General features: G+C 43.7%; 214 protein-coding genes, 5 tRNA genes and 1 pseudogene (2 of these 220 cut by a window edge). 164 read left to right on the top strand and 56 right to left on the bottom strand.

What is annotated here, in order from left to right; translation table 11 throughout:
• The 5 genes from leuB to PATL_RS16745 form a co-directional block, all read right to left on the bottom strand.
• Positions 1-723 carry the 5' portion of a 3-isopropylmalate dehydrogenase gene (gene leuB, locus PATL_RS16765; RefSeq protein ID WP_011576005.1) on the bottom strand. It extends 378 nt beyond the left edge of the window, so the window shows 723 of its 1,101 coding nt (coding positions 1-723); its start codon is at positions 721-723; the stop codon falls past the left edge of the window.
• Positions 724-730: 7 nt separating this feature from the next.
• Positions 731-2,290, bottom strand: coding sequence for a 2-isopropylmalate synthase (leuA, locus tag PATL_RS16760; protein ID WP_011576004.1), 1,560 nt, complete (start codon positions 2,288-2,290; stop codon positions 731-733).
• Positions 2,291-2,618: 328 nt separating this feature from the next.
• Positions 2,619-3,302, bottom strand: coding sequence for a hypothetical protein (locus tag PATL_RS16755; protein ID WP_011576003.1), 684 nt, complete (start codon positions 3,300-3,302; stop codon positions 2,619-2,621).
• A 78-nt stretch (positions 3,303-3,380) separates the two neighbouring features.
• Positions 3,381-4,673, bottom strand: a complete 1,293-nt coding sequence (gene eno, locus PATL_RS16750) for a phosphopyruvate hydratase (RefSeq protein ID WP_011576002.1) — start codon at positions 4,671-4,673, stop codon at positions 3,381-3,383.
• Positions 4,674-4,791: 118 nt separating this feature from the next.
• Entirely contained in the window at positions 4,792-6,423 is a 1,632-nt protein-coding gene (locus PATL_RS16745; RefSeq protein WP_011576001.1) for a CTP synthase, read from the bottom strand.
• Between the two features lie 220 nt (positions 6,424-6,643).
• Here PATL_RS16745 and PATL_RS16740 point away from each other — a divergent pair, with 220 nt between their 5' ends.
• Entirely contained in the window at positions 6,644-7,006 is a 363-nt protein-coding gene (locus PATL_RS16740; RefSeq protein WP_011576000.1) for a response regulator, read from the top strand.
• Between the two features lie 300 nt (positions 7,007-7,306).
• Here the strand turns inward: PATL_RS16740 and mutS are convergent, their stop codons facing one another.
• Positions 7,307-9,976, bottom strand: coding sequence for a DNA mismatch repair protein MutS (gene mutS, locus PATL_RS16735; RefSeq protein ID WP_011575999.1), 2,670 nt, complete (start codon positions 9,974-9,976; stop codon positions 7,307-7,309).
• A gap of 129 nt (positions 9,977-10,105) precedes the next feature.
• Here mutS and PATL_RS16730 point away from each other — a divergent pair, with 129 nt between their 5' ends.
• The 4 genes from PATL_RS16730 to recA all read left to right on the top strand — a co-directional run bounded on the left by PATL_RS16730 (position 10,106) and on the right by recA (position 12,916).
• Complete coding sequence (locus PATL_RS16730; RefSeq protein ID WP_011575998.1) at positions 10,106-10,618, top strand: CinA family protein; 513 nt, start codon at positions 10,106-10,108, stop codon at positions 10,616-10,618.
• 104 nt (positions 10,619-10,722) lie between these two features.
• Positions 10,723-11,094, top strand: coding sequence for a DUF3224 domain-containing protein (locus PATL_RS16725; RefSeq protein ID WP_011575997.1), 372 nt, complete (start codon positions 10,723-10,725; stop codon positions 11,092-11,094).
• Between the two features lie 48 nt (positions 11,095-11,142).
• Entirely contained in the window at positions 11,143-11,547 is a 405-nt protein-coding gene (locus PATL_RS16720; RefSeq protein ID WP_011575996.1) for a GFA family protein, read from the top strand.
• Between the two features lie 337 nt (positions 11,548-11,884).
• A complete protein-coding gene (gene recA / locus PATL_RS16715) occupies positions 11,885-12,916 on the top strand; it encodes a recombinase RecA (protein ID WP_011575995.1) in 1,032 nt (343 codons plus the stop codon).
• Positions 12,917-12,993: 77 nt separating this feature from the next.
• Here recA and PATL_RS16710 read toward each other — a convergent pair whose 3' ends face one another.
• Together PATL_RS16710 and PATL_RS16705 are read right to left on the bottom strand one after the other, a co-directional pair.
• Complete coding sequence (locus tag PATL_RS16710) at positions 12,994-13,326, bottom strand: EscU/YscU/HrcU family type III secretion system export apparatus switch protein (RefSeq protein WP_011575994.1); 333 nt, start codon at positions 13,324-13,326, stop codon at positions 12,994-12,996.
• 31 nt (positions 13,327-13,357) lie between these two features.
• A complete protein-coding gene (locus PATL_RS16705; RefSeq protein ID WP_011575993.1) occupies positions 13,358-15,964 on the bottom strand; it encodes a flagellar hook-length control protein FliK in 2,607 nt (868 codons plus the stop codon).
• Between the two features lie 633 nt (positions 15,965-16,597).
• On the opposite strand from PATL_RS16705, the gene ccmA reads away from it, so the two are divergent.
• From ccmA to PATL_RS16655, 10 genes are read left to right on the top strand one after another with little or no spacing between them, the layout of a single operon-like run.
• Positions 16,598-17,227: a cytochrome c biogenesis heme-transporting ATPase CcmA gene (gene ccmA / locus PATL_RS16700; RefSeq protein ID WP_041713997.1), complete on the top strand. Its 630-nt coding sequence runs from the start codon at positions 16,598-16,600 to the stop codon at positions 17,225-17,227.
• The gene (gene ccmB / locus PATL_RS16695) at positions 17,224-17,892 is read left to right on the top strand and encodes a heme exporter protein CcmB (RefSeq protein ID WP_011575991.1); all 669 of its coding nucleotides are present in this window, start codon (positions 17,224-17,226) and stop codon (positions 17,890-17,892) included. Before ccmA ends, ccmB begins: the two co-directional genes overlap by 4 nt.
• Positions 17,892-18,638 carry a heme ABC transporter permease gene (locus PATL_RS16690; protein ID WP_011575990.1) on the top strand — a complete coding sequence of 249 codons (747 nt, stop codon included), beginning with the start codon at positions 17,892-17,894 and terminating at the stop codon, positions 18,636-18,638. Before ccmB ends, PATL_RS16690 begins: the two co-directional genes overlap by 1 nt.
• 3 nt (positions 18,639-18,641) lie before the next feature.
• Positions 18,642-18,878 carry a heme exporter protein CcmD gene (gene ccmD / locus PATL_RS16685; protein ID WP_011575989.1) on the top strand — a complete coding sequence of 79 codons (237 nt, stop codon included), beginning with the start codon at positions 18,642-18,644 and terminating at the stop codon, positions 18,876-18,878.
• Positions 18,875-19,369 carry a cytochrome c maturation protein CcmE gene (ccmE, locus tag PATL_RS16680; protein ID WP_011575988.1) on the top strand — a complete coding sequence of 165 codons (495 nt, stop codon included), beginning with the start codon at positions 18,875-18,877 and terminating at the stop codon, positions 19,367-19,369. Before ccmD ends, ccmE begins: the two co-directional genes overlap by 4 nt.
• Position 19,370: 1 nt before the next feature.
• Positions 19,371-21,404 (top strand): heme lyase CcmF/NrfE family subunit, encoded by a 2,034-nt coding sequence (locus PATL_RS16675; protein WP_011575987.1) that lies wholly within the window; start codon positions 19,371-19,373, stop codon positions 21,402-21,404.
• A complete protein-coding gene (locus PATL_RS16670) occupies positions 21,401-21,973 on the top strand; it encodes a redoxin family protein (protein WP_011575986.1) in 573 nt (190 codons plus the stop codon). Before PATL_RS16675 ends, PATL_RS16670 begins: the two co-directional genes overlap by 4 nt.
• A complete protein-coding gene (locus tag PATL_RS16665; protein ID WP_011575985.1) occupies positions 21,970-22,419 on the top strand; it encodes a cytochrome c-type biogenesis protein in 450 nt (149 codons plus the stop codon). The genes PATL_RS16670 and PATL_RS16665 overlap by 4 nt, the downstream gene beginning before the upstream one ends.
• Positions 22,416-23,717 (top strand): c-type cytochrome biogenesis protein CcmI, encoded by a 1,302-nt coding sequence (gene ccmI / locus PATL_RS16660; RefSeq protein WP_011575984.1) that lies wholly within the window; start codon positions 22,416-22,418, stop codon positions 23,715-23,717. Before PATL_RS16665 ends, ccmI begins: the two co-directional genes overlap by 4 nt.
• Positions 23,714-24,481: an MlaA family lipoprotein gene (locus tag PATL_RS16655; protein WP_011575983.1), complete on the top strand. Its 768-nt coding sequence runs from the start codon at positions 23,714-23,716 to the stop codon at positions 24,479-24,481. Before ccmI ends, PATL_RS16655 begins: the two co-directional genes overlap by 4 nt.
• 125 nt (positions 24,482-24,606) lie before the next feature.
• On the opposite strand, the gene galE is transcribed toward PATL_RS16655, so the two are convergent.
• The 3 genes from galE to PATL_RS16640 form a co-directional block, all read right to left on the bottom strand.
• Positions 24,607-25,623 (bottom strand): UDP-glucose 4-epimerase GalE, encoded by a 1,017-nt coding sequence (gene galE / locus PATL_RS16650; RefSeq protein ID WP_011575982.1) that lies wholly within the window; start codon positions 25,621-25,623, stop codon positions 24,607-24,609.
• 4 nt (positions 25,624-25,627) lie between these two features.
• A complete protein-coding gene (locus PATL_RS16645) occupies positions 25,628-25,927 on the bottom strand; it encodes a DUF6170 family protein (RefSeq protein ID WP_011575981.1) in 300 nt (99 codons plus the stop codon).
• Positions 25,928-26,063: 136 nt separating this feature from the next.
• Entirely contained in the window at positions 26,064-27,551 is a 1,488-nt protein-coding gene (locus PATL_RS16640) for a peptide MFS transporter (RefSeq protein WP_011575980.1), read from the bottom strand.
• A gap of 555 nt (positions 27,552-28,106) precedes the next feature.
• Between PATL_RS16640 and wecA the strand changes: the two genes are divergently transcribed.
• The 7 genes from wecA to PATL_RS16605 all read left to right on the top strand — a co-directional run bounded on the left by wecA (position 28,107) and on the right by PATL_RS16605 (position 35,277).
• Entirely contained in the window at positions 28,107-29,171 is a 1,065-nt protein-coding gene (gene wecA / locus PATL_RS16635; RefSeq protein ID WP_011575979.1) for a UDP-N-acetylglucosamine--undecaprenyl-phosphate N-acetylglucosaminephosphotransferase, read from the top strand.
• 239 nt (positions 29,172-29,410) lie between these two features.
• Positions 29,411-29,638 carry a hypothetical protein gene (locus PATL_RS22720; RefSeq protein ID WP_157043421.1) on the top strand — a complete coding sequence of 76 codons (228 nt, stop codon included), beginning with the start codon at positions 29,411-29,413 and terminating at the stop codon, positions 29,636-29,638.
• Positions 29,635-31,398: a polysaccharide biosynthesis/export family protein gene (locus PATL_RS16625; RefSeq protein WP_011575977.1), complete on the top strand. Its 1,764-nt coding sequence runs from the start codon at positions 29,635-29,637 to the stop codon at positions 31,396-31,398. The genes PATL_RS22720 and PATL_RS16625 overlap by 4 nt, the downstream gene beginning before the upstream one ends.
• An 18-nt stretch (positions 31,399-31,416) precedes the next feature.
• Entirely contained in the window at positions 31,417-32,202 is a 786-nt protein-coding gene (locus tag PATL_RS16620) for an ABC transporter permease (protein ID WP_041713991.1), read from the top strand.
• Positions 32,199-32,849, top strand: coding sequence for an ABC transporter ATP-binding protein (locus PATL_RS16615; RefSeq protein WP_011575975.1), 651 nt, complete (start codon positions 32,199-32,201; stop codon positions 32,847-32,849). Before PATL_RS16620 ends, PATL_RS16615 begins: the two co-directional genes overlap by 4 nt.
• A 2-nt stretch (positions 32,850-32,851) precedes the next feature.
• Positions 32,852-34,303 (top strand): LPS biosynthesis protein, encoded by a 1,452-nt coding sequence (locus PATL_RS16610; RefSeq protein WP_011575974.1) that lies wholly within the window; start codon positions 32,852-32,854, stop codon positions 34,301-34,303.
• Positions 34,304-34,785: 482 nt separating this feature from the next.
• On the top strand, positions 34,786-35,277 hold the full coding sequence (locus PATL_RS16605; RefSeq protein ID WP_011575973.1) for a hypothetical protein: 492 nt from the start codon (positions 34,786-34,788) through the stop codon (positions 35,275-35,277).
• A gap of 138 nt (positions 35,278-35,415) precedes the next feature.
• Here the strand turns inward: PATL_RS16605 and PATL_RS16600 are convergent, their stop codons facing one another.
• Genes PATL_RS16600 through PATL_RS16585 form a run of 4 tightly spaced genes read right to left on the bottom strand, consistent with a single transcriptional unit; the run spans position 35,416 to position 39,576 of the window.
• Positions 35,416-37,551, bottom strand: a complete 2,136-nt coding sequence (locus PATL_RS16600) for a type II and III secretion system protein (protein ID WP_011575972.1) — start codon at positions 37,549-37,551, stop codon at positions 35,416-35,418.
• 42 nt (positions 37,552-37,593) lie between these two features.
• A complete protein-coding gene (locus PATL_RS16595) occupies positions 37,594-38,055 on the bottom strand; it encodes a hypothetical protein (RefSeq protein WP_011575971.1) in 462 nt (153 codons plus the stop codon).
• Positions 38,048-38,629, bottom strand: coding sequence for a hypothetical protein (locus tag PATL_RS16590; RefSeq protein ID WP_011575970.1), 582 nt, complete (start codon positions 38,627-38,629; stop codon positions 38,048-38,050). Before PATL_RS16590 ends, PATL_RS16595 begins: the two co-directional genes overlap by 8 nt.
• Entirely contained in the window at positions 38,626-39,576 is a 951-nt protein-coding gene (locus PATL_RS16585) for a hypothetical protein (RefSeq protein WP_011575969.1), read from the bottom strand. Before PATL_RS16585 ends, PATL_RS16590 begins: the two co-directional genes overlap by 4 nt.
• A 159-nt stretch (positions 39,577-39,735) precedes the next feature.
• Between PATL_RS16585 and PATL_RS16580 the strand changes: the two genes are divergently transcribed.
• The 9 genes from PATL_RS16580 to PATL_RS16540 all read left to right on the top strand — a co-directional run bounded on the left by PATL_RS16580 (position 39,736) and on the right by PATL_RS16540 (position 48,307).
• Complete coding sequence (locus PATL_RS16580) at positions 39,736-41,421, top strand: GspE/PulE family protein (protein WP_232283242.1); 1,686 nt, start codon at positions 39,736-39,738, stop codon at positions 41,419-41,421.
• Positions 41,418-42,608, top strand: coding sequence for a type II secretion system F family protein (locus tag PATL_RS16575; RefSeq protein ID WP_011575967.1), 1,191 nt, complete (start codon positions 41,418-41,420; stop codon positions 42,606-42,608). The genes PATL_RS16580 and PATL_RS16575 overlap by 4 nt, the downstream gene beginning before the upstream one ends.
• A 123-nt stretch (positions 42,609-42,731) precedes the next feature.
• The gene (gene gspG, locus PATL_RS16570) at positions 42,732-43,151 is read left to right on the top strand and encodes a type II secretion system major pseudopilin GspG (RefSeq protein ID WP_011575966.1); all 420 of its coding nucleotides are present in this window, start codon (positions 42,732-42,734) and stop codon (positions 43,149-43,151) included.
• A gap of 1 nt (position 43,152) precedes the next feature.
• The gene (locus PATL_RS22255) at positions 43,153-43,581 is read left to right on the top strand and encodes a prepilin-type N-terminal cleavage/methylation domain-containing protein (RefSeq protein WP_011575965.1); all 429 of its coding nucleotides are present in this window, start codon (positions 43,153-43,155) and stop codon (positions 43,579-43,581) included.
• The gene (locus PATL_RS16560) at positions 43,568-43,984 is read left to right on the top strand and encodes a prepilin-type N-terminal cleavage/methylation domain-containing protein (protein WP_011575964.1); all 417 of its coding nucleotides are present in this window, start codon (positions 43,568-43,570) and stop codon (positions 43,982-43,984) included. Before PATL_RS22255 ends, PATL_RS16560 begins: the two co-directional genes overlap by 14 nt.
• Positions 43,985-43,990: 6 nt before the next feature.
• Positions 43,991-44,644 (top strand): PulJ/GspJ family protein, encoded by a 654-nt coding sequence (locus PATL_RS16555; protein ID WP_011575963.1) that lies wholly within the window; start codon positions 43,991-43,993, stop codon positions 44,642-44,644.
• Complete coding sequence (locus PATL_RS16550) at positions 44,641-45,600, top strand: type II secretion system protein GspK (protein ID WP_011575962.1); 960 nt, start codon at positions 44,641-44,643, stop codon at positions 45,598-45,600. The genes PATL_RS16555 and PATL_RS16550 overlap by 4 nt, the downstream gene beginning before the upstream one ends.
• A 399-nt stretch (positions 45,601-45,999) precedes the next feature.
• Entirely contained in the window at positions 46,000-47,337 is a 1,338-nt protein-coding gene (locus tag PATL_RS16545; RefSeq protein ID WP_011575961.1) for a hypothetical protein, read from the top strand.
• A gap of 133 nt (positions 47,338-47,470) precedes the next feature.
• Complete coding sequence (locus PATL_RS16540) at positions 47,471-48,307, top strand: sulfotransferase domain-containing protein (RefSeq protein ID WP_041713986.1); 837 nt, start codon at positions 47,471-47,473, stop codon at positions 48,305-48,307.
• A 121-nt stretch (positions 48,308-48,428) separates the two neighbouring features.
• On the opposite strand, the gene PATL_RS16535 is transcribed toward PATL_RS16540, so the two are convergent.
• Entirely contained in the window at positions 48,429-49,211 is a 783-nt protein-coding gene (locus PATL_RS16535; RefSeq protein ID WP_011575959.1) for a sulfotransferase family protein, read from the bottom strand.
• Between the two features lie 152 nt (positions 49,212-49,363).
• On the opposite strand from PATL_RS16535, the gene PATL_RS16530 reads away from it, so the two are divergent.
• From PATL_RS16530 to PATL_RS16520, 3 genes are all read left to right on the top strand, one after another.
• Positions 49,364-50,284, top strand: coding sequence for a hypothetical protein (locus PATL_RS16530; protein ID WP_011575958.1), 921 nt, complete (start codon positions 49,364-49,366; stop codon positions 50,282-50,284).
• Positions 50,285-50,370: 86 nt separating this feature from the next.
• Complete coding sequence (locus tag PATL_RS16525) at positions 50,371-51,252, top strand: glycosyltransferase family 2 protein (RefSeq protein ID WP_011575957.1); 882 nt, start codon at positions 50,371-50,373, stop codon at positions 51,250-51,252.
• Positions 51,252-53,273 carry a glycosyltransferase family protein gene (locus PATL_RS16520; protein ID WP_011575956.1) on the top strand — a complete coding sequence of 674 codons (2,022 nt, stop codon included), beginning with the start codon at positions 51,252-51,254 and terminating at the stop codon, positions 53,271-53,273. The genes PATL_RS16525 and PATL_RS16520 overlap by 1 nt, the downstream gene beginning before the upstream one ends.
• Positions 53,274-53,295: 22 nt before the next feature.
• Here PATL_RS16520 and PATL_RS16515 read toward each other — a convergent pair whose 3' ends face one another.
• Together PATL_RS16515 and PATL_RS16510 are read right to left on the bottom strand one after the other, a co-directional pair.
• A complete protein-coding gene (locus PATL_RS16515; protein WP_011575955.1) occupies positions 53,296-54,285 on the bottom strand; it encodes a hypothetical protein in 990 nt (329 codons plus the stop codon).
• Positions 54,286-54,316: 31 nt separating this feature from the next.
• On the bottom strand, positions 54,317-57,025 hold the full coding sequence (locus tag PATL_RS16510; protein WP_011575954.1) for a glycosyltransferase: 2,709 nt from the start codon (positions 57,023-57,025) through the stop codon (positions 54,317-54,319).
• Between the two features lie 138 nt (positions 57,026-57,163).
• Between PATL_RS16510 and PATL_RS16505 the strand changes: the two genes are divergently transcribed.
• The 13 genes from PATL_RS16505 (at position 57,164) to PATL_RS16445 (ending at position 73,794) form a co-directional block, all read left to right on the top strand.
• Entirely contained in the window at positions 57,164-58,615 is a 1,452-nt protein-coding gene (locus PATL_RS16505) for a glycosyltransferase family 2 protein (protein ID WP_011575953.1), read from the top strand.
• Positions 58,612-59,856 (top strand): glycosyltransferase family 4 protein, encoded by a 1,245-nt coding sequence (locus PATL_RS16500; RefSeq protein ID WP_011575952.1) that lies wholly within the window; start codon positions 58,612-58,614, stop codon positions 59,854-59,856. Before PATL_RS16505 ends, PATL_RS16500 begins: the two co-directional genes overlap by 4 nt.
• A gap of 45 nt (positions 59,857-59,901) precedes the next feature.
• A complete protein-coding gene (locus PATL_RS16495) occupies positions 59,902-61,275 on the top strand; it encodes a hypothetical protein (protein WP_011575951.1) in 1,374 nt (457 codons plus the stop codon).
• A gap of 197 nt (positions 61,276-61,472) precedes the next feature.
• Positions 61,473-62,549, top strand: a complete 1,077-nt coding sequence (locus PATL_RS16490) for a sulfotransferase family protein (protein WP_198136248.1) — start codon at positions 61,473-61,475, stop codon at positions 62,547-62,549.
• A gap of 157 nt (positions 62,550-62,706) precedes the next feature.
• Positions 62,707-64,650 carry a LicD family protein gene (locus PATL_RS16485; protein WP_198136247.1) on the top strand — a complete coding sequence of 648 codons (1,944 nt, stop codon included), beginning with the start codon at positions 62,707-62,709 and terminating at the stop codon, positions 64,648-64,650.
• Between the two features lie 27 nt (positions 64,651-64,677).
• Complete coding sequence (locus tag PATL_RS16480) at positions 64,678-65,955, top strand: discoidin domain-containing protein (protein ID WP_011575948.1); 1,278 nt, start codon at positions 64,678-64,680, stop codon at positions 65,953-65,955.
• 15 nt (positions 65,956-65,970) lie between these two features.
• Positions 65,971-66,369 carry an adenylyltransferase/cytidyltransferase family protein gene (locus PATL_RS16475; protein ID WP_011575947.1) on the top strand — a complete coding sequence of 133 codons (399 nt, stop codon included), beginning with the start codon at positions 65,971-65,973 and terminating at the stop codon, positions 66,367-66,369.
• A 10-nt stretch (positions 66,370-66,379) separates the two neighbouring features.
• Positions 66,380-67,465 (top strand): sulfotransferase family protein, encoded by a 1,086-nt coding sequence (locus tag PATL_RS16470; RefSeq protein WP_011575946.1) that lies wholly within the window; start codon positions 66,380-66,382, stop codon positions 67,463-67,465.
• Between the two features lie 100 nt (positions 67,466-67,565).
• Positions 67,566-68,729 (top strand): polysaccharide pyruvyl transferase family protein, encoded by a 1,164-nt coding sequence (locus PATL_RS16465; protein ID WP_041713981.1) that lies wholly within the window; start codon positions 67,566-67,568, stop codon positions 68,727-68,729.
• A gap of 191 nt (positions 68,730-68,920) precedes the next feature.
• Positions 68,921-70,018 carry a hypothetical protein gene (locus PATL_RS16460; protein WP_011575944.1) on the top strand — a complete coding sequence of 366 codons (1,098 nt, stop codon included), beginning with the start codon at positions 68,921-68,923 and terminating at the stop codon, positions 70,016-70,018.
• Positions 70,019-70,060: 42 nt separating this feature from the next.
• Positions 70,061-71,818 carry a glycosyltransferase family 2 protein gene (locus PATL_RS16455; protein WP_232283241.1) on the top strand — a complete coding sequence of 586 codons (1,758 nt, stop codon included), beginning with the start codon at positions 70,061-70,063 and terminating at the stop codon, positions 71,816-71,818.
• A 216-nt stretch (positions 71,819-72,034) separates the two neighbouring features.
• Positions 72,035-72,931, top strand: coding sequence for a glycosyltransferase (locus tag PATL_RS16450; protein WP_049765966.1), 897 nt, complete (start codon positions 72,035-72,037; stop codon positions 72,929-72,931).
• An 83-nt stretch (positions 72,932-73,014) separates the two neighbouring features.
• A complete protein-coding gene (locus PATL_RS16445) occupies positions 73,015-73,794 on the top strand; it encodes a glycosyltransferase family 2 protein (protein WP_232283240.1) in 780 nt (259 codons plus the stop codon).
• A 188-nt stretch (positions 73,795-73,982) separates the two neighbouring features.
• Here PATL_RS16445 and PATL_RS16440 read toward each other — a convergent pair whose 3' ends face one another.
• From PATL_RS16440 to PATL_RS16425, 4 genes are all read right to left on the bottom strand, one after another.
• Positions 73,983-75,977: a YjbH domain-containing protein gene (locus PATL_RS16440; protein ID WP_232283337.1), complete on the bottom strand. Its 1,995-nt coding sequence runs from the start codon at positions 75,975-75,977 to the stop codon at positions 73,983-73,985.
• 131 nt (positions 75,978-76,108) lie between these two features.
• Positions 76,109-76,852 carry a capsule biosynthesis GfcC family protein gene (locus PATL_RS16435; RefSeq protein WP_011575939.1) on the bottom strand — a complete coding sequence of 248 codons (744 nt, stop codon included), beginning with the start codon at positions 76,850-76,852 and terminating at the stop codon, positions 76,109-76,111.
• A gap of 18 nt (positions 76,853-76,870) precedes the next feature.
• Positions 76,871-77,545, bottom strand: coding sequence for a YjbF family lipoprotein (locus tag PATL_RS16430; RefSeq protein ID WP_011575938.1), 675 nt, complete (start codon positions 77,543-77,545; stop codon positions 76,871-76,873).
• A gap of 87 nt (positions 77,546-77,632) precedes the next feature.
• Positions 77,633-77,989, bottom strand: a complete 357-nt coding sequence (locus PATL_RS16425; RefSeq protein WP_011575937.1) for a hypothetical protein — start codon at positions 77,987-77,989, stop codon at positions 77,633-77,635.
• 430 nt (positions 77,990-78,419) lie between these two features.
• On the opposite strand from PATL_RS16425, the gene PATL_RS16420 reads away from it, so the two are divergent.
• Both PATL_RS16420 and galU read left to right on the top strand, forming a co-directional pair.
• Positions 78,420-79,760, top strand: a complete 1,341-nt coding sequence (locus PATL_RS16420) for a UDP-glucose dehydrogenase family protein (RefSeq protein ID WP_011575936.1) — start codon at positions 78,420-78,422, stop codon at positions 79,758-79,760.
• A gap of 1 nt (position 79,761) precedes the next feature.
• Positions 79,762-80,655, top strand: coding sequence for a UTP--glucose-1-phosphate uridylyltransferase GalU (gene galU / locus PATL_RS16415; protein ID WP_011575935.1), 894 nt, complete (start codon positions 79,762-79,764; stop codon positions 80,653-80,655).
• Between the two features lie 80 nt (positions 80,656-80,735).
• Here galU and PATL_RS16410 read toward each other — a convergent pair whose 3' ends face one another.
• The 6 genes from PATL_RS16410 to queF all read right to left on the bottom strand — a co-directional run bounded on the left by PATL_RS16410 (position 80,736) and on the right by queF (position 86,887).
• Entirely contained in the window at positions 80,736-81,044 is a 309-nt protein-coding gene (locus tag PATL_RS16410) for a ComEA family DNA-binding protein (RefSeq protein WP_011575934.1), read from the bottom strand.
• A 158-nt stretch (positions 81,045-81,202) separates the two neighbouring features.
• A complete protein-coding gene (locus tag PATL_RS16405) occupies positions 81,203-82,210 on the bottom strand; it encodes an isocitrate dehydrogenase (RefSeq protein WP_011575933.1) in 1,008 nt (335 codons plus the stop codon).
• 175 nt (positions 82,211-82,385) lie between these two features.
• Entirely contained in the window at positions 82,386-84,143 is a 1,758-nt protein-coding gene (locus tag PATL_RS16400; protein ID WP_011575932.1) for an HDOD domain-containing protein, read from the bottom strand.
• 14 nt (positions 84,144-84,157) lie between these two features.
• A complete protein-coding gene (locus PATL_RS16395; protein ID WP_011575931.1) occupies positions 84,158-84,532 on the bottom strand; it encodes a DUF3192 domain-containing protein in 375 nt (124 codons plus the stop codon).
• Positions 84,533-84,619: 87 nt separating this feature from the next.
• A complete protein-coding gene (ppnN, locus tag PATL_RS16390; protein WP_011575930.1) occupies positions 84,620-85,975 on the bottom strand; it encodes a nucleotide 5'-monophosphate nucleosidase PpnN in 1,356 nt (451 codons plus the stop codon).
• Between the two features lie 72 nt (positions 85,976-86,047).
• Entirely contained in the window at positions 86,048-86,887 is an 840-nt protein-coding gene (queF, locus tag PATL_RS16385; protein WP_011575929.1) for an NADPH-dependent 7-cyano-7-deazaguanine reductase QueF, read from the bottom strand.
• Between the two features lie 126 nt (positions 86,888-87,013).
• Here queF and syd point away from each other — a divergent pair, with 126 nt between their 5' ends.
• On the top strand, positions 87,014-87,574 hold the full coding sequence (syd, locus tag PATL_RS16380) for a SecY-interacting protein (RefSeq protein ID WP_011575928.1): 561 nt from the start codon (positions 87,014-87,016) through the stop codon (positions 87,572-87,574).
• Positions 87,575-87,578: 4 nt separating this feature from the next.
• Here syd and PATL_RS16375 read toward each other — a convergent pair whose 3' ends face one another.
• Positions 87,579-87,869, bottom strand: a complete 291-nt coding sequence (locus PATL_RS16375; protein WP_011575927.1) for a hypothetical protein — start codon at positions 87,867-87,869, stop codon at positions 87,579-87,581.
• A 190-nt stretch (positions 87,870-88,059) separates the two neighbouring features.
• Here PATL_RS16375 and PATL_RS16370 point away from each other — a divergent pair, with 190 nt between their 5' ends.
• Complete coding sequence (locus PATL_RS16370) at positions 88,060-88,428, top strand: DUF3192 domain-containing protein (protein WP_011575926.1); 369 nt, start codon at positions 88,060-88,062, stop codon at positions 88,426-88,428.
• A 75-nt stretch (positions 88,429-88,503) separates the two neighbouring features.
• Here the strand turns inward: PATL_RS16370 and PATL_RS16365 are convergent, their stop codons facing one another.
• Complete coding sequence (locus PATL_RS16365) at positions 88,504-88,734, bottom strand: DUF2789 family protein (RefSeq protein ID WP_011575925.1); 231 nt, start codon at positions 88,732-88,734, stop codon at positions 88,504-88,506.
• A 113-nt stretch (positions 88,735-88,847) separates the two neighbouring features.
• Here PATL_RS16365 and PATL_RS16360 point away from each other — a divergent pair, with 113 nt between their 5' ends.
• Complete coding sequence (locus PATL_RS16360; protein WP_011575924.1) at positions 88,848-89,492, top strand: GNAT family N-acetyltransferase; 645 nt, start codon at positions 88,848-88,850, stop codon at positions 89,490-89,492.
• Between the two features lie 958 nt (positions 89,493-90,450).
• Here PATL_RS16360 and PATL_RS16355 read toward each other — a convergent pair.
• Positions 90,451-90,756: a DUF3301 domain-containing protein gene (locus PATL_RS16355; protein WP_011575923.1), complete on the bottom strand. Its 306-nt coding sequence runs from the start codon at positions 90,754-90,756 to the stop codon at positions 90,451-90,453.
• Positions 90,753-91,778, bottom strand: coding sequence for a DUF3549 family protein (locus PATL_RS16350; protein WP_011575922.1), 1,026 nt, complete (start codon positions 91,776-91,778; stop codon positions 90,753-90,755). The genes PATL_RS16355 and PATL_RS16350 overlap by 4 nt, the downstream gene beginning before the upstream one ends.
• A gap of 71 nt (positions 91,779-91,849) precedes the next feature.
• Here PATL_RS16350 and PATL_RS16345 point away from each other — a divergent pair, with 71 nt between their 5' ends.
• The 3 genes from PATL_RS16345 to PATL_RS16335 are packed head-to-tail and all read left to right on the top strand — an operon-like array spanning position 91,850 to position 93,432.
• Complete coding sequence (locus PATL_RS16345; protein WP_041713979.1) at positions 91,850-92,194, top strand: YqcC family protein; 345 nt, start codon at positions 91,850-91,852, stop codon at positions 92,192-92,194.
• Complete coding sequence (truC, locus tag PATL_RS16340) at positions 92,194-92,952, top strand: tRNA pseudouridine(65) synthase TruC (protein ID WP_011575920.1); 759 nt, start codon at positions 92,194-92,196, stop codon at positions 92,950-92,952. Before PATL_RS16345 ends, truC begins: the two co-directional genes overlap by 1 nt.
• Before the next feature lie 33 nt (positions 92,953-92,985).
• On the top strand, positions 92,986-93,432 hold the full coding sequence (locus PATL_RS16335; protein ID WP_011575919.1) for a flavodoxin domain-containing protein: 447 nt from the start codon (positions 92,986-92,988) through the stop codon (positions 93,430-93,432).
• Between the two features lie 101 nt (positions 93,433-93,533).
• Here the strand turns inward: PATL_RS16335 and PATL_RS16330 are convergent, their stop codons facing one another.
• Entirely contained in the window at positions 93,534-94,952 is a 1,419-nt protein-coding gene (locus PATL_RS16330) for a M28 family peptidase (protein WP_011575918.1), read from the bottom strand.
• Positions 94,953-95,466: 514 nt separating this feature from the next.
• Positions 95,467-95,730 (bottom strand): 30S ribosomal protein S20, encoded by a 264-nt coding sequence (gene rpsT, locus PATL_RS16325; RefSeq protein ID WP_006993166.1) that lies wholly within the window; start codon positions 95,728-95,730, stop codon positions 95,467-95,469.
• Between the two features lie 477 nt (positions 95,731-96,207).
• Here rpsT and murJ point away from each other — a divergent pair, with 477 nt between their 5' ends.
• From murJ to PATL_RS16270, 11 genes are all read left to right on the top strand, one after another.
• Positions 96,208-97,779, top strand: coding sequence for a murein biosynthesis integral membrane protein MurJ (gene murJ, locus PATL_RS16320; protein ID WP_011575917.1), 1,572 nt, complete (start codon positions 96,208-96,210; stop codon positions 97,777-97,779).
• Between the two features lie 195 nt (positions 97,780-97,974).
• Positions 97,975-98,901, top strand: coding sequence for a bifunctional riboflavin kinase/FAD synthetase (gene ribF, locus PATL_RS16315; protein WP_011575916.1), 927 nt, complete (start codon positions 97,975-97,977; stop codon positions 98,899-98,901).
• 41 nt (positions 98,902-98,942) lie between these two features.
• Positions 98,943-101,771, top strand: a complete 2,829-nt coding sequence (gene ileS, locus PATL_RS16310; protein WP_011575915.1) for an isoleucine--tRNA ligase — start codon at positions 98,943-98,945, stop codon at positions 101,769-101,771.
• On the top strand, positions 101,764-102,258 hold the full coding sequence (gene lspA / locus PATL_RS16305; protein WP_006993162.1) for a signal peptidase II: 495 nt from the start codon (positions 101,764-101,766) through the stop codon (positions 102,256-102,258). Before ileS ends, lspA begins: the two co-directional genes overlap by 8 nt.
• Positions 102,251-102,694 carry an FKBP-type peptidyl-prolyl cis-trans isomerase gene (gene fkpB, locus PATL_RS16300; RefSeq protein WP_006993161.1) on the top strand — a complete coding sequence of 148 codons (444 nt, stop codon included), beginning with the start codon at positions 102,251-102,253 and terminating at the stop codon, positions 102,692-102,694. Before lspA ends, fkpB begins: the two co-directional genes overlap by 8 nt.
• Positions 102,695-102,739: 45 nt before the next feature.
• Entirely contained in the window at positions 102,740-103,684 is a 945-nt protein-coding gene (gene ispH, locus PATL_RS16295; protein WP_011575914.1) for a 4-hydroxy-3-methylbut-2-enyl diphosphate reductase, read from the top strand.
• 298 nt (positions 103,685-103,982) lie between these two features.
• Positions 103,983-104,558, top strand: coding sequence for a hypothetical protein (locus PATL_RS16290; protein ID WP_011575913.1), 576 nt, complete (start codon positions 103,983-103,985; stop codon positions 104,556-104,558).
• 26 nt (positions 104,559-104,584) lie between these two features.
• Positions 104,585-105,436: a PilW family protein gene (locus tag PATL_RS16285; RefSeq protein WP_041714521.1), complete on the top strand. Its 852-nt coding sequence runs from the start codon at positions 104,585-104,587 to the stop codon at positions 105,434-105,436.
• Positions 105,433-106,035 carry a PilX N-terminal domain-containing pilus assembly protein gene (locus PATL_RS16280; RefSeq protein WP_011575911.1) on the top strand — a complete coding sequence of 201 codons (603 nt, stop codon included), beginning with the start codon at positions 105,433-105,435 and terminating at the stop codon, positions 106,033-106,035. The genes PATL_RS16285 and PATL_RS16280 overlap by 4 nt, the downstream gene beginning before the upstream one ends.
• An 11-nt stretch (positions 106,036-106,046) precedes the next feature.
• On the top strand, positions 106,047-110,126 hold the full coding sequence (locus tag PATL_RS16275; protein ID WP_041714518.1) for a PilC/PilY family type IV pilus protein: 4,080 nt from the start codon (positions 106,047-106,049) through the stop codon (positions 110,124-110,126).
• Between the two features lie 25 nt (positions 110,127-110,151).
• Positions 110,152-110,601 (top strand): type IV pilin protein, encoded by a 450-nt coding sequence (locus PATL_RS16270; RefSeq protein WP_157043465.1) that lies wholly within the window; start codon positions 110,152-110,154, stop codon positions 110,599-110,601.
• Between the two features lie 24 nt (positions 110,602-110,625).
• On the opposite strand, the gene PATL_RS16265 is transcribed toward PATL_RS16270, so the two are convergent.
• Together PATL_RS16265 and PATL_RS16260 are read right to left on the bottom strand one after the other, a co-directional pair.
• Positions 110,626-111,198 (bottom strand): GspH/FimT family pseudopilin, encoded by a 573-nt coding sequence (locus PATL_RS16265; protein WP_011575908.1) that lies wholly within the window; start codon positions 111,196-111,198, stop codon positions 110,626-110,628.
• A 95-nt stretch (positions 111,199-111,293) separates the two neighbouring features.
• A complete protein-coding gene (locus tag PATL_RS16260) occupies positions 111,294-111,686 on the bottom strand; it encodes a type IV pilin protein (protein ID WP_011575907.1) in 393 nt (130 codons plus the stop codon).
• Positions 111,687-111,912: 226 nt separating this feature from the next.
• On the opposite strand from PATL_RS16260, the gene PATL_RS16255 reads away from it, so the two are divergent.
• The 6 genes from PATL_RS16255 to PATL_RS16230 all read left to right on the top strand — a co-directional run bounded on the left by PATL_RS16255 (position 111,913) and on the right by PATL_RS16230 (position 117,140).
• Positions 111,913-112,431, top strand: coding sequence for a GspH/FimT family pseudopilin (locus tag PATL_RS16255; protein ID WP_157043420.1), 519 nt, complete (start codon positions 111,913-111,915; stop codon positions 112,429-112,431).
• Positions 112,425-113,057 (top strand): prepilin cleavage protein, encoded by a 633-nt coding sequence (locus tag PATL_RS16250; protein WP_011575905.1) that lies wholly within the window; start codon positions 112,425-112,427, stop codon positions 113,055-113,057. The genes PATL_RS16255 and PATL_RS16250 overlap by 7 nt, the downstream gene beginning before the upstream one ends.
• Positions 113,044-114,183, top strand: a complete 1,140-nt coding sequence (locus PATL_RS16245) for a hypothetical protein (protein ID WP_232283238.1) — start codon at positions 113,044-113,046, stop codon at positions 114,181-114,183. The genes PATL_RS16250 and PATL_RS16245 overlap by 14 nt, the downstream gene beginning before the upstream one ends.
• Entirely contained in the window at positions 114,184-115,848 is a 1,665-nt protein-coding gene (locus PATL_RS16240) for a type IV pilus modification PilV family protein (RefSeq protein WP_011575903.1), read from the top strand.
• Between the two features lie 98 nt (positions 115,849-115,946).
• Entirely contained in the window at positions 115,947-116,777 is an 831-nt protein-coding gene (gene nadE, locus PATL_RS16235; protein ID WP_011575902.1) for an ammonia-dependent NAD(+) synthetase, read from the top strand.
• Positions 116,778-116,801: 24 nt separating this feature from the next.
• Positions 116,802-117,140, top strand: a complete 339-nt coding sequence (locus PATL_RS16230; RefSeq protein ID WP_006993147.1) for a P-II family nitrogen regulator — start codon at positions 116,802-116,804, stop codon at positions 117,138-117,140.
• Positions 117,141-117,244: 104 nt separating this feature from the next.
• Here PATL_RS16230 and PATL_RS16225 read toward each other — a convergent pair whose 3' ends face one another.
• Together PATL_RS16225 and ygfZ are read right to left on the bottom strand one after the other, a co-directional pair.
• Positions 117,245-117,730, bottom strand: a complete 486-nt coding sequence (locus PATL_RS16225) for an FKBP-type peptidyl-prolyl cis-trans isomerase (RefSeq protein WP_011575901.1) — start codon at positions 117,728-117,730, stop codon at positions 117,245-117,247.
• A gap of 68 nt (positions 117,731-117,798) precedes the next feature.
• Positions 117,799-118,758, bottom strand: coding sequence for a tRNA-modifying protein YgfZ (ygfZ, locus tag PATL_RS16220; protein WP_011575900.1), 960 nt, complete (start codon positions 118,756-118,758; stop codon positions 117,799-117,801).
• A gap of 157 nt (positions 118,759-118,915) precedes the next feature.
• Between ygfZ and PATL_RS16215 the strand changes: the two genes are divergently transcribed.
• The 3 genes from PATL_RS16215 to PATL_RS16205 are packed head-to-tail and all read left to right on the top strand — an operon-like array spanning position 118,916 to position 120,594.
• A complete protein-coding gene (locus tag PATL_RS16215) occupies positions 118,916-119,167 on the top strand; it encodes a succinate dehydrogenase assembly factor 2 (protein WP_011575899.1) in 252 nt (83 codons plus the stop codon).
• Between the two features lie 22 nt (positions 119,168-119,189).
• Positions 119,190-119,609, top strand: a complete 420-nt coding sequence (locus PATL_RS16210) for a protein YgfX (RefSeq protein WP_011575898.1) — start codon at positions 119,190-119,192, stop codon at positions 119,607-119,609.
• Positions 119,610-119,631: 22 nt separating this feature from the next.
• Positions 119,632-120,594 carry a MaoC family dehydratase gene (locus PATL_RS16205; protein ID WP_011575897.1) on the top strand — a complete coding sequence of 321 codons (963 nt, stop codon included), beginning with the start codon at positions 119,632-119,634 and terminating at the stop codon, positions 120,592-120,594.
• A 2-nt stretch (positions 120,595-120,596) separates the two neighbouring features.
• Here the strand turns inward: PATL_RS16205 and nadB are convergent, their stop codons facing one another.
• On the bottom strand, positions 120,597-122,201 hold the full coding sequence (gene nadB, locus PATL_RS16200) for an L-aspartate oxidase (protein ID WP_011575896.1): 1,605 nt from the start codon (positions 122,199-122,201) through the stop codon (positions 120,597-120,599).
• Between the two features lie 240 nt (positions 122,202-122,441).
• Between nadB and rpoE the strand changes: the two genes are divergently transcribed.
• The 10 genes from rpoE to PATL_RS16150 all read left to right on the top strand — a co-directional run bounded on the left by rpoE (position 122,442) and on the right by PATL_RS16150 (position 131,273).
• Complete coding sequence (rpoE, locus tag PATL_RS16195) at positions 122,442-123,020, top strand: RNA polymerase sigma factor RpoE (protein ID WP_006993139.1); 579 nt, start codon at positions 122,442-122,444, stop codon at positions 123,018-123,020.
• Between the two features lie 136 nt (positions 123,021-123,156).
• Positions 123,157-123,759 (top strand): sigma-E factor negative regulatory protein, encoded by a 603-nt coding sequence (locus PATL_RS16190; protein WP_011575895.1) that lies wholly within the window; start codon positions 123,157-123,159, stop codon positions 123,757-123,759.
• Positions 123,713-124,801, top strand: a complete 1,089-nt coding sequence (locus PATL_RS16185) for a MucB/RseB C-terminal domain-containing protein (RefSeq protein ID WP_232283237.1) — start codon at positions 123,713-123,715, stop codon at positions 124,799-124,801. Before PATL_RS16190 ends, PATL_RS16185 begins: the two co-directional genes overlap by 47 nt.
• A gap of 1 nt (position 124,802) precedes the next feature.
• The gene (locus PATL_RS16180) at positions 124,803-125,306 is read left to right on the top strand and encodes a SoxR reducing system RseC family protein (RefSeq protein WP_011575893.1); all 504 of its coding nucleotides are present in this window, start codon (positions 124,803-124,805) and stop codon (positions 125,304-125,306) included.
• A 183-nt stretch (positions 125,307-125,489) separates the two neighbouring features.
• Positions 125,490-127,286 (top strand): translation elongation factor 4, encoded by a 1,797-nt coding sequence (lepA, locus tag PATL_RS16175; RefSeq protein ID WP_011575892.1) that lies wholly within the window; start codon positions 125,490-125,492, stop codon positions 127,284-127,286.
• Positions 127,287-128,192 (top strand): signal peptidase I, encoded by a 906-nt coding sequence (gene lepB / locus PATL_RS16170; RefSeq protein ID WP_011575891.1) that lies wholly within the window; start codon positions 127,287-127,289, stop codon positions 128,190-128,192. It begins immediately after the preceding gene.
• Entirely contained in the window at positions 128,193-128,876 is a 684-nt protein-coding gene (gene rnc / locus PATL_RS16165; RefSeq protein ID WP_011575890.1) for a ribonuclease III, read from the top strand.
• Positions 128,869-129,771, top strand: coding sequence for a GTPase Era (gene era, locus PATL_RS16160; protein WP_011575889.1), 903 nt, complete (start codon positions 128,869-128,871; stop codon positions 129,769-129,771). The genes rnc and era overlap by 8 nt, the downstream gene beginning before the upstream one ends.
• Before the next feature lie 77 nt (positions 129,772-129,848).
• On the top strand, positions 129,849-130,490 hold the full coding sequence (pdxH, locus tag PATL_RS16155) for a pyridoxamine 5'-phosphate oxidase (protein WP_011575888.1): 642 nt from the start codon (positions 129,849-129,851) through the stop codon (positions 130,488-130,490).
• A 12-nt stretch (positions 130,491-130,502) separates the two neighbouring features.
• Positions 130,503-131,273: a TatD family hydrolase gene (locus tag PATL_RS16150; protein WP_011575887.1), complete on the top strand. Its 771-nt coding sequence runs from the start codon at positions 130,503-130,505 to the stop codon at positions 131,271-131,273.
• Here the strand turns inward: PATL_RS16150 and PATL_RS16145 are convergent.
• Positions 131,270-131,893: an AhpA/YtjB family protein gene (locus tag PATL_RS16145; RefSeq protein WP_232283236.1), complete on the bottom strand. Its 624-nt coding sequence runs from the start codon at positions 131,891-131,893 to the stop codon at positions 131,270-131,272. The genes PATL_RS16150 and PATL_RS16145 overlap by 4 nt on opposite strands.
• Before the next feature lie 230 nt (positions 131,894-132,123).
• Here PATL_RS16145 and PATL_RS16140 point away from each other — a divergent pair, with 230 nt between their 5' ends.
• The 4 genes from PATL_RS16140 to PATL_RS16125 are packed head-to-tail and all read left to right on the top strand — an operon-like array spanning position 132,124 to position 136,701.
• Positions 132,124-133,044, top strand: a complete 921-nt coding sequence (locus PATL_RS16140) for an ABC transporter ATP-binding protein (protein ID WP_011575885.1) — start codon at positions 132,124-132,126, stop codon at positions 133,042-133,044.
• Positions 133,045-133,046: 2 nt separating this feature from the next.
• Complete coding sequence (locus tag PATL_RS16135) at positions 133,047-133,781, top strand: ABC transporter permease subunit (RefSeq protein WP_011575884.1); 735 nt, start codon at positions 133,047-133,049, stop codon at positions 133,779-133,781.
• A gap of 2 nt (positions 133,782-133,783) precedes the next feature.
• On the top strand, positions 133,784-135,664 hold the full coding sequence (locus PATL_RS16130; protein WP_011575883.1) for a GldG family protein: 1,881 nt from the start codon (positions 133,784-133,786) through the stop codon (positions 135,662-135,664).
• Positions 135,661-136,701, top strand: coding sequence for a DUF4340 domain-containing protein (locus tag PATL_RS16125; protein ID WP_011575882.1), 1,041 nt, complete (start codon positions 135,661-135,663; stop codon positions 136,699-136,701). Before PATL_RS16130 ends, PATL_RS16125 begins: the two co-directional genes overlap by 4 nt.
• Positions 136,702-136,749: 48 nt before the next feature.
• On the opposite strand, the gene PATL_RS16120 is transcribed toward PATL_RS16125, so the two are convergent.
• Positions 136,750-137,310 carry a DUF1415 domain-containing protein gene (locus PATL_RS16120; RefSeq protein WP_011575881.1) on the bottom strand — a complete coding sequence of 187 codons (561 nt, stop codon included), beginning with the start codon at positions 137,308-137,310 and terminating at the stop codon, positions 136,750-136,752.
• Positions 137,311-137,326: 16 nt separating this feature from the next.
• Positions 137,327-138,184 (bottom strand): bifunctional methylenetetrahydrofolate dehydrogenase/methenyltetrahydrofolate cyclohydrolase FolD, encoded by an 858-nt coding sequence (folD, locus tag PATL_RS16115; protein ID WP_011575880.1) that lies wholly within the window; start codon positions 138,182-138,184, stop codon positions 137,327-137,329.
• 169 nt (positions 138,185-138,353) lie between these two features.
• On the opposite strand from folD, the gene PATL_RS16110 reads away from it, so the two are divergent.
• From PATL_RS16110 to der, 20 genes are all read left to right on the top strand, one after another.
• Complete coding sequence (locus PATL_RS16110; RefSeq protein WP_011575879.1) at positions 138,354-138,986, top strand: GNAT family N-acetyltransferase; 633 nt, start codon at positions 138,354-138,356, stop codon at positions 138,984-138,986.
• Positions 138,987-139,230: 244 nt separating this feature from the next.
• Positions 139,231-139,307: transfer RNA gene (locus tag PATL_RS16105), tRNA-Pro, on the top strand.
• Positions 139,308-139,337: 30 nt separating this feature from the next.
• A tRNA-Arg gene (locus PATL_RS16100) sits at positions 139,338-139,414 on the top strand.
• Between the two features lie 28 nt (positions 139,415-139,442).
• Positions 139,443-139,518 (top strand) — tRNA-His (locus PATL_RS16095).
• Positions 139,519-139,521: 3 nt separating this feature from the next.
• Positions 139,522-139,606, top strand: a tRNA-Leu gene (locus PATL_RS16090).
• Positions 139,607-139,898: 292 nt separating this feature from the next.
• Entirely contained in the window at positions 139,899-141,209 is a 1,311-nt protein-coding gene (tig, locus tag PATL_RS16085; RefSeq protein ID WP_011575878.1) for a trigger factor, read from the top strand.
• A gap of 87 nt (positions 141,210-141,296) precedes the next feature.
• Positions 141,297-141,935: an ATP-dependent Clp endopeptidase proteolytic subunit ClpP gene (gene clpP, locus PATL_RS16080; RefSeq protein ID WP_006993119.1), complete on the top strand. Its 639-nt coding sequence runs from the start codon at positions 141,297-141,299 to the stop codon at positions 141,933-141,935.
• A 90-nt stretch (positions 141,936-142,025) separates the two neighbouring features.
• The gene (gene clpX / locus PATL_RS16075) at positions 142,026-143,303 is read left to right on the top strand and encodes an ATP-dependent protease ATP-binding subunit ClpX (RefSeq protein WP_011575877.1); all 1,278 of its coding nucleotides are present in this window, start codon (positions 142,026-142,028) and stop codon (positions 143,301-143,303) included.
• A gap of 245 nt (positions 143,304-143,548) precedes the next feature.
• The gene (gene lon, locus PATL_RS16070) at positions 143,549-145,915 is read left to right on the top strand and encodes an endopeptidase La (protein ID WP_011575876.1); all 2,367 of its coding nucleotides are present in this window, start codon (positions 143,549-143,551) and stop codon (positions 145,913-145,915) included.
• Positions 145,916-146,153: 238 nt separating this feature from the next.
• Complete coding sequence (gene hupB, locus PATL_RS16065; protein WP_006993116.1) at positions 146,154-146,426, top strand: nucleoid-associated protein HU-beta; 273 nt, start codon at positions 146,154-146,156, stop codon at positions 146,424-146,426.
• A gap of 169 nt (positions 146,427-146,595) precedes the next feature.
• Positions 146,596-148,479, top strand: a complete 1,884-nt coding sequence (locus PATL_RS16060) for a SurA N-terminal domain-containing protein (RefSeq protein WP_011575875.1) — start codon at positions 146,596-146,598, stop codon at positions 148,477-148,479.
• Between the two features lie 462 nt (positions 148,480-148,941).
• Positions 148,942-149,373, top strand: a complete 432-nt coding sequence (gene ndk / locus PATL_RS16050; protein WP_006993112.1) for a nucleoside-diphosphate kinase — start codon at positions 148,942-148,944, stop codon at positions 149,371-149,373.
• Positions 149,374-149,505: 132 nt separating this feature from the next.
• The gene (locus PATL_RS16045; RefSeq protein ID WP_011575873.1) at positions 149,506-150,648 is read left to right on the top strand and encodes a bifunctional tRNA (adenosine(37)-C2)-methyltransferase TrmG/ribosomal RNA large subunit methyltransferase RlmN; all 1,143 of its coding nucleotides are present in this window, start codon (positions 149,506-149,508) and stop codon (positions 150,646-150,648) included.
• A gap of 20 nt (positions 150,649-150,668) precedes the next feature.
• Positions 150,669-151,658: a type IV pilus biogenesis/stability protein PilW gene (pilW, locus tag PATL_RS16040; RefSeq protein ID WP_041713969.1), complete on the top strand. Its 990-nt coding sequence runs from the start codon at positions 150,669-150,671 to the stop codon at positions 151,656-151,658.
• 36 nt (positions 151,659-151,694) lie between these two features.
• On the top strand, positions 151,695-152,732 hold the full coding sequence (locus tag PATL_RS16035) for a RodZ domain-containing protein (protein ID WP_011575871.1): 1,038 nt from the start codon (positions 151,695-151,697) through the stop codon (positions 152,730-152,732).
• A gap of 78 nt (positions 152,733-152,810) precedes the next feature.
• Positions 152,811-153,929: a flavodoxin-dependent (E)-4-hydroxy-3-methylbut-2-enyl-diphosphate synthase gene (gene ispG, locus PATL_RS16030; protein WP_011575870.1), complete on the top strand. Its 1,119-nt coding sequence runs from the start codon at positions 152,811-152,813 to the stop codon at positions 153,927-153,929.
• Positions 153,930-154,042: 113 nt separating this feature from the next.
• Positions 154,043-155,323: a histidine--tRNA ligase gene (hisS, locus tag PATL_RS16025; protein WP_011575869.1), complete on the top strand. Its 1,281-nt coding sequence runs from the start codon at positions 154,043-154,045 to the stop codon at positions 155,321-155,323.
• A 67-nt stretch (positions 155,324-155,390) separates the two neighbouring features.
• On the top strand, positions 155,391-156,014 hold the full coding sequence (locus PATL_RS16020) for a YfgM family protein (RefSeq protein WP_011575868.1): 624 nt from the start codon (positions 155,391-155,393) through the stop codon (positions 156,012-156,014).
• 10 nt (positions 156,015-156,024) lie between these two features.
• Positions 156,025-157,254, top strand: coding sequence for an outer membrane protein assembly factor BamB (gene bamB, locus PATL_RS16015; protein WP_041714512.1), 1,230 nt, complete (start codon positions 156,025-156,027; stop codon positions 157,252-157,254).
• An 87-nt stretch (positions 157,255-157,341) separates the two neighbouring features.
• Entirely contained in the window at positions 157,342-158,790 is a 1,449-nt protein-coding gene (gene der, locus PATL_RS16010) for a ribosome biogenesis GTPase Der (RefSeq protein WP_011575866.1), read from the top strand.
• A 122-nt stretch (positions 158,791-158,912) separates the two neighbouring features.
• On the opposite strand, the gene xseA is transcribed toward der, so the two are convergent.
• A complete protein-coding gene (xseA, locus tag PATL_RS16005) occupies positions 158,913-160,247 on the bottom strand; it encodes an exodeoxyribonuclease VII large subunit (RefSeq protein WP_011575865.1) in 1,335 nt (444 codons plus the stop codon).
• Between the two features lie 103 nt (positions 160,248-160,350).
• On the opposite strand from xseA, the gene guaB reads away from it, so the two are divergent.
• The 4 genes from guaB (at position 160,351) to PATL_RS15985 (ending at position 165,348) form a co-directional block, all read left to right on the top strand.
• Positions 160,351-161,820: an IMP dehydrogenase gene (gene guaB / locus PATL_RS16000; RefSeq protein WP_011575864.1), complete on the top strand. Its 1,470-nt coding sequence runs from the start codon at positions 160,351-160,353 to the stop codon at positions 161,818-161,820.
• Positions 161,821-161,897: 77 nt separating this feature from the next.
• The gene (guaA, locus tag PATL_RS15995; RefSeq protein WP_011575863.1) at positions 161,898-163,475 is read left to right on the top strand and encodes a glutamine-hydrolyzing GMP synthase; all 1,578 of its coding nucleotides are present in this window, start codon (positions 161,898-161,900) and stop codon (positions 163,473-163,475) included.
• Positions 163,476-163,549: 74 nt separating this feature from the next.
• Positions 163,550-164,083, top strand: coding sequence for a YaeQ family protein (locus tag PATL_RS15990; protein WP_011575862.1), 534 nt, complete (start codon positions 163,550-163,552; stop codon positions 164,081-164,083).
• A 137-nt stretch (positions 164,084-164,220) separates the two neighbouring features.
• Positions 164,221-165,348: a 1-acyl-sn-glycerol-3-phosphate acyltransferase gene (locus tag PATL_RS15985; RefSeq protein WP_011575861.1), complete on the top strand. Its 1,128-nt coding sequence runs from the start codon at positions 164,221-164,223 to the stop codon at positions 165,346-165,348.
• Between the two features lie 79 nt (positions 165,349-165,427).
• On the opposite strand, the gene PATL_RS15980 is transcribed toward PATL_RS15985, so the two are convergent.
• A complete protein-coding gene (locus tag PATL_RS15980; RefSeq protein WP_011575860.1) occupies positions 165,428-165,661 on the bottom strand; it encodes a hypothetical protein in 234 nt (77 codons plus the stop codon).
• A 206-nt stretch (positions 165,662-165,867) separates the two neighbouring features.
• On the opposite strand from PATL_RS15980, the gene tadA reads away from it, so the two are divergent.
• Positions 165,868-166,356, top strand: a complete 489-nt coding sequence (gene tadA / locus PATL_RS15975; protein WP_011575859.1) for a tRNA adenosine(34) deaminase TadA — start codon at positions 165,868-165,870, stop codon at positions 166,354-166,356.
• Here the strand turns inward: tadA and PATL_RS22825 are convergent.
• Positions 166,353-166,511 carry a hypothetical protein gene (locus PATL_RS22825; RefSeq protein WP_006993095.1) on the bottom strand — a complete coding sequence of 53 codons (159 nt, stop codon included), beginning with the start codon at positions 166,509-166,511 and terminating at the stop codon, positions 166,353-166,355. The two genes, tadA and PATL_RS22825, sit on opposite strands and share 4 nt — an antisense overlap.
• A 403-nt stretch (positions 166,512-166,914) precedes the next feature.
• On the bottom strand, positions 166,915-168,534 hold the full coding sequence (mltF, locus tag PATL_RS15970; protein WP_232283335.1) for a membrane-bound lytic murein transglycosylase MltF: 1,620 nt from the start codon (positions 168,532-168,534) through the stop codon (positions 166,915-166,917).
• A gap of 286 nt (positions 168,535-168,820) precedes the next feature.
• Here mltF and purL point away from each other — a divergent pair, with 286 nt between their 5' ends.
• Positions 168,821-172,708: a phosphoribosylformylglycinamidine synthase gene (gene purL, locus PATL_RS15965; protein WP_011575857.1), complete on the top strand. Its 3,888-nt coding sequence runs from the start codon at positions 168,821-168,823 to the stop codon at positions 172,706-172,708.
• Between the two features lie 344 nt (positions 172,709-173,052).
• Positions 173,053-173,235: a hypothetical protein gene (locus PATL_RS15960; protein ID WP_041713964.1), complete on the top strand. Its 183-nt coding sequence runs from the start codon at positions 173,053-173,055 to the stop codon at positions 173,233-173,235.
• A 113-nt stretch (positions 173,236-173,348) separates the two neighbouring features.
• Here PATL_RS15960 and smrA read toward each other — a convergent pair whose 3' ends face one another.
• Positions 173,349-173,933: a DNA endonuclease SmrA gene (gene smrA / locus PATL_RS15955; protein WP_011575856.1), complete on the bottom strand. Its 585-nt coding sequence runs from the start codon at positions 173,931-173,933 to the stop codon at positions 173,349-173,351.
• A gap of 174 nt (positions 173,934-174,107) precedes the next feature.
• On the opposite strand from smrA, the gene PATL_RS15950 reads away from it, so the two are divergent.
• Positions 174,108-176,009, top strand: a complete 1,902-nt coding sequence (locus PATL_RS15950) for a M1 family metallopeptidase (protein ID WP_011575855.1) — start codon at positions 174,108-174,110, stop codon at positions 176,007-176,009.
• A 118-nt stretch (positions 176,010-176,127) separates the two neighbouring features.
• Here the strand turns inward: PATL_RS15950 and PATL_RS15945 are convergent, their stop codons facing one another.
• Both PATL_RS15945 and PATL_RS15940 read right to left on the bottom strand, forming a co-directional pair.
• On the bottom strand, positions 176,128-176,904 hold the full coding sequence (locus PATL_RS15945; protein WP_041713961.1) for a hypothetical protein: 777 nt from the start codon (positions 176,902-176,904) through the stop codon (positions 176,128-176,130).
• A gap of 339 nt (positions 176,905-177,243) precedes the next feature.
• Entirely contained in the window at positions 177,244-179,460 is a 2,217-nt protein-coding gene (locus PATL_RS15940) for a TonB-dependent receptor family protein (protein ID WP_011575853.1), read from the bottom strand.
• Between the two features lie 616 nt (positions 179,461-180,076).
• Here PATL_RS15940 and PATL_RS15935 point away from each other — a divergent pair.
• Positions 180,077-181,033, top strand: a complete 957-nt coding sequence (locus tag PATL_RS15935) for a trypsin-like serine peptidase (protein WP_011575852.1) — start codon at positions 180,077-180,079, stop codon at positions 181,031-181,033.
• Positions 181,034-181,279: 246 nt separating this feature from the next.
• On the opposite strand, the gene PATL_RS15930 is transcribed toward PATL_RS15935, so the two are convergent.
• Together PATL_RS15930 and PATL_RS15925 are read right to left on the bottom strand one after the other, a co-directional pair.
• Positions 181,280-181,354, bottom strand: a tRNA-Arg gene (locus tag PATL_RS15930).
• 49 nt (positions 181,355-181,403) lie between these two features.
• Positions 181,404-182,573 (bottom strand): flagella assembly protein FlgT, encoded by a 1,170-nt coding sequence (locus PATL_RS15925; RefSeq protein ID WP_041713959.1) that lies wholly within the window; start codon positions 182,571-182,573, stop codon positions 181,404-181,406.
• A gap of 285 nt (positions 182,574-182,858) precedes the next feature.
• Here PATL_RS15925 and PATL_RS15920 point away from each other — a divergent pair, with 285 nt between their 5' ends.
• On the top strand, positions 182,859-183,320 hold the full coding sequence (locus tag PATL_RS15920; RefSeq protein ID WP_041713958.1) for an LPP20 family lipoprotein: 462 nt from the start codon (positions 182,859-182,861) through the stop codon (positions 183,318-183,320).
• Between the two features lie 296 nt (positions 183,321-183,616).
• Here PATL_RS15920 and flgN read toward each other — a convergent pair whose 3' ends face one another.
• From flgN to flgA, 3 genes are all read right to left on the bottom strand, one after another.
• Complete coding sequence (flgN, locus tag PATL_RS15915) at positions 183,617-184,045, bottom strand: flagellar export chaperone FlgN (protein WP_011575849.1); 429 nt, start codon at positions 184,043-184,045, stop codon at positions 183,617-183,619.
• A gap of 43 nt (positions 184,046-184,088) precedes the next feature.
• Positions 184,089-184,415, bottom strand: coding sequence for a flagellar biosynthesis anti-sigma factor FlgM (gene flgM / locus PATL_RS15910; RefSeq protein ID WP_011575848.1), 327 nt, complete (start codon positions 184,413-184,415; stop codon positions 184,089-184,091).
• A 128-nt stretch (positions 184,416-184,543) separates the two neighbouring features.
• A complete protein-coding gene (gene flgA, locus PATL_RS15905) occupies positions 184,544-185,254 on the bottom strand; it encodes a flagellar basal body P-ring formation chaperone FlgA (RefSeq protein ID WP_011575847.1) in 711 nt (236 codons plus the stop codon).
• Positions 185,255-185,407: 153 nt separating this feature from the next.
• On the opposite strand from flgA, the gene PATL_RS15900 reads away from it, so the two are divergent.
• The 13 genes and pseudogenes from PATL_RS15900 (at position 185,408) to flgL (ending at position 198,204) form a co-directional block, all read left to right on the top strand.
• Positions 185,408-186,328, top strand: a complete 921-nt coding sequence (locus tag PATL_RS15900) for a chemotaxis protein CheV (RefSeq protein WP_011575846.1) — start codon at positions 185,408-185,410, stop codon at positions 186,326-186,328.
• A gap of 16 nt (positions 186,329-186,344) precedes the next feature.
• Positions 186,345-187,181: a CheR family methyltransferase gene (locus PATL_RS15895; protein ID WP_011575845.1), complete on the top strand. Its 837-nt coding sequence runs from the start codon at positions 186,345-186,347 to the stop codon at positions 187,179-187,181.
• 92 nt (positions 187,182-187,273) lie between these two features.
• On the top strand, positions 187,274-187,675 hold the full coding sequence (flgB, locus tag PATL_RS15890) for a flagellar basal body rod protein FlgB (RefSeq protein WP_011575844.1): 402 nt from the start codon (positions 187,274-187,276) through the stop codon (positions 187,673-187,675).
• On the top strand, positions 187,675-188,097 hold the full coding sequence (gene flgC, locus PATL_RS15885; protein WP_011575843.1) for a flagellar basal body rod protein FlgC: 423 nt from the start codon (positions 187,675-187,677) through the stop codon (positions 188,095-188,097). Before flgB ends, flgC begins: the two co-directional genes overlap by 1 nt.
• 34 nt (positions 188,098-188,131) lie before the next feature.
• Positions 188,132-188,818 (top strand): flagellar hook assembly protein FlgD, encoded by a 687-nt coding sequence (locus tag PATL_RS15880; RefSeq protein WP_011575842.1) that lies wholly within the window; start codon positions 188,132-188,134, stop codon positions 188,816-188,818.
• Positions 188,819-188,832: 14 nt separating this feature from the next.
• Positions 188,833-190,209, top strand: a complete 1,377-nt coding sequence (gene flgE / locus PATL_RS15875; RefSeq protein ID WP_011575841.1) for a flagellar hook protein FlgE — start codon at positions 188,833-188,835, stop codon at positions 190,207-190,209.
• 177 nt (positions 190,210-190,386) lie between these two features.
• On the top strand, positions 190,387-191,130 hold the full coding sequence (locus tag PATL_RS15870; protein WP_011575840.1) for a flagellar basal body rod protein FlgF: 744 nt from the start codon (positions 190,387-190,389) through the stop codon (positions 191,128-191,130).
• Positions 191,131-191,191: 61 nt separating this feature from the next.
• Positions 191,192-191,980: a flagellar basal-body rod protein FlgG gene (flgG, locus tag PATL_RS15865; RefSeq protein ID WP_006993073.1), complete on the top strand. Its 789-nt coding sequence runs from the start codon at positions 191,192-191,194 to the stop codon at positions 191,978-191,980.
• An 11-nt stretch (positions 191,981-191,991) separates the two neighbouring features.
• Positions 191,992-192,672, top strand: a complete 681-nt coding sequence (gene flgH / locus PATL_RS15860; RefSeq protein ID WP_041714510.1) for a flagellar basal body L-ring protein FlgH — start codon at positions 191,992-191,994, stop codon at positions 192,670-192,672.
• A 13-nt stretch (positions 192,673-192,685) separates the two neighbouring features.
• The gene (locus PATL_RS15855; protein ID WP_011575838.1) at positions 192,686-193,798 is read left to right on the top strand and encodes a flagellar basal body P-ring protein FlgI; all 1,113 of its coding nucleotides are present in this window, start codon (positions 192,686-192,688) and stop codon (positions 193,796-193,798) included.
• A 28-nt stretch (positions 193,799-193,826) separates the two neighbouring features.
• A pseudogene (gene flgJ, locus PATL_RS15850) lies at positions 193,827-194,798 on the top strand (flagellar assembly peptidoglycan hydrolase FlgJ).
• 27 nt (positions 194,799-194,825) lie between these two features.
• Entirely contained in the window at positions 194,826-196,955 is a 2,130-nt protein-coding gene (locus PATL_RS15845; protein WP_011575836.1) for a FlgK family flagellar hook-associated protein, read from the top strand.
• A gap of 22 nt (positions 196,956-196,977) precedes the next feature.
• A complete protein-coding gene (flgL, locus tag PATL_RS15840; RefSeq protein WP_011575835.1) occupies positions 196,978-198,204 on the top strand; it encodes a flagellar hook-associated protein FlgL in 1,227 nt (408 codons plus the stop codon).
• 59 nt (positions 198,205-198,263) lie between these two features.
• On the opposite strand, the gene PATL_RS15835 is transcribed toward flgL, so the two are convergent.
• The gene (locus PATL_RS15835; protein ID WP_041714508.1) at positions 198,264-199,202 is read right to left on the bottom strand and encodes a hypothetical protein; all 939 of its coding nucleotides are present in this window, start codon (positions 199,200-199,202) and stop codon (positions 198,264-198,266) included.
• Between the two features lie 257 nt (positions 199,203-199,459).
• Between PATL_RS15835 and PATL_RS15830 the strand changes: the two genes are divergently transcribed.
• Positions 199,460-200,284 (top strand): flagellin, encoded by an 825-nt coding sequence (locus PATL_RS15830; protein ID WP_011575833.1) that lies wholly within the window; start codon positions 199,460-199,462, stop codon positions 200,282-200,284.
• A gap of 395 nt (positions 200,285-200,679) precedes the next feature.
• Positions 200,680-201,510: a flagellin gene (locus PATL_RS15825; RefSeq protein ID WP_006993064.1), complete on the top strand. Its 831-nt coding sequence runs from the start codon at positions 200,680-200,682 to the stop codon at positions 201,508-201,510.
• 986 nt (positions 201,511-202,496) lie between these two features.
• Here the strand turns inward: PATL_RS15825 and PATL_RS22715 are convergent.
• Complete coding sequence (locus PATL_RS22715) at positions 202,497-202,679, bottom strand: hypothetical protein (protein ID WP_157043418.1); 183 nt, start codon at positions 202,677-202,679, stop codon at positions 202,497-202,499.
• A gap of 234 nt (positions 202,680-202,913) precedes the next feature.
• Between PATL_RS22715 and PATL_RS15815 the strand changes: the two genes are divergently transcribed.
• From PATL_RS15815 to PATL_RS15670, 30 genes are all read left to right on the top strand, one after another.
• The gene (locus PATL_RS15815) at positions 202,914-203,738 is read left to right on the top strand and encodes a flagellin (protein WP_011575831.1); all 825 of its coding nucleotides are present in this window, start codon (positions 202,914-202,916) and stop codon (positions 203,736-203,738) included.
• Between the two features lie 123 nt (positions 203,739-203,861).
• Positions 203,862-204,302, top strand: a complete 441-nt coding sequence (locus PATL_RS15810; RefSeq protein WP_011575830.1) for a flagellar protein FlaG — start codon at positions 203,862-203,864, stop codon at positions 204,300-204,302.
• Between the two features lie 24 nt (positions 204,303-204,326).
• Positions 204,327-205,787 (top strand): flagellar filament capping protein FliD, encoded by a 1,461-nt coding sequence (gene fliD / locus PATL_RS15805; protein WP_011575829.1) that lies wholly within the window; start codon positions 204,327-204,329, stop codon positions 205,785-205,787.
• A gap of 19 nt (positions 205,788-205,806) precedes the next feature.
• Positions 205,807-206,238, top strand: coding sequence for a flagellar export chaperone FliS (gene fliS / locus PATL_RS15800; protein ID WP_011575828.1), 432 nt, complete (start codon positions 205,807-205,809; stop codon positions 206,236-206,238).
• Positions 206,235-206,543, top strand: coding sequence for a hypothetical protein (locus tag PATL_RS15795; RefSeq protein ID WP_011575827.1), 309 nt, complete (start codon positions 206,235-206,237; stop codon positions 206,541-206,543). Before fliS ends, PATL_RS15795 begins: the two co-directional genes overlap by 4 nt.
• A gap of 131 nt (positions 206,544-206,674) precedes the next feature.
• Positions 206,675-207,673, top strand: a complete 999-nt coding sequence (pseB, locus tag PATL_RS15790; protein WP_011575826.1) for a UDP-N-acetylglucosamine 4,6-dehydratase (inverting) — start codon at positions 206,675-206,677, stop codon at positions 207,671-207,673.
• A gap of 8 nt (positions 207,674-207,681) precedes the next feature.
• Complete coding sequence (gene pseC / locus PATL_RS15785) at positions 207,682-208,818, top strand: UDP-4-amino-4,6-dideoxy-N-acetyl-beta-L-altrosamine transaminase (RefSeq protein ID WP_011575825.1); 1,137 nt, start codon at positions 207,682-207,684, stop codon at positions 208,816-208,818.
• A 10-nt stretch (positions 208,819-208,828) separates the two neighbouring features.
• Positions 208,829-209,530: a pseudaminic acid cytidylyltransferase gene (pseF, locus tag PATL_RS15780; RefSeq protein WP_011575824.1), complete on the top strand. Its 702-nt coding sequence runs from the start codon at positions 208,829-208,831 to the stop codon at positions 209,528-209,530.
• Position 209,531: 1 nt separating this feature from the next.
• Entirely contained in the window at positions 209,532-210,608 is a 1,077-nt protein-coding gene (locus PATL_RS15775) for a glycosyltransferase family 9 protein (protein WP_011575823.1), read from the top strand.
• Between the two features lie 38 nt (positions 210,609-210,646).
• On the top strand, positions 210,647-211,714 hold the full coding sequence (gene pseI / locus PATL_RS15770) for a pseudaminic acid synthase (protein ID WP_011575822.1): 1,068 nt from the start codon (positions 210,647-210,649) through the stop codon (positions 211,712-211,714).
• On the top strand, positions 211,704-212,825 hold the full coding sequence (gene pseG, locus PATL_RS15765) for a UDP-2,4-diacetamido-2,4,6-trideoxy-beta-L-altropyranose hydrolase (protein WP_011575821.1): 1,122 nt from the start codon (positions 211,704-211,706) through the stop codon (positions 212,823-212,825). The genes pseI and pseG overlap by 11 nt, the downstream gene beginning before the upstream one ends.
• Positions 212,822-213,427 (top strand): UDP-4-amino-4,6-dideoxy-N-acetyl-beta-L-altrosamine N-acetyltransferase, encoded by a 606-nt coding sequence (gene pseH, locus PATL_RS15760; protein WP_011575820.1) that lies wholly within the window; start codon positions 212,822-212,824, stop codon positions 213,425-213,427. The genes pseG and pseH overlap by 4 nt, the downstream gene beginning before the upstream one ends.
• A 2-nt stretch (positions 213,428-213,429) precedes the next feature.
• Positions 213,430-213,690 (top strand): acyl carrier protein, encoded by a 261-nt coding sequence (locus PATL_RS15755; protein WP_011575819.1) that lies wholly within the window; start codon positions 213,430-213,432, stop codon positions 213,688-213,690.
• The gene (locus PATL_RS15750; protein ID WP_011575818.1) at positions 213,690-215,036 is read left to right on the top strand and encodes an AMP-binding protein; all 1,347 of its coding nucleotides are present in this window, start codon (positions 213,690-213,692) and stop codon (positions 215,034-215,036) included. The genes PATL_RS15755 and PATL_RS15750 overlap by 1 nt, the downstream gene beginning before the upstream one ends.
• Positions 215,029-215,754, top strand: a complete 726-nt coding sequence (locus PATL_RS15745; protein WP_011575817.1) for an SDR family NAD(P)-dependent oxidoreductase — start codon at positions 215,029-215,031, stop codon at positions 215,752-215,754. Before PATL_RS15750 ends, PATL_RS15745 begins: the two co-directional genes overlap by 8 nt.
• A gap of 85 nt (positions 215,755-215,839) precedes the next feature.
• The gene (locus PATL_RS15740) at positions 215,840-216,793 is read left to right on the top strand and encodes a glycosyltransferase family 2 protein (protein WP_011575816.1); all 954 of its coding nucleotides are present in this window, start codon (positions 215,840-215,842) and stop codon (positions 216,791-216,793) included.
• Positions 216,794-217,969: a UDP-galactopyranose mutase gene (gene glf, locus PATL_RS15735; RefSeq protein ID WP_011575815.1), complete on the top strand. Its 1,176-nt coding sequence runs from the start codon at positions 216,794-216,796 to the stop codon at positions 217,967-217,969.
• A 1-nt stretch (position 217,970) separates the two neighbouring features.
• Positions 217,971-219,272, top strand: a complete 1,302-nt coding sequence (locus PATL_RS15730; RefSeq protein ID WP_011575814.1) for a capsule polysaccharide biosynthesis — start codon at positions 217,971-217,973, stop codon at positions 219,270-219,272.
• The gene (locus PATL_RS15725; protein ID WP_011575813.1) at positions 219,269-220,378 is read left to right on the top strand and encodes a class I SAM-dependent methyltransferase; all 1,110 of its coding nucleotides are present in this window, start codon (positions 219,269-219,271) and stop codon (positions 220,376-220,378) included. The genes PATL_RS15730 and PATL_RS15725 overlap by 4 nt, the downstream gene beginning before the upstream one ends.
• Positions 220,332-221,588 (top strand): glycosyltransferase family 2 protein, encoded by a 1,257-nt coding sequence (locus PATL_RS15720; RefSeq protein ID WP_232283234.1) that lies wholly within the window; start codon positions 220,332-220,334, stop codon positions 221,586-221,588. Before PATL_RS15725 ends, PATL_RS15720 begins: the two co-directional genes overlap by 47 nt.
• Before the next feature lie 139 nt (positions 221,589-221,727).
• A complete protein-coding gene (locus tag PATL_RS15715) occupies positions 221,728-222,597 on the top strand; it encodes a glycosyltransferase (RefSeq protein WP_011575811.1) in 870 nt (289 codons plus the stop codon).
• A gap of 54 nt (positions 222,598-222,651) precedes the next feature.
• Complete coding sequence (locus PATL_RS15710) at positions 222,652-223,968, top strand: glycosyltransferase family 2 protein (RefSeq protein ID WP_011575810.1); 1,317 nt, start codon at positions 222,652-222,654, stop codon at positions 223,966-223,968.
• Positions 223,965-224,732 carry a glucose-1-phosphate cytidylyltransferase gene (rfbF, locus tag PATL_RS15705; RefSeq protein WP_011575809.1) on the top strand — a complete coding sequence of 256 codons (768 nt, stop codon included), beginning with the start codon at positions 223,965-223,967 and terminating at the stop codon, positions 224,730-224,732. Before PATL_RS15710 ends, rfbF begins: the two co-directional genes overlap by 4 nt.
• Positions 224,732-225,790: a CDP-glucose 4,6-dehydratase gene (gene rfbG / locus PATL_RS15700; RefSeq protein WP_011575808.1), complete on the top strand. Its 1,059-nt coding sequence runs from the start codon at positions 224,732-224,734 to the stop codon at positions 225,788-225,790. The genes rfbF and rfbG overlap by 1 nt, the downstream gene beginning before the upstream one ends.
• The gene (locus PATL_RS15695) at positions 225,787-226,350 is read left to right on the top strand and encodes a dTDP-4-dehydrorhamnose 3,5-epimerase family protein (protein WP_011575807.1); all 564 of its coding nucleotides are present in this window, start codon (positions 225,787-225,789) and stop codon (positions 226,348-226,350) included. Before rfbG ends, PATL_RS15695 begins: the two co-directional genes overlap by 4 nt.
• On the top strand, positions 226,347-227,567 hold the full coding sequence (locus tag PATL_RS15690; RefSeq protein ID WP_011575806.1) for a class I SAM-dependent methyltransferase: 1,221 nt from the start codon (positions 226,347-226,349) through the stop codon (positions 227,565-227,567). Before PATL_RS15695 ends, PATL_RS15690 begins: the two co-directional genes overlap by 4 nt.
• Positions 227,564-228,676, top strand: a complete 1,113-nt coding sequence (locus PATL_RS15685; RefSeq protein WP_011575805.1) for a DegT/DnrJ/EryC1/StrS family aminotransferase — start codon at positions 227,564-227,566, stop codon at positions 228,674-228,676. The genes PATL_RS15690 and PATL_RS15685 overlap by 4 nt, the downstream gene beginning before the upstream one ends.
• 188 nt (positions 228,677-228,864) lie before the next feature.
• Positions 228,865-229,491, top strand: a complete 627-nt coding sequence (locus PATL_RS15680) for a class I SAM-dependent methyltransferase (RefSeq protein WP_011575804.1) — start codon at positions 228,865-228,867, stop codon at positions 229,489-229,491.
• A 2-nt stretch (positions 229,492-229,493) separates the two neighbouring features.
• Positions 229,494-230,189 (top strand): formyltransferase family protein, encoded by a 696-nt coding sequence (locus PATL_RS22250; RefSeq protein WP_011575803.1) that lies wholly within the window; start codon positions 229,494-229,496, stop codon positions 230,187-230,189.
• On the top strand, positions 230,190-230,686 hold the 5' portion of the coding sequence (locus PATL_RS15670) for a WbqC family protein (protein ID WP_011575802.1). It continues 214 nt past the right edge of the window; 497 of the gene's 711 nt are visible here — the first part of the coding sequence; it begins with the start codon at positions 230,190-230,192; the stop codon falls past the right edge of the window.

Genomic DNA, 230,686 nt, shown 5'->3' with positions numbered 1-230,686 from the left:
CACATCAAAATCGCCGGGGTAACGTAATAATTGCATGGTCGCGTTGTCAATGTAGATGTGTTCTAGCGTCACGTCTGGGTAGTCTTTAGCGACTTCTTCGGTGACTTCACGCCATAAACGACTGCACACTAATACGTTAGCTTTATCAACCGATGTGACTTTTTTGCCACGTTTTTGTGCGGCTTCAAAGGCACTGATGGCGATACGGCGAATTTCTTTTTTGCTGTAACGCATGGTGTCATAAGCGAATTGCTCTTCGCCTTCACCTTCGATGCCCTTTGGCTGGCCAAAATAAATACCACTTGTTAGTTCGCGTACAACAAGGACATCAAAACCGCTGGCGGCAATATCTGCACGCAGAGGAGATAAAGACTCAAGACCCGGATAGATTTTCGCTGGGCGCAAGTTACTGAACAAATCAAAGTGACCGCGTAAAGCCAATAGGGCTGCTCGTTCAGGGCGCTCCTCCAACGGTAGGCTGTCCCATTTTGGGCCGCCAATGGAGCCAAACAAAATGGCTTGAGCATCTTCACAGCCTTTCAGCGTTGCCTCAGGTAGGGCTTTACCGTGATTGTCGATGGCGATTCCGCCAACATCAAATTCATTCAGCGTAAACGTCAGATTAAATTTTTGCTCTACAACTGATAATACTTTCTTCGCTTCTTGCATGACCTCTGGGCCAATGCCATCTCCCGCTAATACGGCAATGTTATAATTTGACATGTGCTACTTAAACTCCGGCAGTTTGTGTTTGTTGCTTTTTCTGGTGATCAATTTGATCGGCTAAATGAGTGTTATTCAATACGTGGATCAGGGCTTTGACGCCTGATTCAACGATATCTGTGGCTAGACCAATACCGTTAAAACGACGACCATTATATTCAACAATAACGCTAACTTGGGCGAGGGCATCAGCGCCTTCTCCTTTTGAATCAAGCTTGAAGTCGACTATTTCAAGTTGTTCATGGCCTAGTACTTTAATGATTGCTTTGTAGGCGGCATCTACTGGGCCGTTGCCGGTACAAGACTCGATGATTTCCTCTTCGCCCACTTGTAACTTCACCGTCGCGCTCGGGATGATCTCTTTGCCCGAACTGGCTTGTAAATAAAGTAGCTTGTAGTGTTCGTCAGCAGGTTTTTGTTTGTCGAAAAACAGCAAGGCTTCAAGGTCGTAATCGAACACTTGGCCTTTTTTATCCGCTAATTTTACAAATGAGGCATACAAAGTATCTAGGTCGTAATCTTCGGCTTTATAGCCAAGTTCCTCAAGACGGTGCTTGATAACGTGACGACCCGAACGAGAGGTTAGGTTTAAGTTGTTTTTATTGATCCCGACACTTTCAGGGGTCATTATCTCATAAGTGTTTTGCGCTTTTAAGACGCCATCTTGGTGAATCCCCGAAGAATGACTAAAGGCATTGGCACCGACAATCGCTTTATTTGATTGTACCGGCATATTACATAGTTGGCTGACTAGTTTTGAGGTGCGAGATATCTCGTGACTACGAATGTTGGTGTTCAGGCCTAACATGGCTTGACGGGTTTGCAAAATCATGGCGATTTCTTCTAGCGAGCAATTACCCGCACGCTCACCAATACCGTTAATAGTGCATTCGATTTGACGAGCGCCGTACTCAACTGCGACTAACGAGTTGGCAACCGCCAGTCCTAAATCGTTGTGGCAATGCACAGAAATAGTCGCTTTATCGATATTGGGCACGCGATTAAATAAGTTTTGAATAATACCGCCAAACTCCGTGGGGGTGGTGTAGCCAACGGTGTCAGGAATGTTAACCGTCGTCGCGCCAGCGTTAATCGCTGACTCAACCATGCGGCATAAGTAATCAATCGGGGTTCGGCCCGCATCCTCACAAGAAAACTCAATGTCGTCAGTGTAACGCCCTGCGTGCTTAATGGCGTTAACGGCCATCTCGACGACTTCGTCTTGAGACTTACGCAATTTGTTAGCGACATGAATATCTGAGGTGGCGATGAAGGTGTGTATTCTGAAATTGTCGGCAACACTTAATGCTTCGCCGCAGGCATCTATGTCTTTTTCTAAGGCGCGAGATAAGCCGCAGACTGTGGCATTTTTTACTTCTTGTGCGATGCTGCGAACTGAGCGAAAGTCGCCAGGGGAGGAAACCGGAAAGCCCGCCTCAATGATGTCCACACCAAGTCGTTCCAGCGCTAAGGCAATTTGTAGTTTTTCTTTCATACTCAAACTGGCTGCTAGCGCTTGTTCGCCATCACGTAATGTGGTGTCGAATATTTTGACTTGGTTGGACATGTGTTTTCCTCTTTGAATGATCAGCGCTTGTTTAGGCACTTAAACGAAAAAACCCGTGCTGCTAAGCACGGGTTTTTAGTTATTGTTTGCGTTTCGCTTACAACCTACCCGTGCAGTCTTGCTGCCAGCAGAAGTAGAGTTGATAGTAGTAATGATGTCATTATTATAAGCTCGAAACGTCAGTGCGGTATTTGTAACTCTTTGCGGCTTATGCGTCAACCTTAGTTAACAAATTGGCATAGAACAAAATTGCATATAAGTTTGATTTCTATAGGAATACAAGCTAATCCGACCAGATTATCAAAGGGACTTTGCCCCATGGCTTTTCTCAGCGGAAGTTTTTCCAGTTGATACTGCCAGATAAAAGTAACTCGCGCAGTGTTAGGGTGCGAGGTTGGCTGCGACCTTTGTGATTCCATGTGTGGCCACAGCAAGCGGCGCTAAAAACGGCTTTGCTGGGGCGCAATAGAAGCTGTTGACTGTTTGCAGTGTTCGGTGAATTTGCAGGGTTTTGAAACGCCGCAACGCTAGCTTGGTCTGTGTTTACGCTCGTTCCATCCATATTGAACCAACCACATTTATTACTATGTAAACGCTGGTTGTCGGTATCAATTCGATCAATGGAATCAAGCTCTAGGTGATCGCCATTCAAATCGCTTATATAAATAGCGACAGGCAGGCCAGAGCGGGCATATTGAGTAAACCACGATTCAGTTTTGCTAGCGTCATGTTTTTTAGCAATGCAATTTGCACTTTGTTTGGCTTGCCAACTGGCATTGTGTACATCCACTAATAGCGGGCCGTTATGATGAATAAAGTGATAGGCGGCGCGTTTAATATGATGGCGTAAACCACCAAGCTTGCGCTGTAGTAAACTGATGTTAGTAAAAGGGTGTTGCGCTAAGGTCATTAGCTCACGCTCATAAAGCGCATTGCAAATTTCAGCAAAATGAGTCTGCTGATGTGAGTCAGTGAATATATTTACTTGGGGCTGCGCGGGAGGCGTGACCATAATAAATGAGGGGCAGCATGTGCTGCCCACTTACATCTAAAAGCCCTAATAAGCACTAGGGCGCTTCAGATATAGGTCTTATTGACCCTTTATTTCTTTACGTCCACCGTATGTTGCAGCGTCACCTAGTGCTTCTTCAATACGCAATAGTTGATTATACTTAGCAACACGGTCAGAACGACACAATGAACCTGTTTTGATTTGACCCGCCGCAGTACCCACCGCTAGGTCAGCGATAGTGGCGTCTTCAGTTTCGCCACTACGGTGAGAAATAACCGCTGTGAAGCCTGCATCTTGCGCCATACGAATCGCTTCAAGTGTTTCCGTTAATGAACCGATTTGGTTGAACTTGATTAGAATCGAGTTAGCTACACCGTTATCGATACCGCGCTTAAGGATTTTGGTGTTAGTTACAAACAAGTCATCGCCAACAAGTTGTACTTTGTCGCCGATTTTCTTGGTTAAACTTGCCCATCCGTCCCAATCGCTTTCGTCAAGACCATCTTCGATTGAAATGATAGGGTATTTAGCTGCAAGGTCAGCTAAGTAGTCACCGAAGGTTTCTGAGTCAAATACTTTACCTTCGCCTTTAAGATCATATTTGCCATCTACATAAAACTCAGATGATGCACAATCTAAGGCAAGGGTTACGTCTTTATTCATTTCGTAGCCGGCATTTTCAACCGCTTGAATAATGACTTTTAGGGCTTCTTCGTTAGACGCTAGGTTAGGGGCAAAACCACCTTCGTCGCCTACTGCGGTGCTTAAGCCTTTAGCAGATAATACTTTTTTCAAGCTATGAAATATTTCAGCACCCATGCGCAATGCTTCACGGAAGTTAGGCGCGCCTACTGGCTGAACCATAAATTCTTGAATATCGACGTTGTTATCAGCATGCTCACCACCGTTGATGATGTTCATCATAGGGACTGGCATTGAATATTTGCCAGCTGTGCCGTTAAGCTCAGATATGTGCTGATACAAAGGAATTTGTTTATCAAGCGCAGCTGCTTTAGCCACAGCAAGTGATACTGCTAGGATAGCGTTGGCACCAAATTTTTCTTTGTTTTCAGTACCGTCTAAGTCGATCATGATTTGGTCGACTTTCTTCTGATCAAATGCACTGTTGCCTAACAAGGCTGGGGCGATATCTTCGTTGATCGCGGCGACTGCTTTTAGTACGCCTTTGCCTAAATAACGGCTTTTATCACCATCGCGTAATTCTAACGCTTCACGAGAGCCGGTAGATGCGCCAGATGGTGCAGTAGCTCTGCCCATTGCGCCTGACTCTAAATATACATCTGCCTCTACAGTGGGATTACCACGAGAGTCCATGATTTCACGACCAATGATTTTACTGATATTTGACATAGTTGTTGCCTTGTTTATAAAAATTTATCGTTTATCTGCGAGCAGATATTCTGAGTTTTCAATCGTTACTCTGCCTAGTTTTTACGCGGGGCACACGAGGCCCCAATGTTAACTGGCTCTAATTATTATTTTTATAATATTCGCCCGCAGCTTTAACAAACCCTTCAAACAAAGGGTGACCGTCACGGGGTGTAGAGTTAAATTCAGGGTGGAACTGACCTGCGACGAACCAAGGATGATCGCCTAATTCAATTACTTCTACTAGACGTTTATCAGTAGACAGACCAGTTACTTTTAATCCTGATGCTTCTAATTTATCACGTAAATTGTTATTTACTTCATAGCGGTGACGGTGACGTTCGTATATTTCTGCTGAACCATACAAATCGTGCACTTTACTACCAGGAATGAGGTGGCAAAGTTGGCTACCTAAACGCATTGTGCCGCCTAAATCTGACGCCTCAGAGCGTTGTGCCGTGCTGCCATCTGCGTCTAACCATTCTGTTATTAAACCGACAACAGGATACGGTGTTTGTGGATCGAATTCAGAACTATTGGCGCTTTCCATGCCTGCAACATTTCGGGCGAATTCAATAATCGCCACTTGCATACCCAAACAGATCCCCAAATAAGGCACTTTTTGTTCACGAGCGTACTTGGCCGCAGCAATTTTACCTTCAATGCCGCGCTCTCCGAAACCACCTGGCACTAGGATAGCGTCAAGCCCATGAAGGATTTGCTCGCCTTTGCTTTCGATGTCTTGTGAATCGACATAGCGAATATTGACCGTTAAGCGATTTTTTAAGCCCGCGTGTTTTAAGGCTTCGTTGACTGATTTATACGCATCGGGTAACTCAACGTATTTGCCTACCATACCGATAGTGACTTCGCCGACAGGGTTCGATTCAGCGTATAGCACTTGTTCCCACTCGGTTAAATCCGCTTCAGGGCACTCTAAGCCGAAGCGCTGCACGACGAGTTCATCCATACCTTGTGCTTTTAATGCGGCAGGAATTTTATAAATACTGTTGGCATCTTTTAACGAGATAACGGCTTTATCTGCTACGTTAGTAAATAGGGCAATCTTAGAGCGCTCGTTAGACGGTAGCGCGTTTTCTGAACGGCAAACCAAAATATCAGGCTGAATACCAATAGAGCGCAACTCTTTAACGGAGTGTTGAGTTGGTTTGGTTTTTACTTCGCCAGATACCGCTATATACGGAACCAATGTTAAATGCATGTACATGGCGTGGTCACGGCCAACTTCAGTGCCCAACTGGCGTATCGCTTCTAGGAACGGTTGCGACTCGATGTCACCCACTGTACCGCCAATTTCAACGATGGCTACATCTACGCCTTCAGCGCCAGCAATAATGCGACGTTTTATTTCGTTAGTAATGTGTGGGATCACCTGAATGGTGGCGCCTAAGTAATCACCGCGACGTTCGCGTTTGATGACTTCTTCGTAAACGCGGCCAGTGGTGAAGTTATTCCGCTTAGTCATACGGGTACGAATAAAGCGCTCGTAGTGACCTAAGTCTAAGTCTGTTTCAGCGCCGTCGTCGGTGACAAACACTTCACCGTGCTGAATAGGACTCATGGTGCCAGGGTCGACGTTAATGTATGGGTCGAGCTTGAGCATGGTCACATTAAGACCACGTGCTTCAAGAATGGCAGCGAGCGATGCAGCAGCAATGCCTTTACCAAGTGATGATACGACACCACCTGTGACGAAAATATAGTTTGTCATGAGTACCCTAAGGCGTTGGAGTTGAATGAGATTTTTTAATACTGGAGTAGTCTAGCTGCCTTTAAATAGGCGTGACATTATTCAGTACCGGACGGCGCAATAGTATACTCAAACGCAGCCCTACAGACAATTGAAAACCGCTCCAGCTTTGCAAAAAATATACGGAAAATGAGATTTTATTGGTTTACACTACTGAGCAAATAGTAAAAGGATCCGCTTTATGGATAAATTGCGTCCCATTTTGGTTGTTGATGACGTTGAAGCCATCTGCACCTTTATATGCACTGTGTTACAAGGGAATGGATATGTGCATGTTGATACCGCTCACGATTCAGCAGAAGTCATGTCTAGAGTTTGTCGCAAAGATTACCAATTGATTCTGATGGATATCAAATTACCTAAAGTGGATGGCTTGGAATTACTAAGCATTCTTCACGATGAAATTCCTGACGCAAAAATAGTCATGTGTTCCGCTGATACGTCAGAAGAAACCGTTAATCTGGCATACGAAATTGGTGCAGTGGGTTTTTTGGAAAAACCTGTTACTCCCATGAGCTTATTGAGTTTAATGGAGCGGCTCTAGGGCGTGTTAAACATTGCTGTACGAATTTTGGTCTAAATAGAAGCGTTTTATTCGCAAAACAGTCCTGTGAGCCTAGCGGGTTAAGTTAAAGAACTGTAATAACGAGTAAAAGACTTCCAAGAACCCTGCGGGTAGCGCATATGTACTGTTTATACCGCGTTGAATGGTTTTGATTTAGCGCACTAGATCTTCAACCATTCGCCTTGCCTAAACAGCACACAGACCGCTACAAAAATGAACTGCAAAGTTCAGCACGTCCGAGGGGGGGGAATAGTCATTTCCCCTCTAAAAGATATTTATTTATCGAACCAATTTTTTTAGTTGGTACAAGTAATCAAGGGCCTGCTTAGGCGTTAAATCATCGGGCTGAATACTGTGCAGTAAGTCTTCGGCTTCGCTTGTCTGACTGAGCAAGTCCAGCTGCGTCTCTACTTTTTCTGTTGCATAAACTGTATTGACTGGCGATGTCTCTTGTCGACCTTGTTTGGAAATATCACCCGTTTCAAGTTCATGTAATTTGCGTTTAGCCGCTTGTACCACTAATTTCGGCACGCCTGCGAGTTGAGCTACTTGCAAACCATAGCTTTTATTGGCTGCACCATCTTGCACTGCGTGCATAAAACGAATGCTTTCACCGTGCTCAACGGCATCTAGATGCACATTGGCTAACTCTGGCAATGCATCCGCTAGCCCTGTTAACTCGAAGTAATGGGTAGCAAATAAGGTGAAAGACTGCAGCTTGGTCGCTAAATACTCAGCGCAGGCCCACGCTAAAGAAAGGCCATCATAGGTACTGGTACCTCGGCCAATTTCATCCATTAATACCAAGCTATTCGCCGTGGCGTTGTTCAAAATGTTAGCGGTTTCGGTCATTTCTACCATGAAGGTGGATCGGCCAGAGGCTAAATCGTCGGAAGCACCAATGCGGGTAAATATGCGGTCTATCGGGCCAATCTGAGCATCTTGCGCAGGTATATAGCTGCCGATATAGGCCATCAACACGATGAGGGCGGTTTGACGCATGTACGTTGATTTACCGCCCATGTTCGGGCCGGTGATCACCAACATTCTGCGATCTGGGTTAACGTTAATTGGGTTGGCGATAAAGGGGGCATCTGATACCTGCTCTACAACAGGGTGGCGACCTTGACTAAAGTGAATGCCGCTTTGGGGGCATAATTCTGGGCGGTGATAATCAAGGCTTTCAGCGCGCTCGGCTAAATTAGTGAGTACATCTAATTCTGCTAGTGCATCAGCACTTTGCATTAGTTGTGTTAATTGCGGTAAGAGTAAATCGAAAAGCTCATCGTATAAGCGCTTTTCAAGGGCTAATGAGCGACTTTGGCTGCTAAGCACATTGTCTTCGTGCTCTTTGAGTTCTGGGATAATGTAACGTTCGTTATTTTTCAGCGTTTGGCGACGAACATACTCTACAGGCACGAGGTCAGATTGACTGCGGCTGACTTCAATAAAGTAACCATGCACTCGGTTGTAGCCCACTTTGAGGCTCGCGATGCCAGTACGCTCTTTTTCGCGTAGCTCTAATTCTTCTAAATAGTCGGTCGCCCCTTTTGACAGTTCACGTAGGCGATCAAGCTCTTCGTTGTAACCTTCTTTTATGACCCCACCATCGCGGATTAATACTGGGGGGGCTTCAATGACTGCACGTTCTAACAAGTCTGCGAAGTCAGGGTATTGACTGATTTTTTCTGCCAAGTGAAGTAAATCGCTTGGCTGAGCGCTTTCGCTAGTATGACTAATTTCGTGCTCAAGATAATGTTGTATATCTGGCAATAGTGCAAAGGCTTGGCGCAGGCGGGCAAAATCCCGCGGACGAGCACTGCGCAGCGCAAGCCTTGCTAACACGCGCTGCATGTCACCTATTTTTTTCAGGGCACTTTGTAACTGGGTATAGGGTGACTCCATCAACCCTTGAATATTTCGTTGACGTTTTTTAAGCACGGTGACATCTGTTAACGGACGGTGGATCCATCGTTGCAACAAACGACTGCCCATAGGCGTTGAGGTTTTATCAAGAATACTCGCGAGCGTGTTTTCAATACCACCAGATAAATTAAACGTTAGCTCTAAGTTACGCCGTGTGGCGGCGTCCATCACGACTGTGTCGTTGTGGGATTCAAGCACTATTCGGTCAATGTGGGGCAGGGCTGAGCGCTGGGTGTCTTTGATATATTGCATTACGCAACCTGCAGCACAAATACCGACTTGGTGGTTTTGCACGCCAAAACCAGATAGCTCATTGGTACCAAACTGGCTAGTAAGCTGGTTAGTGGCGGTTTGTAAATCGAACTCCCACTGCGGGCGACGGCGTAAACCCTTTCGCTGATTGATAAGATGACTGTAGGCAAAATCGTCAGGGTATAAAAGCTCGACAGGATTCGTGCGTTGTAACTCGGCAGCGAGAGCTTCCTCACCACTGAGCTCACATAGCGTAAAGCGACCGCTGGTTACATCTAAGGTGGCATACCCGAATATCAATTCTTGATTTGCTTTTTGCGTGGGGCAAAAAACTGCGGCTAATATACTGTCTTGTTTATCATTAAGGAGTGCCTCGTCTGATACTGTACCTGGGGTAACAATACGTTGCACTTTTCGCTCAACAGGCCCTTTGCTGGTTGCGGGGTCACCCACCTGTTCGACGATAGCGACTGACTGGCCCATTTTCACTAGTCGAGCCAAATAATTTTCTACCGCATGATAAGGAACGCCTGCCATAGGGATGGCATTGCCGCCTGATTTCCCCCTGGCAGTTAGGGAGATATCGAGTAGTTCGGCGGCTTTTTTAGCATCGTCAAAGAACAATTCATAAAAATCTCCCATGCGATAAAACAATAGAATATCAGGATGTTCAGCTTTAATTTTCAAATACTGCTGCATCATAGGCGTATGCTGCTGCAAAGATGAGGGATTAGCGTTTGTTGACGCTGCTGATGAATTTGTTTTTGGCATTCGCTACGGCACTCTTATCGGGATCGCGATGTAATTTTAACGCTTTGTTTAGTGATCATTGTTTGGCATGCTTATAGTATTCGCTGAATATTTTTCAGCGCGTCAAATAACCCTGTATGGATGTAAATTATGACAAACAATTCAATTCAATTGGCACAACAACTTGGTGAACATCTGCAGCGACTAGGCTGGAGTGTTACCTGTGCTGAGTCATGCACTGGAGGGGGCATAGGATACGCCATCACAAGTACATCTGGAAGCTCAAGCTGGTTTAAAAGTGGTTATATCACTTATTCAAACGAAGCAAAGCAAGTTATGTTGGGCGTGAGCGAGCAAACCTTAAACGAGCATGGCGCTGTGTCTCAAGCGGTGGTGCAACAGATGGCGGCGGGAGCGTCTAAAGCCGCTGGATCAAATGTTGCTGTGTCGGTCAGCGGAATTGCCGGGCCTGATGGCGGAAGTGTAGAAAAACCTGTCGGTACCGTTTGGTTCGGTTTTTCGGTAAATGGGGAGGTCACAACGTCTTGCCAGTGTTTTACGGGGGATCGGCATCAGGTGAGGGCCCGAGCTATTGAGTATGCACTGAATCAGTTAGTCATACATTGTAAAGCAGAGTCATTATCTTCGGGCGGGAAACGGTAAATTACTCCCACTGTAGCAAAGGAAGTAGGATTTAACCTTTCGCTATTATATTAGATAAAAAGGCGCTCTTTAAGCGTTAGCAATATTCAGATAAGGAGTTAATTTTGATCGCAACAGGCACTTTTGAGGTGGACTTAACACCACAAGAAGACGAGGCAGCGCCCGCTGGACGTATGGTAATTAATAAAACCTACCAAGGGGGTTTGGCAGGCAAAGGGCTAGGGCAAATGATCAGTAAGCGCACAGACAATGGTGTTGCAGTATATTTTGCAATTGAAGAGTTTGAAGGAACGCTCAAGGGCAGGGCTGGGACGTTTTCTTTATTGCATAATGGTAACATGTCAGCTGAAACACAATCTCTGAATATTTCAGTGTTGGAAGGTTCGGCCAGCGGCGATTTGGCTGGGTTAAAGGGCGCGATGCGGATCATCCAGCAAGACGGAAAACATAGTTACGAATTAGATTTTGAACTGTAGCTCGTTTCCTTTATTTAAATTTATTCAAAAATAATTGATGAGAAGCTAATGAAGCAAGTATTAGGTAGCTGTTTGTGCAATCGAGTGACGTACGCATGCGAAAATAATTTTAGTCAATTCCACTTATGCCATTGTACGCAATGTCAAAAGGCAACTGGCTCGGCATATGCGGCAAACCTGTTTACAGATGTTGACAATATTAAATGGCTCACTGGAGAGGCCCTCATCATGCGCTTTAACGTTGCTGGACGTAGCATTTCCAATGCGTTCTGTGGTGAATGTGGTAGCGCTGTACCTTATAAGTCTTTGTCTGGTAAAGCGTTGGTTGTGCCTGCTGGCAGCTTAGATTGTGAACCTAATATTCAACCTCAGAGTCAGATTTTTTATACTGAACGAGCTCCATGGTTTGACTCAGTTACAGTATGCAAGAAGTTCGATTCGATGCCTAAGTAACTAAATGCGTGAGCGGAAATTAGCACGTAAAAGATATACATAGACAAAACCTTAGACAGCATTGCAATAAAGGAACTTGAACACTAAAATTCAACGACTCTGCGATTACGACCCTGATGCTGTCTCACAGTGCTCGCAGCTTCTGTGCCTTGATAAGCTGTTACTCTATAAGCCGTACCTTTACATAAAGGTAAACTCATCCTTTGTTAATATTTTCATAAAGTGACTTGTAACTGTATGGTTGTACAGTATACTACGCCCATATAATTTCAATTATCTGTGTCGATTTAGACTTTAACCAAGTGTAAGTGCACGGGCTGAACCATAGGACATACTGATGGACGATAACAAAACTCGCGCGCTAACCGCCGCTCTTGGTCAAATCGAAAAGCAATTCGGTAAAGGCGCAATCATGCGCTTGGGTGACAACCAAGCAATGGATATTGAAGCGATTTCTACTGGGTCTCTTACTATAGATATCGCCTTAGGCATAGGCGGCTTACCGTGTGGACGTGTGGTTGAAATATACGGACCTGAATCATCAGGTAAAACCACGCTTACCTTACAAGCTATTGCTGAAGCGCAAAAAATGGGCAAAACTTGCGCGTTTGTTGATGCTGAGCATGCGCTTGATCCAATTTATGCTGGTAAGTTGGGTGTTAACATTGATGATTTGTTAGTGTCACAGCCGGACACTGGTGAACAAGCGTTAGAGATTTGTGACATGTTAGTTCGCTCAGGCGCAGTTGATGTGGTTGTAGTCGATTCTGTAGCGGCATTGACACCAAAAGCGGAAATCGAAGGCGACATGGGAGATTCACACGTTGGCTTGCAAGCCCGTTTGATGTCACAAGCCTTGCGTAAGCTAACGGGTAACATTAAGCGTTCGAACACCTTAGTCATATTCATTAACCAGATTCGTATGAAAATTGGTGTGATGTTTGGTTCACCTGAAACAACTACTGGTGGTAACGCACTTAAGTTTTACGCTTCAGTACGTTTAGATATTCGCCGTATCGGTGCGATTAAAGACGGTGATGAAGTAGTCGGTAATGAAACTCGGGTGAAAGTGGTTAAAAACAAAGTGGCTCCGCCATTTAAACAAGCTGAGTTCCAGATCATGTACGGTCAAGGGATCTGTAAAGAAGCCGAATTGATTGATTTAGGCGTTAAGCAGAAGCTTGTTGAGAAAGCGGGCGCTTGGTACAGCTACAATGGCGAACGCATCGGTCAGGGTAAAGCTAACGTGGTTAAATACCTTAAAGAGCATACCGAGATGTCTAACGACATTGAGCAAAAGCTGCGCGCTGAACTGCTATTAAAGAAAACCGTTAAAGCAGAAGAGCCTGCAAAAGCTGACGAAGAATAAGTAGAGCTTGTATTCAATAAAAACCGCCACTTGGCGGTTTTTATTATATTATTGATGTTGACAGAAAAATAATTCGATCAAACCTGCTTGGACACCTTGTTATAGTCTTTCGCCCAGCTCTCTGGGAATTTTCCCTGCAGAACGTAGGAGAAGCTGATGAGTTCGGCAATCACGTGGTATAGCTCTTCTGGTATTTCTTGACCTAAATCTAAACTCGCTAAAAATTCACTTAAGTACGGATCTTCATGGATCAACACGCCGCTTTCTTTCGCCAGCGTTATGATTTCATCTGCTAAGTCGCCGAACCCTTTTGCAACTACCTGAGGCGCATTTTTTTTATCACCTTCATGGTGTTTCAGTGCGACAGCACTTCTGGCTTTCGAGTTGTCTTTATTTGTATTATCGGTCACGGGATACCTATTTAAATTCGAATTAGCGTGACTAAACTTTAGTCTGCAGTAGGTGATAAGGTCGTTGACGTAACGTGTCAGGAATTTTTCCTAATTGGCACTGAGTTTTGGTGACTTCTATTCCTAACGCAGTCAGGCGTTTATTAAATAGAGGTAAGTAATTCATTACTTGGTGTTTGGTTTGCTCATTAGAAGTATAAAAGTCTAACTCTAGTGTACCTTGACGCAATTTGGCCTTGGTCAACAATTCCCCTAAATCACCAGCACTTAATTTCATGGTCAAATGCCAAATTCGATTGTTGTCGTTTGCATCCTCTTTCCCGTCTTCTCTTGAATCACTCTCACGCCTGACTAATAACTCGATATCTTGCAACTTATTGCCAAACGCAGAGGGCAAGGTGTAGTAAAAACTGTCTTGACCTTGCAGGAGTTGCTCGGCGTTGCCAATTTTACTACTTTGATGACCAGCAAATAAACGGCTTATTTCTCGCAAGATTTGATGCTTCTGTTCTAGCTGAGCAAACTCATTCAACCCCTTTGAACTGACTGGTGCGCTGCTATTCGTTTTGCCAGAACCCGCGCTCGATTCAGAACTAAAAAGAGAATTAATCCCTTTGGAAAGTTTCTCGCTTTGGTGAGGTTGGTTGCGCGCAAAGCGTGATGCCAGAGATATTTGAATTAACGTTACTAAGCCGCTGAGCATGCCTTGCCCTGAAACAGGGCTAACAATTTGCGTTGCACTTAAACTCAGTGCTTGGTTTGTTAATAGCTGACGTATTTGATTAGCGTCCTGCTCTTTACCTTGAGGTATATTTTGTTTTATTTGTTCCAGTACATGTTCTTTAAGACCTTTTACCCCTGGCTCCTCAATAAACTGCGTATCGTTTAGCGCACTGGCTATTCTGGTTAATGATTCACTGGGCTGCTCAGCTCTTGCTTGCACAACGCGCAATAACGAATGCAGCACTTCTATCGCTTGCGCTTTAACCTTCGGTGTCATTTGCGGGGCGACAATATTCGCTTTATCAACCTGTTCATTGTTTACTGAAGTCCCAGCTTGTCTGCCAATTGGTGGAGTTTTAGCCGTTGTGCTATCAGTAGAGTGTATTGCTGTGGATTTTGAAACGCTATCAGGCTTACTGCCATTGGATAGAATGGTACTGGCTGTCTCAGAGTTTATCGCCTTTGCAGTAGCTTGCTGATCGCCCGTTATGTTGTTCAGAAATTGATTTATTCCCTGGCGAAAGGATGAAGCAGCAGATCCTGCTAACTTTGAGATATGGCTTTGTGACCTATTTATTGGCTGGTGATTTGAAGGCAGCTCTAAATTTTTCCTATCTAGAGACTGATTTAACAAAGGATCTATGATAGGAGCGGCTGACCTTTGCGCGCTGTTGCTCGCAATAAGTAGTAGTGCTCTGTGTGTTTGCGCGTCGACGGGGACATTTAGTGTTTTTAACAGTGTTGCAATGCTGTCGATATTTTTTCCAGTTATCTGTATCTGGGCTGACGGTTTCGTGGTTACTGAATTCAGCTCATCGATATTTTGAATAACCGCCCCACCATCTTTATTTATCGCCAAATGTAATTTTGTTGCGATAGAGCTTTGTAACGCCGTCATTAATAGAGGATTGTTTTTAATATTCTGGGAAGTACTCACATTCGACTGTGAAGTATTTGCGCCGATATTCGCGTCGCGTATCAGGGGTGCTGTCGATGTCAGAGCGCGACCCAATGCCTTGCTATCAATTACTATTTGAGGCGAGTTTTGATTAAAGGGGAGAGTATTCTGTCGAGGTTGTAACGTATTGCCTTGCACTGGCGTCTTTGAGGCTGCATCAACAAGCATTTGTTTAAGCAGCGGCGAGATCTGATCATTAGTGACGTTGGTGATAATGCTTTGAGAACCAGTGTTAAGACTATTAAGTAAAATCTGCCACTGGTTGCCAACCGGTTTAAGCTGCACATTAAGTATTTCCCCATTTCTGAAAGGATTAGGGGCTGGGGAAGAGGTAGATAAACTTACACTGGAACTTTGCTGAGTAGCTGAGCTTGTAAACGTCAATGTTGTTAACTTAGCATCGATTGCGACGACTTGAGCTTGAGTGCTCAATAATGTCGGAGGAATGCGAGCAGCCTGTATTTGGCCAGGTGGTAAGCTTAAAACTCGTTCTAGTTGTTGACTGCTTATCGTTGCATTGGTTTGCTTGGCGCTTGTTGTTTGAGTGCTGGTAAATAGCAGAATTGGAGTGCTAGTCGCTTGTTGAGTGCCTACAGTGGGTCGAGTGCCTATAGCGGGTTGAGGCGCCGCTTTAGGCTGAGATTCGGTTGAGGGCTGAACTGATGACAATGAAGCTGCGGTGGATACTTGCGGCGTCGCCTTAGTAGAGGTTGCCGTGTTTGCAACATCAATGGTAACACTAACGTTATAGCGCAACTTCGGATCGAGTTGACCTTTAATCTCATTTGTTGCGAGCGCAACAGGCTGACCTTGCGCCGTCGAGCTGACCGTCACAAGGGCAGGTGATACTTGCTTAATGATAGCCTCAGAACTATGCCCACTGGTACTTGGCGCGACCTTAGCTGGGTGAGTAGCTTGCGTCGTCTGCGTTGAGGAAATAGGGGGGCTATCTGACATATATCGTTTATCGGCTGTTAGCGAATAATATTAATCTAAATGTAGCATGCTCTTATACCACTCCGCATCAATAAGTGCCGCATCAGAATGCGTCCAGCGGTTTAGATTAAGGTGTCACTATGCAGTAATGGTTGTTCCCTTTCAAATAGTGAAAACACAGAGCAAAAGCTGCTGTAGCATTCCTTTTAGGCGAGTTTTAAAAGGACTCACACATGTGTTGCATGACGTCGAAAGAGAACCAGTTGTCTTTTAATAAAGAGCGGCCAGTCATGCGCCTTGTTTAAGCCTTTTACACTATCGCTGAGTGATCGCTTATTAACGTGTAATGGTATTAATCCAAAACTGTAGGCTTAGCGCGTCTTTTAGTTTTGCAATAGCACGGGAATTATCAGCGTTTTTTCATTATGAACACACTATGGCTGATGCGTATCACCTAGGGGGCGCATTACTGCCGTTCATATTGTTATCAAAGCTCTGGCATTTTTATAAGAATCATTCTTTAGTACCCTAAAATGACAACTTTAGTACATGAATTGATACGACTTATTTGATTTTCTGAGTATTCCAGATTGTTGGGCTGTGGTATTATCGCGGCGTTTTTTTGTCTAACTATTTGTTTATCTAGGGACTGCTTTGCCGCTACTTTCTGCTCATCAATTATCTGTTTCAAAGCGCGATAGGTTGCTGTTTGATGAGATAAATATATCTGTTTCTGCGGGTGATTTGATGTATGTCAAGGGGCCAAATGGTGCGGGCAAAACAAGTCTATTGAGAGTATTAACCGGATTAGTAAACGCTGACAGCGGCTCGGTTGCGTACCGCGGGCAAAACATTATGCAAAATCGTGAGGCTTACCAAAGTGACTTACTCTATTTTGGTCATGCTTTGGGCATAAATCGCAGTTTAAATCCACTTGAGAATTTAATGTATTGGTGTTGCCAACACAATGTAATGACCAGTGAAAACGCAATATACAATGTATTGGGTGTACTAGGGTTAGTGGGTTTAGAAGATGTGCGGGTAAGTAATTTATCGGCAGGGCAGCAAAGGCGTGTTGCATTAGCGAGATTTTGGTTAAAAACCACTGCCACCGTATGGATATTAGATGAACCATTCACTGCACTAGACGTACAAGGGATTGCGCTGTTAAACGCTCGAATTATTCAGCATTTGCAGCAAGATGGGTGTGTGGTCATGACATCTCATCAAGCGTTAGAGGTGGATTACCCAACAAAAGAGTTACAGTTGGAATATCGCATATGAGCATTGCATTAAAAGCGATATTCTCACGCGATTTGGCTTTAGCCTATCGCCAGCGTTCAGAGCTGATGCAGCCAATGATGTTTTTCATTTTGGTAATAAGTTTGTTTCCGTTAGGCATAGGGCCAAACCCAGCTACATTGCAAAAGGTTGGGCCTGGTGTGATATGGGTTGCAGCGATCTTGTCATCATTGCTGGGTATGGAGCGTTTGTTTAAAGATGATTATAATGATGGTTCACTTGAGCAAATAATGTTGTCGGCGACGCCGCTGCCGTTTGTGGTGCTGGTTAAAGTGTTTACCCATTGGCTCACCAGTATCGTACCGCTTTTGTTGTTATCACCTCTTTTGGCGCTTTTTTTAAATTTAACTGAATCTATGTATTGGGCGTTGTTAAGTACACTTTTATTGGGTACGCCTTTATTGAGTTTAGTGGGCGCCATTGCCGTCGGATTAACCCTAGGGCTTAATCGAGGGGGCGTGTTATTAGCACTGCTGCTGTTGCCGGTGTTTATTCCATTATTGATTTTTGCTACTGCAGCGGTAGAAGCTGCGTCATTACAATTACCGTATACGGCCCAATTAGCCATTATTGGTGCAATGTTATTAATCTCCTTGGCTTTGGCGCCCTTCGCTATTGCCTACGCATTACGAGTGAGTCAAAACTGATGTGGAAATGGTTACATCCTTATGCGAAAACCCAAAATGCATACCAGCTATGTGAGCGCTTACTCCCTTGGTTTGTCACTTCATCGCTTATCTCTTTTAGCGTTGGGATGATATGGGGCCTTGCTTTTGCTCCCTCTGATTACCAGCAAGGGGATTCCTTTCGCATAATCTATATTCACGTGCCTAGCGCGATCTTATCGATGGGTGCATACAGTGCGATGGCGATTTCAGCTTTTATCGGTTTAGTCTGGCAGGTGCGTACCGCATTTATGGCCATGATAGCGCTCGCGCCAATTGGTGCAGTGGTAACCTTTATCGCATTGTTCACCGGCGCTGCTTGGGGGAAACCCATGTGGGGCACTTGGTGGGTGTGGGATGCGCGCTTAACCTCTGAGTTGATTTTGTTATTTTTGTACTTAGGCGTTATTTCCTTGTATGCCTCATTTGAGGATAAGCAGCAAGCAGGCAAAGCCGCAGGTGTGATGGCACTGGTAGGCGTAATCAATTTGCCGATTATTCATTTTTCCGTGGAATGGTGGAATACCTTACACCAGGGCGCGAGTATCACTAAATTCGATAAGCCATCCGTAGCGCCTGAAATGCTCTGGCCTTTGTTGATCAGCATCGTGGGACTGGCTTTGGTGATGGGCGCAATATTTATTCGACGTTTACAGAACGAAATATTACGTCGTGAGCTGCATCGCCCTTGGGTTCAATCGTTAGTTACTGAAACGAAGAGGAAGTAAGGCATGCAATTTGAAAGTGTCAGTGCATTTTTAGATATGGGCGGCTACGGATTCTACGTGTGGCTGTCTTTCGGCGTTAGTTTATTGGCTCTCGCTATTCTCGCTTTTGATGCAGTTCGCCAAAAAAAGCAATTGTTTAATGCCGTAGAAAAAGAGCAGGCCCGAAAAACACGTATTAAAGCGGCGAAGGCTACTGCAGCAGCGCAAGCGTCGCTACAAAACGAGGAAGAAAAAAAATGAATCCTAGACGTCAAAAACGCCTGATAGTGATATCCGCTATCGTATTGGTAATCGGCGCAGCAATTGGCTTAATGCTTTATGCCCTGAGTCAAAACATTGATCTGTTTTACACACCTTCGGAAGTTATCGACGGCAAGCAAATAGGCCAAGTAACAGAAGTTCCTCAAGTGGGGCAGCGTTTGCGTATCGGAGGCATGGTCGTTCCCGGTTCGGTTAAGCGTGACAACGAAAGTTTAGCGGTGAGTTTTGATTTAATCGACACAGGTCCAATCGTGACAGTGAGCTACCAAGGTTTACTACCAGATTTGTTCCGTGAAGGTCAGGGCATCGTCGCCACGGGCGTTTTAACCGCCGAAAATCACATTGAAGCACATGAAGTGCTGGCTAAGCACGACGAAGAATACATGCCACCTGAGTTAGCAGAAAAAATGAAAGGCATCAAACATGTGAAGCCAGAGCAGGCTTACTCAACGCCAAAGGTGAGTGGCTGATATGGTGGCTGAATTAGGTAATATTTCACTGGTCTTAGCGTTACTCATGGCTATATCACTCGCTATTTATCCTTTGTGGGGCGCACAAAAAGACCACTTAAAACTGATGCAAATGGCCAAACCGCTGGCCATCGGTATGTTTGCGTTTACCCTAGTTGCGTATATTTGTTTAACGTGGGCATTTGTACACGACGATTTCAGCTTGGCGTACGTGGCGAGCACCTCTAACAGTACCTTGCCGCTTGTGTATAAATACACTGCCGTATGGGGCGGGCATGAAGGCTCATTCTTGCTGTGGGTAATGATCTTTTCGATTTGGACCGTCGCTGTCGCGTTGTTTAGTAAAGCGATAGAGCTGAAAATGGTGGCTCGCGTTTTGTCTATTCTTGGCATGGTAGCGATTGGTTTCTACTTGTTTATGTTGCTTACATCGAATCCATTTGATGTATTACTCCCGTTTTATCCTGTTGATGGGCGTGATCTAAACCCGCTTCTTCAAGACTTCGGCATGATAATTCATCCGCCTATGCTGTACATGGGGTATGTTGGGTTTTCTGTGGCTTTCGCTTTCGCCTTAGCCGCATTGATTTCTGGTCAGTTAGATTCAACGTGGGCCCGTTGGTCTCGCCCTTGGACTATTGCTGCATGGTCATTTCTCACCGTAGGGATCGCCCTAGGTAGTTGGTGGGCTTATTATGAACTTGGCTGGGGCGGTTGGTGGTTTTGGGATCCTGTTGAAAACGCCTCATTTATGCCGTGGCTCGTAGGTACCGCGTTAATGCACAGCTTAGCGGTAACCGAGAAGCGCAAAGTGTTTAAATCATGGACTGTTTTACTGGCTATTGCTGCGTTCTCGTTAAGCCTACTTGGTACATTTTTAGTGCGCTCGGGTATTTTGGTGTCTGTGCACTCTTTTGCCAGTGACCCAAGTCGAGGTCTCTTTATTTTAGGTTTACTTGTTGTGGTGATTGGCGGATCTCTTTTACTGTTCGCAATCCGTGCACCACAACTTAAAGGCGCAGGACGTTACAAATTATTCTCCCGTGAGGTGATGCTCGCTGGAAACAACGTCTTTCTGACCGCGGCCTGCTTGGTGGTGTTATTAGGAACACTTTTACCATTAGTGCACAAAGAGTTAGGTCTGGGGTCTATTTCTATTGGCGCGCCTTTCTTTAACCAAATGTTTAGCTATTTGATTGTGCCCTTTGTATTACTGATGGGCATCGGGCCATTGTCACGCTGGAAGAATCAGGCTCCCTCGGCGCTGTATAAACAGTTATTGCTCGCGTTTGGACTGAGCTTGTCCGCTGCTATCTTGGTGACTGCGAATTTTGAGCAGACATCCTATATGGCGGCGTTAGGCATGGTTATGGGATTCTGGATCGTGGTCACTACGATCATGGAAATACACCAGCGAATTAATGCTGATAAAAAACTGTCACAACAACCGATTTTCTCGGCCTTGGCTAAACTGACGCCTAGCCATTGGGGCATGGTGGTCGGCCACTTGGGCTTCGCTGTCAGTATTATTGGTATCACTTTAGTAAGTAACTATAACCAAGAAAAACACGTGCGTATGGCGTATGGCGAAACCGTCCAACTCATGGGTTATGACTTTACCTTTAAGGGTGTAAGTAATGTTAAAGGGCCTAATTACACTGGCTATCAAGCGCATGTAGTGGCGAAACAAGACGGTGAAGTAGTCGCTAGCCTGGAAGCTGAAAAACGGATTTATACCGTGCAGCGCAATGTGATGACAGAGGCAGGAATTGATTCAAATATTCACCGCGACTTGTTTGTCGCACTTGGCGAGCAACTTGACGATGGCGATTGGGCTTTGCGCATCTACGTAAAACCGTTTGTAAATTGGATTTGGGCCGGCGCTTTCATCATGGGATTTGGTGGCATTTTGTCTATCTCAGATAAGCGTTATCGCATGCAGAAACTAGCTAGCAAGAAAGTTGCTAAAGACCAAACAAAACTGAACGCGCCACAGGTGCCAGCTTCTCAAGATGCAGTGGAGTCTCAATCATGAGAAAGATTTCGTTATTCGTATTGCCTTTAATTCTGTTTGTGGGCTTAGCGATATTTTTATTTCAAGGGTTGTTTAGTAACCCAAGAGAGCACGAATCAACCTTGTTGAACAAACCCGTTCCGAGTTTTGTATTGCCTGATCTAATGGATACCGATTTAACCTACACCACAGAAGTGTTTGTGGGCAAGGTAACCCTGCTTAACGTGTGGGGCGTGTGGTGCGTTACCTGCGCTGTGGAAATTCCGTTTTTAGAACAGTTAAAAAACGAGGGTAAACACATAGTCGGTTTGTATTACGATCAGGATATTGACCCAGATTTTGGCATTAAAACCGTCGAAAGAGTGCAGCAAGAAGTTGAGCAGAAACTTGGTCAATTAGGTGATCCTTACGCCTACAATATTTTTGATGTAAAGCGTGACCTATCATTAGATTTAGGTGTTACGGGTGCTCCTGAGACTTTCTTAATCGACAAACAAGGTAAAGTGCGTTTACACCACATTGGCGATATTAACCCTAGAGTGTGGCAGAACAAGTTTGAGTCTGTATATCAGGAGTTGATTGCTGAATGATACGTTTTAAATTTCTTATCTTGGCACTGTTCACTGTGCTAAGTACCTCAATCTTTGCCAGTGAAGAAACCTACCAGTTTGAAACCGATGCGCAAAGTGCGTTGTTCTTTGAATTAACCAAAGAGCTGCGCTGTCCTATGTGTCAAAACCAAAATATCGCGGATTCAGACGCCATGATTGCTGCTGACCTGCGCCGTAAGGTGTATCAGCTAGTCAATGAAGGGCAATCTCGCGAGCAAATTATTGATTATATGAAGCAGCGTTATGGCGACTTTGTTTATTATCAGCCGCCTGTGAACGCCACTACGGTTTGGTTATGGTTATTGCCGGCGTTTTTTGTCTGTTTCGGCATTGTTTTTGTTGTGCGCAGTCGCCAGCAAAAGCCAGTAAGCCAAGATGAGAATAAGCTGCAAGCCGCGGAAAAGTTGCTGGAGGAAGATAAGTGAGCGTATTTTGGATAACGGGGATCGTTTTGTTACTCGTAGCGGCGGGTTTCGTTGTATTTCCCTGGTTAGTAGAAGGGCGAAAACGCCAAGATACATTGACTAATACCCGTTTAATTCGGCAACGCTTGATTGAGCTGGAACGGGAAGAGCACGAAGGCTTGCTAAGTCATGAAGACCGATTAGAAACAGAGAAAGATCTGAAAATTGCTTTACTCGACGAGCAAGACTCACAGGCTCAGAATGCTACCTCCGCTCGCGGTGTATTGCTTATTGGTGGTTTGCTAAGTGTGGTCACAGTCGCTGTATTGTACTTTCAGGTGAACAATGTATCAGCATTGAATAACTGGCAAGATGCCAAAGCACAGCTACCGGAATTGGCTGAGCGCATTGTGACGCAAGGTGACGCCTCAGTCACCGAAGAAGATCTGCAGCAGTTCGCGCTGGGGTTAAGAACTAAGCTTACTAGCAGTGAAAATGATGCCATAGGTTGGACGCTACTTGGCCGTGTATATGTGGCTACTAATCGTGTTGAAAGCGCGATGGATGCCTTTGAGCGAGCACTTGCAATTGAACCTGACAATGTCGAAACGCTAGCCAGTTACAGCCAAATGCTATTAATGGTGAATCAAGAAAGTTATCTCGCACAGGCAAAAGTGTATTTGAATCGCATATTACAGTTGGATCCACAAAACACCGGGGCATTGGGTATGTTGGCGATGGCGGCTACCCAACAAGGTGACAAAGAACTAGCAATTGAAACCTGGCAGCGATTAAAAGCATTTGTGCCTAAAGAGGCGCCGATATATCAATCAATCGAAGCGCAAATAGCCCAGTTACAAGGGAATGCCGCAGTCACACCGGAATCGCTGATTAAACAAGAGCCTTTAGCGGGTGTGGTGCCATCAGCAGATAAAAACTCTTCAGCAGCAGAGCCTGATAGCGTGCCTGTAATGGTGAGTGTTAACGTTACCCTAGATAAGCCACTGACTGGTAAAATACCGCAAGACGGCTTTTTGTTTGTTTATGCCCAAGATGCAAATGGTGGCAGCAAAATGCCAGCAGCAGTGGTGAAAATGCCTATGGGCGAATTACCCATTACGGTGGAATTGTCAGATGCGAACGCTGTAATGCCTACGCTAACCTTGTCGCAATTATCAAAGGTGCGGTTAGTGGCTAAAATATCTCAGTCTGGCAATGTCATGAAAACAAGCGGTGATTTACAAGGAACGTTAGAGATAACACTTAATAAATCGAAAAACGAACAATACACGATATTAATCAATGAGGAATTACCGTGAATAAACTAAAAATAGGCTCGCTATTTTTTGTGTTATTGACCTTGGGCGGCTGTGCGTCAAGTAACAGCGCAGACGAACAAGCGCAGGAATATAACGACCCGAAAGATCCGTTTGAATCCGTTAACCGTACCTTTTGGGATTTTAACTACGACATTCTTGATAACTACGTGCTACGGCCAGTAACCGTGGTTTATGTTGATTACACGCCGCAATTTGCTCGTACTGGGTTATTCAACGCGGCGCTGAATCTTGAAGAGCCTTCCAACTCTTTGAACAACTTATTGCAAGGCAAGCCTGATGGCATGTTAATCAGTATTGGCCGTTTCTTGTTAAATTCGACTGTAGGGCTTTTGGGTACGATAGATGTAGCAACCGAATTAGGTCTTGTTCGCAATGAAGAAGAGTTTGGTGAAACATTAGGTAAGTGGGGCGTTGGGACAGGCCCTTACTTGATGATACCTGCCTTAGGACCTAACGACATCCGAAGTGGAGTAGGGGACATTGTAGATACTTCCTATACCCCGCTAGATGCGCTTAACTTTTACTTTTCTGCTTTTAGAACGGGTATTAAAGTACTTGAGAGTCGTGCGACGTTGATGTCTCAAGAGCAGCAGCTTGAGCAATCTGCCGATCCTTACAGCTTCGTTAAAAATGCATATTTCCAAAACTTAGAGTTTAAAGTAAAAGACGGCCAAGTGGAAAAAACACAAGAAGAAGAAGCCCTTGAAGATGATATTGATGCGTACTTGAATAGCCTTGAATAGTGGGTAATCCTAAGTAAATAGAATCGCCATGGTAAGCATCAAAAAAAAGCCCGATTAACTTAGGTTAATTGGGCTTTTTTTGTTTTCCAGGAATTGGTTTAGCTTCTACAACTGAATGCTGAAATTTACTTATAACCGTTCGGATTATTCGATTGCCAATTCCAAGAATCGCGGCACATATCGGCCAACCCTTTTTCTGCCTTCCAGCCTAAAGCTTCGCTGGCAAGTTTTGGGTCCGCATAGCAAGCTGCTACGTCACCTTCACGGCGAGGTACGAATTTATAAGCAATGGTTTGCCCGCTTTGCTTTTCAAACTCTTTCACCATGTCGACTACGCTATAGCCTTGGCCCGTACCTAAGTTGTAAGTCACTAAGCCAACATCACTTTGTAGCTTGTCTAGCGCCTTAAGATGGCCAGCGGCTAAATCTTCTACGTGAATGTAATCACGTACCCCAGTGCCATCAGGTGTGTCGTAGTCATTACCGAAAACTGACAGGAATTCACGTTTACCTGTCGCCACTTGGGTGATAAACGGCATCAAATTGTTAGGAATACCGTTTGGATCTTCCCCTATACGCCCTGAAGGATGCGCCCCTGCTGGATTGAAGTAACGCAGCACAGCAATGTTCCAACTGTTGTCAGACTTATACAAATCCCGCAATACCAATTCCACCATTAACTTGGATTGACCGTATGGGTTCGTAGGTTGCCCAGTGGGTAATCCTTCATGCAGAGGTAATTCAACGGGATCGCCATAAACCGTAGCAGAAGAGCTAAAGACCAAGCTTTTCACATTGTGCTTAGCCATAGATTCACATAACACCAGGGTACCGTAAACGTTGTTATCGTAATACATCAATGGCTTTTCAACCGATTCACCGACCGCTTTTAGCCCAGCAAAGTGTATAACCGAATCAATGCTGTGAGAGGTAAATAGCGTATCGAGCACATTGGCATCACGAATATCCCCCTCTACAAACGTTACTTGCTTGCCGGTTAGCTCTTCTACGCGAGCTAACGCCTCTTTTGAAGAGTTACATAGGTTATCGAGAACAACGACCTTATCGTTGTTTTCCAGCAATTGTAAAACCGTGTGGCTGCCAATGTAGCCAGCGCCGCCTGTTACTAAAATTGTTTGCATCGGGTTACTCTCCTTGGTGGTCAATTTGGGGAATGTATTTCGCGCACAGACTATATTGTATTGGTCTAAGCACTAAGGGGTAAAGGGCAGCTACCAGTGCCGCCCAAAGCAGTGAATACCAGCTTTCAGTGCTTCTAAATATTAGGATGAATATAGGCAAGAGCACCGCTAACTTTAAAACGTTGAGCAGGAGCTTTTCAGGTCCTGTTAGTTTATTTTGAGCAATTTGAATGGCGGCTAACCGCTCAGTCAACGGCAAATGGGTAATACTCGGAATGTCTCTAGACGAAAAATAGATTTTCATTTCACTCTTGCTTATCTAAAAGAAACGCCTAGCTGAAGTTAAACAGGTAGGCGCTATTTATAGTATTATATTATTAATCAATTCGCCACTGGCGAACCACGTTTGTTAGCTGGCTCGTTGACCAGCTCTGCATCCATTATGCTCGCTTGTTCTCAGCAAGCTTTTCCCATGCTTTGGTTTTAAAGCTCAGCAAGAAAATGACAATACCGATGGCAATGGTGAATAAACTAATTTGCAAATACAGGTTAGGCATATCTTCTACTTTATTCGGATCGAAGTTACCTGCCAACAGACCGGCTATGACGTTCCCGATTGAATAAGTTAATACGAAAACACCCATCATTTGACCAGCAAAACGCTTAGGAGAAAGCTTACTTACGGCAGCTAATGCAACAGGGCTTAAGCATAATTCACCTACGGTATGTAAGAAGTAAGTAGCGACTAACCAATAGGGTGCAACGCGCAAGCCCGTCGCAGCAGCTTGGGCTGCAAAGAACATGACCAAGAAACCCGTTGCCATAATAATTAAGCCGACAGCACATTTAAGGCCGTATGATGGCGTCAGCATGCGCTTGGCTAGGTTTATCCATAAAGCCGCGAAAAACGGTGATAAAATAATGATGAAGAACGAGTTAGCGGATTGGAACCAAGCTGTTGGGATCTCGAAATCGCCTAACATACGCTCAGTATAATCACGGCCAAACAAGTTTAGCGACGAGCCTGCTTGCTCAAAGCCGGTCCAAAAAAAGATAGAGGCTAAGCATACCAAGAAAAGCGCACCTAAGCTGCGTTTCTCATTTGCATCCAAATTACCAAAAAAGAACACACCGGCATAATAAGCCAAGAACACCACAGTAATTGCAATAGCCACGTACTGCGCCATGGTAACAGGGTCAAAACTAAGCTGACCGCTGATCATCAAATACGTTACAACGGCTAATCCGATCATGGCAACAGCAATGACTTGCCAAGAACGCTTAGTGGCGGTCGCAGACATCGCCACCATAGGTTGTGCACCAGCGCCGTCTAATTTGTGAATGGTCATGCGATATTGAATTAAGCCAATACCCATACCAATGGCTGCTGCACCAAAAGCCCAATGCCAGCCCATTTCAACCTGCAGGTAACCACATACGATGTAACCAATGATTGAACCTAGGTTGATACCTAGATAATAAAGTGTGTACCCACTATCACGACGATCGTCGTCATCTGCATACAGTTGACCGACCATAGCGCCGATATTTGGCTTAAGTAAGCCTGTGCCTAAGACGACTAACACTAAGCCAACGAAGAAGGTTGAGTTGTTAGGAATCGCCAACACTATGTGACCACACATGATGATCACACCGCCGTACCAAACAGCTCGCTGTCCGCCAATTAGGCGATCGGCTATCCAGCCGCCGGGCAAACCCATAAAATAAACTGCGCCGGTGTATAAGCCGTAAATCGCAGTAGCGGATGCTACCGTAATCACTAAACCGCCTTCTTGAATACTGGCGGTCATGAAGAGTACTAATAATGCGCGCATGCCGTAGTAGCTCATGCGCTCCCACATCTCGGTGAAGAATAGGGTAGAAAGGCCCCCTGGTTGGCCTAAAAAATCTTTTGTTTTTGTTGTCATAATACCTGCCGTAAACCCAGTTAGCGTCTTTATTTTAAAAAAGAAACACGAATGAAGATGCTAAAAGTCTGGTTATGATTATTGTTTTTGCCGACTACTCTAACGGTAGTTAACGATTTTCAGCCACGTTTATACTAGAGCCAAGGGATGAAGACAAGAAAGGCGCTAAAAACGAGATGAAATTCTTAAGAATTGATTTCGGTACTGTATTATCCATATATTATTTTTCACCAGAAGAGGCATATACCTATTTATCTTTAAGAAGGTTGTGATGTATGGGCTTGGCGACACCTCGTGGCGCTTTTTCGAGTATTTGAGCAATAAAAAACCGAGTACAAATTTTAACGTTTAAATGCTGGTAAACACGGTTGTTCATTTGCTAACATACTGCAGCATTTCAACCGTGGGTTACGATTAATAGTGTTCTTAGTCAATCCCACTTTAGATTAAGCAATATTTCTGCCTTATCATTATTGTATTTCGTAGAAAGGTGTTGTTGAGGTTTAGTTTGAATAAGTGTTTTCGGCAATACTTTGAAAAGGAATATCAAGCGGTATGTTAGCTCATCTGGAATTTTTTCCAATTTTTACGGCATTCTTTGTCGCTTTCATTTTACTTATCGTTATGACCCCTATGGCGCATCACTTGGGTTTGGTTGACGAACCAAATCAGCGCAAACATCATGGTGATACTGTGCCACTTACCGGTGGTGTGGCTATTTTTATGGCGGTGCTTATCGCGAGTTTCGTAACTGACGTCTGGCTGAAAAATGGGGCACAGTTTTTTACTGCGGCAGCATTCATTGTTTTACTTGGCATGCTAGACGACAGGTTTGATTTAAGTCCCAAAGGCCGATTACTTTGCCAGTTTGCTGTCGCGGCTATAATGGCGTGGAGTGCGCAGAATCATATAAGCTCAGTGGGCGATATATTAGGAACAGGAAGTTCAGATTTAGGGATGTTTGGCTATTTCTTCACGCTTATTTGTGTTGTGGGGGTTATTAATGCTTTTAATATGATCGATGGGATTGATGGGCTGGCAGGTGGAATGAGCCTAGTTGTATTAAGTGGCGTCGTCTTCTTACTGATATTCTCAAATAACAGCAGTGCCATTATGGGACCAATGCTTATTATCGCCGCGATTGTTCCTTTCCTTGCATTCAACCTCAGCTGGAAAGGCTTTAAAGGCAATAAGATATTTATGGGGGACAGTGGAAGTATGTTCGTTGGGTTAACCATAGTATGGTTAATGGTTGATTATACGCAGGGAAGTAGCCCGGCTATGCGCCCCATTACAGCGGTTTGGATTATTGGTCTACCGTTGATGGATATGGCGGCAATCATGTACCGTCGAGCACGTAAAGGGCAATCGATGTTACGCCCCGATCGTCAACACCTACACAATATTTTTATGCGAGCAGGACTTTCATCTCGCCGAGCACTAGCGGCTATTTTATTGCTTGGTTGTGGTTATGCAGCTATCGGTATCCTAGGTGAAATGTTTAATGTGGCCGAGTCGGTGATGTTCGGTAGTTTTATCCTATTATTGTTCGTCTACAGTTTTGTAATTCAAAATATTTGGACAATTCTACGCTTTGTCCGTGATCGGAACACTAATTAACCCAGTGGACTAAATACATCACTGTGTTTACCACTTTAGCCAAGTCGTTTTACTAATGCGTTGCTTCGCGTTAGTCTTCATTCACTAAATTTCAGACCAATGTGTATATGAATAAATATTGTTATTTACTGGCAAGCGTAGTTTTTTTTCAAGGGTGCTCAAGCATTAATCAGCCAACTGCCAGTAGGCCGCTCGTGGAGCACTCTTATATTGGCGAATCACGCCCTGAAAGTGATGATATGCAAATAGTGCTATCACGCAAAGCAGAAGGTGACAGCTTTAGAGCAAAAAATGAAACCGGTGTGGTCGGGGCTGAGTTTTTTTCTGCTAGCGGATTTCGTTGCAAAAAAGTAACTTTCTCCGACAGCGGTCCACTAGTGTTTTGCCTAAATGAATTAAAACAATGGTACAAAGTTAGGCCGGTTATATCGCAATATAATGAAAATCCGAGTAGAGCAGCAAAATGAAGAAATTCTCTAACTTTTTATCAATTAGCCTTGCGACTATATCACTAGTATTCATTGTTACAGCAAGCGCTCAGCAAAATATTTCCGAAGAACAGTTACGCCAAGCCCAAGTGGCTGCTGGGGCCAATCAACAAGTCGATATATCTCAATATATACAGTCAAGTGGTAATAGTACTGGTAGAGGTTCACAAGTTAATCTACCTAATCGTAGCGTCTCGTCGGTTTCCTCTCTCCAGGAAAAAAGTCTACCCCCTCCTTATGGCGCAAATTTATTTGACGGCGGTTTCGAATCCGAGCGAAGTGATGGACTGAACAGTGCTTATTTAGTGGCACCAGGTGACAAGTTATCTATTCAAATGTGGGGGGCGGTAACCCGCTCTGACGTTATTACAGTGGATAATCAAGGGAATCTTTTTATTCCAGATGTAGGGCCAATCAAAGTCAAGGATGTTTCTGCCAGTCAAATCAATAATGTCGTCACTCGAAAGATTAAGTCTATTTATACAAATAATGTGAATGTCTATGTCAACCTATTAACCGCCACGCCTATCAGTGTATTTGTCGCAGGGCCTGTCAGCAGACCTGGCCAATATGCGGGGTTAGCATCTGACTCTCTGTTATTTTTCCTTAAGAGAGCCGGTGGTATTGATTCGTATCGGGGCAGCTACCGCAGTATTAAAGTGTTGCGTAATGATCGCGTCATTATTGAATACGATCTTTACGATTTTTTGAAACAGGGGAAACTAGAGGCTTTTTCTTTTAAAGATGAGGATGTCATTTTTGTAGAAGAACAAGGGCCTATGGTGACTGTTGAAGGTGCGGCAAGGTACCCGTTTAGATTTGAACTGAAAGATGAAAAAGCACAGGGGCGAGACCTTATGTATTACGCCCGCCCTTTAAGTAAGTCGAGCCATGTCGCTGTGACGGGTAATCGAGAAAATGGATTCGTGTCGGTTTACTTACCCATTGATAACTTTTCTCAGTTTGCTATGTCTGATGGTGATACTGTCTTGTTTAATGATGATATTCGACCTCAGGTCATCAGTGTACAAATTTCGGGAAGTTATGAAGGACCGTCGTTTTATACCGTAGAGAAAGATACTCGTCTGTTAGACTTACTTAGTCATATTGAAGTTGATCCTAAACAAGCGAATTATGGTGCGATTTACATAAAGCGGCAAAGTGTAGTGCAGCAACAAAAAGCACTTCTCGAAGAGTCACTACAACGTTTAGAACGTAGTATTTTCACTGCGCCCGCTTCTAGCAGCGGCGAAGCTGGGATCAGAGCACAAGAAGCGCAGTTAGTAACTCAGTTTGTGGCTAGAGCGCGCAGCGTTGTCCCTCTCGGCAAAGTCATCGTTTCGGAAAATGGTAAAGTTGCCAACATACGTCTTGAGCAAGGTGACGAGATTGTCATCCCAGCACAAACCGACCTTATCCAAGTGTCGGGCGAGGTCTTAATGCCTCAAGCCATCGTATACAATCCCAATGCAACGTTAACTGATTATGTAGCTTGGTCGGGAGGTTTTAGTGACAGAGCCGATGATGAACGTATAGCAATTGTGCACGCGAATGGTTTAACTGATTTTATGGCAAGTGACAATGAGATATGGTTCAGCGAAGAGCGCAAAAATAAGCTAGCGCCTGGGGATCAAATTTTAGTACTGCCAAAAGTAGACACTAAATTAATGCAAACTATAAAAGACGTGACTCAGATTGTATATCAAATTGCTATTGCCGCTAATGTAGCCAGAGATTAATGAGCAAAGCTCACTAGTATGACAGCTGTAATAAAAAGAAATAAGTGGGAAATATGGCGTGATGTAATCTTTGCGCTCTTCACCCGTGAAATACGTACTGGGTTTAATGATAAATTTGGCTTGAGTTGGGCTGTTATTAATCCTGTCGTGTTCATATTTGTTTTGTCATTCATTCGAGGGCGTCTCGGTGGAGGTGAAACTCATACGATGCCAACGTTCACGTTTATGGCTATCGGGATCCTATTTATTCAATGTTTTTTGCAGACCATGGGTGGTTCAGCAAGGGCAATTAGCAAAAATAAAGCCTTATTTGCATTCAGGCAAGTTCAACCTATAAGTGCTGTTATCGCCGGTGCCTTATTCCAGATGCTGGTAAAAATATTCGTTATCGCTGGTATCCTAGTCATCATGTACTTCATGGGTATGGATATTCAGGTTTCTGATCCTTTATTATTTTTAGCGTGTTTCATTTTGCTATGGATTTTCGCTGTGGCGGTCGGTTTGATATTTGGTATTGCAGAGATGTTCATTTCTGAGTTGGGAAAAGTCAGGGAGTTACTTACCCGACCGATGTTTTTCATTTCGGGCGTCTTCTTTTCATTGCAGGATTTTCCGCAAGAATACTGGCATTACCTCGATTGGAATCCCATTCTGCATGCTATCGAATTAGCCCGCTATTCTGCTTATTCCACCTATGGAATTGAAGGGGTGAGTATGTCGTTTCTAGCAGGGTGTGTGTTAAGTTTTAGCTTCCTTGCTCTGGCGCTTTATCAAGTATCTTGGAAGCAGGCAATCAGTCGATGATAAGGCTGGAAAACCTAACTAAATACTACCCCTCACATTTGGGTAAGCAGTATATTTTTAAGGATCTCAGTTTTGATATTCCCTCAGGCCATAACATTGGCATACTGGGTTCAAATGGGGCGGGCAAATCAACCTTATTCAGATTATTGGCAGGAAGCGAATACCCCAACAAAGGAAAAGTTTTAACCGATCTTAGTTTATCTTGGCCTGTGGCGTTAACCACAGGAATACATCAACAAATGACCGGGCGCGAAAATACCCGTTTTATTGGCAAGGTAAATGGTATCGCAGACTTAGATACTTACGAACGCAGAGTCAGAGAATTTGCGGAGCTAGGGGATAAGTTCGATCTTCCGGTAAGAAGTTACTCCAGTGGCATGAAACCACGTCTTGCATTCGCCTGTTCAATTGCAATTGATTTTGACGTCTACCTCATTGATGAAGTGACCTCGGTAGGGGATGCCAAATTCCGTAAAAAAGCCAGAAAAGCACTGTTAGAGCGCAGCGAAACTGCAAACGTTGTTATGGTCAGCCATGAAATGAACGAAATCAGACAATTTTGCGACAGCGCTATTGTGTTACACAAGGGTGAACTAACTTTTTACAATGATCTCGAGGAAGGGATCAAACAATATCAGGCGTTATAAACATGACTCAGCAAGCTCAATTGGCATTAGAAGAGCGATTTCGCACATTACGATCATCATTGTCGACCGAACAATGGTCTGACTGGCAATATTTGTCCGCTAAGGTAGATGAGCTTGCTCTGGTTGATATAGCACTTGCCTTTAGATTAATGCAAAGGGTTAAAAATATTCACCCAACAGAGCAGCACCAACAAAAGTTGACCGCACTTAGGAAGCAGGCACTTCGTGAGGAGCCTGCACTAGCGATTTCCTCTTCCCGGGAATCTAAGGGCGGCAGATTACTCAATAATGCTCAAAGTTTGGGTGATCAAATAGCGGGAGTATTCTCACATCCACAAATGGCGAAGTTCAAACGTCCCTTCGCGCTATTTGTGTTGTTACCTTTCTTGTTATTTTCCTTTTATCAGCTTGTCGTAGCCAGCCCGAGATTTGAAAGCCAAGCTAGGTTAATCGTGCGCGAACCTGATGGCATGACGACGCTAGACCCTGCAATGGCTCTGATGACCGGGTTCGGTGTAGGTAGTGGTAATTTAGACACAGAGCTGGTGAAGGCTTTTATTTACTCAAACGATATGCTGAGGTATTTAGAAGATACATTGGCCATCAAAGCGCATTACAGCGACAGTAATAATGATCTTTTTAGTCGATTAGACGATGAAGCCAGTCGTGAAGCTCTTTTTGAATATTACGAAGATAAAGTCGTTGTCGAGCTCGATGCTGAATCACAAGTTGTCAGTGTCTTTGTACAAGCATTTAACCCTGAATTTGCCCACTTGATGAGCAAGACTATCGTTGAACATGCTGAGTGGTATATTAACGAAATTGGGCATAACCTAGCCAAAAAGCAACTTGAATTTGTTAAACTAGAACACCTCAAGGTCGAGCAAAGATTACAAAAAGCAAAAACTGAGTTGCTGTCGTTCCAGCGCCGTCATGATCTACTCGATCCTCAAGCTGAAGGGATGGCATTACAGCAAATTACTTATCGCCTAGAGGGGGAAATAGCTGCAAAACGTACTGAACTGAGAGCATTAAAGAGCAGTATGAGTGACAATGCTTCACAGGTTATTCAAGCTAGATCTCAATTAGATAGTATGCAACAGCAACTTGAGAAAGAGCGTTCGCGCTTGACCGACCAATCGAAAACTGATGACTCGCTTCCAGAAAGTGAAAAGAACCTAAGTGTGAGTCAGGTGCTAGCTAAGTTCGCGGACCATAAAATCGACATGGAGTTAGCGTTGCAGGCTTATACATCCTCTCAAGTGTCTTTGGAAAAGTCTCGAATCGAAGCGTATCGGCAATTAAAATACTTAGTAACAGTGGAAACCCCAACCTTACCAGAAGAAGCAAAATACCCTGAAGTGTTTTATAACATGAGCCTCTTTTTAGCGGTACTGCTGATGTTATTTGGTATCGGTCGGATAATTCTAGCGACAGTAGATGAATTACGCTAAGCAGCGTTGTAGTTAGGTTGTACCAAGCAAAATGCTAGCGTTAAAAGTACCACTCATTTGCGGCATTTTGTATCGACAACGTTAACTATTTGCGCGGCTTGTTTTTGCTTATTGAAGTTTAATTTATATGCCAGAACTTTAATCGTACTGTAGTCTTGCAGGCTCTTTGTCTAAAAAAGGGCCGCAACAGAGCCTCAAGGACGTATGGAAACATTTTGGCTTGGCCCTTGTCAGCTCTTGAAACTGCGATAGGAGGGTTTTTGCCTAGCTCAAGGTTTTGATAATTCGTCGTGTTTATGGTGTGTGCGCTTGTCACTAGCTAACCCATCTAGTGATGTAAAATTACGTGTGTATTGTCCTGGTGATAATTGACAAATATGTTAGCCAACACCATTGAAACAGATAAATACAGACTTATTTATATCGTCTACTTAATGCCTTCACATTAATTTAATACTTATGTTACGGAGTCTTATAGCCCTATGATAAAAAGCCCAATCAGAAATAAAATGTGTATTGGGGCATTGTCCCTTTTGGCCAGTGTAGCCGATGCAGATGTTTACACTTCCATACATGAAAGCAAAACAGTCGAAGCCAGCGGATTTGAATGTGCAGAAGAGGCTCTGCATGTAATGGATGTATTAGGCCGAGGTCCAAAATTTCCTGAGTTTTTAATTAAAGATGTTGAGATTGAGCTTAACAGGCAGAACAAAGGCGCACACCTCGTCAGTATTTCTTGTGTTGGAAAGCCAGAATTAATGGCGAGAAATGTCGCTGACTCACAGAATAACAGTGGGCAATCGGTTTTATCAGCCTTGTCTGTGTCATTTCCATTGCACCTTGAAGTTCAAAACCGCGAAGGTGTAAAAAATACGACATCATTAGATATAGAACAAAATTACTTAGTGGAAAATTTGGATACAGGAAACCTACCTACCGTGACGCAAAATTTCATCGTAAAAAGCAGCAACTAATGTAAAAGTGTTAACTCATAGAAGCTTTATACGTCCTAAAAGCCTTAGCACATAGATCATCATGCACTAGGGCTTTTTTAATTATTTATATTGTCAGGGTTAATTAGTAATAAGCGCTAATTTACAAGCCACCTTAATTTAAGGCCGCTTTTTACCTACCATGCCATCAGACAACTTATCAATTCTGGCTTTTTGTAGCTCATCTGTTAACTGTTCTGCTTCATCAGGTGAATTTAGAATATACGGAATAATCATAATCATCAGCTCAGTTCTATCCTGGGCATTTGAATCTGTACTGAACAACTTACCAATCATTGGTAATCTACCTAATATTGGTACCCCTTGAGTACCTGTACTTGTCGTGGAGGAAATAAGACCACCAAGTAGCACTGAACCTCCATCCCTTAAAGTAACCGTGGTACTGATTTTTCTGTTCAAGATAGTAGGGGAATCGATATCACTCGATGAGGTTTCAGTGGCTTCACTCAACTCTTGAGTAATTTCAATGTCTACAAAGCCTGAAGCGTGTACAGTTGGCTTTACCTCTAACAATACGCCCGTTTTACGATAAGAAATGGTCTGTAATACTACGGCATCTGAATCTGTGGTGCTTTGGCTGTTGGAGGTAATGACCGGAATTTCATTCCCCACATCGATCGACGCTTCACCACCACTTTTTACCATTAACCTTGGCCTGGAACGTATATTGGCCTTCTCGTTTTTATAAAACAGATTCAACATGGCTCGAGTCTGTCCCGCACTGTCTAACGTCATATTAAAGCCGCTGGCGCCAAGCCCTAGACCACCTATGGTGCTGCTTGTAATCCCAAAACGTCCTAATGATGAGTTTGCTAGCCACTCCACACCAGTGTCTTCACTATCGTTTAATTGAACTTCAGCAAGTATTACTTCAACCATAACAGAGGCAGCGGGCTTATCGAGTTTCTTTATTACGGGCAATATCTGCAGCCAATCTTTGCCACTACCACTGTACAATATTGTATTTAATTGCTCATCTACGGCGTAACGTCCTTTTACATCTTCTTCGAGTGCATCGGGATAGTTGGAGGTGCGAGGAGCTGAGTTATTTGAGTTTGTTGTGTTGCTTTTATCTGAATTATTACTTTTATAGTCTGCAACACCCAAGCTATTTAATATATCTACAATATGTGTAGCTTGGGTACTCTGCACAGGGTAACTGAATAAACCTTTATCAACTTTTTTATGCTGCTCGGTTTCTAACGTTTTAGCCCAATCTATAACGTGGTTTAAAACGTTTTCAGATTTTGCGAATACCACTAATTGATTAACTGAACTCAAGGCTAATAGACGAATTGCTGACGCCCCATCGGATTGCCTAACTGCATAGCCTTCCGCTTTCAATACATTTTCTAGGTTATTTGCTAAATCATTTACGTCGCTTAGCGTAGGTCGAATAATACGGCTAAACATGTCTTGCATAGCGGGTTTGTCGAGCAATTTTGCTGCGGCTACGGCTTGTTCTATCGCCCGATTCGGGCCAATAAATATCAAAGCGTTTTGATAAATATCTTCTTTTATCTCAAGCTCTTTTTTTGGAAACATCTGAGAAAGCCAGCTTCGGATCATGGGCGTGGTAACAGACTGAAGAGGATATACATAAAAAAGTGGGCGACTATTAGACGGAACTTCTGGTAGAGTGCGACCACTTATTAATAATGGGGTTTCATTACCAGCATTTTCAGAAAATGAGAATAAAATTGCGTTGTTTTTAATTGATGTTGTGACGCCGTAAGACTTTAATGTTTGAGTAGCGAGCTCGTATAAGTTCTTTTGGTCTACCGCTTGATTGAGGCGCATGGTGACAAGGTCTTCAGCATTCTTCAAACTGGGCTCTATAACAAAATTGAGTCCTAATTGATTACCAAAAATTTCATTAATGTATACAGGGATTGGCATGTTATTGAAGGTGAGACGATTTACCAGCTCACTGCTCAATTCTGGCATAACAGCTTCACGTGCTTTTACTGCAGCTACGTTCGAATTGATATTTGGGGCCGTTAAAACGTCTATTGTTTCTTGAGCTTCGATCGTCTTGTCTAATGGCACATATACATCTGAATCTGGTAGCGTCTTCGGAGGGCGCATGGGTTGGCTGAATATAACGTCATCTTGTTGGGCTGCCTCATATCCTGCTCCTTTCAAGTTAGCGCAACTTGCTAGGCAAGCCGTGATGAGTGCGAGACTCAACTGCCTATTACAGCCGTGAAAAGTAATGGGGTATTTGAAAAACATGAATTATTTGATCCTACGCTTTGCTATTATTCGGTATTGTTATCAAGAATCTGAATAATTGAATAACATCTGGGTATAAGTCTGTTGAGTGTCAGTATTCACCCACTCTACGGTATCCGCATTAATCGCTTCTATGATCCAGCCCTTCAACCAGCCTTCTCCGACCCGGAGCTGAAGTGGCTCCAATGACTCCATACTATTTGCATAAAGTAAAATGGAAGCAGGCTCACCGACGACGATACCAACCACGATGCCATCTGATATTTTTACCTCTGGGGAAGAAGTCGTTGTAACTGAGTCAGCATCAAAAGAGACTTTTTTTTGGTACTGCGGTATCTGGGATAAGACATCAACCCAATCTATTTGATTAAAGGTTTCACTATCAGACAGAGTAAACTCTCGAGGGCCTTTCGTTGAGCCAGCAGATTGGAAATTCATCAGCGGCGAGATAATCGCGCAAAAGCACAGTACCAGCACTGATAGTAATAAAAGCTGCTTAGGCATTGTTTGCCCTTTTATAAATCACGTCGATCACCAAATTTATGCTGTTAGAGGTTTTAGGACTGTATTGAAAAGAGGCGATTCTGGCATGTTTATCTGTGTTGTCAAAGTGTGTTAACAGTTCTATCAGGTTTAGTTCATCGAGCTGCCCTGCTATTTCAACTCTTACTTGCCAAATAACCTGTTTGCTGCCAGCCAATTGTTCAGAACCCAACAGATTAAGGCGTTTACGTTTCAGTAATTTTCCGATGTTTTGTTCTATTTCCGTTAGCGCTTGTGCTTCAGCAACACTTGCAGATGCTGCACTAGGCAGAGACTCCAACCATTCTGAGTAACGACGATTGATAGACGTAATGATGTTTCCATCAATAGTATGCTGCGCTGTTTTCTCTAATCTAGCCAGTAAGTCGAGTTGACTTTGGGTTTGATTGCTTTGTAGGCCTATCTTGTCGGAAAATTGCTTCAACAGCGATATGGCAAGAATACAAATAATGAGTAGCACCATCCACTGCAAACGTTTATTTTGTTGGTATTCAGTAATCAACTGACTTTTCGCTAATTTTTGTATTTGTGTCATTTTACGCTGGCCTCTAACACCCAAGTATTTTCTTTGGCATGGGGGCGAATATTAATTTGGGTCAGAGATTCAGACTGTTCTAGCTCATTGACCAAAGAGGCTATATCTAAATTACTGGCGGAAATTTCAAGTGTCATGGTGCGGTTTTGCCATGTTATAACGTTTGCTTCCCATTCGCCTTGTTGGTTTATTTTACTGGCAAGTGCAGCCAATGTTTCCGGTAAAAAACCGAATTTGCTGTGCCACCTTTGCAATAATAACAGCCCTTCTTGTTGACTCTGTAACTGGCTTTTTTGTGCGAGTTGCTCGCCTAACCTGTCTTGCAGCTCACTGATGTCTTTCTCTGCATTCATTTGCTGTACATTCAAGGTCACATAAGCCGCTCCTTGCCACACCGCCACGCATAAACTCATAAAACAGGCAATGGCAAGCCAAACAGTCGGCTTTTTTAACTGTTGTTCTATTTGCCTGTTTACTGCCCAAGGTTTTCGTTTATCTATCCTAAGAGGCTCTTTTGCATTCAACGTATTCTCTATCGCGCCATTAGGAACGGTATCACAAGCGATTAATAAACCACTATGCCAAGTTTGTTGGTAATGCATATTTTTACCAACAATGACGTGCTCTCCATCGGCGAGCACCGTTTGCATCGCAGTCTCAGGTATACCGTGGAAACGATTTTGACAAACCCAAAGGTGTAAACCGGCTTTGCTTAAATATTGATAGCTGTCCCCATTGACGAAAGGGGAAAGTGCGGCAGATTGCAGCAATGCCCATTGCTCTATTTGATTGCGTTTTAGTTGCTTAGGGTAGGGTTTAAACACAAAGAACGCTTTAGTTTCAGCATCTGACGTTTTTGTGGCTGGCCAAATGAATTGATCAACCCTAGCTAGCATGTTTTCGAATTGTTTTTGTATTTGCTTACTTGAGTGGTTGAATACCAACATAAAAGAACTTCATTAATACTATTTTTGTGGTGTAATATAACCTATTGGTGTCAATAGGTTAATGACTACTTCGGTTTTTTAGCTCGAATATCACTTTACAGCGTTCAGAAATGTATAAACCCTCGAAAGCGCGTTATACAACAAGTACAAGGCATTCATTTGATCAGTAAACTTCATATCGACCCTACCTCTTTGGGTGATAACTTAATGCAGTATCTTGCCCAATCGGTGCCATTAAGCGAAGCCGATGTGCGTTTAGCACATTCTACGGCAAAAGAGTTAAATTGCTCTTTAGCATCAGCCACATCTAGACTTGGCTTGTGTGGTGAAGACACCGTTTTCAGTGCAATAAGCGAGATTATTCAGTGGCCATTAGTCAGTCAAGTTTCTGAATGCCCACACGCAGAACAAGTGCTTGCTGCAAGTGTTAGCTTAGGGTTGAGTATTGACTGGTGTTTAGACCATTCAATATTTCCAGTAGTGAACGAGTCGATAATAGATGTCTATACTGATGATCCCGTGGCCCAATTCCCATTATCAGTGATTAAAGACGTTGCAGGCCAGAGCACTGTGACGTGTAAGTTACTGACGCCTGCTATGGCTGCCGCTATTACCGATGATGCCTCTCGAGAAAGAGCTGTTTCGGAATTATTTGGCAACGCCTCCACTGACATTGCCGCCTTAGCCGAAGAAGCCCCAGTGATTAACCTTGTCAATAGTATCGTTGAGCGGGCAGTGCAGGCAGAATCGTCAGACATTCATATTGAGGCAAGTTCAAAAAATATGCTTGTGCGCTTTCGGGTTGATGGACGTATGGTGGAATTTATGCAACAACCCATGGCGCGATTTCCAGCCATTGCATCACGGATTAAGCTTTTAGCACAATTAGACATTGCCGAGCGACGTTTACCGCAGGATGGCCGCTTTACAGTGCGTGCCAGCAACAAAGAGTTTGATGTGAGGGTGTCCACCGCACCAGATGTACATGGCGAGTCTATTGTAATGCGTTTATTGCCTAAGAAACGCGATGAACTGTCTCTCGACATCTTAGGATTTGAATCTGACCACTTGGCGTTGATACGTGAGTGGGGTGAGCTTAACAACGGTATTGTTTTAGTGACCGGACCAACAGGCTCGGGTAAATCTACCACCTTGTATGGGTTGCTATCAGACATTAAAACAGGCGCCGAGAAAATTGTCACCGTTGAGGACCCGGTAGAATATCAACTTGATGGCATCACGCAGGTACAAGCAAGGCCAGACATTGGCTATACATTTGCTCGAGCGTTGCGGACGTTTTTACGTCAAGATCCTGATGTGATCATGGTAGGGGAAATTCGTGATAAAGAAACCGCCGATATCGCGGTGCAATCTTCACTGACTGGCCATTTGGTGTTGTCTACTTTGCATACCAATGATGCTTGTTCAGTATTTCCACGCTTGACGGACATTGGCGTTGAGCCTTTCATGGTGGCGGCCACTATACAAGGAGTACAAGCCCAGCGCCTAGTGCGTAAACTGTGCTCCCATTGCAGCGAGCCCACCGAAGCGCCTACCTTTCTCGATGAAAAATTAAACCAGGGCGACTGGCGCAAACCCGTTGGTTGTAAGCTGTGTCAAGGGCGCGGCTATCGTGGTCGAATGGGGGTATACGAGTTGGTGCCTGTGAGCTCAGCCATGCGCGATTTAATTACTCACAGTGCACCATTATCTGAAATACGGGCATTAGCGCGACGTTCAGGTAGTCGCTCCTTGTTGGATGATGGTTTATTAAAAGCGTCTCGCGGGGTGACCAGCGTTGAAGAAGTGTTGCGCGTGTGCAGTGTGGAAGAGAGCGAGTTGTGAAATTTAACTATTCTGGGTTAGAAATCGCGTCTAAGCAGCCAATCTCAGGCGAGATTGACGCGGTAAGTCAGCAAGACGCTGTGCGTAAACTCGCAGAACAACGCATCGAGGTGTTTTCCGTTGAAGCGGCGCAACCGCTGGTCAAAAGCAGTCGCCGGGTAAAAGTTACTGATCTAGTCATACCGCTACAAGAGTTGGCCACGCTGACTTCTTCTGGGGTGGCGTTAATCGATGCTATCAAAGCCCTTGGACAAAATAAAGAACACCCCAATTTGGCCAAAGGCTTTATGCTCATGGCCAGTCGAATAGAAGGCGGCGAAAGCTTATCGGCGGCGCTCATGGCTTCTGGTTTACCTTTTCCTCAATATGTTGCTCATCTTGTTAGCGCAGGTGAATTAGGCGGGCAGCTACCCATTGCTCTCACAAATGCATCTGAGCAATTGAATTATGAGCAAGCGATTAAAAACGACGTTCGCGGTGCATTGACGTACCCGTTAGTGCTTATTGGCTCAGGCCTTGCCGCCATGCTGATTATCTTTTTTGCTGTGGTACCTAAGTTTAGCCATTTATTGGACGGTGAAAAAGAGCTCCCTGCGCTGGCTTATTTAGTCTTAACTGCCGGTCAAGCAGTAAATGACTCACCCTATACAGTGTTAGCTTTTATCGTTGGCATCGTAATACTGATAGCGTCGATATTCATGAACCCATCGGTACAGCGCTGGCTAATGGACACCGCGCTAGAGCTGCCTGTGATTGGTCCATGGCTGGCAGAGCAAGACGCGGCGCGCTGGGCGTCGTTGTGTGCTGCTATGCTACAAGCGCGGGTGAATCTTGTGGTGGCCCTAAGACTTGCGGCAGAAAGCTGTGACTTTACTCGGCGTAAAAGCCGTGCCTTGGCCATGGTTAGTGATGTTGAATCAGGGGTGGCATTTACGGATGCTCTTGAGCGCTCTCGCTTGGTGCCTTCAACTTCACTTAATCTAGTCTCAGTAGGGGATAGAACGGGTCAATTAGGTAAAATGCTAACGGCGGTGGCGACACTACATGATACCGCCTGTAAAAGACGTATGAAGCAAGTGCTCACACTGATGGAACCTATCGCTATTTTAATTGTCGGGGTCATTATCGGTGTGATGATTTTAGGGATTGTCTTAGCGATCACAGCGTCGACAGATATTGATATATAAAGGCATATGACTTTAGTCACGTATGTTTTACGCTGCTACGTTTAAAAGTTTATGTACTAGTCCCCTTATTTTTTGAGTTTTATTTTTGAGTTTTGAGGTGCAGTGAGAATGAAAAGGTGTGTAATGAAAAAATGTAGTCAGCAAGGCTTTACCATGATCGAATTGCTTGTGGTGCTGGTTATCTTAGGCTTGCTTGCGGGACTAGTCGGGCCACAGTTTTTTGGCAAAGTGGACAGCGCCAAAGTACGTACAGCCGAAACCCAAGTGAAAATGTTAAAGATGGCAATACAAACCTATCGTCTAGATGTAGGCACATATCCCTCATCTTTAGGTGATTTGCACAGCGCGCCTAATGACGTTAAAAATTATTGGGATGGCCCTTATTTAGACGAAACCTTACCCTTAGACCCTTGGAATAAAAACTACGAATACCGGGTTGACAGCAAAGCAGCCCAGGGTTTTTACCTATACAGTTTAGGAGCTGACGGAGTTGAAGGTGGTGAAGAACTCAATGCCGATATAGGTTACGTACCCAGCGTTTAATATGAACCAGTGCAAGCACAAAAAAGAGAAAAAGCACGGTTTTGCAAATAATTTCGGCTTCACCATGGTTGAACTCCTGGTGACCCTAGTATTACTGGGGTTAATTGCATCAGTGGCCGCCCCCAGCCTAGATTCTTGGCTGCGCAGCCGACAGGCCAATGCGCTGCGTTCAGCCCTAAGCAGCGAGCTTGCTCTACTGCCCATGCAGGCTAATCGTCAGGGCAGCGCAATAACCATCAGCGATGCGAGTCAATTACAAGCACAAGACTTGCAACTTGAATTTTTGGAACCCGTAGTGGTTCTGGCTAACGGCTATTGCAAAGGAGGCCAAATTGCCATAATTCAGAGCGAAAAAGAGCAGAATGATAAACGCGTAAAGTTCGATGTTTTAGCTCCTTATTGCGAGATACGCCGTCATGCTCAAGACTGATAAAGGCTTTTCGCTGGTCGAGGCAATCGTGGCTTTAGTGGTATTGTCTCTGGTTTTTAGTGCGGTATGGGGCTGGTTTGGCACTGCAGCTACCTCAACGTCAAGCATAGAGCGAGCCTTGGGGCTCCCTGAAGTTTTTTCACAATTTAGGGTGAGGTTGGAACTAGAAACGTTACGTGATACTAGCAATGGTGAATACCAGATAGGTCAATATCAAGTAAGGTGGCAGGCAAAAGAAAACCGAAATTCCAAACAAGAAACCTATCGGCGTCAACCCGCTTGGGTTGTGTCTTTGTATGAGGTTGAAGGGCAAATTTCACGGGGCGGTAAAACCATTGACACCTTTACCACTCAATTGGTGCAACAGTGGCGTGACCCTGATTATATTGAATTTAATGGGTAACGCATAATGTCATCTCGTGAGCCTTTTGGCAAAGCTCAGCCGAGGCTGACTCATACAGGCTTTACATTGGTTGAGATGCTGGTGGTAATGGTGATTTTAGCCCTCACTACCAGTTTGTTGACTCAAGGCTTGTCAACTACTTGGCGGAATTTTGAGCGATTATCCGCGAGAGATCTAATGAATTCGTCGGCACAATTACCTATTAATTGGTTTGCCCAAAGTGTTTCAGGGGCCTTACTATATCACCCCGCGAACGTATTGGTGCGTGGTGAGCCTGATGCATATTCATTTGTGTCTTATGCGAGCCCTGATGACGACCTACATATACCTCAAAAGTTAAAATGGCGATTAGCGCCTAAATCTATGCTATCTGAGACTAGAAGTGATATTGACACTTACAAAACTGCTGGCTGGGCGCTGTCTTTCAAATCTGAAACCTCTCAAGAATTCATTGAAATAGCAACTTTTTCAGAGGCCCCCCGTTTTGAGTATTGGAACGGCAAAGCATGGCTCAACGATTTTCAGCCGGATGACGGTCAGTTGCCGGTCGCAATCCGTGTTATGAGTGGCAGTCGTGTTTGGAGCGTTGCTAAGCCAGAGCGACCGGTGAGGGCTGATATTCCGCCGGAACTTCCCTTGTTTGGGAGGTATGAATTTTGATTAAACATAGCAAATACAGGAAAAATAGTGGCGCTGCATTGTTAGCAGTGTTGATAGTTTCTGTGGTTATGGTGATATTATTGGGCGTAGCGACCACTACCTTGAACAGTCGCCTAGCGTTAGCTGATCAATCTAAGCAAATGCTACATGATTTGGCTCAAGTCTACGCAAAAGAAAATCAGCTAACATACCTTATTGCCACGCAAAGGGTAACAGAGGCTGGGCTGAGTCAAGGGACAGAGCCACAAGGTTTATTAAGTGATGATGAAGGTCATTGGTTATATCGAGTGATAGGCGACGAAATCAGAGCCGATGGTGAAACTATCAAACAAGAAGATGGGTTGAGTTTTTCGTTGCAAAACGAGGCTGGGCTTATCCCAATTAACTCGTCGACTCAATACTGGTTAAAGCGATATTTAAGAGATACTGGGTATGACGCAGTACAGCAATCATATTTAGGAGATATACTAGCGGATTACGCTGATGCTGATAATTGGCGTCGCCCGGCAGGCGCAGAGCGCAGCAGTTATAAAGGTAGGCTATTTCAGGAGCCTGCTAATTTTTTGCTTCAAAGCTGCACGGAGTTAAGAAAACTAATGCGTTGGGATGAATTATTGCAGCGCGCTCCTCAATTTTTGACCTTTTGTAGCCTCAGTCGCAGTGAAACAATCAATCTAAATGCGATGCCTATCGCACTGTGGGAGCTTTTTTGGCCAAACAGCGCCAAGAAAGTTGAATCGTTACGTGACCAAGGACGGTGGCTAACCAGTGTATCCGACATGTTTGCAGTAGAGCCTTCTTTATCAGTAGAGATTGACGATTATTTTTCCAGGTTAGGGGGCAGCCAATTCATAGTATTGGTTAAAAAGGGAGCTGTAAGCTCCAACCTCAAAGTAGAACGTGGCCGGGGCTCAGTTGCGCCTTACACAATCAGACGTTATGCAGAGAAACCTTGATCGCTTTGTATCAGCCTTCTCTGGAGTCACTAAATGTGTTCTTGTGACTTGTAAGGTATGTTTAGATATACGTAGGTATGTTAATTCAAAGTCATTTTTTTAAGTCAATTCTTTGACTTTTAGAAGTAAATGTTTGAGTATTGCTGCGTTGTGTCATTCGAGAGTAAAAAAAGAACCTTTCGTTACAACAATATTTTTAGTATGTTAGGCCGCAATTAGTCGAATTTTTGGCTAAGTATTGGTAAGTACAGACAAAATTAGAATAATAAGTTGATTACCACTACCTAGTGTTGTAATTTACGAACTTAGTCGGGTGAATGTTCACCAAGGACTTGGTGGCGATTAGCCACGACGATTTTTAATAAACTATAGTTATTCACTCTTGCAGGAGTTTTTTACATGATAAACAAAAAAATATTAGCCGTAGCCGTTGCTACAGCCTTTTCAGCAAACACATACGCAGCTGTAGATTTAGACGCGGCAGGTACAACTGCTGACCCATACGGAACAGCAGTTTTCGCCTCTGAAGCAATTGAATCAACTGATTTGACAGATGGCCTTTTGGAAGCGGTTAATAATACAAACATTTTAGACGTATCAGCTAGTGTTGGTTTCACTATCGGTAACGGTACGTCAAAATACGTTCGCGTAGCTCTAGGTAACGGTGCTAAATTCGATGCAGTACCTACTCTTACTACTGCTAATGGTACTGCTTCAGTTGCTCAAGGCGGTGACGAAGCAACTTACGTTATTTTCGAAGTTGCTGCTTCAGCTGATATCCCAGCTGCTCAAGCTTACGTAGTTGCCTCTGCTAACTACTTGCTAAATGCTTCTGGTACAACGTCTGTAACTGTTTCAACTTATGAGACTGCTGCTGATGCAGTGAACGAAGTAAACGGTCTATACACTGACACCGCTCCTCTTTCATCAGTTGCTTCAATCGTAACTGGCGAAATCGCTGACGCTAGCTTCTCTACAGCTACTGTAGCGAGTGACTTTAAAGCGTTTGAATTTGGCGCTGGCGCTGATGGTGATGCAGTTTCTGCTGTACTAGGTAACCTTGGTGCGCTTGACGTTACTGGTTACGTTGATGGCACAGCTTACAACCCTGCAGGTGTTGCAGTAACTGCTGCTACTCTACTTACCGCTTCACAAGACGTAACAGTTACTGGTGATTTCAGCTTCGGTGCTTGGACTTTAGATATAACACCTGCTTGTGATGGCGTATCTGATATCGATTTGACTGTTAATGCTGATGAAGACGCTGCAACTGCATCTGCTGTTACTGTTGCTACTAAACAGTACCTATGTGTAACTGTTGATACTACTGAAGTAATCAACAAAGGTTCTTACAGCCTTGAACTTGTAGACGATGAAGTTTCTGACGTAGTAGGTAAAATTGTATATGATACAACTACTATTGAAGTACCTTACTTGACTACATTTAGTGACTACAACCAACGTTTATACATCACTAACTACGGTTCAATTGATGCTGCATACACTATTTCTTTCACATCTGAAGACGGTGTAGAAGCAGTAGCTGGCGACAAAGCAACTGGTATTGTTCCTAAAGGTGAGATGATCGCTATTAAAGCAACTGACATCGTTACTTTAACTGGTAGAACTCGTACTGCTGCAACTCTAGAAGTAGAAGCAGAAGACGAGAACGTTTCAGCTACGACTCAGACTGTAAACGTTGCAGACAAGTCTACTGATACTGTTGTATTAAACTAAGTTTTAATTAACTTAATTTAAAAGCCCTCACATGAGGGCTTTTTTGTGCCCAAAATTTGATATATGAAACCTTTATCTACAAATGATGGTCGCAGAATGTTGTTTGTTCTTATGGATTCAACAAGGATTTGATGTGTCATCTTCTGTAAAACTCATTAGCGGTATTCCTCGCTCCGGCACCACATTGTGCTGTAACTTACTCAATCAGCGTAATGACATGGTGGCGCTACATGAACCAATTAATCCGAGTCTCTTCCCAGATAAATGCACGCCCTTTGAGGCCAGCCATTTAATTGCCAAGCAGATATATCAGTTTGATTTGGCGATTGAAAAAGGACAGCCTTTTAGCCACGGTGATAAGGGCGGCTTGGATATTGATAACCCTGTTGGTAAGCATGCTATTGCTGGCGTGCGCCAAGTGGTCGCTAAGCGCGGGGAAGTGCAATTACCTCCTAGGGATAAAATCAGCTATCACTTGATTGTAAAGCAAAATGCCTTGTTTACTGCGCTTATACCTCAGCTGATTCAGCAGTTTTCAATACTGTGTATTGTGCGTAACCCAGTGGATGTCTTACTGTCTTGGTTTACTGTTGATTTACCGGTGAATCGCGGGCACATACCCGCCGGTGAGCGTTTCGATGAAGCCCTTAGACTTAGCTTGCAGGACAAAGATTGCTTAGGGCGTCAGCTGAGTATTTATCAGTGGTTTATATCGCGCTTTATGCAAAGCGGTTTAACCTGTATTCGCTACGAAGATGTTGTGGCAACTAACGGCGCTGTGTTAGATGAAGCGCTTGCTTTACCTATACAAGCCCGCGAGACGTTATCTGAACAGTCACGAACATTCAGCGCAGCGACCTTGGACACACTAAAAGAGGCAGTACCTCACCTACTGACGTTAGACTGTGGAAAGTATTATAATAAAGACGCTATAGCCACTGCTTTAGAGCGCAAAGGGATAAAGATATAAAGGGTGACTGGCGTAAGTGGGGAAGGATGTCGTCAGAATGTATGCGAAAAAGTGTTCGCGAGCATAAGCCTTTAAGGTGACAAAACCTCAAGGTACAAAGGACGCAACCAATACAATTGAGTTAACGCTTATCTAAGATACGTTGCCAGCGTGTGATGTTTTCTTTTCGTAGTGAGAAATAGCACTTTGCGTAAAATTTCGCGAGAGCATCTGACATACGCGGCTTGAGCTTGTTGCCCACATAGACTTGCTGGGCGGGCACGTTTACAGGTGTCACCCCGATAAACTCGAATATTTGATGCAGCACGTGTTCATGATTTTGTTGTAAGTCTTCTTGATGTAGCACTAATAATTGCTGCCTAGGAATAATGGCCAGTACTCTTTTTAGTTGCGCTGCATAACAGCCTCGCCTCAGATAAGAATGGTGGCGGTAGGGATCATCGAACCCCCAAGGGCCTGATTTTTTGATACCCATAAGCCGAAATGGCTCAAGTAAAAATGCGCCCAACATCGTGCGGTGCTCTTGCCCACGACTGAGTGACATTCGATAGTGAGACGCGGCTCTTTCGATTGGGTCACGCAACAGAATAATAAACTTGGCCTCTGGGTTGTATTGATAGCAGGCCTGCAAGTATTCAGTCCGAAATGCGGTGATGGGCGTAGCGTCACAGCGGATAGCTTGGTCTTGGTAATTTGTTAGCTTTGCGTTATAGCGGTGATGTGCGAAAGCTGTTTTATCTTTGCTGTCGCTAAAATCTGGGTGATCGAATACGTGAGCCTCTTTATGGTCTGCCACATAGACATCAGGGTGTTGATTCAAAAAATGTGCTAATGCGGTGGTTCCTGCCTTTTGCACACCAATAATATGTAGATTAAACAAATTTAGGTGGCTACTTGTATCCATTTATCATCCAGCTGCTTAAAATAGTGAAATTCATCGTCTTATAATCTGTATTATCTGCGATCAAACAGTGGTGCTGATACTGAGAGTCGCACTGGAATAAGCGTTACAAAGACACAGTACAAAACAATATTACCAATAAGGAGCGTTATAGTTTGCCGCGCAAGACCATCGCCTTTCACCGTCACTACCAAGGATACACTGGTGGGCATCAAAAAGTATGTGACTACTTGAAGCATACGCTTGCATGCGGATTATACACACCGACCTTGTATCTGAAAAATGATACAGATGACCAAAGCTCTATTTTCAACAATTTAGCTGATATTGATTATGTAGAACAATACCGGCCTGACCACGCAGATGTGGTTTTTTTGGCCGGTATGGATTGGCAGGCATATCAGCCTTTTTTTGCGTCAGAGCAAATAAAGATCAATTTGGTGCAACATGTTCGCCACGGTGATAAGGCCCATTCTTTATTCCAGTTTTTACGCCACAGAGCGATTCGATTGTGTGTGTCAGATGCGGTAAAACGGGCAATAGAGCCGTTCGCTAATGGCCCATGCTTTACGGTTAACATGGGTCACGATATCCCCAATATACGACTGCCCAAGCGCTACGATTTGTATGTATTAGCCAGTAAACAACCCGCCTTGGGTAGACAACTGCATGACTGGGCTCGGGGCATGGGCTTGCGGGTACTCATTCACGATTCCTTTACCCAGCGGCTAGATATTTATCATGCAATGGCTGAGAGTCAGGTGGTGATTACCTTACCAAATAAAACAGAAGGCTTTTATTTGCCGGGCATTGAAGCCATGGCGTTAGCGGATTGGGTTGTGGTACCTGATTGTATAGCGAGCCGTGAATATAGTTTACCTACAGCGAATATTAGTGCCTGTGAGTTGAGTCTTGTGTCGTGTCAAATCGCTATTTTAAAGGCATTAAAAAGCACTATGTCTTGGACGGCTAGGGTAAATAAGTGGCGAGGCAGAAAACGCGCGGCAAGTTACTGTTTACCAAGCGAAGAGCGTGACTATGGGCGAATTTTGCAGCAACTAAATCATATTTGGTAGAAAGGCGGTTTTTAACCTGTGCATCGCTTGGATTAAAGGCTACTTATTTGACATAATCGGTGCATATTCATCAAACAAGCTCCATTATGCAACCGACTCTATCTATCGTTTCCATTTTTCACAATATGCAACGTGAAGCCAAGCGCACGCTTTTCTCCTTTAGCGCTGAATATCAACAAGGTATCACTGATGTAAACTATGAGGTGATTGCAATCGATAATGCCTCTAGTGAGCCACTCGATAAAGTCGAAGTCGAAGCGCTGGGTGAACACTACTCTTATCACTACTTTAAAACCGATTCAGTGTCACCAGTTGATGCAATTAATTACGGTGCCAGTTTAGCCAAAGGCAAGTACTTAATGGTGTTAATAGACGGTGCGCGTATTTTGAGCCCTGGTGTCATAGCCTCAGCGATGCGTATCGCGCAAGTTTACGATGACCCCTTTATTTACACATTAGGCTTGCATCTTGGGCCTGACATTCAGAATCGCTCGATTGTTGAAGGTTATTGTCAGTCGGTTGAAGATGACTTGCTTACCAACATTGACTGGCAGAACAATGGTTACCGTTTATTTGATATTGCCGCTTTGGCAGGGTCGAGTGCGAAAGGGTTCAGTGGCCCGATAGCAGAAAGTAACTGTTTTATTATGCCTTTGGCTAGTTTTCGGGGGCTCGGCGGGATGAACACCGCTTTTCAAACCCCCGGCGGCGGTTTGGTCAATCTTGATTTCTTCCAACAGGCGTGTCACGCACCCTCAAGCACCCCCATTTTGCTATTAGGGGAGGGCTCATTTCATCAAATCCATGGTGGGGTCGCAACGAATGTGAAACAAGAAGAGCATCCAATGCCTATCTTTGAGGAAGAATATCAGCGCATTTATGGCAAACCTTGGGTAATGGATACCTCTATTTCGCCTACCTACTTTGGTAAGTTGCCGGCTAATTGCCAGCCGTTCTTGGTGGTGTAATGGCTATTAATACACCGCGTTCGTGTGTCGTCGTTTTGGGCATGCACCGCTCTGGCACGTCAGCCTTGGCCAAGACGATTTGTGATATGGGATTCGAGCTGCCATCTGACTCGATGCCTGCTCATCATGTGGATAACCCAAACGGTTATTTTGAAGCGAAAGAACTGGTTCAAATCCATAACCGTTTCTTGGACAGCGTGGGCTTAAAGTGGAATGCCATTGAGCCCATGCCATTGCATGTATTCGATGGGGAAAGCGCCAAGCAGGCCAAAGCAGAATTATCAGCTTTATTGGGCTTTGCCTTTGAACAAAAGCCACAATTGGTGCTAAAAGATCCTCGATTATGTCGCCTTTTCCCCCTGCTTTTGCCCGTGTTAAAAGCGTTAGGCTCGCAGGTTTCTGTCGTGTTCATTGTGCGCGATGTAGATGCGGTTTATCAATCTTTGGCAAAGCGTCAGCATACCCCTGAAATTGCTCCAGCTGCGATTACCGACACGCAGCATGTAGAGCTTTTATGGCTGCGGCATAACCTAGAGGCTGAGCAACATACCAGAGGCGTTAACCGCTTTTGCTTTAGTTATGAAGATTGGTTAAATGATACACAGACGATAAACACAAAAATACGGCACTTTTTGCAAGATACTTTACCCAATGCGAACGTGTTAAGCCCGCCAGTATCAGTCAAAAAACCGCGGCATTATGCACTGTCCGGTAAGCTGTTAACTGATTTAACTCGAGTCAATAGTTCCATTTATGCTGCGCTTGCTGGCCGCGCTTCTATTGACGATATCAATAACTGGTTTGATACGCTTTATGCGGTTTCTAGAACCGCGATACCACAGCAATGCGAAGTGGTTAATCACGCTCCGCCATTTTCGGTGAAACTCGCTGCTTATATTAAACTGTTAACCGCTCAAAGCGCGGTCGATGTGACTCTACTTGGTAACAGTGAGAAGGCAAAGAATGCTTATGTATTTATTAGTGCAACGCCCGCTACCCGCAGTCACATTTACCGTGTTAAAAATCCAGTAGATGCGTTAATTAAAGATGGACAACAGGCTTTTTGGAGCACACCAGAAGGTATGTTGCCTCATGTGAATTTACTCAGTACAGCAAAAAGGGTGATTATTCATCGCTGTGAGTGGAGCCAAGCGTTAGCAAATATTACGCAAGTGTGCAGAGAAAATGATGTATTGGTTAGCTATGACATTGATGATCTAATTATTGATCGAAGCGTTATCGAAGCAGGTTACATTGATTTTATTACCAGACAAAGCCTGCAAGAGAAACAAGCGTGGTTAACCAAAGCTGATAGCTATTATCGCGCTTTAGCCTCGTGTGACGAGGTTCTTTGCAGCACCCCAGCCCTAGCACGACACATTCAAGGTATGGGCCACTCCTGTAAAGTTGTGCCGAATGGTTTTTCCCCCGAGACCCAGCTAATTAGTGAGCATTGGCGACAATATGAAGAGCAATGTTTGCAGCCTGAAAAACGTATTGGATATGCCAGTGGTACACCGACGCATAATGCGGATTTTGCTACTATAGTGCGCCCTTTAGGGATGTGGTTGCGGGAAAATCCGGACTGGACCTTCACTGCCATTGGTTATTTGCAGCTGGATGCGTTGCGTGAAATGGTACCTGAAAAACAAATTGAGTCGCGGCCATTAGTGCAACATTGTAACTTACCGTACGAGTTATCGCGTTTAAACATAAACTTGGTTCCGCTGCAACGTAACCCATTCTGTGATGCTAAAAGTCCACTGAAGTGGTTTGAAGCCGCACTATGCGGCACCCCCTCAATTGTCGCGGACAACCCAACCTATCGACGGATATTTAGTGCAGCTGATACATGTGTTGGTTTGTTGGCAGATAATGAAGGCGACTGGGCAGCGCATATTAATACGTTAGCGACCTCAGCTGAGGCTCGAAAACAGATTGCTAACGCTGCGCGAAAGCGTTGCCACCAGATTTTAAATAGTGCAGTACTTAGTCAGCAATATACATTAGATGGGGAATAATCTACGTATAATATGGAGTGTGTCAACTTTCGATTGTCTGTGATGTTAATGCAAAGGGCTTAATTGTTTGTGCGATGACCTGCTTATCTGTGGGGGTTAAGTTGGCCTTTTCTAAATGTTGGTAAATACTTTGTTGCTCTTCGATAGTTAATGAAAAGCGTTGCTTATGTGGATTTTTAAGTGGTGTTCGCTCGAAGGAAAAAGTTTTCACCACCCATTCAATATCGGGCTGTATGGCGTTGAAAAATTTCTCGCAGGCTATATGGCTAAAAGGAAATGACTCACCCCGCCAGATATGGAATTGCGCATCATCAACCAATTGATCAAAAAAACTGCGCCTCTGGTTTTCGTCATTGGATAATTTATTCGCAAGTAACATGGCCAGTAATGCTGCGCCACCCATTGAGGGGTTTAGGAGCTCTTCCGTTGAAGGTTTGTGATATGGCTCGTTGATAGCTGCACAAAAACGTTGCACTAAAGGCAATTTGCTTTTGAAGGGGACGACTATCAACGGCCTGTTTAACGATTTCCACTTTTCATATACACGCTTGAACTCAAATTCCTGAATGTGGTTTTCCAAATAGGTATCAGGATCCTCGTCAACCCCTGTAGCAGGATCTTTCACCCATTGATTATATAGTGATGCAGCCCTTTCAATTGGATTGCGTAACACTAGAATAAAAATAACCATTAAATCATGCTTGGCGATGGTGGGGGCCAAAGCGTCGATAAGTGCAGGCGTTGCTTCTTCTGAACTTAATAATATGTCTGTTGTGCTAGCGGCAATTTCTTTATCAAGCGCTTCAAGCAACTCACTCCAAGCAGGCACAGCAATAGTACCGTAGTCGTCGATGCCACGTGCGGCGAATGAGAGTTTGTGATGGGCGCCGTCAGTCCACCTGCCTGTTTTAGGGTACAAAAGGCTAGAAGTACCTTGCGCTACGAAATAACCCTGTATTGCACTGGTTGCGGTTTTATGGGGCCCAACATGTATATATAACTTACGTTTCATCTTTTCCCTTTATTAACGTGTCTTGGGCCTATTAGTTACTGCTGTGCATGTTTTTCACGTCGACGAAGACACCTACGCTGGCAAAAATATCGGCAAATCTTTCGCGCGCGTTGCTGGCAGAATAATGGGTTGTGACAATTTTTCGCTCGGCTGCGGCATATTGATTCCAGAGCTTTTCGTTATCGTATAGCTCGATGATTTTTTCTACAGTTGTTTCGGGCGTGTTAGCAATTGAGCAAGATATTTGATCGCTCAGCCCAGTCGCTTCAGCGGCGATATCAGTCAATACGCAAGGTAAATTGTATGCCATGGCCTCGAGAACCTTACCTTTTATCCCTGCGCCAGAAAGCAATGGGGCAACGAACACCTTATGCTGATGGAAAACATCGTCTAGGTTCGCTGCAAAGCCCACGATATTAATGTTTTCACAATCAAGCTTTTTAAGCTCGGGGGGCATCTTACTGCCATACACATTGAGTTTTATATCGGGTCTTTCACTTAGCAATAATGGCATCACTTTTTCAGCTAGATATATTACTGAGTCGATATTAGGTTTATGACCAAAGCCACCTAAAAATGAGATACCGTGTCGTAGGCTGAATTCTGGTCCTTTTGTTTTCTCGTTAAGTACCCACGGAGTGATGTGATAATTCAGTTTTTCCGTAATATGTGAACTGATAACTGCATGTTCCACCGCGTTGTAACACAGAACCGCATCAACTTTTTGACAGATCTCTAATTCTTGGTCACGTGCTTTCGTCTTTTGTTGCTCGGTTTGGGCGGCTCTGAGCTCTCTTAAAAAATGCAGATCCGCATTGTTGAACAAGATAGGTAAGGCTGGATTAATCGACTTGATCCTATCAACAAACTTTTGCGCAACATAATAGCGAGTAATGTAAACCGCATCCATTTCAGGTAGGCGTTGAGTCAGCATTTGTTCCACTGAGGTATAGAATGGTGCATGCAGTACCTCTACCCCCATTTTTTGTAGATCGGTGGTTAGCTCACCCATATGCAAAAAACGGTAATCAGCAAAGGTTACTTTGCACCCAAGTGACTGCATAAGCTTAATTTCTTGCACTGCGGCGTAAGCGCCAGCTTCTTCATTTGGCGAGGGTACAGTGAAGTCCAGAACCAAAACACGTTTTTGAATATTTCGGTCTTTCTCTTGTTGCAAGTTTTCAATTGATTCATGTCCATTGTGTTGAACTGCATCAACCCAACGCCTAGCAAATTTAGTTTGGTTTATGACCTGATTCTGCTTTACGCCCACGTTTATGTCTCTGCCGTGGGTAAGTCCTTCAAAATGAAACACCTCTGAGCTTGGTGTGTAAAGGGTTGAATAGCCCGCTTCTCTTACTCTAAATGCGATGTCTGTGTCTTCAAAATAGGCAGGGGCGTAGTCTTCATTAAATCCTGATACTTGTGTCCATACATCACGTCTAATGCATAATGATGCGCCACTTACATAATCGACGTGACGAACATAGTTGTACTCTGGTTTGTTTGGGTTATCGCCATGCCCGACATTCCATGGTTTACCCGACGACCATACTATTCCACCAGCTTCTTGCAAACTACCGTTTTGATTAAGTAACTTGCTTCCTGTGAGTCCACATTGGCTATGTAAGGTCATTGTTGATACTAACTCGTCTAACCAATGAGAGGTCACTTCCGTGTCATTATTTAGCAAGACGATATATTCGCCTTTACACATCTGAGAGGCTTTATTACAGTTTTTTAAGAACATAAGATTTGAATCGTTACGACAAATTTGTAGATGTTCTATGTATTGTTCAGCCTCATTGGTGCGATCATTTGAGCAATCGTCTGCCAATATGACCTCAAATGAAACGTGATTGTAAGCCAGAATTAATGAAGCAATGCAATGATAGGTTATTGCAAATTGGTTATACGCAGGGATTACAACACTGACTAGAGGGGAATCTGCTTTTGGTAGAGCCAATTGGGGAAATTCGCAGCGATTTTCCCAACCTTCGTTGACAACTTTGTGTGCTAATTGAATATTCTTTATCGCTTCTAAACTTGATGATTGTGCTAGTTGTAATTGAAGGGATTCGTAACGATAAGAAGATTGCGCATTAATACCGATTTGTCGGTGGGCGGGGTGAGCGCTTGTTAGTTTTTCACGTGAGGATACGACTGGATAGAAAGTGATATGCCCTTGCCACAGTGCACGAGAGCTGCCCTCTAATCCTATTGTGATCAGCCGTTCGACGCCATCCATTAATTCAATTGGTGCAGGAATATTGATTTTGCCTGTTTTTACACTCGATTGAGTACTTTGTAAGTGCAAAACTTTATTGCCGGCATTTATTTGGATCCTTGAACTAAGTTTTTCTTTATCGCCTAAAACATCAAAATGTAAATTAAGCGGGTCTCGGTTTCGTAGAGCCAAGGTGATATTTGGTTCTTCTCGAGTAAACTCAAAGGTGTTCCCCGCTGCATAGCTTCCACTTTGATTTCGAAGCCTTAGGGCTAACTTTCCGTACTCAACTAGTTTGTCATCAATAAATATTCTGAATGCCTGAACACCGTCGCCGTAACCTGCATTTTTTAAATCTTGACGAAAAATGCTCGTTTCACCCACTCCCACCACGAGACCATTGACTTCAATTTGAAAGCATTTTGCTGTTGGAAGCGAAGAGTTTTCGTAGTACCAGCCGGACAAAAAACCTGCAGTGTATTGCTCGATTACAAATTGCGCTGTTTCAGACATCCTTTACCTACTTAACTAATGAATTAAAAACCGCTGTAATGTATCATCTCGCCGAAACGTTCAGAAGAACTAACCGGAAATTTTCCCGCGAATTACCTACTTAGGAAAACCAGTGCATACCGATAGGGAGTGTAGAATTTGCTAGCTCGCATTAAAAACGCTATCAAAAATCAAATGGCTAAAGAGGCATTGCTAAATATTGATTTTATCGCCACTCAAGATGACACCGTCATCTGTTTAGGCTGGGCAGCGCACAAAACAAATGATTTGAACGAGCGGCAACTAACAGCGAGCCAGTTGGGTCAGGAGACTGAAATAGATCTTTTTACCTTTGCTCGAAATGATGTCGTCCAGCGGTTTCAACTACCCCATGATGGTTGCTGCTTTGGTTTCGTGGCCGTGATGTCAGGAGTCAAAGGAGATCTAGATAATGTATTATTTAAGCATTCGAAAATAGATTTTCCAATGTCTAAGCAACGCTTTAAACGCGCACAAAACATTGCTGAGATACTTAGCCACGTTTCCGAACGTCAGGACGATGCGATTACCTTTATCGAAAAGCATGGTTTGTCAATCGGCACAACAACTGGCTCTAGCCAGATGATCATTCGTCACAGAGACAAAGACGTAGAAAAAATTAAGAGTATTCTACAGCGCGTTGATCTCACCAAATCTGGTGCGCTTGAATATTTATCCAGTGAATCACTGCCTGACATCCATCGTATATGGAAAGCTAAGCAATCAAAAAATAATGGTAGTGAGTTAAAAACTTATGGCGGTCTGATAGGTGAGCCTAAGGTTAGTGTGGTTATTCCATTATACGGTCGCTATGACTTTATGCAGTTCCAATTATCCAATTTCTCTTCAGACCCATTTATGCAAAGTGTTGAAGTGATCTACGTATTGGACGACCCTGCGCTAATTCGAGAGGTGGTTATCACCGCTCACGGCTTATTTGAAACCTTTAGGTACCCTTTTAAATTAGTTTTGTCTGAGCGTAATAGGGGGTTTGCTGGCGCAAATAATCTAGGAGTAGAGTTTGTCACAGCTGAACGTTTACTATTACTTAACTCTGATATTTTACCTGACAAAAATGAATGGTTGGGAGAGTACCTAGCTCAATTTGAAGCCCTTAGTGATGTGGGGATTTTGGGCGCCACACTAGTATATGAGGATAATACGATACAGCATGCGGGCATGGAATTTAGAGAAGACTCTCATTATCCAGGCATATGGATGAACCATCACCCCTATAAAGGTATTCCTGTTGATCTTGTTCCACTTGAAGCTGTTTTCGAGAGTAGTAATACAACTGGGGCTTGTATGTTGATGAACACCGCGCTTTATAGAGAACTTAATGGCTTTGATTCTATGTATGTACTGGGAGATTTTGAAGATTCAGACTTGTGTTTGAAAGTGATAAATCATGGCTTGAAGATTTACGTTTCGGGGTCTACTCGGTTATACCACTTGGAGCGACTATCGCAAGATTTAGTAGATAGTGGTGACTGGAAATTCAAACTAACGTTGGCGAATGGTGTTTATCAAGCCAATAAATGGCGCAGCCTTATCCAAGGAGTCGCAGTGTGACGCAGTCTACTTCGAAACGAATATTAATTATATCTCATGGGCACCCAGAGCTTAATAAAGGCGGTGCAGAAATGGCCGCTTACAACATGTTTAACCAGTTACTAAAAAATGGCGAAGACGCCTATTTTCTTGCTCGCACTGATCAGATTCCTCATGGTGGTGCAGCATTTTCACAACGCAATACTTCTCGAGAAATTCTATTTCACACCACTATGGATGATGGTTTTCTTTTTTCGAATATTAAAACGAGGCATATGTGGCAAGAATTTAGAGATCTAATCACGCTATTAAAACCTGACGTTATTCATCTACACCATTATTTCTTATTGGGAATTGAAATTTTAGAAGAGCTAAGACGTTCTTTGCCTAACGCAAAAATCGTTTTGACCTTGCATGAGTATCTTGCTATCTGCCACAACAAAGGCTTGATGGTAAAGACATCGGGTAAACTTTGTTACAAGGCAAGTACAAGAGATTGCTATAGTTGTTTTCCTGAGAAACAACCTGGGGATTTTTTCTTGCGGGAGAATTACATCAAGAGAATGTTCGATAATGTCGATCATTTTATTTCTCCCTCATCTTTTCTTAAAGATAGGTATGTGGATTGGGGATTATCCCCCGAATTAATTTCCGTCATCGAAAATGGACAAGTAGCGCCCGCTAATACAGTTGGAGAGCTTCATCAAGTAGCTCGTACCGATACGGTGAAATTTGCATTCTTTGGCCAGATTAATCCCTACAAGGGAGTTGATGTGTTGATCGGCGCATTGGCTGGCTTGGCAAGAGATGTAAAGAAACATGTGCTAATTGAAATTCACGGCGCGAATATGGAGCACCAAACAGGCTCTTATCAGCAATCAATACGAGAGCTTCTTAATAAGCATGGGGCAAGAGTTCATTTTCACGGTGCTTATGAACCTCAAGAAATGCCAAATATTCTTAGTGCTGTTGATTGGGCTGTGGTTCCTTCTATCTGGTGGGAAAATTCGCCAATGGTGATTCAAGAGGCGTTCAACAACAAGGTTCCACTCCTTGTGAGTGATATCGGTGGAATGGCGGAGAAAGTTGAAGATGGAGTTAATGGATTGCATTTTCGTCATGGTAGTGCGTTTGATCTGGCCGATAAAATGACGCTTTGCGTGAAGCAACGAGACCTAAAAGATTCCATGATTAAAAATATGATTGCGCCACTGAGCATCGCACAGTGTGTAGAAATGCATATGTCTATATATGAAGAGTAACTGTATCGGCGCCCAACACGGCAAGCGCTAGGAAGCTTAAGATCAATGTTGAGTAGTCTCAAAAAAAAGCTAATCGGCTGGGGTAAAGTACAAAAATATAAAGGTTTTTTACTTGAGAGATTCGATGAAGAGCAAGCATCGGGTTGGATTATCCCACAGGATGGAAACAATCCCGTAGGCATCCATTTTCATGTTATTGAAAGTGGCTCTAACGTTGATTTTAAAGCCTTTTTTTTTCATAGAGAAACTCTGCAGGTCAACAAATCTAATAACCTATATGGTTTTAGATTACGTTTTAAACAAAAAATCAGTGATTTAAGCCATGTGTCTATATTTTACCTAGACAAAAATGGACGCGTTGAGCCCTCTGTGTTGCCTAACGTTCAAGCAAATTTGTTAGAGTCATCAACATCCATGTATTTTCTTAATCTAATGGCTTCTCAGGCGAAATATAACAAAGAACCTTTGCCCTCTCTAAAAGCTATAACGACAGAACAAGAATCGAAAGTGGTCCCAGAGGGTAATGTTGACTTTGTGATGGCTGAGTTGATAACCAAAGATATTTCTGAATTTTATCTTCACGCAGGTGTGCGTTCAAAACGTGGGGTTGCAATAACTGGAAAATCTGGTCATCTCTTTTTACATGGTGGCTCAAATCATGTTGATGATTTATTTAGAGGCACGGATATTCATTGTGAAAAAGCCGAAGGTTGGTGTTCTCTCATACAGGAGCGTCAAAGGATAGCAAGTAACTCTGGCTATCGATATTTGCAGATAATCATACCGGAAAAGCAAACGTTACTGCCGGGGCGCTACTATAGAAATATCCAAGGCCCATCTCGATTGCTGCAGATGGTTGAAAATGCGAAGGTGGAGAGTTACGTGTCAGTATACGACGCATTTTCTAGCCACGTTAATGGCGACATATTTTATAAAACAGATAGTCACTTCAACGCGCTTGGCAATTTTCTTTTATTTGATAGCTTAATGAAACATCTCAATGTAGATCATGGTTTCTCACCTAATTTCGACCTACTATGCAAGTATGCGGGGGACTTAGGGAGTAAATTCTATCCTCTAAAAATATTGGAGAGGACTAAAGCATTATCTAATTTACCGACGCATAAAAGAACTGTTGAGTATCAGTGTGTGCCAAATATCAAGGCTCATATGGGGCAAAAAATTCATTGGGTAAACTTTGATGCGCCCATAAAACAGAAAGTGCTGATTTTTGGCAATTCATTTGCAGATATAGGCAAAAAACAGCATCATCTTACTTTTTGGCTATCTTATTGTTTCGAAGAGTGTTATTTCGTTTGGGCTGCAGAGTTTGACTTCACAATAATTGAAACTTTCAAACCAGATTTAGTTATCGGTCAGTCGGTGGAACGTTTTATGAGGATAATCCCCAGACGTTAGAGCGCCGTTTGGCTCTCAAGACACCGACTATTTCATCCGTGTAAGCTACTATTTTTAAGTTTATATTTAGTTGCGAACATCTGACATCACATCGAATTTTAATAGAGTTCGCTGTGGTGCCTTAATATTTTTCCACAGCTTTCAAAGGAGGAGCTTTTATCATTCATTATTTGGTTGGAATTTTCCCGAATAGCGCTTTGTCAGTAAAACAAGGTTTGGCAACAGTGGGATATGTGCATAATTTAAATGATTTCACTTTTTCGTTCGATGTTTCCTCTGACGGTATACTCTTTTCTTTATTTACGTTGGAGAATGTAGCAGATAAAACGAACCACTTATCTACGAACTTACAGCTTGAAGATAGAGAGATTAGCATCTCATTTACGGAGCAGGAATTGCTCAAGGATACTTTGTCTTATGTGATCTTTGGTGTGCAATTGGATGGAAAAAAGACGAAAGTAGCGTCAATTACTTTCTCACACACGCAAAATGTTCCCGACGTTACACTCATTGTAGGAGCTCCCCGAAGCGGTACGACTGCGCTTGGGGGGAGTCTCAGAACATCGACAGAGTATAGCGGGCACGAAGAATCTCATGTCGCGCCTCTTTTTCAACATTTGATAAGCTCTTGTGATCAGTATTTTACCGATTCACCTGCATCGAAAAATGCAGGAACACTCGCATACGATGTTACACCTACGCACATAGAAGCAGAATTACTTAACGTCTTAAGAAGAATTCATCGCGTGTTCTACGGTGATAAATTTGTTATAGATAAGACGCCGGGTATTCCGATGATTGAAGCTTTACCCGTGTTGTTGAGAGCATATCCTCACGCTAAGGTGATTTTTTGCAAACGTCGAGGGATTGAGAACGTCAGGTCTCGCCTGAAAAAATTCGGCGATACCAAGTTTGAAAATCACTGTCAGCAATGGACAAGGACACTCATACAATGGCGTAATGCTCAAAAAGTTATCAGTGTTATGCTTGGGCATTCACAGTGGAAGTTGGAGGTTGAGCAATTTGAATTAGCTAACGAGCCTGCCCCCGTCGTTGAAAAAATTGCTGCACATCTAGGCCTAACTCAGAAGCAGAAGGATGATATGTCAGATTTTCTTCGGCGAGAGAGTCCACAACAAAGTTATGAAAAAAGTGCCATCTCGCTTGAGAAAACAGGTTGGTCGGAAGAAGATATCTCAATTTTCAAGCGACATTGTGATAAAGAAATGACGAGACAAGGCTATTCCTATACTGAGGATTACTACCTAAGATGAAAATCGATTGATCTTCCCCTAACTCTGCAGTCACTCTAGAATATATTGCTCGCGTATCTGGCAATACGCGAACTAATTTATGACACTAATGTGACATTCGGGTATAATCTCCGGTTTACTGGAATGCTAAAAAAATTACACCTATATGTTATCTTATTTGAAAAAGGAAATTTCACGTTTTCCCTTCTTTAGACAATCAAAATGTAAATCTGTAAGCCCTGAAGAGCAGTATTTTAATGCTTATGCAGGGCCTGAATTTAATGGTGATTCAGCTAAAGCACTATTGCTAAAAAAACGTCTCCCAGGGTTTATTTTTGGGGCGTTTCGCAACGTGGCTGCTACTCAAATTCATATAGCTAAACCTATCAAGTTTCTCAAACTGGAGTTAATCGCTGAATTCCCAGAAGTATTAAACTTCAATTACATTGCTATTTGGGCTAGAGATGGCAACGGCTCTTTGTACAAAATAGAAAAGGGCTACGAATGCTCCATGAGCACCCTAATTGATGCCTTACCTGATGCTAATGCTGTGATGTCGGGGGGAGTTGAAAATTCAGTTTCAGCCCATTCTCGGCGTGAAGTAAAGCCATGGTGGAGTATCGTTTTTAGTGAACCCCATTTTGTTGAGTTTGTGGAGTTCTATAATCGCAAAGACAAATGGGGGATTCGGGCAAGAAGCATTATTTTTACTGGGTATGATGAGGACAGTAAGAGAGTTTTTAGAGGAGGGCGCATATTAAAGAAGGGAGCTGAAGATCTATTTAGTCGTCAAGCGCTTCCGTTGATAAAACGCTGTGATAGTTATCTTAAATCTCAAGGACATACTAAGCTCGCGACCCAGCTCGAGTCCTCTTTCAGCAAATATGTGACAAAAAGCGTTTGCGACACAACAGACAAATCGGCGTTGCTTGATTTAATCAGAAAAATAAATTCGACTATTGGTTATTCCACACCAGATCTGCCTAATGTGCAAAAAGACGCAGTCAAAATCGTTATTCCACGTACGACAAAATTCATACGGATCGTAGGGTTTAGAAGAAAGTTGGAACGCCCAGTGAAATTGAATATTTCAGTCAAGAATAAATTGATAACCTTGGATGAAGAGTCGAGCACAGATTTTTCACTTAATTATCTCCCTTTGAAAGAACATCTATGGACGTTACAACACCCACATGTATTTAATTTTTCGAGTGCAGACTTAGCTAGTTGTAAAAGTGTTTCTTTGTGGTGTGAAGATTTTTACAGTGGGGATGCGTTTGTTCAAAGAATAGTCCAAGCATCAGATGACGGAGTTGAGTGGAAAACTCTAGATTCAACAATTGACAAGCTGGCGGCTCATTTAGCATTGATATCCATGCAAGAGTGGGTATTAGGCGATGATTGGGACGAGAGGTTTGCGGATCACCTTGGACAATTTCTGGCTACTTATAGGATGAGCCAGGCACGAACAGTCAAACCATTGTTTCGTGGTAATAAAAATTTACTAACTGCGTTCTATGATGGTGTGGAAAGTGGAGGAAACACAGCCACGTATTTGCCTCCTGTAATATACACTCGTCATGGCTTAACGGTGCCGTTCGAGCATATCGATTCACAATTTCTTGCTACGAGGATGAAGCGCTTTACCGATTTCCTCGAACTCAAACTTAACCTGAAGGCGTTTCCCTGTTACGGAACGTTACTTGGCATACATCGAGACGGTGATTTCTTACCTCATGATGATGATATTGACTTAGCGGTGGTGGTCGATTTACCTGAAAATGTCACATATCTAGACGCGACTTTAGCTTGGGCGGACGTGCTTCGTGGCCTAGGGGTGTCTTGTAAGCCACCAACACCAACCAGTTTAAATTTGCATTGCTACTTTGAAGACTTTGACATGGATTTGTTTTTCATTTATCGAATGCCAGAGCAACCTAAAAAAGTCTGGACTCACATGCAAGGTTATCGAGTAAGGGAAGTGTCTAAGAGCCTATTAGAGCCTTTGGGTAAGATGGAGTTTCGTGGATATGAATTTTATGCCCCAGCACAAATTGAGGCATTTTTGGAAGACCGTTACGGTAAAGGCTGGACAACACCAGATCCAACATTCGAATTATAAAGCAAGTACTTCAAACCTAGGGAATTTATGTTTTCTTTTAGAAAAAAATCTTCTTCAATAGAAGACGAATCGGATACTTTAAAATCCATTGAAAGGTATCTAAAGTCTCACCCTTTGAGAGAATTCAAAGGGGTGAAAAGTGATGATCCTCTTATCATCGAAACCGCAAATAAGGCGCGCTTTATTCGTCTTAGTCTGCAAGCCGAATCGTCCTTCCATCTTGACGCAATAGAAATATACAACCAAGCAGGTCGTAATGTTGCTCCTAATAAGCAAACCATTATTAGTTCTACGTACAATGATGAACAAAAATATAACGGGCAGGGTGCGATAAACGGTAAAAAAAATGGTGGGGCTGGATTCCATACTAAAAGAGAGCACAATCCTTGGCTGGTTATAGATTTAGGTACTATTCGCAATCTTGCGAAGATTATCGTATTTAATCGTGAGGGACAGCATTACACGCGTGCACTTAGTTTGAAAGTTGAAACGTCCCGTGATTTAAGGCATTGGCAACTAGTTCATGACAACTGGGGGTTCATTAAAAGCTACAAAGAAGGAAATTTGAGTGAATTTGAGCATGCTCTGTTGCACGCAGGTATTTTAAATGCGGGGCCCCCTTCTGCATATCTCAAGAAACTAAAAAATCAAGGCGATGGAGATAAAGCACTTGTTTATCATCAAATGATTAATGAATTGGTTGCTAGCAAGGGCGTCGCATTTGGGCCTCACGGTTTTATGCAAACATTTGACCTTAAAAGCGCTGCAGAGAAAAGTAAAGTTTTCAAAGAATTATCAAAATTGTTATTTTGGATTAATGAAGAGTTCAAAGTCCCAGCGTTTGTGTCTTCAGGCACATTACTAGGCTTGGTAAGAGATGGAGCATTAATTGGTCACGACGATGATGTGGATATATGTTACATCAGTAATGAAGAGACTGAATCGGCAATTTTAGCCGAACGACAACGCCTTATCGAATTCTTAGCTACCAAAGGCTGTAGACTTGCGCCATCTGGGATTGCTCATTATTGGTGTACAACACCAGGTGGTTTAAGCCTAGATATATTTACTGGTTTCGTGGAAGGCGGTAACTGTAGTATGAATCCAATTGGGCGCAATGAAATTCCAGTAAATGATGTGCTGCCACTTACTCAGCGTGACGTTGGTGGACAAGTGCTATATTTCCCGCGAAACCCAGAGCCCCTGTTAGTATTGAACTATGGTGAGCAATGGCGTAGCCCTGATCCACTATGGACTTTTAACTGGGGCAAAGCGAAGAAAGATTTTGCATTCCTATATTTCTAATTTGTAAGAGAAACAATGAAAACAGTAATAACATTTGGCACTTTTGATGTATTTCATGTTGGGCATATCAACCTACTTCAACGTGCCTCTATGCATGGAGACCAGTTGATAGTCGGCGTTTCAACTGACAAGTTGAATTTTTCGAAAAAAGGGCGGAACCCTGTGTACCATCAGGATGATAGGATGAAGATCATCAATAGCTTGCGCTATGTAAATCTTTGCTTTCCTGAAGAGTCATTAGAATTGAAGGCTGAATATATTCGATACTATAAGGCTGATGTCTTAGTAATGGGAAATGATTGGGAAGGTAAATTCGATTTTTTGAAAGACTTATGTGAGGTTGTTTACCTTCCTAGAACACCCTCTATTTCAACTACTGAATTGATTGAGGTGATCAGCTCTTCCGCTGAGTAAGTTGAAAGACATGGGTAAACGAATTTTTATTCACATAGGGCCACCTAAAAGTGGCACCTCTGCTATTCAATATGCCTTGCAGAGAAGCAGAGCATTTTTGAGTGATAGTGGTGTGTATTATCCAGAGCATGAAATTGGACCAAATGGTATTAGCTCAGGTAATTTGACATCAATTCTGTCAATGGATAACGATGGTAAGTGGGGCGTGAGTCTTGACAAAATAACTCAATTACTCGCCTCATTTGAGCGCAGTTCTGCACATACTTTATTATTGAGTTCTGAGTATTTCTTCTATTTGGTTGAAGATATAGCCGAAAAAATACCTTCGGCAAAGTTTATTGCTTATATAAGGTGCCCTCTGGAGACATTTGAGTCATCTTACAATCAATCCGTTAAACGGCACAACCGAACTTCTGAAGCTAAATTCAATAAAAATTTACACACTACGACAATCAATATTTTGACAGAACTAATTAATACTGTCGGAAGAGCTCGTTTTTTACTTCGAGCGTATTTACCTAAGAATGATGGTGGGTTTGATCTTGTGTCGGACTTTTCTTCTTGCTTGGACCTTTCGTTACCTGCACCTTTGTCAGTTAAGGAAATTACGAACCGATCCTATACTCTGGAAGCTTTAGAGTTTAAGCGTTGGTTAAATCAATTCAAATTGACAGAGCTGGATCCTTCTATAGACCAAGCACTTCAAGCTTATAACGATGGTACGAAGTCATTCACTTTATTACCGGACGAGCTGTCGCAACGTTACCAAAAACAAGCGTTAAATAAGGTCCGCGATTTTGTGCAGACCTATAAAGTTCACAATGGTCGACGTTTAATTAATTATCTCAAAGTTCGTGCCATGCCTAAGTGTGCTGAACAATTGCTCGGTCATCAGCAACTGGGGCAAATTTGTAATTACTTAATGGACTCGTATCCAAAACTTTACACCGATATTTGCGTTAAAATATCGCAATCAAGTACTGCCTCAATTAATCATAGTGAAAGGATTTCGTATGTTTTAAAAAGACATGTGAAATCTCAGTCTTTGTGGTTAAAAATCAAGAAGATTTTTTTAAAGAGTAATGGTCACGCTTAGACTCAGATTCATTTAAACGTCATCTAACTGCAATCTTAAGGTCATCAAATACGATTAAATTTGATTAATTAATCAATATCGGAGATTTCAGGAGATGATCATGAAAAGAGTCGCTTTCATTGGACGCCCTGGGTTTATAGAAAATAGCTTTAATAAACCCATCGAAAAGCTTTTTAAAGAAGTTGGTCTGAACACCGGTAACCTTGCTTTTTGGTATGCGATGAGCCAACAAGTGGCTAATCCAAAAGATTATTTTGGGTGGAGCTTCGATCCTCAGAATGTGAAAAATAACTATGATTTTCTTGTATTTCCGGCTGCCAACCAACTGAATCCTGATTGGGATATGGGCGGATTGGCAGACTTAATCGATAAAGCCGACACGCCATTACTTATATGTGGACTTGGTGCTCAAGCAGCAAATATGTCGAAAAAGTTGCAATTCAATGCTGGGACTAAGCGGTTTTTAAAGGTTATATCAGAACGAGCTGTGAAGGTCGGAGTAAGGGGTAACTATACTGCTCAGGTGTTAGCTGAAAATGGAGTGAATAATATAGAGGTGCTTGGTTGCCCGTCAAATTTTACTAACCCTTCACCGGATTTAGGACTGCAAATAGCTAACAAGTTCTCGCAGCTGAAAAACATCGAAAAACTGGCTCTCAATATAGATATTACTCCGAAACTAGCTGAGAAAGTTCGAATTATGTTTAACTGGGCTATTGGTCGTAATACTGATGTAATCAATCAAGCACCGCTAGACTTGTTGAAACTATCCCATAGAGACACAAGGCAAATAGACAACGAGCTTCTACGCAGAGTGCACAATATATTTGCCCCTTCAGTGTCCTTATCTTACTTTGAAAAAATGGTCAATAATCAGTTCGTGTCGTATTTTGATGTTAACGAGTGGATGTATCAGCTACACCAATTTGATTTGTCTGTCGGTACTAGGCTGCACGGAAATATGTTGGCGTTACAAGCGGGAACACCAAGTATATTTTTGCCCCATGACTCTCGAACGCAAGAATTAGCCGACGTCATGGCGTTGCCGACCTACCCGCTTGAAGATATTACCAGGGCCAGTACGATTGAAAAAGTTCTAAGTGGTGTTCGGTTTGATGGGAGATTCTATGATTCATCTCGTAAGAAGTTAGCTCAACGATATCAAGCGCTGATAGAAAAAACTGGTTTGATGCCGGGTGACGGGTTACTGAAACTTACGGAACGTCCGGCCACAGCTCATGGAGATCTGCTGAAAGCCATTTAAAGTATTCTTGCTTTATTCCCCTCCTATTACACGCTAAAATGCGTCCGGCTCTTCAGCGCCGTTGAAGAGCTAGTTTAACGTTATCATTTAAAACTGTCTCACGATGCTCTCTATTATAGCTATAGCTCGTTGTTCTTACCGAATTTTAATGTAACAACTGTTTGTAAAAATCGCAAAATCGGGAAGGCGAATTGAAAAAAGAGATATATATTCATGTTGGCCCGCCTAAAACGGGCACTTCAGCGCTGCAACAATGGTTGAGTAATAACCGCACTTTTCTTGAAACCAATAGTATTTATTATCCTCCTCATAATGTTGATGTGAATGGTGTGAGTTCCGGAAATGTTCGGAATTTGTATGACTTGAATGAAGATAAGCAATTATGTTTGAACACAGAGGGGCTTGAACAAATATTAACGGAATTTGAAGCAAGCGCGTGTTCAATATTACTGCTTTCGTCTGAATTTTTCTTCAGACGTATGGATGAGTTAAAACTGAGATTACCTAATGTTAAGTTCATAGCATACCTACGTAACCCGTTAGAAGTTAAAGAGTCTAGTTATAATCAATCCGTTAAACGTCACTTTCAGTTAGCTCCTATTAATGCGACACGGGGCAAGCGCTTACCTTATATGTCTCGACTGGTGGAGTTCGTTCAGCAGCACGGGAGAGATAGCCTCAAGGTTCGACTATATGGTAGTCGGTATTTTAAAGGAGGTAATATTGTATCGGATTTATTATTTGTATTAGGCGTAGAACAGCAGGTTGTCTTACCCATTGTAAATAGTTCTTATCAGTTTGAAGCGTTAGAGTTTAAAAGGTGGTTTAATCAGTTCGAATTAGAAGATTATCAAGTTTTAGTAGATAGAGCGCTGCAAGGGTATAAAGAAGGGACAGGTGATTACTCCCTCATTACTCGTAAACAATATTTTGAAGACAGTATTTACTATTCTAAGGTACTCGCGAACTATGCTAAAGAACTCGGTGGAGATGTCTTAGCGCCATTAATTAAAGAGATGCAAAATCCATCATCTAAGCCATATCTAAAACAAGTGTTGTCAGAAAGCGACTTTCTTTCAGTTTGTAGCTATTTGCAGAGAGAGTTGGGAGCGAGCTTTTATCTATTGACTCATGAAGTGAATAGTATAAGGCACAAAGATAACGAACGTTTTCATGAACTATTTTGTAATTCCTATGATAAGCGCTACAAACTCCGGTTCTGGCTATTGAAGATACGAAATGGGATAAAAAAATATGTCTCTTCGTCAATAAGTATTTTGAGGCGCTAATGACTTTAGCGGAATTTGTAATTTTACATTTAGAGTTGTGCAGTGATTAAAGCATCAAAAAAGTATCTAATGTGGTTGGTAAAATATGTCGTAGGCCTATTTCCAGAAAAAACTCGGAAGCACATGCGGCAGCAGCTTTGGTTGTTCAACCTATACAGTCGAAGTCTACAAAAGTCTGGCTTGTTTTACGGTTTTCCTTCCCCTCTGAAATTGCAAAAACTCTATTGCAAAGCAATTGTAAAACAAGCTATTGAAATGGCTGACATATGTGAAAATAAGTTTGCAGATGAAAAGCTGAGTACTCTCGTGACCCTTAGTGGTCAGGTTGACGCCGATCGCAATACCTTATCTTCACTTATAACGAACTCAGCGGTTAGTGCTATTTACCTCCAGGGGCAGAGTGCTGATGTTAGTCGTCTTTTAGAAGAGTTTTCTCATTCCTCCACGAAAGAACTTGGTGCATTGGACGATTTAATAAAGTCAGAAAACAGAGATGGATTGTTCGTTCTAAGAGGAGGAGACATTCTTCACTGTGCTGCTACTAAAGTTTTTGCATTTTATGCAAAGCGAAACGATGACAAACGAATATTCTACTGTGATATTGATTCGATAGATTGTAAAGGCGAGCGACATCTCGCAGAGTTTTTCCCTGCTTGGAACCCAGATCTACAACTTACTACTGGTTACATTAGAACTGGAGTGCTGATTCAAAAATCGACCGATATCCATAATTTTTTGCACTTCGTCATTGATAATCAAGATGCAAGTGCTTTAGCACTTTGGCTTGCAGATTATTATCTTAGAGAAGTTAAACTCAGTATTGAGCACATACCACTGTGTCTGGTGCATCAAACTTTTAAATATTCTTTGCAATGGGATAGGGAGCTACGCAAGCTGAATAATGAACAGTTTATTGTGACCAAAGCTGAGGTGATTGGTCTTGCCAAGGTCGAGTGGTACAAAGAAACACAACCTTTAGTCAGTTTGGTCATTCCGACCAAAAATGCAAAGAACTTAGTGCAGATGTGTATTTCATCAATATTGTCAAAAACCAGCTATCAGAACTTCGAAATTTTATTGATAGATAATAATTCAGATGATCCAGAGGCTTTAGCTTATTTTGATAAACTGGTTGATTCAGAAGATAAGGTTAGATTACTCCGTTATCCACATGAGTTTAATTATTCAGCCATTAACAATTTTGCCGTGGCTCACGCCAAAGGTGAAATAGTGGGGTTGATTAATAATGATATTGAAGTCATTAGTGCAAATTGGCTTACAGATATGGTTGGCCACACTCTTAGAGCTGATATTGGCTGTGTGGGGGCAAAACTGTTATATCCTGATATGCGTATTCAGCACGCGGGTGTAGTAATGGGTTATGGGGGGGGGGCAGGCCATGCACATAAATACTTCCCCCGCTATCACCCTGGTTATTTAAATCGCCTTGCCGTGACTAATAATTTTAGTGCAGTGACAGCTGCCTGTCTTTTAGTCAAAAAGTCAGACTTCGATGCTGTTGGGGGGCTAAACCAAGACGACCTTACAGTTGCCTTCAACGATGTTGATTTCTGCCTAAGGATCAGGGAGCTTGGACGTCAAAATCTCTATTGTGCTGAGGCTGAACTTTTTCATCACGAGTCTATATCAAGAGGGGCTGATGACACACTAGAGAAGAGACAACGTTTTGAGAATGAGTTGGATTATTTACAGCGTAAATGGCCTGAGTTAATTAAGAATGATCCTGCTTATAATCCGAATCTAACGCTTAGGTTTGAAAATTTTTCTATTAGAGAATGAGTACTACGTAAAGAGGATAATTTATTTGAGGACTTATCCGGATAAATTATGCAGGCACAAATACCTATTAACATACGGGCTTTAATTGAACGTTGTACTTAGCACTTTAACTCAAAACTTTGTTATACTTCGCCGTCGTAATTCTGGCCCCTGCACAAATCTTATTATTAGCGGCTTGTGGTTGAAAAAATAATACTAGATGGGTCATTTTACAAGTTGAGTAATACATTCAAAATCATCTCCAAATTACCTATTAAATCCTCATTTGAGTCGATAATTGGTATGGGAGTCTATGCTGGCGACAGAACTGAGTGGGTAGAGCATTCTATTCAAAGTATGGTTAACCAGACATATACAAACTCTCTCTTCGTCATTATTATTGATGGGGATATCCCGTTGTGTCTACGAGCACTCCTAGTTAGGAAAGGTGAAGAACATGACAATGTATTCCTAATTCAATCCCAAAATAATGTTGGGTTAAGCAATTGTATGAATTTCGTAGTCGATTGGGCATTAGAACATACTCCTCAAGCTAAGTTTTTTTTTAGAATGGATGCTGATGATATCTCTATTGTGGATCGGTTGGCAAAACAAGTCATGTTCTTGAAAGCGAACCCAAATATTTCTATTTTGGGCAGTGGCCTGACAGAAATAAACGAGAACGGTGAAAAAGTTGGCCAACGCAAGCTCCCTCTAAAACACCATGAAATTATGCGTTTTTTACCTAAGCGTTGTTCTATTAATCACCCGACAGTAGCAATTCGTTTTAGTGTCTTTGAGCAGGGGTTCCGGTATCGAGATGGGCTGCAGAACACGCAGGATTATTTCTTTTGGGCAGACCTTGCTGCTGCTGGTTACAAGTTCGCAAACTTGCCAGATAGGCTTTTACAGTTTAGGCGGGTTAACGATTTCTACAAGCGCAGAGGCTATAGCAAATCGTTAAACGAGTTTAAAGCGCGCTTTTACACAATGAAGGTATTGAAGCGCTATGGTGTTGGCAATATCGTTTATGCATGTAGCGTATTAGTATTACGGTTAATGCCAGCGAAACTTGTTAAGCTAGCGTATAAAATAGACCGTTACCTTTTAAACAAGCGAGTTAAACACGAGTGATTGGCGCGACAATAATTCTTTACAAGCCTAAGTTGTCTCAGACACTACCACTTTTATTAAGTGTGGTGGAGCAGGTAGATGTATTGAGTATTGTCGATAATTCCCCTACGCCCACTGAATTATCGCTCGATCATGACAACTTACACTATCATCATTTCCCGAACAACATAGGTATTGCGGCAGCGCATAATATTGGTTTACGCGATTTGAAAGCAGCCAATTGCGAATATGGTATTTTGCTCGATCAAGACAGCTCTATCGATAGTGACTTTGCTTTTCGTTTGTCTTCTTTGATGGTTGCGTCACGCGTTGAAAACAGACCTCTAGTGGCTATAGGTCCCCGCATTATTTGTTCTTTTACCGAGAAAACGGTTAAGCCTAGAGTGCAAAGAGAGATATCGGTTTATGATGATTTAGTCTGTGTCACGCAGATTATCTCTTCTGGCATGATGATAGATTTATCTAAGCTTGAAACAATTGGTTTTAAAGACGAAGCTTTGTTTATCGATGGTGTCGATCACGAATGGTGCTGGCGTGCTAAGCAGCAGAACCAGATGGTTGCGATCGCCGAAAAGGTAGAAATGGTTCATCAACTCGGAGATGCCCGTCACAAATTTGCTGGTGTTACTTATAAAGTGGGTTCGCCGGTTCGTTTGTACTACCAATTCCGAAATATTCTTATTTTAAGCCGCAGAGGTTATGTGCCCTGGTATTGGAAGATGCGCAATCTGTTATGCATGCCAATCCGCTTTTTCGCGAATGCATTTTTGCAAACAGATCGCTGGCAACGGGTAAAATTTATGTGTTGTGGGATAATTGACGGATTATTAAAACGAGATGGTTCTTTTAGTCAGCACTGGTAAACACTCCTAATTTGCAATAGTTAGCGCTTTTTTGTAAACCTATGTTTTTATCATCCAAGAGCTGATGTCTACCTAACAAAACTGTAATCCTTTCCCTACTTCACTTGAAGCACAAATAGATCCGTCAGAAAAAATGGCACATCTGGCGGCGGGAGTTCGCCAGATGTATTTTGTTTTGCTCTGAATTTCTATCGAGCGAAAGGAGAGCGTTCGTTTGTAACACCAAATAGCTCGATTGGGCGATTAAGGGCTTGACCACCATCTCGTGAAATCGGGATCCACGGTATTTTACCACTTCCTTTGGCTGGCTTAAGTGAGAACAAATCGAAGGGGATGGAAAGGTAGAATCCTTTAGTAAAGCTACCTTCGCCGTATTCTTCAGAGCTTACATCGGTTATCGCTGCGTATGCCCCTACAACAATCCCACTGTCGAAGCGTTTGGCAAAGTCAATAGTAACCCCTTTATCTTTAGCCAGGTATTGGCCCACTTTAATCGTTAAAAGGGTGTCAGGTAAAAATTCGGGTTGCCAAAAGACATTAGCGTGGCCAGTAAGTACCTTATAGTCATAGAAGTCTATGTCGTTCTCCCAAGACCGTTGTTGAACGTAGTTTATGTCGAATCCAAAAGCTAGGTTGCTATCAACTGGACGGTAAAGTAGTTCACCGCCCACGCCACCATACATTGTTTCTAAATACCCACCATAGAATTGAGCATATAAGTTATCTGCAATTCTGTTATTCCAATGTAAGTATAAATTTTCTAGGCTTATATCCCGACCTGAAACATATTCGCGAACATTTGTTCTTACTCTAGGCAGCGAGCTAGGGGCACGATCGCGAGTGAAGTTAAACTTATCAAAATTCTGCAACAAGTTAGCTTTTATTGTGCCCACGACACTGGTTTTGCCATCGAAACTGTATCCGCCGTTTACCATAATGCCGCCTTGATAAAGGTAAAATTCCTCTGGGTTCCCGAATGTTTGGATCCAAAACGTTTCTATCCCAGTAAAGAAACCACTAGTATTTTTAGGATTAAAATTACTGACACTTTCATCGCTGACGTCCATGCGCTGGTAACTACGTTGTAAGTCTGGCTCCAATGTTTCATATCGCGCTTGGCGTTTGAACTCTGCTGCGTCAACGACCGTTTCAACCATAGGAACTGAACCTGAGGTATTAACGATCTTGTACGTATCTACCGTTTCTGGCAGTTCTGAAGCGAGGACCCGCCCTACACGTTCGGTTGCTTCATCTTCGTGCCTGTAACTGATTTGCTGACCATAGATAGTGACTTCGTCATCTGTTATGTGGGAAGTGCTCAGTGCGAAGCCAGCTTGATAGTACAAATCCTGCGTCATTCGTTGACCATTGATCTTACTGATTGAAAAGTCATTTTTTTCATCAGTGAGCGGGCGAGGAGGCCTATCGATTTTGATTTGGGAGATAGAGTGTAAATTAAAGTTATAACTTACACCAAAACCGAGAGTATTACCGCGCTGATAGTTCACACTAAAATCAAAATTATTCCAGCGATAATTAGCACCAAAGTTCCAGTTGCTGTCCTGCTCAAGTGAGCCTGCACGATCATTGACGTAGTTGTTGCCTTCATACTCTACCTTGAAGCGCAGCGGCTCCCATGGCGTCTGGTATTCAATACCGCCAAAGATTGAAGCTGGTCCTTTAAAGAAACGTTGATAGTCGATTTTCCCGCCGTTACCAGTGAAACCGCCTGGGCGTTCACAAAAGTTGTCGGACACATCGCAAAATGGATTTGATACATTACCCGAGGTGCCAAGATATCCCCATCCAATATTAAGGTGAAAATCGAAGTTCCCTGCTCGTTTACTTAAGCCGATGAACTCACTTTCAAAAAAACCAGTTCCACCAAAATCTCTGAAGCCAACTGATAGTTCAGGTAGATAGTAGCTCTCGTTTAATACGCGAAACTTAACGTCTATCCCCTTGTCTTTTAAAGTCTGATTCCCGCTAAACTCTGGCACAGGACTGTAGAGGCGGGTTCGCACGTCAGTGTATCTTACCGTTGTTTGCATCCAGGGGAACAACTGCAGTGTTCCCGACCAAAAACGATACTCATTGTTGTCGGTATAGCTCACTCGTAAGTCGCCATCGGTTAACATTCGAGATGTTGGAGTTTGAATTAAGCCTGTTCCACCATGAACCATTAATGAGCTGCCGACAGGAGCGACATTCCAATTCTCGTTGTTAGACTGTGCGTTTACATTTGAGGTAAAGCACAAAGCGGCGCTGACATAGGCAATACAAAAGCGTTTGCTATTTATTCTTTTCATACGACTCATTTGTGTAGCCTGTTTTTGGCTAACGTCACAATTAATTGATTCAATTCTTTGTATTGAGGTGTAAACAATGATTCTTTAAATGGAACATAAATGATGCTGCCGGGCATGACTTCTTGGTGTTGTCGGTTCCAGTAAGCTGTCGGGGCTTCTATTATTCGTCCATCTGCTTGTATGATTATAACGGTGTCTCTATTGGCAAAAGATGCAATATTCGCACTGTTCAGATATTCACTCACATCAGTATGAGGTAAGTGCTTTGTCTCTACGGTATTAGTTACAGCGCCAATTATTTCTACTGATTCTTGGCGCTCATGTAGACTTACAACATAATAGCCGTTATCAAACTGCGGGTTGTGAGCCTCAGAGATACGGGCTAAGTCATAATCAATCTTAACGGATAGGCGATTGGCCAAATGCCAATGTTCAAGTTCATTGATTAAATTTGTGAAGACGCTTTTTTGTTCGTGAGTATCACTTGGCAAATGACTAGCAAGAATATTAAGATTACTTAACGAGGACCGCCGCGCTCGCTCAAGAGTGACATCATTAGGGATAAATAAAGCAGCTGATGGCCAATAAATATTAGTGTTCAAATCTAATTTAGAAAGGACATCAGTTAAACGGACGGTGGAGTCGAAAGTGTAGTCAACTTCATTCCATTTTATGGTGACGTTCGCACTCGTTACACAGCTAAAACTGGTAATCGCTGCGAACAATATCGATTTATATTTCTTGATCATTGTTTAAAGCTCAAATAATTAATCTAAACGCGCAATGCGGCTTAAGTACGTCATTTCAATTGGTTCTGACAAAGGTGAGAGAGTCTGCTTAGATTTGATAAGCGTGCCGGTGGTTTTCTCATACCAGTAGTAATTATGCCATTCGTGCTTTGTTTGGATATATTCTGATGGGGCTTCAAAGCGCAACGTTTCGGTAAAACGTATCGAATCGATTGATTTGGTCAATATGGTTAGCGCTTCTGATTTCGGCTGACCGAATGTAGATGTAACTGGGTAACCATATTCGTCATTTTCCCAATCTAGCGCCATTTTCCACTGCTGATTTGCCAAGTGATGATGAGAACGTTTAAGGGGATCTGCAAAGGAGTTTGAAACGTGTAACAGGTCTCGTTCAAATCCAATTGTCCTGACTATCCGTCCTTTTTCTAAAACTAACAGTGCATTATCACTAGATAGCCACTTATGTTTACCGTTTTCGAGGTATGCTAGCGCCATAACTGCGGTAGGTCGATCACCACGTATCACTGACATGATATCAGTTTTGGATACTTTGACATCATCTAAACTCAGACTTGCATTTTTAGGTTCTTTCAAAGCAATTTTTAAGGTTTCGTAATAGGCATGATATGTCCCACCACAACTACAAAGAGCGATGACGGAAATAAAAATAATAATCAAAGGTTTAAAATGCATGATGAACGGCGTTTCCGCTTGAGGTAATTGTTTATAACCAATAAAAAAGCCGCCTTTATTGGCGGCTTTTAAAACTTTTAATAAAACTTAAATAGTTGGAGAGTAGGTAAACGTTACCGGCACAGTAGTTGTGCTAGTCATAGAACCAGTACCTGTTACGGTAACAGTTGTTGTTGTGCCAACACATACACCGTCAACCAAAGCATCATCACCATTACAAGTTGGATCTGGGTCACCACCATCATCGACAGAAGAAGAACCACGGTTATTTGATACTATTGCCGCTGCGATAGCTAGGCCTGCTACACCAGCCGCGATAGTGCCAGTAGAAACATTACCAAATGCTGAATCAGACGAATCTTGACCTCCAGCAACTTCTTGAGCGATTACTGGGTTACCAGCAAGTGCTAATGCTGCGCTTGCAGCCATAAGAATCTTTTTCATAATACATTCCCTTCATGTTAAGTAAAAATCAAGACTGTCCCGATTCTAATGGAATAATTTACTGACCTCAATAGGCGTAGATAAAACAATCATTAAATTCTTTAGTTAGTAACATAGCGCAATGATATCTAGCGATTTCGAAAGATATCAACAACCCATATTTTACTGGGTGTGTGCCAACTAATTTAACGTTTTAATAGATGTTCTTTGGTTAAATGGTTTCATTTATTTTTTAGGCATTCCCAAATGCGTACATTAAAGGGTAAAATACAAAGTTAGTCGCGAAAAAAAGACAGTTGAGAGTAATGAATGCTATGAAAGCCTTATGTGGCGTCTAGGCATTGTTTTTGCTTTAGCTGATAGGATCAAAAGTTTGTCATAATTGGGCGGTATGATTCGCCTGAATTTACATTTAAGGAATATTACTTCGATGAAAGTTACAGTATTTGGAATTGGGTATGTCGGTTTGGTGCAAGCAGCAGTAATGGCAGAAGTAGGTCATGATGTTGTTTGTGTTGATGTAGACCAGAAGAAAGTCGACAAATTAAAGCAAGGCCATATACCAATTTATGAACCTGGTTTGACCCCATTGGTGAAAAGTAACTACGAAGCAGGGCGAGTTGATTTCACAACCGATGCTGCTCGCGGCATTGCTCACGGCGAAGTTGTTTTTATTGCGGTAGGCACACCGCCGGATGAAGATGGCTCTGCTGATTTGAAATACGTGTTGTCTGTGGCAAAAACAATTGCTGAGCACATGGACTCACACAAAATCATTATTAATAAATCAACTGTGCCAGTTGGGACTGCCGACAAAGTGATCGCAAAAGTTTCAGAGACGCTGGAATCACTTGGTAAGAGCGTTACATTTGATGTGGTGTCTAACCCTGAGTTTTTGAAAGAAGGTGCTGCGGTAAATGATTGTATGCGCCCTGATCGTATTATCATCGGTACTAAGAGTGAATCTTCTGAGAAGAAACTGCGCGAGCTTTACTCACCGTTCAACCGTAATCACGACAAAATCATCGTGATGGATATTCGCAGTGCTGAGCTAACCAAGTATGCTGCCAACTGTATGTTAGCAACAAAAATCAGCTTTATGAATGAAATGTCTAATATCGCCGAGTTAATGGGCGCTGACATTGAGAATGTACGTCGTGGTATCGGCTCTGATCCACGTATCGGTTATCAATTCATTTACCCTGGCTGTGGTTATGGCGGTTCATGCTTCCCTAAAGATGTTCAAGCGCTTGTACGCAGTGCCACTGGTGTTGGCTACAGTGCGAAAGTGCTAGAAGCAGTTGAAGAAGTTAACTACGCACAAAAAGAGAAATTGTTCGAATACATCATGCGTCACTTCGGTGGTGATGTGAAAGGTAAAACAGTCGCGATTTGGGGCTTGTCTTTCAAACCAAATACCGACGATATGCGTGAAGCGTCAAGCCGCGTATTAATGGAAAATTTATGGAAAGCTGGCGCTAAAGTTAAAGCGTACGACCCTGAAGCGATGGAAGAAACCCAGCGTATTTACGGTAGCCGTGATGATTTAGACCTAGTAGGCACCAAAGAATCAGCTCTCAACGGTGCTGACTTCTTGGTTATTTGTACTGAGTGGCAAGCATTCCGCGCACCAGATTTTGAACTAATTAAAGAAAAACTTTCTTCTCCGCTAATTTTTGACGGACGGAATTTATTTGAACCCAACATGATGTTGGAATACGGCTTGCATTACTATGCAATAGGTCGTGGATTATCAGTAAAAGGACAGTAAAATGAGTCAAGTAAAGAAAGCCGTTATTCCAGTAGCAGGTCTTGGAACGCGTATGTTGCCAGCAACCAAGGCGATCCCAAAGGAAATGCTACCAGTTGTTGATAAGCCACTTATCCAATACGTTGTATCCGAATGTGTGAATGCAGGCATAAAAGAGATTATCTTAGTGACTCATGCGAGTAAAAACAGCATCGAGAACCATTTTGATACCAGTTTTGAGCTTGAAGCCACGCTAGAAAAGCGTGTTAAACGTCAACTATTGGAAGCGGTTCAAGCAATCTGCCCCAAAGACGTTACCATCATGCACGTACGCCAAGGTGTCGCTAAAGGCTTGGGTCACGCAGTATTGTGTGCTCGCCCTATGGTTGGTGATGCGCCTTTCGCAGTGGTTCTACCTGACGTTATTGTTGATGAAGGTACATGTAATCCTAAGAAGGATAACTTGGCAGACATGACGGCTAAATTTAATACCAGTCAAGTCAGCCAAATCATGGTGGAAAGTGTTCCTCAAGAAGATGTTAGCAAGTACGGTATCGTTGATTTAGACGGTGCAGAACTGTCACCTGGTGAATCAGCGAAGATGCACGGTATGGTAGAAAAACCTAACCTATCAGATGCGCCATCAGATTTAGCTGTTGTTGGACGTTATGTATTGTCTGAAAAAATCTGGGATCTTCTCGCTAAAACCACGCCTGGTGCAGGTGATGAAATTCAGCTAACAGATGCTATCGATTCTTTGATGCAAACCGAGCAAGTTGATGCTTATTACATGAAAGGCAAAAGCCATGATTGTGGCAGCAAGTTAGGCTACATGAAGGCGAACGTTGAATATGCGATGCGCCACCCCGAATTAGGTGCTGAGTTTAATGAGTTTTTACAGACGCTTGTGAAATAACTACATACTTAATTAAATGAAAAGCCCCGTGATGTTTTCTATCACGGGGCTTTTTTTATGCCTTAATCTTACGTTAATCGTTAGTTGACCTGTACGTGAGCAGCGAGTTTAGCCACCATTTTTTTACCAATACCTTTGACGTTAGTAAGATCGCTGATTTTAGCGAACTTACCACTTTTGTCTCGATAGGCGATGATCGCCGCTGCTTTTTTCTTACCAATACCTGGCAATGTGACTAACTGCTCGGCTGTTGCCGTATTCAAATTGATCTTCTGCGACTTCTTCTGTGTGACACTGCTTTTGTCTACTTTGGCCTCAGCAACAACGTTGCCAACATAACCAGACAATAAAACACCTGCAAAAAATAGGGTAGCGATAAACTTCTTCATAGTGAAACTCCTTGTTTAATTGATCCATTTCGGTGCAATTGCACAGCAGTAAGACTAGTCGCGCTTTTAAATAAGGTAAAGAAAAGGGGCTTATATATAGTGCTAAGCGAAAAAAAGGGACTCAGTAGAGTCCCCTTTGTAATAAATAGACTTGGGATTTATAAGCGTTCTAACATTGCTTGAGTGAAGTCACTTGTTCCGTGCTCTCCACCTAAATCTCTTGTGGTGCGGTCGCCCGTTTCAATGACTTGTTTTAGTGCATAGCGGATTTTTTCAGCTTGCTCGCCCATATTTAAGTATTCAAGCATTTGTATGGAAGCAAGGATAACCGACGTTGGGTTCGCAAGGTTTTTGCCTGCAATATCAGGCGCTGAGCCATGCACGGCTTCAAAAATCGCACAGTCTTGCCCGATGTTTGCGCCTGGCGCCATACCCAAGCCGCCAACTAAACCAGCACAAAGGTCAGATAAAATATCACCGAATAAGTTTGTGGTAACAATGACATCAAACTGATGTGGGTTCATTACTAATTGCATGCAGCAGTTATCGACAATCATTTCAGTCGATTCGATTTGCGGATAACGTTGTGCCACCTCACGAGCCACTTTTAAGAATAAACCAGATGTTGACTTCAAAATATTCGCTTTGTGTACCGCTGTTACTTTTTTGCGACCATCACGAATTGCCATTTCATAGGCGTAGGTCAAAATACGTTCAGCACCTGTGCGCGTAATTTTGCTCATGGCTTCGGCTTCGTTTCCGTCCTCAGACACGACTTGACCAAGACCTGAGTACATTCCCTCTGTGTTTTCACGTACGGTTACTATGTCGATATCTTCATATCGCGCTTTCGTACCTTTAAACGATAATACAGGGCGCAGGTTGGCGTATAACTGGAATTTTTTACGTAAACTAACGTTGATTGACGTGAAGCCTTCACCAACGGGTGTGGTTAGTGGCCCTTTTAGGGTGACTTTATTTTTAGCGATTAAATCAAGCGTTTCTTGTGGTAACAGTTCCCCGTGGTTTTCTAGGGCAACTAAGCCTGCATCGGCAAAGTCATAATCAAAATCACAGCCTACTTTGTCTAAAATTTGTAGTGCAGAGTCAATAATATCTGGGCCGATACCATCTCCACGAATGACAGTAATGCGTTGCTTAGTCATAAACTAATCCTTAAAGTTAATTCTGACGGGGGGCCGTCAATTGTCGTCTGTCGAGCGCTGCTATGAATACAGCGATATGTGCTATGTTTATCAACACACAAGTCGTTATTTTTAGGGCGCGATTTATACCACAAAACCGCTATTAAAACCAGTTGTGATAAGCTGTAACGCGGAATTACAACGGTGAAAAACTATGACAGATGGCATAGGCTTCAGATTTGATAAGCGCTAATTCTTGCACATTTATACGTAAGGCTTTACAGGCGCTATTACAATATTGTTGGCTTTGCACACATCGTTTGGCATCACTAAAATAAAGTTCTCTCGCCAGCATCAAGCTGATCCCCAAAATAGCAGCCAATTCGACCTGAGGGCTTCGCTTATTCTCGGTTAGGTAATTCGCATCGTGGTAATTATTCAATGCGACAATCTCGTGACGCCGCTGCTGCCAAGCTTCAGCCATGGACACTGCATGACTGCGTAGCTGTTCCGGCTTTATGCAGCGCACTAATGTCGTCATATCATAGCTAGTACGGTTACTTTTTTGCCATTGGGTTTGAATTTTTAGTTGAACATGGGTAAATAAGCCGACGCAGGCAAAATATGCCAAGGTGCACGCTTGTTCGGGAATGCCAATATTTCCTATTTTCGCTAAGCTCGCTGCAATGTGGCCGCGTAACTGTACGAAGCTAATAAACGCTCGTTGCAAAGGGAAATGGTGTTGGTTTAATCTACTTAGCAGCGCCTGTTGCATAATAATGCTGCCAGAGCGCTCGAATCCATGCATCATCAAGCCGTGCTGAATGTCTTTAATAGGAAGTTTTTGTCGACTACTTTGGGATGCGGTCTTACGTAAGTGCTGGGCAAATGAAGGCTCCCGTGCAATGGCTAAGCTCAATTTGTTGATATCTTGAATCGGTTTATTTAGCTGGCTTTGTATTGCTGTTAAGGTTGCAGGGGGGCGGCTCATTTTAAAACTTTGCATAAATGGCGACTCTGCTTTCGTGCTCGACTCTTGCTCAAATAACTGCCAATTATTTCCCCACCAAGTTGTGAGATTACTGAGTTTCTTTATTGCTTGCGCTGGGTAAGCGTGTTTGACGCGAACCCTGTCAACAGTAAAGTGAGAGGAGTGCATCGATGTATGTCGGGATGTGCTTTGTGGATAACAAAGCAATTTATCACCTGCGATGCCGATAACTAAAGCCAGTGAGTCATCATCTAACATGACATAAGTGCCAGGCGGTGTAGCACTTGGGTATGCCATCAGCGGCTCTAATAACTGTGCTTGCGCACTTGGCGAATTTTGAACAACTAATGCAAGGGCGCTTTGAAAGCTCTGTTTCGTCTTATTTTGTGGATTGTGCATCATCAAAGTTAGTCGGATTGCCAAGGCCAAGGCAGATGTGTCGATGCTCTCGTGCTGTAACCAGTTAAGGTGTTCTCTGAAGGTTTTATTGAGCCACAAACCGTGGCGATATCCTTGTAACCACACGCCTTGTTGGTACTGGGTTAATATGCGACAGAATGCTGTATCAGGGGATATTTTGGCCAGTGGTTCATGATGTGTCACTTTTGCTAAGCCGGACTGCTCACTTTGGTCAACATTAGATGCTTCTTCAGCTAACCCAAAAATACTTAAGGCTGCGCTCATGAGTTGAATCGTGGTTGTTTCGTTAAATCGATTGCGCACGCACAACAGCGCTGTCATCAAACTAGCGCTGAAGGCTAAATTGTAATGACGCGGTAGCGACGCTTTATAAAGATGTATTTGTGCGAAGGTAAGATCTGGGTACTGTTTGGCTAATCCTAATAACGCGTTATTGAAATCAAGCGTTTTTTGAACCAAGTCTGGTTCCGGGGCAGGGCGGCGATAGAACGCCAGCAACTTATGTAAGCTCTGATACTGCTGTTTAATTAAACTATCAGGCACAGAGCGGGTAACCCTTATAAAGTTAAATAATCTTGGTAGGCACTGTCACCCCAAGCAATTAACTCGTCATTCTGCAAAAGAAGTGCTGTGCACTCATCCTGAGTTGTGATGCCGTCGGATTTTACATGTTGCGTCCGAAAGAACATGACTTGATACATCCCACCGTCGGTTTTTTTGGCTTCACTGATATCAGGGCCGCCGAGCAAGGCTAATATTTGTTGTTTGGTTTGCCCTAATTCAAGTTTAGCAACTTGAACCTTGTTGTACTCTTCACGATCTTTCCAGTCCATATCTTGAGCATTGTCAGGGTAAAACAGCAATACAGCTGCTACGAAAACAGCATACAAAGCTACGCCAATGCCAATACGAGTGACTATTTTCTTATTCATTTTTGTCGTTCTATCATGATTAAAATTTAATAACTGAGCGGGTAATCTCTCATAATGTTTAAAAATACCACGCCCAGTTTTATTTTATTACATAATTTCGTAACAAGGCACGTATTCACTGCCTGGTAATTTCATTCGCTGCTGAACAACAAACGATTGCAGTAATTCATCCATTAAGGTCATGAGTGCTCGGTCGCCATTGAGTTTAAATGGACCTTGCTCGCGGATCAGTTTGACGCCTTCTGCTTTTACGTTGCCGGCGACTATACCGGAAAATGCCTTACGTAAATTTGCTGCCAGCTCAGCTTTGGGTTGATCAAAATGCAGATTTAATGCTGTCATACTGGCATGGCTGGGAATGAAAGGTACTTGAAACTCCTCTTCGATTTTCAATGACCAGTTAAAGTCAAACGAGTCACCGCGGGCTTTACGATAGGCGCGTACATCTGCTCTTTTTTGATTTATGGTCTGAGCGACCAATGTGGGATCATCAACGATGATCTGGTAAAGAGACTGCGCTTCTTTACCTAGGGTTGCCCCAATGAATTTGTCTATGGCGTGAAAGTATCCTTCACAGATTTTGGGGCCGGTAAGAATGATGGGTAACACTTGCTCTTTATTTTCTTCATTCAGCATGAGCCCAAGTAAATAAAGAAGCTCTTCTGCGGTTCCCGCTCCGCCAGGAAAAACGATAATCGCATGGGACATGCGCACAAATGCTTCTAAACGTTTCTCTATATCGGGCATGATGACGAGCTCGTTCACGATCGCATTCGGTGGCTCAGCCGCAATAATACTGGGTTCGGTAATGCCTAAATAGCGGCGATTTTCGTAACGTTGTTTCGCGTGGCCAATCGTCGCACCTTTCATTGGGCCTTTCATTGCGCCTGGGCCACAACCGGTACAACTGTTCAGCTCGCGTAAGCCCAATTGATACCCTACCTCTTTGGTGTATTGGTATTCCGTTTCGCCAATTGAGTGCCCGCCCCAACAAACCACTAAGTTCAATTCAGCGGTATTTTTAATGGTTTGCGCATTACGCATCATATCGAATACTTTATGCGTGATATACGCCGATTCCGCCACCCCAGGGAACTCTGACGCATCAAAGCTATCCCTCATATGGAGCAAATCACGCAGCACAGAGAACAAGTGCTCGTGCACACCTTTAATTAATTTGTCATCTACAAAGGCGATAGCAGGTGGGTTAATTAACTCAATTTTTACCCCGCGCTCACGACTGATTAAACGGATATCGAACTTGGCGTTCTCTTCAAATAGGTCTTCACAGTTATCTGTTTCAGCACCGCTATTTAATACGGCTAAGCAACAACTTCGAAACAAGTGGTAAAGCTGACTGTCAGCAGATTGGTTTAGCTTGTCGACTTCTAATTTAGACAATTGGCTCATAGCGCCAACGGGGTTTAACTGAATACTTCTCATTGATTTCCTTAAATGAAAACAGCATGGACATGTGAAAGAAAAATAAGTGGCTCACATGTGACTAATGCTGTTTTATTGGCGAGCTAATCTCAGCTCTGGGTAAATACTCTCGAAATTACTTCTAAATGGATTAATGTCTAATCCGCCGCGACGGGTATAACGTGCATACACAGTCAGTTTCTGTGGTTCACAATATCGCATGATGTCGCTGAAAATACGTTCTACGCACTGTTCATGAAACTCATTATGCTGTCTAAAAGATATTAAATAACGCAATACGCTTTCTTGGTCAATTTTACGGCCGTGATACCGGATCAACACACTGCCCCAATCGGGTTGATTGGTGATCAAACAATTAGATTTGAGTAAGTGACTACACAGAGTTTCTTGCACCTGCTCTTCTTCAACCTGCAAAATTGATGGCGCTAAGTCGTAGTTGTCGACACTAATATCTAAATCGTCGATGCACTGAGCCTCAAGTGTTCCAAGTTGTAAGCCAGGAAACGTTTCTCGCGCAAAAAGCTGTACGTTTACAGGCAAGCCTGCACAGGCAGATAGATCTTTGCTGATCATCTTTTGTACATGAAGAATAGATTCGATTTTGCTTTGGTTGAAGCTATTTAAATAAAGTTTAAACGATTTAGACTCGATTAAATTAACTGACTCGCAAGGTATTTCACAGCGCAAAATAGCCACTTCTGGCTTACCTTTTAAGTTTAGCCACGACAATTCGTAACCGTTCCAGCGATCAACCCCTTTAAATGGCAATGTGTCACCTAAATTGAGTTCATCACGGTTTAGGCTGCGAGGAACGCCTTGCAGTAACTCTGGGCTGTAGTGTTCTTTATATTGTGTCGCTTTGCCTAATGTTAAGGAGCTTAAGATATCCGAAGGAAGTGATTTATCTTGCATGTAAGAGCCTCTAGCTGATGACAGGTTAACGATATATTACATTAGGTTATGCCTTATTTTACCAGAAGATGAAGCCAATTTAATGCTACATTATCCCGTATTTGAAACGAAGTACGGACTCACAATATGACTTCAACAGTAAATCAATCATTAGATGATTTTATGGGACGTTTCGCAGCCTTTGTTAAGGAGCATGCTGAAGCAGGGGCCATTGAGTATGACGAGGATTGGCCATCCCCTTGTTACGCTACAGACGTGACCCCTGAATCAGGCACATCAATTCCTTGGAAACCGGTATTGCGTGAGCAAACATCTGAATTTAAAGACCTATCAGAGGCGTTAGAATTAACACTGCATCCCGATGTAGCGCAATTTTATTCTCGCTACTGGAGCGACAACATAGTGGCGCAGCACCCTAGTGGTAAGTTGCAGATATTACAGGCGTGGAATGAAGAAGATTTTGAACGACTTCAGCAAAATATCGTGGGGCACATACTCATGAAACGCCGCTTACGCCAACCCGAGACTATCTTTATTGCACTCACAGATGAAGATGATTTTGTATTAAGTGTGGACAACCAAACGGGGGCGGTGATGCTAGAGCAAGTTGGTTTGCAGCCTAAAGAGCAAATATCCCCCGACTTAGCGACTTTTTTAGATGAAATAGAGCCCACGACGACTGACTAATTATTTACACCTTCGCTAGCAAATTTTCCAGTTGCTGAGTTAAATGGAGCAGCTGCTTTTCAAGCTTAGCCACTCTATCTTCTAGCGTGGCAGGCTCAGCACTTGTTGTGTTTTCTTCTTTATTAGACTCCACTAACTGATCGGGTTGCGCTTGCCAGCTTTGAATGCCTTTTATGGCATCAGGTACTGATAATTTTCCCACTGCGCGGCTGCGCACTAATCCTACACTTGGTTTTTTCCCCTCTGTAGCTAGCGTTTGGCACAGTGCCACAATTTGGGATAAAGGTTTTGTCATGAGTTTGGTCAATTCAGCGAAATTTTAGCGGTAACGACTATTTAACCTGAGCTAAGGTATTTTGTAAATTTAAAATAGTCTTTTAAATCAAATAGATAAATATTGGCGTTGTTTTTGTATATTCATCATCAAGTGAATATCACGACGCACATAAATTGTTATTGAATAAAACTAAAAACAGGAGTTGTTTATGAAGCCATTCATTCTGGCGGGTACATTGGGGTTATCATTATTATTGTCGGGCTGCGTGATATCTGTGGACGGTGATGGCCATGACGGTTATCAATCTGATTGGCAGAAAAAAGAAAGAAGCAATCGCAAAGAAGTGGCGCGACTTCAGCCGAACTTAAGTACGGGGGAGGTGATGGATCGTATGGGCGTCGCTGATTTTAGCGAGTTCGTAAAGAAAGGTGATGATCAATATCACGTTTTATATTATCGCACACAGCGCAAAGATGACGATGGTGTAACGACAAAAGACGAATGCACGCCTTTGGTGATAAAAAATGATCAGCTTGTGGGGTGGGGGGATTCTGCTTTAAATATGTTGAATCAGTAGATATCAAACACATCATGCTCGCTATGAGCATGATGTAAATTATTGTACGAGCATGATATAAATTATAAGAATGATTTAACGCAATCGCGTGTTCAATTGGTCAATTAACTCTGCCCACTCCGCATCTTCTAGCAATGCATTTCGAATAAACTCCGCTTGCGTTTTTGACCAAAACTCTGCGTCTTCTATGTGCACACCTTGGCGCAACCCTTTATGTTCCTCAATGAAAGCCTCAACATCACCTTCCTGATCCCCTAAACCCAACTGCTGAAAGAGGTCACCCATCGTCGTGTGATAATTTTCCATTGAATACTCCTGATATTTTAATGGTTTATGTTTGACTTAATTGTCGTTTTACAAAATATTAACATGTATTATGGAAATGTAATGAGAATTAAAACCTCCTAGGAGAGAGCAGCATGCCATTATCTCAAACCGTTGTCGCCCCAGATATGGATAACATCAAAGCGATATATTTAGCCGCGGAAGATTTAAAGATTGCCGCGTCAATTTTATATCAGGCATATCATGATGATCCTTTGTTCATGGACATATTCCAACACAACAAAGAAGGATATGAGTCTCGGTTGCGTTCAGCCATCCGAGAAGAGCTCAATGCTTTTTGGCAAGCTAGGCAACCTATGATAGGGCTATTTGACGGTACGCGTTTACTCGCCGTGGCCTGTTTGATTGGGCCGGATGCTGAATTTGGGCCAAGCCGATTTTGGCACTGGCGTCTTAAAATGCTATTGACTGCTGGTTACTTTGGCACCAAGCAGATGGTAGATAAAGAGCAGAAGGTGCGAGAGCATATTCCGGCTCAGCGCTACCATATGTTGTCGTTTATAGGTGTGCACCCTGACTACCAACACTACGGCTTAGGGCATATTTTGATGAGTGCCATTGATAGTGTGATGAAAGAAGATGCTGCCAGTGAAGGGATTGGTGTATACGTCACCTTACCTAAATGTTTATCTTTTTTTGAAGATGGGCAATATAAAATGCTCGAAGCATTAGAAACAGGACATATCACAGGCCATTTAATGTTTTGTGAGCGCCAGTAATTGTCAATTTTTGTACTTTTTTTTACAAATTTGCCGAATAAAAGTGGAACTTCTGTAAACCAAGCCTAATTTAATTACCCGCCCCACCGTTTAGCGTTAGGATATAAACTCCACCCCTTGTAAGAGATTTCGTACAAGGGTGTAGGATAAAGTCATTTTAAACGCCAGTATTTCTCTGTGTTATATTTTTAACTTATTGAAATTTATGTAATTTAATCCAAAATTTAGACTTTAGGCTAAGAGGTGTCACACAAGTGTCACGGATCTATGTCGAAAATGTTTTTGTTTGTTATATAGTTTGTTTCGTCACAGGGAAACACGACGAGTCAGGAAGACACAAGGATGACCTAGGACAAGCTCAGGACGAGCAATACAGTTTAAAGGATAAACTGTTATAAGGATTATCAGGAAAGGCTCAGTATGAGCACCCCATTTGGAAATGGTAATAAGGAAAAGGACACACTCAGGACGAGTGCCCATTCTGGATGAATGGAAAGGATGTCAAGGATACTTCAGGACGAAGTCGCGCGACAGCGCTATGGACAAGGACCCGCTCAGGACGAGCGTTCATTCGGGATGAATGGAACAGGGATGAAATGAATGCTTCAGGACGAAGTTGCTCGACAGAGCTAAAAGGATATGGACTAACTCAGGATGAGTTGCTTATAGGGATGTAAGCGCATTGGACGCAAACAGGATCGCTGTTGGGAAGACAGCACTCACCTAGGAAGGTGATAAAAGGAAAAGGACACACTTGGGATAAGTGCCGCATTCAGGATGAATGACAGAAGGACAAGACAAGGATGGTGTGACGTAGTTGTTGCGAAGGAGCGCACAGAGGGACCTTCAATTTTTATGTAAAGGCGTGGCTTGAAATGATTCAGGCCGCGCCTTTGCAGTTTCTGGGCTCAATAAAGAGGCCGTGTCTAACTCAGCTTACATTTACTTTTCTAAACGATTAATCTACTCGATAAGCAGGAGTATCAACGTTTAGAATGTGCTTTCCGGCCATAGTAAGCGTGCCTTGATAACTGTTTTCACCATTACCTGAAAATTCAAATACGAAGCAACTTTGCCAATCGAGCTTTCCTCTGTAACTACCCAAGCGGGTTTTATGCCGTGCATTGCTGATTAGTTGCAAGCCATGCTTATCACAATACTGAGCGAGATATTGGTTAGCCTTTTCAGTAATGGCTCGCATGCGCCAAAACTGAAATACCACCAATAAGATCACCAGAAATAAGGTCAAATCAAACAAATTCATTTTTGTTGTCCACTGAACAAATGGCCGATCATTTGCGTTACTGCTGGAGTTTTATCTTGCCATCTGATGACACCGAGCATAGTAGGGCGAATACCTGGGATCTGCACTAAGTCACTGTATAAATCGGCGCACAGTTCGATATCAATGTCGGCGAGTTGACTAATATACTGGCGCAAGATTTTTTCGTTTTGTAAACAGCGCCAATGTCTTGCTGCAATCAACAACATGATCTCTGGCGTTTTACTGTGCTGCGAATCCAGTACGCGCTGGATAAATGTGTTAACGACAGTATTAGCAACACTTTGGCTTAACGCGCGTAAGGTCCACTGGATCTGCAGAGGCTCATCAAAACGCTGGTGCGCATGGTCAATTAAACACTGGCTAGTGTCTTTATCTAAAGTGTAATTCTCAAGTGATGACATTAACGCTTGCTGCACTTGAGGGGCTACCTTAGTAATATTTTCAGTAATCAACAGCGCGCCTTCTTTACGGCGCACGCTCGCGGCAATATCGGCAATACCTTGCAATGCGACATTCTGCCAGTCATGGGCTTGAGGCTGAGCTAAGTAACGCACAGCAGGTGAATAATACTCACTGGGCGGTAGCTGTAATACATTGCGGCTCATGCTATTAAAATCGGCCAGTTGCTGTTGGTTTGGAACGAACGTATACGGATTTTCTGGTAACCGCCCTTGGGCCGCTTTGTTGTGTTCTAACTGGGCGCCTAAAGCATCAGTGATTATTTGTAAAAAATGATTGCGCGTAGCACTGATAACTAAACCTTTTTCATCTAAAGGAAGTTTTACAAACCAAATGTAATGCTCTCGACTCAATTGCCGACTAAAGAAAATAATACCAAACCATGCGTGTTGCTGGCGAGGATAGGGGGCAGCTTCACTGGCGTTTTCTATGTTTAAAAAAGTCTGGCTATCAATGCTGCGAATAGACCGACCCATATCAAATACATGGTATTCAGTTTGAGCGTGAAGAAGAAATTCACTGATGGAGCTGATTTGATTCATGTTTACCTATAAACTGCCGCGCATTACGCGGAAACAACCTAATTTTGAGATGATTAAATATGAGCGGAAGCATGCCATGTAGCGCCTCAGAAGTCCAAGTAGAGAAGCTGTTATCGCAATTGGCCGAGGCACTAAAAACAGCTGAACAGTGGACTTATTCCCCGCCATCACAGTGGGCAATGCAAAGTGAATTGCCTTTTGCTTGTGATCGTATGGGATTTGCTCAGTGGCTGCAATTTATCTTTATTCCCAAGATGAATGAATTGTTACAAGAAGAAAAGCCACTGCCCACACGAATGGCACTTATGCCGATGGCACAAGAGTGGGCTAAAGAATACACGACAGGACAGCCAACGCGGGAACCTGTACTTGACGTGTTAGCGCAAATTGACCTCGCGTTTTGTGGAGCAGAATAATGACATTAACTATTTTGTATCAAGACGAATGCTTAGTCGCTATTCACAAACCCGCTGGTTTATTAGTACACAGAAGTATGATTGACCGTCACGAAACCCAGTTTGCGATGCAGATGCTCAGAGACCAAATCGGTCAGCATGTGTTTCCGGTTCATCGTTTAGATCGCCCAACCTCCGGAGTACTAGTGTTCGCTTTATCTGCAGATATTGCGCGCCTGCTGGGGGAGCAATTTGCTGGTAATACAATTGCAAAAACGTACTTCGCCATCGTGCGCGGCCATGTAAAAGAAGCGGGTTTGATTGATTATGCCCTTAAAGAAAAGCTCGATAAAATAGCAGATAAGCGTGCTAAACAAGATAAAGACGCCCAAGAAGCACAAACAGAATACGTGCCGCTACAGCAATTCGAGTTGCCTTTTGCTGTCAGTCGTTATCCCTCGGCTCGATACACGCTCGTGCGGCTGCACCCAAAGACGGGTCGCAAACATCAATTGCGTAGGCACATGTGCCATATTAATCATCCCATCGTGGGTGATACCACTCATGGTGATGGAAAACACAATAAATTTATGCGTGATCAGTTTTCATTTAATGGTTTGGCATTGACCTGCCAACAAATGTGCATGACACATCCAGTAAGTAACGAAAAATTGGCGATAGTGAATGATTTCGATCAAAGGATGTCTACATTGATGGTGCAATGGGGCTGGGAATTACCATCGTTAGATAGGTTAGATCTGCTTTCAAATAGTCGGTAAACTAATTTTGTTTTATCAAAGGAAGAGTAAAAAATGAGTAAAGTAGGTATTTTCGTTGGTTCAGTTTACGGTAACGCCCAACATGTTGCAGAGCAAGTACAAGAGCTGCTCACCAGTAAACAAGTGGTTAGCGAAATATATGACGACCCAAGCATTGATGATTTTAAACGCTGTGATGGGTACATTTTTGTTTCTTCCACTACGGGGCAGGGGGATATTCCGCCGAATCTCGAGTTTTTTGTTGCAGATTTAAAGGACATGTTCCCTTTGATGGATCAGAAGCCGTTTGCTGTCATTGGCTTAGGTGATAGTAGTTACTGTGATTCGTACTGCGGGGCGGGCGAGCAAATACAAGCGCTATTACTTGAGTTACAAGGCAAGCCAGTTGCAGGTATGCTTAAGATTGATGCTTGTGAAACTCTTGAGCCTGAAAAAGAAGCGTTGGCTTTTATAGAGCCATTGGCCGCTGAATTTGCGTAAAGTTGTGACGTAAGTTGCCCTAACTTAAGCCATTAAAAAGGCGAGATGTCATGTCGACACCTCGCCTTTTTTGTGTGAAATACGATACTGCGTTGACTTCACTAATGTGATTGTGCCAGTTCTTTAGGTGCTGGGCGCGTCTCAATATCGCTATTTGCCATAAAATAAGCAAGCAACGCATAAGCGGCCTGGTTTTGTGCTAATGCTTTTGGATCAACCTTGTCTAATGTGTCATTCGCCGTGTGATGGTAGTCAAAATAATAGGTGCCATCTTGTAACAGAGAAACCACGGGCACCCCGTGCTTGGGGAGCATTGACACATCAGGGCCGCCGCCAGCTTGGTTATGGCCTTGTTTAATGCCTATTTTGGCAAGGGCGGCAAATAAGGGGGTAGCTGCCTCAACAGCGTCCGGCGCAAAAAGGGTATCCATTTGATAAATTTCCCCCGCACCAAAGTCAGACTCTGCTGCAACAATAATATTGCCTAATTCCTCTTTGTGCTTACGGGTATATTCCTGCGCGCCAGTTAAGCCGAATTCTTCAGACGCATAAAGTACTACCCTGATCGTCCGTTTGGGTTGGCCAGTTAGGGTTTTTATCAAGGTAGCTGCGCCGGTAACAATCCCGACACCTGCGCCATCATCCAACGCACCTGTGCCTTCGTCCCATGAATCTAAGTGAGCACCTATCAGCACAACCTCTTCAGGAGACTCTGTACCGGTAAATTCCCCAATAACATTATAAGACGTCTGCCAGCCGTGTTCTTTAGCACGCATGTCCACTGCTAATGTCACATCATTACCTGCGTCGATCATAGCTTGTAAGTTGTCAGCGTCAGCGTTTGATAACGCGCCTGCGGGTATTTTCTGTACATCGTCGGAATATTGCATAACACCGGTATGCGCAAAACGCGAATTATCGGTACCGACGGAGCGAATAAGGACCGCTTTGGCGCCTAATTTTGCCGCCTCAATAGCACCTTGTGAGCGCCCAATAACGACAGGGCCGTAGCCTTTACCAGCGCGATCACGTTGCATGCGTTGATTAATGAAAACGATTTTTCCATCTACTTGCGCTGCGTCAGCTTGTTTTAATGAAGCCAAAGAGTCGAACATAGTCACTTGAGTGGTAAGGCCGCCTTCAGGAGTGGCCACTGATCCACCTAATGCGGTGATAAATAATTTCTGCTGATAAGGGGCGATGATTTTTGCATCTGCAATACCGCGAGACCAATTTCTTACGCGAACAGGCTCTTTGTAGACGTTATCAAATCCCAGTTCTTTAAATTTATTTTCCGCCCATTCAACCGCGCGCTTATCACCTTCACTGCCCGCTATTCGTGGTCCAACTTCTACTGTGAGTGATTTCACTATTTCGTAAGCGGTATCGCTATTCATCGCTTTCGAACTTAGTTCAGCAAGTTGAGTAGTCGCTGTGTGCGTTGGTTCAGTTGATGCACAAGCACTGACCAGCAAGGTGCCGGTTAGTGCAAGCGAACGATACAAATGTATGCTTCTCATGTGATTTCCTTAAATGAATATTATTGTTTATTTATATCAATCCCAGTAAAAATAATTAACCACTGAGCAATTATTTACTGGAATGGTATTAGGGGCTGTAGATCTTTGTGGTATAAATTTTGTTCAATCTAAACGCTTTTTAATCGCGGCGCTCATTTGCTGGCCTAGTGGGCTAATTCAAAAAATAGCAATAAAGAGTAAAAAGTGTTTAGGCAGAATCCTTCCGACTGCGTTTGTGCAGTATTTCTAGTGCTTCAGCACTCACTCAAGTAGAACAACTACATCACTCTCGCGCTTTATAGTATAAATACCGCACAACTCGCTGCAAAAACACACACCAAAGATCAGCAGCCCCTAGCTCAATTTAATGCAAGTTTGGATGAATAACTTAATTTAACTTAATTCAAGTTACTTTAATCTGGCTCAAAAAGGAGAGGGGCAGTGAGAAACGTAAATTATAGGCACAAAAAAAGCGCCTAAGCGCTTTTTTGACAATAAAAATTCTGAACCGATATTAAGCTAATGCTTTAATCTGTGCAGACAAACGGCTCTTATGACGAGCAGCTTTGTTTTTATGGATAAGACCTTTAGTTGCCATGCGGTCAATCAAAGGTGTAGCAGCTGCAAATGCAGCTTGAGCAGATGCTTTGTCGCCAGAAGCGATTGCAGCAAGTACTTTCTTCAAAGATGTACGTGTCATCGAACGACGGCTAGCGTTGTGCTGGCGGCGTCTTTCTGATTGTAGTGCACGTTTCTTAGCAGACTTAATGTTAGCCAAGTGGAACTCCCAAAAAATTCTAGTCAAAATTCAAGGGTGCGGATTGTGCCTATCAGACCTGTGTTTGTCAAATGCTTTTGCGTATTTATTGTGCAAAACTGCAGTTAATTCTCAGGGTATCGTAATGCTGGATTTGAATCGTGTTCACAAGCAGCTAAATGAGCGATGTTAATAGGCATTCGCACCTGCCAGATAGTAGTTTACCTGAGTTCCGTGATTGAGCGAAGAGGCAATGCACTAAGAAGTTAAATTAACGCCACATTCTTCACCTCATTCCCGCTCACCTCATACTCGCTCACCCCATACCTGTTCGCCTAATCAGGGGTGCAACTCGGTTACACCGAGTGAGAGTGTGCTTATACCTGTAGGTGATTGTTTTTCAGATGAATGCTTCTAACTAAATTACCCTTGGCGCATAATAGGCACTGTGTTTAAGCGCAGTGTTATTCGGGTTATCTAATTTTTAAAGGAAGTCGTGTGTCGAATCGTTTGTTGAAATCCGGATTGATTGTCAGTTGTATGACGTTTTTATCACGAGTCTTGGGTTTGGTCAGAGATGTTGTGGTGGCGAATTTAATGGGTGCTGGGGCGGCAGCTGATGTGTTTTTCTTTGCTAATAAAATTCCCAATTTTCTTCGTCGTTTATTTGCTGAGGGCGCATTTGCTCAAGCGTTTATCCCTGTGCTGACAGAAGTTAGCAATGAAAATGACAAAGATGCCATGAAGCAATTTATTGCCAAAGTGTCCGGTACGCTTGGAGTAATAGTGACCGTAGTAACGTTTCTCGGCGTCATCGGTTCTCCGGTGGTCACTGCGCTGTTTGGCGCCGGCTGGTTTATGGAGTATCTCAATGATGAGCCCCAAGGAGCGAAATTCGAGCTGGCAGCCTTGATGTTGAAGATCACGTTTCCTTATTTAATGTTTATTTCGTTAGCAGGCTTAACCGGCGCCATTTTAAATACCTTAAACCAATTTGCTGTGTCCGCATTCACCCCAGTGCTGTTAAATGTAGCCATTATTAGCTGTGCTATTTTTATGGCGGATACCTTTGAAGAGCCAGGTTTTGCATTAGCGTGGGGAGTATTTATTGGTGGCATAGTGCAATTCTCATTTCAGCTACCTTTCTTGTACCGAGCTGGATTACTGGTAAAACCGCAATGGGGATGGTCAGACCCACAAGTAACTAAAGTGCGTAAATTGATGATACCGGCATTGTTCGGGGTATCGGTTGGCCAGCTTAATTTGTTGTTTGATACCTTTATCGCAAGCTTCTTAGTCACAGGCTCCATTAGTTGGCTTTACTACTCTGACCGCTTACTGGAATTTCCTTTAGGATTATTTGGTATTGCTATTGCTACTGTCATACTGCCGACCTTATCGCGTAATCATGTGACAAACGATGCCAAGGCGTTTAGTGCCAACATCGACTGGGCGCTGCGGATGGTAAGTTTATTAGGAATTCCCGCTGCGGCTGGTTTAATGATCTTAGCGGAGCCTATGTTGATCGTATTGTTTAAACGCGGTGAATTTACCGCATTAGACGCCACTCTCGCCTCGTACAGCTTAATCGCCTATGCCACTGGATTACTTAGCTTTATGTTAATTAAGGTACTTGCTCCGGGATTTTTCTCTCGTCAAGATACTAAAACACCGGTGAAGTACGGTATTTGGTGCATGGCGTCGAATATGGTGTTTAACTTAATTTTCGCTATTCCATTCGGGTACCTCGGATTGGCGATAGCCACTAGTTTGTCAGCCACCATGAACGCGGGCTTGTTATACAGCAAGTTGCATCGTTTAGGGGTCTACAAACTCTCTGCGAGTACCCTGTTGTTCTTAACAAAAGTCTTAATTTCGACCTTAATCATGGCTGCTGGGCTTATCTATTACCGACCGACGATTGCTAATTGGCTGATGTGGGAGCCGATGATGCAAATGACACAATTGGCCATCATGATAGCGGGAGCTGGGGCGGTGTTTTTATTGAGTGGATTTGCCCTCGGGATACGCCCAAAACAGTTACTATCAAAAGCAATTCACGTTAATTGAACGAACTGCGCTATAACGGGCTGTATCTCTGCGCGTAGTTCGCTATAATCCGTCGCTTTGATTTTAGCCAAACAGTATTAAACATGAGATACATGCTCGGGCAACTTACGTGCTTGGAGTAGCTTAAAAGCTGATGTAGTGGCTTGGCTTGATGACGTACTTAATAGATGACGTACTTAATATAAGAGGAACGAAGTGGAATTAGTCCGCGGTTTACATAATCTTCGAGATAAACATCGAGGATGCGTACTGACAATTGGAAAGTTTGACGGCGTTCATCTGGGGCATCAAGCCGTGTTAAGTCAAGTCGTTGTGAAGGCAAGGGAACTGGGCTTGCCTGCTACCGTTATGGTGTTTGAACCTCAGCCTGAGGAATTATTTACACCGGATAACGCACCCGCGCGACTCAGTTTATTACGTGATAAATATGTACAACTTAAAGCACTAGGTGTAGACCGTTTATTGTGTTTGAAGTTTGATAAACGTTTTGCCTCTTTTACCGCAGAGCAGTTTGTTGAGCAGCTATTAGTTAAAGACTTAGGTGTGCAATTTTTAGTCGTGGGCGATGACTTTCGCTTTGGCAAAGGGCGAGTAGGTAATTTCGCTATGCTGCAAGTTGAAGGGCGAAAATGCGGTTTTAGTGTGGTGAGTACGCAAAGCTTTCGCTTAGAAGATTGCCGTATTAGCTCGACCGAAGTCCGCAATGCACTGAGTGAAAACAACTTTTCGCTTGCTGAAAAGATGCTTGGCAGACCGTTTACGATTTCGGGCAAGGTACTGCATGGTGATAAAAAAGGCCGCACGATTGGCTTTCCTACTGCCAACCTATTGCTGAAACGCTGTAATGCCCCCATTAATGGTGTGTTTGCGGTTCAAGTTGACATAGCAGGTAAGGCATATAGTGGCGTGGCGAACATTGGCACGCGCCCAACGGTAAATGGCCAACGTTCTCAGTTAGAAGTGCATATTTTTCATTTTACCGGCAACCTATATGGTCACTTTATTTCTGTGGCCATAAAAGCAAAATTACGCAACGAAATTAAGTTCGATTCGTTCGAACAGTTGCACCAACAAATACAACGTGACGCCGAGCAAGCAAAACAATTGCTTGGGGTTAACTGAAATTTAATGACGAACAACGACGATTTTGGATTTAGCAATCAATGAGTGACTACAAACATACTTTGAATTTGCCTGAGACTGAGTTCCCAATGCGTGGGAATCTTGCTCAGCGCGAGCCTAAAATGCTGCAAGACTGGACGAATAAAGCGCTGTATCACAAAATTCGCGCTGCTAAAAAAGGCAAAACGCCTTTTATCTTGCATGATGGCCCTCCGTACGCCAATGGTGATATTCACATTGGCCACGCAGTGAATAAAATTCTTAAAGATGTGATTGTTAAATCAAAAACCTTATCAGATTTTGATTCGCCTTACGTACCCGGTTGGGATTGTCACGGCTTGCCAATCGAACTCATGGTTGAGAAAAAAGTCGGAAAACCTGGTAAGAAAGTCACTGCAGCAGAGTTTAGACAAAAGTGCCGAGACTATGCCGAAAAGCAAATTAATGGGCAAAAAGCTGACTTTATTCGTTTAGGCGTGCTTGGCGAATGGGACAAGCCCTACAGAACAATGGACTTCAGCTCTGAAGCGAACATTATCCGCGAGTTGGGTAACGTTGTACGCTCTGGTCACCTTGAAAAGGGCTTTAAGCCTGTTCATTGGTGTACAGACTGTGGCTCTGCCTTGGCTGAAGCCGAAGTGGAATACCAAGACAAAGTGTCGCCGTCTATCGATGTGCGTTTCAATATTGCCGATGAAGCCAGCTTCACCAAACAATTTACCGCAATAGGTGAAGGTTTAGGTGAAGGCACAATCTCAGTGGTTATCTGGACCACCACGCCTTGGACGTTGCCTGCAAACCGCGCAGTTTCATTGCACCCAGAATTAGAATATAGCCTGGTTCAAGTACAATCAGAAAATGGTAACGAGCGCTTAGTTGTGGCAACAGACCTACTTGATGAGTGCGTTAAACGTTTCGGCTTTGAGAATACTCACGTGTTGGGTACTGCCTTAGGCCAAGCCCTAGAAAACATGCAGGTACAGCATCCGTTTTACGACTTCACTGTGCCACTTATTTTAGGTGAGCATGTAACGACAGATTCAGGTACTGGCTGCGTACATACTGCGCCAGGTCATGGTGTGGAAGATTTCAACGTCGGTCGCCAATATAACCTTGAAGTTGCTAACCCCGTCGGTGCTAACGGTGTTTATCTTGAAAACACACCGATATTTGCCGGAGAGCATGTCTTTAAGGCGAATGAACATGTGGTTGAAGTATTAGCAGAGCGCGGCGCGCTAGTGCATCACGTTAAATACACCCATAGTTACCCACATTGTTGGCGTCATAAAACGCCGTTAATTTTCCGTGCGACACCTCAGTGGTTTATTAGCATGGACAAGAATGGCCTACGCGCAGCGTCCATTAAAGAAATTCATAAAACTCAGTGGATCCCTGAGTGGGGCGAAAGCCGCATCGAAAGCATGGTAGCGGGTCGCCCAGATTGGTGTATATCACGTCAGCGTACGTGGGGCGTTCCTATCGCGTTATTCGTGCACAAAGACACAGGTGATTTGCACCCAAATACCGACGCCTTAATTGAACAGGTGGCTCAACGTGTTGAAAGCGAAGGCATACAAGCGTGGTGGGATATTGACCCCCAAGAAATGCTAGGGGATGATGCAGATACGTTCGTTAAGGTATTAGACACATTAGACGTTTGGTTTGATTCAGGTGTGAGTCACTACTTTGTGGTCGATAAGCGTGATGATATTCCTGCGTCAGCTGACTTGTACTTAGAGGGCTCTGACCAGCACCGAGGTTGGTTTATGTCATCACTGATGACCTCTGTTGCTACTAAAGGCCATGCACCTTATAAGCAAGTGCTTACTCACGGTTTTACCGTTGATGGTAAAGGCAAAAAGATGTCAAAGTCTTTGGGTAACACGGTTGCTCCTCAACAAGTTACCAATAAACTGGGTGCAGATATACTGCGCTTGTGGGTGGCATCGACTGATTATCGCAGTGAAATCGCGGTGTCAGATGAAATCCTTAAACGTTCGGCTGATGCCTATCGCCGTATTCGTAATACCTCACGCTTCTTGCTTGCCAATTTAACCGGTTTTAACCCAAAAACTGATTTGGTTCCGTTTGAAGAAATGGTTGAATTGGACAAGTGGGCCGTAAGCCGTGCCCACACCATGCAACGCGAGATCGTAAAAGCCTATGAAGCTTATGATTTGCTGGTGGTGACACAGAAATTGATGCAGTTCTGTTCGATTGAAATGGGCAGTTTCTATCTGGATATCATCAAAGATCGTCAGTACACCGCGAAGAGTGACAGCCACGCACGTCGCTCATGCCAGTCAGCTTTGTATCATATAGTTGAGGCGCTTGTGCGCTGGATGGCACCGATCACTAGCTTTACTGCTCAGGAAATCTGGCAAGAAATGCCATGGCAAGAAGACGAATTCGTTTTCACCGGTACATGGTATACAGGGTTGACTGCTCAAGCGGACAATACCGAATTTAACGATGCATTCTGGCAGCAGGTGTTAGCGGTTAAAGATGAAGTTAATCGTACAATTGAGCTGGCTCGTAAAGAAGGCACTATTGGTGGCTCTTTAGAAGCAGAGGTGAAAATTTACGCTACCGCAGAGCTTGCTGAGTTGCTTAGCAAATTACAAGATGAAGCGCGCTTTGTGTTTATTACCTCGTCTGCAACAGTGGAAGCGGTTGAGAGCAAGCCTGCTGATGCCACAGAAACCGAAGTGCCTGGATTGTGGTTACATATCAGCGCATCAGAAGGCAAAAAATGTGCTCGTTGCTGGCATCACCGTGAAGATGTGGGTACAAATGAGTCGCATCCTGAGTTGTGTCAGCGCTGTGTCACTAACGTTGATGGCGAAGGTGAAACGCGCGCCTATGCTTAATTTATTTAGACAAAGCGGTCTGCGCTTTTTGTGGTTAGCCGTGGTGGTGTTTGTCATCGATCAGGTTACTAAGCACTGGATCGTGGCGAATTTAGAGCCGTACCAAGCGATTCAGTACACCTCTTTTTTTAACTTAACTCACGTGTACAACTACGGGGCAGCATTTAGCTTTTTAAGTGATGCTGGTGGTTGGCAACGTTGGTTATTCACAGGTATTGCTATCGCCGTATGTGGTTTAGTCACCTGGTGGTTAAAAGAAACCACCCGCCAACAGGTTATGTTGCCTGTGGCGTTTTGTTTGATTATTGGTGGCGCGCTCGGCAATGTGTTTGACCGTTTATTACACGGTTTTGTTATCGATTTCTTAGTGCTTTATTACCAAGATTGGTATTGGCCTGCGTTTAACGTAGCTGATAGCGCAATCTGCTTAGGCGCGTTTTTACTAGTCATAGATATGTTTAAAAATAAGGACAATGTAAATGAGTGATTCATCTGTAGTCATAACAGACAACAGTGAAGTGGTATTGCACTTTGACTTGAAATTATCTGATGGCTCAGCGGCGGACAGCACCCGAGTCAATAATAAGCCTGCTAAGCTTGTTATTGGCGATGGTAATTTGACCCCAGGCTTCGAAGCCTGTCTTTTGGGATTAAGCGCAGGCGATAAAAAGTCATTTACCCTTGAGCCTCAAGACGCGTTCGGTTTTCCAAACCCAGACAATATCTACCATCTTGATCGCAACAAATTCAGTGGCGAAACGCCAGCAGAAGAAGGCATGATCATGACCTTTTCTCAACCTGATGGAAGTGAGCTGCCTGGTATTGTGCGCTCAGTCGCGGGGGCGTCAGTCACGGTTGATTTTAATCATCCTTTGGCTGGGCAAACGATTACCTTTGATGTCGAAATTATCTCAGTAGCGTAACTTACGCCACTGAGCTCAAAGCAAGAGTTAACACTAGGAAACATTATGCAAATTCATTTGGCTAACCCACGAGGCTTCTGCGCCGGTGTTGACCGAGCCATCACCATCGTTGAACGCGCGTTAGAAATTTTCTCACCGCCTATTTACGTGCGCCACGAAGTGGTACATAACAAATTCGTGGTGGATGGTCTTAAAGAGCGCGGGGCGGTCTTTGTTGATGAGCTGGTGGAAGTACCTGATGACAGCATAGTGATTTTCTCGGCCCACGGTGTGTCTCAAGCTGTACGCAACGAAGCGAGCTCTCGTGGCTTGAAGGTGTTTGATGCAACTTGTCCACTTGTCACTAAAGTGCATATGGAAGTGATGCGCGCTAGCTCAAAAGGCACAGAATGTGTACTTATTGGCCATCAGGGCCACCCCGAAGTGGAAGGCACCATGGGTCAGTACGACAATCAAGACGGCGGTATTTACTTAGTTGAGTCGGTCGATGACGTTGCCCGCCTCGAGGTAAAAAATCCATCCGCGTTGTACTACTGTAGTCAAACCACTTTATCTGTGGATGATACCGCTGACGTGATTGACGCGTTGCGCGCCAAGTTCCCAGCAATTGAAGGGCCACGTAAAGACGATATTTGTTACGCCACGCAAAATCGCCAAGATTCGGTACGTGAATTGTCAGCGGATTGCGATATATTGCTAGTGGTCGGCGCGCAAAATAGCTCTAATTCAAATCGCTTACGAGAGTTGGCTGAAAAGATTGGGGCAAAAGCGCATTTGATAGCAGATGCTAATTGTATTCAAAAAGAATGGTTGGCGAACGCTAAACATATTGGTGTGACCGCAGGTGCATCGGCCCCAGAGGTATTAGTACAAGGTGTGGTCGACAGGTTAAAAGAGTGGGGTGCAAGCAGTGCTACTGAGCGCCCTGGTCGCCTAGAAAACATCGAGTTTGCAGTGCCTAAAGAGTTAAGAGTAAAACAAGTAAGCTAAAAGCACTGGGTTTGGTCGTATCCAAGATGCCGGCACGTCACGAAAAACAAGTCGCTAAAAGAGCTTTATTTCTCTTTAGCGACTTTTTTATATCTGCTGTCCCATCCTGAAATAGGTTAGTCATAAGCCTACACATCAATTATACCTATGGTCTAAAGTCGATAACTAACGTAGCGCGTTAGTGCGCTAAGCTTCAATATCACTATTACGCCTGTGGTTATCCGTTATTAAAGGTTCAAGTTTCATCGCCAAGCACACTCTGCACCCAGCTTCATTCCTTACTATGAAGGGGGTCGGTATGGTTGAAATCCTGGTGACGTTATTTATTCTAACGGTGGGGTTGTTAGGTGTGGCATCGTTACAGTTTGTTAGTGCTTTTTCTAACGCAGATGCACTTCGTCGCAGCCAAGCTGTATTAGTTGCTCAGCAATTCAGTGAGCGTTTGCGCGCTGCTGCTGCCCCTTCTGGTGAAGGGCTGACGGTAGATAATCAATATTTCGTGAATAATGCCTATAATTTTGCCAGCCTGTCTTGTGACTCATCTGCTTTACCTTATGAGTGCTATTGCTTGGCATTGCCAGCGAGTATTCCAAATTGCCTACAAAACCAATGTACAAGCCCACAATTCGCCCAGTTTGATGCATACGAAATGTCCTGCGCGGTTACATCTGCTGCGCCAAGCTTATCGATTTCATTAACCTGTGATGACAACAATACATTAGATGCACATAGCTGCAGCGCGGGCTCCCGTCATCAGATTATGATCGCTTGGCCGGTAGAGAGCTGGCAAAAACAAGAGCGTATTTTAAACACTGAGTGCAACCTCAATCGAAGTGATGCCCATGATTGTGTCACGCTGGATTTAACGCTGTGAGGACTAAAAGTGTGCCTCATGGTCAAATGCAAACGGGCTTTAGCCTAATAGAGTTAATGATTGCTTTAGCATTAGGCTTGATTATCTCTGGTGCCATTATTCAAGTCATGGTGAGTTCGCGGGTGACGCAAGGCGTGAATCAAGCCGTGACGTCAGTTCAAGAGAATGGCCGATTTGTGATTAGTCGTCTGCGCACAGAAATGCTCATGGCTGGGCGTTCAGATCTGCTCGCCTCAAGCCTTAACACAGCGGTAGATGTGATAGAAGAAGCTAGCTTTGTACAAAATCATCCCGTTATTTTGCCAGGCGATTTTGTTGCTATGCCTGCGCTTGGCGCAACCGATGGAAATGCAGGGGCAAATGATCAGGTGGTTATTGGTTTGCAAGGGAGTATTGACTGTCGTGGTAATCGTTTGGGCTATGCGAACGGGGAAGAATTCTTCGTAGTGAATCATTATTTTGTACAGAACAATACGTTACGTTGCCGAGGCTTTGATGGGCGGGTGTTAAGGGCAATGCTGGCGAACAATGATGAGGTTGATAACAGCGCTGAAATCATTCTTGATGATGTGTTCAGCTTTCAAGCGCTTTATGGGATCACGAATACTATTTTGTCAGGGGATAACTCGGGGCGTCCTATACGTTATGTTACAGCGGGGGAGCTCCCATTAGTATTAGCGAGCGGCAGTCAGGTGGTAGCACTGCGCTTAGGCGTGCTTTTACGGGGGGAGGGTGAAGTGAAGGTCAGCGCTCAAAAAGCGTTTAAATTACTCAATGAAGCGCCCACCACACAAAGTGGTACTGGTTTATTTAAACCCTTTGAAACCACGGTCACGCTGCGTAATGTCAAAAATTACATGCGCAGTAGAAAGCTATGAAACAGACACTTTGTAGTGGCAATTTGGCGCGAGGACATAAGCAGAAAGGCTTAGTGATGGTTTTCGCATTGCTGGTACTGGTGAGCTTAACCGTACTGGGAATTGCGTCTGTCTCGAGCGGGTTATTGCAAAATAAAATGGCGGTATCGCTACAAACGCAAACACTTGCGTTTGACGCCGCAGAGGCGGCGATTGCGGGTGTGGTGTTTGAATCCGAAGACAGCGCGGTTATCAGTGATGTGAACATGATAGACCCATTAACCCAAGCACGACAAAACACGGAGCTGGACATACAGAATGAGGCACTTCGCTGCCAAGATCCTGACACGTGGACTAACAGGCAGGTCACCAGTGCTGGGCTTTCTAAGGGAGCTTTGCATCAAGCACAGGGGCACTATGACACTAGCCCTGCTATTGACAGTTGGTCGCGTACGGCCTACGTGCGAGAGCAGGCTTGTTTGGGCTCGAGTAACGTTATCAGTGGCAGTCATATTACTTGTCATGTGTTTATTATTAAGGGGTGCGGCCAAATGCAAGGGAGTCGTTCGATTGTTGCCAATAGCTTAACGGCTGCTGTACTGGCGCCAGCGTCACAATGACCGGAGGTATGATGTCCCGTTTCAACATGCTAATACTATTATTAGGCTTGTGCCCATCGCTGGAAGCAGTAGCTGACGATCTGGAAATCTACTTTGGCGCGAGCACTGAGCAGGTCAAATACGACCCTAATGTGCTCTTTATCATGGATACTTCGGGGAGTATGACAGCCGATGACGACACCAATGAGTCGCGTATGCTTAGAGTACAGAATGCCCTTAAAGAGACCTTGCGTTCGGTGACCAACGTAAATGCCGGTTTAATGCGCTTTTCGGATTATGGCGGTCCCATACTTTACCCTGTGCGCCCCATAGATGACACGGTTTCACCGGAACTGATTGTGCCTATCGTTGTTGGGACTGACGATGCTACTGAGCGCAGCGGTGTGGTTAATCTTAACAGTAGTAGTTTAACCCTATCTGCAGGAACCGACACTGTGTTTACGGGGCTTCGCTACCAGAGCTTAAACATTCCTCAAGGAGCAACCATCACAAGTGCGTACTTGCGCTTTACCTCCCGGGGTTTTGATGCTTCAGCAGCCCAAATCCAGATTAATGCGGAACTTACCCCCAATGCATTGACTTACACCAGTAACCAGCAAGACATCAGCCAACGCACCAAAACATCGAATTACGTGCTTTGGGAGCAAAATAACGATTGGCCCTCAGTTGGCGACACAGTTGCGAGCATTGATTTTAGTACAGTGGTACAAGAAGTTGTTGATCAAAGCGAGTGGTGTGGGGGCAATGATCTTAATATTATTCTGACGACCCAAGGCCTAAGTGCTGCCAGCAACCGGCTGGCTGAAAGCGTCGAACAAGGAGGAGGCCTCTCACCGCAACTAGTGGTGGTGTACGATGAAACTACCGCTACAGGGTGTGTTACTGGAGACTTGACGTATCAAATTGACAGTCAATCTAACAATGCTGAAGAGCGCGGCAATGGATATCAGTCAACGGGTAGCGAATTGACCTTCAATGCCAGCAGTAACGATTACATTGGTTTGCGCTTTCGTAATATCGCTTTACCTCAAGGCGCCGTGGTAAGCAATGCCTACCTTGAATTCACTGCTTATCAAAACAGCAGCAATAACAGCGCATCAATGACAATTCGAGCGGCGAATGAAGCGGATCCAAACAGCTTTAATAACTACCCCCGATATTTGTTGAGAAATAAAGCCAAAACCGCATCGGTCAACTGGAGTGGCATTGAGCGATGGTATCGAAATCGAGATTATCAGAGCCCGTCAGTTGCGAGTATTATTAATCAGTTGGTAGAGCGCAATGATTGGCAGTTGGGCAATGACATGGTATTTATCTTGTCTGACTTTAGCAATACGCGGGGGGCCTATACGTATGCCGAGCGCCCTTCGGGAGCCGCTAAATTAGTCATCGAATTTCAAGGTCAAGCGACACCGGGCCAAACCTCAACCGTGCGCGAGCACTTAGTCAGCAAGGTGGATGAGCTCAGTGCCAGTGGTTATACCCCAATCGTGGATACTCTATATGAAGGGGTGATGTATTACGGCGGGCTTGATGTGAACTATGGCCTGGCGCGGGGCAATAATAGTGTATCGAATACTGTTAGGCGTAACACACGTGTCAGCCACCGACTTTCATATTCAGGACAAGATGCCACGCTTCCCTCTGGCTGCGAAGAAGACAATTTAAGTTCATCTAACTGCATCACTCAACAAATTCCTCAAGGGGCTCGCTATATTTCGCCCATTTCAGATCGCCAATGCCAAGTGAATAATCATATCGTTTTACTCTCGGACGGCGAAGCGAACAATAACCACAGTGTTGATGAGATTGAGAGCTTACTTAGCGCGTCGTGCACAGGCAGTGGCGGTGAAAAATGCGGCTTAAGTTTAGTTCGAAACGTAGCAGATTCTGAGGGATCCGTGATAGACAGCCGCATTATTACGCACACCATAGGTTTTGCAGCGAATACCGAAGCCAATAGTTTCTTGAATCAAATAGCCTTACAAGGGGGCGGTGGTTTTTATCAAGCGGATAACAGCCAAGAATTATTAGGTGCATTTCAATCGATTTTGAAAACCGTTAAAGATGTGAACGCGACGTTTGTCTCCCCAGGGGTTGCGGTGAATCAATTAAATCGCTTAACCCATAAAGACGAGTTGTACTTTGCGTTATTTAAACCGTCTGAGGGTAGCAACTGGCCTGGAAACCTGAAGAAATACAAAATCGATGGAGATACTATTTTAGATAAAAATGGTTTGCCTGCTGTGGATGACGGCAATGGCTTTTTCTCTGAGCAAGCCCATAGCTATTGGTCAGTGTTAACTGATGGTAATGATGTTCGCCAAGGCGGGGCGGCGAGTAAAATGAGTTTGGCGCGTAATTTATTTACGTTTTCAGCACCAGGGGCGTTCGCTACCACTGATAACCGTATGCATGAAAGTAACAGTAATATCACTGAGCAAGCCTTATCCATTGATATGCTTGATGATGCGAGCACCATACGTAGCAACTTACTGAAGTGGGTAAGAGGCGTTGACTTAAAAGATGACGATGGTGATGGTGATACATCTGACGTGCGCCTACAAATGGGAGATCCTATTCATTCTCAGCCTGTCATTGTCAATTATTCAGCTACCGACAGCGCTATTTTTGTCGCGACTAATCAGGGATTCTTGCATTCATTTGACGCCCAAACGGGTAGTGAAAATTTTGCTGTCATTCCTCAAGAGCTACTCGGCAATTTATATGAATTTTACCGTGAAAACACTACGTCGAATCATATCTATGGTTTAGACGGCGATCTGGTTCTACGTCATTTTGATGACAAGGTTTATCTTTATGTGGGCATGCGCCGCGGCGGTCGAAATTACTACACTTTTGATATTTCCAGTAAATCAAATCCTACCTTAGTGCATCAGGTTATCGGGGGAAGCACGGGGTTTGAAAAGCTTGGGCAATCATGGTCAAGGCCAACCGTCACCAAAATCAAAGTGGGCGAAACTATACGCAATGTACTTATTTTTGGTGGCGGTTATGACGCAGAGCAAGACAACAAAATAGCTCGCAGCGCTGACAATGTCGGTAACGCGGTGTTTATTGTAGATGCTGACAGCGGGGAGTTAATTTGGTCAGCCAGCAACAGCGCTGCGGACTTATTATTAAGCGACATGCAATACAGTATTCCTGCTCGTATATCGGTGATTGACCGGGACAATGATGGCTTAGCAGATCATATGTATGTGGCCGATTCAGGAGGACAACTGTTTCGCCTAGACATACATAATGGTTCGGGACGTAGCAACTTAGTCAGCGGCGGTTTACTCGCTGATTTAGGGGGGGATTTGGCAGAAGACAATCGACGCTTTTACTATGCGCCTGATGTTGCTCAAATAAGTGCCGTTGATGAAAACTTTTATGCTGTGGCAATCGGTTCTGGTTATCGAGCACATCCATTGAATGCGCAGATTCAAGACAGTTTTTATATGTTAAAAGACTTTGGCATCTTCTCAACCGATGAACAAGGTCATTATGGCTTACCTGAAAATGCATTTACCCGTGATGACTTATATGATGCGACGGCCCATCTACTGACCTCATCAGATGAAACCGTGGTAGAGGAGCAAACTGCACTATTCGCCAGTAGGGCGGGTTGGCTGGTGGACCTTAGCACTGGAGGCGAGAAAGTATTAGCCTCGCCGTTAATATTAAATTATCAAGTGTTCTTCACTACCTATTTGCCTGCCACAGCAAACGACAGCCTATGCGCCCCTCCTAGTGGTAACAGCCGCGCATATTTAGTGGAATTAATTAACGGTAATGCGGTGGTGGATCTGAACAATGATAATCAAACGACCCATCAAGATCGATTTGCTGATCTCAAGCAAACGGGTATCGCGCCAGACACCAAAATCCTTATTGAGGATATTTTACAGCCTGTCGTGTGTTTAGGAACTGAGTGTGCGTCAGCGGTGATTGAAGTAGATGAGCAAGGTGATGAAGTCGTCTGTACTTCGGCCTTTGGCTGTTTAGCACAAAACATTTATGGTCGCTTCGAGCGGATCCAAAAGAGCAGTTGGAAAACGGAAATTGAAAGACAAGAAGATGAATAAAAGGCGTATGAACACCCCCTCGAGAATGGCGGCTAATGGCGGCTTCTCTTTGATGGAGTTGATGATCGCTGTTGCTATTGTGGGGATCGTTAGTACGGTTGCCTATCCAAGTTATCAAAGCTACATGGTAGACAGCAAACGCAATGTCGCCCAAGCTGACCTAATGACGTTTGCGGCGCAAATGGAGCGTCATAAGTTAGCTAACTTTAGTTATGCAGGCGCGGCAAATGAGGGAGCAGATACAGGAGAACCAGCTATTTTCGCCCATCATTCACCCGCCAGTGAATCAGCGGATAATAAAGCGTACAACTTGACGATTGATAGCCTGTCGGGTGGTGGTTCTGCCTATCGAATTAAGGCGCAGCCTTTGGTCGCTAGCCAAGGCGCACTTTACTATTATAGTGACGGGCGTAAAGCGTGGGATCAAAATGCAGACGGAGCCATTTCTGCTTCTGAGTTCTGTTGGCGATGCTAATTGAGTTTGGCACTCAATGGCAGTTTAAGAACAGCTTAAAGTCTCTCCGTTTCTGCCCTCATAAACCCCGTTGTTGTCACTGTCTCGACTAGTTTTTACTCTACCTTGTAAACTGATGAACAATGCCCGGTGAGATGACGTTTCTTCGCCGCAAAATAGGATGTCTGCATTATTATTAGCTCCGCCGTTCATAGTAAAAACAACGGGGTTTTGAGGACCTTGAACAGCAATGTTGTTCCTCTCAACACTTAAGGATGCAAGCAATGATTCGTTTGCGTTGCGTTCACCATCCCCGTTGGTATCAACAAAGACCATTTTGGCTAGCGCCCAATTATTAGAACAAGTTGCGTAATCTGATGTAGCACAAAAGGTTGTTTCAATTTGATTATCTATCGAGTGGCCTCTGGCATACTGGGCTAAAGCACTGATCTTATTCATCTGCGCTGCAATTGTGTTGTGGGAAATGGTCGCCTGTAAACTAGGTGCTACGCTCGCGGCGAGAATAACGGCAATACTGACGCTTATCATCAATTCGATAAGCGTCACACCGCGTTGCGCTGCGGGGTTTTCATTTTGGTAACGATAGACTTTTCTCATGCTCAAAGTGTAACGTTAATACTGGCAAGGTAACGTATGAGCCAAGTGGCTATGGTATTAAAAGCGTAGTGATGATTAAGCTTTTAATATCAGAATTATCGGGGCCAGCAATTTGCCGGAGACTGTGTCATAGATTGATTGATAGCTAGAGTTGTACAGCCAGTATCTGCCAGTTGCGTTGACAACGCTTCGGCCTGCAATATAAAACGAGTTGCAGATATGTTCGAAACACTAAATTCATATAAGTCATTTGTCGGTACCGGCAAGGCGACCTCGTCAGCATACGTGGTGTGGGAAATCCGGTAACGCTCTTGTTGTAAATGCCATTTCAATAAGGCGTTTTGCGCATCAACACGACGAGTCTGTACAATGTGATTTTGATAACTGGGCAGGGCGACCATGGCGAGTATCCCGATGATGGTCACCACAATCATCAGTTCAATCAAACTAAATCCAATATAGCGATTATACGCGAGGTGTTGGTGCACAGTTTGTCCTTGTTATTTTTCTTTTCGACATAGGCCTTACCTTCAGCCTAAAATTTTTCTCGATTTAGTCTATATTTATATGCTCAATTATTATTTTTCGCCACGCAAAATGCAGTCAAAGCTTTGTGTACTCGGGTTTGTTGCCCTCTGATTGATTACACTGCTCCTCGCTTAAGTTCGCGCGTTACTTTCATGTTGTAGCCCCATTTTCGGATCACGCATACTGATGAACATGTGCAAAGGAATGTCTCTATTAGAACTTATGTTGGTGATATCTATTACCATGATATTAATGACGCTTGGCGTCCCCTCATTATTAGATTCAAAACAGCAGCTACATATTAAGCAAGCGGCACAAGAGAGCTATTTCTTTATGCAACACGCTCGCGCAAGTGCTATCGCGTCTGGGCAGAATATATTCGTTACTATTCAAGACGGCCAAGCATGGTGCCTAGGTATGAACCTATCCGAAGTATGTAATTGTCGAATCGAAGACAGTTGCTCAGTGTTGGGAGTGCAGTCGCGCATTCAACATAGTGATTTTTCCTCTGTACAACTGACGCAATTGCGCTTTGGGCAGAATGATAGTGCGGTATTTGACGGCGCAAGAGGCATGGCCATGGGGGATTCAGGCTCGTTGATTTTTGGTGATACGACGGATGAACTCAAACTTATTGTGAGTAATATGGGGCGGGTTCGTCTGTGCGTGAACGAAGGTGATATTGTGGCATACAGACAATGTTGAATTCGCGATTTCTTAGCAAAGGCAGTTCATTGATAGAGCTGATGATTGCCATGTCTTTGGGCGTATCAGCGTTGTCTGCATTTACCGCTTTTATCGGGTTTGGGGTCGGGGTAAATGCTAATTTGTTGACCTCCTCTCGTCTGAATGAAGAGTTTACCTTAGTCTCTCAGATGTTAGCCCGAGATATCGCCAGAGCGGGCTTTCACGCAGGTGCATCAGCACAAATTATCGACCCTATTAATGCGTTAAATCCTTTCGCAGATTCGTTAACCCTTAGCCAGTTTACTAATGAAATCGAAGATAGCTGTATTTTATTTGCTTACGATCGCAATGCTAATGGGGTTCTGGATACCCAAGATGGCAATGAAAATTATGGCTATCGCCTGCGGGGTAAAGCAATAGAGATGCGCACAACTGGAGCGCAATGTAACAGCAATGGCTGGCATGATGTAACAGACCCCAATGTTGTGCAGGTCACGCGTCTACATTTTACGTTAACGGAGTTTATCGTTGGACAGAGGGTATTGACGCAAGTAGAGATGAATCTGGTGGCTAACTTGAAGGCTCAGCCAGATGTGTCACGCCAAGGCACAATACGCTTTTTAGTGAACAATGATGCTCAATAAGTATGACTATGGGCATCACCCAAGGCGCGAAAGCAAAGGCGCTATGATGCTTGTGTCGGTATCACTGTTGTTAGTGATTGCTAGTTTAGTCACCGTCCATACTGGGCGCGTGAAGTCCCTTGAACATAAAATACTGCTCAACAGCCAAAACCAAGCATTGTCATCGGCTGCAGCGCAAGGCGGGTTAGCGCATGGTATGAGCCTTATGCAATCTGATGTTATCTGGCAAGGCGAAGAGCACAATATAACGTTCAGCAATAATGCGCGTGCGATTGTGAGTGCTCAATTTAATCCATTCCAACGTAACGGCTTGAATACACAGTGGGCTACCATCGAATCAGCTGGCTTATCTGCTGATGGGCAGAGTAGACATCAGGTGAGCGAGCAGGTACTTCGTTATCCTTTTCTTCACATTATCCCGCCAGTACCTTTGATCAGCGCCGTTGACATACCTAGTGACTTACGTTTTGTCCTAGGGGCGAACCCGAATGCTGGTGGTAATGGGGTGCCGGTCTCTATATGGACGGATAAGACCCTTTCCGCTATTGATGTAGACAGTCGAACCTGTGCATTGCAGATATTTGATGAAAACAGATGTGCTTTAGATATGTATTCGAACAATACCAACTTAGGCATTGATACGCTGCAAGAGCACGAGGGGTTCCCGGCGGATGTATTGGAATACCTGTTCAATATACCTGTGCCTGACTGGCACATTTTAAAGAGTGAAGTGTCGCTTATCGCCGCGGATTGCGAGCCATTAACGATTGCGGATACACGTGTCATATGGATACAAGGTGAATGCCGTTTAGAAATAGGCCAACAGATTGGCAGTATTGATACCCCAATTATGTTAATTCTAGCGGACTCAGCTTTGCTGATGCCTGAAGATAGTCAAATTTTTGGTCTAGTTATTTATCTGAGCACGCAAAACCCACCTAACGCGAAAAGAATAGCCATGGCAGCGAGTGCACAGCTGAATGGCGCATTAGTGCTGCTCTCCCCAATTGATGCAGCTTTGAGTCAATTGGCAATTCGATACCAGTTAAATGTATTAACGCAACTGCATCAAGATGCTGACATGCAACGTATCGGAAAAATCAGCGGAAGTTGGCGTGATTTTTAGATGAAGACACATTCTGGATTTAGCTTATTAGAAGTGTTGATTGCTACCGCCATTATGCTGTTCGGTGTCGCTGGTTATGTGCAGTTACAATCCCATTATATAAAACTCGACTATACGTTAAATTTGCGCCAGCAGGCACTCACACTGGCAAAGAAAAAGTTAAGTGACCTGCACAGTTTCAGTGTTGTGCATAGCAGTGCTGGGCAAAAAAGTTATCAAGATATACATTCTGACACAGGAGGGGATATCGCCGCAGGGGAGGTTGCAGTAAAGCTTTGGCAATCGCAAACCCAGACAATCCCCTTTGAATTACACTGGCAAGTGAAAAACATGTACTTCGTCGATACCGATAACGATTTACTGCCTGATACTTGGCTACCTGAAGGCAATGTTAATTTGCCGCAAACTTTGCCTGTTGTTGCACCTAAAAAGATGTTGCAGATCACCGTTGGTTGGCAAGACCAATTTGGGGAGGCACTAACTGTCTCTTTGCACAGTCAATTAACGCCAGTACCTTTTACCCGGAGTCAGCATGTGGTGAGTGCCAATATAGGGAACAACCAGCCTTTACCGGTGACGTACATGCCTACGAGGGATAATATTGACGTTTTGCATCATATCGATAGTGATTTAGCGATACAGGGCGGGGCGCCGATTATTGATGTTGTGGGGGATAATGTCGCGATAAAAATTGAGCAAAATCGAGTTGAATTATTTGCCAATGAGTATGAGAAAACACGGTTAGAAAGCCAGCTTGTAGTTGGATGTGATTGCCGAGTAGCGCAAAATGGCTTAGGAAAAACGCCTGCAATGACGGTCATTCAAGGGGATAGATTGAGCACAACCCAAGGGCAAGAGGTGTTCAAAGCTAGAGGCGTTGCAGAGCCAGGACAACACGCCCGTTGTGAGCAGTGCTGTAACGACCATCACGATACAAGTGCGATGGTCAATACTCAAAACTATTATCGACTCGAATCAGGTGATGCGCATAAGCACTACAATCGTATAGGTGACAATGTATTTGAAGAAGCTCTCGCTGAAGGGGATGAATATCAGGACGTTTGTCGATTCAAGCGAGTAGATGGCTTTTATCATGTGGCGAGTGATCTTGTGCAGTTAGCGATCACCGAATTCGCTGCTCAGCATTTAGCGCAGCAAAATAACCGTGACGCCTATACCGCTTATATAAAACAAGTGTTGGCTGCGTATATTCAAAATACGGCGCTACCGCCACCGATGATAGGACGGGATATCACATTGCCCCTAGGGCAATTTCAACTAGCAGCCTATGGTGTCTATATAGAGCGCTTGTATGCCGAAGATTTAGCGTACTTGAACACACTTATTGCCAGCAATGATGACCGCTGGATTGCCCTAGCGCCTTTTTATGATGTTAATGTGACATTACTCGCAGATTGGCGCTCATCCGATACGCTAAGCGTAAATATACTGCAACAAGCGATACAAACTGTTGAGAATGTTGGACAAGATTATTATGCTAGCTACCAAAGAGGTGTCATAGAAAACCTATTGTTGGGCCAAAGCAGAATATATGCATCGATGAATGGCTCTAACAGTGGATTAGTTGGGCATGCACCTTTATCACCCTATGAAGCATTGAATGTAAAAGAAGGAGATGGGCTAGAGGTTGTTATTCAGCCCTGATTTTTCAGCCTAATGGCTTCTGACTGAATTTATAGCGCAGATGTCAGCTATCAGTGGGCCATTCTAATAATCAGTTTTACCAGCAGAGTGAGAGAAAAATGCACAAGCAAGCGGTGATTGACGAAATGCGTGTGAAACCGCAAATTGATGTTGAAAGCGAAGTACAGACCCGTGTTAATTTTATTAAATCCCATTTGGTTGCTTCGGGGTTAAAAACCCTCGTATTGGGGATCAGTGGTGGGATCGACTCTTGCACTTTAGGTCGATTAGCACAAATTGCGGTGAATCAATTGAATTCACCATCAAGCTCTGATTACCAATTTGTCGCTGTGCGGTTGCCTTACAAAGTTCAAGCCGATGAAGACGACGCCCAATTGTCGATTGATTTCATCCAACCGAGCCAGTCAATATCGGTGAATGTGCAGCCAGGCGCAGATGCGATTGATGAGCAAACGAGCAAAGCATTAAGTGATGCAGGGATATTGCCTGCTAGTGATACCAAACGTGATTTTGTTAAAGGCAATGTCAAAGCGAGAACACGCATGGTCGTGCAATACGAAATTGCAGGCATGCTTGACGGTTTAGTGTTAGGCACGGATCATTCTGCTGAGAATATCACTGGGTTCTATACTAAGTACGGTGATGGCGCTTGTGATTTGGCGCCAATGTTTGGCCTGAATAAACGTCAGGTTAGGCAGGTGGCAAGTTATTTGGGCGCACCCGATAATCTTGTGCATAAAGCGCCGACAGCTGATCTAGAGAGCTTAAGCCCGCAAAAAGCTGACGAGCAAGCATTGGGAATGAGTTATGATGACATTGACGATTTTCTTGAAGGGAAGCCTGTGCCACAACAAGTGACAGAGCGCCTATTGGAAATTTATAAAAAGACGCAACATAAACGTGTACCTATTCCCACAATTTATGATTAAGCACACCATCTGGAGAGAAGAAAAGTGAAGAAAGTCGAAGCGATTATTAAGCCGTTTAAAATGGATGATGTGCGAGAAGCACTTGCTGAAGTTGGCGTAAGTGGCATGACGGTAACCGAAGTTAAAGGCTTTGGACGTCAAAAAGGACACACGGAGTTATATCGTGGTGCCGAATACAATGTAGACTTTTTACCTAAAATGAAGCTAGAGGTCGTTATCCCAGACGGGCAAGTAGAACTGGCTATCGAAGCGATTATGAAAACAGCGCAAACCGGCAAAATCGGTGACGGGAAAATTTTCGTTTACGAAGTTGAGCGCGTTATTCGTATCCGTACAGGGGAGGAAAATGAAGACGCCGTTTAATTTAAGTGCTTGAGCACATGCTATAAAAAACGAGGCCATTTGGCCTCGTTTGTGTTTATTACCGGTTAGTCTTACCCGATTAATATTAGAATTAGAAACATCTACTAATGAGTGTGACCACATCCTTCAGCAGTATGAGGATGGCCGTGAGCTATTTCTTCTTCAGTTGCTGCGCGGACTTCTAATACCTCTACATCAAATGTAAGCGTCAAGCCAGACAACGGATGATTGCCATCAACTACAACCGTTTCGTCATCAACATCAAGGATCATCACAGACTGCTCACCTTCATCTGTGGTTGCTCTGAATGTCATGCCAGGCTCAATTTCCATACCTTCGAACATTGAACGTGGCACTTCTTGAACTAGGGTGTCGTGGCGCTCGCCATAGGCTTGTTCAGGCTCGATATCGATAACGAATTTCTCACCAACCTCTTTACCTTCCAAATGATCTTCTAAACCTTGGATCAGGTAATGACTACCTTGCAAGAAAACCATTGGTTCTGATTCTTTTGACGAGTCGATTTGTGTGCCATCTGGCGCACTTACAGTGAAGTGCATGGTAACGACTGTGTTGGTGGTTATATTCATTGGGTACCCATAAAAATTGGTGGTGAATACATGAAATATTCACCGATTAAAAATTAAGTATTCGCCTTTTATTCTAATGAATATGGCAGAGATTGCACGGTAAATACCGCATTAGGTCGATCTTTCAACCGCATTATCGAATTAATTTCAGTGTCGTTTGCCACAACGGCTAATAACCAAGTTTCTTTGTTTAGGGTTGCACTGCGTAATACTGTCCCCCCCTTTCGCCAGTTTTCGCCGACCGGAATTTCAAGGTTATCGCCGGGCAGCAGATTTACTGATTCGTCAGCTTTAAGGATGAAAGCCGCTCGTTTGTTTTTGCCCAAAAACTTAGTTCGAGCCACCACTTCTTGGCCCATGTAACAACCTTTGCTAAAACTGATGCCATCTAGTGCTTGTAAGTTCATCATTTGCGGCACAAATTCATTACTGGTGGCAGTGCGCAATTCAGCAACCCCCGCTTTTATATCAAGCACTTCCCATAGGGTCTTATCAGCATACGTTAGCGTTTCATGTGCAGCTAAATGAGCTTGGCCTTCAGGCGTAAGTACAAGCATGAAGCGTTTGTTTTCTGAGCCTAGCGCTAACACCACACCGTTAGCATTGCTAAGCGATTGCAAGTGTTCAGCCGGTGTACTACCGAATAATTGACTGATAACAGCCTCGAGCTGCTGCCCTTGTCCACCAAAACATGCCCACTGGGTTGGCTCATCGACGAAATCGACTTTAGCAAACACACCGTATTTTTTAAGTTCGGGCAATGACGCCGCGGCACTTTCTTTATGGCTTACGAAAAGCACAGAGTCATTGTGCTCTAGGGCGTAAAAAATGTTCCAAGTCTTGCCTTTAAAGTCACAGTGGCTGCCAAACAGAGCTTCATGGGCGCTAAGTTTTGTCATGTCAGCGGTGACTTGGCCTTGCAAGTATTTGATACGCTCTTCACCACTGATGTTCAATACATGCAAGTCGTCTAAGCGACAAATAAAATCTGCAGGGATGGTGTCCGCGGTATCAATGGTGTTTATCACAAGTGTTATCTCAGCTTAATTCGTAATGGGTAATTGATATGAGGTTAAAATGCTATTTAGCAAGGGGAAATATTGAGAAAGCAATAGCGTTTCAGATGAGGAATATACACGGTAAATTATGCTAAACTGCGCTCGAATAATCACAATAGGATGATCCATGTTTACCAAACAAAGATATGCGCGCCTGAAATGGGCATGCCGGCGCGGAATGTTAGAATTAGATGTTATCTTTATGCCGTTTGTTGAAGAGGGATTCAACGATTTATCTGAAGCGGATAAAGTTATTTTTGAGAGCCTGCTTACATGTGATGATCCCGATTTATACGCTTGGCTAATGGGCCATCAAGCGTGTAATAATCCCGATTACAAGCGCCTGATAGATCACATATTAAGTCGTGTCAAAGTATAGAGTTGAAGTAAAACCGTCGCGAATGCAAGCGTATATCGCCTGTTTGGCTTACGTTGTTTTATTGACAAGTGTTTTTGCTTGGCAGCCTCATAGCCTGCGTTATCAGCTCTTGCTGCAGTTCATATTAGGCAGTTTGATTACGGTATATTGCATAAGCATGTGGCGAAAAAGAGAGCATTCTAAGTTTGTGGTGCAGGTGAGCTACGAAGGTGAGTGGAATTATCTCGATGCCAGGCAAGATGCTAATTGGTGGATCGGTGAGCAATCTAAAATGCTCGGCAGTCTACTATGGGTGCAACGCATACCCCTGTTACAGCGACATCAACCCCAGAAAGCTTCTATTCGTTGGAGTTGGATATTCAAGGACAGCGTTAGTGAGAAAGACTATCGTCGATTGTGTCGCTGTATTATAGCAAGTCAGCAACGCGCAAGAGCCTGCTAAAAAAGCCAAAAATCAAAAAATTATGAAGACTCCATTAACGACGTTACCTCGTTTTGCTAACCTGATGTTTAGGGCTGCTCTTAAACGAGACAATATTACCCAATTGCCGCCTACGTTCGACGATTTTCCCAAGCAGCCCTTGTCTTTTGCTCCGGCACGTTTATTAGATTCAAGTATCGAGCAGTTTCATGCAGTGACAGGATGGCGAGCGAAGCATCTTCATCCGTGTTATTTGCACGTGGTAAGTTTTCCAATGCATTTGATGTTGATGCTGCAAAAAGATTTTCCCTTCGCTTTGTTGGGCTTGGTGCACATTAATAATGAAATTATTCAATATCGCCCAGTGCAAGCGAGTGAAGCCTGTGTGTTTCGTTGCCACTTCAAAGATATGAAGTCCCATGCTAAAGGGATTGTATTTTCAATCGTTACAGATGTGCACGTCGATGGGGAGCTGTGCTGGTCATCCGTCAGCAGTAATTTGTATCGAAGTACTCGATTTAGTGCAATGAATAAAGAAAGTACCCCAGCGAATGAGGCCACAACTGGGCTTGAAGGGAGCGCACAGAGTAAGCAGATGTGGCAATTGCATCCTGGCCTAGGGCGTGATTATGCAAGAGCGTCAGGGGATTTTAACCCCATTCATTTATCTAAGCTAAGCGCCAGATTGTTCGGTTTTAAACACGCCATCGCTCATGGTATGTGGTCTAAGTCTCGTTGTCTTTCTGCACTAGAGCAGATAGATCAGGATTTATTCATTCAGCCGTTTAACACTCAGGTTCAATTCATTAAGCCAGCAATGTTGCCAGGTCGTGTCGTATTTTCACAGTACGAGGCTACGCACAGTAAAGCTGGTGATATTGGGGCTATTGATGAAGTGAATAGTAAAGAGGTTTCAGAGAATACCCAGGAGAGGGCGATGAAGTTTTCACTTAAAAACCAAGATACAGGCGCACCCCACCTGAGCGGAAAGGTGCAGTCACTGTGACACTATTTGGTGATTTTCCCTGGGATAACCGACGGGCTCGGGTTTTCGAGCAAGCCAGGGTAGTCTAAGTTGTAGTGTAAGCCACGGCTTTCCTTGCGTTGCTGCGCACACTTAACGATAAGCTCAGCAACGGTCAGTAGATTACGCAGTTCCAATAAATTATTGCTCACTCTGAAGTAAGAGTAGTACTCATCCACTTCTTGTTTTAACAGTTCGATTCTATGCTGCGCTCTTGCTAAGCGCTTGTCAGTGCGCACGATCCCCACGTAATCCCACATGAAAAGACGTAACTCATGCCAATTATGCTGAATAATAACTTCCTCGTCTGAGTCGCCCACTTGTGACTCATCCCAAGGCTGAATACCCTCATTTGAGTCCCCGTCAGTCAAGCGCTTGATAATGTGATCAGCGGCTGAGTGAGCAAACACTATGCATTCAAGCAACGAGTTACTGGCCATGCGATTTGCACCATGCAAACCGGTATATGCTACCTCACCTAGCGCGTACAGGTTATCTAAGTCGGTTTTTGCATTAAAGTCAGTCACCACACCGCCACAGCTATAATGTGCTGCTGGTACGACAGGGATGGGCTGTCTGGTGATATCGATGCCCAACGCGCGACACTTACGATAGATGTTAGGGAAATGCTTTTTAATAAAATCAGCGGGTTTATGACTGATATCTAAATACATGCAATCGGCACCAAGGCGTTTCATTTCGAAATCAATGGCCCGTGCGACTATATCTCTTGGAGCCAAGTCACCACGCTCATCGAATTTTTGCATGAAAGGCGTGCCATCTGCGTGGCATAAAAAGGCGCCTTCACCGCGCAGAGCTTCACTGATCAAAAAGTTGCGTGCTTCAGGATGAAATAAACAGGTTGGGTGGAATTGATTAAACTCCATATTAGCAACGCTGCAACCAGCACGCCACGCCATGGCTATTCCATCACCACTGGAAACATCTGGGTTGGAAGTATATTGATAAACTTTGCTGGCGCCACCAGTGGCAAGTGCGGTGAATTTGCTGCGGATCACTTCAACATGTTCATGTTTTCGGTTCCACACATAGGCGCCTAACAACTGATTTTGCTCATCCTTGCTTTTGATTAGATCAACCGCATTATAACGTTCAAATATATGAATATTCGGATGCTGTTTGACCGCTTCGATTAAAGTGACTTGAACGGCTTCCCCGGTCGCATCGGCTGCGTGCAAGATACGCCTGTGGCTGTGCCCACCTTCACGTGTAAGATGATAACGCTGTTCACCATCGTTGGTGTCGGTCATTTGATCGAACGGCATACCGAAGTCAATCAACCACTGCATGCAGGTTTTTGCTCGAGAAGCAGTAAAGTGAACCGCTTGTTCATCGCATAAGCCTGCACCTGCATTAAGCGTATCTTTTACGTGGGATTCGATTGAATCGTCTTCGTCGAATACAGCGGCGATACCGCCTTGGGCATATCGTGTCGACCCTTCCGCTAAACTACTTTTACTTAAAACGATAATTTGGCAATGCTCAGCCAATTTCAATGCTAGGCTAAGTCCGGCAGCGCCGCTGCCTATAATTAGTACGTCACAACGATGTTCAACAGTGGAGTGCATAGGGTAAACTACACCAATAATGCCAATAGAGGGTGGCAATACTAATTAATGTTGTAAAAAATACAATGATATTCAGTTGGATCAGCCCTTATTAGCCCATGATAACAAAACTATATTTCGAATTTATTTCGACCTTATTTCGAAAAAAATTCTTACAAAACGAACTTATTGCAAAAGGCATGGTCAATTATAGTGCTTGCATGAGCCAAAATAATATTTGTAGCAGGAGTATCGGCTCGAATGAGCGAGCAGTTAACAGATCAACAAATAGTTGAAAAAGTGCAACGAGGAGACAAAGACGCATTCGGATTGTTGGTGGTTAAGTACCAACACAAGGTGTCTTATTTGGTATCACGATATGTGAAGAACTCCGGTGACGTTGCTGACGTAGCACAAGAAGCCTTTATTAAAGCTTACCGTGCATTACCTAATTTTAGGGGCGATAGCGCATTTTACACTTGGTTATACCGTATAGCCGTAAACAGCGCTAAAAATTATTTAGTTTCGCAAGGTAGAAAGCCCCCTGCGAGCGATGTGGACGCAGAAGACGCGGATTTCTATGACGGCAGTGATGCCTTGAAAGAGAATAATTCGCCAGAAAAAAGTTTAATGTCGGATCAAATGGAAAAATTGCTGTTTGATACGATGGATAAATTACCCGAAGATTTACGCATGGCCATTAGCCTGCGGGAATTAGAAGGGCTAAGTTATGAAGAGATTGCTAATGTGATGGATTGTCCTGTTGGGACTGTTCGATCACGGATATTCAGAGCTCGTGAAGCACTGGATAAGGTTATTCAACCTTTGCTGCAACGTTAGCGAGGGGATTAAGAACGGTAACTGTTGTAACAATGTCATGTTGACATGTTGACATGTTGCAGTTGCAAGTTAATTTGAGATAGATTTTTATTTCAAGTGACAGTTTATTTAAGCGTATATTCAGGAAGCTTGTTATATGACGCAAAAGATTGAAAATTTGTCTGCTCTGGTTGATGGTGAGTTACACGACGAACAATTACTAGATGCAATTAAAAATGATGCTGAGCTTGCCGACAAATGGCAAAACTATCACTTAATACGCGACAGTTTGCGTAAAGAGATGACAGCACAAATCAATGTTGATATTGCTGCAAATGTAGCCGCCGCATTGGCATCAGAACCTGCCATTCTTGCACCGAAGAAAACATGGCGTGATCTACCTTTGGTTGGTTCTGTGGTACCCTTTGCTAAACAAGGTGGGCAAATGGCCATTGCAGCATCAGTTGCAGTAGCGATGATAATCGGTGTACAGCAGTACAACCAGACTGATGTAGAGCAACCATTTAATTCTGCGCCTGCATTGTTGGGTATCCAAGGTGGTTTATCACCGGTCAGCTTAGAGCAGACGCGTACTCTACCTAGAGCTGATGCATCAGAGCAGCGCAGAGTCATTAACGCCTACTTGAATGACCATAAGCAGCAATTACGTTTTAAAGCCGCACCGGCCGAAGGCGAATCTGAAGTAGAGTTATATGATACTGAACAGTCAAACAACGTTGAAAGCATCTCACAAAAATAAATCTTTCCAATGCATTAGGCAGGTTACGCTTGCCTGCCTAGTGTCTTTATCTTTTTCTAGCATTGGTCAGTCAGTCGAAGACGACCAAAATACAGTGTCTGTAGACCTTCCAGCGTCATCCCACAGTGAACCTGCTAAAGCTTTTCCGTCTGATAGCGCCCATGGCTGGCTCGAAAAGATGTCTCATGCCCACAGTAACCTGAACTACAGTATTTCATTTGTACTGCTCAAGCCCGGCGTTGACTCTCAACCCTACTTATGGCGTCACGGTGTAAGTGCTAGCGGTGTCAAAATGGAGCAACTGAATTTACTCAATGGCCCGGGTAGGGAAGTCGTGCGAATCGACGATAAAGTAAGTTACTTTGAGCCAAATGTTCCACCATATAGTTTGCAATCAAGGGTTATCAATGGGCCATTTCCCAGTGAGTTTTTCCAACAGCCTGATGAAATCAAAGACAGCTACGATTTTGTTATGGTGGGTCGTAGCAGAGTATCTGGACGAGCCGCCCAGCAAATTCGCATTGTTAGTAAAGATAAATCTAGATTTGGCATGAATGTCTGGCTTGACCAAGAAACCGGCCTGATGCTTAAAATGAACTTAGTGGATTTAAACGGCCAGTTACTAGAACAAATACAAGTGACAGCATGTCACGTCACAGAGCAGCCTGATGATTTTTTTGAAAAAATTGAACCTGCTATGTTACCAGAGGTATTAAAGTTAAGGCCGCAAACGCATACTAAAGCGATTTGGGATATTGCCTATGTGCCTGTTGGCATGGTTGAGGTTAAACGTGATATTCATCGTTTGCCAATTACAGGGCAATCTGTTGAATATGTTATGTTGAGCGATGGCCTTGTAGATGTATCTATATACATGCGTGAAAGCCAAAACGATGGAATAAACCAAGATATTTTGCTGCGCCACGAATCAGATACCTTACTCACCCTAAACCAGGGGAGGCTGAATGTGACTGTAGTGGGTAAGCTTCCCCCTGAAACAGCTAATCATATTGCCAGTTCCATCCACTTAGCCACTAATTGAGATGATTGAAGAAGTTGGCACTGTCATTGACGTCCAAATGCGTCATGAACATCAATTTATTAAAATCGCTACTCAGGTAAAATCTACCTGTGGCAGTTGTCATGCAAAAGACAATTGCGGCACGGGTGTGATTGCCCGAGCGCTAGCCAATAAACGTGACGCGCTATGGTTACCGTGTGAGGAATCAGTCGCTGTAGGGCAAGATGTTAAACTAGGCATTCCTGAATCTATGCTGCTAAGTGCTTCGTTGCTCGTTTATATGCTGCCGCTTTTGACCATGATTGTCGTGGCAACCACTAGTACTTTATTGCTATCAAGCTACTCAATTGAGGGCGAAGGTTGGGTGATTTTATCTTCCATGGTCGCTGCCGTTGTCAGTTTTTTAGGCGTGAAACGCTATATTTCAGGCAGCACTAAAACGCAGTTTGAACCCCATCTTTTAGCCGTCTTACCTAGCCTGAAAACCCGAGTTGACTGTATTGATGTAAACATCATTGAGCCTTAAACGCTATTTCGAGCATTAATTATGCATATCCGTTGAGTTCTTTATCGCAAATTGGCTGATAAAATTGTAAAATCCGCGTCTATTTAATTTAATTTGTTCCCCTAATTTCCTTGAGCACATATCTGCTGCTTGCAAAATTACGCTTAGGGCAGGCAAAACGTACTAGGTACATTTCAAAAGTCTATGCAACACAAGCACATACGTAACTTCTCGATCATCGCCCATATTGACCATGGTAAATCCACACTTTCGGATCGTTTAATCCAGCATTGTGGTGGTCTATCCGAACGCGAAATGTCAGCGCAAGTTCTCGATTCAATGGATATTGAGCGCGAACGCGGTATTACCATTAAGGCTCAGAGTGTCACGCTCAACTACAAAGCGAGAGATGGTGAAACTTACCAACTAAACTTCATTGATACGCCGGGGCACGTGGATTTCTCCTACGAGGTGTCGCGTTCTTTAGCTGCCTGTGAAGGTGCGCTTTTGGTCGTAGATGCAGGCCAAGGTGTTGAGGCGCAAACACTCGCTAACTGTTACACAGCCATCGATTTGAATATGGAAGTGGTGCCGATTTTAAATAAAATCGATTTACCTCAAGCGGAGCCTGACCGCGTAGCTGAAGAGATCGAAGACATTGTGGGTATTGACGCAATCGATGCCGTACGTTGCTCTGCTAAAACCGGTATTGGTATTGAAGATGTACTTGAAGTGATTGTACGCCAAATTCCGCCACCAGAAGGTGATATTGACGCCCCACTAAAAGCCCTTATTGTAGATTCTTGGTTCGATAACTACCAAGGTGTCGTGTCGTTGGTGCGTATCGTCCAGGGCGAGTTACGCAAGAATGATAAGATTAAAATTATGTCGACGGGTGTGGTGCATCAAGCCGATAAAGTCGGTATTTTCACGCCTAAAGCCACAGACACCGGTATATTACGTGCAGGCGAAGTAGGTTTTATCGTTGCGGGCATCAAAGAAATTCACGGTGCACCCGTGGGCGATACGATTACTCTTGCTCGCGCACCTGCGGATGCGGCGCTACCGGGTTTCAAAAAAGTGAAGCCTCAGGTTTACGCAGGGCTTTTCCCTATTAGCTCAGATGACTATGAAGATTTTCGGGATGCACTGGCTAAACTTAGTTTGAATGATGCGTCTTTGTTCTTTGAACCTGAAAGCTCATCAGCTCTGGGTTTTGGTTTCCGCATTGGTTTCCTTGGCATGTTGCACATGGAAATTATTCAAGAGCGCTTAGAGCGCGAGTACGATTTAGATTTGATCACCACTGCGCCAACGGTAGTTTACGAAGTTGTGACCACTGATGGTGAAACGCTTTACGTAGATAATCCTTCAAAGTTACCACCCGTTAACTCCATCGATGAAATCCACGAACCTATCGTAGAAGCCCACATACTTGTGCCGCAAGAGTATTTAGGCAGCGTTATTACCTTGTGTGTAGATAAGCGTGGTGTACAAACCAGCATGACTTATCATGGCAAGCAAGTGGCGGTGACTTATGAACTGCCTATGGCCGAAGTCGTTATGGACTTTTTCGATAAGCTCAAATCCACAAGCCGTGGTTTTGCATCACTTGATTACAATTTCAAACACTTCCAAACAGCTGAAATGTCTAGACTGGATATTCTTATCAATGGCGAACGAGTGGATGCGCTTGCGATGATCACCCATAAGGACAATGCTCAATCTCGTGGGCGTGATTTGGTTGAAAAGTTGCGTGAGCTGATCCCGCGTCAAATGTTCGATATTGCTATTCAAGCTGCTATCGGCAACCAGATAGTAGCGCGTAGCACGATCAAGCAATTGCGTAAAAACGTAATCGCCAAATGTTACGGTGGTGATGTGAGTCGTAAGAAGAAACTTCTTCAGAAACAAAAAGACGGTAAGAAACGTATGAAGTCAGTGGGTAACGTTGAACTTCCTCAAGAAGCGTTCCTTGCTCTACTTAAGGTAGGTAAGTAAATGGCAAATTATTTTTCATTGTTTTTAGTGGTACTTACCCTAGCATCAGGCCTCATTTGGCTTGCTGACTCTTTAATGTTCGCACCAAAACGTAAAGAACGAGCGGTGACAGGGGAAGACGGCTCCAGTGTGACCGGCGACCCAGAAGAGCAAACATTACCTTGGCTGGTGGATACGTCTCAACAAATTTTTCCCGTCATAGCGTTTGTATTGGTGTTACGTTCGTTTCTATATGAACCGTTTCAAATTCCATCAGGTTCGATGATGCCTACCTTGTTAGTGGGTGACTTTATTCTGGTTGAAAAATACGCCTACGGAGTAAAAGACCCTGTCTTCAGAAGTAAATTTTGGGACACAGGTGTGCCAGAGCGCGGAGATGTTGCGGTATTTAAGTACCCCAAAAATCCTAGCCAAGATTACATTAAGCGAGTGATTGGCTTACCAGGTGACACGGTTATTTACCGAAACAAGCAGCTATTTGTTAAGCCAGCGTGTAACTCAGGTAAAGACTGCTCCGCAATTGAACCGGTAGAATTAAACTTTGTTGATCGCGGTGAGGCTTATCAAAACTTTGTGCCTCTGGAAAAGTACCAAGAAAAACTAGGTGAAGTAACACATGATATCTTCCGTTTACCCAGTAATTTGAATCGTACGCAGGATTATTATCAGCAACCCGGCACACAAGCCGATGAGTGGATAGTCCCTGAAGGCCAGTATTTCATGATGGGTGATAATCGTGATAACAGCTTAGACGGTCGTTTCTGGGGATTCGTTCCGGATGCAAACCTAGTTGGCAAAGCCGTGGCGATTTGGATCAGTTTCGAGTTCGACCGTGCCCCTAGTAGCTGGGTACCAAGCTGGATCCCAACCGACGTACGTTTTAATCGAGTAGGTAGCATTATTTAGATGCAGTTGATTGACCCTTACAAACCTTTATACACCAAACTCGGTTATGAGTTTCAGGACCCAAAAAACCTAACGGTTGCTCTCACCCATAGAAGCGTGGGTGCGAATCATAACGAGCGCTTAGAATTTTTAGGTGATGCCGTACTGGGCCTTGTTATCGCAAAAGCACTTTTTGAGCGTTTTCCTAAACAGCCTGAGGGCAATTTAACGCGAATGCGTTCCAGTTTAGTCAAAGGTGATACTTTGGCAGAAGTGGCCAGAGAGTTTTCCTTAGGTGACTTGCTGTTACTTGGCCCAGGTGAGCTTAAGAGCGGCGGCCATCGTCGAGATTCAATATTGGCTGATGCTGTCGAAGCTATTATAGGTGCTATTTATCAAGAAGTGGGCATGCAGGGCTGCGAGCCATTAATTTTAGCTTGGTTTGCAAAGCGCATCGATGCACTCAACCCAGATGCAACACCCAAGGATGATAAGACGCGGTTACAGGAATATTTACAAGGTCGGCAGCTGCCTTTACCCGAATACGAAGTCATTGATATTAGCGGCAAGTCCCATGACCAGACTTTTACGGTGCAATGCACCGTATCAGGGTTGAGCAAACCTATTATTGGTCGTGGAAAAAGTAGACGTCGCGCCGAACAGCGCACAGCAAAGCAAGCACTCGAGAATTTAAAAAATGTCTGATATCACTTATTGTGGAATGATTGCCATCGTCGGCCGTCCTAATGTAGGTAAATCAACCCTACTCAATGCGCTTCTAGGCCAAAAAGTGAGCATTACCTCACGAAAACCGCAAACTACCCGCCATCGTATTATGGGCATCGACACGCATGAAAATCGCCAAGCCATATATGTAGATACCCCAGGTTTACATATTGAGGAGAAACGTGCGATTAACCGTTTTATGAACCGTGCCGCATCAAGTTCTATTTCTGATGTTGGTTTGGTGCTATTCGTTGTCGAGGGCACAAAATGGAATGAAGACGATCAAATGGTATTAACCAAAATCATGCAAAGTAATGTGCCTTGCTGGTTGATCGTCAACAAGTCAGACAACGTAAAAGACAAAGAAATATTGCTGCCACATTTAAAGTGGTTAGGTGAACAACACGCCTTTGATAAAATCATGCCTATTTCAGCCAGAAACGGCAAAAACGTGAATGAATTACGCGATATGGTGAATGAAACACTTCCTGAAAGTGAGTTTTATTTCCCTGATGATTACATCACCGACCGCTCTAGCCGTTTTATGGCGGCTGAGATCATCCGTGAGAAATTGATGCGCTTCACAGGTGATGAATTACCTTATTCAATTACTGTCGAAATCGAGCAATTCATGATGGCTGAAAACGGTGTTTATCGTATCAATGGCTTGATATTGGTTGAGCGCGATAGTCAAAAAAGCATGGTCATTGGCAAAGGCGGACAACGCTTAAAAACAATTGGTGCAGAAGCCCGAAAAGACATGGAAAGCCTGTTTGATACCAAGGTATTTTTAGAACTTTGGGTAAAAGTAAAATCAGGTTGGGCCGATGACGAACGTGCGCTGCGCAGTCTGGGGTACGGGCAGGATAATTAATCTAAAGTTCGTGTAAGCACCTAGATTTGCGTGTTATAACCAACATTTATTGAATGGCGTTTTTGAGGGAGTAAAGCATGCAACCTTTAAGTCAAATAAGACGGGAATATAGCCAAGGGCATCTCACTGAAGCGTCATTGCTGGCAGATCCCTACGCACAGTTTGATAAGTGGATGGCGGACGCAGTCGAGGCCGGCTTACCTGATCCAACTGCCATGACGGTAGCAACGGTTAATAGTCAGGGCCAGCCGTCACAACGTATCGTTTTATTGAAAGATGTTATGGACGGTTGCTTTGTCTTTTACACTAATTTGGGGAGTCGCAAAGCACAAGACCTACTCACTAATAGCAAAATCTCCCTGCACTTTCCTTGGCATATTTTAGAGCGCCAAGTGTTAGTTAGAGGAAGCGCTTCGCTATTACCTCGCCAAGATGTACAACACTATTTCTCGTCTCGCCCACTATCGAGTCAGCTTGCTGCTTGGACATCCAAACAAAGCCAACCAATTGAAAGCCGCGATGCATTACTTTCTCGCTTTGAAGACACCAAAATAAAGTTCTCTGACAAGGACATTCCTGCTCCAGAATTCTGGGGAGGCTTTAAAATCATACCTCAAGAGATTGAGTTCTGGCAGGGTGGGGAGCATAGATTGCACGATCGCTTCTTGTTTAGCAGAGAAAACAGCTCGAATTGGTCAATCCAACGTTTGATGCCCTAACGAGTTAAGACTGTGATCGATAGTCACTGTCACTTAGATTTCCCCGCTTTTGATCTCGATCGCGACCAAGTGTTGCAAAAATGTGCTCAGCTCGGGGTTAATTCAATTGTCATTCCAGGCACTCAAGCAAGGCTGTGGCCACGGCAAGTTTCACTGTGCGAGTCGTACTCGCAGCTTAAGTTCGCGTTAGGTTTGCACCCCTACTTTTTGCACAATTACCGCAGTGAGCAATTACAAATGTTGGACCAACAGCTATCCTTGCACCAAGATAAGGTCGTTGCCGTTGGAGAAATTGGTTTGGATTTCAGTCTGCCCACTGACGAAGTGCTGCAGGAGCGAGTGTTTAGTGAACAGCTCAATTTGGCTCACCAGCATCAGCTACCTGTCATTGTGCACCATAGGCAATCTCATAATGCGTTGATTAGGCTGCTAAAAAAAAGTAAGTTTTGTAATGGCGGCATTATTCATGCTTTTTCGGGTAGCCTTCAAGAAGCACGGACGTATATTGACCTAGGCTTTAAGTTAGGCATTGGCGGCACCATTACCTACCCTAGAGCGAAGAAAACACGCGCAGTGATCGCTCAAGTTCCCCTTTCGAGCTTGGTGTTAGAAACCGACGCTCCTGATATGCCTATTAATAGTAAACAAGGTGAACGTAACAGCCCGAGCTATTTACCGATTATCTTGAATGCACTTCAAGCTTTGAGGACGGAACCTGAAAACGACGTTAAGCAGGCATGTTGGCAAAACACCCTTGATATCTTGCCCAATATATTAAACTAATGAGTAACTTTTTCAGCGTCGCTGGGATGAATATAACGCCGGTAACGTACTTTATAGAAAATTCGCGTCATTAGCAGGGCTGCTAAGGCAGCTAATATACCGAGTACTTGAGTCTGCTGACGCAGTTGGCTTTGATATTCACTGTGCAGTGCCATGACAGTCTGTTCGTTTAACAATAAGCGAACATATCCATAAATCTGCTTTTCTACTCGAATATCTCTAACAAATACTAAGGGCGTATTCTGTTCATTAGATTGGTATTGAGCGACGATAGAACTTTCAACACCTTGTTGCGCCACCTGTTGGCCGTATTGATCATAAACAGCAACCGCGTCTACGTGGGGATCGTTGAGTAATATTTTTAGCACTTGATCAATCCGCGCTTCATCTCTATCGATTAGAGGTTGGGCAATAATTTGGCTACTGATTAACCCTAAGCTATTACCTAATTGAGTACTTTGTTTACTCTGCCAATTCTGCGCATTATCGTTATCCACGAACCACAGGTTCACGAACAGTAATACCATCACGATAACAATGATCAGATTAATGATACGCTTGAATATTGAGTAGCGACTATGAATGTGTAAGTCGGCTGTATGTAGAAGTGATTTTGCCATGCTCATATTGCGAGACAATAAGGGAAGCGCGTCTCTTTGCCAAGAAATTTCGCGCGTAAAGCACAAAATTCGACTCCCTTTGGGGATCATTAACCGTTAAACTTGGTGAAATTTACAGAATGATTAATTAAGCGTAATTGATCCTTCTTTCTCTTAGGTGCAAGCGTTGAAAGAGACCTAGGAAGGCTATATCTTAATCACGCTGTCTTTAGATCATAATTAGGAACACAATGATATCTGTTAAGAATTTGTCGAAATCGTTCGGTCATTTTTCTGCGGTCGAGGATCTCAACTTTGACGTCAAACCTGGAGACATAGTCGGTTTTTTGGGGCCAAACGGCGCCGGTAAGTCTACCACTATGAAAATGCTCACGGGTTTCTTGCAGCCGACTCACGGTAGTATTGATATTTTTGATATGTCTATCTCGCAGCATACGAAGGACATTCAGGAACGAATTGGTTATTTACCGGAAGGTGCACCAGCCTACAGCGATATGACGACTTATCAGTTTCTAAAATTTATTGCCGAGGTCCGAGGATTTAGGGGTAAAGAAAAGGAACAACGCATTCGAAACGTCATCGAAAAAATTGAGTTACAAGACGTCGTCAATCGACCTATTGAGAACTTATCAAAGGGCTTTAAACGACGCGTTGGTCTTGCTCAGGCATTGATTCATGACCCGGATATATTAATCCTAGACGAGCCTACTGACGGTCTCGACCCGAATCAGAAACATCAAGTACGCGAGTTAATCACACAACTTGCCCAAGACAAAATAGTCATCATTTCCACTCACATTTTAGAAGAAGTCACGGCTGTGTGTAACCGCGTGATGATCATCGCTAAAGGAAAGCTGTTGTTTGATGATACGCCTTTAAGATTGCAGCAGCGGTCGCGTTATTATCAAGCGGTTACGATCCATTTAAGTTATCTAGCTGACATCTCTGGTTTAGCGGAGTTAGAAGGGGTAGCTGAAATGGAGGTCGAGCAAAAAACAGGTCACGTCACGCTTTTTCCTGAACCGGGACAACACATATTGCATGAGGTCACTGCTCATGTGCAGCGTGCGAAATTACCCGTGGATACTTTGTTTATTGAGCAAGGTCGTTTAGACCAAGTCTTTAGAGATCTGACAACGGAGGTTGCTTAGCTGTGGCACATATTTTTATTTTGTTTAAACGGGAGTTTGCAGGTTACTTTGCCTCACCTGTCGCCTACGTCTTTATCGGCATTTTCTTAGTGCTATCTTCGGTCTTTGCTTTCTTTATCGGCGGTTTTTATGAGCGAGGCCAAGCTGATTTATTGGCCTTCTTCAATTTTCATCCTTGGTTATATTTGTTCTTAGTACCCGCCATCGCCATGCGTAGTTGGGCCGAAGAGCGCAAAAGTGGCAGTATAGAATTATTAATGACCTTGCCCGTGAGCACTTGGCAGGTAACATTAGGTAAATTTTTAGCAGCCTGGAGCGTTTTAGGATTAGCCTTAATTTTGACTTTTCCATTGTGGCTAACGGTTAATTATCTCGGACAGCCTGATAATGGCATCATTGTCGCGGCATACTTAGGGAGTTGGTTGATGGCGGGCGCTTTTTTGGCTATCGGCATGTGTATGTCTGCCTTGTCCAAGAATCAAATTATCGCCTTTATTCTGGCTATTGTGGTGTGTTTTTTGTTCGTCGTCAGTGGCAGTTCGATCGTATTGGATTCATTTAAAGGCTGGGCACCTTCGCTATTACTCGATACTGTGGCGTCATTTAGCTTCTTGACCCATTTTGAAGCGATGGCAAAAGGCGTGATAGCACTAAATGATTTGGGGTACTTCTTGCTCGTGACAATGGCTTGGCTGTACGCAGGTTTACTTATTATTGAACAAAAGAAGGCGGATTAACCATGTCTACTCGATTTATTACTTGGTTAAGCATGCTCTTTATCGCAATACTGTTTTGCGCCTTAGTTTTACTGAATAATCAGTTGCTTAGCGTATATCGTGTCGATTTAACTGAGAACAATGTTTATTCTTTGTCGCAAGGTAGTCAGCAAATTTTAACGGAAATTGATGAGCCGTTGAATCTGTACTTTTTCTTCTCCGACAAAGCATCAAAGAATATGACGACTTTGCGTAATTACGCGGTGCGGGTACAAAGTTTACTTGAAGAATATGCTGGGCGTTCCAACGGTAAAATTAAACTGCATATTCTTGACCCCGAACCTTTTTCTGAAAAAGAGGATAGGGCAGATCAGTTTGGACTCACAGGCGCAAACATCGGTACCGCCGGTGAAGCGATTTATTTAGGGTTGGGCGCAACAAATGCGCTAGATGACCAGCAAGTGATTGCGTTCTTTGATCCTCAGCAGGAGCGATTTTTAGAGTACGAAATCAGTAAATTGATTTATCAACTGGTTAATCCTAAGCAAGTTAAAGTGACGTTATTAACTGATTTGCCAGTGGCAGGCGGACAAAATCCGATGACGGGTGAGTTCGAACAACCGTGGACCTTTTATACACAGTTACAGCAACTATATGTCGTCGATAAAATCGGCAGCGATGCGACAGAGTTACCTAAAGGTACCGATGTGTTAATTGTCGCTCACCCAAAAAATTTAAGTGACGAGTTATTATACGCCATCGACCAATACACGATGAAAGGTGGAAGAGCCCTGATTTTTGTTGATCCGCATAATGAATCAGATCAAATGAGTATGCTTGTGGGGTCAGGCATGGGAGCGAACAGTTCGAACCTTTCTCGTTTGTTTAAAGCTTGGGGCGTTAACTACGACGAGCAGCACGTCTTGCTCGATGCTTATGCAGGCTTAGATGTGCGCACCCAAAGCGGTGATGTTGCTAGGCACTTCGGTTTTGTGGGCTTTAGCGCCAATGAATTGAACGATAAAGATGTAACCACTTCAAATTTAGATTTGATTAATGGGGCGTCTTTTGGGGTTTTCAAAAAAGGCGCTAGTACAGGCCAGCGCTGGGCTACGCTTATTCATTCAACTCAAAACTCAGATCTGATCGATAGTGCATTATACGCACAGACAAGAGAGCCTTTAGCGTTAAGTCAGGAATATACAAGCAGTAATCAAGAGTATGTGTTGGCCACGAGGATCACAGGAAATGCAAAGTCGGCTTTCGAGTTGCCGCCAGAGGGCATTGAAAGCGAAGGAGCTTTATCCAGCACAAGAGACTTAAACGTAATGTTAGTGGGTGATACCGATTTACTATCAGACAGATTTTGGGTGCAGCAATCATCATTTTTTGGTCAAACCATTACCACGCCATTTGCCAACAACGGTGATTTCGTCACCAACGCGGTTGAGAATCTTGCAGGCAGTGATGCACTCATTAGCATTCGAAGTCGAGGCACTTTTGCACGGCCTTTTGATAAGGTTGAGCAGCTCAAATTGGTCGCGGAGCAAAAATTCCGAGAGCAGGAAAAAATACTTCAACAACAGTTGGAAGAGGCCGAGTTGCAGTTGGCGCAATTGCAAGAGCAGCAAGGTGAGGGGGGGGCGTTAGTCATTTCTTCGCAGCAGCAAAAAGCCATTGACGATTTTATGACTCAGAAAATTGAAATACGCAAATCTCTGAGAGAAGTGCGTCACCAGTTAGATAAGGATATTGAAACCTTGGGCAACCTTATTAAGTTCACCAACATTGTTATTGCTCCATTAGTGTTAGTGCTATTACTGATGGGGGTTAGGCGTTTGTCACGTAGTCGCTACAAGGCTAAAAATACGTCGCCCGTCGCAGGTGCTGGGGAGCCATCATGAATCGTTCTCTAATAGTATTAGGCGTACTTACTGTATTGGCGTGTGGGACAGGTTATTGGCTTTTGCATCACGACCTTAGCTCTCAAGATGCAGCAGATATGGCACTTCCATCACTGAATGAAAATGCAGCTTTTGTAGATCGTATCACTTTGACAAATGCCACAGGTGTTTTACTTAATGCTCGGCGCGAGGGTGATCGTTGGCAGACAGAAGTCTATGCTGACAATGGTGTACAAGTGGGGATGTTTCCAGTAGACCGAGAGAAGCTGGCTACATTAGTGAATGCGCTTTCCCAAGCTGAGTTAATCGAACCAAAAACAGCCAAAGCGAGTAATTATCATCATTTAGGCTTACAAGATATTTCAGCCGAAGACAGCTTAGCCACCTTAGTTTCGCTTGGCGGTAACGGTAAATCTTGGCAAGTATTAGTAGGCAATCAATCTTCAGTAGGCAATAAAAGTTACATGCGTATACCCAAGCAGTCGCAAGCGTGGCTAAGCGACCGCGGGATAAACTTGCCCATGACGAATAGTGAATGGTTACAGCAGCCTATCTTACCGTTTGATGAAACGGATTTATCCAGTATTTCTCGCGTCGATGGCGATACGTGGCAGATTGTGAGAGCCGGCCCAGATGAGTCATTTTTGTTAACTGGTCGAGGGCAGAATCAAGCGCTTAAGTACGCTGGGGTATTAGATGCCGTCGCTCTTAATCTTGCCGGCTTGCACTTCGAGCAGCTTTTGCCTTTATCAACACTTCAATGGGAAACGTTAACGCCAATGTTAACGTTAGATGTAAACACGGCCTATGGACACGCGTTTCGAGTTGAACTTGCGCAAACGCAAGACAACGCGTATTTACGTGTTGCCAATGCGACTCCGACTGATTATTGGGCTGATTGGATTTATCAAATACCGAAATTCAATGCTGAACAATTGAATAAAAACCTAGATGACTTTTTACTTGAACAAGCGCAAGAAGAAGCACAAGAACCTATACGCTCTTATCCTATTGATGAAGGTGAATCACCTAAGTAAGTCGATAGAACTTAACAGCGTTAGCCAAATAAGGCAGTGTACTCTGCCTTATTTAACAGGGCTCAGGCGCTGCATGACTTGTTGCCAATATTCGCTGCCTAACTGGCGTGCTTTGGCGATATTTCGTGTTGGAATATTTTCAGGATCAGGAAAGGTTTTTAACACCCGCTCAAGGCTACTCTCTCGCAGCACATGTAAAATAGGATAGGGAGCTCGATTCGTATAGTGAGACAAATCCTCTAGAGGCTCGCCCTCAAAACAATAATCCGGATGAAAGCTGGCAAGCTGAAACTCACCTGCGTATCCCCCTTTGTCGATGAGCGCTTGACTCATTTCAACCAAATTTAGGTAATCATCGAAGGATTTGAAACCTGAGCTGAAAATAATCAAGCTGGTCTCAAAGGTATTATTTTCTTCCAGTGTTTGAAGCTCAGCCAGAAATTGTTCCGTAGCATCTGCTAATGAATACGCGTCGCTTACCGTATACTTAATGCTATTGCGCTCAAATTCACGTTTCGCGAAAGGGCAAAAGTTATGGCCAATGATGATGTCACTTAACCAAGTGCGAATGGATTGAATGACATCAGGGTGGTGTGCACAGATATTCACGTGACGCAGGTATACCTTAGTTTGAGTGGTACTTAACGTAAGCTTCTAACGTATTTTCGATAAGGCTCGCGACCGTCATAGGGCCTACGCCACCAGGAACCGGTGTTATCCAGCCTGCTCGTTTCTCCGCAGTCGCGTAATCCACATCGCCAATGAGTGTGCCGTCTGTTTGACGATTAATACCTACATCGATCACAATTGCGCCCGGTTTAATCCATTCACCTGGTATAAACGCAGAAATACCCACGGCCACCACTATTAAGTCAGCCCGCTCAACATGAGACTGTAAATCTTTAGTGAATTTGTGGCAGCTAGTGACTGTGCAGCCCGCAAGTAATAATTCCATAAACATAGGTCGGCCAACAATATTTGAGGCACCTACGATAACCGCATCTAAACCTTTTATTGGACGTTTAGTCGACTCGATGAGAGTCATAATGCCTTTAGGGGTACAAGGGCGCAGTGCTGGGATACGCTGAGCCAAGCGGCCAATATTGTAAGGGTGGAAACCGTCTACATCTTTATGCGGTAATATCCGTTCAAGAACTTGTTCCTTGTCTAAGCCTGCGGGTAAAGGTAGTTGCACTAATATGCCGTCAATTTCCTCATCTGCATTTAAAGTATCGATAAGTTCGAGCAGCTTCTGTTGTGACGTCGTTGAAGGTAAGTCGTAGGATTTAGAAACAAAGCCTACTTCTTCGCAGGCTCTGCGCTTGTTGGTCACATAGACATGGGATGCCGCATCGCTACCTACTAAAACGACAGCTAAGCCAGGGGGGCGTTTACCCGAAGAAACAATAGATTCAACATGAGATTTTACGTGCTGACGCACCTGTTGAGCGATTAATTTACCATCAATTTTTTGAGCAGGCATAGTATAAAGTAACTGAAAGACTAGGGGGCTGTATTGTCACATACTGTACCAGATTCAACAATCGGACTTGTGCTAATTAGTAAATAGTATCGAATCTGCTTGCCCCTTTGCGGCTTCTAAACAAAGATATGCGTCTACGTAATTTAATCTCTTTATAAAGGTGTGTGGTTTGGAACTCTCTCCAGTAGAAATTTTTGGTTATTGTGCGTCAGCGGTAATTGCTTATTCTTTAACGCGCAGTTCGATTGTACGTCTGCGTTGGTTCAATTTAGCGGGAGCATCGTCATTTTGCTTATACGGTATTATTATCCAGGCTTACCCAGTGGCGATATTAAATGGCTTTATCACCCTGACGAATTTGTTTTTTCTGCGCAGGCTACTGTTTGATGTTGAGCGTCAATTTTCAGTCCTTGCTGTGAGTCGCCCATCAAATTACGTGGATTTCTTTCTGGATTACCACAAACAAGAAATCAAACACCTGTTTCCGCGCTTTATGAAAGTCTCAGCCGACCCGCGTCGCGCTTATTTTTTTCTTACTGAGCGAACCGAGGTCGTAGGTATGTTGTCAGGCTTTAGCGAAGAAGGTGGTCAGTTTGTGGTTGATTTTGATTTCGTGATCCCCGCTTATCGTGATTGTCACCTCGGTGAATACGTAATTGGTAAGGGGCAGCAACTCGCAAAACAGTTTGGATATACAGAAATAGTGGCACTGGCTGACAGTTATGAACATGAAAATTACTTAAATCGCATTGGGTTTAGTCCAAAAAAGAACGGCAGGTGGACATTTGATGGCGAAAAATAAGCTTGTTCTAGGATTGTTAGCATGGAATTTGAAGAAATGAGTGATGATTAGCTATCATTCGATACGAAAGAATTGACGGCGTATCAGTGTGATTAATGCTCATTTTGTTTGATTCGCAGTCATATTGCTAAAAAAAGCAGCAGTCAGTAAATTTCTTTTAAAAAAGTGTTTGACGCCAGAAATACATCTGTTTACTATGCGCTCCCCGTTGAGAGACAGAGAATAACTCTTCGGGTTGTTAAGTCGGTGAGTAGCGCAGCTTGGTAGCGCACTTGGTTTGGGTCCAAGGGGTCGCAGGTTCGAATCCTGTCTCACCGACCACTTTCTCTAAAATTGTAACAGATTCGTAGAGCGCCCGTAGCTCAGCTGGATAGAGCACCCGCCTTCTAAGCGGGTGGTCGCAGGTTCGAATCCTGCCGGGCGCACCACGCGAACCTGGCAACAATGTTAGCTTTGGTGGGCGTAGCTCAGTTGGTAGAGCCCCGGATTGTGATTCCGGTTGTCGTGGGTTCGAGCCCCATCGTCCACCCCACTTGCGGAAGTGGTGAAATTGGTATACACGCTGGATTTAGGTTCCAGTGCCTTAGGGCGTGAGAGTTCAAGTCTCTCCTTCCGCACCATCTTTCTTATTTATATCTCAGTTACATTTCGTTTTACTCTCTTTATATCCTCTATTTCTGACTATACTTCTTCGTTAATTTTTTGAATTAAACTATTTCGCATTTCGGCTCGACTTAAAGTAGCTGTATCGCTATACTGCTGCGTCTTTTTTATCCGGATAGGCGAGAAGATAAATAGGTCAACTCGCGATTGCATGGGTGGATTAAGTTTACCTTGGTCGAATCCCACCGATAAAAAAACCCATCAAAAATTTTATAAATGCGCAGACGAGCGCAAAGTTGAGGTAGAAGAATGCAAGTTTCCGTTGAGACGACTCAAGGTTTAGAACGCCGTCTTACCATCACTGTTCCTGCAGAATCAATTGATTCACAGGTTAAGTCTCGCTTACAACAGTTAGCTAAGACCCAACGTATTAATGGTTTTCGCCCAGGTAAAGTTCCAGTAAGCGTTATTAAAAAACGTTATGGTCAAGCCGTACGTCAAGAGATTGCTGGCGAAGCTATGCAGCGCAACTTCTATGAAGCAATCGTTCAAGAAAAAATTACGCCAGCAGGCATGCCTAACTTCGAAATGAAGACAGACGTTGACGGACAAGACTTAGAGTTTGTTGCTGCGTTTGAAGTTTATCCTGAAGTGGAAGTGAAAGACGTTGAGAAAATCGAAGTAGAGAAGCCAGTGGTAGAAATTACTGATGCTGATCTTGAAACGATGATGGAAACGTTGCGTAAACAGCACGCTACTTGGAAAGAAGTAAAGCGTAAGTCTAAGAAAGATGACCGCGTGACGGTGGATTTCGTTGGTACTATTGACGGTGAAGAGTTTGAAGGCGGTAAAGCTGAAAACTTTGAGCTCGAAATGGGCAAAGATCGTATGATCCCTGGTTTTGAAAAGCCAATCGTTGGCGCTAAAGCTGGCGAAGAAGTTGTTGCTGACGTGACCTTCCCTGAAGATTACCATGCAGAAGCACTTAAGGGTAAAGAAGCCCAATTCAAAATTACTGTTAACAAAGTAGAAGGTCTGAGCCTTCCTAAAGTTGACGAAGAGTTTGCTAAATTGTTTGGTGTAGAAGACGGCGACGTTGAAGCACTTAATGCTGAAGTACGTAAAAACATGCAACGTGAGCTTGAGCAAACGTTGAAAGCTAACGTAAAAGAGCAAGTTATCGAAGGTTTGTTGGCAAACAACGAAATTGACTTGCCTAAAGCATTGGTTGATCAAGAAATTAACGCCCTACGTGAGCAAGCTAAGCAGCGCTTCAGCCAGCAACAAGGTGGTAATGTTGATAATCTTCCTGAGCTTCCAGCTGACTTGTTCCAAGAAAACGCACGTAAGCGTGTTTCAATTGGCTTGTTGCTTGGCGAAATCATCAAAACTGAAGAGTTGAAAGTAGACTCTGCTAAGGTTGATGCATTGATCGAAACAGCTGCTTCAGCGTACGAAGATCCTCAAGAAGTGATCGAGTACTACAAAACTAATGACGAATTGATGCAGCAAATGCAAAATGTCGCGTTAGAAGAGCAAGCTGTTGAAGTGCTTCTTAGCAAAGCAAATGTGAAAGAAGTAAACAAAGCTTTTGATGAGATCATGAACAAACAGGCGTAATTTGCCCTTTGTTAATTGACTTATCTAGTCTGCAACTGCTTAAATGCTCGGTAAATACCGAGCATTTTTATTTGTGAAGAAATATATATGATGAATACACCGTTTGATCCTACAAATGCATTAGTACCTATGGTGGTTGAACAAACCGCTAAAGGCGAGCGCTCTTATGATATTTATTCACGCTTGCTAAAAGAGAACGTCATTTTCATGGTTGGCCAAGTCGAAGACCATATGGCTAACCTTATCGTCGCACAGATGTTATTTTTAGAAGCTGAAAATCCAGAAAAGGATATTTTCCTTTACATTAATTCTCCTGGCGGTTCAGTGACAGCCGGTATGGCGATTTACGACACCATGAACTTTATTAAACCTGACGTCAGCACAGTGTGTATCGGTCAGGCGGCTAGTATGGGCGCATTTTTGTTGTCTGGTGGTGCGAAAGGTAAGCGCTACTGTCTACCGAATGCCCGCGTTATGATCCATCAGCCGTTGGGCGGATTCCAAGGTCAGGCGTCTGATTTTGAAATTCATGCCAAAGAAATCCTGTCAATTAAAGAGAAAATGAATCGCTTGATGGCAGCTCATACGGGTCAAGACTACGATAAAGTAGCTCGTGATACCGACAGAGATAATTTCTTAAGCGCGCAGGAATCTGTGGATTACGGTTTAGTGGATCAAGTACTCGCTAACAGACCGGATGCTAGCAATAGCGACGCTAAGAAGTAATTAGTTATTGTTGATTTTGTTTAGTGCGCCCATTTGCAAGGAAAGGGCAATAAAGCGCACTAGGTCAACCAAATAAAGAAGAGATAATAGATGAGTGATAAGCAAAGCGGAGATGGCGATAACAAGCTACTTTATTGTTCTTTTTGTGGGAAAAGCCAGCATGAAGTGAGAAAGCTCATCGCTGGCCCGTCAGTTTTTGTATGCGATGAATGCGTTGAATTATGTAATGACATTATTCGCGAAGAGATCAAAGAAATCGCTCCGAAGCAAAAGCAAGACGAGCTTCCTACACCGAAAGAGATCCACAGTCATCTGGATGATTATGTCATCGGTCAAGAACACGCCAAGAAGGTGCTTTCCGTCGCAGTGTATAACCACTATAAACGATTACGTAATGGTGACGTGCATGACGGTGTTGAACTAGGTAAAAGTAATATTTTGCTAATGGGCCCAACTGGTAGTGGTAAAACCTTGCTCGCTGAAACACTAGCTCGTTTATTAGATGTTCCATTTACGATGGCCGATGCGACTACTCTGACCGAAGCGGGTTATGTTGGTGAAGATGTAGAGAATATCATTCAGAAGTTATTGCAAAAATGCGACTACGATGTTGAAAAGGCGCAGCGCGGAATCGTTTATATCGATGAAATCGACAAGATCTCTCGTAAGTCAGATAACCCATCGATTACACGGGATGTATCCGGTGAGGGCGTGCAGCAGGCTTTGCTTAAGCTGATTGAAGGCACCATTGCGTCTGTTCCGCCGCAAGGTGGACGTAAACATCCTCAACAAGAGTTTTTGCAAGTCGATACCTCTAAAATTCTGTTTATCTGTGGTGGGGCATTTGCGGGGCTTGATAAAGTCATCGAACAACGCGCGCATACAGGCACCGGTATTGGTTTTGGTACAGCAATTAAAGACAGCAGCAACAAGTCGAAAGAAGGCGAGTTGTTGAAAAAAGTTGAGCCGGAGGATTTGGTCAAATACGGTCTAATTCCTGAGTTTATCGGGCGTTTGCCTGTTCTGACCAGTCTTGAAGAGTTGAGTGAAGAAGCACTTATTCAAATTTTGCGTGAGCCGAAAAACTCTCTTACGAAACAATATGCGGCTTTATTCTCTTTAGAAGATACTGAGTTAGAGTTTAGAGAAGATGCTTTGCAAGCGATAGCTAAGAAAGCGATGTCACGTAAAACAGGTGCTCGTGGTCTGCGTTCAATTGTTGAGGCAGTGTTACTCGACACGATGTACGAGTTACCTTCTATGTCGAACGTAAGCAAAGTGGTAGTCGATGAAACTGTCATTCGTGGGGAATCAAAACCGATTCTAATTTACGATAGTGCAGCGGATAAAAAATCCATTTCGGAATAACCAATGCGTTTTAAATAGTAAAGGCTCCTAAGGGAGCCTTTACTATTTCTGTTATCAGATTTATCTCCGATCCTCCCCCTCATCTTCACGGATACACTTTTTTCGCTTCACTTTTTATGCTCTATTAGTGGTATAGAATGAACAGCTAATGAGGTTAGTTTCAGTTTTTCGTTTGAACTTTTCGTGCTAAGCCCCATATACAATTTCATTGCGAAGATTTTCCTTTTTATTACACGAGACAATATATGACCAAAGAGAATGTTGATTACACAGAAATGCCGGTCTTGGCATTGCGTGATGTGGTGGTTTATCCGCATATGGTTATTCCCTTATTTGTCGGTCGCGAGAAGTCGATACGTTGCTTAGAAGCTGCGATGGATAAAGACAAACAAATATTTTTAGTCGCGCAAAAAGACGCCAGTACCGATGAGCCACAGCCTGATGATATTTTTACTGTCGGCACCATAGCGACCATTTTGCAGCTGTTAAAGTTACCAGACGGCACAGTGAAAGTGTTGGTTGAAGGTAATCAGCGTGCTCAAATTGCTGAATTTGTTAGCACCGATGATTTTTTCATCGCAAATATTTCGAATAAAGACGACCTTGAAGTCGAAGAGAATGAGCAAGAAGTCATTATTCGCTCAGCGATTTCTCAGTTTGAAGGGTATGTAAAACTTAATAAAAAGATCCCACCTGAAGTACTGACTTCGTTAAGCGGGATTGAGCAAGCTGCTCGCCTAGCCGATACCATGGCAGCGCATATGCCCCTTAAATTAGCTGAAAAGCAAAAAGTATTAGAAATGGATCAAGTTAACGATCGTCTTGAATACTTGATGGCATTGATGGAAAGTGAAATAGATTTGCTGCAGGTCGAGAAAAAAATTCGTACCCGCGTTAAAAAACAGATGGAGAAGAGTCAGCGCGAGTATTATTTGAATGAGCAAATGAAAGCCATCCAAAAAGAACTCGGTGAACTAGACGAAGCGCCTGACGAATTTGAAGCGCTAAGCAAAAAAATCGACGACGCTAAGATGCCAGAAGAAGCTAAGAAAAAAGCAACGACCGAACTTAGCAAATTAAAAATGATGTCACCTATGTCTGCCGAAGCCACCGTGGTGCGTAGCTACATCGATTGGCTAACCAATGTGCCTTGGACTAAACGCAGTGCAGTGAAGAAAGATTTAGCTGCCGCTGATAAGTTGCTTGATACGGAGCACTACGGGCTTGAAAAGGTCAAAGAACGTATTATTGAGTATCTAGCAGTTCAACAACGCGTTAGAAAGCTCAAAGGACCAATATTATGCTTAGTGGGCCCTCCAGGGGTGGGTAAAACCTCACTGGGCCAGTCTATTGCCAAAGCAACAGGTCGCAAATACGTGCGCATGGCGTTAGGCGGTGTTCGTGATGAAGCAGAAATACGCGGCCACAGACGTACTTACATCGGCTCTATGCCGGGTAAGTTGATCCAGAAAATGGCAAAAGTGGGGGTGAAAAATCCACTGTTTTTACTTGATGAAATCGACAAAATGTCTTCTGACATGCGTGGAGATCCATCTTCAGCGTTATTAGAAGTGCTTGACCCTGAGCAAAACAGCACGTTTAGTGATCACTACTTAGAAGTTGATTATGATCTGTCTGACGTCATGTTTGTTGCTACGTCGAACAGTATGGACATTCCCGGACCGTTGTTGGACAGAATGGAAGTGATTCGTTTATCTGGCTACACAGAAGATGAAAAACTAAACATCGCCACACGCCACTTACTTGAGAAACAAATCAGTCGTAATGGTTTGAAGAGCAAAGAGTTAGTGATCGAAGAGTCCGCGATCATTGGTATGATCCGTCACTACACGCGTGAAGCGGGTGTGCGTAGCTTAGAGCGGGAAATATCCAAAGTGTGCCGCAAAGCGGTGAAAAATATTTTGCTCAACAAAGACATAAAGTCCGTCACTGTCTCTCAAGATAATCTGTCTGAATATCTAGGTGTGCAACGCTTTGATTACGGAAAGGCAGAAAACAATAACCAGATTGGCCAAGTAACAGGGTTGGCTTGGACTCAGGTCGGTGGGGAGCTGTTGACCATTGAGGCGACATCGGTCGTGGGCAAAGGCAAGATGACCTCAACGGGCTCGTTGGGTGATGTCATGCAAGAGTCGATACAAACGGCGATGACGGTGGTGCGTAGTCGAGCTGAAAAGCTGCGTATCAACAGTGATTTTCATGAGAAGCGTGACATTCACGTGCACGTACCTGAAGGGGCAACCCCTAAAGATGGGCCGAGTGCTGGTATTGGCATGTGCACGGCATTGATTTCTGCACTTACGGGCAATCCTGTGCGCTGTGATGTGGCCATGACAGGTGAAATTACTTTACGGGGCGAAGTGCTTGCAATTGGCGGTTTGAAAGAGAAACTGCTGGCAGCACACAGAGGCGGAATAAAAACGGTTATCATTCCGAAAGAGAACGAACGCGATTTACAAGAGATCCCAGATAATGTAAAACAAGACCTGTCAATTCATCCTGTGCGCTGGATTGATGATGTTTTAGAGCTGGCATTACAAGAAAATCCCGAGCGTTTTAGCCTTGAAAAGCCAAGCAAGGGTAAAAAATAGCCACTTACGGCGAATTTTTTTGTTTTTTTTGGAAAATAGGGCTTCACAGAGCAATAAGTTGTGGTAGCCTTTATCCCAGTTTCGCTTTAGGCCTTGTCACAAAAGGGATTGCGGCGATATCTATAAAGTTAAAATTTTGTGAATATATGCTTGAAGTTCGAATTTAAGCTTGGTATAACGTTTGCCGCATTTTTGTTTTGCGGAAACTCAAATAATAACAATTGAAGGGGATCATATTGTGAATAAGTCTCAACTTATCGACCAAATCGCTGCAAGTGCAGACATTTCTAAAGCAGCTTCAGGACGTGCACTAGATGCATTGACTGATGCTATTACTGCAGCACTTAAGGAAGGTGATCAAGTTGCTCTTGTAGGTTTCGGTACATTCTCAGTACGTGAGCGTGCAGCTCGTAGTGGTCGTAATCCACAAACTGGCGAAACTATTCAAATCTCAGCAGCTAAAGTTCCGTCTTTCAAAGCGGGTAAAGCCCTTAAAGACGCTTGTAACTAAGCAAAGCTTTTCCAAAAAAAAGGCGATGATTTATCATCGCCTTTTGTTTATCTGCTGTTAATTATGATTACGTTTAATATATAATCCTGCCTCTTTAGGTCAACACGCCCTAATAACTAGTAAAAAATTCAGCTTATCTAAAGCAACTCATTTGGAGTTAGAAACGAACATGTTGGAAAGAATCAGAGAGGGAACCCAGGGCACTTGGGCCATGGCTATCCTAGGATTGGTGATTTTAAGTTTTGTATTTGCCGGTGTCGGTAGCTATATCAATTCTTCTGCCGAAACTGCGGCAGCTAAAGTTAACGATGACACTATTTCTCAAGCCGACTTAGAACGCGCCTATCAAAACGAACGCGGACGCATGGAGTCACAATACGGTGAAGCATTTGCTGCATTGACCGCCGATAGTGCTTATTTGCAACAATTTAGGCAGGGTGTTTTAGACCGTTTAATCGGCGACAAACTTCTTGAGCAAGCAGCCATTGATATGGGCTTACGCGTCAGCGATGCACAAATCAAGCAAGCTATTGTCGCAATGCCAGAGTTTCAATTTGACGGCAAATTCGATAATGAGCGTTACACCGCCGTTTTACGTCAAGCTGGCTTTCAGCCAAACGAATTTCGCGATTATATGCGGGTTGACATGACTCGTCGTCAACTTTCAAATGCATTATTAGGCTCAGAGTTCACGCTAGCCGCTGAAACCACACAGGCTTATAAGCTTCAACAGCAAACGCGAGATGCGCGCTACTTAACCATACCTGCCGAATCCTTCAAAGATGGTATTAACGTATCTGACGATGACGTTGAGAACTATTATCAAGCCAACATCACTCAATTTGATACCGAGCAAAAAGTGAGCTTGGCCTATGTGGAATTGTCAGTAGACGACTTATTAACCGACATTGTTGTTTCAGATGATGAAGCACTGCAATACTACGAACAAAATATACAAGATTTTAGAACCCAAGAAGAACGCCGCGCTTCACACATTCTTATAGAATTCGGCGATGATGAGCAAGGCGCTCGTCAGCAAGCCGAAGATGTCTTGTCTAAAATTAACGACGGTGGTGACTTTGCCGAACTCGCCAAAGAGTATTCTAGTGATACATTTAGTGCTGAGAATGGCGGCGATTTGGATTGGTTTAGTGCAGGTATGATGGATCCAGCATTTGAAGAAGCGACTTACGCACTGGCCAATGTTGGTGATGTATCTAGTGTGGTAGAAAGTGAATTTGGTTACCACATCATCAAACTAACAGACATAAAGCCTGAAGAGACAAGCCCATTCACCGACGTGAAAGAAGACGTGATCGCCAAGCTTAAATCTGAACGCGCTGAAGAAGAGTTCTATGCCAAGCAATTACGCATGGCTGAAGTCGCTTTTGAAACGCCTGATACACTTGATGAAGTGGCAGCTATCGCTGAGGTTGATGTCAACACAACCGTGATGTTTAGCCAAGACAGTGTTCCAGCAGCGGTTAATTATCCTAACGTTGTTGCTCAAGCATTCTCTGATGAGCTGATTAACGATCAAGTAAACAGCGATGTAATAGAGCTAGGCGACAATCACGTTATGTTCGTGCGCGTTGCTAATTACGAAGCTCAGCGTACTAAAGCCCTTGAAGAAGTATCACCTGAAATTAATGATATTTTATTGGCTGAGCAAGCACAGCAAGCAGCTAAAGAGTGGGCCGAAACTTTATTAGTTGATATTAAAGCTGAGCAGGACGTCAGCGAAAGCTTGCAAGCTAAAGCCGTTGAGTGGCAGGAGCAGGAAGCGGTTGCAAGAAGTGGCTCTCAGATTTCTCCAGCCTTAGTGACTGCTTTGTTCAAATTGACTGAGGACAAAGAATCAAACGCGCAAGTGGTTGAGCTGTTCAATGGCGATGTCGGTTTAGTTCAGCTAATGAAAGTTAATGACGGCGCTGAGTTACCAAGCACTGACGTAGCAGCGTTGCAAAATAGATTATCTACAATGCGAGCACAGTTCACCTATGGTGAGTTTGTTAATGCACTGCGCGAACAAGCAGATGTAGAAATTTACTAAGCGTTATCTGAAAGATAAAAAAGGAGCTTCGGCTCCTTTTTTGTTGTCTTCTTTTTCGTTTTTTTAATATTTTTTATGCGGCTGTTAACCACAGCATTACCGTATAGAAGGCCGCGATAATAGCGGAGAAAACCAAGATATAGATGAAGCCTTGTTTTCCCTGGCGCAATGAAAATCCTCGTAGTCTGAGGTAAGCAAACCATAACAAACATAAAATAAGTGGCAGTAAAAAAAGTAGGCGAAGCACCGTTTCTCCTTATTATTGGTTTTCCTGTAGTGCTATCATAAACAGTTTGTCGCTTCGAATATACGTCAATCTAAAGTCCCTCGGGCATTGAACGACGAAGTTTTAATTCCTCGGCAGATTAATTTCGTGATTTGTTGGGCTTTTGCCAAGGAAACGCATATAATCCGCGCGAATTTTTAATCGCCCTTTTTTTATTTTGTAATCGGAGACCAATCATGGCCTTAGAACGTACTTTTTCAATTATCAAACCAGACGCAGTTGCTAAAAATGTAATCGGCGCAATCTACAACCGTTTCGAAAGCGCAGGTCTACGCATTGTTGCCTCTAAAATGCTTCACCTTAGTAAAGAACAAGCTGAAGGTTTCTATGCCGAGCATAGCGAACGTCCTTTCTTCGGCGCTTTGGTTGAATTCATGACTTCAGGTCCAGTAATGGTTCAGGTTTTAGAAGGCGAAAACGCTGTTCTTAAGAACCGTGAAATCATGGGTGCAACTAACCCTGCAGAAGCACTTGCTGGTACATTGCGTGCAGACTACGCTGCATCAATCGACGAAAATGCGTGTCACGGTTCAGATGCGCCTGAGTCAGCAGCACGTGAGATTGCATACTTCTTCTCTGACGAAGAAATCTGCCCACGCACTCGTTAATTTTTTTAATGTTTGTAAGTAAGGGAGCTTAGGCTCCCTTTTGCGATCTAAACGCGCTAGAACGACCAACAAAATGGTAGTTTTCGCATAAAAAATGTACACTAGTTTCTTTTATTTGAGGTACCCCGTTCCATGTCAGAAGTGATGTCAGCAAAACCGACTAAAATCAATTTACTCAACTTTAACCGAGCGGGTTTAAGAGAGTATTTTAGTTCGATTGGCGAAAAGCCATTTCGTGCCGACCAAATGATGAAATGGATTTATCAAGCTGGGGTGTCAGACTTTGATCAAATGACTAATTTGAACAAAGCGTTACGTGAAAAGCTAAAAGCGCAATGTGAAGTCAAAGCGCCAGAAATCGCTTATCAGCAAGGCGCAAGTGATGGCACGATTAAATTTGCGTTACGCCTAGAAGGCGGACAAGAAGTTGAAACTGTGTGGATCCCTGATGAAGACCGCGCGACCTTATGCGTGTCGTCACAAGTTGGCTGCGCCCTAGAATGCACTTTTTGCTCGACCGCTCAGCAAGGTTTTAACCGCAATTTAAGTGTGTCTGAAATTATCGGTCAGGTGTGGCGCGTAGCAACGACCATCGGTTTATCTAATGATAGTGCCAAACGTCCCATTACTAATGTGGTCATGATGGGGATGGGCGAGCCGCTGTTAAACTTGAAGAATGTGGTGCCGGCGATGGATTTAATGCTTGACGATCTCGCATTTGGTTTATCAAAACGCCGTGTGACCTTGAGTACTTCAGGAGTGGTGCCTGCACTTGATATGTTAGGCGATCAGATAGATGTAGCGCTGGCTATTTCGCTTCATGCCCCGGACGACAAGTTGCGTGATGAAATTGTGCCAATTAACAAAAAATATCCTATTCAAGAATTTTTAGCTGGGGTGCGCCGTTATCTAGCTAAATCGAATGCTAACCAAGGTAAAGTGACAGTAGAGTATGTCATGCTCAACGGTATCAATGACAGTACCGACCAAGCCCATGAACTGGCGAAAGTATTGGCCGATACGCCATGTAAAATTAACTTGATTCCGTTTAATCCTTATCCGGGCTCTCCTTATAGTCGCTCGAGTAACTCACGCATTGATCGCTTCGCGAAAGTGCTTTCGAGTTACGGCTTGATGGTAGTCGTGCGTAAGACTCGAGGGGATGATATTGATGCAGCCTGTGGTCAACTTGTGGGCGACGTGGTTGATAGAACTAAACGAATGTTGAAAAAACAGATGAAGGGTGATGAAATTTCGGTAAAAATGGAACATTGAGTACTAACCGAATGATCCCGATGAATTTTTTCCGTGCAATGAGTGTCATTTTTATTCTCGCCTTGAGCGCTTGTGCTAGCCAAAATGCTGGGACAGGCTCAGATGATTTCGATAAGCAAAAGGCCGCAAAGACGCGCTTATCTCTAGGGCTAACCTATCTAGAAAACGGTAATTTCAGCCAAGCTAAATTTAATCTGGATAAAGCACTGTCCTTTGCTCCAGAAATGGCAGATGTGCATTACGGTATGGCATATTATTTTCAGAACGTCGAAGAGTATGGATCTGCTTCAACGTCATATAAAAAAGCCATGGCGTTGGCGCCTAAAAATGCCGATATCGCCAATAGCTACGGCGCGTTTTTGTGCGCCCAAGGCGATTACGAACAAGCCAAAGTCTATTTCTTCAAAGCATTGAATAGTGATATTTATAATTCATCTGCAGAAACCTACGAGAACCTAGCGCTGTGTAGCCAAAGTCAAAATGCGTTAGATGATGCGATTGGATTTCTCGAAGACGCGCTAAATCATCAACCAGGCCGAGCCAAAAGTTTATTCTTGTTAGCGCAAATGCAATTACAGGCCAATCGTTTTGCTGCAGCGAGAGATAGCCTGCGTCGCTATGAAAAAGTGGCATCCGTTTCTGCTGATAGTTTGTGGTTGGCGGTAAAAATAGAGCAGGGCGCTGGTTCACCAAATCGAGCGAGTGATTATGCAAATATGCTGTTGAGTCTTTATCCAGACTTTCAGCCAGCCCGGGATTACATCAATGGTATTGAAGCTATAGATTCGCCTGTACAGTCTGTTAGTGTGCCAGCGGTAAAGCCTACAAAGGGATATGCGCAGCCAGATTTAAAAGCAACTCAATATCACGTTGTTACGGCGAAGGAGAATCTTTATCGCCTTTCTTTGCAATATAACGTTAAGATGAGCAAACTTATGGAATGGAACAACATTTCTGATCCTGCATCCATCTATATCGGGCAAAAATTGATCGTTGTTGAACCCAAATAGCCGTCCCCAATCATTATTAAGAGTAGCGTTAGTTAAATGAGTGAAGAAGTACAACATATGGAAGAGTCTCAAGTATTCGGTCCAGGACCTGTATTGAAGGCTGCGCGATTAGAAAAAGGCTTAACGGTAGAGCAAATTGCTGGCCTTATCCATTTAAAGCCGAGCTTAATTATCGCGTTAGAAAACGATGAATACGACCCTAGTATCTCGATGACTTTCATCAAGGGCTATCTTAAATTGTATGCTCGCCAGGTTGACGTGTCGGAAGCTCAAGTCCTCGACGGGTTAGATAATCTGGATACCCATAAAAAAGAACCCGCAAAATTACAGAGTTTCTCCCGTCGCGTAGCTCATCAAGCTAACGACGACAAGCTCATGTTAGTTACTTACCTGATTTTGGCGATAGTTGTTGCGCTTGTGGTTGTCTGGTGGTTTCAACAGGGTGACAACGAGACTGCAAGTACGTTAGATACCCCCACTGTACAAAGTGAAGCACAAAATAACGTAAAAAGTGAAAAGCCTGTCGATATCCAAAGTGATGTTGAAAACGACACTGCCGTTATCGCCACTGGGGATGTTAACGAGTCAGGTTTACGTTCTACCGATATGGCCCAAGAAACGACCGAATTCCCACGCGATGAAGTAAACCAAAGCAACGAGATTCAGCCTGAGGTAAGTGGCAGCCTTGAGGATAGTAACAGTATTTTGACCCCTGATAATGCGTCCCCTCAAGACGGTGTTGCCCCAGCGGTAACCGTAAACAGTGAAAGTGCTTCTGCCCAACTCAACCCCCAAGTGTCCGCTAGCGCACAAACAGAGCAAACGGGTGAATTAGTTGATGTAGTTTTCACCTTCAACGACGATTGTTGGGTGAGCGTTATTGATGCGACCGGAGAAACCATTGCTGTTGGAGTTAAAGTTGCGGGCCGGGTTATGAGTATTTCTGGAGTCGCCCCCTTTGAAGTCATTTTAGGGGCACCAAGTGTGGTGCAAATACGGTACGCGGATGAAGATCTAGATATGTCATTTTTAGCACCAAACAGTACCGCAAAATTTACTTTACCTCGGTCGTAATAAAGCCATTAAGTAATATGTGCCGGGCGTAAGCCCTGAGCACACGTTTGACCTTATCAAATTGAGTTAGGAAACAGCATGTTTGCAGAGTCACCAATAAAGCGCAGAGAATCAACTAGGATCAATGTAGGTAGCGTTCCTATTGGCGGGGGAGCACCTATTGCGGTGCAATCTATGACCAATACGCTGACCACAGATGTTGAGGCGACCGTAGCGCAGATTAAACGCATTGTGGCCGTGGGCGGGGAGATCGTGCGTGTATCCGTACCCACCATGGATGCAGCTGAGGCGTTCAAATTAATTAAGCAGCAAGTTAATGTTCCACTTATTGCAGATATCCATTTCGATTATCGAATTGCTTTAAAAGTCGCTGAATACGGTGTTGATTGTCTACGTATCAACCCAGGAAATATCGGCAGTATGGAGCGCGTGCGTTCAGTTGTAGATTGTGCCCGCGATAAAGGCATTCCTATTCGTATAGGTGTCAACGGCGGTTCATTAGAGAAGGACCTTCAAGAGAAGTACGGTGAGCCCACACCAGATGCATTGGTTGAGTCAGCCATGCGTCATGTTGATATTCTCGATAAACTCAATTTCGATCAGTTTAAAGTCAGCGTTAAAGCCTCAGACGTATTTTTAGCTGTAGGTGCCTATCGTGAATTAGCCAAAAAAATTGATCAACCGTTACATCTTGGTATCACCGAAGCGGGCGGCTTTCGTGCTGGTGCAGTGAAAAGTGCCGTTGGCCTTGGAATGTTACTTGCCGAAGGGATAGGCGATACCATCCGTATCTCGCTGGCGGCTGATCCAGTTGAAGAAATCAAAGTGGGTTTTGATATTCTAAAATCGCTTCGTATTCGCTCACGTGGTATCAATTTTATAGCCTGCCCAAGCTGCTCTCGCCAAGAGTTCGATGTAATAAGCACAGTAAATGCATTGGAAACACGCTTAGAAGATTTATTGACCCCTATGGATGTGTCGATTATTGGGTGCGTGGTCAATGGACCTGGTGAGGCTGAAGTCTCAGATTTGGGCTTAACAGGCGCGCGCAATATGAGCGGCTATTACGTGGATGGCAAACGTCAAAAAGAGCGTTTGTCGAACGATGATCTGGTTGACCAATTGGAAAAGCGCATTAGAGCGAAGGCTGCATTGCTTGATAGCAGTAAGAAAATCGACATAAAGCATCTAGGATAATTGCCGACTTAGGCAAAAAAGCGTGATAAAGCGGAGTCTTCATTTACGTTTACCTACAACGCCCCTATAATACGGGGCTTTTTAATACTATCTAGTCAAAGAGAATCTCCTTAGTGTCTAAACAAATACAGGCAATACGAGGCATGAATGATTGCCTTCCTGAACAGTCAGGCTTATGGCAATGGGCTGAAAAAGCGATCCGTGAAGTCGTTGCCAGTTATGGTTACCAAGAAGTACGCACGCCCATCGTCGAAAGCACCGATTTATTTAAGCGCTCAATTGGCGAAGTGACGGATATTGTCGAAAAAGAAATGTATACCTTTGCAGACCGCAACGACGACAGCTTAACGTTGCGTCCAGAAGGCACGGCCAGTGTTGTCCGCGCTGGAAACGAACATGGTTTGTTGTACAACCAACAGCAGCGATTGTGGTATTTAGGGCCTATGTTTCGTCACGAGCGCCCACAAAAGGGTCGTTATCGACAGTTTCATCAGTTCGGTGTAGAAGTATTCGGCCTAGCCGGTCCAGATATTGACGCTGAAGTGATTGCGCTTAGCGCTCGATTATGGAAAAAATTTGGAATCTCTGAGCAGGTAACCCTGGAGCTTAACTCGCTCGGTTCAAATGAAGCGCGTGAAACCTACCGCAAAGCCCTAGTTGAGTTCTTGCTCGCGAGAAAAGAACACTTAGATGAAGACAGCCTACGCCGCTTAGAAAGTAACCCCTTGCGAGTGTTAGACAGTAAAAACCCACAAGTACAAGCGGCTATTACAGATGCGCCAAGCCTGATCGACTACTTAGATGCTGAATCTAAAGAACATTTTCACGCTTTATGTGAACGTTTAGACGCCTTAGGTATCCAATACCGAGTTAATCCGCGTTTGGTGCGAGGGCTTGACTACTACAACCGTACGGTTTTTGAATGGGTGACTGATAGTTTAGGGGCCCAAGGTACTGTGTGTGCAGGTGGCCGCTACGATGGTCTTGTTGAACAGCTCGGCGGTAAGTCCACTCAAGGCGTTGGGTTTGCTATCGGCATGGAGCGTTTAGTGTTAATGCTGCAAGCAAGCGGCGCAGAAGAGTTTGTCGCGTCCCCAGTGGATGTATACGTGACGGCTATGGGAGATGAGGTCGAGTTATATGCGCTTCAAATTGCAGAAAGTTTGCGTGATGTTATGCCAACCCTTAGAGTACAGACCCATTTTGGTGGTGGAAACTTTAAGAAGCAAATGAAACGTGCAGATAAAAGTGCCGCCCGAGTCGCCTTGGTGTTAGGTGAAACCGAGCAACAAGAAGAACAAGTCAGCATTAAGTTTTTACGAGAAGACAAACCTCAAAGTCGCATTGCTCGCTCAGAACTTGAGTCGACATTGGTTGAGTTGTTTTCGCTTTAATACGATTAAAATAGATAATTAGTCGCTGCTCATAGTTGAAGCGGTGGTGCAGTAAGAGGAAGTTGCGATGGAACATTACGAAACAGAAGAACAACAAGTTGAAGCGATTAAACGGTTTTGGAAAGAGAACGGTACCGCCATTATCGTTGGTGCAGTTCTTGGTTTAGGCGGCCTGTGGGGATGGCGTTATTACAACGATGAACAAATCGCTGCAAAAGAACAAGCATCAGCGGCATTTGAAACGCAAACCGCTGCTTTACAGGCACAGGATACCAATTTTGGCCAAGCTAAAGCCTATATTGATGAAAACAGCGACACAGGTTACGCAGTGCTAATGGCGTTTCAACTTGCGCAACAAGCAATTGATCGCAAAGATCTGAACGAAGCAGAAAAACAACTTTCATTTGCCGCCGCTAATAGTGAAAGCGACGCGGTGAACGCGTTAGCAAATTTACGTTTAGCGCGTGTGCAATTGGCTTTAGAGCAACCTGAAAAAGCGCTTGCTAGTGTGGATAAAGTAACCACAACGGCGTTTAACGCTCAGCAACAGGAAATTAAAGGCGACATTTACGTTAAGCAAGGAATGTTTGATAAAGCACGCAGTGCGTACAGTGCAGCAGTGGCGGCTAATAGTGCGAACAGCGTGGTTAAAATGAAGCTTGATAATTTGGCTCTTGCGGCGAATGGGTAAGGATTTAAACGTGAAAAAAGCATTACTGCCCTTAATTTTGATTAGTACCTTTGGTTTATCAGCTTGTAGCACAATTTCAGGATGGTTTACCGATGATGAAGAGTTAGAAATCCGTATCCTTAAGCCGATTGATTCTGAGTTCACCCCTACAACATTATGGGATACCGAGTTGGGTGATGGCATAGACCATTACTTTTCTCGTCTAAAGCCTGCTGTTGCCTATGACATGGTATTCGCTGCAAATCGCCAAGGCAAAGTGGCTGCGTATAACAAGGAAACCGGTAACGAGATCTGGACGAAAAACTACGCCGTCTACAATCATGAAGGTTTTACGTCTAGTATTACCAATTTGTGGTCAAGTGGCGCTTCTGCAAAAATCGCAGGTGGCTTAGCGGTTGCCTATGAAACCCTGTTTTTTGGTACAGAGAACGGCGATGTGAAAGCCCTTGATGTGCATACAGGCGAAGAAAAATGGTCTGTTACGGTCAAAGGCGAAGTATTAGCGGCTCCCGCGATTGATGAAGGTGTTGTTGTTATTAATACTGGCTCCGGCACCATGTTTGGTTTAGACGCCGAGTCAGGCGAACAGATATGGTCTTATGAGTCTGACGTTCCTCCTCTATCTTTACGTGGTATTGCAGCGCCAGTGGCGGCAAATGGTGGCGCCATTGTAGGGACAGCGTCTGGTAAATTAGCGGTGAACATTTTAGGTACAGGGCAAACCGCATGGGAGCAACCCATAGGCTCTGCAACAGGTGCGACTGAGCTTGACCGCATTGTAGATATCGACAGCAAACCATTAGTGGCTGGCGGCGTTATTTATGTTATTTCTTTCGATGGTAGCTTAGCGTCAGTAGAGCTTAGAAGTGGCCGTACGATATGGAAGCGTGAATACAAATCTTACCGCCGTTTAACCCAAGCCGGCAATACCTTGTTTGTAGTTGATTCAGACAGCAACGTGTATGCACTCGATGCTAGAAATGGTATTGAGAAGTGGAGTCAAAGCGCTCTTAAAAAGCGCTTGCTTACCGCTGCTGAACCCATTGGTGAATATTTGGTTTCGGGCGACAAGTGGGGCTTCTTACATTTCTTTAATCAAACTGACGGCAAAATTGTCTCTCGGGTTGATGTAGGGGGAGATGACGAAGATGAGAGTATTTATAGCGCCCCAGTGGTTGATGGCAATATGCTGTATACTCAAACTCGTGATGGCAAGTTAGTGGCTATTCAAGTGCCCTAATTTGACCCAAAGTGGCTTGTGTCACGTTGATAATATTAATCGGCTTGGGATGTTCCTGAGCCGTTTGCGTTTTAAGGATTGTGAAATATGTTACCCGTTGTCGCCTTAGTTGGCCGCCCTAATGTGGGTAAATCCACGTTGTTTAACCGCTTAACGCGTACTCGCGATGCGTTAGTTGCGGATTTTCCTGGATTAACCCGAGATCGTAAGTACGGTCAGGCGAACTATGAAGGCTTACAGTTCATCGTAGTAGATACCGGTGGTATCAGCGGTGATGAGCAAGGCATTGATATGGCAATGGCCAACCAATCATTAATGGCCATTGATGAAGCTGACGTTGTCTTATTTTTAGTCGATGCCCGTGCTGGCTTAACGGCGGCAGATCAAGGCATTGCTGAGCATCTACGTAAACAGAATAAATCTGTTTACGTCGTGGCCAATAAAGTTGATGGAATCGATGGTGACAGTGAAAGTGCTGACTTCTTTGCGTTAGGCTTAGGAGATGTTAATCAGATAGCTGCAGCCCACGGTCGCGGTGTCACGCAGTTATTAACCCATACTTTAATGCCGTTATCAGAACAATTCCCTGATATGCAAGTGCCAGAAGATGAAGAAGCCGATGAAGAAATCGACGCTGAAAAGCAACTGGAAAAGTTACTGGCATCCCCAATTAAGTTGGCCATTGTGGGGAAACCAAACGTAGGTAAGTCCACACTGACCAATCGTATCTTAGGTGAAGAGCGCGTTGTGGTGTATGACCAACCAGGCACAACCCGTGACAGTATTTTCATCCCTATGGAGCGCGACGATCGCGAATATGTACTGATCGACACGGCAGGTGTGCGCCGTCGCCGCAGTATCTCAGAGGCCGTTGAGAAGTTCTCAATTGTTAAAACATTACAAGCGATTGAAGAAGCAAACGTTGTGCTTTTAGTGATAGATGCCCAAGAGGGAGTGACAGATCAAGATTTGAGTTTGTTAGGCTTTGTGCTTAATTCTGGGCGGTCACTGGTGGTTGCAGTGAACAAGTGGGATGGCCTAGCAAAAGACGTGAAAGATGAAATTAAACGTGAACTCGATAGACGTTTAGGCTTTATCGACTTTGCCCGTTTGCATTATATTTCAGCTCTGCACGGTACCAATGTTGGGCATTTATTTGAATCGGTTCAAGAAGCGTATAATAGCGCCACGAAGCGTATTAATACCTCAATGCTGACACGTATCATGGACATGGCTCAGGCTGATCACCAGCCGCCTGTTGTGCGCGGTCGTCGCGTGAAAATGAAGTATGCCCATGCAGGGGGATATAACCCACCGATTATTGTTATTCACGGAAATCAGGTGAAAGACTTACCTGATTCATACAAGCGTTATATGATGAACTACTTCCGTAAATCATTAAAAGTCATGGGTACGCCAATTAAAGTGGAATTCCGCGAAGGCGCTAACCCATTCGAAAGTAACACCAATACCATGACGGATTCCCAGCGCCGTAAACGTAAAATGCTGATGCGGATGCATAAAAACAATAAGTGATGGCAACCCATAGCGAATAAAGTAACAAGGTAACTAAGTTGCTTTGCAAAAAAAGCCCCCTTAATCGATTAACAAAGATTAAGGGGGCTTTTTCGTTTCTAGGGGCTCACTGTCAACACGCGCTAATTCACAGTACTTTTGGTTTCACCGTCAGCAAAGCGATTGGTGATCACATCGCCCTTTGCTAAATCTTTTTGGCTTTTCACTACTTTGTCATTTTTAAACGTGATGCTATACCCTCTAGCCAATGTTGATAGTGGGCTGACGGTATCAAGAAGGTGGCTGGCATTAGCGAGCTTTAAATGACGTTGCTCTACGCCGCGGCGCCACGCTTGAGTTAAACGCTGTGACAACAAGTTGTGGGTGTTCTGTTGTTCTTTCAATAATGCCTTGGGCGATAACTGTGACAATTTGCTGATACGGCTATCGCAGGTTTGCTTGGCGCGCATTAATCGAGTTGTCATATTATGGGTGATAGCGGTTAGTTGGTTATCCACCCGCTGCATGTGTTGGCGAAGTTGATTTTTAGGGTGATAAGTATTGAGTTCTTGTGTCAACGACTGCTGCTGATAGTGCAGCTCCTTGAGCAATGTACGGGTGTTCTTGTATAACCTGTCACGTTTAGCCGTCAATGCGCTTAGCATCTCAATTTGTGACTGACTGACTAATTCCGCTGCTGCCGATGGGGTAGGGGCGCGTAAATCAGCCACAAAGTCAGCAATAGTAATATCCACTTCGTGGCCCACAGCGCTCACAATGGGCAGTACACTGTAATGGATAGCCCAAGCTACATTCTCTTCATTAAAACACCATAGATCTTCTAACGAGCCGCCGCCGCGCCCGACAATAAGTATGTCTACTTCATTACGCTGATTAGCGATTTCAATCGATCGGCAAATTTGCCTACTGGCGTTAGCACCTTGTACTTGGGTAGGATAAATAATAACTTCGACAGCAGGGTTGCGACGTTTTAATACCGTGAGAATATCGTGTAGCGCCGCACCTGTCGCAGATGTGACTACACCAATTCGGCTAATGCTGTCAGGTAATGGTTGCTTGTTCTCATTAGCAAATAAGCCTTGTGCAGAAAGAGCGAGTTTTAGCGCTTCGAACTGTCGCTTAAGTTGACCTTCACCTTCAGGTTCAAGATGCTCAACTATCAGCTGATAATCTCCTCTTGGCTCATAAATGCTCAAATTGGCCTGTACCAATACTTTGTCGCCTTCTTTCGGGCGAGTCATGACTTTGCGATTAGCACCTTTGAACATCGCACTTTTGATTTGAGCGCGGTTGTCTTTGAGGGTGAAATACCAATGTCCTGAGCTGGCAGCAACGAAATTTGATATTTCAGCACTGAGCCAAACTTGGCCGATTTCAGATTCTAAAACCGAGCGAGCGAGATGATTTAGCTTACTCACGGTGAAGATATTTCGGTTTGCGGGTGACGCACTAAACATAAGGCATAAAATCTTAAATAAATAACAGGATTGGAGTTTACCTGATAAGGTAAAGCCGCTACAATTGCGCCGCAATAAAAACCCATTTAACAGGTGTTGTTGCATGTTACGGATCGCTAAAGAAGCTCTTACGTTTGATGATGTGTTGTTAGTGCCCGGGCACTCAACCGTTCTCCCCCATACCGCTGATTTGAAAACCAAATTAACCCGCGGTGTGACGCTAAATATCCCACTTATTTCAGCTGCTATGGATACTGTATCCGAAGCACGGCTTGCTATTGCCTTAGCGCAAGAAGGCGGCATCGGCTTTATTCATAAAAATATGCCAGCTGAAACCCAAGCCGATCATGTTCGTATGGTGAAAAAATACGAAAGTGGTGTGGTATCAGACCCTGTTACCGTCTCGCCAAATGCCACCATAGGTGAAATTAACGCGTTAAGTAAGCACCATGGCTTCTCTGGTTTCCCTGTTGTGGATAAAGACAATGCCTTGGTAGGTATCGTTACCGGCCGCGATCTACGTTTTGAAAATCGTTTAGATCAACCCATTTCATCAGTGATGACTCGCAAAGACGATTTGGTGACGGTAAAAGAGGGGGCTGATTCAGACCAAGTGCTTGAGCTAATGCATGAACACCGTATCGAGAAAATCTTAGTGGTTGATGACGCATTTCGTTTAACCGGGTTGATTACGGTTAAAGATTTCCAAAAAGCGGAAAGCAAGCCTAACGCCTGTAAAGATGAATTAGGCCGTTTACGCGTTGGTGCTGCCGTGAGCGTTGGTGCAGGTACTGATGAGCGTATTAAGTTATTGGTTGAAGCTGGCGTTGACGTATTGCTGATTGATACTTCACATGGTCATTCTCAAGGCGTTATTGATCGCGTGAAAAAAGTCCGTTCTGACTTCCCTGATGTACAATTAATCGCAGGTAATGTAGCCACAGGTGCAGGTGCGAAAGCCCTAGCAGATGCAGGTGTTGATGCGGTGAAAGTCGGTATCGGCCCAGGCTCTATTTGTACTACGCGTATTGTTACTGGTTGCGGTGTACCGCAAATTACTGCGGTTTCTGACGCCGTTGAAGCGCTCAAAGACACTGATGTTCCGGTTATCGCTGATGGTGGTATTCGTTTCTCTGGTGACATTGCTAAGGCAATTGCCGCAGGTGCCAGCTCGGTAATGGTAGGGAGTATGCTAGCTGGGACTGAAGAAGCGCCTGGGGAAGTAGAATTATATCAAGGCCGTTATTACAAGTCGTACCGCGGCATGGGCTCACTTGGAGCGATGGATCAAAATAATGGTTCGTCAGATCGTTACTTCCAAGACAGCAACAGCGCTGAAAAATTGGTACCAGAAGGGATTGAAGGTCGCGTCGCATATAAAGGCCCTATCTCAACTATAATTCACCAACAAATGGGCGGATTGCGCTCAGCAATGGGGTTAACAGGGTCAGCCACCATTGACGACATGCGTACCAAAGCTATGTTCGTTAAAGTGACGGCTGCCGGCATGGGTGAGTCTCATGTACACGATGTAAGCATTACCAAAGAAGCGCCAAACTACCGCTTAGGTTAATGATTTAAACTGACTACTGGGCTGGTTTTTAACCAGCCTTTTTTTATCGCCACTGCGCTAATAACACGAGTACCAAGATGACAACAAACATTCACGACCAACGCATACTCATTCTCGACTTCGGCTCTCAGTACACTCAACTTATCGCTCGTAGAGTGCGCGAAATAGGCGTGTACTGTGAATTATGGGCATGGGATGTAACCGAAGAGCAAATTCGTGAATTTAATCCAAACGGTATTATTTTATCAGGTGGACCCGAATCTGTTCATGCAAAAGACTCGCCGCGTGCGCCGCAATATGTCTTTGATGCGGGGGTCCCCGTATTTGGTATTTGCTACGGCATGCAAACCATGGCCGAACAGTTAGGCGGTGCCGTGTTAGGCTCAGATATGCGAGAGTTTGGTTATGCTCAAGTGGAAGTGGTTGAGCAAATGGCATTACTCAATAACATCGAAGATCATGTTAGCCCTAATGGTAACGCATTGCTTGATGTATGGATGAGTCACGGTGATAAAGTGGCGGCGGTACCGGACGGGTTTATCACAGCAGCGAAAACCGATAGTTGCCCATTTGCCGCGATCGTACACCCCGAAAAGCAATTCTACGGTGTGCAGTTTCACCCAGAAGTGACGCACACTCGTCAGGGGCAGCGCATGTTGTCGCATTTCGTGTTAGATATTTGTCAGTGCGAAAAACTCTGGACGCCTGACGCAATCATCGAGGATGCGGTTGCGCGCATGAAGAAGCAAATCGGTGATGACGAAGTTATCTTAGGGTTGTCGGGTGGTGTTGACTCATCAGTTGTGGCGATGTTGCTACACCGCGCGATTGGCAAAAACCTCACCTGTGTATTTGTGGATAACGGCTTGTTACGTTTAAACGAAGGCCAACAAGTCATGGACATGTTCGGCGATCATTTTGGACTTAATATTATCAAAATTGATGCAGAAGAGCGCTTCTTATCTGCATTGGCCGGTACGGATGAGCCTGAAGCAAAACGTAAGATAATAGGCCGTGTGTTTGTTGAAGTGTTCGATGAAGAATCGAAAAAGCTGAAAAATGCTAAGTGGTTGGCACAAGGTACGATTTATCCTGATGTAATCGAGTCAGCTGGCTCTGCTACCGGTAAAGCTCACGTGATTAAATCACACCATAACGTTGGTGGTTTACCAGACGATATGGCGATGGGCTTGGTTGAGCCATTGCGTGAATTGTTTAAAGACGAAGTACGCAAAATCGGCTTAGAGCTGGGTTTGCCTTATGACATGTTGTATCGCCACCCATTCCCGGGGCCGGGGTTAGGTGTTCGGGTGTTAGGTGAAGTGAAAAAAGAATACTGTGACTTGTTGCGCCGCGCTGATGCCATCTTTATCGATGAGCTACATAAGCATGATTTGTATAATAAGGTAAGCCAAGCCTTTACGGTTTTCCTACCTGTGAAGTCAGTAGGCGTCATGGGCGATGCACGTAAATACGATTGGGTCGTATCATTGCGTGCAGTAGAGACGATTGATTTTATGACCGCGCATTGGGCCCATTTACCTTACGAATTTTTGGGTAAAGTTTCCAACCGCATTATCAACGAAATAGATGGTATCTCGCGAGTGGTATACGACATTTCAGGTAAGCCACCCGCCACTATTGAGTGGGAATAGCTTTTGTTGTGAATAAGGCCAGTATCGCTGGCCTTATTTATTTTGTATTCAATATCTTCCTTTGAGTAACCATTATGGCGTTAAAGCCAACGATCTATAAATTCAAAATTTCTTTGTCTGATCTTAATCGCGATTATTACACCGCACTTAATTTGACTGTGGCTCAACATCCATCAGAAACGGTGGAACGCATGATGGCCAGAGTACTTGCGTATTGTCTAAACGCCGATGAGTTGTTGAGCTTTACCAAGGGACTTAGCTCCGTCGAAGAGCCGGACATTTGGTTGCGGGGTCTAGACGATCAATTACATTTATGGATTGACGTGGGCGAGCCTGCCAAAGAGCGGATCAAAAAAGCCAGTCGCATGGCCAAAAATACCAAAGTGTATAGTTTCAATAGTAAATCTGATACTTGGTGGCAACAGAGTCAATCGAGCTTTTCGGCGTTACCTGTGCAAGTATATCAATTTCCTTGGGAGGATATTCAAGCGCTGGCTAAACTGGTTTCACGTACCAGTGATATGTCGTTCACGATTACAGGTGACTCGACATACATCACTACCCAAAATGGTGAAGTGGACATTATTTGTCGCGAACTTCAGGCGTAATACACTGTCATTTTTAGGGCATAACAACAGGTAGGAGCAGCGGCGTTGCTGCCGATATTAACCAAATTAGGTTTGCTGATTTGCTTGTTCGCAGGCAAAATGCTGGCCCGTTTATTATCCGTAAGTAGTTTTCCTTCATGAATGAAAAGTTTGACTCAATTCGTCCATTTAACGATTGCGATTTGCCCCAGGTACTGGAGCGGCTAATCCGTAATCGACAACTCATGGACAGTTTAGTTGCCTTTCGGTTTTCTACCTGGCCGCGCTTTTGTTATCCGCTATTAAGAGCGGTGACTCGGTGGTATTTGTCTAAGCGGCGTAACAACATTAAAAGTCTTCGCGACTTTCAAGTCTTGGTCGAACCCTATATGGAGCGCATGATCGAGCAAACGACGGACAGTTTCAGCATATCTGGTCTTGAAGCGTTGGATTTAAGCCAACCGTGTATTTTTGTTAGTAACCACCGTGATATCGCTTTAGATCCTGCCTTTGTCAATTGGTCACTACATTTAAGCGGTCAAGACACGGTTCGAATTGCCGTGGGGGATAATCTCCTTAAGCAAGATTGGGTAGCAGATCTAATCCGCTTGAATAAGTGCTTTATCGTACATCGCAGCGCTAAAGACAGACGACAAAAGCTGGCTGATGCTAAGTTGCTCAGCGAATATATTTTTCATACCTTAAAAAGTGATGCCCAACATATTTGGATTGCCCAAAGGGAAGGACGAGCAAAGGATGGTGTGGATGCAACGAATCCCGCTATAGTTTCTATGCTTAGTTTGAATAAACCTAAAGGGCAATCTTTAGCAGATTATGTTCGAAGCATTCGGATTGTACCTGTCTCCATCTCTTATGAATTCGATCCTTGTGATCTAAGTAAAGCCAAAGAATTACTCACCACAGAAGTAGAAGGAAGTTACGACAAAGCCGATAGCGAAGATATTCGCAGCATAGTCGATGGAATAGTGGGTTTTAAAGGTAATGTGCATGTGGCATTTGGTAAGATTTTAGATGCTGAATTTGAAAGTGCTAAAGCCGTAGCAGAGCAAATTGATAGTCAGATAAAACAAAATTACCAACGTTTTGCGAGCGCTGATGCGGCTGTTGAATTGTTGGGACAAGGTGACAGTGAGAATGACGGTTCGTTTACTCAGGCCGAAGTCGATGAAGCCAAATTACATTTAACCTCTCGTTTAAGTGAAGAGTCCGCAGAAATTAAACGCAAAGTCTTGTCTATGTATGCCGTGCCTATTACGCACAAATAGGTTCAGGATAACGACTCAACAAAAAAAGGGCCAACTCAATATGAGGTGGCCCTTTTTCGTTGAGCGGATTTTTTAGGTCTCAGGCAACTCTATCTTTCTTTAGAGCATCGAACTGACGATGTAAGTCGTATTTTTCATCGGTTACAATTTTTTCTAATGTTTCGATGCGCTCTTTTAAACTGGACACTTGCTTCGCTAATTCAGCATCTTGTTCGAGTGCGGCTTTATTTTTTTTCTTGGTTTTTGTTCCATTGGTTAGTTCAACAATGGCCCAACAAACTATAGCAACGATCGCAACGGCAGTGATGTTCATGTCTATTCCTCAAATCTATGTGTTAAAATAGTATCCATATTTATATGGTACCAAGCAATTCGCTGACCAAAATTAAAAAACTAGTTTTATCAATTGGTTAGCGATTTATAGCGAGCATCATTAGTGTCTTGATTGGTTAATTTGACGAAATATTTAATCTATTTAACCAACTTCATGTCCCTGCATACAATAAATTTAAGAGTAAGATGAGTTTAGAACAAGATCAACTTTGGATGCGACACGCGCTAAGTCTTGCAAGTAAAGCAGCACAGGCAGGAGAGATCCCCGTAGGGGCCGTGTTGGTTAAAGATCAGAAAATCGTTGGGGAAGGTTGGAATCAGTCCATCACGCTCAACGACCCATCAGCTCATGCAGAGATGCTGGCGATACGGCAAGCTGGCATCAATGTTAAAAACTATCGATTAATAGATACCACCCTATATGTGACGCTAGAACCATGCACTATGTGTGCGGGTTTATTAGTGCACAGTCGCATTAAGCGTTTAGTGTTTGGTGCTTATGATGCTAAGACGGGTGCCGCGGGTAGTATCATGGATGTGCTTAACGATACGCGTTTAAACCATCAAGTAGAGGTAGTAGGTGGTGTTTTAGGTGAGGAGTGCGGTGAAACAATATCGGCTTTTTTTCGTCAGCGCCGTGCGCAAATCAAAGCCAACAAACAAAAAAAGGCTTAGTTGGCTATCGCAGTTGCCCATTCTTCAGTCAACTCTGTCATTTGGTACTGCTGTCGGCGGCTGATGACTTTGCTGTGTACACGCTTTAATAATTGACGACGTCGGCTGGTATTTGCAACGCGACTGCGATTGTTGATAGTGGCTCTTTTTTTCATTCTTTTTTCCTTTCGTCTTTTCTTTTATCTTCTCTTCATTTAAACCAAGATTGACAGTGTTCTTGCGTTTCATCATGCAATATTTCTGTCACTAATGCTGTTTAACACTCTTTGTTTATAAGGTAGTAAGGTTAAACGTTTATGTTTCAGTGAATTTGCGTTTTACACTGTGATTCTACTGTCAAAGTACCCGATTGGATCTTCCCTAACTAATGATAGACACGGGAAAGAGTATTAATGTTCACTAAAACATAATCTAACAGTTGATTGTGAATGAAAAATGACAGGTAAAAATAGGGGATGTAAGGTTGTAAAATAAAGTGAACTTAGAAAGAGCTGAGCCTCGAGTTTTAGTCGATAAAAGCGTCTCGAGTGCTAAACGTGGCAAGCGAGAAAGTAAACATTATAGGTCATTTTCTGTGTTGCCGGAGCCTTCAGCATTAATAGCGCCCTCAGCGCTGTTAATATCTTCAGTATCATCAACGTCCTCTGCGCCTTCTGTATCAGCGTTTACATTTTTTGCTTCGTCAGTTGTTTCTATGATTTTTGCTTCAGTCTGTCCTACCTCGCCTCGCTCACTCGACCCTCTTTCTGACGTTGAGTCATCGTCTAGCAGGGCTTCTATTGCCGTTTCATCGACTGTATCGCCGTCTAGTTCTGTGTCATCAAGCTCTTTCTCATCAAGAACTGTCTCATCAAGCTCCGTAGGTAGAAGCTCCGGTTGTTGCTCATTGAGCCAAACGAGGGTGTCATAGTAGCGACGAATATTATCTACATAAATAACGGCTTCATTACCTCTAGCGTATCCGTAGCGCGTGGTCTTGTAATAGCGCTTTTGTCTTAATTGGGGAAGGCGCTTTTTCACATCAACCCACATATCCGGGTTGCCCCCTTGGCGTTCGGTTAACACGCGAGCATCTTCTAAGTGCCCCAAGCCGACATTGTAGGCGGCCAGCGCAAACCATAATCTATCAGGGTGTGGAATGCGGTCCGGAATGCGGGTAAGTAAGGTTGATAAATATTCTGAGCCACCGCGAATACTTTGTTCTGGATCGAGGCGTGACGTTACTCCCAAATCTTTCGCTGTATTCAAGGTGAGCATCATCAAGCCCCTAACACCTGTGACTGATTTTGCTTTGGGGTTCCAGTGGCTCTCCTGGTAGCTCAAAGCGGCTAACAAACGCCAGTCTAAATCATCGGCATATCGCTCAAATAAGGGCTGATATTTCGGTAGTTTCTTCGAGGCTGAGCGAATGAAATCACGGGTGTCTACGTAGTTGAACTGGCGAACATGGCCGAAATGTTTGTCTTCCAATGCGGCGAGGGTACCGTTTTGATGAATTTTCCCAAAATATTCAATCAAAGCTGCACGCAACGCATCGTCACTTTTTTGGCTGGTGGCCCAAGCAATCCCTTGTGATTGGCTCAAAGAAAACCCAATACTTAGCTCAGGGTACCGACGACGCATCAAAGCCAAAATGTTAGAATCGACCACTGTGTAGTCCAGCTCGTCCGCCAATACTGCTTCAAGTAGTTCCTCTGAATCTTTATCGTTGGTTTCTTGCCAGCTTAAATCTGGGTATTGCCCTTTAAAATTGCGCAAGGTTTCACTGTGGCCACTACCAGCAACGACCATGAAATCACCGGTTAGATCGTCTAATTCGCGAGGGCGCACGTCCCCTTGCTTGAAAACTAATTTCTGGCTGACATTCTGATAAGCAGGGCCAAAACGATATTGAGCGTAACGTTCTGGGCTAACGTTAATGCCTGCTGCAATCACATCTAAATGGGCGTTATCGAGTTGAGGGAAAAGCTCATTGACTGTGTAATAAGGAAATATTTCTAGTTTTACCCCGAGGTACTCAGCGAAACCGGCTGCTAACTCATATTCAAACCCTTCAGGGCCATTAGGGCCATTGTAATAGGTCGTTAAGCCGTAAATCGTACCCACGCGTAACACGCCCGTGTCGAGCACGTGTTGTAAGCTATCTTGCTTTTTGGGTTCATCGCACGCGCTGAGTATCAGTGAAACAGCAAGCAGGAAACCATAACGAAAAGGTTGATAAAAAAAATGATGAAAAGAACAACGAAAAGAAATACGACACCCCTTAAAAAAACATCGATTGATATTGTGACCAAAAGTGATGAATTCATCCAGATATTTATCATTTAATAAAAGTCTTTATTCAAGGGGTTAATCGCTTATCAATTACACGAAAATCAGTATATAATCCTGCGCTTAAAATTTTCCCGAAAATCGGTTTGCCATCACGAAAGTGGGTGAGCCCTGCAACTTGGTGATTACCTTTATGCTTGTCCTTCGCGGCGCTCCAGCCCTTTCTGAATTTCGTACTAAAAAACTCATGCAGTCAATTGAGGCCCTCAACTTACCTGTTCACGCTTTGTTTGCTGAATTTGTGCATTTTGCTCAAGTCAGTGCGCAGCTAGAAGCGAACGACCAGCAGGTATTGGATAAACTTCTGACCTACGGCCCCAAAATTCAAGAGAAACAGCATAAAGGGCTGCTGTTATTGGTCATACCGCGAGCAGGAACGATTTCCCCTTGGTCATCAAAAGCCACCGATATCGCGCACAATTGTGGCCTTAATAACGTTGAGCGTTTAGAACGAGGCTGCGCATTTTACATAGATGCTGACCCACTAAATGACACTCAACTTATTCAGCTAAAGAATGTACTGCATGATCGCATGACCCAAAGCGTGGTCAGCGATTTACAAGACGCGAGTATCTTGTTTAAGCACGAAGCACCGAAGCCGTTAACGTCTATCGATGTGTTAGGCGGAGGGCGTGAAGAGTTAGTCAGTGCCAATGTGCGATTGGGCTTGGCTTTAGCCGAAGATGAAGTGGATTATTTGGTTAGCAGTTTCGAAAAGTTGGGGCGTAACCCTAACGACATCGAACTCTACATGTTTGCTCAGGCAAACTCAGAACATTGCCGCCATAAAATTTTTAACGCTGATTGGACGATCGATGGGCAGACGCAGCCTAAATCATTGTTCAAAATGATTAAGAATACCTACGAAAAGTGTCCAGACTATGTGCATTCTGCTTACGCGGATAATGCCGCAGTAATGGAAGGCAGTTTCGCAGGGCGTTTCTTCCCGCAAGCAGACAACAACCAGTATCGCTATCACCATGAAGACATCGATATTCTGATGAAAGTCGAGACCCATAACCACCCAACTGCTATTGCCCCTTTCAGTGGTGCGGCAACAGGCTCTGGTGGTGAAATTCGAGATGAAGGTGCTACAGGTCGCGGCTCTAAACCGAAAGCAGGTTTAGTCGGGTTTTCTGTATCTAACTTGCGTATTCCAGGGTTTGAGCAACCTTGGGAGAACGATTATGGCAAGCCAGAGCGCATCGTGACGGCCTTCGATATTATGCTAAATGGCCCACTGGGCGGCGCAGCTTTCAACAACGAGTTTGGTCGCCCGAATATTCTTGGCTATTTCCGTACCTACGAGCAAAAAGTGACCAGCTTTAATGGGGAAGAAGTGCGCGGTTATCACAAACCCATCATGTTGGCGGGTGGGTTAGGCAATATTCGTAAGCAACATACTCAAAAAGGTGAAATCACCGTTGGGGCCAAGCTTATCGCTCTGGGTGGCCCGGCCATGAACATTGGTCTAGGCGGCGGGGCAGCATCGTCAATGGCATCGGGTGAGTCTAATGAAGATTTAGACTTTGCCTCGGTACAACGTGACAACCCTGAAATGGAGCGACGTTGTCAGGAAGTAATCGACAAATGTTGGCAACTAGGCGAAAACAATCCAATTCAGTTTATTCACGATGTGGGCGCCGGTGGTTTATCCAATGCTTTCCCTGAATTGGTTAACGACGGTGGGCGTGGTGCAGTCTTTTCATTGCGAAACGTACCTAACGATGAACCCGGTATGACCCCGCTAGAGGTATGGTGTAACGAGTCGCAAGAACGTTATGTGATGTCAGTGGCCCCTGAAAATTTAGCCACCTTTACCGATATTTGTGCCCGCGAACGTGCGCCGTTTGCAGTGGTCGGTGAGGCGACACAAGCCCGCCACTTGACCTTGGATGACAGCCATTTCAATAACAAACCGATTGATATGCCCCTTGATGTCTTGCTTGGTAAAGCGCCTAAAATGCATCGTGATGTACAATCAAAAGCGCTGACGGGCAACGCATTTGATGTTAGCAATATCGATTTAGATGAAGCCGCACTGCGCCTGTTACATTTGCCCGCGGTGGCAGAGAAAACCTTTTTGATCACCATAGGCGATCGTTCGGTAACGGGCTTGGTCAATCGTGACCAAATGGTCGGCCCTTGGCAAATCCCTGTGGCCGATGTCGCCGTCACTGCTGCTGCTTTTGATACATATCAAGGTGAGGCGATGTCTTTAGGCGAGCGCACACCGGCTGCATTATTAAACTATGGTGCATCTGCGCGATTAGCGGTGGGCGAAGCCTTGACCAACATTGCCGCTGCCGATATTGGCGACCTAAAACGGATTAAATTATCAGCTAACTGGATGGCTGCAGCCGGTCATCCAGGGGAAGATGCGGGCCTTTACGAAGCGGTCAAAGCGGTTGGTGAAGAGTTATGCCCAGCCCTAGGATTAACTATTCCAGTGGGTAAAGACTCTATGTCTATGAAAACCCAGTGGCAAGATGCGCAAGGTGATAAGGCAGTTACTTCGCCCATGTCATTGGTGATCACCGCTTTTGGTGCGGTGAAGGATGTGCGTAAAACCTTGACCCCAGAATTGACAACAAAAGGCGATACGTGCCTGATGTTAATCGATTTAGGGGCAGGTCAAAATCGTATGGGGGCATCCTGTTTAGCGCAGGTTTATCAACAGTTGGGCGATAAAACACCAGATGTCGATTCCCCTGAGTTGCTCAAAGGTTTCTTTTTAGCGATTCAACAGTTGGTGAATGAAAAAGCATTACATGCTTATCATGACCGCTCTGACGGTGGTTTGTTTACGACCTTAGTGGAAATGGCGTTTGCCGGTAATACAGGCTTAGATATTAAGCTAGACGCATTAACCGGTGACAATGCTAGCGCCTTGTTTAACGAAGAATTAGGTGCGGTTATTCAGTTTGATGCAGATAAACTGAATCAAGTCGACGCAATATTAGCTGCCAATGGCCTATCGGGCGTGAGTCATGTGATTGGAACGTTATCCGATGATGATCAAATCCGTTTTTCTCGCGAAGGTGAGCCTGTGCTACAAAATAGTCGCGGGGTGTATCGCAACGCATGGGCGCAAACTACGCATCATATGCAGCGTTTGCGTGACAACCCAGAATGCGCAGAGCAAGAACTGGCGAGCAAAAACGATCTGAATAACCCTGGTTTGCATGCTGCACTTTCTTTCGATGTCACTGAAGATGTTGCGGCGCCGTATATCGCAAAAGGTATCGCCCCTAAAATGGCGATATTGCGTGAACAGGGCGTGAACTCACATGTTGAGATGGCTGCTGCATTTGACCGCGCAGGCTTTGCTTCAGTGGATGTGCACATGAGTGACATACTCGCCGGTAGGGTGTCGCTTAGTGAATTCCAAGGTTTAGTGGCCTGTGGTGGATTTTCTTATGGTGATGTACTAGGTGCTGGTGAAGGTTGGGCTAAGTCAATTTTGTTCAACGCCATGGCGCGTGATGAATTCTCAGCGTTCTTCGAGCGTAACGAAACCTTTAGCCTTGGTGTGTGTAATGGCTGTCAGATGTTATCAAATCTTAAGTCGCTAATCCCTGGGGCTGAACATTGGCCGCATTTCGTGACTAACCAATCCGAGCGTTTTGAAGCCCGTGTTGCCATGCTCGAGGTGAAAGACTCCCCGTCGATATTCTTTAAAGGCATGCAAGGTTCAAAAATGCCAATTGCGGTATCCCATGGCGAAGGGCGTGCTGAATTTGCTCAAACTACTGGCTTAGAAGCTGCGCTAGATAGCAATACTATTGCCCTGCAATATGTTGATAACTACGGCAAGGTTACTGAGCAATATCCAGCAAACCCGAATGGCTCTCCTGCGGGAATTTCAGGTTTAACTTCAAAGGATGGGCGCGCAACCATCATGATGCCGCATCCTGAACGTGTGTTTAGAACGGTGGCAAACTCTTGGCATCCGGACGATTGGCAAGAAGATAGCCCGTGGATGCGAATGTTTAGAAACGCCCGTGTTTATTTGGGATAAGCCAAGGGAAGGCGTCCTTAGGTAAATATTACACCCGATAAAGAGAGCCCCAGATTTGGGGCTTTTTTGATTTTCTTTTATGGTATTAGAGGTTTACGACTTTCGTTTAGTTTCTATGTCGCAAAAAACAATCAATGTTTAAAAAACAAACAAAACGTTTTCGAAAGAGAAATTTTTTTTATTCTTTCAATTTACTGATTTTACTTAATAAAAACTTGTAACCTAAGTCAAAGCTGATTATTATTCGTTCGTTTCTTGACAGAACTTTGCAATTCTGCTTGTAAAAAGGATGTTAAGATATTAGGGCAGGATGCAAGTACCCCATAAAATAATAAGAGACTGATATGAATCGTTCATCTAAAGGTTTTGGTTTGGCAGGTGTGTTAGCAACTGTCGTATTTCTCATTGTAGCCGCTATATTTAGCGCTTCAGCAAAATCACAACCTGTGTCGACGAATGCAATACCGCATGATGTAAGCGCCCCAATATTTGCGGTAAAAAAAGCGGAAAAACAAGCAGAAAAATAAACGGACTGCCGTTTTGATGTGCTTGATCAACTGTGTTGAACGTTACGAAGCAACCAGATAACGTACCTCTTTCATGCATGCATCTTACGCTTGAATATATTCTTTCACAGCGGCTATTTTTTACGATGTAATTCCCTGTTGAGGTCTTTTTGCTGTTCGCTTTTCTTCAGCAATGCATAGACAGAGGCGCTTCCCCCATGGTGAATTTGTGCGCTGTGAAAGGCAATCACTTGGGGCAATTGTAACAACCAATGGTTAACGGCACTCTTTAAGTAACCTGCTATGGGTTTGCTTTTTTCACCACGGCCATGCTTGATGAGCATGCACCGCACGCCTTTAGCGTGGTTTGCCGTGATGGCATCGAACAACAACTGGCGAGACTTTTCGAAACTGCCAGTGTGCAGGTTCAACACATCATCAATCGGGTATTTACCCAAGCGTAAATTTTTATACACTCCCTCTTGCACACCATCCTGCTTAAAGCTGAGCATGTCATCTGGCGCTACTACCTGGGTAATTTCAGAGGATAAAAAATTGTTCGCGCGATTCAGTTGCTGCTCTAATGCTTTGCGCCTCAATTGTTGGGCGAGGGTTTTCTCATTTTGGGTTGTGCTGACTCTATCATCTGGGCCTAATGGTATGACGCCACTCATCGCCGATAAAAAATCATCTTCTAAGCATTCTTCGTCAAATGACATACTGCTCTCCATTCGATTATGCGTTGGGCACTTCGCGCACTTGCACGTACTAATATAAGGGTTAACAAAGAAATTTCAATTTACAAAATATTGACTGTTCAGCTGTGGGTTAACGGTTCTGTTTGGTGTCGGTATATGCCACAATTTATGGTGGACTCACCATCAGGAACAACAATGAAGTCAGCCATTTTAGCGACAACCATATCTGCCATTTTTGCATTAGGCGGATGTGCCGGACAAGGCAACACTAACCAAACCAGTCATCCTGCATCGTCGGATACTTTGACCAACGCCGCAGTGAATATTGAATCAGGTAAAGACTACCATTCATTTTCAAACCCAGAGCAAATCAGTGTGACCCACTTAGCATTAGACTTGGATGTTAACTTTGATAAAAAAGTTATCACAGGCGATGTGGAGTTAACGGTAAAACGTATGCAAGAAGGCAACAACACGCTGGTCTTAGATACGCGAGATTTAACCATTAAAGGGGTAACAGCAAACGGCATGCCGGTGCCTTACTTTTTAGGGAAAGAAGATTCTTTTTTAGGCGCTCCTCTGTCTATCACCGTGCCTGAAGGCGTCGATAAAGTCACAGTTTCATATCAAACCTCACCACAAGCATCAGGTGTACAATGGCTAACACCTGCGCAAACAGCAGGTAAGCAGCATCCGTTCTTGTTTACTCAGTCTCAAGCGATTCATGCGCGTAGCTTTATGCCATTACAAGACTCACCTCAGGTGCGTGTTACTTACAGCGCAACTGTGCATACACCAAAAGAGCTGCTAGCGGTGATGAGCGCTTCGAATGACCCAGATACTGTTCGTGACGGTGTATACGAGTTTGATATGCCCCAGCCAATCCCAGCCTATTTGATTGCGTTGGCAGTGGGGGATTTAAAATTTAAACCTATGGGTAAGCGCACCGGTGTATATGCGGAGCCGGCGTTACTTGATGCAGCAGCTGACGAATTTGCTGACACGGAATCCATGCTTGAGGTGACCGAAAAGACGTACGGGCCTTACCGCTGGGATCGTTACGACTTATTAATATTGCCGCCTTCTTTCCCGTTTGGTGGCATGGAAAATCCCCGCTTGTCGTTCATAACGCCAACGGTGATTGCAGGTGATAAAAGCCTAGTGTCATTGATTGCGCATGAATTAGCACATTCATGGTCTGGCAACACAGTCACAAATGCGACGTGGCGTGACCTATGGTTGAACGAAGGATTCACTACGTATTTAACTTACCGCATCATGCAAATGGTGTATGGCGATGATAGATACAACATGGAAGCAGTATTAGGCCGCCAAGATTTACAAGCCGATATTGATAGCTTACCTGCAGATGATCAAATACTTGCTATCGATCTTCGAGGACGAGATCCCGATGCGGTGTTTAGCAATATTCCTTATGAAAAAGGCGCGTTGTTTTTAAGGGAGTTAGAGCAAAAAGTCGGACGCGATAATTTTGATCAATTTTTACTAAATTATTTCGAACATTTCGCGTTTCAAAGTATCACCACAGATCAGTTCATGGCCTATTTGAACGATACGTTGTTAAAAGACTACGCTGATAAATTGTCACCGGAACGTATTCATCAATGGATATTCGAACCGGGGATCCCGCAAGGCGCACCTGTGCCACATTCAAATGCGTTTAAAATTGTCGATGATGCCCGCAATCAGTGGCTCAGTGGCGAGTTAAAAGCCAAAGATATTGACGCAAAGAATTGGGTTGTTCATCAGTGGCTGTATTTTTTGAACAACATGCCTGACACGCTTAGCCAAAATAAATTAGCTGAATTAGATGCGGCATTTGATTTAACCCAAAGTAAGAACAATGAGATTGCCCATAGCTGGTTGTTAATGGCCGTGGAAAATTGGTATGAACCAGCACTGCCTCGGGTGCATAGTTATTTAGTGAGTATTGGCCGTAACAAGCTGGTGAAACCGATTTATAAGGCACTGTCGCAAACGCCTAAAGGTAAAGTGTTGGCGAAAAAAGCCTTCGCAGAAGCTAAACCTGGTTATCATCCGTTAACGGTAAAAGCCAATGAGGGTTTTGTTGAATAGTTATTTCGTTGAGTAGATAAGATAACGATCCAATTAAAAAAGGAGACCTAGGTCTCCTTTTTTAATATAAGTAAACATGAATCCATGTCAGGCGTTATTTCAGAGCAATTGTTAAGTGTTAGGGAGTTGCAGCAGCAGGTTGATTACTGGCCTTCAATTGCTGCTCAGCGTTTTTGCGCCATTTTTCTAGCTCAGCGATACGACCAGTTAAACCATTACTGGCTAATGCAGTGGACATTAATTTTTCACGCAAACTGGTTACTTGCTGTTCAGTATCTATGCCGGTTTGCTCTACTTGGTTTAACAGCTGTGCTAAGCGATTAGCCGTATTGTTAGTGCTGTCTAACTGTTCTTGCAATAGGCCTACCGTTGTGGCGTTCACGTCAGTTTCACCTTTTACGGCACTGATGCTCTGTTCAATGGCTGATTTTTGAGATTTCATACTCGCTTCGAGATCTTTAATTTCAGACTGGTTTCTGCGCCAAGCGGAAGCCCAAAGCTTATCCATTTGTTCCCACAAATCTTGCGTTTTTTTGCTCAGCTCACCCACTTTAACTTGCAGAGCGACCGCTGATTGGTCCATCTCTTCACCAGTGGCGGAAAGCCGGTTTTCCAAATCGCCGATGCGCTTTTGCGCTTCGATGATCACTAGCTTTTGTTGCTCAATGGTGTAGGCCGTATAACCGATTCCCGCACCTAAAATAATAATAATAAAAGTTAACGCTAACCAAGAAGGGCCAGAGCCTTTCGCTTTTGGCGCTTTACTGGGTGTACTCGTGGGAGATGATTTTTCCTTTTTCGATGGAGCAGGGCCACGATTACGACGATAAGATTCCACATCGTCTTTATCCAAAACCATGGAGGGCATTTCATCTTTACTATTATCGTTCGACATAAACTCGTATACATCCTCTAGCGAATTACAACTGGCTCGATTATAACGTTGATTCAAGATAAATTACCAAGTCAGTATTGATTATGAGCTTGATTTAACGAAAATTTAGGCTCGATGACATGGTTAGCAACAAATTCTTGAGGCAAAGAACGATGCAGTTGATGCATTTGCACGCTCAAAAGGAAAGGGTGTGGCTATTTGGAGTGTTGGTAAGAACGTTGACGACAGAAAAATACTGGTCGTAAAGAATAAAACACCGCCTTAGATTTGGTTGACTTCAAATGTAAGGCGATGTGCGATATAGCTTATGTTGATTAAATACGTTACTGCAAATTCCGATTAAAAGCTGTAAGTAACGCCTACAGAAGCCGTACGCGATTTGTTAGGGCGAGCACCGTAAGGTTGACGGCTGACAATGTCTTCTTGGTCGGTTAGGTTTTCGATACGAGCGAAAACACGTAAGTCGTTACTTACGTTGTACGAGCCAGATAGGTCAAGAATGAATGAACTGTCTGTCACCTCGAAACCGCCACACGAAGCACGAGTACAAACACCGTCTACATACACGGCATTTAGGTAAGTCGTCCATTTATCGCCTTCTAACCCTATGGTTATTTGCCCTTGGTTTTCTGGAATATAAGGAATACTGTCGCCCGCACTAACGTCACCAAAAAAGTCAGTGCCTGAAATGTCCGTATCAAATTCACTGTCGATGTAGCTGTAGGTTATATTGAATGGAATGCGCACGCCGTTGAATTGGCCTAATTCAGTTTTCAGTAAGAATTCAATGCCTTGTACGGTAGCTGCATCCCCATTGAACGCGTCACCTATTTCACAATTACTGCCAGAAGATGCAGTACACACACCTACGATGTTGTCGTAGTCACTTAAAAAGTAGACTAGCTCTGCGTTCAAAGCGTTATTGTTGTAACGAAAGCCTAATTCGTAGTTAACCGCTTCTTCTTCTTTCGCACCTGGGGAGTTACTTGGTGCAGTGAATCCTTTATGAGCACCGGCAATCAAGTTTAAGTTGCCATCTACTTTGTACAGCACGCCTAAGCCAGGTAATAAGACTGTGGTGTCATTTTCTCTGTCGTCACGAAATACTCGTTCAGCGCCATTCGTGTAACGAGTGCGGCTTTGGCTGATATCTTCGAAGCGTAGACCTGGCGTGAAAATCCAATCACCGAGCTCAATCCGATCGTAAACGTGCAGCGCTAATGCATCTGCATCCTGTACTCGATTGCCCGCGTTGCCAAGCTCACCTAAATCACTTAATAACAATTGGCCGTCTACTTGCTGATACGTACTGTTACGCTGTAGGCGGTCCTCTTCATCTTCGTGCAGGCGCAGACCCATCTCAATATGGTGCTTGGCTTCACCAAATTGCTTATTCCAGTTCAAACCAAACTGGATACCACGTGAAAAATACTCTCGGCTGTTAGAGCGCAATTGAATACTCCCGACTTCGGTGTCTATGCTGCCATCTAAAATACCTTGAAGCATAGCGACACTGGTATCACCAATTGATTCATTGTTATTGATAGCGTTGACGACATCTGACCAACTGGTACGCGAGAAGTCTTGAGCGTTTTCGCTACCGTCTAAGTCAATGCCTTCGGTTTTAAACCAATCACGTTCGTGGGTATTATTGTAGGCAACTGCCGTGAAGTGTAAGTGTTTATTGATTTCAAACGCATAATTCAACATCACTTGTGTATGTTCTGTGCTGATGTTGTCTAGGGCCGATAAGCCGTAGCGACGCTGTGCATTGTTGGCAAAATCAGCATCCGTCAAACCTAAGTAGCTTTGCTCTGAATCTTGATCTGTGTATTGCAGTTTAAGCTCTACACTATGGCGTGAATCTCTTGGTGAATAGGCAAGTTTCATGGTGACATCGGTCACATCTAAACCTGTGTCGTTGCTGCTGCGGTCAATATCTTGAAAACCATCAGATTGCCATTGGTGCGCTTCAAGTAAATAACCGAAGCCACTGTCATTCTGACCGCCTATTGTGGCATGGGCACGATAGGTCGCATCTTGACCTGCCTCCAATGTGACTTGTCCGCTTTGAGTGCTAGGGATAGGTGTTGAAATCATATTGATTGCCCCGCCTATAGTATAGGGCCCTTGGGTAATCGCCGCAGGGCCTTTAACAACTTCAAAAGCGCTCATTCTCCCAGCAGTAGGGAAGTAATACGCTGAAGGGGCTGAGTAGGGTGCAGGAGCAATCAAAACGTTGTCTTCTAATAACGTAATACGACCACTTCGCTCAGTCGCTACACCGCGGATACTGATGTTTGGGCGTAAGCCGTAACCGTCTTCTACTTGCAAAGACACACCCGGCGCTTGCCTAATAATGCGTTGAATATCTGTGTAGGCGAACTTCTCTAAGTCTTGCTCACCAATGTACTGAGCCGCACCTGTGGCTTCCTGGACCTTAAGTTGATTGCCGTAAATAGTAACGGTGTCAATTGCATTATTGTTCTGTGTTTCTTGTGCAACTGAGGTAAACATTGTGGTTGCGACAGCGGTAGCGAGTAGCGTTCTTTTCATTTTAGTTTAGGTATCCGTTACTTTTGTGTTGATTGTGTGTCAAGCATGTTAAAAGGCGCGAAGATAATATGTAAAGAGAAAGGGTAATGCAAACTATTATCAATAACTTGCAAGCGGGATGAGCAGCATTCGGTATGAGCGAATAGTGATATATATCGCAGAAACTTTACTGCTAAAGAGACGTGTTGTTTAAATGTTCAAATGAAGTGAATTAACTATATTTCGTGATAATTTTGTGACGATTAAGATTATCATCCAGCACACTCAGTTTTCTTGCTTCAAGTTCAGTCGTTGAAATAATTGCTCTGCCGGACACGCATCTACGCTTTACATCAATCGCAGTTATTTCTTTCCAAATAAGAAGGCCAGAGCCGCTTCCACTTATGTTGTTTTTAGCTATATTGCGAGATTTTGTCCGGGCGTGCCTAGGTTTGAATTGTCTATTTTGATATTAAATTAGCTGATTAGGAGCTTAATCTCTTGTTTGTTTCCCTCCCATTTGGGTAAGAAAATTCTATGCGGTTCGCGTCAATACTGAGCAGCGACTATGCTTATCGTAGTAATCATTTAGTGAAGGTTACTGATAAACATTAATTATTTTTAAAAGGAAATTCTAATGACTAATGGAAATGAAAAAGATGTTGAATCCCCCTTAGCCTACGATCAAGTGGCTAAATTTTTTGCTAGAAGTTCGAAAGGTAAAATTCCCAAGGAGCTGCAGTCGATGCTCCTGCCTGAGTTAAAGAGTTACAAACTGAAGAGCGTCGAGCATAAAAGTATCCAAGATGCTGACAATAAACCAACCATCCCAATGATACCTAAGTGGTTCGGCACCAGCCCAAAGCCTTGCAAAGCAAAGCTAGCTAAGCCCACGCGGGTATCTCTCAATGGCAAAGACTTATCGCCATTAACGGTTTTTAACGCAGAAGACCGCAGAATATACAATGACACGAGCTATCCATGGGGAACCATTTGTAAAGTCGTCACTTCATCTGGGAGTGGGTCTGGCGTTATTGTAGGTCCTCGCCATGTGTTAACGGCAAGTCACGTAGTTGATTGGAGTTCAAATGGGGCTGGCACGGTTGAAGTACATAGGTCTGCCGGCTCTCTTAGAGCAAGCACATCTATATCAAGAGTTTGGTTTTACACCAAAATTACTGGACGTACTGTCAGTTGGTTTGAGGTTGATGAAGATTATGCCGTGTTAGTGACGAGTGATAGGATCGGTGATTTATTTGGTTGGATGGGAACTCGGACATACAACAGTTCATGGGATGGCGAACCCTATTGGTTCAACATCGGTTATCCTGGAAGTATAGGCGGTGCATTGCGCCCAACTTATCAAAGGGATAAGAAACTTGATGAGCCTTGGTATGATCTCGGCCCAGGTAGATCGATGAGCACCCACGCGGATTTAACACCTGGTAACTCGGGTGGGCCTATGTTTGCATTTTGGAACGATGGGCCATATGTCGTTGCCGTTGCATCAGCGGAAGCATCTGATGAAAACTGGTGCTCGGGAGGTTCTTGGATGACAAATCTCGTGCGTCACGCTAGAGAACAAGACGCATAAACGTCATGCTTAGGGGCACAAGCCCCTGGGCATATTTGAACAAAGTGGTCTGTTCGCTATTCACCCATCTAATTCAATTAACACATCGCCAGTTATGCTTCCCAAAACATGCTTATGGGCATACATCCAGTAAAAAGAAGGTTTCTAGGTAGATAAAGCCAGTTGTAAGATAAATGGGTTGCTATTTAGGAAGCGAATTGTCGTGAGAAATTTTGGCGGCAAAAGTGATTCAATCTCAAATTAATTTGGTATCCCCACCTGGAATCGAACCAAGATCTAGCCCTTAGGAGGGGCTCGTTTTATCCATTAAACTACGGGGACGCCGTTCAAGTGCAGCTATTATTGCCCAGCACCACTCATAATGAAAGGGCTACTGACGTGCAACGAAATCGTTTGGCTGAATGTTAGCCAGTGGGGCACTTGAGGTCGACGTTAACACTGCGGTTTCATTGTATACTTGCATCACTTTTACTTGATTTGGATGAAGCTGTAATTGTTGATGAAGGTTACCGATGGCATCCACAAATTGGGCATGTTTGAAAAGGGTTAACTCGTCACCAATCTGTACACCATCTTGTTTGCCAATGTTAATGGTGAGTTGCTCGTTACTGACCTGTAAAACACGAGCGTAAGTAGGTAGGCAGTCTAAGGCTTCATCTATCAATGACGCTTGTTCGGTGATGGTTGCTGTCACGGCTTGGCCAAATTGCGACTGCCATAACTGCCGACTAGATGGGCTGACCTGTTGGTGTAGTTCGAATTCCCACGGCGTGTTAATAGCCATGCGTTCTTGCTTGAGTAAAGAAGCGTTGTTGCCGTCGTATAGAGATAGCTCTAAACGAAAATTCCGAGACAATGGCGCGTCCTGCCAAAATAGCAGCGCGTTACGGGACGAGCGCTCTACGGATAACTCGGTGATTTCCCCAATCAATACATATTGATTATCAGTTTGACGAGCAAGCGTGATGATATCGCTTTGTATGTCAGGGCTTTGTGGTGATAAATAGTAAGGTTGGCGCTGAGTCATACGGGCGAAACGACTGGTCTGGTTAAACTGTTGTTCAAAGAGCTCACTGACCGTTTGGCCAAATTCTGTTAACCCGCCAGTGATTCCTTGCTGGCGGTCTCGAATAGGGAACCAAGTGCTGACCAAGCGCTTTTTATACTGCGCTGCATCACATTGTGTTCTTTGGGCAAAGATGTCTGCGCGAATGACGATGGTCACATAATCATCGTGGTAAGTTTCACTGATCAAAGCTAAGTCATTGACCTCACCGCCACTGCGGATTTCGAACCGGTCATTTTCTAGTAAGCCATTTGACATCGCCTGTACACTGGTAATGGATGCGCCCGCAAACATTAATGCCTGTTTAACGGCCTCTTGAGTGGCCTGTTTTTTGGCTAAGGCCTTATTGCCGTTATTGATAACTGCTTGACCCGTCGCCTCGAACCACGCTGCATTGGTTGGTATTGGCACAAAGATGAGTACCCATAAAACCCAGATTAATAAGACGGTTAGCATGTCGCCTAGCTTTGGCATAGTGTGGCTCGCTTGTGATGATGGCTAAGGGTGTGCTTCTACTCTTTGAAAAATGACGAAATAGAATATAGAACTGTCAATTTTCCCAATATATTTGAATAAAGCATTTTTCGTACCTAAATTAAGCAGTTTTGAAAAGTGTCATTGGTTATCTCTCTTTAGTCATACATTAGTAAATAAAGGTGTGGTTCTTGCTTGCTTTTGCTACTACTTATCAGGTTACAACTATGAATGACTATAAAAGCACTTACCTAGAGGTGCAGGTCCGTCATCACTGGAATGATTATGAAGATATTAAGTATGACTTTATTGGGCTTGAGCCTAATGCTTGGTGGCTGCTCATCAGTCTTTGATAAACAAGTTGAATGGGAAGTGGTGGAGCCGCAAGATTACCCAGTGCTATCAGCCATTGGTTATGCGCCAATTAAAGGACAACGTGGCAATTCAGACTCCACAAAAATGTTAATGGCGATCAAGGCCTCGAAACTTGATGCGTACCGCGAGCTCACAGAGCAAGTGTATGGCCAAAAAGTTGACGGCAGCCAAACGTTATCCAATTTTTTGTTGTCAGATGAGCGCTTGTCGAGCTCAGTTCAAGGAGTTATTCGCGGTGCTCGCGTTATTAAAAGCTACCCGGTGGGTGACGATCTGTATGCAACAGAACTAGAGTTAGACTTTAAACGTGTTTATGACATTTACCTTTCAACGGCGCGGCCAAAACGAGTAAAGGATGTACATTACTATTAGAAGTAAGGTTAGCACTAAGGTACGGGGGCGACGAGCTACTTAAATCGGCTAGGCGGCAATAGGTTGCCGTGAATGAATGTTTGATGCGCACTTTTTTAAGGTAAATTGTTTGATGACAAATTAGTTGTATCAGAGTCTGACTCTTTTCGTTTTTACACTGTTATAAAACGGTGTAGAAGAAAAGAGCGTGTTAATATCGTTATTGAAGGAGCTATTAATAAACCTTGTCTAGAGTAATTCTATAAAAAGCAGCGCTAACGAAGTTAATAACAGCACTTAACTAAATGACGCGCAATTTAAGCGCTTATCCCTCTACCACTTTTGCCGCCTCGTGCTTTGCCGCTTTTATCGTAGGTCATAGATTCTTTGGCGCGAGACTCAAGTAGCAATGTGCGTAAATGTTCTAGTCGGAGTTGACCTTGTTCAACCGCTGTCTGATTTATTTTTGTGCGATATTCACATTCCGACACTAGCTGTTTTGCGCGCTCAAACATGGCTGTAATTTCTTCGCCTGTTCGTTCTTCGTCAGAGGTAACGTCAAAAGATCGACTGATAGCGTCGTCCTGCTCTTGAATATAAGTGAGCAAGTCTTCTTTTTTCTTGAGTAGATTGATGAGGGCTTCAGCGTCTCTGGTGCTAATGAGGTGTAGCTCAGAGTCAAGCACTTGAATGAGGTTTTCTAGATGGTCGAACTGTTTCGTTATTGCTTTTATTAACTCTGACATTCTTTTTGCCCTTTTTTAGTAGGCAATCATTATGCTGCCGATACTAGTTTCTGCCAAATATTTCTGATTCTTGCAATGCAATATTTTTCGCTAAACTATCAGGATTTACACTGTACTCGCCACTTTGAATCGCTTTCTTTAAACGATCAACTTTTTCCTGATTCACTGGCGCTTCGGCGCTTTTCTTCTGCACTTGGGCTAATTGCTGTGCAGATTGAGTTAACGAAACAGAATCTTGACGCACAGGTTGCGAAGACGTGCTCTTTACAGCAGCTTCATTCGCTTGTTGGTTTTGCGTTTGTTGTTGATTAACTTTTTGGTTATCAATAACTTGCTTTTGACCATTGTTGTTAATGTTGTTAATAGACATAATGACTACCTGACCTTTTTAAACTTTCCTCAAATATTGTATCGGCAGCCTAGGGCATATCTTTAGGATGACTTACACAATTTTTGCATTATTTACGCTCTTAAAACTTGCTGCATCGCTGCTTTGGTTTATATGCCGACAACGACTTCACTGGTACTCGCAACGCGTGCATTGATTTGCTTTTTCGAACGGCTATTCGTCACGCTTATGGTGTCACCAATATTGCCATCTTGCATCGCTACGCCCGTTGCTTTAACTTGCATCATTGAATTTGAAGCATTGATGATAATTGTATCACCCTTACACACGAAACATAAATTATTAGGTGTAATGGGTTGCCCGGGTCTAACGCGACGTTTGATGCGTGCACCCATCACATCATCCACATTTGAAAAAGTAGTGCGTCTAAGAAGCGCACGGTTCATGTTGATTAGCTCGATGTTACTTTGATTCAATATAGTGCCAGGGCTGACAGCGTTAGAAATAACCACAACCGGCTGCATTTGTTTCACATTGACCATCAAATACATGTACCAATTGGTTGAACTGCACAGCGCTTTCACCGCTACATTGCTCTGTTGGAGTGATTCCAAACTGGCACTGTATACAATTGGAGTGGGGCACGATGGCAAGTTTACTCTTTGATCAATGTCGGCAGTGCTAATGTTAAGCTGGGTATTAGCCGATGAACTGATTTGGGACGATACATACTGTTCAGCGCCTTCAATCAGTTGTGCTGAACGTGCTTTATGGGTATTTGTACTCGCAAAGCCTGCAGTATGAATGAACGGCAGTATGGTAATGGCGGCAAACACCTTATAAATAACGTTATTATTCATTTTCACTTGAGACCAATTTGTCTATGCTTAGGCAAATACAGACTGTGCGCAGCGTCAAAAAATAGACGATTTAGCACAATAAGCGAAGTACTTGCCGCGATATAGGGTTTAAAGCAACTATTACGCCGATTTTTATTTTTTATGGAGTTTTACATGTCTGAAATAATGAATTCAGTTAACCAGCGAACCCAATTGGTTGGGCAAAATCGCTTAGAGTTATTGCTATTCAGATTAAATGGGCGGCAGAAATTTGGTATTAATGTGTTTAAAGTACGAGAAGTACTGCAATGCCCCAAATTAACCTCTATTCCAAAATTAAATTCCTATGTGCGCGGTATAGCGCACATCCGCGGGCAAACAATATCAGTCATTGATATGAGCATGGCCACTGGTGGCAAGCCAATCATTGACCTAAATTCTGCTTTTGTCGTTATCGCTGAATACAATAGCTCGGTGCAGGGCTTTTTGGTCGGCGCAGTAGAGCGCATCATTAATACCAATTGGGAGGCGATCATGCCGCCGCCAAAAGGTAGCGGCCGCGCGAGTTACTTGACTGCGGTGACAGAGTTCGAAGAAGAGTTAATTGAGATCTTGGACGTTGAGAAAATTCTAAATGAAATTTCACCTATCAGTACTGACGTGAGCGATGACGTATCGAGTATTTCGGTTGAAAACAAACGTGAGAAGATTATTTTTATTGCTGATGATTCTTCTGTAGCGAGAAACCAGGTCAAAAAAGCTCTATCCACATTAGGACTAGAAATAGAAATGGCTAAAAATGGTTTAGAAGCTTTGAATCGTTTAAAAGAGCTGGCAGAGGAAACAGGCAACATCACAGACAAGGTGGGTATTTTAGTCTCTGATATTGAAATGCCTGAAATGGACGGCTATACCCTAACTGCTGAGATCAAAAACAATCCAGCTTTACAAGATTTGCACGTTGTATTGCATACATCTTTAAGCGGAGTGTTTAACCAGGCGATGGTGCAAAAGGTTGGAGCCGATGATTTTATCGCTAAGTTTCATCCCGACGAACTAGTGACCTCTGTGCAAAAATGGTTTGATAACAAATAACTGTCTAGGAAAGCGATTGACCAGTAATACACTTGATGCACAAGAATACAGTTTATTTTGCCGTTATTTGGAGAATCGATGTGGCATCGTGCTGGGGGATAACAAGCAATATCTGGTAAACAGTCGGTTGTCACCACTAGTTGCAAAATTTAAGCAAAAATCCCTGTCGGAACTGATCAAGCGGACCATCGCCAATCACGATGTGGCATTAATAAATGCAGTGATCAATGCCATGACCACAAATGAAACACTGTGGTTCCGCGATGGTTACCCCTTTGAAACGCTGCAAAATACCCTATTTCCCTCACTATCAAAGACCGGTAAACCGATTAAAATTTGGAGTGCAGCTTGCTCCTCTGGACAAGAGGCTTATTCAATCGCTATGGCTGTACGTGAATATCAAGCTAGGTATTCAAACGCGTTTTCGGCGGGTATAGATATCGTCGCAACCGATATTTCAAGTGATATGTTAACGTTAGCAAAAGCAGCACAATACGATAATTTATCACTATCTCGAGGTTTGTCAGATGAACGTCGAGGGCGGTTTTTTGACGCATGCGTCGGTGGTAACAGCAGTGTTTTAAAGCAAAGTGTGCGCAGTTTAGTCACGTTTAAACCCATCAATTTACTGACTCCCTTCTCAAGTGTCACACGTTACGACGTTGTATTTTGCCGCAATGTACTGATTTACTTCTCGGCAAATGCCAAGGCGTCGATACTGCAAAAAATTGCCGCTTGCCTGCAACCACAAGGTGTTCTTTTTGTTGGCGCATCGGAGTCAATGTCGGGTATTTCCAATGATTTCGTTATGAATCGTAGCGGTAGCGGTTTGTATTACGTTAAAAAAAGCTAACAATTTCAATTTGTTAGCTATCCTCCCTCTAACTGTCAATTCTTTTATGGCATAGCTATTGCTTTACTCCTGACGAATGAGGAGTAAAGCGAATGGCAATCAGTTTAGATAAGTTAATGGGATTCACCCATAAGGCGGTTCAAGTACGTACTGAACGTATGGAAGTGCTGGCTGGCAATTTGGCCAATGCCAATACACCCGGTTATAAAGCGCGAGACATTAACTTTCAAGACGCTATGCGCAGCGCCCAAAATAGTCGTAATCAAAACCTTACCCGCACTCACGAAAATCATATAAAAGGTCATATGCAAGGCTCAGGTGAGGTGCAGTTTCGTATCAACAACCAACCTGATACCGGCGATGGCAATAACGTTGATGTACAAGTAGAACGGAATGCGTTTCTAGATAATGGTTTACGTTATCAGGCGAGTGTCGAGTTTCTCAACGGTAAAATTAAAGGCATGAAGAAAGCCATCGGCGGAGGTCAAAATTAATGAGTTTATTTAACGTAATGGATATTGCCAGCACAGGCATGAGTGCTCAAAGCGTTCGTTTAAACACGACGGCAAGTAATGTGGCAAATGCGAATTCCGTTAGTAGCAGCTATGACCAAACCTATAAGGCGCGTCACCCTGTATTTGCTGCTGAATTACAACGTGCATCTCAAGATCAGAATGCGGGTACAGGTGTGCAAGTTATGGGAATTGTAGAGAGCGATGCTCCCCTTCAAATCGAATACAGCCCAGGTCACCCGATGGCTGATGAAAATGGCTACATATATAAGCCAAATGTGAACATAGTGGAAGAAATGGCAGACATGATGTCAGCGTCTAAAGCTTATGAAACAAATGTTCAAGTAGCAGACACCACTAAGCGTTTGTTTAGGAATGTGCTGCGCTTAGGGCAAGGCAGCTAATCGTTCGCGGACCGAATAATTTCGAGGAATTGACGTGGATACATTAATTAAGAACGGCTTAAACAGTGACCTTTATTGGCAACCTGAAACGGTTCCCGTCGCTGATGAAAGCAATCAAAATTTGTCACAAGAAGATTTTTTCTCCTTGCTGACTGAACAATTGGCTAACCAAGACCCTAGTAAGCCGGTTGACAACGATCAGATGGTGGCGCAGATGACAAGCTTCACTATGGCCGATGGTATCAGCCAGCTCAACGAGAAATTCGAAACCTTCGCCACGTCCATGACTTCAAACCAAGCATTGCAAGCGTCTAGCCTGATTGGTCAACAAGTACTATTGCAGGGTGACGTGGCACACATGGCCAGCGAAGGTCAGGGGGTATCCGGGGTTGTGATTAACGATTCCACTACACTTAATACCAAAATTACGATTGAGAACGAATCGGGTAGTATCGTCAAGACTCTTGATATCGGCACGCAGCCTGTTGGCAATATTCAATTCAACTGGGACGGAAAAGATGCTGCTGGCAATTTTATGCCTCCTGGCAATTATGTGGTCAAAGCGCAAGGTAATGTGTCGGGCGAGCCCCAGCAACTCGTTACAGCAGTCAATCGACACGTTGATAGCGTCAGCTTAGCTGGCAGTAGTCAAGGTGTCATATTAAATCTAGATGGTGATGTCAGCGTCAAGCTCGACGACGTCATTCAACTTGGTGGTTAACAGGAGAACTTAACATGTCTTTTAATATTGCATTGAGTGGCGTTTCCGCTGCGCAAAGAGACTTAGATACAACGGCAAACAACATTGCTAACGTGAATACGGTTGGTTTTAAAGAATCCCGAGCAGAGTTTGGCGATGTATATGCATCATCACTGTTAGCGGGTGGTAAAACTAAGGTAGGTGACGGCGTAATTACCCAGGAAGTCGCTCAGCAATTTTCCCAAGGTAGTCTGCAGTTTACTAATAACTCACTTGATTTAGCGGTGACAGGCAATGGCTTCTTTGCCACCATCCCAGAAATTGACTCTCGAGAGTTTTCATTTACGCGAGCTGGTATGTTCAAGCTGGATGCTGAAAACTTTGTAGTCAACTCCAATGGTGATAACTTGCTTGGTTTCCCTGTGAACCCTGATGGGACATCATCTTCAGTAGCATTAAGTACAACCCAAGCTGTTCGTATCCCTGACTCATCAGGCTCTCCGCAGCCCACCTCCGAAGTATCATTAAAGATGAATTTACCCGCAGGGGATGATGCTGTCGATTTAGATTTATTTAATCCTGACGATCCACTGACTTATAACGCGGCAACTTCAGTGACTGTGTTCGACTCATTGGGTGATAGTCATGTTATGACTTACTACTTCATGAAGGATCAAGCTGCCACCAATGAGTGGGTGGTTACTACTTATATGGATGATATTGCATTAAATACCGAAGGCGATACGCCAGGCGTTCCACCTATTACTGGGCCAAATGTAGTCGGAGAAACCACTGGCTCCCCGGTCGCTGGATATAGAATGACCTTTAGCGCTGGTGGTGATTTTACCAGTATTGCCAATGCCGATGGCACGAGTAGTGCTACGGGCGATATCACCTCTGTCGCATTAGGCGGAACAATTTTAGCTAATGGTTCTGACCCTTCGCAAACCATCACCACTAATTTTGCTTTCGACCCAGGTAATGCTACCCCTGATGAACCAACCCAGTTTGCTTCCGCGTTTGAAGTGACTTCACTCGAGCAGGATGGATTGGCAGTAGGCCGGTTGACTGGTATCGATATCGGTGCGGACGGTCTTGTTCGTGCAACCTATTCAAACGGTACATCTGAGCCAATCATTCGTGTTGCGCTAGTGCGTTTTGCTAATGACCAAGGTTTGACGCAGCAAAGTAATACCCAGTGGCAAGAAAGTATCCTATCCGGTGAAGCACTTGCCGGTGAGGCAACAACTGGTACTTTTGGTGACATCAACTCATCCGCATTAGAGCAGGCAAACGTGAACCTAACCACTGAGCTAATTGACTTGATTATCGCTCAACGGAACTTCCAAGCGAACTCTCGAGCGCTCGAAGTTAACAATCAGCTTAACCAGACTATCTTGAATATTCGTTAATAAATTCAATATATTAATACTAAAAGGCCGCAATTTGCGGCCTTTTTCATATCAAAGTAAAGCCTGCTATACACTTCTTCACAGCTTAAACTTTTGTCTATTTAAAACTTGTGCGTCGATGAATGGCATCTTATTTGCAGCGTTCTTATTAAGTTCACTTTTCGTCAAGAAGTTGTCATGGATAAATTGCTTTATATTGCAGCCAGTGGTGCTAAACAAGATCTTCTTGGTACCGCTGTTCGTGCAAATAACCTTGCTAATACGCAGACCACTGGTTTCCGCGCCCAGTTAGAGCAGGCGCGCAGCATGCCGGCATTTGGTGAAGGGCTACCAACTCGAGTATTTTCCATGACAGAGAACCCTGCCAATAATTTTGAAGGCGGGGCGATGATCCAAACAGAGCGTGAGTTGGATGTAGCGATCCAAGGAGAGGGCTGGCTATCGGTCCTCGATGCTAATGGAGCCGAAGCATACAGTCGCAACGGTAGCTTACAGATCAGTGCTGATGGTCAACTTCAAGATTCTTCTGGTAATTCTATTTTGGGAGAGTTTGGCCCCGTTTTTTTACCTATCCCTTTGTCGAATATTAACATTGCTGGTGACGGAACCATCTCTGTACGACCTCAAGGGGCGCCAGAAACCGTGCTTGAAGAAGTAGGGCGATTGAAATTGGTAAACCCAGCTTTAGACAATATTGATAGGGGAAATGATGGCTTGTTTCGCCAGAAAGACGGTGAATTGGCGCAGTTTGATCCAACGGTCAGTATACGCAACGGCATGTTAGAAGGCAGTAATGTGAACCCTGTAGAAGAAATGGTCGACATGATCAGCCTGCAGCGCCATTACGAGATGCAAATTAAATTCATGAAAGAAGCCAGTGATCTTGATTCAAGAGCGAATCAATTGCTGCGTATTATCTAATCATTATTGAAAACGACTTAGCGCTAGCGAGCTTAAGCTAATTTTAAAGAGGAGGTGACCTATGCACCCAGCATTATGGATCAGCAAAACCGGACTCGACGCAGCACAAACTGATGTGGCTGTTATTTCGAACAACTTGGCCAACGCCAGTACCGTTGGTTTTAAGAAAGACAGGGCGATTTTCGAAGATTTGCTTTATCAAAATATTAACCAGCCTGGCGGTCGCTCATCAGCTGATACTGAACTGCCTTCGGGTTTGATGCTTGGCGCAGGTAGCAAAGTGGTTGCCACGCAAAAAGCCCATACTCAGGGAAACATGCTGACCACAGAAAATGCACTGGATATGTCGATTCAAGGGCGCGGCTTTTTCGAGATACAGCAGCCAGATGGCAGTATTGCTTATACCCGAAACGGTCAGTTTACACTTAATGATGAGGGGCAAATCGTCACCCCAGGGGCCGGTTTTTTACTCCAGCCTAATATCACTGTGCCCGAAGATGCTCAGCAAATTACGATTTCTCAAGACGGGGAGGTATCCGCTTCTATTCGTGGTCAGGCTGACCCACAAGTGCTAGGGCAAATCAGTCTTTCTGATTTCGTTAATATGACGGGCTTACAGCCTATCGGTCAGAACTTGTATGTAGAAACGGCAACCAGCGGCGCGCCAATTCAAGGCGTGCCTGGCCTTGAAGGGTTAGGCACGGTTGTTCAGGGAGCACTGGAAACATCTAACGTTAACGTGACAGAAGAGCTGGTGAATTTGATTGAAAGCCAGCGCCTTTACGAGATGAACTCTAAAGTGATTTCGGCCGTGGATTCGATGTTAGGTCAGGTCATTCAACAACTTTAATGGTTAATATTATGAAAGCCTTATATGTCATTGGATTAAGTGGATTACTCGGCGCATGCCAGAGCACGCCCGAGCCGGATATCATGCCGAACGACCCTTACTATGCACCTATTACGGCTGATTTGCCGCGGCAGAAAATTGCCGAAGACGGCTCAATTTTTCAGGCTGACATGGCCAATAGTTTGTACTCTGACGTAAAAGCTCGTCGCGTAGGCGACATTATAACGGTAAGCCTAGAAGAGAATACCAGCGCAACTAAATCAGCAGGAACAACCACCTCTAAAGAGTCGGCTCTGGATGTAAACCCTATTGTTGGTTTAGGCGGGAACGCCGTTAATATTGGCTCTCAGTCAATTCAACTTGGTGTAGACAGCTCAAATGAATTTACTGGCGATGCGTCAGCGAACCAAAGTAATAACCTAAGCGGCGATATTTCGGTCACCGTGATGAAAGTTTTCCCCAATCAAAACTTATTAGTGCGCGGTGAAAAATGGTTAACGTTAAATAACGGTAACGAATATATCCGTCTAACAGGCGTCGTACGCCCAGCTGATATTAGTCCGACGAATGAAATAGTATCGACTAAAATTGCCAACGCTCGTATTCAGTACAGCGGCACAGGCACGTTTGCGTCAGCACAAAAAGAAGGTTGGCTGACCAAGTTCTTTTCTTCTGAGTACTGGCCTTTTTAGGCAGGAGCGGTATATGAAATTACTTCTATTCATTCTCATGATATCGAGCATTATTATTGTTCCGGTCGGCCAGGCTCAACGCATAAAAGACCTAGCAAGTGTGCAGGGCGTAAGAAGTAACCAACTGGTTGGATACGGTTTGGTGGTGGGTCTACCTGGTACCGGTGAGCAAAGTCCGTTTACTGAACAAAGTTTTCGTACCATGTTGTCGAACTTCGGCATCAGCCTAGATAGCTCTTTAAAGCCTAAAATAAAGAACGTGGCTGCTGTGGCAGTTCACGCCGAATTGCCGCCTTTTTTAAAGCCAGGGCAAACGATTGACGTAACGGTGAGCTCTGTTGGTGAAGCGGCAAGTTTGCGCGGGGGTACATTACTGCAAACTTTTCTAAAAGGTCTTGATGGCAAAGTGTATGCCGTTGCCCAGGGAAGCATGGTAGTCAGCGGTTTTGGCGCTGAGGGAGCAGACGGTTCTAAAATTGTCGCCAACACGCCCACGGTTGGTCGTATCGCAAACGGTGCTCTGATAGAGCGCGCTGTGCCTAGCGGCTTCATGCAAAATGACTTTTTAACGCTCAATTTAAATTATCCGGATTTTTCAACAGCCAAGATCCTAGCCGATACCATTAATCAGCGTTTAGGGGCGGATCCCGATAAAGGATATGTGATTGCAACCCCTATTGATGCAGCATCGGTTCGCGTGTCAGCCCCCCGAGATGTAGGTCAGCGAGTGGGCTTTTTAGCGACGCTAGAAAACTTTGAATTTATGCCAGCTAAAGCACCCGCACGCATCGTTATTAACAGTCGCACAGGGACCATAGTGATTGGTCAAGATGTACGTCTGCTACCCGCGGCCATTACACACGGTGGGTTAACCGTGACAATCAGTGAAAATCAGCAGGTAACACAACCCAACCCATTAGGGCAGGGAGATACAGTCGTTACAGACCAGTCCATTATTGATGTGAATCTAGACGACACTCGCATGTTTAAGTTTGATCCAGGCGTGACGTTGGACCAACTAGTGCGCGCAGTAAATGAAGTAGGTGCTGCGCCTGGTGATTTGATGGCAATACTTGAAGCACTCAGTGAGGCAGGTGCCTTACAAGGCGAGCTGGTCGTAATTTAGCGTGATTAACCGGGCCGAGGCATAGTCGATGGATAACATAGACAACAGCATAAAGTTTCAAGGTCAATTTGATATGTCGCGCAATGCGAATGACATTCAAGGCTTAGACAAACTGCGCAGAGCAGCACAAAGCGGCGATGATGCGGCACTGCAAGAGGCCGCGAAGTAGTTCGAGGCTATTTTTGTGCAAATGATGCTCAAGTCTATGCGAAAAGCTCAAGATGTTATGGCAGACAAAGACAGCCCATTTAACTCTGAACAAGTTAAGTTTTATCGCGATATGCACGATCAGCAGTTAGCGACAGATATGTCGAATAACGGCAGTATCGGCTTGGCTGACATTATCGTAAAACAGTTAAGCAAAGGTGGGAACGGGTTCACCCCCTCAAGCGTTATTCGAAATGATGGCAACCTGTCCGATATTAATCGCCATAGTGCACAAAGCATCCATCAGGCCCAACAAATAATACTACCCGAACAACGCCTGCCTGAGACCGCAGCATCGAATGCAGGTTACAAAGATGCCGCTTTTAGTGATCAAAAAGAATTTTTGGATGCGCTCTATCCTGTTGCTCAGCAAGTGGCGCAGGAACTAGGCATCGAACCCAAAGCATTATTGGCCCAAGCAGCCGTGGAAACAGGTTGGGGACAGTACATGATGCACACTGAAAAAGGCAATACACATAATTTGTTTGGTATTAAAGCCGGCAATGGCTGGCAAGGTGACACTGCAAAGGTGAACACTATTGAGTTTGAACAAGGGCTTGCAGCGCCAAAAAAAGCACAATTTAGAGCTTACAATTCCTTCGATGATGCGATGCAAGACTATGCATCATTTGTAAAAGACAATCCGAGATACAAGCAAGCGCTGCAAAATACTGGCGATCCTAAACGCTACTTCGCCGAGTTGCAGCAAGCGGGTTATGCCACAGACCCAACGTATGCGCAGAAAGTTATTTCCGTTCTAAACAGCGGCTCACTGAGTAATTATCAACCATGAATAACATCAGTTCACGGAGTATAAATTATGATTAGAACGGCAGATTTGCTCTCTATCGCTCGCTCCGGTGTGGAGGCAAGTAATCAATTACTCAGTACCACAGGTAATAATATTGCCAATGTGAACACCGAAGGATATGTTCGTGAGCGAACCAACTTCGTAGCTGAGTTAACCGGAGGTGTTGGCCAATTCACCACTGAGCGAGTGATGAACACGTTTGCGCAAAACCAGTTGCGCCGAGACACCACTAATCTTGCTGAGCATGAAGCTTATTGGAGCAAAACGGCTGTTTTAGATAATGTTTTCGCCAGCGAAGCAAATAGCATTTCAAGTAGTATGAGCCGTTTTTTTGCATCTTTGCAAACGGCTAATGATGATCCGACAAATATGTCTGCACGACAATTAGTGCTGGGCGATGCCGAGTCAATGCTTGGCCAGATGGGCACGTTATCGACCTTTTTAGCTGAGAAAGAGCGTGAAGTTAATTTTGAGTTTGAAGCATCGTTGAACAAAGTGAACTCATTGGTTGAGTCTATTGCTTCATTTAATGAGTCTATTCGAATCGCTCAAGCTAATAATCGTCACGATGAGCCAGGCGCGCTCATGAATCAAAGAGATAATGCGGTGCTGGAATTAAGCAGTCTAGTGTCGATTGAAACCCGAAATAGTTCAAACAATGATGGCTCCATCATGATAAACCTCACGTCCGGTGAGTCACTTGTGATGCAAGACGGTACGTTTAGCGTCTTTGAAGTGAATAACAGCGCAGACTTAAATTATAAATCGTTACAGCTGACGAGTAATGGCAAGCCGACCTCTTTAAATCTAGCCGAAACTGAGCTGGGGGGGACAATTGGCGGGTTATTCCGTTATCGTGACGAGGTATTGGAGCCTAGTCGCCGAGAGCTAGGGCAAATTGCTTTGGCGGTCACTGAAGCTGTGAATACGCAAAACCGGGCGGGTATGGATTATGACCAGCAATTAGGAGGCGAGATTTTTACACGTCCCATCACCACGGCGCTGAACTATCCAGGCAATGCTGATAGCACTTCTATCGTTAATGGTCGCATTTCAAAAGGCGGTGCCAGTGAAATTACTAGCGCTGACTACCGAGTTACTATTGACGGAGTCACTGCGGGTGTGCCGCCAACTGTGGATGTCACCGTTGAATTACTGAACCTAGATGGCTCAGCTGTTACCGATGTGAATGGTGCGGCCATTACCCAGAATTATACAGGGTTAACCGCGCAAAGTGGCGAGTATAATGAAATCTTTGGGGGTATCGAGTTAGAGTTTTCAAAAGGCACTGGTTACACGGTAGGCGATCAGTTCTTATTGCAACCGACCAAAGATGTGGCAGACAAAATCGAAGTGTTCACCACACGCCCAGAAGACTTAGCGTTAGCAAGCCCGATTAGAATTGAAGCCGGCGAAGATAATTTAGGCGGCTCAGAGCTCGTTTCAACAACAGTGACAAACACCTTTGTGGACACCGCACCTTTTGATTCACGCTCATCGGGTTTTGACGGGGCCGGAGGTATTCATGCGCCTGGCGCTGCGCCCGGTGGTGGAGTCGGTGCACCGGCAGCGGTGCGGTTTAACTCTGCCACTGAATATGAAGTGCTTGATAGCGCAGGCACTGTTATCACCACGGTAAGTGGTATTTCATCGATGGATAACCTTTTAGAGCAAGCTTCTGGCACGCCAGGGTGGCCCGCAGCATTTAGTGCACTTGATAATTACCCTGGTTACGATTTTACGTTGCAAGGGGAGCCGAAAGCGGGAGATACATTCTCTATCAGTTTCAACCAAAATGGACTTAATGATAACCGCAATGGCTTGATCATGGCTAACCTGCAGAACGAGAACGGCATGCAACTCAATAATGCGGGATCTGGTGATCCGGTTAGTTTCCACGAAGCGTATGCCAATATTGTTGGGGATATAGGTCAAAAAGCAGCCAATGCGGATATTGCGGTCAAAGCAGGCGAGGCGCTAAAGCTACAATCAAAAGATTGGTATGACTCAGTGTCAGGTGTGAGTTTAGATGAAGAGGCGGCCAATTTAGTGCGCTTTCAGCAATCTTATGCGGCTTCAGCTCGCTTATTAAACACTGCGCAAGAGATGTTCGATACCATTTTGAGTATGGTGAGATAATGAAACACGTGAGGGGTTTATAATGCGAATTTCCACTGGTCAGTTATATGATAGAAGCATTCGTGCTGTACTAGACAATCAAGATGATTTGTCGGATGTTCAGCAGCAGCTATCTACGGGTAAAAAATTACTTCGACCATCGGATGACCCCGTAGGATCTGCTCAGGTGATACGTTTAACAGAAGAAATTGATTTAATTGCGCAATACAACAAGAACAATAACTTGCTGACCAACAGTATTGAACAAGAAGAAACTATACTCGGAAACGTAACCGACAACATTCAAAGAGCAAGGCAGCTCATGATTCAAGCGGGTAACGGCATATTGGATGTTAATGACCGTAATGCAATAAGCATAGAGATTGGACAAATTCGAGATCAAATATTTGATGCTATGAATAGCCAAAGTGCAAATGGTGAATATATTTTTGCTGGTTACCAATCTTCTACCCCTGCATTCAGTTATACCGCCGGCGCAGCTGGTAATAAGTACGTCTTTGAGGGTGACGAAGGGTTAAACGATATTCGCATTTCAAATACCTTTTCTTTAGCGATGAATAACTCTGGTCAAACGGTATTCGAAGATGTGTACGCAAGATTGGACAGCCAAATTACTTCCACAAGTGGTGTTGCATCGGCATCAACCAGAATAAGTGCTCAAAGCGAATTTGATCAGTTTCACAAACAAAATTACGACCCTGTTACCCCAGCGAATAATGAATATCAGATAAGTATTACTGGTGTCGATGAAGTGACTATTACCAATGTTGGTACTGGCACTGTGGTGGGCACGCAACCCTATACCAGTGGTGAGCCTTTCGAGTTTCAAGGGCAAGAGTTTACGATCGAAGGCGCTGTAGGCGATACCGTTAATTACACGCTACAAAAACCTGAAAAGAAAAATATTGCTGAAACTCTCAATGACTTTTACAACAGTCTCAGAGATGAAAATATTTCCGACGGAGATTATGAACAGGCAATTAGCGATGCCTTGATAGGTGTAGATAACAGCTTAACCAGTATCGCTGATTCAATATCGTTGCTCGGTGGAAAGCTGAATGTGGCGCAATCGGTATTTGCGTCAAACTTAGATCTAGAAATATCCAATAAAACGGCCAGAGCAAATATAGAAGAAGTTGATTATGCCGAGGCAGTCTCAGAATTGAGTAAACAAGAGGCGGCATTGCAAGCGGCCCAAGCCACATTTGCAAAAGTGACTGGGTTATCTCTTTTCGATTACATCAGTTAACCGCGTAGCATCCTCATTTGGGTGCAGCCTTTTAAAGCTTCAATCAACGCTCTAACCCCTTAGAGGGCTAAGTGAGCTAGATATATGTGAGCCTGTTGGTCTTGGTGTGATGAATAATAACTAACAAACACGGTATCTTTGCGTCTAACCATGCCGGGATAGCTATTATCCCCACTTGATGGCAAAACCTTGAGCAGTGTGATTTTTGCGCTTTTAAGCTCTAGATTTAGTATCGCTGTCACGAATTTGCCTTTATATATTATCCTGCCTGCTAGTAGCGCATCGTGGCCATCGAGCTTTAGCATGTTAGGTCCACCTAAATAGAAGCCTAAATCAATCCAATGCCAATGTGTGTAAGGTGACTTACTTATTCCAAACTGGGCACTATAAGTATCGCTGTCTCTACGTAAAACCACATAAGCAGTGCCATCTTCTGCAAAACACATATCGCTTTCGTTCGGGTAGCCTTTGTCATGGGTTTGCAAACTAAAGGCATTGGTTTTGTCGAGGTGAAAGCTACGCTTTGGGTTACCCCCGTACAAATGTACCGCATTGGCTGAACGATTATATGCAAGCCCATATGCTTTTTGTTTGTGCCAACGCAGTCGCCATAGCCACCAATGTTTATCACCTATATTCTTGGCGCTGGACCAACTTAGTCCATCCTGCGAAGTCCACACGACCGGGCTATGTGCCCCCAATATGCTAGCAGAGTCAGACGAATTTATTCGGCGAGAGTACGCCAATAACATGAGCTCCCCCGAGGGGGTAATACTCAGCTTAGGGTCACGCAAATCACTAGAAGGCAGGCTAATGTGCTGTTTATACGTTACTTTGCCATCATCGGTGAGGGTTAACACGTTAATGACACCATCGTCACTCACATGGTTGCTTGCTACTCTGAAACAACAGTAAAGCGACCCTTCAAATTCACATAAATCGCTAAATGCGTGATGTTTATGTGCGTGAGTCACGCGTTTGATACGTTTTATTTGCATTATTTTTGACCGTGGCGCTTTTAATAAAACCATTGAAACTCAATTGTTTAGCAATTGCAAAGCGGCAATTCGTTGCCGTTTAACGAAAAAACGGCAAATTTTAGTTAAAGAGAATTATCCTACCGTCGATAACATTTCTGAGAGAGCCAGTAGTGATGATTTATTTAACGAATCATCATACTAATTAGTGTTATTTAACCACCGATTAAGATTTTCGGTTGCCAGTGAAAACTGGACTGAGAGTGTAGGAGAAAACCATGGGTTTATACGTAAATACCAACGTGTCGTCTTTGAACGCACAACGCCAATTATTTAATTCAGCTAACAGCTTGAATACTTCTTTCGAACGTCTTTCATCAGGCTTTCGAATCAACCGTGCAGCAGATGATGCCGCAGGTCTTCAAATTACTGACCGCTTGACCACTCAAGTACAAGGTCTTGATCAAGCCGCTAGAAACGCGAACGACGCGATTTCATTGACGCAAACAGCTGAAGGCGCATTAGGTGAAGTAACATCTTCATTACAGCGTATCCGTCAGCTTGCTGTTCAATCACAAAACGGCATTAACTCAGAAGCAGACCGTGTAGCTTTGCAGAAAGAAGTTTCAGCCCTTAAATCTGAAATCACGCGTATTTCAACTGATTCTCAGTTTGGTACGACTGATATCCTAAAAGGAGATTTTTCGGCTAAGTTCTTGGTAGGTGCCAATGGTGGACAGAATATCTCTGTAAACTTGTCCCGTCCTGATGGGTTCGGTGCAGCAGGTCTGAGCATTGATGATGTTAACGTAGATACCGTTGAGGGTGCATCTGCAGCGCTAACGGCCATCTCTGAAGCTATCTCTTCTGTGGGTGGCGTGAGAGCGGACTTGGGTGCGCTTCAAAACCGTTTCCAATCAACTATCCGTAACTTGTCTAATATCTCTGAAAACGTATCAGGTGCTCGTTCACGTATTCGTGATACTGACTTCGCATCTGAAACTGCAGAATTGACGCGTAACCAAATCATTCAGCAAGCGAGTTTAACCGTACTGAGTCAGGCGAATCAGCGTCCTCAGTCAGCTTTATCTTTACTAGGTTAATTGGTTAGTTAACCTAGGTTTCGAGACCCTACTGTTTGGGGCTTTGAAGCCAGGAGGTAGTGCACCAGGTTAAAAAGAACCAATCAGTTGAGAGTCTGCTCACTCTCTCCTAAAGTAAGAGCGTAAAGCCGAGGGGGATCCCTCGGCTTTTTTTGCGTTTATTTTTATCTGTAAGTGTTTGAATTTGAATTAGAAAAATATTTAGTCAATTTTAATGCTAAAGGATTTTCTGTATCCGTTCGATAACTTAAACATAGTCGCTAGGTAACTCAAAAAAATAATAAGCCAGCACTAGAAACAGAGACCAATAATAATTAAAGCAAGGTCCTGTATTCACCACGATACAAAAAAATAATAGTCGGGTGAAAGTTTAAAAAATCGTTAGGAGAAAGAAAATGAGCTTATTCGTTAATACGAATGTGTCGTCGTTGAATGCTACTCGTCAGTTATTCACGTCGAACAATAATTTAAACACGGCATTTGAAAGATTATCATCTGGATTTCGCATTAATAGTGCCAAAGATGATGCGGCTGGATTGCAAATATCTAACCGACTTACGACCCAGGTTTTAGGCCTTAACATGGCCGTGCGAAACGCCAATGATGGCATTTCTTTAGCGCAAACCGCAGAAGGAGCGCTAGGGGAAGTAACCACCGCACTCCAACGTATTAGGGTTCTAGCCGTTCAGGCTCAAAACGGGATTAATGCATCAGCAGATAGACTGGCATTGCAAAAAGAAGTCGATGCGCTCAAATTTGAAATGAGCCGAATCGCTGCTACTTCCCAATTCGGTGGTGTAAATATCCTAAGTGGTGGGTTCTCATCTGCATTTCTTGTGGGAGCAAACCCGGGTCAGACAATCAGCGTCAATATATCTAGAGCAAATGGATATGGGCCAGAGGGTTTGTTCGAAGGAGAAATTATCTCCGTTGCCACAGAAGCCCAAGCATCTAGAGCGATGGTCGCTGTATTAGAAGCAATATCGGTTATTGATGCTAAGCGTGCTGATCTCGGTGCTATTCAAAATAGATTTCAGTCAACTATACGCAATCTGAGCAACATATCTGAAAACGTGTCAGCAGCCCGCAGTCGTATTCGAGATACTGACTTTGCAGTTGAAACGGCAGAATTGACTCGGTGGCAGATTATTCAACAGGCGAGTATTACTGTTTTAGGTCAAGCTAATCAGCGTCCACAATCAGCTCTGCAACTACTGCAAGGTTAATAATAGTGCCTAGATGAGTGGCAACTCGGATGATCAGAGGGATTTCAAAGAAAGTAAAATGGCTGACAGACAAGGAAGACGCCAGGAGGTAGTGAGGTTTTGAGGTTTAGGCCATCAAACCTGCCTGTCAGCTAGAGCTTTCGCTCGATACATTTTGTCGTGTGGTAACACAAACAAAATAGGCCAACCAGGGTACCAGTTGGCAAGCTATATGAAGCACTTTATGTGCCAAAATAGCACTACTAAGTTTTGAAATTAAGGCTGTTGAACATTGGCTATTAATAAAACGGGCTTCTAACTAAAGGCAAGGTAGCTAGACAAAGGCATTAATAAATGATGAAAGTGACCCAGACTGATAGGGCCTAGTGCTGAAAGTTAGTGTATCGACTGAGCCGATGAGTCATACCGTTAAAGTGCACCAAGTGGTATTTATTGAGACATTACCTCTTCTGTATGAGGAAGGAAAATAACGTAAGTCGCGAATGAGTGTATTTACGCTGCAGGTGAGAGGATATTTAAAGTATCTGTATGCTGTAAAGCATGGTTGCTTTTAGGGATAAGATAAGCGTTACCGAGTTTACATGTGCTCTGGGTTGACGGATATCCCTGGGGAGCCAAACTTGAATTAGCCGATAACGACTATAGTTTATCGGCAGATAGCGGCAACGAAAGGTTATCAATTTACAGGAATTGCCATTACAACGGCAGAAAAAGTCCGTTGCAAGAGGCGCAGTTACAAGAGGTGAACAAAGCAACTCTCATTGCTGTTCAGTAACAAATATGCACGTGAAAAAATGTTGGGGCATTGTTTCATGACTAAGATATTACTCAGAGGGTAGGAAATGAGAGGCCGCCCGGTAGGCAACTAAGGAAAGTTGTTGGCATTATTCAGGGATGATGCGTAGTTTGACTTGCGCAAAACGCCGACCAACAGAACTGAGAGTGTAGAAGTTTGGTTGAGAGGCCAGTATTCATTCTCTGATCTGCTAATCGGACAGAAACTCTTTTGCTCGTTCTCCTAACGTGAGCAATTCGGTCGGGTCATTTGGCCCGGCCTTTTTTATTTTCTCGCCAACTTCTTGGCGTTTCTCAATTCTTATTGCTTCACCATTTTTAATAAGCACCTCGCGTGCCAACTTTTCGTTTCTGAAAGTTACTTTTGCTGTCATCCTAAATACGTTCAAAATAAAAAAATGAAATAAAAAACTAAAGTTGTTGAAGTCACGGTCGATAACATTAGTTGAGGGGTGATCTAATCGGTCATTTATAGAGTTATTGCGAAGTAGAGGTGCTGAGCAATAATGTAGTGAGGCGGTAACAATGAGGAGGCTCATTGCTACTGAATTTTGAGGCGGGCTTACCATGCGCAACGCGCTATTGGTGGGTTTCCAGGAGGTTTTATCATGGCATTATTCGTTAATACCAACGTGGCATCGTTGAATGCTCAGCGTCAGTTGTTCAATTCAGGCGCATCACTTAATACATCATTCGAACGTTTATCATCGGGCTTTCGTATCAATCGCGCGGCGGATGATGCGGCTGGGCTACAGATTTCTGATCGTTTAACGACACAGATACAGGGTTTAGACCAAGCTGCCAGAAATGCAAACGATGCAATCTCATTAGCGCAAACCGCAGAAGGTGCCTTAGGAGAAGTTACATCGTCATTGCAGCGCATTCGTCAATTAGCGGTACAGTCGCAAAACGGAATTAACTCAGATGCAGATCGCGGAGCATTGCAAAAAGAAGTTTCGGCATTAAAGTCTGAAATAACCAGAATATCGACTGACACGCAATTTGGTACAACTGACATCCTTGATGGCACATTTTCAGCGAGCTTTTTAGTAGGTGCAAATGGTAATCAGAATATATCCGTTAATTTATCTCGTAATGATGGTTTCGGGGCAACAGGTCTGAGCATTGATAGCGTCGATGTGGCCACCGTTGATGGGGCATCTGCGGCATTAACCGCTATTTCTGAAGCAATTTCGGTGGTTGGAGGAGTTCGTGCTGATCTTGGTGCTGTGCAAAATCGCTTTCAATCTACCATTAGAAACTTAAGCAATATTTCTGAAAATATTTCTAGTGCACGTTCACGTATTCGCGACACAGATTTTGCGGCTGAAACGGCAGAACTGACTCGTAATCAAATCATTCAACAAGCATCTCTGTCGGTGTTAAGTCAGGCAAATCAAGCCCCCCAAACTGCATTGAGTTTATTGGGCTAGGTTATATTTAATGGTTTAAAAAGTGGATTATACTGAACTGTATAATTCGGTTGGTTAGAAACTCGATAGGGAGCATTGGACATTATTAAGCCTTTGCTCCTTTCTTTGTTTGAGAGGTGAGTTATGGAAGTTAATCTTTCACAAGTTGGCAGGAATTTTGCTGAATTAACTAACAATGAAAATGTTCTCAATACGGATGTTAAGACACAAACGAATGTTCCCTTACCCGATGTTAAATCTGCCAGTGATATAAACAATAAGGATACTAAAGGGTTTACTGCGACAGCCGATAAACAAGTACAAGAAGATCGTGAGCTTTCAACGCAAGAGCTGGATGAAGCGCTTTTGGAAGTGAATGAATTTGTTCAGACCAGAAACAAGCAATTAAATTTTTCGGTGGACGAAGATAGTGGTAAACAAGTGGTTAAGGTAACAGACTCCGAAAGTGGGGACGTTATTAGACAAATCCCCACAGAAGAGGTGCTCAGTTTATCGCGGCGGATACAGGATTTACAAATGGATGTAGGTTCGGCGGTAGGTATGTTTTTTAACAAGCAGGCCTAACTTAATTTTAGGTGAGAGGTAGTTATGTCAATTCAATCGCTAGGAGTAGGTTCGGGCCTTGATCTAGAGGCTTTAGTTAGCCAGTTATTGGAAGCTGAGCGCACGCCTAAGCAGGCTCGTCTTGATTCTCAAGAAGAATCTTATGATGCTGAAATATCCAGTATTGGTACGCTGAAGTCTAAAATGAAGGAATTTTTAGACAGCGTAGATGAACTGCGAAGCGATGCCAACCTAAAAGGCCGAGAGCCGACGATTAAAAACCCGAGCGAGAACATCGAACCGTTTACGGCTGAAGCATCAAACAGCGCAGTGGAGGCAGACTACGCAATCGCCGTTACGCAACTAGCCAATGGTAGTCGAATAGAAACGGATAATGCGGTCGATGGAGGCTTTTCAAGCACGTCTGACTCCGTTAGTGCTCAAGCTGGTAGTTTGACATTTAAAATCGGCGCGACCACTGATACCTTTTCTATCAATGTGACAGCTGGCATGACGCTCCAGCAATTGAGTTCTGCTATTAACAGCTCTGACGACAACTTCGGTGTTCGTTCGAGCATTATTGATACTGGCACTGCCTCCGGTGGTGCAAAGTTAGTATTTACCTCATCAGTTCAAGGTGAAGGTAACGATTTAATGATCGTTAATGATAACAACATTGCCGACTTAAACAGAGTCGCGACGACTGACTCAACGGAAACCGCTGCCTATTTAGATCCAGTCAAAAGCGCCCAGAACTCAAAAGCCACAATCGACGGTATAGCGGTTGAGAGCAGTACCACGGAATTTGAAAATGTTATTGAGAACGTTTCCTTTACCGTGTCTCAGTTGTCAGAATTAGATGAGGATGGCATAACGCCCAAGACATCGAATTTGAAAATAGGCTTTGATGCAGAGGGCCTAGAAGGCAAAATACGCGACTTCGTTGATAACTTTAATGCGTTAAATACCCAGATTACCACACTAACTCGTTATGGCGCGTCAGATTTGGAAGAGGATGGCGCTCTTGCTGGTGACTCTATGATACGAGGGATTCAGCAAGGTCTTTCAAATATGATCAGTGCTAATGTTTCGTCGTCAGGGTTGGGGACGTTGTTCCAGTTGGGTATTGAATTTAATGAAGACGGTGACTTGGAGATAGGTTCATCGGATAAGTTTGGTTTTGGTAGTGGTGAAGATAGACTAAAAGACGCTCTAGAAGATAGTTTTGACGATATAGCGGCACTGTTTGCGGATAGCGAAAACGGTGTGGCTGTTAGAATGCACGATTATATAGAGCAGTATACAAATTACAGTGGCTTACTGACATCGAGAGAGAAATCAGTACAAGACCAGAAAGATCAGTTAGCGGATGAGAGAGAACAATTCGAATTGCGGATGGCCTCGACTGAACAAATCCTACGTGATAAATATTTAAATTTAGATCAGACTGTTGCACAGCTTAACCAAACGGGGTCAGCACTTCTGGCATCACTAGGTTCTGCATAGGTAGGATAGGAGAATACAGATGGCTTTAAAAGGTATCAATGCCTATAAGAAAGGCAACTTAAAACAAGAGATTGCCCAAGCAGATCCACATAAATTGACCTTGATGTTAATGCAAGGGGCCCTTGATAGAATGGCGTATGCAAAAGGCTGTATGGAGCGTAAAGAATATGCTGAAAAAGCTCAGCATATCGGTCGATGCACAGCTATTTTAATCAATCTGCGTGATACGCTTGATTTGACTAATAATGCCGAAGTGGCGGAAAATTTATTCTCACTTTACGACTATATGGTTCAAAGGTTAACGGATGCGACAGTGCAGAACAATCTGCAGATCATGGATGAGGTCATTGGCTTAATGTTGCCTATTAAAACGGCCTGGTCACAAATTCCAGACGACGCTAAGCAAGATGCTTATGAAGCGCAGCGCCAAAAGCGACAAGCTGTAGTGTGAGAAAAATCGAACTAAATCACCCTTTCACACCCAGTGAATTGGTGAGCATTAATCAGAAACTTTCGTCTTTATTAGAAGATGAAGCGCTTGATGAAAAATCTTTTCATACGATATCAGTTCAGCGAGATAGATGTATTAAAGAATATTTAGATTCCTTGGCGCCTGCGCAAAAAACAGAATTTTGTGAAGCGGAGATCAAGGTCAATGATGCGCTAGTAGCGCTTGCGCAGCAGCTTTTTGATGCGTCTTTAAAGCAGTTAAGTGGTTTAATTCGTGGACGAAAGGCGGTTAAAAAATACTACTAAGGTTAGCTGAGAGGGTGTTGTGTATGTAAAGGAGTGTTCAATTATCTCTATTTTGCGAATATCCTTAAGATTCATAGTCATATACACTAGAATAAAACCAAAGAAAGCCTAACCCTTGGTGATGAACAACAATGTTTAATAATAAATCAATCCTTATTACTGGCGGTACCGGCTCATTTGGTAAGCGTTTCGTTTCCTTTATTTTAAAAAATTACCAACCGCAAAAGCTCATTATTTATTCTCGAGATGAATTAAAGCAGTTTGAAATGCAGCAAGTTTTTGATGCGCCCTGCATGCGCTATTTTATCGGTGATGTACGTGACAAAGAGCGTATGATTTCCGCCATGCGGGATGTGGACCTCGTGGTCCATGCCGCAGCCCTAAAGCAAGTGCCAGCGGCTGAGTATAATCCCAATGAATGTATCAAAACGAATATAAACGGCGCACAAAACGTGATTGATGCAGCAATAGCAGCTAACGTAAGTCGCGTCATCGCTTTGTCCACCGACAAAGCAGCCAATCCAGTTAATTTGTATGGAGCAACTAAGTTAGCGTCGGACAAGTTGTTTGTGGCGGCAAATAATATTTCTGGGGCTAAGGGCCCAAGGTTCTCTGTGGTTCGTTATGGCAATGTGGTTGGATCTCGTGGCTCGGTAGTACCGTTTTATCGCTCTTTGATGGAGCAAGGTAAATCTAATTTACCAGTTACCCATGCAGAAATGACACGCTTTTGGATCACATTAGATGAAGGCGTTGAGTTCGTGGTAAAGAACTTTCAGCGAATGCAAGGTGGCGAAATTTTTGTTCCTAAAATTCCATCTGTCGCTATTCTCGACTTGGTAGAATCTATGAGCGGCACCCGTGAACATGAGCTTGTTGGTATTCGCCCTGGTGAAAAACTGCATGAGGTGATGGTGCCGGAAGAGATGGCGCATCATTCATTGGAGTTCGATGATCATTATGTAATAACACCTGCCATCGTTTTTTTCGAAAAAAATATTGACTATAAGCGCAACAAGCTCGGTGAGACAGGTAAAGCGGTAGAAGATAAATTTGAGTATCATTCCGGCACTAACCCTCATTTCTTATCTGTGGAAGAGCTACGGACCCTAGATAGTACGACGGATTAGCATTGAACATGTTGCCATATGGTTGTCATACTATTGATCAGGACGATATAGATGCTGTCGTCGATGTACTTCAAAATCAATTTTTAACGCAAGGGTCAACGGTCCCAGCTTTCGAACGTGCCCTTTGTCAATATACTCAGGCAAGCTATGCCTTAGCGGTAAACAGTGGTACATCGGGTTTACATGTGGCTTGTTTAGCGGCAGGGGTTGACTCGTCAGACGTCGTTTGGACGGTGCCCAACTCCTTTGTTGCTTCAGCCAACTGTGCTCGCTACTGCGGGGCCGACGTTGATTTTGTAGACATTGACCCGCTAACACGGAACATCTCTATTGAAGGCCTCAAAAATAAACTGGCTAACTGTAGCAAGTTCCCTAAGGTATTGATCGTGGTGCACTTTGCGGGGGAGTCTTGTGATATGCAAGCGATCTCCGCACTAACAAGCATTCACAATATTACGCTTATTGAAGATGCGGCACACGCATTAGGTGCGACATATCAAGATAAGCCGGTCGGCTGTTGCCAATACAGTGATATGACTGTTTTGAGCTTTCACCCTGTTAAGTCTATTACCTCGGCTGAAGGCGGAGCAATAACCACTAACGACGAGGAACTGCTAAAGCGACTTACGCTGTTCGCAAAGCATGGTATCACTCGGGAGCTATCCACTTTTGAAACTCAAGATCAAGGCGCTTGGTATTACGAGCAGCAAGCGCTTGGTTACAATTACCGTATGAGTGACATTCATGGTGCATTGGGTTTATCCCAGTTAAATAAGTTAGATGCGTTTATTCAACACAGACGTGAAAAAGCGGCTGTGTATTTAACAGCACTACGTCCGTTACCTATTAAGTTGCCAAGTGAGGAAACGCTTGCCACCAGTGCATGGCACCTTTTTATGATTGAGCTTACAACGCATGACCGAAAGGCAGTGTTTGACGCGCTTAGAAGTCGGGGGATTGGTGTTAACGTACACTACATTCCCATTCATCTTCAGCCTTATTATCAAAAGCTTGGTTTCCAAAAAGGTGATTTTCCTTTGTCTGAGGCCTTTTATAAACATGCTATTACATTACCGTTGTTTCCGACAATGTCAGCTTCACAGCAGCAGCATGTGATTGATACACTCATTGATGTTTTACAGTGAAGTCTAATAAATGAACCTCGCTATTATTCCTGCCAGAGGAGGAAGCAAACGTATCCCTGGTAAGAACAGTAAAATGTTCTGTGGTAAACCGCTAATCGCTTACTCCATCGAAGCGGCCAAAAATTCTGGTTTGTTTGACAAGGTTATTGTTTCTACTGACAGTCAGCACATAGCGGATATTGCGATAAAGTGTGGCGCTGACGTTCCATTTATGAGGCCAGAAAACCTCTCTGATGATTTCACTGGTACCGTGCCCGTTGTTAAGCACGCAATAAAATTTGTTCAAGAGCAGGGCGAAGCGCCAAGTCATACTTGCTGCATATACGCTACAGCTCCCTTCCTCCAAGTGACTGCGTTAAAAGACGGGTTTAAAAGGTTAAAAGCGGATGTTTCTAAGCACTTTGCGTTTTCTGTTACCAGTTTTCCATTCCCCATTCAGCGGGCATTAAAGATGCAAAAAGGGGGCGTGTGTCCTTTTAGTCCACAAGACATCCCCAAGCGCTCACAAGACTTAGAAGAAGCTTATCATGACGCGGGGCAGTTCTATTGGGGCAAAAGCGAAGCTTTTTTAAAAGGGATACCTACATTTAGCGAAACGAGTATTCCTATTGTACTACCTCGCCATTTAGTGCAAGACATTGATACACTTGAGGATTGGGAGCGCGCTGAGTTAATGTATAAAGCGTACATGCAATCACAAAAGGGGGAATAATATGCAGCAATCCACTTCGCTGAATGCTGAGCGAATTCTGCTAATCCGAATGTTGAGTGTTAAAGACACAGCAACAATAGGGGTTGCAGCATTGCGGCATTTTCAAACTAAATTCCCTGACAGTCAGATTGATTTTCTGACTTTTAGTGCTGGCGCCGATATTATTCATCTAGTCGACCCGAACGTGGAAACGATAACCTTGCCGGCCCACGCGTGGCCTAATGATTTATTAGTCGCAATTGAAGCTTTTTTGAGCTTAGCCGAAACAATAATTCCCAATGAATACACACAAATAGTCAACTTCGATACTGCTTTCATGCCTTGTTTTTTGGCGCGGTTTCTTCATGATGCAGGTGAGAATGTCGCTGGCAATATGTTAAACATCTCAGTCCAAACATTACTCAACCAATTCCAAGACCAAACGTTGCAACCCGATTTTGTTCAATCGACTGAGCGCTATATGCAAAGTACTTTTCACGGCATGACACGTTTGCATAGTCAATGGTGGAACACTCAACAGTTTGATGCGGGGTACACTGAGTTTTACTTGCGTGAATGTTGCGGTTTCACAGACATTGATATTGATGTGAGTTTGCCGATTGAGCGCATACACCGCAACATTTCACTTACTTCTGAGAATGTTTATTCTGAGTCAAGGTCTGAACAAACGACAGCGAAAAAAGTCGCGTTGTGTCTAGCTGATGCTCATGATGGATATGCTTATCCATATATTTTTGAACTGAAAGAGATGCTTGAACGCAAAGGGTTTCAGGTTTGGACTAATGGAGGTAAAAAAAGACCTTTAATAGAAACATTGAATGATGTGGCTCATGCAGATTTGGTTGTCACCAAGCCGGGGGAATCACAATGGTATGGCAAGGCAGTGGGTTGCTTAACACTGTTAATCAGCGCCAGCGAATCTCCTTTGTTCAGTATGCCCGATTACGCCACCGACCAAACTGCTCGTTGCCCGGTACATTGCCCTTTTACTCAAAGTGAGCAATCTAAGTGCTGTTGTGATGCACCTGAAGAGTTGGCAGATGGCATAGAGTCAATTTTTGCCGAACAAAGTCGATAACCTAAAAGTTAACACGTATACATGCTAAGAACGTATCTATGTCGATAAATAAACAGTCAACGATTTTCATTGGTGACAGGCCTATTGGCCCCCAGCATCCGCCATTTATCATTGCCGAGCTGAGCGGTAACCATAATCAACAATTGTCGTTAGCTCTGAATATGGTTGAAGCCGCTGCTAAGGCAGGCGCCCACGCTATCAAATTGCAAACATTTACAGCCGATAGCATGACGCTGGATGTGAATACTGCCGATTTTGTTATCCAAGAAAAGGACAGTTTATGGCATGGTGCTTCTTTACACGGTTTATATGCAAAAGCTGCCACGCCGTATGAGTGGCACAGTGTGCTGTTTAATAGAGCTAAAGAGCTCGGTATGCTGGCTTTCAGTTCTCCCTTTGATGCTAACGCCGTCGATTATCTGGATGACTTAGCAGTGCCGTGTTACAAAATTGCGTCTTTTGAGCTAACAGATATTCCGCTTATTAGCAAAACGGCGTCTATGGGGAAGCCGATTATTATGTCAACTGGCATGGCATCATTAAGTGAAATTGAGGCTGCGGTAGTTGCAGCTAAAGCTGCGGGCTGCGACGATATCATACTGCTTAAATGCACCAGTACTTATCCAGCACAGGCGTCAAATACAAACTTGCACACCATTCCTCATCTGCGTGATGCGTTTAGTTGTCAGGTCGGGCTATCCGATCATACCGCTGGCGTTGGCGTGTCAGTTGCTTCGATTGCGTTAGGCGCAGCTGTTATTGAAAAACACTTCGTACTTGATAGGGGAGCAGGGGGGGTTGATGCCGCTTTTTCATTAGAGCCAAGTGAATTTAAAATGCTGGTGGATGAAACACAGCGGGCTTGGCAAGCGCTCGGCGAGGTAAAATACGGGGGCAGTGATGTTGAACAAAAGTCCAAACAGTATCGCCGCTCAATTTATGCTAGTGAAAATATTAAAGCAGGCGAGGCATTTACTGAGATGAATCTGCGCGTAGTCCGTCCGGCTTTTGGTTTAGCGCCCAAACACTGGGAAGACTTGCAAGGTAAGCAGGCGACACAAGACATAATGAAAGGCACAGCACTTAATTGGTCCCATGTTAGATAATACGCACAAACAGCAATGTATTATTTTTCGAGTAGACGCGGGAGCGGATATCGGTTTAGGGCACGTGATGCGTTGCCTTGCATTAGCGCAAGGTTTACATAGTCGCAATGTAAGAGCGGTATTTGCAGTGAGTCAGAATAGTTTACAGCATTGCCAAAACCGCAGCGACTGGATGGGGGAGTTGTACGTTATTACTGCTAGCTCACGTTATGATGAACATCACGAATTACAGCAACTGTGTATTAAAGAGCAAGCTGACTGGCTTATCTTAGATGGATACCAATTTGATTCAGATTATCGAAAATTACTGGATTTAAATACCTGTAAACTGGCTATGTTTGATGATGGCCAGTTATTGGACGCAGGTATTAAAGATGAGCATTTATCCATGATCATCAACTGGGCGAGCGGGGCAGATAAACTAAACTATAACGACCTTGCTCCAAATGCATGGTGCTGTGCGGGTGATAGCTACCGTGTTCTTAGGCAAGAATTTTATCAGGTGCAAACACTCCCCTTTAATAAGCGTAATCGCTTGATCTTGATGTTCGGCGGTAGCGATCCAAGTCAGCTTACTTTGCCCTTGCTGAAACTTTTTTCAGAATCTTCCATTCGACTTCCGATCACTATCATTACAGGGAGTGGTTATCAGCATACTGATGAGCTAGAAAAGTTTATAAAACACAGCCACCTATCGATAGAACACTTTCATGACTGCCAGCAAGTAGCAGAAGTATTTCACCAGGGGCGTTTAGCTATTTCGGCTGCCGGTGCTAGCCAGTTTGAACTGTTACATTGTGCCACGCCTTCAATTTTTGTGGTCACGGCTAAGAATCAATTGTTCGCTAGTGAGCAGGCGAGAGGGCAGGGCTGGTGCTTTGTGAGTATTAAAAATGCTCTGCAAGAGCAGCCAACATTTGAAATGAACGCCAAAGCATTATTGCTTGAGCAAATAGTACAAAAATCGATGGCACTGTGGCATCAACCAGAATTATTAAACCAAATGCATAGCAATGCATTATCTGCTCGTCAGCAAGCGGGATTTAATCGTATTTTTACTGCACTTTATTCAAAGCTGCCTAATGAACCACACGAGACTAACTTGCTATGAATGACGTTACCAGTGAGCATTGTTTTGTACCGATTAACGCATCCCATTTATCAACGGTTTGGCATTGGCGCAATAGTGAAAGAGTGCGAGAAAATATGCATTGCGATAAACTTATTGCGTGGGATGAACATCAGCATTGGTTTGAAGCTTTAATGCAAGATACCAACCGTGAATGCTGGATTTACTGCCAACACTCTCGCCCTATTGGTGTGTTGAACGTTAGTGATACTCAACATTCCGTGATGCAGTGGGGATGTTATCTGGGTGAGGTAAATTGCGCACCAGGTAGTGGATTAATACTCGAGTGGGCTGCACTTGAGTATGCTCAACAAAAGATAAACTGCACTGGTCTTGAGGCACAAGTATTATCTTTTAATACTGCGGCTTTAAAACTACATACGCTATTTGATTACGAACGAGTAAAAATTGAAAGTGGCGGCATGCGCCGAAGCAACGGTCAGTCAGATATTACCCATTACGATATCCATTATTTCTATTATGCGATGCAAAAGTGGCGGCAACACCGAGACGCTGTATTAGTTAAACTACCCAAACCCATTCAAAGAGGGTGTCAGCAAGTGACATTCTTGAGTAAGGAATAAAAGTGAATATTGAACAGATCGTTATGCGCGCTATGCGTGATGTTGCTGAGTTAAGCGACTGCAGATTAATTGACCCTATAGAGCCTGATACGTTGTTGCTGAAGTCAGGGCTCGATTCATTAGGCTACGCAATGTTAGTAGCTCAATTAGAAGAAGAGTTAGGCATCGATCCTTTCACTGAGTTAGCTATAAAAGTGTACCCTGCGACTTTCGCCGAGTTTGTTGCGATTTACGCCCAGGGGTTAGAGCAAACACGCGACTAATGAGTAGCTTAGCGTCTCTTTTACTGACAAAGGCAGTCACTCCTGTGATTGCGAATACAAGCCAGTCGTTTTCATTAGAGCAGTTATTGGCGCTAGCCAAGCTCTGGCGAGCTGAATATCAGTACCTAGAAAATAAACCTCTGGCGCTTATTTATACCGACAGCGCTGCTTTCTGTGTGGGGTTACTCGCGTTTGATGGCTTGTGTAGCGACCTGTTTTTATGTTCAACCGAGCTAGCTGAAAGTATTGAGAATAGCTGCTCGCGGCTCACGATAGATATTAACTCGCCGCCCAAGCAAGCTTATAGCCAGACTAGGAGCGCAGCAGATGCCTCTGCTACATCAGGCAAGTTGAAAGCGCCACCTGATACACGCGAAACGGTTACTCGCTGGTGGTTAGCCTCGTCGGGTACATCAGGCCAACCTAAATGGTTTGCGCATACACTCACTTCCTTAACCTTGAATACCAAATATTCAAACACGCTGTCAGAATTGAAATGGGCAAATTGCTATCAAGCCTATCGGTACGCCGGGTTACAAGTACTATTACAGGTGCTCATCAGCGGGGCAACATTGGTGGACGACACCACGCATGACTTAATAGCAAGACTGCAGCAATATGCAAAGGCCAAGGTCAATGCCATATCTGCCACTCCAAGTATGTGGCGTCAAATGCTGATGACAAACCAGTTACAACGCGTGCCACTAAAGCGCATCACATTAGGCGGAGAAATTGCGGACCAACCATTGCTCGATAAGCTCTCTGAACTTTATCCCCAGGCTAGTATTCGGCACATATATGCCTCTACAGAAGCAGGAGTCGGGTTTGTAGTGAAAGATAAACTAGCCGGATTTCCTGTTAGTTGGTTACAGCAAGGGATGAGCAACGCGCAATTAGCAATCGATGAAAAACAACATTTACGCATAAAACCCAAGCATGAACTAGATGCGCAACTTGATACACTTATCGATGACGAGGGGTATCTAGATACGCAGGACATCGTGCAAGCAGACGGCGATAGAGTACATTTTCTCGGGCGTGCGTCTGGCGTTATTAATGTTGGCGGAAATAAAGTACCACCAGAAAAAGTCGAATCAGTCATTTTGTCGGTTAAAGGAGTGTCTCAGGCAAAAGTGTATGGGCAGCCCAATAGTGTACTGGGCAACCTTGTCGTGGCTGATATTCTTATTGAGCCCAATCAAGACTGGGGGAATATTAGCCGAACTGTTCGCGCACAGTGTAAATTGATGCTACAACGCTTTGAAATTCCTGTAAAATTACGTCAAATTGACAGTTTAGTGATGTGCCCAACGGGCAAATTAAGCAGGAGCGATGATCATGTCTGAGTACGTGATAGTAACGGGCGCGAGTAGAGGCTTAGGCCTAGCCATTTGCCGAGATCTTCTCGACTCTGGAGTGTCAGTGGTTGCACTTGCGCGTACCTACAGCCCTGAACTGCATAGTTTGAGCGACGCGTATCCTGATTGTTGTCATTTTATTGAAGCAGATTTAGCTGATTTAGATGCTTTGCCGGCGCTATGTAAGTCAATAGTCAAGCGCTTCGGGCGTCCTTACGGATTGGTGAATAATGCTGCTGTGGGGCATGACGGCGTACTGGCGACTATGCCAAACGGTGAAATCGATAATTTAATGCGTTTGAATGTGCAGTCTCCCATGTTGTTGAGTAAGTACTTGCTACGCTCAATGCTACTTAATAGAAGGGGGCGAATTATTAATATTTCTTCAATCATCGCAAAAACAGGATTTAACGGATTGAGCGTTTATGCTGCTAGCAAGGCAGCGTTAGAAGGCTTTAGTAAATCACTTGCTAGGGAAGTAGGTAAGGCGGGAATTACCGTAAATTGTGTTGCGCCCGGTTATATGCAAACTGACATGACAGGCGATTTACAAGGTGAAAAGCTAGCATCAATTAAACGCAGAAGCCCTTTAGGTAGATTAGCCAGTGTTGAGGATGCCGCTGCCATGGTTAGCTTTTTATTAAGTGACAAAGGCTCTGCTATCACTGGCACTGTAATGACGGTTGATGCGGGTAGTACGGCTTAGTTAAGTTTCGCTTAAAAAGGCCGATAAGATAAGTATAAAAATTAAAAGCTAATTCAGTGAATAGTCGTTTGAGGTATAACCTGTTATGAAACTTTCAGTTCTTGTTCCTGCATGTAATTTACAAAATTTTATTGCTGAATGTTTACTTTCAGTACTTGAACAAGAGACTGATTTTGACTTTGAAGTCATTGTTTGTGATGACGCATCAACAGATAATACTCAAGCGGTTATAGCAACCCTTGAGACTTTGTTTCCAAACAAGTTAAACGCCATATACAAGACTCAAAACCAAGGCTTAGCGGCTAACATGGGCACCTTGCTTGCAGCGGCTAAAGGCGAATATATAGCCTATCTTGATGGGGACGATATTGCGTTGCCTTCAAAGTTACAGCGTCAAGTAGATTATTTAGATACACACGAAGATTGCCACATGGTCTATCACGAATCCGACATGTTTGATTCGGTCACGGACAAAACTATTAAGCTATATTCGGAAGATTTTTATAACTGGTCATATATCCCAGCGCGTTCCACAATTGAACATATGATTAAATATGGTACCTACATGCAAGCCAGTAGTGTAATGTTTAGAAATCATCAAAATCTGCAAATGACGATTTCAGCTAAATGTAAGATCATTTTTGATTATGCCTTTTATATTAATAATGCAGGTTATTTATCTGCAAATATTGATTTTATTCCACAAGTGTTAGGCCGCTATCGTATTCATGAAAATAGTTTTGGCCAGCAAACCAGCCGCTCTTATGCCAGACGCGAACAGTCATTGATGGATATTGAATTGGCCTGCCAACAAGCTGTACAGTTTGGTGTTAATCAAACAATCATCGATGCAGGTATCGCTCATCATAGGTTTGCTGCCGCCTTATATTTTCTGATCAGAGGTGCGAATGACCTTTTTATCAAGTACATCGAATTGGCTTCTAAAAAAGATTACTTTTTTAGTGAAAAACATCGTGCGGTGTTTGAAAGCAGACACGACGCTGAGCAACTAAACAAACTGTTAAGTGAAGCTGCTTAAATGTCTAGTTTTGATGTTATAGTCGTTGGTGCTGGTTTTTCTGGGGCCGTGATGGCTGAACGTTTTGCCAGTCAGCAAAATAAAAAGGTTTTAGTGTTAGAACAACGGTCTCATATTGCAGGTAATTGTTATGACTACACCGATGATTCGGGTATTACGGTGCATCAGTATGGGCCTCATTTGTTTCACACCGATAAAGAGCATGTGTGGCAATATCTGAGTCAGTTTACCCAGTGGACGCGCTACGAACATAAAGTACTGGGGTTTATTGATGGTAAATTAGTGCCCATCCCTTTTAATCTGAATACTTTGTATCAACTCTACCCTGATGAGCAAGCACAGGAAATCGAAGCTTTATTAGTGCAGCAATATGGGGCAGGGGGCAAAGTGCCCATTCTGGAACTGAGAAAAAGTCAATTCGCTACACTGCAACAATTAGCTGAATTGGTTTACGAAAAGTTTTTTGTAAATTATACGACTAAACAATGGGGTTGTTCACCTGAAGACATTTCACCTGAGGTTACCGCTAGAGTGCCCATAATCGTCTCTAGAGACGACCGGTATTTTCATGATAAATATCAAGCAATTCCAAGCCAAGGTTATACTCAGCTTATCGCCAATTTATTAAACCACGACAATATAGAGGTACAACTCAGTAGCGACGCAAGTAGTCTAATTCGCTTAAATGACGCAACTAAGTCAGTGGAATTTAAGGGGCAAGCGTTTGACGGTAAATTGGTTTTTACTGGTATGCTTGACCAATTATTTGACTATTCAGACGGGGAGTTACCTTATCGGTCACTGCAATTTGATTTTCAAACCCTTAATATTAGAGAGTTTCAACCAAATACAACGGTTAATTACCCCAACGAACATGCGTATACTCGCATAACCGAATTCAAGCATATCCTAAGACAACAATCAGACCAAACCGTCATTGTAAAAGAATACCCACAAGACTATGACCGCCACAATCCAAATAAAAACGTCCCGTATTACCCGATTTTTAATCAAGCTAACCAAGAGCGATTCGAGCAATACAAACAAAGGTTGCAAGCGTTTGAGAACGTGATCACGGCTGGTAGGTTAGCTGATTATAAGTATTACAATATGGATGATGCGGTAGGTAATGCGCTGAATATTTTTAATCGGTTCACTGGGCAAGGATTTGCTTAAGATGTTGGCCAGTGAAGCTATTGCTGCAAACCAAAAGCGTATAATACGAAAAATTTCCGAGCTGGATAAGCAGGAATATTGTCTGGTTGGTGATGGTGCTTACGCTAAAGGTTTGTTGGCACAACTTTCCAAATTAAACCTCAGCCTCCCAACTATTTGGTGGGTAAGCAATATTCAAGCAGATTACCCGCATATAGAGCAACAAATTGAAGACGAACAAAGTCGTTTAGAGCTGTCGATAATTGTGCTGGGTACTGGGCACTTTCAACTTGAGATGATTCACAGGTTAGCCACTAAAACAGAGGTAAGTGCAGAGTTTTGGGATATGATGTTGTGCGCCCCAGCACATTCAACACAAGCCGAATTAGGCATTAGCGATAACACACTTCTCTATATCGATTTATATGCCAGCATCAACCGCCCTGCCTATTTACAATGTTTTTTTGCCGCGCTAGAAGGCGCCGGCACGCGAGTTGATGTTCGCCATCCGTTGCAGCGTTTTAACGATGATTATCTTCAATCAGCTAAAAGTGTCATTGTTTGGAATGGCTCTACATCAGCATTTTTACCCATTATTGAAAAATTAAAGGCGTTAAAAGTAGAAGTAACCTTTGCTGAATGTGGTTTTTTTCCGCAGCATCAATACTTTTATTTTGACCGCCTTGGGGTCAATAACAATAGTCAACTCTACTTTGATGATCTTAGCTGGGTGAATGAGCAAATGTTGCAAGACTTAAAGCTGTTACGTCAGCAGTTTTTATTGGCCTCGCAAGATGTTAAGCATAGCCAAGAGCGTTATGTTTTTATCCCACTCCAAGTGCCTAGTGATTCTAATGTGCTTAATCATTCAAAATTTACCAAGGGCATGCAACCGTTTATTGATTTTATTGAAGAGCAATACCCAAAGCAAAACTTAGTATTTAAACCCCACCCTAAAGATAGATTGAGTCACACTTACCTATATTCACATGGAAGGGTAAGCAGCGAAGATACAATACAACTTTGTGCTCATGCAGACATAGTCCATGGCATCAACTCTTCGGTTTTGTATGAGGCGGCCTTGCTGGGTAAAAAAGTAGTCCTTGAAGGTGACTGTTTACTTAAAAAACATATTAGCCAAGTTGATCGGCTGTTGGCGGCTATGTGCTACCGCCAATTCACAGTGACTGATACTTATTTTGATTTAGGTAAATTACAAACCTTCAGTTTTATCTCGCCTTCACTTTTGAGCAAAAATAATAAAAAGCAAGGTTCGGTCAGTGAGCGAAATGACCACGTGCGACAGCAGGAGAAAGTAGTGTGAACAAATGCCAGCTAGTGCGCAAAGACCAGCAATATTGGCTGAAGCAAGCAAATAGCCAAACACCACTAACGAATGTGTGGGAAAGGTTCAGTGAAAAAAATCGCATCGAGCTCTTAACTGCCAGTAATATTTTACCGTATTTAACCAGTATGGAAGCGGATTTAGCGATGCTGACCTGGTTTGACAGCTTAGTTATAAATGGTGAAATAAAGCTCAGTGTGCCAAATACCGATTATTTTATACAGTTATGGCAAAGCGCTACTTGGGATAATCAAGATTTACTCAATGCCGACTCCAACGCGCGTAAAGCGTTTGCAGGGATATGGGGTAGGCAACACAACGGTAACCCTAGAAATGACAACTATGAATCTAATCAACAAGATATCTTTAAGTCTGGTTATAACCAAGCGAGGTTAAAGTTGTTACTGGAGCGTGCAGGGTTTTGTGAAATACAGATACATGTTGAAGGGGCTCAAATCAACGCCAGTGCCACTAAAACCATGCACCGTGGTGAAAGACAAATATCAACACACTACGATCAAATTCGCCCAGACCATTTAAATAGGTACGAGTTTGCTTGTGAGCAATTAGTCACGTTACCCAGTAATGCTCAAGTTTTAGATTTGGCCTGTGGTATAGGCTACGGCACCTTAATGTTGGCTAAACACACGGGCGCTAAATTAACAGGCGTAGACATTGAACAAGCGGCTATAGCGCATGCTAAACAGCATTTTAGCAATGAAAATACGATTTTTTGTTGCCAAGATGCCAAGTTACTGGATATTGCAGCTAATACTCAAGATGCGGTGGTGTCGTTTGAAACCATAGAACATGTGGATTTTGATCAACAGTTATTAGATGTGTTTTTTAAGGTGCTCAAGCCCGGAGGACAACTTATATGCTCCACACCAAATCAAGATGTCATGCCCTTTGACCCGGTGAAATTTGAATTCCATTTAAAGCATTATAGCAATACAGAGTTAACGGATATGTTGCATAGGTCAGGCTTTCAAAACGTGACGCTTTTTGCGCAACACGATCCAGTAGCAGGAGCAGTTGTTGCTGGCTCAGATGGCTGTTTTACTATCGCTGTTGCTGTTAAGTAGCATGTTGTTATTTAGTATTATCATTCCGGTTTTTAATCGCACAAAATCACTTAAAAAAGCACTCGAATCGGTGTTGTCGCAATCCATTCAAAACTATGAGGTATTGATTGTTGATGATGGTTCGACGCCCTCTATTGCAGAGGGAATTGAGCAGCTAGTGTTGAGTTTTCAAGAACCAAAACTAAAGCTTTTACGCCATGCCATTAATAAAAACGGGGCCGCTGCAAGGAACACAGGTATTAATGCTGCTTCAGGCAAGTACATCTGCTTTTTAGACTCAGACGATTTTTGGCTCCCAAATAAACTGGAACGAGCCTTAGAATACATCAACACAAAAACCTGTAGTGATACCTTTTTAATCCATCATCAATATAGCAATAGTGAAAACGGTAAACTCACTGAGTCTTTACCAAAAGCTGCGAAAGCTAGCAGTGAATCTGTAGCGCATTATTCTTTTGTTACGAACAATGTTGGTGGCATACAATCAAGTACCATTTGTGTACCAACAATGGTGGCTAAAAATTGTTTATTTGATGAAAGGTTCTCAGGTCATCAAGATTGGGATTTTGCATTACAGGTAGGAGCAATGACTCAACACTTTTACTTTATCCCTGAGCCTTTAACAATTCGCAATAAAGATTCTGATGATAGTGTGGCGGATAACCTTAGCTGGGAATATTCCTTGTGGTTTTATGTGCAACGAGCAAGTTACTTTGATACACAATCTGCCTTGTATTTTTTCCAACGGGTGGTGTTAAGAAAGGCGGTTTTTTTCCTAGAACTTATGCCTGTTCTTAAGAATAAATTAATGCTAAGAATTTTGCTTAGTAGTCCACGGGCAACGATAAAGGTTTTGATTTCATTTGTTACGCAGGTTCGGCAATTACAAAAAAGAATCCGGCAGGTAGAATTAACCTGCAAAAATCGAAGTGTGACCCACTTGATGATTTGGGGCGGGAATGATTATGCTAGATCCCTTATTTTAAATCTAAATAAGCGCTTTAAGGTATTAAGGGTAATTGATTCCAAGGTTATGCACAGTCAGGCAAAACTACAAGGTATTGCTGTAACGACACTTCAGTCCATAAGTAAGGAAGAATTAGCCATGGTACAGGGAATAATTTTGGCAACTAATAGACATCAAAATTCGATGAAGCAAGACATATTAGGTTTTGCCCCTAGGCTTATAGAAAAAGTAATAGAGTTTTAACTATTCTGACTTGCATAATTTTGCTGTTTTAAATTTAAATAAACACTGTTGTCTAACCGACAACACTCACAAAAGTTAACGTGCTTGGTTAATAGATTTAATTTAAAATTTAATTCGTATTGTTCTTTATGAGGCATAGATGTCTACTTTAGTTTCAGTTGTAATACCGGTTTATAATTCACAAAGTTATATTGCAGACTGTATTGATTCGGTTCTGGCGCAAACTTATCAAGATTTTGAAATAATTGTGATTGACGATGGATCTACAGATAGCAGTTTAGACATTCTTAAATCCTATCAAAAAAAACAAAAAATCAAGCTTTTGCAAATTGAAAATTCTGGACAATCAGTGGCAAGGAACTTGGGTATTGAACAGGCCACAGGGAAATATCTAATTTTCATAGATAGCGATGATTGCTGGGAAAATAATACCTTGGAAGTCACAGTCGCATTGGCAGAGCAAAAGCAATTAGATATGGTACTGTTTGATGGGGAGTCTTTTGTAGATGATAAAGTTACCGATGAGCACACCAGAGAATGCCTTAATACTTATTTAATCCAAGGTTTCAAGCCAGACACTTACGTGAGAAATGCGCCTGAAGATGTGTTTAGTGGTGGTGAGTTTCTAGTTCAGCAAATGAACAATAATAAATTTATTGCGTCGCCAGTTTTGTATTTATACAAACTGGAAAAGTTTAAAAATATTCGATTTGTACCCAATATCATCCATGAAGATAATGCCTTTAGCATGGAACTATTGGTGAATGATGGCCGGGTCATGGCAATACCTAGTTCTTTATATCGTAGACGTATTAGAAAAAATTCAATCATGACCGCCCCCAAAACCATGCAAAACGTTAATGGCCATCTTGGTGTGTTAAAACGTATGGCAGAGGTGTTTAATCAGACCGAGGATGCAGAAATAAAAACAATAATCAACCGCGTTATGCGTATGACGTTGGCAAATTGTGCTAGATGCTTAAAACAAATAGATGATCAGCTAGGTTAAATAAGATGTTGTTGATATTCAGACATCTCACCCTTGGATTAACGTGGCTAACCCATGAATAACCCATTTATATCCATTGTTTTACCGACCCGAGACAGAGCAGATTTTGTCCCAATTGTGCTGACGTTTTTGCAAAAACAAAGCTTTACTAATTTTGAAGTGATCATATCTGACAATGGGGTTGATGAGTTTTGCCAAGAAAACATCAAGGCTTTTCTTAAAGATAGCCGCTTCACCTATAAACGTCCAAGCAAACCGCTAAATATGACCGACCATTGGAATTTTGCTATTGAGGGCGCTCGTGGCGAATATATCTCTATTTTTAATGAAAAGTTTTTTCTGAGAAAAGACGCACTACAAGTTATTTATGAGACTTATGTAAAGTATCAGCCTGATCTAATTTCCTGGAATTATGAATGGTTGGGCGAACCAAAAATGTTAAACGGTGAAATTACCGGTGACTATCATCCAACCAATGCACCCGTTGCCACTGCCATTTTTTCGCCCAGCGAGTCGTTGTCTCATTACTTTAATATTAAATATCCATTATCAGGTAATAATGTCCGTGACTTTTTGGAAAGTCGTTATGGCAGAATATATGGGGGGTGTGTCAGCAAAACAGTGATTAAAGCTGTGTTTAGTAAATATAAACAAGTTTTTCATCCCTTGTCGCCTGATTATACGTCACAATTTTTATTCCTAAATGAAGCCAAATCTGGGGTGCATATTGGCCAGTCTCTAATGTTACATGTGGTATTTGCGGCTATTTCTAATGGTATGAATACCACAAGCAATTTTGAAAAAGTTAAAGCGTTTCTTAAAGATTCAAAGCTAGATTTTGGCTCCTATAAAAATGACAAGCCACTTCCAGGTTTTTGTATAGGTTCTACTTATTCTATTGCCAGAGACTTGTATTCATTGAAAAAAATCGTTACTAAAGGCCCGATTAAAGAACAACAGTTAAATATTCCAGTTCTATGTTTTTACGCCAACAAAGAGCTTGCCGAGATGACTGGGTTAGAGCCAGGAGAGCGTGAAGAGCAGCAGGCGATATTAGATCTTACCATTGTTAACTTTAGCCAAAAGCAAAAATCGGTCTTCCAAAAAATGCCAAAACTCGCGCAAGATAAGCAACAGAATAAATGGCCTGAATATCTCTATGCCTCTAATTTCAAACACTTAGGCGTTCGAAAAAATCATCAAGTTTTATTGGATTTATCCGCTAAAGAGTTAGCGACAAAACATTGGTGTGAAAAAGTCATGCCACCCCAACACAAATCAATTTTTTCTGAACGAGTTTCGCTAGAGCAAGCGGTTGATTATCTATATGATTATAATCAGTATTCTCGTCAATTTTTAGGAATAAAATGAAAGCGGTTATTCTAGCAGGCGGGTTAGGCACTCGAATAAGTGAAGAGTCACATTTAAAACCCAAACCTATGATTGAAATTGGTGGTATGCCTATTCTTTGGCATATCATGAAAATTTATTCGTTTTACGGGATCAATGATTTTGTCATCTGCCTTGGTTACAAGGGATATATCATTAAAGAGTATTTCGCTAATTACTTTTTACATATGTCTGACGTCACTTTTGACATGCGTACAAATGCTATGCAAGTGCATCAAGAACACTCAGAGCCTTGGCGAGTAACCTTAGTTAATACCGGCGAATTTAGTATGACCGGCGGTCGTTTGAAACGCATCCAAGATTATATTGGTGATGAAACCTTTTGTTTTACTTATGGCGATGGTGTCGCTGATATTAATATTAAGGCTTTGATAGCTCATCATAAAGGCCAAGCAAAAATTGCCACAGTTACAGCTATTAAACCTCCAGGGCGTTACGGTGCGTTAAATATCCAACAAAATATTGTTAAAAATTTCCAAGAAAAACCAGCGGGTGATGGTTCATCCATTAACGGTGGTTTTTTTGTATTAGAGCCCACTATATTTGATTATTTGGCAGATGATAAGACCAGCTTTGAAGGCGAACCGTTAGTTAGTTTGGCCGAACAAGGGCAATTGACGGCATATCAACATCATGGTTTTTGGCAGGCCATGGATACTTTACGGGATAAAAATCACCTGGATGCCTTATGGCAATCTAAAACTGCGCCTTGGAAACTGTGGTAATGCCATTATCTGAGATTTTTTTTCAAGGTCGGCGTATTTTAATAACAGGCCACACTGGCTTTAAAGGCAGCTGGCTAACCTTATGGTTAAATCGTTTAGGCGCTGATATTACAGGTATCAGTCTTGCTCCAAATACTGAACCAAATTTGGCATCACTGCTAAATATTGAGTCACTGTGTGAACATCATATTTGTGATATTACAAATCCAGTTGCGCTAAGCGCATTAGTACAAAAGGCAAAGCCTGAAATTGTTTTTCATCTTGCAGCTCAACCTCTGGTGCGGGTTAGTTATCGTCAACCTTTAGAGACCTTTTCGACCAATATCATGGGCACTGCCAATCTATTAGAAGCTTTACGCAAAGTTGATTCGGTTAAGTCTGTAGTTATGGTAACTACAGACAAGGTCTATCACAATAACGAATGGCTATACCCCTACCGTGAAAATGATCGCCTAGGTGGTCACGATCCTTATAGCGCCAGCAAAGCAGCAAGTGAGTTGGTGATAGCCAGCTACAGAGATGGATATTTAGCAGACCAAGGCGTAGCCATAGCAACGGCAAGAGCAGGAAATGTCATTGGGGGAGGGGATTGGTCACAAGAACGTTTAATTCCCGATGCAATCCGCGCTTGGCAAAATCACCAGGCTATAGACATTCGCAGTCCCGATGCGATACGCCCATGGCAACATGTATTGGAGCCACTTTGGGGCTACATGCAACTAGCAAAAAGGTTATACGCACAACCTGAATTAGCTGGCGCATATAATTTTGGTCCTAACGCCAACGAAGCCGCAACTGTCCGAGATGTGATAGATAAGGCACGCAAGATTTATGGCGCTGGAAAGGTTCTTTACCCACACATTGTAGATGACATGCATGAAGCTGGCTTGCTGATGTTAGATACCAGTAAGAGTATCAATGTGTTAAAAAATCTGCCGGTTTGGTCGCTAAATCAAAGCATACAAAAAACCTTTGATTGGTATCGAGAAGTCAATCAGGGCAAAGCTGCATTAGATGCAAGCACGGCGGACATTGACGCTTACGAGGCGTTGTTGTGAGTCGATTTAGCCTGACCGATTTGCCACTAGCAGGGCTTAAAAAAGTAAAAAGGCAAAAGCTTGGTGATGAAAGAGGTTTCTTCGCTCGGGTGTTTTGTGCCGCTGAGTTATCGATATGCGGTTGGCAGGGGCCGATTGCACAAATCAATCATACTTATACAGCTAAAAAAGGCAGCGTTCGGGGCTTACATTTTCAACTTCCTCCCTTTAGTGAAATAAAATTGGTCAGTTGTTTAAAGGGGCAGGTGTGGGATGTAGTAGTGGATCTTAGAGCTGATTCGGCGACTTTTTTGCATTGGCATGCAGAAAAATTAACCAGTGATAACGGCATCGGGCTATTAATCCCAGAAGGTTTTGCCCATGGTTTTCAAACCTTGTGCGACGATGTTGAATTACTGTATTGCCATTCACAGGCTTACCAACCCAAAGCAGAGGCTGGCCTTAACCTATTAGATCCACGTTTGTCTATTAATTGGCCATTGCCTATTAGTCAGTGTTCAGAGCGAGATCAAGCATTTTCCCTTCTAGATGCTGAGTATGCAGGAGTGGATCTAAAATGAAATGCAGACATTGCCAAACCGCGTTAGAAAACACCTTTATAGATCTGGGTTTTGCCCCTCCATCTAACGCTTATTTAACTGCTGAGCAACTAAAGCAACCTGAAGTGTATTATCCGCTCAAGGTAAAAGTGTGTGAGCAGTGTTGGCTGGTGCAAACGGAAGACTATGCTCAAGCGAATGATCTTTTTAATGCCGATTATGCGTATTTTTCGAGCACCTCAAGTGGCTGGACAACCCATGCTCAGCGTTATTCAGAGGCCATTATTCAGCGTCTAAATTTGGATAAGCACAGTCACGTAATAGAAATAGCTTCAAATGATGGGTATCTACTGAAAAACTTTGTTGCTGCGGACATTCCTTGTCTGGGTATTGAGCCCACCGCAAGCACAGCCGCCGCGGCTGAAAAATTGGGCATCCCTGTGTTACGGGAGTTTTTTGGCGAAGCATTAGCTGCTCAATTGGCCAAAGCCCAGCAACAAGCCGATTTAATTATTGGTAATAATGTTTATGCTCATGTGCCAGATATCAATGACTTTACCTGTGGACTAAAAGCCCTATTAAAACCTGAGGGAACTATTACATTGGAATTTCCACACCTAATGCAATTAATCCAACAGGTGCAGTTCGACACTATTTACCACGAACACTTTTCATACTTGTCCTTGTTTACGGTGACCCAGATTTTTGCAGCAGCAGGCTTGCGCATTTGGGATGTTGAAACATTACCGACTCATGGTGGAAGTTTACGCATTTACGCCTGTCATGCTCAGGACAAGCGGACAAATTCTGTCGCTGTTAAACAAATGTTAGACCTAGAAAAACAAAATGGGTTACAAACCTTGTCTCCTTATCAAGAATTTCAGCAAGGCGCTAATAAGGTTAAAAATGATTTATTGGCGTTTTTGGTGGAGCAAAAACGCCTAGGTAAAAAAGTAGTTGCTTATGGTGCTGCAGCCAAAGGAAATACCTTACTAAATTATGCTGGTGTGAAACCCGACCTTTTGCCATTTGTATGTGATGCAGCGCTTTCTAAACAAGGGAAGTTTATGCCGGGCAGTCATATCCCTATATTGTCCCCCACTATCCTAGAAGAAGCCTCTGTCGATTATGTGCTTATCTTGCCATGGAACATTAAAACTGAAGTTAAGAGCCAATTAGCATGGTTAACCCATACTACCTTTGTTACAGCCATCCCAAATTTGGACCTGCTTAAATGAGAAATGTACTGGCAGCTAAACCATCCATTACCCAACGTGAAATAGACTACGTTAATGATGCTATTTGTAATGGGTGGGGGGAGCATTGTTACGATTATTTAATTCGATTTGAGAACGAGTTTAAAGCTTACCAAGATTCACCATTTGGATTAGCAACCTCAAGTTGCACTGGGGCATTACATATTGCATTTGCAAGTCTAGGGTTAAAGGCAAGAGATGAAGTGATTGTACCTGATATTACTTGGATTGCGTCAATCTCGCCCATAGTGCAATTGGGCGCTACACCAGTTTTTGTGGATGTTGAAGAAGAGTCTTGGTGTATAGATCCCAAATCCGTAGAAGCAGCGATTACACCATTAACTAAAGCCATTTTGGTGGTGCATGTTTATGGAAATTTGGTCAACATGGACGAAATTATGCGGATTGCCAAAAAGTATAATTTGCCAGTAATAGAAGATGCGGCTGAAGCATTAGGCTCTGAATATAAAGGAAAAAAAGCCGGTTCAATTGGCGATTATGGTGTGTTCTCATTTCATGGTACTAAAACAATGACCACTGGCGAAGGTGGCATGTTAGTCAGTAATAATCCGGGGTTATTTGCGCAAGCAAGCATCATTGCCAACCATGGTCGAGATCCGGCTGTGCCAAAGCTATTTTGGTGTGAGCAAATTGGCCTAAAATATAAAATGTCTAACTTGCAGGCTGCAATTGGCGTAGCGCAATTAGAAAGAGTAGGCGAACTTGTTGATAACAAGCGCTGGATATTTGAACAATACGAAGCATGTCTTGTCCATGCCGATATCATAATGAACCCCGAGATAGAAGGCTGCAAAAATAGCTATTGGATGCCAACGATAATATTGCCTGCTTCCTTTACTCTAGAAAAACGTGATGCGCTTATCCAAGCGATGCTCAAAAAAAACATCCAAGTCAGGCCGTTTTTTTATCCAGTGTCGAGTTTCCCAATGTTTACTCCTGTATTGGACAACACCATTAGTTTGACGCTTTATCAAAGGGGCATCAATCTACCAAGTTATTTTGATATGGATGAACTAGATATTGAATATGTAGTAAGTCATCTTAAAGAGCAGATCGCAGTTTTTAGATAAAAAAGTCCTTGCTCGAATGGTGTGAGAATCAAAACGTTAGAAACGAGTGAGCTAAGCTAGGGCATATGATTAGGTTGGTTGAATCACATTTATGTCGCTCAGAGTGCACGATACCAGCGTATTTAACTAACGTTTGTAGCGTTGTACTTTTTTCTTTTTGTTAACCAAAGTAGAGTTAGTTACAGCATATGGATGAAGTCACTAGACGTTTTAAAAATCACTATGAGCATTGTTTCGATACACATGGCGCAACGGCAAAAGGTGCAGATTGGCGAGACACCCAAACCGCTAATATGCGTTACCAACAGATGCTCAAGGTCATTGTAGATGCTACCACCAAAGCTAGCATGTTAGATGTGGGGTGTGGTTTTGCGGGGCTATTAAGTTATCTCAAGGAGCAAAGTCTGAATATCGATTATTCCGGCATTGATGTAGCACAAAATATGCTTAGCCATTCGAGGAAAACATTTCCAGATAACCAGTTTATAGAGGCCGATATTCTGTCTCATCAGTTTGACTGCAAATATGACTATGTAGTATGCAATGGAATTCTCACGCAAAAATTAACCGCTAGCCAGTCGTCAATGACGGCATACATGGAAAAGTTAATCAAAACCATGTTTGAGATCAGTAATATTGGCATTGCATTTAATATTATGACTGACAGAGTCAACTTTAAGGTTGATAACCTATTTTATAAAAGCCCAGAAGCGTTAATCGCATTTTGTTTGGATAATATCACTCGGCATATAAAAATTGATCATGCCTATCCAATGTATGAATACACTGTATACCTCTACAAGGAAGGTGTTTAAATATGCGCATTGGACTCATTGCTTCTAGTGGTGGAGCAGTTTTTAAAACAGTCAAACAGATATTGGATAAATGTTCTAAGCAGCAACATCAATTTTACGTGATTGTTGATCGCCGGTGCTCTATCTATGACTTTTGCATTGAAAACAATATTGAGGCGCAGTTAATTATTGAGTCTGATAACGCGCGTTTTTCGCAAAACGCATTTAAACTATTTAGGCACCAATGGGATGTAGCAGTGGTTTGCTTGTTTTATAGTCGGTTGGTAACTGAAGCGCTATTTTCGAATATTCTCACCGTCAATTTCCATCCTTCTCTGTTGCCGCACTATAAAGGGTTCGAGGCAATTGAACAGGCAATACACGATGGTTATTCTCAATTAGGGGCCACACTGCATGTAGTAGATGAGTCTATAGATGGCGGACCAATACTCGGGCAACTGACTACTCCTATTACACTTCAAATGAAAAATCAGCCAAGCAAAGCGCATACGGCATCCTACGTTCAAAAAGTTTATCTTATGCTGCTACTAATAGATAAATTAGAAGGTGTAGAAATCAGTATAGGTAAGGAGAAATTAGCTCAATTATTGATATCAAAATTAGATGAGCCTCGCGCTATTCCGCCTTATCATTTGACGCAAGCTTACTATGAGCAAGTAGTGTGCGTTCAAAATGTTGAAAATTTGGAGGTGATTTGAGTGAAGGTAGTCGTCTCTCAGCCCATGTATTTCCCTTGGATTGGAATATTCGAGCAAATGTTATTAGCAGACGTATTTGTTCACTATGATGATGTGCAATACCCTCAAGGTAGAAGTTTTATCAGTAGAGTAAAAATCGCAAAATCCCCCGATACCATGTGGCTAACAGTCCCTATAAAAAAACAAGATAAGGTCAATATTAACCAAACAGCAATCGATTACTCACAATCTTGGCAAGGGAAACATTTAAAATCCTTAGCTCACTTTTATGCTAAGGCACCTTTTAAAGAAGACGTTTTACAGTTAGTTGAGGATGTCTTTCGCTTTAACGACGCTGACTTAGCCAGTTTGAATATACGAGCAGTAGAAGCGGTAGCAAAATACTTTTCAATACAGACCCAAACTTTACGTTCATCCACTATGGCTGTACTAGGTTCAAGTTCAGATAAACTGATAAATATAGTCAAAGCGACCGGAGGAAGTCATTACATCACCGG

Source organism: Paraglaciecola sp. T6c (genome assembly GCF_000014225.1).
GTDB lineage: Bacteria > Pseudomonadota > Gammaproteobacteria > Enterobacterales > Alteromonadaceae > Paraglaciecola > Paraglaciecola atlantica_A.
This window is presented reverse-complemented; position numbering and strand designations above follow the sequence as displayed.

What these genes read in the sequence shown, in the direction of transcription:
- era (WP_011575889.1), top strand. Translation starts at nt 128,869, where the DNA reads ATGTCTGATATCACTTATTGTGGAATGATTGCCATCGTCGGCCGTCCT.
- PATL_RS16330 (WP_011575918.1), bottom strand. Translation starts at nt 94,952, where the DNA reads ATGAGAAGCATACATTTGTATCGTTCGCTTGCACTAACCGGCACCTTG.
- PATL_RS16035 (WP_011575871.1), top strand. Translation starts at nt 151,695, where the DNA reads ATGAGTGAAGAAGTACAACATATGGAAGAGTCTCAAGTATTCGGTCCA.
- PATL_RS16675 (WP_011575987.1), top strand. Translation starts at nt 19,371, where the DNA reads ATGGTGGCTGAATTAGGTAATATTTCACTGGTCTTAGCGTTACTCATG.
- PATL_RS16275 (WP_041714518.1), top strand. Translation starts at nt 106,047, where the DNA reads ATGTCCCGTTTCAACATGCTAATACTATTATTAGGCTTGTGCCCATCG.
- der (WP_011575866.1), top strand. Translation starts at nt 157,342, where the DNA reads ATGTTACCCGTTGTCGCCTTAGTTGGCCGCCCTAATGTGGGTAAATCC.
- PATL_RS16740 (WP_011576000.1), top strand. Translation starts at nt 6,644, where the DNA reads ATGGATAAATTGCGTCCCATTTTGGTTGTTGATGACGTTGAAGCCATC.
- rpoE (WP_006993139.1), top strand. Translation starts at nt 122,442, where the DNA reads ATGAGCGAGCAGTTAACAGATCAACAAATAGTTGAAAAAGTGCAACGA.
- PATL_RS16690 (WP_011575990.1), top strand. Translation starts at nt 17,892, where the DNA reads ATGTGGAAATGGTTACATCCTTATGCGAAAACCCAAAATGCATACCAG.
- queF (WP_011575929.1), bottom strand. Translation starts at nt 86,887, where the DNA reads ATGCAAGATAAATCACTTCCTTCGGATATCTTAAGCTCCTTAACATTA.
- guaA (WP_011575863.1), top strand. Translation starts at nt 161,898, where the DNA reads ATGACAACAAACATTCACGACCAACGCATACTCATTCTCGACTTCGGC.
- PATL_RS16720 (WP_011575996.1), top strand. Translation starts at nt 11,143, where the DNA reads ATGAAGCAAGTATTAGGTAGCTGTTTGTGCAATCGAGTGACGTACGCA.
- PATL_RS16440 (WP_232283337.1), bottom strand. Translation starts at nt 75,977, where the DNA reads ATGGTTCATGGTGGAACAGGCTTAATTCAAACTCCAACATCTCGAATG.
- PATL_RS15945 (WP_041713961.1), bottom strand. Translation starts at nt 176,904, where the DNA reads ATGTCGAACGATAATAGTAAAGATGAAATGCCCTCCATGGTTTTGGAT.
- PATL_RS16045 (WP_011575873.1), top strand. Translation starts at nt 149,506, where the DNA reads ATGTCAGAAGTGATGTCAGCAAAACCGACTAAAATCAATTTACTCAAC.
- recA (WP_011575995.1), top strand. Translation starts at nt 11,885, where the DNA reads ATGGACGATAACAAAACTCGCGCGCTAACCGCCGCTCTTGGTCAAATC.
- lspA (WP_006993162.1), top strand. Translation starts at nt 101,764, where the DNA reads ATGCTTAATTTATTTAGACAAAGCGGTCTGCGCTTTTTGTGGTTAGCC.
- PATL_RS15775 (WP_011575823.1), top strand. Translation starts at nt 209,532, where the DNA reads ATGCAGCAATCCACTTCGCTGAATGCTGAGCGAATTCTGCTAATCCGA.
- PATL_RS16535 (WP_011575959.1), bottom strand. Translation starts at nt 49,211, where the DNA reads ATGGATACAAGTAGCCACCTAAATTTGTTTAATCTACATATTATTGGT.
- PATL_RS16475 (WP_011575947.1), top strand. Translation starts at nt 65,971, where the DNA reads ATGAAAACAGTAATAACATTTGGCACTTTTGATGTATTTCATGTTGGG.
- PATL_RS16180 (WP_011575893.1), top strand. Translation starts at nt 124,803, where the DNA reads ATGATTGAAGAAGTTGGCACTGTCATTGACGTCCAAATGCGTCATGAA.
- flgE (WP_011575841.1), top strand. Translation starts at nt 188,833, where the DNA reads ATGTCTTTTAATATTGCATTGAGTGGCGTTTCCGCTGCGCAAAGAGAC.
- PATL_RS15920 (WP_041713958.1), top strand. Translation starts at nt 182,859, where the DNA reads ATGAAGATATTAAGTATGACTTTATTGGGCTTGAGCCTAATGCTTGGT.
- PATL_RS16345 (WP_041713979.1), top strand. Translation starts at nt 91,850, where the DNA reads ATGCCATGTAGCGCCTCAGAAGTCCAAGTAGAGAAGCTGTTATCGCAA.
- PATL_RS16730 (WP_011575998.1), top strand. Translation starts at nt 10,106, where the DNA reads ATGACAAACAATTCAATTCAATTGGCACAACAACTTGGTGAACATCTG.
- PATL_RS16430 (WP_011575938.1), bottom strand. Translation starts at nt 77,545, where the DNA reads ATGCATTTTAAACCTTTGATTATTATTTTTATTTCCGTCATCGCTCTT.
- PATL_RS16435 (WP_011575939.1), bottom strand. Translation starts at nt 76,852, where the DNA reads ATGATCAAGAAATATAAATCGATATTGTTCGCAGCGATTACCAGTTTT.
- pseF (WP_011575824.1), top strand. Translation starts at nt 208,829, where the DNA reads ATGAACCTCGCTATTATTCCTGCCAGAGGAGGAAGCAAACGTATCCCT.
- leuA (WP_011576004.1), bottom strand. Translation starts at nt 2,290, where the DNA reads ATGTCCAACCAAGTCAAAATATTCGACACCACATTACGTGATGGCGAA.
- PATL_RS15835 (WP_041714508.1), bottom strand. Translation starts at nt 199,202, where the DNA reads ATGCAAATAAAACGTATCAAACGCGTGACTCACGCACATAAACATCAC.
- ccmE (WP_011575988.1), top strand. Translation starts at nt 18,875, where the DNA reads ATGAATCCTAGACGTCAAAAACGCCTGATAGTGATATCCGCTATCGTA.
- galE (WP_011575982.1), bottom strand. Translation starts at nt 25,623, where the DNA reads ATGCAAACAATTTTAGTAACAGGCGGCGCTGGCTACATTGGCAGCCAC.
- PATL_RS16600 (WP_011575972.1), bottom strand. Translation starts at nt 37,551, where the DNA reads ATGTTTTTCAAATACCCCATTACTTTTCACGGCTGTAATAGGCAGTTG.
- pdxH (WP_011575888.1), top strand. Translation starts at nt 129,849, where the DNA reads ATGCAACCTTTAAGTCAAATAAGACGGGAATATAGCCAAGGGCATCTC.
- PATL_RS16640 (WP_011575980.1), bottom strand. Translation starts at nt 27,551, where the DNA reads ATGACAACAAAAACAAAAGATTTTTTAGGCCAACCAGGGGGCCTTTCT.
- PATL_RS22255 (WP_011575965.1), top strand. Translation starts at nt 43,153, where the DNA reads ATGAACCAGTGCAAGCACAAAAAAGAGAAAAAGCACGGTTTTGCAAAT.
- pseH (WP_011575820.1), top strand. Translation starts at nt 212,822, where the DNA reads ATGAATGACGTTACCAGTGAGCATTGTTTTGTACCGATTAACGCATCC.
- PATL_RS16225 (WP_011575901.1), bottom strand. Translation starts at nt 117,730, where the DNA reads ATGAATATAACCACCAACACAGTCGTTACCATGCACTTCACTGTAAGT.
- PATL_RS16525 (WP_011575957.1), top strand. Translation starts at nt 50,371, where the DNA reads ATGCAACCGACTCTATCTATCGTTTCCATTTTTCACAATATGCAACGT.
- syd (WP_011575928.1), top strand. Translation starts at nt 87,014, where the DNA reads ATGACTTCAACAGTAAATCAATCATTAGATGATTTTATGGGACGTTTC.
- PATL_RS16375 (WP_011575927.1), bottom strand. Translation starts at nt 87,869, where the DNA reads ATGACAAAACCTTTATCCCAAATTGTGGCACTGTGCCAAACGCTAGCT.
- folD (WP_011575880.1), bottom strand. Translation starts at nt 138,184, where the DNA reads ATGCCTGCTCAAAAAATTGATGGTAAATTAATCGCTCAACAGGTGCGT.
- PATL_RS16620 (WP_041713991.1), top strand. Translation starts at nt 31,417, where the DNA reads ATGACAGCTGTAATAAAAAGAAATAAGTGGGAAATATGGCGTGATGTA.
- flgN (WP_011575849.1), bottom strand. Translation starts at nt 184,045, where the DNA reads ATGTCAGAGTTAATAAAAGCAATAACGAAACAGTTCGACCATCTAGAA.
- PATL_RS16515 (WP_011575955.1), bottom strand. Translation starts at nt 54,285, where the DNA reads ATGAAACGTAAGTTATATATACATGTTGGGCCCCATAAAACCGCAACC.
- PATL_RS16280 (WP_011575911.1), top strand. Translation starts at nt 105,433, where the DNA reads ATGAAACAGACACTTTGTAGTGGCAATTTGGCGCGAGGACATAAGCAG.
- ispG (WP_011575870.1), top strand. Translation starts at nt 152,811, where the DNA reads ATGTTTGCAGAGTCACCAATAAAGCGCAGAGAATCAACTAGGATCAAT.
- PATL_RS16250 (WP_011575905.1), top strand. Translation starts at nt 112,425, where the DNA reads ATGTTGAATTCGCGATTTCTTAGCAAAGGCAGTTCATTGATAGAGCTG.
- PATL_RS16745 (WP_011576001.1), bottom strand. Translation starts at nt 6,423, where the DNA reads ATGACAAACTATATTTTCGTCACAGGTGGTGTCGTATCATCACTTGGT.
- PATL_RS15745 (WP_011575817.1), top strand. Translation starts at nt 215,029, where the DNA reads ATGTCTGAGTACGTGATAGTAACGGGCGCGAGTAGAGGCTTAGGCCTA.
- ispH (WP_011575914.1), top strand. Translation starts at nt 102,740, where the DNA reads ATGCAAATTCATTTGGCTAACCCACGAGGCTTCTGCGCCGGTGTTGAC.
- PATL_RS15935 (WP_011575852.1), top strand. Translation starts at nt 180,077, where the DNA reads ATGACTAATGGAAATGAAAAAGATGTTGAATCCCCCTTAGCCTACGAT.
- lepA (WP_011575892.1), top strand. Translation starts at nt 125,490, where the DNA reads ATGCAACACAAGCACATACGTAACTTCTCGATCATCGCCCATATTGAC.
- PATL_RS15900 (WP_011575846.1), top strand. Translation starts at nt 185,408, where the DNA reads ATGTCTGAAATAATGAATTCAGTTAACCAGCGAACCCAATTGGTTGGG.
- PATL_RS15950 (WP_011575855.1), top strand. Translation starts at nt 174,108, where the DNA reads ATGAAGTCAGCCATTTTAGCGACAACCATATCTGCCATTTTTGCATTA.
- PATL_RS16240 (WP_011575903.1), top strand. Translation starts at nt 114,184, where the DNA reads ATGAAGACACATTCTGGATTTAGCTTATTAGAAGTGTTGATTGCTACC.
- PATL_RS15940 (WP_011575853.1), bottom strand. Translation starts at nt 179,460, where the DNA reads ATGAAAAGAACGCTACTCGCTACCGCTGTCGCAACCACAATGTTTACC.
- PATL_RS15870 (WP_011575840.1), top strand. Translation starts at nt 190,387, where the DNA reads ATGGATAAATTGCTTTATATTGCAGCCAGTGGTGCTAAACAAGATCTT.
- PATL_RS16755 (WP_011576003.1), bottom strand. Translation starts at nt 3,302, where the DNA reads ATGGTCACGCCTCCCGCGCAGCCCCAAGTAAATATATTCACTGACTCA.
- PATL_RS15990 (WP_011575862.1), top strand. Translation starts at nt 163,550, where the DNA reads ATGGCGTTAAAGCCAACGATCTATAAATTCAAAATTTCTTTGTCTGAT.
- PATL_RS15740 (WP_011575816.1), top strand. Translation starts at nt 215,840, where the DNA reads ATGAAACTTTCAGTTCTTGTTCCTGCATGTAATTTACAAAATTTTATT.
- PATL_RS16285 (WP_041714521.1), top strand. Translation starts at nt 104,585, where the DNA reads ATGCAAACGGGCTTTAGCCTAATAGAGTTAATGATTGCTTTAGCATTA.
- PATL_RS16585 (WP_011575969.1), bottom strand. Translation starts at nt 39,576, where the DNA reads ATGTTGGTATTCAACCACTCAAGTAAGCAAATACAAAAACAATTCGAA.
- PATL_RS15750 (WP_011575818.1), top strand. Translation starts at nt 213,690, where the DNA reads ATGAGTAGCTTAGCGTCTCTTTTACTGACAAAGGCAGTCACTCCTGTG.
- PATL_RS16370 (WP_011575926.1), top strand. Translation starts at nt 88,060, where the DNA reads ATGAAGCCATTCATTCTGGCGGGTACATTGGGGTTATCATTATTATTG.
- lepB (WP_011575891.1), top strand. Translation starts at nt 127,287, where the DNA reads ATGGCAAATTATTTTTCATTGTTTTTAGTGGTACTTACCCTAGCATCA.
- purL (WP_011575857.1), top strand. Translation starts at nt 168,821, where the DNA reads ATGCTTGTCCTTCGCGGCGCTCCAGCCCTTTCTGAATTTCGTACTAAA.
- PATL_RS16560 (WP_011575964.1), top strand. Translation starts at nt 43,568, where the DNA reads ATGCTCAAGACTGATAAAGGCTTTTCGCTGGTCGAGGCAATCGTGGCT.
- PATL_RS16615 (WP_011575975.1), top strand. Translation starts at nt 32,199, where the DNA reads ATGATAAGGCTGGAAAACCTAACTAAATACTACCCCTCACATTTGGGT.
- PATL_RS15690 (WP_011575806.1), top strand. Translation starts at nt 226,347, where the DNA reads ATGAAATGCAGACATTGCCAAACCGCGTTAGAAAACACCTTTATAGAT.
- PATL_RS15810 (WP_011575830.1), top strand. Translation starts at nt 203,862, where the DNA reads ATGGAAGTTAATCTTTCACAAGTTGGCAGGAATTTTGCTGAATTAACT.
- PATL_RS16265 (WP_011575908.1), bottom strand. Translation starts at nt 111,198, where the DNA reads ATGAGAAAAGTCTATCGTTACCAAAATGAAAACCCCGCAGCGCAACGC.
- ccmB (WP_011575991.1), top strand. Translation starts at nt 17,224, where the DNA reads ATGAGCATTGCATTAAAAGCGATATTCTCACGCGATTTGGCTTTAGCC.
- PATL_RS15925 (WP_041713959.1), bottom strand. Translation starts at nt 182,573, where the DNA reads ATGCCAAAGCTAGGCGACATGCTAACCGTCTTATTAATCTGGGTTTTA.
- ppnN (WP_011575930.1), bottom strand. Translation starts at nt 85,975, where the DNA reads ATGAGAAGTATTCAGTTAAACCCCGTTGGCGCTATGAGCCAATTGTCT.
- PATL_RS16545 (WP_011575961.1), top strand. Translation starts at nt 46,000, where the DNA reads ATGATAAACAAAAAAATATTAGCCGTAGCCGTTGCTACAGCCTTTTCA.
- PATL_RS16610 (WP_011575974.1), top strand. Translation starts at nt 32,852, where the DNA reads ATGACTCAGCAAGCTCAATTGGCATTAGAAGAGCGATTTCGCACATTA.
- flgM (WP_011575848.1), bottom strand. Translation starts at nt 184,415, where the DNA reads ATGTCTATTAACAACATTAACAACAATGGTCAAAAGCAAGTTATTGAT.
- PATL_RS15815 (WP_011575831.1), top strand. Translation starts at nt 202,914, where the DNA reads ATGGCATTATTCGTTAATACCAACGTGGCATCGTTGAATGCTCAGCGT.
- PATL_RS16125 (WP_011575882.1), top strand. Translation starts at nt 135,661, where the DNA reads ATGAATCGTTCTCTAATAGTATTAGGCGTACTTACTGTATTGGCGTGT.
- PATL_RS15960 (WP_041713964.1), top strand. Translation starts at nt 173,053, where the DNA reads ATGAATCGTTCATCTAAAGGTTTTGGTTTGGCAGGTGTGTTAGCAACT.
- nadB (WP_011575896.1), bottom strand. Translation starts at nt 122,201, where the DNA reads ATGCACTCCACTGTTGAACATCGTTGTGACGTACTAATTATAGGCAGC.
- PATL_RS15680 (WP_011575804.1), top strand. Translation starts at nt 228,865, where the DNA reads ATGGATGAAGTCACTAGACGTTTTAAAAATCACTATGAGCATTGTTTC.
- pilW (WP_041713969.1), top strand. Translation starts at nt 150,669, where the DNA reads ATGAATTTTTTCCGTGCAATGAGTGTCATTTTTATTCTCGCCTTGAGC.
- PATL_RS15985 (WP_011575861.1), top strand. Translation starts at nt 164,221, where the DNA reads ATGAATGAAAAGTTTGACTCAATTCGTCCATTTAACGATTGCGATTTG.
- PATL_RS16395 (WP_011575931.1), bottom strand. Translation starts at nt 84,532, where the DNA reads ATGAATAAGAAAATAGTCACTCGTATTGGCATTGGCGTAGCTTTGTAT.
- PATL_RS16190 (WP_011575895.1), top strand. Translation starts at nt 123,157, where the DNA reads ATGACGCAAAAGATTGAAAATTTGTCTGCTCTGGTTGATGGTGAGTTA.
- PATL_RS22715 (WP_157043418.1), bottom strand. Translation starts at nt 202,679, where the DNA reads ATGACAGCAAAAGTAACTTTCAGAAACGAAAAGTTGGCACGCGAGGTG.
- PATL_RS15730 (WP_011575814.1), top strand. Translation starts at nt 217,971, where the DNA reads ATGTTGGCCAGTGAAGCTATTGCTGCAAACCAAAAGCGTATAATACGA.
- PATL_RS15825 (WP_006993064.1), top strand. Translation starts at nt 200,680, where the DNA reads ATGAGCTTATTCGTTAATACGAATGTGTCGTCGTTGAATGCTACTCGT.
- PATL_RS16605 (WP_011575973.1), top strand. Translation starts at nt 34,786, where the DNA reads ATGATAAAAAGCCCAATCAGAAATAAAATGTGTATTGGGGCATTGTCC.
- tadA (WP_011575859.1), top strand. Translation starts at nt 165,868, where the DNA reads ATGAGTTTAGAACAAGATCAACTTTGGATGCGACACGCGCTAAGTCTT.
- nadE (WP_011575902.1), top strand. Translation starts at nt 115,947, where the DNA reads ATGCACAAGCAAGCGGTGATTGACGAAATGCGTGTGAAACCGCAAATT.
- PATL_RS16425 (WP_011575937.1), bottom strand. Translation starts at nt 77,989, where the DNA reads ATGAAAAAGATTCTTATGGCTGCAAGCGCAGCATTAGCACTTGCTGGT.
- tig (WP_011575878.1), top strand. Translation starts at nt 139,899, where the DNA reads ATGCAAGTTTCCGTTGAGACGACTCAAGGTTTAGAACGCCGTCTTACC.
- mutS (WP_011575999.1), bottom strand. Translation starts at nt 9,976, where the DNA reads ATGCCAAAAACAAATTCATCAGCAGCGTCAACAAACGCTAATCCCTCA.
- PATL_RS15980 (WP_011575860.1), bottom strand. Translation starts at nt 165,661, where the DNA reads ATGAACATCACTGCCGTTGCGATCGTTGCTATAGTTTGTTGGGCCATT.
- flgC (WP_011575843.1), top strand. Translation starts at nt 187,675, where the DNA reads ATGAGTTTATTTAACGTAATGGATATTGCCAGCACAGGCATGAGTGCT.
- PATL_RS15830 (WP_011575833.1), top strand. Translation starts at nt 199,460, where the DNA reads ATGGGTTTATACGTAAATACCAACGTGTCGTCTTTGAACGCACAACGC.
- PATL_RS22825 (WP_006993095.1), bottom strand. Translation starts at nt 166,511, where the DNA reads ATGAAAAAAAGAGCCACTATCAACAATCGCAGTCGCGTTGCAAATACC.
- PATL_RS16365 (WP_011575925.1), bottom strand. Translation starts at nt 88,734, where the DNA reads ATGGAAAATTATCACACGACGATGGGTGACCTCTTTCAGCAGTTGGGT.
- pseB (WP_011575826.1), top strand. Translation starts at nt 206,675, where the DNA reads ATGTTTAATAATAAATCAATCCTTATTACTGGCGGTACCGGCTCATTT.
- PATL_RS16465 (WP_041713981.1), top strand. Translation starts at nt 67,566, where the DNA reads ATGAAAAGAGTCGCTTTCATTGGACGCCCTGGGTTTATAGAAAATAGC.
- PATL_RS16140 (WP_011575885.1), top strand. Translation starts at nt 132,124, where the DNA reads ATGATATCTGTTAAGAATTTGTCGAAATCGTTCGGTCATTTTTCTGCG.
- PATL_RS16405 (WP_011575933.1), bottom strand. Translation starts at nt 82,210, where the DNA reads ATGACTAAGCAACGCATTACTGTCATTCGTGGAGATGGTATCGGCCCA.
- pseI (WP_011575822.1), top strand. Translation starts at nt 210,647, where the DNA reads ATGTCGATAAATAAACAGTCAACGATTTTCATTGGTGACAGGCCTATT.
- PATL_RS16215 (WP_011575899.1), top strand. Translation starts at nt 118,916, where the DNA reads ATGTTTACCAAACAAAGATATGCGCGCCTGAAATGGGCATGCCGGCGC.
- PATL_RS16555 (WP_011575963.1), top strand. Translation starts at nt 43,991, where the DNA reads ATGTCATCTCGTGAGCCTTTTGGCAAAGCTCAGCCGAGGCTGACTCAT.
- PATL_RS16520 (WP_011575956.1), top strand. Translation starts at nt 51,252, where the DNA reads ATGGCTATTAATACACCGCGTTCGTGTGTCGTCGTTTTGGGCATGCAC.
- PATL_RS16245 (WP_232283238.1), top strand. Translation starts at nt 113,044, where the DNA reads ATGATGCTCAATAAGTATGACTATGGGCATCACCCAAGGCGCGAAAGC.
- PATL_RS15855 (WP_011575838.1), top strand. Translation starts at nt 192,686, where the DNA reads ATGAAATTACTTCTATTCATTCTCATGATATCGAGCATTATTATTGTT.
- PATL_RS16595 (WP_011575971.1), bottom strand. Translation starts at nt 38,055, where the DNA reads ATGCCTAAGCAGCTTTTATTACTATCAGTGCTGGTACTGTGCTTTTGC.
- PATL_RS16510 (WP_011575954.1), bottom strand. Translation starts at nt 57,025, where the DNA reads ATGTCTGAAACAGCGCAATTTGTAATCGAGCAATACACTGCAGGTTTT.
- gspG (WP_011575966.1), top strand. Translation starts at nt 42,732, where the DNA reads ATGAAAAAATGTAGTCAGCAAGGCTTTACCATGATCGAATTGCTTGTG.
- flgG (WP_006993073.1), top strand. Translation starts at nt 191,192, where the DNA reads ATGCACCCAGCATTATGGATCAGCAAAACCGGACTCGACGCAGCACAA.
- fkpB (WP_006993161.1), top strand. Translation starts at nt 102,251, where the DNA reads ATGAGTGATTCATCTGTAGTCATAACAGACAACAGTGAAGTGGTATTG.
- pseG (WP_011575821.1), top strand. Translation starts at nt 211,704, where the DNA reads ATGTTAGATAATACGCACAAACAGCAATGTATTATTTTTCGAGTAGAC.
- PATL_RS16290 (WP_011575913.1), top strand. Translation starts at nt 103,983, where the DNA reads ATGGTTGAAATCCTGGTGACGTTATTTATTCTAACGGTGGGGTTGTTA.
- glf (WP_011575815.1), top strand. Translation starts at nt 216,794, where the DNA reads ATGTCTAGTTTTGATGTTATAGTCGTTGGTGCTGGTTTTTCTGGGGCC.
- clpX (WP_011575877.1), top strand. Translation starts at nt 142,026, where the DNA reads ATGAGTGATAAGCAAAGCGGAGATGGCGATAACAAGCTACTTTATTGT.
- truC (WP_011575920.1), top strand. Translation starts at nt 92,194, where the DNA reads ATGACATTAACTATTTTGTATCAAGACGAATGCTTAGTCGCTATTCAC.
- PATL_RS22250 (WP_011575803.1), top strand. Translation starts at nt 229,494, where the DNA reads ATGCGCATTGGACTCATTGCTTCTAGTGGTGGAGCAGTTTTTAAAACA.
- ileS (WP_011575915.1), top strand. Translation starts at nt 98,943, where the DNA reads ATGAGTGACTACAAACATACTTTGAATTTGCCTGAGACTGAGTTCCCA.
- flgA (WP_011575847.1), bottom strand. Translation starts at nt 185,254, where the DNA reads ATGAATAATAACGTTATTTATAAGGTGTTTGCCGCCATTACCATACTG.
- guaB (WP_011575864.1), top strand. Translation starts at nt 160,351, where the DNA reads ATGTTACGGATCGCTAAAGAAGCTCTTACGTTTGATGATGTGTTGTTA.
- PATL_RS16255 (WP_157043420.1), top strand. Translation starts at nt 111,913, where the DNA reads ATGAACATGTGCAAAGGAATGTCTCTATTAGAACTTATGTTGGTGATA.
- PATL_RS16270 (WP_157043465.1), top strand. Translation starts at nt 110,152, where the DNA reads ATGGCGGCTAATGGCGGCTTCTCTTTGATGGAGTTGATGATCGCTGTT.
- fliD (WP_011575829.1), top strand. Translation starts at nt 204,327, where the DNA reads ATGTCAATTCAATCGCTAGGAGTAGGTTCGGGCCTTGATCTAGAGGCT.
- PATL_RS16410 (WP_011575934.1), bottom strand. Translation starts at nt 81,044, where the DNA reads ATGAAGAAGTTTATCGCTACCCTATTTTTTGCAGGTGTTTTATTGTCT.
- PATL_RS16645 (WP_011575981.1), bottom strand. Translation starts at nt 25,927, where the DNA reads ATGAAAATCTATTTTTCGTCTAGAGACATTCCGAGTATTACCCATTTG.
- flgB (WP_011575844.1), top strand. Translation starts at nt 187,274, where the DNA reads ATGGCAATCAGTTTAGATAAGTTAATGGGATTCACCCATAAGGCGGTT.
- PATL_RS15685 (WP_011575805.1), top strand. Translation starts at nt 227,564, where the DNA reads ATGAGAAATGTACTGGCAGCTAAACCATCCATTACCCAACGTGAAATA.
- PATL_RS16420 (WP_011575936.1), top strand. Translation starts at nt 78,420, where the DNA reads ATGAAAGTTACAGTATTTGGAATTGGGTATGTCGGTTTGGTGCAAGCA.
- PATL_RS16495 (WP_011575951.1), top strand. Translation starts at nt 59,902, where the DNA reads ATGTTGAGTAGTCTCAAAAAAAAGCTAATCGGCTGGGGTAAAGTACAA.
- PATL_RS15710 (WP_011575810.1), top strand. Translation starts at nt 222,652, where the DNA reads ATGAATAACCCATTTATATCCATTGTTTTACCGACCCGAGACAGAGCA.
- flgH (WP_041714510.1), top strand. Translation starts at nt 191,992, where the DNA reads ATGAAAGCCTTATATGTCATTGGATTAAGTGGATTACTCGGCGCATGC.
- clpP (WP_006993119.1), top strand. Translation starts at nt 141,297, where the DNA reads ATGATGAATACACCGTTTGATCCTACAAATGCATTAGTACCTATGGTG.
- PATL_RS16360 (WP_011575924.1), top strand. Translation starts at nt 88,848, where the DNA reads ATGCCATTATCTCAAACCGTTGTCGCCCCAGATATGGATAACATCAAA.
- xseA (WP_011575865.1), bottom strand. Translation starts at nt 160,247, where the DNA reads ATGTTTAGTGCGTCACCCGCAAACCGAAATATCTTCACCGTGAGTAAG.
- PATL_RS15715 (WP_011575811.1), top strand. Translation starts at nt 221,728, where the DNA reads ATGTCTACTTTAGTTTCAGTTGTAATACCGGTTTATAATTCACAAAGT.
- PATL_RS16480 (WP_011575948.1), top strand. Translation starts at nt 64,678, where the DNA reads ATGTTTTCTTTTAGAAAAAAATCTTCTTCAATAGAAGACGAATCGGAT.
- rfbG (WP_011575808.1), top strand. Translation starts at nt 224,732, where the DNA reads ATGCCATTATCTGAGATTTTTTTTCAAGGTCGGCGTATTTTAATAACA.
- fliS (WP_011575828.1), top strand. Translation starts at nt 205,807, where the DNA reads ATGGCTTTAAAAGGTATCAATGCCTATAAGAAAGGCAACTTAAAACAA.
- PATL_RS16355 (WP_011575923.1), bottom strand. Translation starts at nt 90,756, where the DNA reads ATGAATTTGTTTGATTTGACCTTATTTCTGGTGATCTTATTGGTGGTA.
- PATL_RS16335 (WP_011575919.1), top strand. Translation starts at nt 92,986, where the DNA reads ATGAGTAAAGTAGGTATTTTCGTTGGTTCAGTTTACGGTAACGCCCAA.
- rfbF (WP_011575809.1), top strand. Translation starts at nt 223,965, where the DNA reads ATGAAAGCGGTTATTCTAGCAGGCGGGTTAGGCACTCGAATAAGTGAA.
- lon (WP_011575876.1), top strand. Translation starts at nt 143,549, where the DNA reads ATGACCAAAGAGAATGTTGATTACACAGAAATGCCGGTCTTGGCATTG.
- PATL_RS16705 (WP_011575993.1), bottom strand. Translation starts at nt 15,964, where the DNA reads ATGTCAGATAGCCCCCCTATTTCCTCAACGCAGACGACGCAAGCTACT.
- PATL_RS15845 (WP_011575836.1), top strand. Translation starts at nt 194,826, where the DNA reads ATGATTAGAACGGCAGATTTGCTCTCTATCGCTCGCTCCGGTGTGGAG.
- PATL_RS16350 (WP_011575922.1), bottom strand. Translation starts at nt 91,778, where the DNA reads ATGAATCAAATCAGCTCCATCAGTGAATTTCTTCTTCACGCTCAAACT.
- ccmD (WP_011575989.1), top strand. Translation starts at nt 18,642, where the DNA reads ATGCAATTTGAAAGTGTCAGTGCATTTTTAGATATGGGCGGCTACGGA.
- PATL_RS16470 (WP_011575946.1), top strand. Translation starts at nt 66,380, where the DNA reads ATGGGTAAACGAATTTTTATTCACATAGGGCCACCTAAAAGTGGCACC.
- PATL_RS16130 (WP_011575883.1), top strand. Translation starts at nt 133,784, where the DNA reads ATGTCTACTCGATTTATTACTTGGTTAAGCATGCTCTTTATCGCAATA.
- ndk (WP_006993112.1), top strand. Translation starts at nt 148,942, where the DNA reads ATGGCCTTAGAACGTACTTTTTCAATTATCAAACCAGACGCAGTTGCT.
- PATL_RS22720 (WP_157043421.1), top strand. Translation starts at nt 29,411, where the DNA reads ATGCAAATAGTGCTATCACGCAAAGCAGAAGGTGACAGCTTTAGAGCA.
- PATL_RS16210 (WP_011575898.1), top strand. Translation starts at nt 119,190, where the DNA reads ATGCAAGCGTATATCGCCTGTTTGGCTTACGTTGTTTTATTGACAAGT.
- PATL_RS16665 (WP_011575985.1), top strand. Translation starts at nt 21,970, where the DNA reads ATGATACGTTTTAAATTTCTTATCTTGGCACTGTTCACTGTGCTAAGT.
- PATL_RS16590 (WP_011575970.1), bottom strand. Translation starts at nt 38,629, where the DNA reads ATGACACAAATACAAAAATTAGCGAAAAGTCAGTTGATTACTGAATAC.
- wecA (WP_011575979.1), top strand. Translation starts at nt 28,107, where the DNA reads ATGTTAGCTCATCTGGAATTTTTTCCAATTTTTACGGCATTCTTTGTC.
- rnc (WP_011575890.1), top strand. Translation starts at nt 128,193, where the DNA reads ATGCAGTTGATTGACCCTTACAAACCTTTATACACCAAACTCGGTTAT.
- galU (WP_011575935.1), top strand. Translation starts at nt 79,762, where the DNA reads ATGAGTCAAGTAAAGAAAGCCGTTATTCCAGTAGCAGGTCTTGGAACG.
- PATL_RS16185 (WP_232283237.1), top strand. Translation starts at nt 123,713, where the DNA reads ATGATACTGAACAGTCAAACAACGTTGAAAGCATCTCACAAAAATAAA.
- PATL_RS16145 (WP_232283236.1), bottom strand. Translation starts at nt 131,893, where the DNA reads ATGGCAAAATCACTTCTACATACAGCCGACTTACACATTCATAGTCGC.
- PATL_RS16625 (WP_011575977.1), top strand. Translation starts at nt 29,635, where the DNA reads ATGAAGAAATTCTCTAACTTTTTATCAATTAGCCTTGCGACTATATCA.
- PATL_RS16020 (WP_011575868.1), top strand. Translation starts at nt 155,391, where the DNA reads ATGGAACATTACGAAACAGAAGAACAACAAGTTGAAGCGATTAAACGG.
- pseC (WP_011575825.1), top strand. Translation starts at nt 207,682, where the DNA reads ATGTTGCCATATGGTTGTCATACTATTGATCAGGACGATATAGATGCT.
- eno (WP_011576002.1), bottom strand. Translation starts at nt 4,673, where the DNA reads ATGTCAAATATCAGTAAAATCATTGGTCGTGAAATCATGGACTCTCGT.
- PATL_RS16670 (WP_011575986.1), top strand. Translation starts at nt 21,401, where the DNA reads ATGAGAAAGATTTCGTTATTCGTATTGCCTTTAATTCTGTTTGTGGGC.
- PATL_RS16060 (WP_011575875.1), top strand. Translation starts at nt 146,596, where the DNA reads ATGTTGGAAAGAATCAGAGAGGGAACCCAGGGCACTTGGGCCATGGCT.
- flgL (WP_011575835.1), top strand. Translation starts at nt 196,978, where the DNA reads ATGCGAATTTCCACTGGTCAGTTATATGATAGAAGCATTCGTGCTGTA.
- PATL_RS16205 (WP_011575897.1), top strand. Translation starts at nt 119,632, where the DNA reads ATGAAGACTCCATTAACGACGTTACCTCGTTTTGCTAACCTGATGTTT.
- smrA (WP_011575856.1), bottom strand. Translation starts at nt 173,933, where the DNA reads ATGTCATTTGACGAAGAATGCTTAGAAGATGATTTTTTATCGGCGATG.